The organism is Demequina sp. (assembly GCA_024707205.1).
In the GTDB taxonomy this organism is placed as follows: domain Bacteria; phylum Actinomycetota; class Actinomycetes; order Actinomycetales; family Demequinaceae; genus Demequina.
Window position 1 is genome coordinate 855,308 of sequence record JANQAD010000001.1, and the last position, 225,088, is coordinate 1,080,395.

Genomic DNA, 225,088 nt, shown 5'->3' on the forward strand with positions numbered 1-225,088 from the left:
CGCCGGCGACACCGACACGGTCGCGTTCAAGGTGACCTCCGGCTCGATCACCGAGGCGCAAGGCGAGATCGAGGCCGTGCTCGCGGACATCGCCAAGGTTGACCACGTCACCGGGGTCGTGAGCCCCTTCGCGCCCGACGCTGTTGGCCAGGTCTCGCCGAGCGGCACCATCGCGATCGCCACCATCCACTACGACGACCAGGCGTACAACCTGCCGCTCGAGGACGTCGAGAAGGTGGGCGCCATCGTCGCCGCCGCGAACTCCGACGAGCTAACCGTCGGCGTCGCCGGTCAGCCCGCGAGCCGCCTCACCAATCCCACCGTGGGCGTCGGGGAGTTCATCGGCCTCGCCATCGCGGGCGTCATCCTGTTCATCGCCTTCGGCTCTCTCATGGCCGTGACCGTTCCGCTGATCTCCGCGATCGTCGCGCTCACGGGCGCTCTTGCGGCGCTGAGCCTGTTCTCGAACCTCGACCCGCAGTCCACGTCGTCTCCCCTGCTCGCCGTGCTCCTTGGCCTCGGTATCGGCATCGACTACGCGCTGTTCATCGTCAACCGCCACCGCCTTGGCCTCAAGGCGGGCCGGGAAGTTCGCGACTCCGTGCGGGCATCCGTGACCACCTCCGGCCGCGCGGTGGTGTTCGCCGGCCTGACGGTGTTCATCGCCCTGGCCGGAATGTTCGTGCCCCAGATCCACTTCCTGTCCTCGCTCGCGATCGCCGCCGCGATCACGGTCGCGTTCTCCGTTGCCGCGTCCATCACGCTCGTGCCCGCCCTGCTCACGCTGTACGGGCACCGCGTGCTTAGCCGCCGCGAGCGCGCGCACCTCGCCGAGACCGGCTTTGTGCCCGACGCCGTTCCCAAGCCTGGTCGCTTCGCCAACCTGGTGGAGCGTCGGCCCTTGGTGACGTCGCTCGCTGCGCTCGCGGTGCTTGGGCTGCTCGCGATCCCCGCGTTCTCCCTGCGCCTCGGCAACGCCGACCAGGGCAACGACCCCGTTGGCGCGACCACGCGCACCGCCTACGACATCGTGGCCGAGGGCTTTGGGCCCGGCGTCAACGGCACGCTCGTGGTGGTGGCCAAGGGCGACGACCTGACGGGCCTCGCCACGAAGATCGGCGGCGACTCCGACGTCGCCTCCGTGCAGGGGCCGATCCCCAACGGTGACGGCAGCGCGCAGATGCTCGTGGTGGTGCCCAAGACCTCGCCCCAGGACGTGGCCACGGAGCACCTCGTTGAGCGCGTGCGCGACACCTACATCCCTCAGGCCGACGTGGCCGCGCACGTTGGCGGATCGGTCGCGGGCCAGCTCGACTTCACCGACGCGATCGCCGACTCCCTCCCGCTGTTCTTCGCGATCGTCATTGGGCTGTCCATGGTCGTACTCACCGTGGCGTTCCGCTCGGTCACGCTCCCGCTCGTTGGCGCGGCGATGAACCTGCTCTCCGCGCTCGCGGCGTTCGGCGTCATCGTTGCCGTGTTCCAGTGGGGCTGGGGCCACTCGCTCATCGGCATCGGCGAGGGCGGCCCGGTGGAGCCGTTCGCCCCGCTGATCCTGTTCGCGCTGCTCTTTGGGCTGTCGATGGACTACCAGGTGTTCCTCGTGTCCCGCATCGCGGAGCTGTACCACGGGACCAAGGACAACGCCGTGGCCGTGCGGCGCGGGCTAGCGGAGGTGAGCCGCGTGATCATCGCGGCCGCATCCATCATGGTGGTGGTGTTCGGGTCCTTCGTGAGCTCCGACTCGCGCATCATGAAGCTCCTTGGCCTTGGGCTCGCGGTGGCCGTGTTCGTCGACGCGTTCATCGTGCGCGTGGTGCTCGTGCCCGCGATCATGCGGCTGCTCGGCCGCGCGAACTGGTGGATGCCGGCGTGGCTGGACCGCATCCTGCCCCACCTCGACATCGATGACAATGCAAGCGCCGGCGACGGCCACGCGGTGGCCAGCCAGGGCGTCGGACAGGAAAGCGAGCTCGTGGAGGCCTAGAGAACCTCGCGCAGCTCACCCGTGTGGACGTCGAAGACGAAGGCGCGCACCTGGGTGGTGTCCACGAGGAACGGCGAGCGGCGCACGCGCTCCATGGACTGCCGCAGGTCGGCGTCCAGGTCCTTGAAGGATTCGGGGCTCCAGGTGGGCTTGAGTCCAGTCTCTTCGAGCAACTGGTTGCGCAGCTGGTCGTCGGTGAACGTGAGTGAGCCGCAGTCGGTGTGGTGGATGAGGATGATCTCGCGCGTGCCCAGCTTGCGCTGCGAGACGGTGAGCGAGCGAATGACGTCGTCCGTCACCACGCCGCCCGCGTTACGCATGATGTGCGCGTCGCCGATCTCGAGGCCAAGCGCGGCGAACGTGTCGAGGCGCGAGTCCATGCACGTCACCACGGCGAGCTTGCGGCGCGGCGGGAGCGGGCGGTCCGGGATGTACTGCGCCGCGTAGTTCTTGTTGTTGGCGAGGAGTTCGTCGGCAATTCCCATGGGGAAAGACTACGGGGGGCCCGATGCGAGGATGAGCGCATGTCTCGCATCTTCATCACGGGCTCGGCCCAGGGAATTGGCGCCGAGTGCGCGCGGCAGCTCATCGCGATGGGCAACGAGGTGGTGCTGCACGGCCGCAACGAGGCCCGCGCGGCGGCGGCCCTGTCCCAGTTGCCCGACGCTGTTGGCGCCGTCGCGGGCGACCTCGCCTCCCTCTCGGGTGCCAGGGAGGCCGCCGAGGCGGCCGACGCGCTTGGCCCGTTCGACGTCGTGATTCACAACGCAGGGCTGGGCGGCGGCGCCCGCGAGCGCACCCTCACCGATGACGGGCTCGAGAAGATCTTCCAGACGAACGTCGTTGGCCCGTTCGTGGTCACCGCGCTCATGTCGGTGGCGAGGCGGATGGTGTATCTGACCTCCGGCCTCGAGTCCCAGGGCGTGTGGCGGCCAGACGACCTGCAGTGGGAGTCGCGGCCATGGGATGGGATGCAGGCCTACAGCGACTCCAAGCTGCACGACTCGATGCTCGCCTTCGAGCTAGCCGCTCGGCACCCGGAGGCGATCATCAACGCGGTGGACCCGGGCTGGATCAAGACCCAGCTCGGAGGGCCGAACGCGTGGGACGAGGTGGAGGATGGCGCGGAGACTCAGGTGTGGTTGGCGACGTCCGACGATGAGGCGGCCACAGCATCGGGCCGCTACGTGAAGCGGCGAGAGGTGCACGAGCCAAACCCCGCGGTGAGGGACGCGCGGTCGCGGGCGGCGCTCGTCGCTGAACTCGAGCGACTCACGGGGCTCTCCCTGCCCTGAACGACAACGGACCCCGCTCAACTGGATGAGCGGGGTCCGTCGCAGGAAGGGTCGTCGAGCGGCCGGAACCGCTCGACGATGGAAAACCTACCAAAGGTAGGTGTTTCCCGTCGGGGGGATCAACGACCCCCGAACGCGTAGTAGGCGGAGTTCCACTGGATCTTCTGTTCGAATGCCTCAAGGGTGGTGTCCGCGTCGATGACCAGCAACTCGATTCCCGCCATCCGCGCGAAGTCCTTGATCACCTGCACGTCGAGCTGGTTGCTCATCGCCGTGTGGTGAGCGCCACCCGTCTGCAGCCAAGCGGCGACCGCCGTGGGGAAGTCCGGGCGCGCCTTCCACACCGCGTGACCGACGGGCAGGTTAGGCATCGGCTCCGGCAATTCGACGTTGTCCACCTCGTTCACCACAAGGCGGAACCTGTCCCGCATGTCACTGAGCGCCACCACCACGGCCGGCCCAGCGTCGGCCGTGAAGACCAGGCGCACCGGGTCCTCCTTGCCGCCGATCCCGAGCGGGTGGATCTCCAGCCGCGCCTTGCGAGAGGACAGCGCGGGGTTGACCTCGAGCATGTGCGCCCCGAGCGAGAGTTCCTCTCCGGGCACCAGGTGATAGGTGTAGTCCTCCATGAGGCTCGCGCCGCCTGGCAGCCCCGCGCCCATCACGGCGCACAGGCGAACGAGGATCGCGGTCTTCCAGTCGCCCTCGGCCCCGAAGCCGTAGCCGTCCGCCATGAGGCGCTGCACCGCGAGGCCCGGGAGCTGGCGCAGCTCGCCAAGATCCTCGAACGTATCCGTGAAGGCCCCAAAGCCGCCCTCCTCGAGGAAGCCCCGCAGGCCCGCCTCGATCGCGGCCGCGTATCGCAGCGACTCGTGCCGCTCACCACCGGGAAGCAGTTCCGGCGCCACCTCGTAGGAGTCCAGGTACTCGGCGATGAGCGCGTCGATCGCCGCGTCGCCCACGGCGTCCACCCGCGCAACCAACTCGTTCACTCCCCCACGTGTTGATCTGGGTGCCGAGCACCACCTCGGCCTCGGTCTTGTCTCCCTCGGTAACCGCGACAAACCGCATGTTGTCGCCGAACCTCGCCACCTTGAGTGACTTGGCCGCCGCTATGCCCGACGCTGCGCGCGCCCAGGTGCCGATGCGTCGGCTGACCTCGGGCGAAGATGCGTGGCCCACCACGGTCACGCGCGGAATGCCGAGTCGCGTCTCGATATAGGCGTGCTCGCGGTCGCCGTGCGCGGCCTGGTTGAGGTTCATGAAGTCGAAGTCGATCGTGGCCCACGGCAGCTCGAGGTTCGCCTGGGTGGCGAAGTGCAGCAGGGGCTTGGTGAGCGCGTTGAGCCCGGAGATCCACATCTTGGCCGGGCTGAACGTGTGCATCCAGGCGATTACGCCGATGACCTTGGGGTCGGCGCTGGCCTCCACCATGGCGTCCAGGATGCCGTCGCGGCTGATGAGCACGGGCTTCCACACGATCGTGACCGGAACATCCCCGGAGGCGCGCAGCAGCTCCACCACCTGCTGCGACTGCTCCGCGACCTGCTTGAGCACCTCCTCGCCGTACAGCGTCTGGCTTCCGGTGAGGAACCACACCTCATACTCGGCGAGATTGGGAACGATGCTTGTCACTTGAGGCCTCCCTGGGGCTGCTGTCCGTAGACGTTCTGGTAGCGGTCGAAGAGCGAGTCGATTGCGGCGGGGTCGATGGGGACGGGATCGCCCAGCTGGCGCGCGAGGTGCACGGTGCGCGCCACGTCCTCGCACATCACGGCGGCCTTGACCGCGTCGCGCGCGTCCTTGCCGATTGTGAAGACCCCGTGGTTCGCCATGAGCACCGCGCGGCTGCGGTGACCCTCGAGAGTGGCCACGATCCCGCGGCCGATCGAGTCGTCCCCGATGATCGCGAACGGACCCACCGGGATCTCGCCGCCGAACTCGTCGGCCATCGCGGTGATGACGCACGGGATCGGCTCGCGCCGCGCGGCCCAGGCAGTCGCGTACGGCGAGTGCGTGTGCACCACTCCGCCAACGCGCGGGAGGGTGCGGTAGACGTAGGCGTGCGCCGCGGTGTCGGAGCTTGGAGAGCGATCGGAGCCCGGGGTGCCCGGAATGACGTTGCCGTCAAGGTCGCACAGGATCATGTTGTCCGGGGCCAGCTCGTCGTAGTCGACTCCGGAGGGCTTGATGACGAAGTGCGAGGTGCCGGGCACGCGCTCGGACACGTTGCCCGCCGTCCACACCACCAGCCCGTAGCGGACCAGCTCGTTGTGGAGCGATGCGACCCTCTCGCGGCTCGCGGCGATGGCCGCCTCTTGGGCCTCGGTGAACGCGGTCATGCGTGCGCCTCCCTTCGGATGGCTTTGAGTCGCTTCATCACGTCGTTGGTCCCACGGCCAAAGTAATCATGAAGTACCTGGTATTCGGCGAAGAGACGGTCATACTTGGCCACAGCGTCGGGCCGCGGAAGGTAGGCGGCGCGCGTCACCCTTCCCATAACCTCCCCCGCCTGCCCGACGGACGGGTACAGTCCCGCTGCCACGGCGGCGTGGATGGCGCTTCCGAGGGCGGGGCCCTGTTCGGAGGCGATCGTGGAGATGGGCAGGTTCAGCACGTCGGCGTAGAGCTGCATGAGCTGGGGGTTCTTGAGCAGGCCGCCCGCGACCACGAACTCGGTGACGGGGACGCCGGAGGCGTTGAATGTCTCGACGATGGTGCGCGCGCCGAAGGCGGTGGCCTCGAGAAGCGCGCGGTAGCCCTGCTCGGCGCGCGTCGCGAGGGTCTGGCCCACGAAGATCCCGCTGAGACTGGTGTCGACAAGCACCGAACGATTGCCGTTGTGCCAGTCCAGGGCCACAAGCCCGTGGGCGCCGATCTCCTCCTCGAACGCGAGGTCGGTGAGGTACTGATGGACGGAGGTTTCCGCCTTCTCGGCCGCCTCGAAGTAGCGGCCGGGCACCTGGTTCTTGACGTACCAGGCGAAGATGTCGCCCACGCCGGATTGGCCCGCTTCATACCCATAGAAGCCCGCGAGAATGCCGCCGTCGACGACGCCGCACATGCCGGGCACGTCAGCGAGGTGATCCCCGTTCATCACATGGCACGTCGAGGTGCCCATGATCGCGAGCATCTGGCCGGGCTCGGTGGCCTTTGCTGCGGGCGCGGTGACGTGGGCGTCGACGTTGCCCACCGCCACGGCGATGCCCTCACGTAGTCCAGTCCACCCGGCGGCCTCCGCGGTGAGCCCGCCGGCGCGCTCGCCCAGTTGGCCGATGCGATGCGCAAGCTTGGTCTCGGCAAAGCCCGCGAAGGCGGGGTTGAGGGCAGCCTCGAACTCGCGGCTGGGGTAGGCGCCGTCCTGGAGGATGCCCTTGTAGCCGGCCGTGCACGCGTTGCGAACGTACTCGCCGCACAGCTGCCAGATGATCCAGTCCGCGGCCTCAACCCAGTGGTCCATGCGCTCGAAGATCTCGGGATCCTCCTCGAGCAGCTGGAGCGCCTTCGCGTACTCCCACTCGGAGGAGATGAAGCCGCCGTAGCGCGGCAGCCAGCTCTCGTTGCGCTCCCTTGCGATCGCGTTGATGCGATCAGCCTGGCCCTGGCCGGCGTGGTGCTTCCAGAGCTTCACGTAGGCATGGGGGCGGCCCTCGAGGCCCGGCACCTCGCACAGGGGCGTGCCGTCGGCGAGCACCGGCAGCGGCGTGGACGCGGTGAAGTCGGTCGCTATCCCCACGACCAAGGCGGGGTCGATGCCCGCGGCGGCCACAGCGTCGGGCACCGCGCGGCGCAGGACCTCGCGGTAGTCGTTGGGGTCCTGGAGCGCCCACTCCGGGGGAGCGCCTCGCCCGTGGCCGCGAGGGTGGCGTCCATGACCGCGTGCGGGTAGTCGTACACCGCGCTCGCGAGCTCCGTGCCGTCGGCGGCGTCCACAACGAGCGCACGCCCGGAGAGCGTGCCGAAGTCAACGCCGATGACGTAGGCGGTTCTTGGTTCAACCATCGTGGCCCCTTTGCCGAATTCGGTGATCGGATATTAACGCTAACATATGACGCAGTCACGCAGGTGACAAGAGTCAACGGTCCTGGAATCAGCCCCTGGGGCGCGTGGTCGAGGAGCGCTCCACGAGCCAGGGGCGCAGCGGAGGCGGGGCAACCGTGGCCGGTTCGGTGAGGCGCGCGACGAGCATCGCTACGGCCTGCTCGCCCGCGCCGTAGAAGTCCTGGTGCACGGTTGTGAGCGGCGGATAGAAGTGTGCCGCCTCGGGGATGTCGTCGAAGCCGACGATGCTCACGTCGAGCGGCACGGACAGCCCGCGGCCGCGCAGCGCATGCATGACGCCCTGCGCCATCTGGTCGTTGGCCGAGAAGACGGCGGTCGCCTCGCTCGCGATCCGCAGGCCGGCCTTAAAGCCAGACTCCGCAGTCCAGTCGCCCTCGAGATCCGGGTGTGCGGACAGCCCGTGCTCGGCGAGGAAGGCGTGGAAGGTCTCGCGGCGCATGTCGGCCTCGGTGAAGCCGGATGGCCCCGATACGTGCTGGAACTCGCGGTGTCCGAGGGCGAACAGGTGCTCCATCGCCAGTCGCGTTCCCGCGACCTGATCCACCGCCACGGCGCTGCCGACGGTCGGGTGGCCCGTGAGCACGAACGCGAAGGGAATGCCGGTGTTCATCGACTGCACCACTTGAGTGACGTGCGGGCTCTGCGCCACCACGACGAGCGCGTCGATCGAGCGGCCCAACAGGAAGTCGAGGCCCTCCATGACGGCGGCGGGCTCGTGCGACACGGTGGTGATGAGCGGGTGGAAGCCGGCGCGCACCGCGGCGCGCTCCGTGGCGTAGAGCGTCGCCATGGGTCCGTAATTGGGCGTCTCCGGCGCGAGCACGCCTATGGCCTGCGACTTGCCGGTGGCGAGCGTGCGGGCCGCCAGATTGCGGCGATAGCCAAGCTCATCGATGGCGGCGAGAACCCGGTCCTTGGTGGCGGGCCGGATCCCGGGGAAGTCGTTGAGAACGCGGGACACGGTCTGGTGGGAGACGCCGGCGCGCGCGGCGACGTCGTGCATGCTTGGACCACGCGATTGCTTCGGCACTCCACCCTCCGCGGCAAGACTAGTACGACAACTCTCGCGTAAAGCAGGAGCGACGCTATCGCATGACCCGCTGGGGCCGCGACACACCGTCCCGTCAATGTTCACGGTAACATTGATGGAGGCGCGGGCGAAAGGCCCTCGCGCAAGCACGAGTGAGGACCCCATGCCCGACGCAGCGCAGCGAGCGAGCGAGATGTTCGAGGCCGCGTACGGCCATCCGGCGAGCGGTGTCTGGTCGGCCCCCGGTCGCGTGAACCTCATCGGCGAGCACACCGACTACAACGGCGGGCTGGTGCTGCCGTTCGCGATCGACCGCCGCACCTATTGCGCCGTGGCGCCCCGAGACGACCGCATGCTTCGGGTGCGGTCAGAGACAGTCGAGGGGGAGGCGGTCATCGCGATCGACGACCTCTCTCCAGATGCCCTCGACGGCTGGTCCGCGTATCCGCTGGGGGTCGCGTGGGCGCTCCTGCACCCAGACGGAGGCGAGGCGGCGGCCACACTGGCCACAGCGTCGGGCCTCGATCTGTACCTCACGAGCGATGTGCCGCTCGGCGCCGGTCTCTCGTCATCCGCCGCGATCGAGTGCGCGGTGGCGGTGGCGCTCAACGACCTCTGGGGGCTGGGCCTGGACCGCGTGGCGCTGGCCCGCGCGGGCAGGCTTGCAGAGAACGTCGCCGTCGGCGCGCCCACGGGAATCATGGACCAGACCGCGTCCCTGCTGGGCGAGGAGGACCACGCGGTGTTCCTCGACTGCGGCACCGAGGTCGCCGAGTCTGTGCCCCTCCACCTCGACCGCGAGCACCTTGCCGTGCTCGTGATGGACACTCGCGTGAGCCACGAGCACGCGACCGGAGGCTACGGCGACCGCCGCGCCTCGTGCGAGCGCGGCGCCGAGCTGCTGAATGTGCCGTCGCTGCGGTTCGTGCTCGAAGAGGACCTCCCGCGCGCGGAGGCGGTGCTCGATGAGGAGACCTACCGGCGGGTGCGTCACGTGGTGACCGAGTCGGCGCGCGTGGACGCGACCGTGCGCACGCTTCGCGACGAGGGGCCGCAGGCGATCGGCGACCTGCTGCTCGCGTCCCACGCGTCCATGCGCGATGACTTCGAGATCTCGGTCCCGGAGCTCGACCTCGCTGTGGAGTCCTCCGTGCGCCACGGCGCGATCGGCGCGCGCATGACGGGCGGCGGCTTCGGCGGCTCGGCGATCGCCCTGGTAGCGGCCGACGCTGTTGGCGAGATCGCGGCCAAGGTCACCGCCGACTTCAGGGCGGCCGGCTTCCGGGACCCGCGGTGCTTCGCGGTGGTGCCCTCGGACGGCGCGCACCGAGACATCTGATCCCTCGAGAAACCTAAGGTGGACTCATGAGCTGGTTGGTCACGGGCGGTGCCGGGTACATCGGGACGCACGTGGTGCGCGCGCTGGACGCGGCCGGAATGTCCCCGGTGGTGCTCGATGACCTGTCAACGGGGATCGAGTCATTCGTGGTGGGTGCGCCCTTCGTGCGAGCGAGCGTGCTCGACACGGACACCGTCACTTCCGCGCTCGTGGAACACAACGTCGAAGGAGTCATCCACTGCGCTGGGTACAAGTTCGCCGGCGAGTCCGTGAAGTACCCGCTGCACACGTATCAGCAGAACGTGGACGGGACCCGGTCCCTGCTCGAGGCCATGGCGGTCGCGGGCGTGGGCCTGCTCGTGTTCTCGTCCTCCGCCGGGGTGTACGGGACTCCGTCCTCTGCCGTGGTCACCGAGTCGACTCCCACGCTTCCCGAGTCGCCGTACGGAGAGTCCAAGCTCATCGGCGAGTGGCTCATTCGCGACCAGGTGACTGCGTTGGCCGGCAGCGACACCCCGCTCGCCGCGACGTCGCTGCGCTACTTCAACGTGGTGGGATCCGGCTTCCGGGACGTGTGGGACGCCTCGCCCCACAACCTGTTCCCCAAGGTGTTCGCGGCCATCGAGGCTGGCATCGCGCCGGTCGTGAACGGCACGGACTACGACACCCCGGACGGCACGTGCGTCCGCGACTACGTGCACGTGAGCGACCTCGCGCACTCGCATGTGGCCGCTGCGCGCATGCTCGCGGCGGGACGCCCGCTTGCGCCGGTGTACAACCTGGGCTCCGGCGCCGGGACGTCGGTGCGGGAGATCGTGGACGCGATCGTGGCGGTCACGGGCACCTCGCTGGTCCCGGTCGAGGGGCCCCGACGCCCGGGCGACCCCGCGCGCATCGTCGCCAAGGGCGACCTCGCCGCCGACGACCTCGAGTGGAAGAACTCGCACTCCGTGCGCGAGATGGTCGAGTCCGCCTGGGCCTCGCACCCACACGGCGGCTAAGGCGAGGCTCGGCGCCAATCCGGTTCCCAGCCGCGGCTGCGGCCGCACGCGCCCACTGACCAGGGACGTTTATCCCGCGCGCGCAACCCGCACCTGTCGCTAGAGTCCCTGCAATCGCGCGATTGCGCGGGGTTCCTCTCGTGTGCAAAGGAGCACGCATGAGTCTGTTCAGTTGGACCCTCCACGGCGACGGCAGAGCCATCGCCCCCGACGCGGCGGTGGCCCCGGACGAGCGCCTCACCTACCCACGCACCCTCAGCATCGGCGCGCAGCACGTGCTGGCGATGATGGGGTCGACTCTCGTCGTTCCTGCTATCACCGGCATGCCGGCGGCAACCACGCTGTTCTTCAGCGCGATCGGCACCGCGCTGTTCCTGCTCATCACCCGCAACCGGGTCCCCAGCTACCTCGGCTCCAGCTTCGCGTTCATCGCGCCGCTCGCAGCGGCCGGAGTGGCGGCTGAGAATGGGCCGCTCGATGCCGAGACGATCGGCAAGGGCCTCGGGGGATTCTCCTCGCCGGTGTGCTGCTGGCGATCGTCGGCGTGATCGTCAACCTCTGGGGCACCCACTGGATCGACGTGGCGATGCCCCCGATCGTCACCGGTTCCATCGTGGCGCTCATCGGTCTCAACCTCGCGGGCGCCGCCAAGAACATGTGGGCGGCAAGCCCGTGGACGGCCCTCGTGACGCTCTCCGCGGTGCTGCTCGCGATGGTGGTGTTCAAGGGCTTCCTGAGCCGCATCGCGATCATCGTGGGCGCCGCGATCGGCATCGTGTTCTCGGCGCTTCGCGGCGAATGGTCCGCACCTCTCGCGGCGCACGGCGGCAAGACGGCCACCGAGGTCATCGGGGCCGCCGACTGGTTCGGCTTCCCCACCTTCAACACCCCGCGCTTCGACGGTTCCGTGCTGATGGCGTTCGTGCCCGTGGTGATCATCCTCATCGCGGAGAACATCGGCCACCTGAAGTCCGTGTCCGCGATGACGGGCCGCAACCTGGACCCCGAGACCGGCCGCGCGCTGCTCGCCGACGGCCTCGCCACCACGGTCGCCGGCCTCGGCGGCGGTTCCGGCACCACCACGTACGCGGAGAACATCGGCGTCATGGCCGCGACGCGCGTGTACTCGACGCTCGCCTATTGGGCCGCCGCGGTGTTCGCCCTGGTACTCAGCCTGTGCCCCAAGTTCGGAGCGCTCGTCGCGGTACTGCCCGTAGGCGTGCTCGGCGGACTCGCGACGCTGCTGTTCGGCCTCATCGCCGTCCTCGGCGCGCGCATCTGGGTTGAGGCGAAGGTGGACTTCAAGCAGCCCATCAACCTCGTCACCGCGGCCGTTGCGCTCATCGTCGGCACCGCCGACTACACCGCGCACCTCGGCTCGATGCTCTTCAACGGCATCGCGCTCGGCACCATCGCGGCCCTCGTGATCTACCACGGGCTCGGTTGGATCGCCCGGCTGCGCGGAGGCGCCGTCGAGACCCCTGCCACGCCCGCCTTCATAGAAGGCGACGAGAGCTAGAGGCAAGGCAAGAGGCCCGACGCTTGGGTAGCGTCGGGCCTCTTTGCTCGCCTAAGCGACGATCGCGTCCACTTGGATCTCCACCTTGTACCGCGGGTCCGCGAGCGCGGCGACCTGGACGATGGTCGCGACCGGACGAATAGCGTCAAAGGCCTCGCGGTGGGCGCGCGCGACGAGGTCCATGTCCGCGATATCGGTCACGAACGTGACGGTGCGAATCACGTGCTCAAGCCCCGCGCCTGCCTGCTTGAGCGCGCCCTCGATCACCGCGAACGCGTCCTTGGACTGTTCGTAGGCGTCGCCGTCGATGGCCGTATCGCGGCAGCAGGAGCCAGCCACCGCAATCTGGTTTCCCACCCGGACGGCGCGCGAATAGCCGTAGACGTCCTCGAAGCGACCGCCCGAGGGCAGGTTCTGGCGTGCGGAGTTGTCGGTCACGCGCTCAAGGCTAGCGGCGCGAGTCGGCCACGATCCCCGCGTACCACTCGGCGCTGGGCTTGGGGGTGCGGGCGAAGGTGACGGGGTCAACCGCGACGAGCCCGAACTTGGGCCGGTAGCCCTCGGCCCACTCGAAGTTGTCGAGGAGGCTCCACGCGAAGAAGCCGCGGACGTCCACGCCGTCGTCCATCGCCGCGCGCAGGGCCGCGAGAGATCGCGAGTAGTACTCGATGCGCTCCGCGTCGTCCTCGGTCGCCACTCCGTTCTCGGTGACGATCACCGGGACGCCCGCCACCCCGTATGCCTGGCGCACGGTCATGCCAAGCGACTCGGGGTGAAGGTCCAGTTCATCTGGGTGACGCGCCAGTCGGCGGGCTTTGGGAGCTCCTGGAAGTCCGCTCCCAAGTGCATGGTGAAGTAGGTCTGCACACCGATGTAGTCGTCGCTCTTCGCGGCATCGAGCCACACGCCGGCCATGAGCCACGGGAACGGGTTCGCGGGGTCGTCGACCGGTGCGTCCATGATGCGGACGCCCTCGGAGTTGGGATCGCCGTCCGCGTGCACCACCACGTCGCTTATCGCCAGGGTGTGGCCAACGGGGAAGTCGCCTGGGCCCGCCTTGAGCACGGGAACGGCGCGCTTGTGGGCGGCGACCATGTTCTCCGTGGCCGCCCGGAACGGCTCGACGCCGCCGTTGAGCCCCGGCGGGAAGAAGCCCTGCATGTAGCCGGCCATCGCCACCACGTTGGGCTCGTTGAAGGTCGCGGCGATGTCGATCTGGTCGCCGAGGTGCTGCACGGCGATGTCGCAGAACCGAACGAACCAGTCGACAATCTCCGGGTTGGTCCAGCCGCCCTGCTCGGTGGCCCACAGCGGCGTGGTGAAGTGGTGGAAGGTGACGGACGTCTTGAGGCCCATCTCGTGGGCGGCCAGCATGATCTGGCGGTAGTGCTCGAGCGCGGCGATCGAGAACTCGCCCTGCGCGGGCTCGATGCGGCTCCACTCGATCGAGAAGCGGTAGCAGTCGAGGCCCATCTTCTTGACGAGCTCGAGGTCCTCGAACCAGCGGTGCCACGAGTCGGTGGCATCACCGGAGCTCTCCGCGCAACCGCTGCCGGGGGTGTGCTCCCAGGCCCACCAGTCGTTGTTGGTGTTGCCGCCCTCGATCTGATGCGCGGCGGTCGCTGTGCCCCACAGCCAGCCATCCGGAACCGGGCCAAAACTGGTCATGGGGGCGAAAGTCTTGTCAGCGTCGGGCATCTGAGAGGTCATGGCGCGCTCCTTTGCGGCGGTTACCAACTGGTCAGACGAACAATTCTACGCCCCGACGGGAGTGGTTGCGGGGCGGGCGCGGAGCGGGTACGGGGCGGGCGCGGGGCGGGTGCTGCTGCCCCGGCACGTCCCGGCTACCAGCGACTCCCCAAATGGAGACTCAGGTTCACGAATCGCGCGTTTCGACGACCTGAGCGCCCATTTCAGCAGGAGGAGGCGGCGGGCAGCCGACGACGAAACCGCGGCCGCGCCACCGCCCCCGTCAGCCCCAGCCGAGCTCGTGGAGCCTGTCGTCATCGATGCCGAAGTGGTGCGCGATCTCATGCACCACGGTGATCGCGACCTCGTCCCGCACCTCCTCGACGGAGCGGCACATGCGCAGCGTGGGGCCGCGATAGATGAAGATGCGGTCCGGCATCTCGCCAAAGCCGTAGTTGCCGCGCTCGGTGAGCGCGATGCCGTCGTAGAGCCCCAGCAGGTCCTTCTCCGGCCCAGCAGGCTCGTCCTCCACGAGGATCACCACGTTGTCCACGAGGTCGAGCAGCTCATCGGGAATGGTCGCGAGCGCGTCGTCCACCGCGGCCTCGAAATCCTCCCGCGACATCTCCACCATGACCCCATTGTCCCGGCCCGACGCCGCGGTTGGGTAATCCCCCCTCGTCACCGGTACTATTGGCGGGTCCTGGCGGGCAACCGCCGCGGAGCCCCCATCGTTTAGTGGCCTAGGACGCCGCCCTTTCACGGCGGTAGCACGGGTTCGAATCCCGTTGGGGGTACGAAGGGTGAGTGTGGATGGTCTACACTTGCTCTTGCTCAATTAGAGCAATGGCCCTGTAGCGCAGTCGGTTAGCGCGCCGCCCTGTCACGGCGGAGGTCGCGGGTTCAAGTCCCGTCAGGGTCGCGGTGCGAGGCCCCTTATTCGTAAGGGGCTTTCGTGTCAGCGGGGCAACCCGCACGGCTCTGTAGCTCAGTTGGTAGAGCGCACGACTGAAAATCGTGAGGTCACGGGATCGACGCCCGTCGGAGCCACCATCTAGTACGACGTCCAGTACGCCTCGTACACCGTGCCCTCGGGCATGACCTCGTAGAACATCGCGTCGAACGGCACGGACTGCCCCGGATCGAGCGTGTCGCTCCATCCCGGCGCCGCACCGATGATCTCGCCGCTCGCGTCGCGCGCGACCACCGTCACCGTGGGGCTCAGGACCTCCTCGGTGAAGCTCGACGTGACGGTGCCGGTGACGGTCGTGAAGAGGTCGTCGCTCGTTGCCGTCATGTTCGAGACGGTCAGGGTGCCGCTCGCCGGCTCGCTCGCGAGCCCGTTGGCGTCGGGCCCCACCACCTGCAGCGTGTCGACCTCGGCCCCCTCGAGCTCATAGAACGAGCCCGCGATCGCGGACTCTCCGCTCGGCAGCGCTTGGTACGTCCAATAGCTGTCAATGACGTTCCCGCTTGCGTCGAGCGCATTCACGGTCAGCTGCGCGGATGGGTACGGGTTCGACGATGGGTTGTCGAGGATCACCACGAACCAGGTGGTGCCCTCGTCCCACGAGTTGGGCGCGAACGCGTAGTCCGCGACCGCGAGGCCGCCATCGACCGGCTCCGGCCCCAGCGTCATCTCGCCCCCGCTAGCGACCGGGCCGTACGTGAACCAGTCGTCGGCGCCGTCCTCATACGCGCGCATGCCGATCACGATGAACACCAGCACGATCGCCGACATCACGATGCTGACCACGCCCATCACGATCCCCGAGATCGCCATGGGCTTGCTCTGCTTCTTCGCAACCGCGAACCCACCGAACACAACGGCGAGCACGCCAACCAGCACGCCCCACACTGGCAGCCAGCCGCTGACCAGTCCCACGATTCCCAGGACCAGCGCCGTGATTGCTAGACCCTGTTTCTGGCTGCCCGACGGCGAGGTTGAGTAGCCGTACGGCGCCGGCGGGGCGAGGGGCGGGTTCTGCGACGGCTCTACGCCTTGCTGCTGAAGCGTCCACTGGTTCGCGGCGTCGGAAATGGACGGCGGCGGTGGGGGCGTGGGCGTCGGCTCGCTTGGCGGGCTGTAGTACTCGGGGCCCTGGGGCGTCTCAGGCATGGCACATAGCGTGCCAGACATGACTGCAGTTGAGCCATGCCCTCCCGCGCCTGGCTCGAATGGCACGTGAGGCCGATTTGCGCGAATAGGACTATCTACGCAAATCGGGGTATGGTCGAAAGACCGCACACGCAACCACAAGTTGCGCGCGCGCGGTTACCGACGAGGCGCGAAGGCGCTCCTCAGATGGGTGCACGTGCCTCCTTACACCCCCAAGGAGGGACCGATGTTTGCTCGGTGGAACCGCGGGCTTGGCACGGCTGCCATGGTGGCTGCCGGAGCCCTGATAGTGGCCGGGTGCTCGTCGTCTGGAGACGAGACGAGCGCGACCCCCGGCAGCACGACGCAAGGCACCGACCTCAGCGGAGTGACGCTCAACGTCTCCGCGTCATGGTCAGGTGACGAGCAGAAGAACTTTGAGCAGGTGCTCAAGCAGTTCTCCGACGAGACGGGCGCGACCGTCAACTACACGAGCTTTGGCGACCAGGCCGCCACGACGCTCGGGACCCAGATCGAGGGCGGCAACCCGCCAGACGTGGCGCTGCTTCCGCAGCCGGCCTTGCTCACGCAGTACGCGGGCGACGGTTCGATTCAGCCGCTCGGCGACGCGACCTCCGAGAAGGTGCACGAGAACTATTCGGACTCGTGGATCGACCTTGGCAGCGTGGACGGCACCATGTACGGCGTCTGGTTCAAGGCGTCGAACAAGTCGACGGTTTGGTACAACGCCGACATCTGGGATCAGGCTGGAGCCCAAGTCCCCGAGACCTGGGACGACTTCATGGCGCAGCTGCAGGTTGTCCAGGATTCCGGTTACTCCGGCATCTCGATCGGCGCGGACGTTGGCTGGCCGCTCACCGACTGGTTCGAGAACGTGTACCTGCGGACCGCTGGCGGCGAGAAGTACGACCAGCTCACGAAGCACGAGATCCCCTGGACCGACGACTCCGTGAAGGAAGCGCTGACCGTCTTGTCCGGGCTCTTCGGGTCCGACGTTGTGCAGCCCGGCGCCGCCCAGCGGACGTTCCCGGAATCGGTGACCGAGGTGTTCGGCGCGGATCCCAAGGCCGGGACCGTCTTTGAGGGCGACTTCGTCGCGGGCAACATCACCGCGGACGGCAACTCCGTGGTGGGGCAGAACGCCCTGTTCTTCGACTTCCCGTCCGTGAACGACTCCGCGCCGGCGGTGGTCGGTGGCGGTGACGTTGCCGTGCAGTTCAACTCGGACCCGGGCACGGAGGCGCTGATGTCCTACCTCGCGTCGCCCGAGGCAGCGGAGGTGTGGGTGCCGCTCGGCGGCATCACGAGCCCCAACAAGGGAGTCGACACCTCGCTGTACCCCGACGACACGTCACGGCAGATCGCCGAGGCGCTCACTGGAGCAGAGACCTTCCGCTTCGACATGTCCGACCTCACCCCCAGTGCCTTCGGCGGCACCACGGGTCAGGGCTTCTGGCAGATCATGATCGACTTCCTGCAGAACCCTGACGACATCGCCGGCACCCAGCAGGCGCTCGAGGACGCCGCGGCGGCCGCGTACTGAGTGGGCGGCTCACTCCGATGACGGCCACCGCCGAACGGACGGCGGCGGCTCCCGGGAGGGCGGCGAATCGCCCTCCCGGTCGCGCCGCCGCCAGCCGCTCGTTGCGCTCGCATTCCTCGCGCCCGCGCTCGTGCTGCTTGGGGCGCTCGTCGTGTACCCCATGGTCTTTACGGGCATCAGGTCGTTCTACAACGCCAAGGGCGACAAGTTCATCGGCTGGGACAACTACGTCACGATGTTCACCCGCGACTCCACGTTCACCGCGATTCGCAACAACATCATCTGGGTGATCGTCGCCCCCATCTCATGCACGCTGATCGGCCTGGTCTTCGCGGTGCTGCTGGACAAGATCCGCTGGTCCACCGCCTTCAAGCTCATCATCTTCATGCCCATGGCGATCTCGATGCTCGCGGCGGGCGTGATCTTCCGCGGCATGTTCCAGGAGGACCCGTCAATCGGCGTGGTCAACGCGGCGATCGTCGGCGCCAAGAGCGTGTTCTCCAACCAGTCCGCGTACCCCGGCGCCAAGCCGCGCACCGACGCCGGGATCATCGCCGAGCAGGGCATCATCGCCACCGAGTCCACCGTCACCCCTGGCTCGACCGCCGACTTCCCCCTCGTAGGAATCCGAACCGAATCGTTAGGCGAGGATCCCACTCAAGCCGCCCCAGCGTCGGGCCCGGCCGACGGCGAGGTCACCGGCACGGTATGGCTTGACTTTGTGCGTGGCGGGGGTGGCGTCCCCGGCTCGATCGATGACGGGGAGATGGGGCTCCCGGGGGTGCGGGTGGACGCGGTCGCCGCGGACGGCAGCGTGGCCGCGAGCGCACAGACCGCGGACGACGGGACCTACGTGATCCAGGGTCTGGACGCCGGGGCGAGCTATCGCATCGCCCTGCCGCCGCGAACTTCGCCGAGGGCGCCACGGGCGTGCCCTGGCTCAGCGCCACTTTCATCACGGCGGTGGTCATCCTCTCCTATATCTGGATCTGGGCGGGGTTCGCGATGGTGATGATCGCGTCCGGGCTGTCCGCCATGGACCGCTCGCTGCAAGAGGCCGCTCGCGTGGACGGCGCCACCGAGTGGAAGGTGTTCACGCGCATCACCGCGCCCCTGCTCGCGCCCGTGCTTGTGGTCGTGTTCGTCACGCTCATCATCAACGTGCTCAAGATCTTCGACCTCGTATACGTGATCCCGCCAGGCAACGCGAAACCCGCGGCGAATGTGATCGCGGTGGAGATGTGGACCGTGTCGTTCGGTGGCGGCAACGACCAGGGCCTGGGCTCTGCGCTCGCGATCCTGCTGCTGCTGCTCGTGCTGCCGTTCATGATCATCAATGTGCGGCGTTTCCGGGAGGAGCGGTCACGATGACGGACCTCACCATCGTCAAGGGCAAGCGGACCCCTGCCCAGCGGGTGCTCGGTTTCTTCGGCAAGGGCTTCGTCAACTTTGCGCTCATCGTGGTTGCGCTGCTGTGGGTGATCCCTTCGCTCGGCCTGCTGCTGACGTCCTTCCGCACGGTCGGAGACTCGACGACGTCGGGCTGGTGGACGGTGTTCACAAAGCCAGCCCAGCTCACGCTGCAGAACTACGTGGATCTGCTCTCGAACTCGGCGATCACCTCGTCGCTGCTCAACTCGATCCTCATCGTGGTGCCCGCCACGCTGCTGGTGGTGCTCGTGGGCGCGCTGGCCGGCTACGCGTTCGCGTGGATGGAGTTCCCTGGGCGCGACGGGCTGCTCATTGCAGTGATCGTGCTGCTCGCGGTGCCACTGCAGGTGGCGCTCATCCCCGTGGCGCGGCTCTTTGGCTGGCTTGGCATCTTCGGCTCAATACCTGGGGTGATCCTGTTCCATGTCGCATTCGGTCTGCCGTTTGCGATCTTCCTGCTGCGCAACTTCTTCACCCAGATCCCGCGCGAGGTGCTCGAGGCGGCCCGGGTTGACGGCGCGAGTGAGTGGCGGATCTTTGTTCGGGTGATCCTTCCTCTTGGCGCGCCCGCGATCGCTTCCCTGGCGATCTTCCAGTTCCTGTGGACGTGGAACGACCTGCTCATCGGGCTCATCTTCACGAACGCAGAGTCGCAGCCCATTACGGTCGCGATTCAGTCTCAGCTACGCCAGTTCGGGTCCAACATCGACGTGCTGTCAACGGGGGCGTTCGTCTCGATGGTCATCCCGCTCATCGTGTTCTTCGCGTTCCAGCGCTACTTTGTGCAGGCACTCCTGGCGGGCTCAAACAAGTGAGCCAGCCTCACGCGTTTGCGCTCCCGTGCCGATAGAGGATTCACTAGGTGTAGGCCACCAAGGAGCTACTCATGTCAGTCACCGGCATTTTCAAGGCGATCTTCAACGCCCTCTTCGCGTCCGTCGCCGGACCGTTTGTGGCTCGCATTCGCACCGAGTGGGCCATCGCCAAGGTCGAGGTGCAGGTCAAGCTGCGCGAGCTGCGCACCGGCGCGATCATGCTGGGCGTCGCGCTGTTCTTCGCCTTCTTCACGATCGCGCTGTTCCTCACCGCGGCCACCCTTGGTCTCGCGGAGATCATGCCGGCCTGGGCGGCAGCGCTCGTGATCGGCGGGCTGCTCCTCATCTGGGTGCTCGTGTTCGGCATCTGGGGCGCCTCCAAGATCAAGAAGAACTCTGACCTGGTGCCCCACCGCGCCATCGAGGCCGTCAAGGACTCGCTGCCGTAGGCGGTCGCGCCTACGCGTGCGCCGCCTCGGCCTCCACGTCCACCACCTTGGGCTTGCGTTGCGCGAGCCACACCCCGCCGAGGACGATGGCCGCGCCTAGCGGCTCGTACCAGGTGAGCTTCTCGCCGAGCACAACGATGCCGAGCACCGTGGCGACGATAGGAATCACATACGTGGTCGACGACGCGAGTGTGGCGCCCGCGATCCGCACCACGTGATAGAAGAGCACGTACGCGAAGCTCGTGCCGAACACGCCGAGCGCGAGCAGAGCCCAAGCCGCATTGCCGTGCACGGTCGGGTGCGGGCTGGGAGCGGAGATCAGGGCGATGGGCGCGAGCATGACTGCCGACATCGACATCTGCGCCGCGCTGAGGCCGGTTGGCGTTGACTTCACCTTGGAAAGGAACATCCGCGACACCACGCCGCCGATCCCGTAGCAGGCCGTCGCCGCGAGCATGAGCGCCGCGCCCGCCACGGGCAACTCGTCGACTCTCCACGCCCCCAGCAGCACCGCGATCCCCAGGGCGCCGATCAGCAGACCGATCACCTGCACCCGGCTCGCCTTCTCATGCGGGATCAGCAGTGCCACGAAGAACGCCGTCCACAGCGGCGTTGTCGCGTTGAGCAGGCTCGCGAGAATGGACGTGATGTGCAGCTCGGCGAGCGGGATCAGGATGAACGGGACCACCGAGAGAGTCACCGCCACGAGTGCGATGAGCCCCAGATCCCGCACGGAGAAGCGCGGCCGCTGACGCATCACCACGAGCATGCCCACCAGCACGAGTGCGCCCACGACCACCCTGCCGAGTGCCACCTCGGCCGGCGAGAAGGACTCGAGCGCAACGTGGATGAACATGAAGCTCGATCCCCACGAGACGGCGCAGACCAGGAACGCGGGCAGCCACGACTTCGCGGGGGCGTTCATCGCTGCTCCAACTCGATCATGCGCCGCTTCAACTCGGTCGCTCCCCCAAAGCCGCCGATGCCGTTCGCGCTCACCACGCGGTGACACGGTGTGAACGGGGTGGTGAGGTTGCGCGCGCAGGCCGTGCCAACAGCGCGGGCTGCGCGCGGCCGCCCACCTCGAGCGCGATCTCGCCGTACGTTGCGGTCTCGCCGCTCGGGATTGCGCGCACGGCCGCCCAGATCTCCTGCTGCAGGGCGGACCCATCCTGATAGACCGGGATGTCGGTGAGTGCGGAACCGTCCCCAGACGCCCAGGACTCGAGAGCCGCCGCCACGCGAGCGTCGGGCATCTGAACCCAGCCCGCGCCAAGCTCGCGCGCAGCCTCGGCGACAGTGCCGAAATGGGAGCAGACAACATTGCCCGACGCTGGGTCAATGAGGACGGAAAGGTCGCCTATGGGCGTGCGATAGGTGCTCGCGAGCAGTGGGGACGGCATGACAGCCAAGCGTACGCGGAGCGTCTGACATCACTGCAGGGCCAGCGAGGGCCCAACCGGCACCTAGGCGCGAGGCTCCTGAGCGTCGGCGAGAAGGGCCTGCACTTCGGCCTCGCGGAAGCGACGGTGACCGCCAAGGGTGCGAATGGATGACAACTTGCCAACCTTGGCCCACCGCGTGACCGTCTTGGGATCGACGCGGAAGATCGCGGCGACCTCGCTTGGTGTGAGCAACTTCTCCGGTTCCTGAACCGTCTCAGCCATCATTGGGTTCCCTCAGATCTTCTACTGCCCTCGGCGGGGCGCTGTCACTTCAATGAGAGGAGCGCCCTCGCCGATTATGACGGGCTTTCAGCGAGATTTGGGGAAATGCCCGATTGGCGGGAGTATCTGGCCGGGGAGCCCGCGTTGTAAAGTACCGGGTGGGAGTTGCACAACGGGAAGGGACGGCGACATGGGGCGCGGTCGTCAGAAGGCAAAAGACGCGAAGATTGCTCGCGAACTCAAGTACACCAACCATGGTGGAAACCTGCGTGACCTTGAGCGCGAACTGATCTCTGGAGCCCCCGTCGCGCCCACTGTGACGCGCGAGGCAGAGCCCGAAGACCCGTACTACGACCGCTGGGCGTCCGACGACGAGGACTGAGGCGGACCGCACGTCCTGACCTGGCCGCCCCGGCTACACCTGGTACGTGCCCGTGAGCACCACGGCGCCGCCATCGACGCCCTTGGCGCCCCTCACGACGTCCGGGGAGGTGGGGCGGCCAGCATCGGGCGCCACTTCACCGATGACCCACGCGGGCACGCCCGACGCTCCGCTCGCCTCGATCACGGCCGCCGCCTCTCCCGGGCTCACCACCGCGACCATGCCTACGCCGAGGTTGAGTGTGGACTCGAGGTCGCTCCACGGGACCTTGCCCGCGTCCTGAAGCAGGGCGAAGATGGGCGGCAGCGCCCAGGAGTCGCGAGCGACGGTGGCGGCGAGGCCTTTGGGGAGCACTCGCGCGAGGTTCGCCGCGAGCCCGCCGCCGGTGACGTGACTGAAGGCGTGCAGGCCGGGTGTGGAGTCCGCGAGCTCCACACACAGCTTGGCGTAGATGCGGGTGGGCTCGAGAAGTTCGGCGCCAAGCGAGCGGGTGAGCTCTGGGGCGTAGGTCTCGAGGGTCCAGCCCTGGCTGGCGACGATGCTTCGTACGAGCGAGTAGCCGTTGGAGTGCAGGCCGGATGAAGCCATCGCGACCACGAGGTCGCCCGACTTGACCTTCTCCGGTCCCAGGAGCTTCTCTGCCTCGACCACGCCGATCGCGGCGCCGGCGACGTCGTACTCGTCCTCGCCCATGACTCCCGGGTGCTCGGCGGTCTCGCCGCCAACGAGCGCGACGCCCGCCTCCACGCAGCCCTCGGCGATGCCGCGGACGATGTCCGCAATGCGCTCGGGGACCACGCGGCCGCACGCGATGTAGTCGGTCATGAGCAGGGGCTTGGCGCCGCAGACCACGATGTCGTCGACGACCATCGCGACCAGGTCCTTGCCGATGGTGTCGTGGACCCCCATCGCCTGCGCGATGACGATCTTGGTGCCCACGCCGTCGGTGCTGCTCGCGAGGAGCGGGCGCTTGTAATCCAGCAGGGCGCTCGCATCGAACAATCCGGCGAACGCGCCGACGCCACCAAGGACTTCGGGGCCGTGGGTGCGCGCCACGGCGGACTTCATGAGCTCAACGGCCTTGTCGCCTGCGTGGATGTCCACCCCGGCGTCGGCGTAGGTGATGCCTTCGGCCCCGCTCATTGCGCCACCTCCACCTTCTGCTGCAGCAGCAGGTATCGCGCGCTGACCGGCGGCTCGATGGGGTAGGTGCCGGTGAAGCACGCGGTGCACAGGCGGCTCTCCGCCTGCTGGGTGGCCGCAACCATGCCTTCCGTGGAGATGAAGCCCAGCGAGTCCGCGCCTATCTGCTCGCGGATCTCGTCAACGGAGTGGCCAACGGCGGCGAGCTCCTCGCGCGTGGGGAAGTCGATGCCGTAGAAGCACGGCCACTGCACGGGCGGGGAGGAGATGCGCACGTGCACCTCGAGCGCGCCCGCCTCCCTCAGCATGGCGACGATCGCGCGCTGGGTGTTGCCGCGCACGATCGAGTCGTCCACCACAATCAGCCGTTTACCAGCAATGACCTCGCGCAGAGGGTTGAGCTTGAGCCGGATGCCCAGCTGCCGAAGCGTCTGCGAGGGCTGGATGAACGTGCGGCCAACGTAGGCGTTCTTGGTGAGTCCCTGCGCGAACGGGATGCCGGAGGCCTGCGCGTAGCCGACCGCGGCCGGCGTCCCGGACTCGGGCACGGGGATCACCAGGTCCGCCTCCACGGGGTGCTCGCGCGCGAGCGCCCGCCCCATCTCGAGCCGGCTCGCCTGAACGGAGCGGCCGTTGATGGACGTGTCAGGGCGGGCCAGGTACACGTACTCGAAGATGCAGCCCTTTGGGTCCGGCTCTGCGAAGTGCTGGGAGTGCACACCCGTCTCATCGATGCGCAGGAACTCGCCGGGCTCCACCTCGCGCACGAACCGCGCGCCCGTGATGTCGAGTGCAGGGATCTCAGATGCGACCACCCAGCCGCCGCTCGCGAGCTGACCAAGGACCAGCGGCCGAACCCCGTTCGCGTCCCTCGCCGCGTAGAGCGTGCTCTCGTCCATGAAGACGAAGCAGAACGCGCCGCGCACCTGCGGCAGCAGCTCCAGCGCGGTCTCCTCGAGGGTCTCGAAGCGGTCCCAACTGAGCAGCGCGGTGAGGATAGCGGTGTCCGTGCCCCCTGTGCGCATGGCCGCGAGCCGCTCGGCCCCAAGCCGCTCGCCCACCAACTCGAGCAACCGCTCGGTGTTCGTGAGGTTGCCGTTGTGACCCAAGGCGACCGTGCCGCTCTTGGTCGGCCCCAGAGTTGGCTGGGCATTCGCCCATGTGGATGCGCCGGTGGTCGAATACCGCGTGTGCCCCACCGCGATGTGACCCTGCAGCGCCTCAAGCGCACCCTCGTCGAAGACCTGCGAGACCAGGCCCATGTCCTTGAATACCAGGATGTTCTCGCCATTGGACGCGGCGATGCCCGCAGACTCCTGGCCGCGGTGCTGCAGCGCGTACAGGCCAAAGTAGGCGAGCTTGGCGACGTCCTCGCCGGGGCCGAAGACCCCGAAGACCCCGCACGCGTCCTGCGGGCCCTTTTCGCCGGGGAGAAGGTCGTGGCTCAGGCGGCCGTCGCCCCTGCGGCTCACTGGGGCTCCTGCCCGACGCTGGTGTCGGTTTCGCTCGGCGCCTCCCACGGGAAGCCGCTCTCGGCGGGTGCCTTCTTGGTGCCGTCGAGCGTCACGACGAGCGCGCCGGCGACCAGGCCCCCGATGATCGCGAAGCCGCTCGCCACCATGATCGCGACAACGCTGCGACCCACGGACGTGGTGTTGGGGAGCACGAGGCCGATGATGAGGCCCACGACGAAGCCGATGCCGACCCCGGTGCCGATGAAGCGGCCAAACCTGGGGGCGCTGCGGACCACGGCGTCGAACGCGACGCGGTCCAACTCATCCATGGTGGGCACGTCCTCGTCGGCGGTCTCGAAGGCGTCGGGCTCGTATGAGTCAGGCTCGTACGCGGGGACGTCGCTCACGGGTTCATTCTACTTATGTGACGAGCGGCAGCAGCCCCGAGAGGTCTGCCCGCTCCCCCGAGGCCGAAACGAGGCCCCTGGCCACAGCGTCGGTCCATTCGAGGGAGCCGGTGACGAGAGAGAGGAAGGCGTCATCGCCGAGTTCGACCACCGCCGGTGGGGTGCCGCGGCGGTGGGTGGTGCCCTCGAGAATCTGGGTGGCGCCGAAGGGTGGGACGCGGACCTCGACGGACTGGCCGGGGGCGAGCGCGGCGAGCTCCTCAAGCGCCCAGCGGACGGCCGTGGCCGTGGTGTCGCGGTCGATGCGGCCCTCCGCGGCGAGCCAGCTGGCGACGGCCGAGCGGCCCTCGGTGTCCGGAATGCGGCGTCTCGCGGTCATGGGTCAAGGGTGCCACGGGTCGTCGAGGCCTAGATTCTGGCGGTAAATCGCCGTACACTGCTCCATGGCCAAGCCCGAACGTCTAGATCTGCGACTTACCGTCGAGCAGAAGCGCCTGATTGAAGATGCCGCGCACCTTGAGGGAACGACGGCCGCCGGATTTACGGTCGCGGCGGTGATGGAACGTGCCGCGGAGGCGGTGCAGCGGCAGCGGACTCTGGTCCTGTCGCCGGAAGCATGGGACGAGTTCGTTGCCGCACTCGACGCCGAGCCGACGATGCCGCCAGCGCTGCGCGAACTCCTCGACAAGCCGTCGGTCCTTGAGTCATGAGCCGGTTCGGGGGGCCGCGACCGCTGAAACCGCAGGACGACACCGGAGCTTTCTCGTCCGGGAACGACGACCTCGACCAGTGGCTGAAGGCAAGGGCGCTCAAGGCGGAGAGAGCGCAGACCGCAAAGACGTATGTCATCACGGATGGCTTTACTGAAGTAGTCGGGTACTACTGCCTCTCGTCGTTCTCGATCTCACACGGGCACGTCGGCGGCGGTTGGCTGACGCGCAACACGCCCGATCCCGTCTCCGTGGTGTTGCTAGGGCGCCTTGCCATCGACACGCGATTCCAGGGCGCGGGCCTGGGGAGCGCGCTGCTCAAGGACGCGACGCTCAAAGCGGCAAGCGCGGCAGAAGTCATCGGTGCGCGGGCTCTAGTCGTCCATGCGATTGATGAAAGGGCCGCCGACTTCTACCGCCAATACGGCTTTGCGCCTGTGCCCGCGAATCCGCTTCACATGTATGCGGCGCTCAGCCGAGCAGACTGAACCGTCTTCTCCCCCAACCGGAGGGTCTACTTGTTGTCGAACGTGTAGCACCACGCCAGCGCACGGACAGCAGCCTCAGATAGTTCGGGGCGCAGGGCGCGGAAACGCTCCGCCGCGACCTCGCCCATCAACGCGAGTTCTGCGACCCTGAAATGCGCGTCTGAGTCCCAGAACTCGCGATCGGCCAGGAGCACCGCTGGTAGAAGCTCTTGAGCGAGTTCCGCGCCCCATGCGGCGACGAGACTCTCGGGGTCCCGTGACGGCCACGCGGCCTTCCCGTGGCCAGTCCAGACGACGATGGCCTCGGACAACAAGTTCGCATCGACGGTCACGATTGGCGCCAACCTTCGCTACGCGAAGTGCCTCGGCAGCGTGGCCTCGTGCGCCTCACGCAGCTCGTCCAGCCCGACGCTGAACGCGCCCTGGACTTCGAGCCCGCCTTCGGCATCGGTCACGCCGATGCGGACCGCCGGGACTCCGCGCGCCTCGAGCATTGCGAGGAACGTGGGCTCCTCCGTGCGCGGGAGCACCACGAGAGCGCGAGCCTGGCTCTCACTGAACAGCGCCTGGGCGATCGAGATGCCGTCGCGAGCGGCCAGCTCGTCCAGAACGACCCGCGCGCCAACCCCGTAGCGCAGCGCCCCGCGAGCCAAAGCAGCGGCGATGCCGCCCTCACCCAAGGCGACCGCGGCGTCGGCCAGGCCGTCACGGGAGCTGGAGACGAGCACCTCGGCGAGCACGCGCTCGGCCGCGAGGTCGGCGACCGGCGGCAGTCCGCCCAAGTGGCCGGAGATCGCGGCGTACTGCGAGCCGTCGAGCTCGGCGCGCGTGGTGCCGAGCACGTAGATGAGCTGGCCGTCTTCACGCCAGCCGGAGGGGAGCGCGCGGGAGACGTCGTCGAAGACGCCGAGCACGCCGACGATCGCGGTGGGATTGATGGACGAGTCGATGCGGCCCGGCTCGCCCGTGCCGTTGTAGAGCGAGACGTTGCCGCCCGTGACGGGCACGCCAAGCTCCTGGCAGCCGTCGGCGAGGCCGCGAATGGCCTCGGCGAACTGCCACATCGCGTCCGGATCCTCGGGAGAGCCGAAGTTCAGGCCGTCCGTGATGGCCAGGGGCGTGGCGCCCGTGGCCGCGACCGAGCGGTAGGCGTGGGCGAGCGACTCGATCGCGCCCGCGTATGGGTCCAGCTTGGTGAAGCGGTCGTTTGAGCGGGTGGCGATGGCGACCCCGCGCCCGGTGGACTCGTCCACGCGGACCACGCCAACAGCGTCGGGCCGTGCCATGGCGGTATTGCCCTGCACGTAGCGGTCGTACTGCGAGGTGATCCAGTTGCGGGAAGACAAGTTAGGCGACGACATCAGCTCGAGGAACGCGAGGCGCAGGTCATCCTCGGTGACGGGCATGCCGAGCCCGCGAGCGGTGTCCGCCTGCAGGCCGTCCATCCATGCGGGGCGAGCGAATGGGCGCTCGTACACGGGGCCGTCGTGCGCCACGGTGCGCGGGTCCACGTCCACGATCCGCTCGCCGTGGTGGTCGATGGTGAGGCGGCCGGAGTCGTTGACCTCGCCCACGACGGCGGTCTCGACGTCCCACTTTCCCGTGATCTCGAGGAACGCGTCCAGCTTGGACGGCTCCACCACGGCCATCATCCGCTCCTGGGACTCGGACATGAGGATCTCGCCGGCGTTGAGGGTGGGGTCGCGGAGCAGCACGTCGTCGAGCCACACGTGCATGCCGCCGGAGCCGTTGCTCGCGAGCTCGCTCGTTGCGCAGCTGATGCCCGCGGCGCCGAGGTCCTGGATGCCCAGGACCACGTCCGCGGCGAAGAGTTCGAGGCAGCACTCGATGAGCACCTTCTCCATGAAGGGGTCGCCCACCTGGACGCTCGGCCGCTTGGACGGAACGCCGTCCTCGAACGTCTCGCTCGCCAGAATGGATGCGCCGCCGATGCCGTCGCCGCCGGTCCGCGCGCCGAACAGCACCACCTTGTTGCCCACACCGGCGGCAGAGGCCAGGTGAATGTCCTCATGCTTCATGACGCCCACACACAGGGCATTTACCAGGGGGTTTCCCTGGAAACTCGCGTCAAACGACGCACCGCCCCCCACATTGGGCAGGCCCAGGGAGTTGCCGTAGCCGCCCACTCCGGAGACCACGCCGTGCACCACGCGCGCCGTGTCCGGGTGCGCGATGTCGCCGAAGCGCAGCTCGTCCATCACGGCGACGGGACGAGCGCCCATCGCGAGGATGTCCCGCACGATGCCGCCGACACCTGTCGCGGCGCCCTGATAGGGCTCCACATAGGAGGGGTGGTTGTGGCTCTCGACCTTGAACGTCACGGCCCAGCCGTCGCCGATGTCCACGACACCCGCGTTCTCGCCGATCCCCACCATGAGGTGCGTCTTCATCTCATCGGTGGTCTTGTCCCCGAACTGCCGCAGGTGCACCTTGGAGGACTTGTACGAGCAGTGCTCGGACCACATCACCGAGTACATCGCGAGCTCCGCGTTGGTGGGGCGGCGGCCAAGCAGCTCCCGGATGCGCGCGTACTCGTCCGCCTTCAGGCCCAGTTCAGCCCACGGCTGCTCCTGGTCTGGAGTGGCGGCGGCGTGCTCAACGGTGTCGAGTTGGGAGGCGGGGGCTTGCGAAGGCGCGAGAGCGTCGGTCATCGGGTCCTCAAGGGTGGCGCTTACGGAACGGTTCAAGCGTACCCGGGCAGTTGGTCCGGGTAGACGATGTCGATCTCCGTGATCGCGTGCGAAAAGTCCTTGCGGTTGTTGGTGATGAACCACTCCGCCCCGCCTGCGACTGCGGTGGCGAGGTGGGCCGCGTCGGCGCCTTGCAGCCTGTACTTGGCGGCAAGGACCAGCGCCAGCCTCGCCGTCCGCTGGTCGAACGCACGCAGGTCGAGCCTGCCAATGAGGCGCCGCAGCGTCCGCGCCTCGTGAGACTCGGGGTCATCGCGCATCGGCTTGCTCAGCACTTCAGGCAGCAAGAGGACCGAGCCCATGCCCACGAGTCCCTGGCCCTCCGCGGTTTCGAACAGCCGATTCACCGAGGCACCAAGGGGATGCTGAGAGCCCGCGTAGATCAACACGTCCGCGTCGAAGGCCGCGCGGAGGGTCATCGGCGATCACGTCCGTCGCGGATGGCCGCGACCAGTTCCTCTGCACGTTCGGCGGTCATCGTAGGCGGTTCTAGTCTCTGCGCCATCGCCTCCTCGAGCAGTGAGCCGATGTGATCCGCCTCGCGCCACGCGTCGCTGGCACGGCGGACTCGCAGGACGTCTGGCCTCACAAGCACGGCCACGACCTTGCCATGCCGCGTGATCTCCACCTCTTCACCGCGCTCCACGCGGTCTAGCTGCGCGGGGAGCGTCTGGCGAGCATCGCTCGCGGTCACGGTTGCCATGCCTTAATTGTACGGTGTTGTACAGATACGTACAACGGCCCGACGCTGCGGCCGGCTACTCGTCCGGCGTCGCCAGGGTGCCGGGCTGGACCACGATCACGGTCTCGACCGTCGGGTCACAGTACTTGTCCCACTGAGCCCTGGCCTCGGCGAGCCACCCATCGCCCACGGCGGCCCGGCCCTTGAGCGTCACCGGCTCCCCGTACTGCGCGATCGGCACGCCCGCCCACAGCGCGGTGCCGGAGATGAAGGGGGCCGCCTCGGTGAGGCCCCGCTCCACGATCGACGGCTTGAAGCCGCGGTAGGTGTCAGGCAGCACCAGGCCAACGCGCGCCGTCGGGTCATAGCTGGGGCCGTTGCTGACGAAGAAGCACACGGTGGACTCGCGCGTATCGGCGTCTAGCCAGCCGGAGTGCACGCCCCCAACCCCGGACCACTCGGCCGCGGGATAGCGAGGCGTGGTGATCGGGCGCTTGGCGACGGCGAAGACTGCGATCCCCGCCAGCACGATGAGGCCGACGAGGGACCACGCGACGATGTGCTTGGTCCGAGGTTTGGGCATGAGACAAGACCATAACCCGGCGCCGACCATAGGCTGAACGCCATGGAGCTGCTCGCCTGGGTGCTGGTCGGCTTCTTCGCGGCGGCCGCCGTGATCCTGTTCTCCCTGTGGCGGCGCAGCGAGGGCGACGCCCGCGCGCTCGAGGACGCACTCACCCGCGACACCCGCGCGGAGGCCGAACTCGCCGCCGCGGCGGAGCGCGCCCGCATTGCGCGCGAGATGCACGACGTCGTGGCCCACACGCTCTCCGTGGTCGTGGCTCAAGCCGACGGCGGCCGCTTCGCCGCCAAGTCCGATCCCGAGGCCGCGCAGCGCACCCTCGACACCATCGCCGAGGTGAGCCGCTCCGCGCTCACGGAGATGCGCGCGCTCCTTGGAGTGCTGCGGGACAGCGACGGCGAAGTGGCGATGGGCCCCCAGCCGTCGCTCGACGACATACCCGTGCTCGTCGCGGGGATGCGCGAGGGCGGCCTCAACGTCTCCTTCGTCACCACGGGTACCCCGCGCCCGTTGCCCATCGGCGCTGGTCTCACGCTGTATCGGGTGGCGCAGGAGGCGCTCACCAACGTCCTCAAGCATGCCGGTCCGGGCCCGACGGCATACGTCCAGCTGACCTGGGACGTCACCGAGGTGTCGCTCACCGTGAGCGACGACGGCCGCGGTGCCGCGGCCCGCGGAGACGGCTCCGGCACGGGAATCACGGGCATGCACGAGCGGGTCACGCTCTTTGGTGGCACGCTCTCGGCCGGCCCCCGAGCGGGCGGCGGATTCCTGGTGCGGGCCCGCCTGCCGCTCGGCACGCCCGACGCTGTGGTTAGGCCTGCATAGCGGTTCAGTCTTCGTAGTGGTAGCGGCAGGCGGCGATCCGAATTTCGTCATCGACGACCTTGTACACGAGCCGGTGCTCGTCGCTGATGCGCCGCGACCAGTAGCCGTGAAACCCGTGCTTCAGCGCCTCAGGCTTGCCGATGCCGACGTTGGGTTGGGCCTCGGCCGCCCCGCGCGCGATGTCCCGAATGAGGAGGTTGATGCGCTTGAGCATGCGCCGGTCGGCGGCCTGCCAGCGGACGTAGTCCTCCCAAGCGGACTCGTCCCACACCAGCCTCACTCGACGAGCTCGCGCACCTGACCCGCGCCGGACTCAAGGCGCTCTATCGAGGCGAGCAGGCGTCGGGCATTCGCCGGGTTCTGAAGCAGGTACGCCGTCTCCTTGAGCGACTCGTAGTCCTCCAGCGACACGATCACCACGGGCTCATGCCCTGCACGGGTCACGATCACCTCTTCGCGATCCGCGATCACGGACTCAAGCACGCTGGCGTAGTTCTGTCGCGAGTGCGAGTACGAGACGGTCTTCACGGTCACTCCTTCCTTGTACAGAAAACTGTACGCCCCGTGATCCACTGCCGTCTAGGGGCATACTTCAGGCCATGACCATCCGAGTGGCGCTCGTCGACGACCAGCAGCTCATCCGCGCGGGCTTCCGCATGGTCGTCGGCTCGCAGGACGACATGGAAGTCGTGGCCGAGGCCGGCGACGGCGAGGAGGCGCTGCGCGTGGTGCCCGACGCCGCGGCCGACGTGGTCCTGATGGACGTCCGGATGCCGGGAACAGATGGGATCGCGGCGTGCGCTTCCCTCACCGAGGCGACATCGGCGAAGGTCATCATCCTCACCACCTTCGACCTCGACGAGTACGTGGTCGCGGCCATCAAGGCTGGTGCGAGCGGGTTCCTGCTCAAGGACGCGCCTCCCGAGGACCTGCTGCACGCCATCCGCTCGGTCCACGCTGGCGACGCCGTCATCGCGCCCTCCTCAACCCGCCGCCTGCTGGAGCGGCTCGCGAACCTGCCGGAGCCGTCGGGCACTCATCGCTTTGACGAGCTGACCGATCGCGAGCGCGAGGTGCTGCTGCTCATGGCCAAGGGGAAGTCCAACCAGGAGATCTGCGCGGAGCTGTATCTCGCGGAGCCGACCGTGAAGACGCACGTGGGCCGGGTCCTTTCGAAGCTGGGTGCGCGAGACCGCGTGCAGGCCGTGGTCATGGCGCACGAGGCCGGTTTGGTGCGCCCACACGCCTGACCCCACCCCCTATGTGTGCGTCAGGACCACTTTCGCGCGCGCCAACGCTCGCTTGTGTGTCTCAGCGTTGCTTCACGCGCTGTGCGGTCACGCTTCAGCCCAGCGATGCCCCGCGGCCACATGACTGTGACACACACACAGGGACGATGCCGCCTCCAAAAGTGGTGCTGACGCACACATTTCGGGTGAGGGGGCCAACGGTCGAGCCGCCGGAAGCGTCCTATAGATATGGGCCGACGCGCGCTGGGAACTGTTGCGGCGACGCTCGCCGCCAGTGTGGTGTTGGCTGGGTGCGTGAGCGAAACCACCTACGAGCGCGCGCCCGTCGCGGGAGTCAAGACCGAATCCCTCGCGAGAGCGCTCAATGACGCCGGGTTTGAGGTTTTCAAGGCTGGCGGAGACGAGCCGAATCTGGCCGTCTCACCCGTGTCGATAGGCGTGGCGTTCGGGATGGTCAAGGCGGGAGCATCGGCGCCCGTCGATGCCGCACTTGATCAGCTGTTTCACTATCCGGCCACCGGCACTCAGCTGCTTGAGCAGTTCAACGCGCTCGACCTTGAAACGTCCTCCGAAGCCGGAGACGGGGCAAAGAACGCCGACGGTGACACGGTGGACCTGCCCATCGTGACGATTGGGAACCGCGCGTTCATCGACAAAGGCTTTGACGTGCGGGAGGACTACCTGGCAAACCTTCACACCTACTTTGGGGCCGACGCCGTTTCGGCACCGCTCAGCACGGACGCCGCTGGCTCGCGAAAGTTGGTGGACGGCTGGGTCAAGAAGCAGACGCACGGCTTGGTGCCGAAGATCATGCCCGAGGACCAACCGACGCCAGAGTCCAGGCTGGTTCTTGTCAACGCGACGTACATGAAGGCGCAGTGGTTCACGCCGTTCGATGCGAACCTCACGAACGAGGGCGACTTCCACATGGCCGACGGGACCACGGCCAGCGCCACGTTCATGTGGGGCGCGCTTGACGTGCCGTTCGTGAACGGCGACGACTTCGTGGCCGCCTCTCTGCCATATGTTGGAGACCTCGAGATGGTCGTCGTGGTCCCCACAGATGGCGCGTTCGATGCGGTCGAGTCGCGGCTCTCGCAGGACTTCCTGGACCAGTTCGACGCGAGCAAGGCAGACGGGAACGTCGACGTGCAACTGCCTAAGTTCGATGTCGAGTCGAAGCTGGATCTACGGGATGCGATTGAGAACGGCTTGGAGGTCAACGGACTTTTCGGTGTCGAGGGCCTCGACGGGATCGCGCCGCGCCTGGCAGTGGACTCCGCGGTGCACGCTACCCACGTCATCGTTGACGAGGACGGCACGGAGGCTGGTGCCGCCACCGCTATCGGTCTCACCCTCACGAGCGCACCGATCGTCAACGCCGAACTCCACGCGGACAAGCCGTTCTTCTACGTGATTCGGAACCCAGAGACGGGCGCGGTGCTGTTCGTTGGCCGCTTCACCGACCCCAACGCCTAGAGAGTCAGCGCCGCCGCCAGAGCCACACCGCCGCGGCGGCGAATGCGCCGCTCACGGCGAGGCGAATGATGAAGTCGGCGGCCATCGTAGGCACGGGGTCGTTGCGCAGTGCGAAGAGCGCGAACGCGAGCCAGTCAAGCGCGATGAGGATCCCAAGGACGGCCACGATCACGCCCACGACCACGTTGCGCACGTGGCGCGGGCGCTCCGCCCCTGGCGCAACCGGCAGGTCAGGCGTGAGGTCGAAGGCAGTCACCGATCTTGCGTATCCGCACCGGGTGACGGTGCCATCGGGCTCCATGATGAGCACGTCACACCGCCCGTCAGGGGTCCAGACGTCGTGGTCCTCTGTGTGCCGCATTGCTGCATCGTAGGGGCGCGACACACGCCAGACGAGATACCCAGGTATGACGCAACTCCATCCCGCGGTCCGACGCGCGCGCACCCAAGCCGGCCGTAGCGTCGGGCACATGGAAGAGGCACAGCTGGCGCTCAGGGCGCGCGGACTCACCAAGACGTACGGCACGGGGGCGTCCGCCGTCACCGCCGTTGACCACGTCGATCTCGACGTCGAGGAGGGCGTGCTCACGGCGGTGATGGGGCCGTCTGGTTCCGGGAAGACGACGCTGGTTCACCTTCTCGCTGGGCTCGATCGCCCGGATTCCGGCCAGGTGTGGGTAGGCGGCGACGAGATCACGGCGCTGCGCGACAAGGACCTCGCGAAAGTCCGCGGGCACATCGTCGGCTTCGTCTTTCAGGGCTTCAACCTGCTGCAGACCATGAGCGCTCTCGACAACATCCTGTTGCCGCTGCGGCTCAACGGGCTGGCGCGGGACGACGAGTGGCTCGCCTCGCTCACCGACATGCTTGGGATTGGGCGCGAGCTGGAGCGGCGCCCGTTCGAGCTCAGCGGCGGCCAGCAGCAGCGCGTGGCCATCGCCCGCGCGCTCATCACCAAGCCACGCGTGGTGCTCGCGGACGAGCCAACCGGCAACCTCGACACCCACGCGAGCGCCGAGATTCTCTCCCACTTGAGGCAGTCGTGCCGCGAGTTGGGGCAGTCGGTGGTCATGGTTACGCACGACCCGACGGCGGCGTCCTACGCCGGGCGCGTGCTGCTGTTCGCCGATGGCAAGGTCGCAGGGCACGTCACCGATCCAACGCCCGACGCTGTGCTTGCGGGCCTCGACGCGCTTGCGGGGGTCGAGAGATGAGGCGGCTCGCGCAAGGGATTACGGGGGCCATCGCGCTCGCGTTGATGATGATTTCGCAGCCGTGGGACCTGGCGTCCTGTGCCCCCGAGAGCTGCACGATGGACAACAGTTACGACCTCCTCTGGGTCATTTTCGGCACGGCGCTCGAGGTGGGTACGGTCGCCATCATCCTCACCGTGGTGCTCGTTGGTGTGCTCGGCATTCGCGACTCCGGTCGCGCCTCGGAGGCCGCGGTCTATTCGGCGCTCGGCCGCAGCCAAGGGTCGGCGGCGAGACTTGCCGCTCGGCGCGGACTCATTGATGGGGCTGTAGCGACCGGTATCGCGTACGCGGGAGCGGGCGTGGTGAACGTCTACCTCGTCGCCAGGTCGGGGTATCAACTGTTCGAGCAGGACTCCGCTCTGTGGGTGGCCCGCTTGGTGATGGCCGTGGTCTTCACCGGCGCGCTCACAGCGGCTCACGTCCTCGACGCAGTTCGTCCGCGGCGCACCCCGGTGGAGCGACTGCACGAGGATGCCGCGCCACCGACGGCGCGCCGGGTACCACTCCGCTGGAGGACGCTCGCACTGGTCTCGATCATGGCCCTCGGCGCAGGGGTGCTCGCCGGGCTTGGGCTCGCTCACGATCCGGCAAATGGGGTGGCCGGGGTTCTCGCGCAGACGCTCGCGTTCGGTGCCCTGATCGGCATCGGACTTGCCGGGCTCGCGCTGTTCTTCCTGGTGGGGGTGCCATTGGCGCGCGCCGCCATACCCGCCGGCGTCCGGGGGGCGGCGAGCCTTTCGGGCGCGCTCAAGGCAACCAGGGCTGCGGAGGTTGTGCGCGCAAGGGCGACCACAGCGTCGGGCGCCTTCTCGAGGACCGTGCTCGCGATCGCGGGCCTCGCCCTGCTCGCGGGCGCGCTGTGCACGTCGGATCCCGCTCCCGCGCTGGCGCCCGCGTACATCGGAACGATGACGGTTCAGCCGGCATCCGCCGGCGAGGACGCGGCCGACGAATTGCGGGGCCAGCCGGGGGTTGGGGCGGTTGTGGTTGGCAACTCCTACGGAGACTGGCCCGCGGCCGTAGCGCTGGAGCCACGCGACGTGCGCGAGGTCGATCCAGCACTGTATGAGCTGCTCACCGCGCACCCCGACGCTGTCGTCGCCGGAGGCGGTTTTGACCCCGGCACCTTCACCGAGTACTCGTCACAGGGGATCTCCATCAGCGGCGTGGTGCCCATCTCGACGTGCTGCATGAGTTTCACGTTGCCGGCGAACGTGAGCGGCGAGCCGCCCGCGGCCGGGCTGCTGATCTATGCGGCGCCAGGGACCGACCCGGCCGCTCTGGCGGCCACCGTCAACGGGTACACGTTCACGAGCACGCTCGTCACCGGCTATGGCGGCTCGTTCGCCTATAGCGCCGACGCTTTCACCGACGGGTGGGGAGCGCTGTTCATGATCGCGCTGGTGCTGTTGGTGTGCGCCGGGCCCGTAGTTGCTCTCGCCTGGGGCGTGGCTGTGCGCAGGCGCCGTGACGACGCGACGCTCGCCGCGCTTGGGGCGTCTCACCGAACGCTGACGGCGGCCGGCGTTCTTGAGACCACGGTGATTGCGGCGGTGGCCGTGGCCGCCGGACTCCTTGGCGGAGCGGCGCTGCAGACGGTGATTGGCGTGGCATCGCGGGCGAGGGACTCGCTCAGCGGGCTCATCACCGACAGCTACCTGATTGTCCTGCTGAACTCGGTGGCGTGGGCGCCGATGCTGTGGATCTTTGGTGGCTCAGTGATCGTGTTCGCCGTGGTCGCGTGGATCGCGCGGCTGTTTGGCGCCGGGCGTCTGCCGGCCGAACAACTGCGCGCTGTTGAGGCGGGGAGGCCCTGATGATCTGGTCGTTGGCGAGGGAGCAGCTGCGGTCCCAGTGGAGGTATGCGATGGCGGCCGGCGTGGTGATCGCCGTGACTGTTGGCGTCACTGCCTACGGACTCATCATGGGTGCCACACTGATGCACAGTCAGGCGGAAGCAGACCACCTCATGGGCTGGGACCGGGACTCGGCGGCGGACGCCTCAACAGCGGCCGGCTATGACTTCACTGGCCTTGCCTCGAACATCGATGAGGCGAACGCAACCGGCCACGAGGTGGTCGCGGTCGCCAATGCCTTCCCATTGCTGCCCGATAACAACGACTCGTACGTGTGGAACGACCTCGTGGCGCTCTATGGCGACGTGGATTGGTCGCCGATTCTCGTCGCCGGGTCCGCGCCCGGTCCCGGGGAGATCGCAGTAAACGCGCAATGGGCAAGCACAGCCCGAGCCGAGATCGGCGACACCGTGGTGCTGCAGACCTGGTCCACCGAGGCCGATGGCGTCGTGGCGCCCTTCACATTCGAACTGATGGTGAGCGGGATCACCCGCTCGCCGTTCGGCGCGGCTGGCGTGTCGGTGTACTTGCCAGGAGGATTCGTCTCGTGGGACGACATCCCCACTCTCAACCAGGCATCGACGGCGTCCGCCGACCCGACAATCGGCGTTCCGACGATCAACGGGGTGCCCACGAACGTGAGCGTCTCCGTCTACGGCAACGGCAACTGGCCGTGGACCGAAGACCTCGCCGCGAGCGCGTATCCGAACGGCGGCGCGAGCTCAAACCCGGCGGCCGCGATTCTTGCGATCGCCGGCATCGGCGTTGGGGCACTGCTCATCGGCCTGTTCGCGATGGCGTTTGCTCTGGGTCGCGCACAAGCCCAGGCGCGCACAAAGTGGGTGGGCACGGTGCGAGCGATGGGCGCCACCAAGCGGCAAGTGGCCTGGGCGACGATGCTCGAGTCCGCGAGCGTTGGGGTGGCGGCCGGGTTGGTCGGATTCGTTCTCGGCGCCCTCGGCGCTACCGCACACCTCGCGATCATCGCGTCGCGCATCGTGAAGCCGATGGTCCTGCCGATACCTGGTGGCTACGCGGCCATCGCCGTCGGCTCTGTCGCGCTCGCCGTTGTCCTCTCAACGGTGGTCGGCGCCGTGCCGGCATTCTGGTCTGCGCGAGTGAGCCCCACGGCCGCCCTCAAGCCCGTCAACGACGTCGCGGAGGCGACGGTCTCGAGAAGCGTGCGGGTGTGGCCCCTCGCGGTGACATGGCTCGTGGCGCTCGGAATCGTCGCGGCGGGACTTGCCGCTGACATGTACTCCCTCGTCGCCATCGCAGTGCTTTTCGCCGGCGTCGTGCTGCTCGTGACGACGATCATGTTGGCCAATGAGGCGCTGCGTCACTCCCTGCCGTGGCGCGCCAAGCGCATGAGCCAATCACAGCGTCGGGCCGTGATGGTGGCTGGCGATGCGATCCTTGCGCGGCCGCGCCAGTCCACGGTGCCCGCATTCGTCGTTGCCCTCGCCACGGCGGTCTACTTCGCGCTCATCGGTCAGCTCGTGGCCTCGTGGTCGGCATCCGAAGCCCAGTACGCAAGAGACGTGTACACCGAACCGATAGGCCCCAACCCCTACCTCACGACATGGCCCATTTGGGGCACCTTTGCCGTCGTCACCCTGATCTGCGTGGCGATCGCCGTCGCCACCGCGAGCGTGAGCGCTCGAGACGCGGCCACCCGGGAAGCTCTCGGCCTTACGAGGCAGGAGGGCAGACTTGCGGCGGCGCTCCAGTACCTCGTTGCGCAGGCTCACGGCCTGGCTCTGGGCTTGATGGGTGCGGTGATTGCGGGCACCATCTCGATCGCGATAGGCATGGACTATTGGTTCGAGACCGTCGACGACTGGATCTGGCCCACGCTGCAATTGTTGGTAGTGATGGTCGCGATTGCCGCATTCTGCGCCTTCATCGGCGCGACGATCGTCGGCGCCTTCGCGCCAAAGACCGCGCCGCTGTCCCGCGTGGAGGTCTCGGCCTAGACTCGCTCCATGAACGAGTACGCGGGTGACATCACCACAACCGACGCATGGCAGATGGTCAAGGACGGCGCAGTGCTGGTGGACGTGCGCACCGTCGGCGAGTGGGAGCAGATCGGCGTGCCAGACACCTCCCAACTTGGCGTGGAGACCCACTTCATCGAGTGGGTGCATGCCGGCGGCATCCCCAACCCCGCCTTCATCGAGCAGCTCAAGGCGACCGGCGTCGAGCCGGGCACCCCGATCGTGTTCCTGTGCCGCTCCGGCCAGCGCAGCATCGGAGCTTCCATGGCCGCAACCGCCGCCGGCTACGGCCCCGCGTACAACATCCTCAGCGGCTTTGAGGGACCAGCCGACGGGTGGGTTGCGGCGGGTTTGCCTTCCACCTCGCTCCGGTAGGTCGTACGAAAGGTCTTGACGCGGAGCACAGCCATGCCGAGTAAAGGCTGAGGCTCTCCTGGCGGTGAGCGCAGGAGAGCCTCAGCGGTGAGCGGCACCTTGACGGAAATATGCCGCCCCGGAACCCTGCCGGTGCGAAGGGGGGAATCGCACCGGCAGGGAGCCTTAGGAAACGGTGATCGTGTACTTCACCGTCTTGCCCTTGGCCTTGACCGAGATCTGCGTGGTACCCGTGCCCTTGGCAACGAGACGACCCGCAGCGTCAACGGTCACGACCTTTGGGTTGGCCGAGCTGTACGTGACACTGACGTTGGTGACCGTGCTTGGCTGATACGTGCCGGTGATGTACGAAACAGCTCCCAGCTTCATCGTGCGAGGTACGGATGCGGTCAGCTTGGTCATCTTGGTCTTGGAGGCCTTGGAGACCACCGAGATCTTGATGCTTACCGTCAACTTCTTGCCATTGGAAGCGGCCGACTTGGAGGTCACCGTAATCGTTGCGGATCCCGCCTTCTTCGCAGTCACGAGGCCATCGCTCGAAACCACTGCGACCTTTGTGTTCGAAGACTTCCACGTGACCTTGCCGGAATACGAAGCCGGAAGGACGTCGCGGAAGTACAGACCGTCATAGAGACGGATGTGTGAGCCCTTGACGATGCGCAGTTGGGTCTGGTTGAGCTTGAGCTTGATGGGGCTCTTGTCCAGCACTGCTAGGTTCACCACCGCCTCTGAGAGGCTCGCTGCGGCAGCGTCGACCGCGGCCTGACTTGCCGTGGAGGACTGCAAGACGGAGCTCGCATTCGTCAACTGTGTCTGCAACGCCTGCCACGAGGGAGTCGTGTAGGTGTGGTCGACGTTTTTGAGCGTCCTGATGGTGTCGTAAAGGGTCTGCAATGCGACCTTGTTGACCTCAGGGGCCTTGACAGTGAGCCCGTCAATGGCGGCCTGCAAGTCACTGACAGCCACATCGAGCTGCGCCTGAGTGCGGTCGGCAACCGCCGCCGACTCCAGCTTCGCCGAAGCGAGAGCCGCGTCAAACGCCGCTACCGAGTCGGTGGTGAAGCCACCCAGCTTGCCCGAAAGCGCGTCGCCAGCGGCGATGAGCACGTCGAGCGACTGCGTGTTTCCGCGCAGTTGAAGCTGAGCGAGCACCTCGTTGAGTGCAACAACCGCAGCGTCGACTTCGGCCTGGGTTGCGGTTGCGGAATCGAGAACTGCTTCCGCAGCCGCGATTGCCTCGTCCACTCCAGCCGCTGCCCACGAGCTCGTCGTGTAGTCGTCGGCGTTCAGCGCGTTGGCGGCGTTGATCGCGTCGGCGAGCGCCGACGACTCAACAGACGAGACCGTGAACCAATTGAGTCCAAGGTCAAGCCAACCGGCCACCGCGCCGTAGGTGCTGGAGATGTCGGTGTCAGGAACCGCGGGAGAGACGTCGAACACGAAGTACACGTCGTTGACGCCCTCTGGTGCCGTAATCGGGAAAGTGATGTCCTTCCACGAGTACACCGGGTTCTGGTAGTCGCTGGCCGACGTGATGTCCATGTCGCCCTGTAGTTCGACTTCACCGATCTTCGTTCCGGTGACGGGGTCGCCAGCCATGACAGTCACCGTCGCAGGCTCCGAGGAGGCCTTCTGGTAACGGAGCGTCATGGAGGACGGCTTGTCGCCGAAGTCGACGTTGCGGTAGACCGCCCAGTCGCCGTTGCGGATGCGGTCAAGCTGCATGCCGACGTCATCTCCGCTGACATTGTCAGCACGGAGGTTGGCCGTCACAGCCGGAGCCACGTTGCCGCTACCGTCAAAAAGCTCTGCCTGGTAGCGACCCGCAGACAGGTCACGAACGTCCTGCCCTTGGATGGCGATCTTGGACGTCCAGGTCAGACCGTTCTGCGTAGTCGCGGTGACGTACACGTCACCGTTGCCCTCGCCAGTTGCCGTCAACGTCGCGTTGTACGCAATGTTGTTAGCTCCCGAGGTCTGACCCTCGATGAACCCAGCCCCCTGCACCGCGATGGTGGCGAGGTTGGTGGGGTTGCCGTCCTTGTCTGCAACCGTGAAGGTCACAGGACGCGCCGACGTGGGTGCGGGGTAAGTGACCGCACTGAGCTTGACGCTTCCCTGGTACTGGTAGATCGAACCAAAGTTGCCGAACTGGTTCGGTCCCCACGAGATGTCCGCAGGACGCGAATCGTATCCGGAGCGGATCACGACGGCCTCTGGGTTCGTTCCGGCCGCAACGGTCTGGTTCTTCAGCACGACATCGGCGGAAGCAAACGCAGTGCCACCAGAGGTGGTGAACGTCGCCGTCACCCGCACCGTGCCATCCGCCGTGCCCGTGGCCGTCAACAGGCCTTGGTTGGTGATGGTGGCGAGCGTGGTGGCGTCTCCATTCGTGTCCGTGACCGACCAAGCGACGGCTCCGGTGACGACCGCAGGAGCCTTGATGGAGGACTCCATGACCAAGCTCCCGGCCTTCTGCTGGATCACAGCAGGGACCTTCACGTGGTACCGCGACAGCGACGTTGCGATGTTCGAGTTGTACGTGTTCACCGTGATGCCGATGTCACTCGCCTGAGCCGCAACCTTCGCGGTGCCGAGCTGGAACCAGGAGAACGCGACACCAGCCGACGGCGACACGAGGTAGATGTCCGCCGTCCCCGAAGGAACACCGGTCAGGTCACCCGCGACGTTGACGAAGGTTTGCTGGTGCAGGGTCGACGGGATCGTGATCTCGCCGATCTTGACGCCGCCGGCTGCGGCGCTCTCTCCGTTCGCCCATACCTCGACGGTCGCCGGGGTTGCATTCGAGTTCGATGCGCGCATCGAGATCTCGGTGGGGTGGCTGGACAGGTTTGCCTGTGCGTACTTGATCCACGCGCCGGCCTTGCGGACACTCACACCGTACGTGTTGTCCTCCATGACGGAGATCGGAATGACATCCGCCTGCGTGCCGTTGGCCGTCACGTCAGTGAACGAGTAGTCGTCGTAGTTGAACGCACGAGTCACGACGCCTAGGTTGCGCGCGGCGAGACCGGTTCCGGTCACGGTCAGCTTCGCCGTGGCGAGCTGGTCACCATCCGCGGACGAGGTCCCGGCGGTGATCGTGTAGGTACCGGGCTCGACCACGAACTTGCTCGTGGCGACGTCCCAGATGGCGAGGTCGGACAGACGGACAGGAATCGTCACGTCTGCGGACTGCGTCATACCGCCCGAGCTTCCGCCAATGTTGACCTTCTTGAAGCCAACAAGCGTCTTGATCGGGTGCTCAACGCGAGAACTCGCCTTGCCGTCGAAGCTGGCGTACACCTGAACGACCTCGTCGCTCGACACGGTGCCTGTGTTCTTCACCGACAGCTTGACGTTGACGGTGGTTCCGTCGATCGACGAATTCGCCACGCTCGTGGGAGCGAGCGACATGTTGTCGTAGTCAAAGTCGGAGTAGGACAGACCGTAGCCGAAGGGGTAGAGAACGTCGCCCTGGTGGTACTGGTAGGTGCGCTGACCCTCGATGACGTCGTAGTCAGAGATGGTCGGAAGGCTCTCGAGGCCGTCGTACCAGGTCTGGGTGAGTCGTCCGGAAGGCGCGTAGTCGCCAAACAGGACGTCGGCAACGGCGTCGCCGAGCTCCTGGCCCGCGTGGCTCGTGTACACGATGCCCTTCACGTTGGGGTTGGCCTTCAGGTCGGAGATGTCGAAGGTGTAGCTTCCGACGATCACGACCACCGTGTTGGGGTTCACCGCGGAGACCGCGTTGATGAGGGCCTGCTGCTGCGCCGGGAGCATGATGCCGTCTCCCGTGGTCTGACGGTCGTACGTCTCGCGCGAGGTCAGGTGAGGCTCGTCGCCGACGGCAACGACTGCCACGTCAGCTCCCGTCGCCTTGGAAACGGCGTCTGCGATTCCGTCCTTGACGGTTACGAGCTGGAACTGACGGTTCGCACTCGTGCCGGAGCCGTTGTGCTGAACGTTGTACGGCGCCGCCGAGTTCACGTAGACCGCGGCCGCGGCCGTCGTAGCCACAGGCGAGGTGTTCTTTGAGAACCGCATCGAGAAGGTGGAGCCGGACTTCGCGACAATGCCGAAGTTCTGGTAGGTGTACCACTCCTGTGAGGCGCGGTTAGGCGACTGGAATCCCGGTGGGTTCGCGTTCGCGACCAGACTGTTGCTCGGGCCAGTAGCAGAGACATACTTGTCCGTCGCTACGGAGCGCATGAGCAGATTGTTGTAGCCGTAGTCGTAGATCTGGAACTGCGCCTTCGGATCGCTGGTGTCGGTACCGGTACCGGTTAGCGGATCAGCCGCCGTCGCTCCGACGGTGAGGAACTTGTCGGCTGGAGTGCCAGTGCCATTCACGACCTGCACAGCGACCGTGTCGATGCCGCGCGTGAACGAGAAGGAGCCGTTGCCCGCCTCGACCTTGCTCTTCATTTCGTCGTCGATGAGTGTCACATAAGGGAACGTGCCGGAGTAGAAGTCCGTGGAGGACTCATCGCCGAGCGGTCCAGAGAGAGCAACATCGGCCGACTTCGACAGCGGCAGAATCCCGCCCTGGTTCTTGAGGAGAACCACCTGCTCACGCGCCGTTTGCAATGCCACCGCGCGGTGCTCCGGGGTGTCGAGTGCGTTGAGCTTGTTGAGCGTCTTGTAGGGGTTACTCGCGTCAGGATCGAGATCGCCGGCTTCGAGGCGAACGAGCAAGACACCATAGATTGACTTGTCGATGTCGGTCTCGGTGATCATTCCTCGGCCGAGGGCCTCGTAGATCCAGCTTCGAGAGGTTGGCGTGTCGGTGTCGCTGACCGTAAGGCCCGTGACTCCGTTCTTGATCGAGTCGGCCATTGCGGCTGCCTGGCCGACGCGGCTGTTCGGGTAGTACGCGTTGGATCCGCTGAGGTTTGCTGGGGATCCCGCATCGGTGACGCCGAAGAACGCACCCTCGGTGCCACCCTGGACCCAGTCTCCGTACATCTCGTCAGAGACCTCCGGCGAGACCATCGTCGGCTTGCCATTGAGCAAGTTGTAGCCGGTCATCATGCTGTTGACGGCGCCCGCCTGGATTGGGTCCTTGAATACCTTGAAGTAGTACTCCTCGAGCGCGCGCTTCCCCGTGTTGGCCGAGTATGCAGTCCGCGAGGCCTCTTGACCGTACGCGGCGAAATGCTTGAGCGTCGGGATCGACTGGAGATAGCCGTCCTCGTTGCCCTGCATTCCCTCGCCCATTGCGGTGGCCATCTTGCTGATGAGCAACGGGTCTTCACCCATCGACTCGGACACGCGTCCTGTGCGCGGGTCACGCGCAATGTCGACAACAGGGCCCCAGATGTCCACGCCGTTAAAGCGTGCGTCGACACTGTTGTAGGCGCGTGCCTCTTCACCGATGACGTCGCCAATCTGCTCCGCAAGATCCGGGTTCCATGTCATGCCGATGCCGCTCGCCTGCGGGAAGACAGTGGCGTACCCGAGCCACGACAGACCGTGCAGGCCCTCTGTTCCAGTTCGGAATTGAGGCACACCCAAGCGAGTGACTGCCGCGCTGAACTGGTGAAGCAGGCCAACCTTCTCGTCAAGCGTCATCCTCGAGATAAGGTCGCGCACGCGCGCATCGTCGGAGAGCGACGTGTCCTGGAAGGGATAGTTGGCCGTGGTCGTGTCGTTCGCCTCGGCAAACACCAAGCTTGGGTTTTGTCCAGCGGAACCGGGCGCAGCCGCGCTCGGTGCCGCTACCACGCCTATTCCCAGCAGCGCGATCAGCGCTGCCGAAACGCCTCGTGGTGTTACGCGCCTCCATCGAGGATGCGCGTTCGAACTCGGAAAAGACATCTTTGTCCTCCTGCATAGATATTCAGTAGTGACTTCTGCAACCCATGTGGCGGGTGCCTGACTCCAGCGTCGGCTGCATCGTGCTTTACACACTCTGTTGCACTTAGCGGACCCCTTCGTCGAAGCGCTTGCGTGGTGATCGTATGGGCCCCTTTCCATCGCTGTCAACGGCAAAATGCTTGCGCGTCTCGCAAGCTCCGTTCGCACAGAGGAGCAACATGGCTGGAATTTGTGCTCATGTGACGTTCGGATCGCAACGTTTCGTGACGCCCGCGCGGCCAGTGTCCGAACCGAACACGAGGCCACTTCGGCCAAGAGGCACATCGCAGAAGAGCACACAATCAGCATCTCGGCCCATTCCAATCGAAGCGCTTCGAGTATGGTGGTGCGATGGCGAGGCGAGCGGAATACACTTTCGTCCGCAGCCCTGTGCGGGCGCGCTGCCGACGCGGGGGACCGATGCCCACCCGCGCCCGTTCGTCGGGCAACGGCAACGTGCCGTTGCCCTCGGCACCACATTGTGTTTTCGATTGCGACGCGAGGCAGGGAGGACTGTGGCGACAATAAACGACGTCGCCCGCGCGGCAGGCGTCTCCACCAGCACTGTGTCCTATGTCTTGAGCGGGCGACGACCGATTTCGCCTGAGACACGTGCCCGCGTCGAGGCGAGCATCCTTGAACTTGGATACCGCCCGAATGCGGGCGCCAGAGCTCTCGCCTCTCGCAGGTCTCAAGTCATTGCACTCGTCGCGCCACTGCGCGCGGACAACGGTGTTCCGGTGATCATGCGGTTCGTCGCCGGCATCGCCACCACTGCGCGCTCTTATGACCACGACGTGCTCCTCGTCACACAGGACGAGGGCGCTGCTGGGCTTGCCCGTGTAAGTGAGGGTGCGATGGTCGACGCCCTAATCGTGATGGACGTCGAGGCTAACGACAAGCGAGTCCCCGTGCTGCGAAAACTCGACAGGCCGTCAGTGCTCATTGGGCTTCCTGAAACCCCATCCGGCCTCACGTGCGTCGATCTGGATTTCGCAGGCGCCGGGTACGAGGCGGTTGCACATCTCGCGCAGCACGGGCACAGGAAGATCGCCCTGATCGGCCCGCCCGCGGCGGTCTACGAACGCGGCACCAGCTTTGCCACGCGAGTCTTGAGCGGCTTCGAGAGCGCAGTCGAACAGTTCGATCTCACGGCGACGACGACCGCATGCGAACTTACATTCGATGGCGCATCGGCCGCACTCAAGAGGGTGCTCGAGGAAGTTCCTGACCTCACTGCTTTGGTCGTGCACAACGAGGCGACCTTGGGTCCGCTCCTCGGGCTCCTCCGCGCGACTGGAAAGTCGGTGCCCGGCGACATTTCGATCATCGCGATATGTCCCGATGACGTCGCGCTCGACCTGCCAGAGCCGGTCACCTCGATCGACATCCCCGGCGAGCAGATCGGCGCGCTCGCAGTCGACATGGTCATGGGCATACTCGGCGGTCGTCCACGCGCCGAAACCCGCCTCCTGGCGCCGCACATCACCGAGCGCGGAAGCTGTGCTTCGCCCGCCTCCGCCTAGTCTCCGGCGCCGCCGCGCGTGTCACGCCGCGCACGCTCTGGTCACAATTCGGTAACTGCCATTGCAGGACCTCGTCTTCGCTCCTATGGTGGCACCAGCGCATCGAAGCGCTTCGAAGAAATTCGGAAAGCAGAGCGACGAAGAGGTCGACCATGGCAACGATTGACGATGTGGCGAAGGCCGCAGGCGTGTCGATCAGCACGGTCTCCTATGCCCTCAGCGGAAAGCGCTCCATCACGTCAGCCACTCGCCAGCGGGTTCTCGACGCCGTGGTCACCCTTGGCTATCAGCCCACCGCAAGCGCCCGGATGCTCGCGGCCAACCGCTCACACATCCTCGCGGTCACCGCGCCATTGCATCGGGACACCGAGCAAACGGCTCACATGACCTTCGCGCTCGAGGTCACCAAGTCCGCGCGGTCCCATGGCTTCGACACGCTGCTGCTGGTCGACGACGACGCCGTCGCAGGTATGCGCCGCACCGCAGCGACGTCCCTCGCTGACGGCATGATCATCCTCGACGTCGATGCCCAGGACGAGCGCGCAGAGCTTGCGCGCTCGCTCGGGCATCCAGCTGTGTTCATCGGCATCCCTGCTCGCACAGAGGGCCTCACATGCGTAGACATGGACTTTGAAGCCGCCGCTCGGCTCGCTCTTGGTCGCCTCGTGGAACTCGGCCACCGCTCGATTGCCCTGATTTCGCACGAGTTGGGGGTGCTCGAACGTGGCTCCAACTTCCCCTTGCGATTTCTCGACGGCTTCACGGCCCACGCCGAGGAACTCGGCATTGACTACGTCGTGACGCATCCCACGAGCAACAGGGCGCTTGAGCCGGTGGCCGATGTGATTGAGCGACTTCCAGACGTAACCGCCATCGTGCTGAATACGTCGGCCGACGTGACGTCGACCCTGGTGCATGCGCTCGCTCAACATGGGCGTCGGGTTCCGCACGACGTGTCGGTGATCGCTGCGGGCGGAACTCTGCCCACGGGTCGGCTCGCAGTGCCGCTCGACGAAATTCCGATTGATCCGCAGGCGTCGTGCTGGACTGCCGTCGGGCTCCTTGTCGGAGCGGTAGAAGCTGGCGCAACGACGCCGCGCACGGTCCTCATTGAACCCAAGTACCACGAACACGGCTCCGTGGCGCCCCCTTTGACTTCTTCCCATAGGGCTTCTTGATGCGACAAAGCAGCTTGGAGTTCGATCGCACGCACAACATCGAAGCGCTTCGATATGACGCTCTTCCGTGTTGCTGTACCCACGGCCGCCAGGCCACTACAAGGAGGTAGCAATGAAGTACCGCAAGACAGCGCTCGTGGCGGCAGTGGCCGTTGGCGCAATCGCGCTCTCGGCGTGCTCGTCGAGCGACGGAGCATCGCCAAGCAGCACAGGAGGAGGCGACACCACCGACTGGAGCGGCCACACCCTCAACGTCATGCACTACGAGGGTGCCGATTCGGCAATGGGTATCGCATGGAACAAGGCCATCGAGATCTTCGAGCAGCAGACCGGCGCAAAGGTGAACCTCGAGTCCACGTCGTTCGAGGACCTTAACGCCACCGCAGGACAGCTCTTCGACTCGAGCGACGCACCCGATGTCTCCGAGTACAACAAGGGCAACGGCACCGCGGGGCAACTCGCGGCGACAGGCGTGATCCAGAACCTCGACGACGCCTACGCGAAGTACGGCTGGGCCGACAAGCTCGGTGCAGGAATCGACACCATCGCCAAGTACGACGAGAACGGAGTCATGGGCTCCGGTTCCTTCTACGGCGTCCCAAACTACGGCGAGTTCGTGTTCCTGTACTTCAACCAGGACATGTTCGACCAGTACGGGATTTCCGTGCCCACGAACGAGGCCGAGCTCGAGTCGGCGATGCAGACCTTTGTCGACAACGGCGTCACGCCGCTCACGACGTCGGCGCAGGAGTACCCGATGGGCCAGTTGTGGTACCAGCTCGCGCTGTCCCAGGCAGACCGCCAGTGGGTGAACGACTACCAGCTCTACGAGAACCCGGTCGACTGGCAGGGTCCTGAGATCAGCTATGCGACGCAGACACTCAACGACTGGGTTGGGAAGGGCTACATCAGCAAGGACGTCTCTGGCATGACGGCCGAGGACGCAGGCCTTCAGTTCATCAACGGCGAGGTCCCGATGTTCTACTCGGGCTCGTGGTGGTACGGCCGCATGCTGTCCGATGTGACGAGCTTCAAGCTCGGCATCGCCAACTGGCCGGGCACCACTCTCACGCCGGGTTCTGGCGGCAACATCTGGGTGGTTCCAGTGCAGTCGAAGGAGCCTGAACTCGCTCAGATCTTCATCGACATTACGATGAGCCCCGAGGTTCAGGCACTGCTCGGCGAGTCCGGTGGCCTTCCTGTCGCGGCCAACACGGCGGACATCAAGGATGAGAACGCTCAGAAGCTCATCACGCTGTTCAACGAGGTCAACGACCGCGACGGCCTGTCGTTCTACCCCGACTGGCCAACCCCCACGTTCTACGGCGACCTCAACGGCGTCATGCAGGGTCTCGTGAACGGCACGTTCACTCCTGACCAGGCGCAGAGCGAACTCCAGAACTACTACGAGAGCTACGTCTCGACGGTCTCGTAGGCGAGTCCAAGGGCGGGGGTCCCGGTGCTCCGGGACCCCCGCTAAGGGGCACCACACCATGACTATTGCAACCGAGAAGACGCGCCGCACGCGTCACGACGAGCCCGCTCGCATCCCTCAGCGCGGCTCCAACAAGGCCGGATACTGGCTGTACCTCATCCCAGGCTTCATCCTGCTCGCCGTGGTGATCATCTACCCGGTGATCCGGAACATCCGACTGAGCTTCTACCACTGGCGCGGAGGCCGCGCAGAGGAACACTTCGCTGGGCTCGAGAATTGGCGCGCACTGCTGCACGATGAAGAGTTCATCAGGTCCTTCACCAACATCATCTTGGTGATCGTCGCGATGGTGTTCGTCCCAACGCTCGCAGGCCTCATCATCGCTGCGGTCCTCTTTGACGTCGTCGGCAGGCGATTTGGGGCGCGTCTCGCCAGCTTCCTGCGAGCGACCTTCTACTTGCCACAGATTCTCCCCATCGCGGTCGCTGGCGTGATGTTCGCGTGGATCCTCAAACCAAACTCGCAAGGCGTGCTGAACCAGTTCCTCAGCAACGTGACGGGCTCCACTGTGGAGGTCAACTGGCTTGGCGGGCAGTACAGCACCGCGATGGCGTCGGTGATGGTGCTCATGATCTGGATCCAGCTGGGCTACCCAGTGGTGATCTTCATGGCCGCACTGCAGCGAGTCGACCCGCAGCTCTACGAGGCTGCGGAACTCGATGGCGCCAACTGGTACGAGCGTTTCCGCGCTATCACCCTTCCGATGATTCAACCCGAGGTCTTCGTGGTCGCACTCACCACAACTATTGCGGCGCTGAAGGTGTTTGCGCCGGTGTTCATTTTGACCGCGGGCGGACCGTCCAAGTCAACCTACGTTCCCTCGTATTACGCATATATCCAGTTCATTAAGGGGATAGACAAGGGCTACGCGGCCACCATCGCCTCTGCGGTGACGATCGTCGTCGTCTTAGTGGCCTTCGTCTTCGTTCGCGTGCAGACGCGGCTCGAGCGGAAGGAGGAGTCATGACCACCGCGACCACGGCGTCGGACATACCCCCGCGAAAGGCGGCCGATCCCCTCTCCCGAAACAAGCGACGACCGCGCACGCCGATCGAGTGGGTGCTGCTTGTGCTGGCTATCCTCGCGGCACTCGCGGTCGTGTTTCCCATGCTCCTGCTGCTTATCAACGCGTTCAAGTCACCGCAGGACTACGCGAACTCGAGTCCCATCGACCTTCCCAAGTCACTAGACATAACGGGACTCAAGGACTTTTGGAGCCGCTACAACTTCCCGCACGCATTGTGGAACTCCGTCTTCATATCCGGAATGGTCGCCGTCATCGCCGTCGTCGTCTCGGTACTGAACTCGTTCGCGATCGGGATAGGGCGCGTGCGCGGTCGCACATGGATCGTGCTGCTCTTCCTCATGGCGAATCTCGTGCCACAGGAGATGCTCTTCGACCCGCTGTTCAAGCTGTACGACAAGATGGGGCTGCTCTCCACGCCGTGGTCGGTGATCCTCACTTTCGTGGTGATCCAGTCGGCATTCGGCACCTACCTGCTGTCCTCGCTGCTCGGCACGTTCCCCAAGGAGATCCTTGAGGCAGCGGCCGTGGATGGGGCGCATCGTCGCCGCATCCTGCGATCGGTCGTTGTCCCCATCATCAGGCCCACACTTTCCGTCCTCATGGTGTTCTTCTTCATTTGGACCTGGAACGAGTTCCTGTTGCCACTCGCCTTCCTCAACACGAGTGACTCCTTGACGGTTCCGCTCGTACTCGAACAGTTGAATGGGGAGCGGCAGACTGACACCACAACGCTCGTCGCTGGCACGCTCATCAGCATCATTCCCACCATCATCTTCTTCCTCATCTTCCAGCGAACGCTGACGAGGGGTATCACGGCAGGAGCAGTGAAGTAATGAAGTTCACCGACGGGTTCTGGCACTTGCGTCCAGGCGTCAGCGCGATCTATGCGCAAGAGGCCTACACCGTGGAGGCCGACGGAGATGCCCTGGTGATAGCCGCTCCATCTCGCGTCATCGAGAAGCGCGGAAATGTCCTCAATCTTCCGGTGCTCACCGTCACATTGAGTTCACCGGCGCAGGGCGTGGTGAAGGTCCGTATGGAGCACCACACGGGCGGCCGACGCTCACCCGGCTTCGCGCTAAGCGAGGAGACCGGACACGGTCGGGTGACCGTGACGGAGACCGACGCGACACTCACCACGGGTTCCCTGCGCGCCATCGTGCGGCGAGGCGCGCCTTGGGAGCTGGCGTTCTTCTCCGGTGAGCGTCGGCTCACGGCGCTCGGACCGAAGTCGCTCGCGCACATGACTCTCGCGCCAGGCGCCCCTGTCGCCGCCGAGCCGGCCGGAATTTCAGGCGTTACGAGCACCGGACTAGCGGCAGCGTCTGGTTACTCTCTCGCTCAACTGGACCTCGGTGTGGGCGAGCTCATCTATGGGCTCGGTGAGCGCTTCGGCGCTTTCGTGAAGAACGGGCAAACCGTGGACATCTGGAACGCTGACGGCGGCACCAGCTCAGAGATGGCCTACAAGAACATCCCGTTCTTCGTGTCTTCGCACGGCTACGGCGTCCTCGTCAACCAGCCAGAGCACGTGTCCTTCGAGGTGGGCACGGAGGCAGTCGAACGGGTGCAGTTCTCGGTGCCAGGCGAGGCGCTTGAGTTCCTCGTCTTCGATGGACCGACGCCGGGCGATGTCATCGAGCGCTATACGGGGCTCACCGGCAGGCCGGCGCGTGTGCCGGCATGGTCGTACGGGCTGTGGCTATCCACGTCCTTCACCACCGAATACGACGAAGCGACTGTCAACGAGTTTGTCGATGGCATGCGCGACCATGACATCCCTCTCAGCGTGTTCCACTTCGACTGCTTTTGGATGGAGGAGTTCAAGTGGACTGACCTCACGTGGGACGCGCGCATCTTCCCCGACCCGAAGGGGATGCTGCACCGTTTTCACGAGGACAAGGGCTTGAAGGTCTGCGCGTGGATCAACCCCTACATCGCGCAGCGCTCAGCTCTGTTCCGCGAAGCGGCTGATGCCGGGTACCTTGTCAAGCGGCCTGATGGAAGCATCTGGCAGTGGGACTGGTGGGTGGCCGGCATGGCGCTCGTCGATTTCACCAATCCCTCGGCCACCTCGTGGTTCCAGGAGCACCTTCGTCGCCTCATCCGCGAAGGCGTTGACGCGCTCAAGACCGACTTTGGCGAGCGCATCCCCACCGACGTGGTGTGGCACGACGGCTCCGACCCTCAGGCCATGCACAACCTCTACACGCAGCTGTACAACCGCGCGGTATTCGAGGTGCTCAAGGAGGAGAAGGGTGAAGGCGAGGCCGTACTCTTCGCGCGCTCGGCCACGGCCGGCGGTCAGCAGTTCCCCGTGCACTGGGGAGGGGACAACACCTCTACTTTCGAGTCGATGGCGGAGACGCTCCGCGGGGGCTCTCGCTCGCGTCTTCCGGGTTTGGGTACTGGAGCCATGACATCGGCGGCTTCGAGGGAACTCCCGATCCGCTCGTGTTCAAGCGCTGGGCCGCCTTTGGGCTGCTCTCGTCGCATTCGCGCCTGCATGGCTCAACGTCGTACCGGGTGCCGTGGGCCTTCGACGACGAGGCCGTTGACATCACGCGCGACTTCGCCAAGCTCAAGAACTCGCTCATGCCTTATTTGTTCGCAGCTGGCGAGCACGCCGCGGCGACGGGAGTGTCCGTTGCCAGGCCGATGTACTTCGAGTTCCCAGACGATCCAGGGGTTGGGTACCTGGACAGGCAATACATGCTGGGTTCATCACTCCTGGTAGCACCCGTATTTTCGCCCGACGGGGTGGTCGCCTTCTACTTGCCATCTGGGCTGTGGACGGGCTTGCTTACCGGCGAGCGCGTGGAAGGCGGGCGCTGGATCCGGGAGACGCATGCGGCAGGGTCACTGCCGGTCTACGTGAGGCCAGGCACGGTGCTCCCACTCGGCACGCGAGAGGATCGGCCCGACTACGACTTCACGACCGAGCTGGAGCTCGTTGTCTACCCGGGAGGAGAAGGCTCTCGTTCGGTGACGGTCTTCTCCGCCTCTGGGGAACCAACAACCTTCTCGGTAACGATTGACGGGGACTCGGTAGCAGCGTCGGGTCCCAACGGCGAGGTCAGAGCGAGGTTGGCGTAGCGCCCAACCTAGCCCCAGCGTCGGGCCGGTAGCCTTTTCCCATGAACGAGCCGTTGCGCCCCGACACCATCGCCGTGCACGCCGGCCAGCACCGCACGCCGTTCGAGGAGATGGCCGAGCCGATCTTCCTCACGCAGGGATACGTGTACGGAACAGCGGCCGAGGCGGAGGCCGCGTTCAACGGCGAGTTGGACCGGTACCAGTACAGCCGCTACGGCAACCCCACCGTCTCGATGTTCGAGGCGCGGCTCGCGGCGATCGAGGGCGCGGAGGACTGTTTCGCCACCGCGACCGGCATGGCCGCGGTGTTCGTCTCGCTCGCGTGCGTGCTGAAGCAGGGTTCGCGGCTCGTGGCGTCGAAGGCGCTGTTCGGCTCGAGCCTCGTGGTGTTCAACGAGTACTTCGCCAACTGGGGCATCACGGTGGATTACGTCGACGGGCACGTGCCGGCCTCGTGGGAGGCCGCGCTCGCGACGCCGGCAGACGCGGTGTTCGTCGAGTCGCCGTCCAACCCGATGCAGGACCTTGTTGACATCGCGTTCGTTGCGGAGCTCTGTCGCAGCGCAGGGGCGCTGTTCATCGTGGACAACGTGTTCGCGACGCCGTTGGGCTCGCGGCCCTTGGAGCTTGGGGCCGACGCTGTTGTGTACTCCGCGACCAAGCACATCGACGGTCAGGGTCGGGTTCTTGGTGGCGCGGTGCTCGGGTCTGCGGAGTACGTAGAGAAGGTGCGAACCATGGTGCGGACCATGGGCGCGACGATGTCTCCCTTCACCGCGTGGGTGCTGGGGAAGTCGCTTGAGACGCTTGGCGTGCGCGTGCGCGCGCAGGCCGCGACGGCTCTTGCTCTGGCCGAGTGGCTCGACGGCGACCCGCGCGTTGCGGTGACGCGGCATCCGTTCTTGGCGTCTCATCCTCAGCACGAGCTGGCGAGGCGGCAGATGACGCTCGGCGGCACCTTGGTGACGATCGACATTGCGCTGCCTCACGGGGTGGATCCGCACGGCGACGAGGCCAAGGCCGCGACGTACCGGTTCCTGGATGCACTGCGCGTCTTTGCCATCGCGAACAACCTCGGCGACGCGAAGTCCATCGCGACGCACCCCGCGACCACGACCCACCGGCGCCTCGGGCCCGAGGGGCGCGCGGCGGTCGGGATGTGCTCCGCGACCGTGCGGCTGTCCATCGGGCTCGAGGATGTCGAGGACCTGCGGGCGGATATCGATCAGGCGCTCTCGGCGGTGTAACGCGACCAGTGCCCTCTTGCCGAGTTGCCCGACGCTGGGGTGACGTTGGCGCTTTCGTGGCCCCAGCGTCGGGCCGGCTTGGCTAGAGAAGCGCGAAGCCGGTGGTCCAGGAGGTCTTCTCGCCGGCGGCGAGGGTGAGCTGAAGGAAACCGAGGGCCTCGAGATCGACGGCCCGCTTGAGCGAACCGGCGTCGACTGCCTTGACCCCTGCCTTCGTCAGCGCGGCCGCGAGGCCCGTCTTGGCGTCGGCGCCGTTGCCGGCGATGAGGACGGTGGTCTGCTCGTCGCCGACGTGCTTGCTCGCGAGGGTCGCGGCGAAGTTGGTGTTGAAGGCCTTGAGGACCGTGCTGTCTGGGAGCGCGGCCTGGATCTCCGCGGCCTTGGAGCTGCCAGGGGCGACGACGAGAGAGTCGAAGGTCTCGAAGTTGACCGGGTTGGTGATGTCAACGACGGTCTTGCCGGCGAGCTGGGTCTTGAGGGTGTCGAGGATGCCGGCGACGGCCGGGTGGGGAACGGCCAGGACGACCGTGTCGCCCTGGATCTGCGCCGTGGCGAGGTCCTCGTGGGTGACGTAGTCGACGGTGGCGCCGCCTGCGGCGAAGAGGCCGCCGATGGCTGTGCCCATGTTGCCGGTGCCGATGATGGTGACGTGAGTCATGGTGGTGCTGCCTTTCTAGATTAGTTGATAGTTCAACCAATTTGCATAGTGGGGTATTCCCGGCGGCCGACGCTGCGGTCGCCTTGGTCGATTGCGGTGGCCGACGCTGTGGTCGCCTGGGGCGGCCCGCATCCCACGGCGCCCCTGAAATCGGACCTCTACCAGGCCGCTTAACTCGCGTCCCCAGGTGGGGGGTTAAGGGGCATTTATCCACATTTGGTAACTGTTTGGTAACTGTTAACCATCCTTGCCGAATCCGGGTCCTTTTTGTCACACCCCTTGGGTTGGCTGGGATCATGACCTTCTCGCTGACAGATGTCGATGCCCGGACCGCGCCGTTGCGCGAGTTCGAGGGCGTCGACCTCCCGTCGCTGCCGCGGGCGGAGTTGGTGGGATTGTTGCGGGTCGCGGGCGACGCGAAGGGTGCGATGGACCGCCTGATGGCGTCCGTCGCGGGCGAGGTGGCCCGGCGCTCAACTGCTGAGGATGGCGCGGGAGGACTCGCACGGCAGCACGGCTTCGCGAGCCCGCAGCGAATGGTCGCAGCGGCGGTGGGCGCGGCTCCAAGCGAAGGATTCAAGCTCGTCACTGCGGGCACACTCATGAGCCAGGACCGTCCCCTTGCTACGGCGCTTGGGGACGGACTGCCGGTGGGCAAGGCCGACCTGATCGCGTCCACGCTTGCCACGCTCGACGGTGACACTGACGCGTTGGAGGCCAAGCTGACGCGCGTCGCTCGCCACCAGGACTACCAAACACTGAAGCTCATCTGTTCACGGGAGGCAGCGAAGTTCGACGCCGCGCACCAAGAATCGGTGGAACGGCGCCACTATGAGCAGCGCTCCGTGGAGGTCACTCAGGAGACCTCGGGACGCGTCACCATTCGAGGGACTCTGCCCGCCACCCAAGGCGCGATCCTGATCACGTACCTCGAGGCGCAGGTCAAGGCCGCCTACCAAGCCAAGCGCGACAGCGATGAGACGGGCACCGTCGACGCGCGCACCGCCCCACAGATCCGCGCCGATGCCCTGACCGCCCTTGTCGCTCACGGCCTCGACTGCGACTCGCCAGCCACCGGGGTCAAGGCCACCATCATCCTGCGCGTCGATGCGGATCAACTGCGCGCCGACGCTGCCGGCGAGGACGCCGGCCTGGCCACCTGTGACGCCCTCACCACCCCCATCTCCCTGACTGCCCTCAAAGAGCTCGCCATCGACGCGACCATCGCCCGCATGGTCGTCGATGCCAAGTCCCATGTGCTCGACTTCGGCCACGACCAACGCCTGTTCACCTGGGCCCAACGCATGGCGTTGGCTGAACGAGACGGCGGTTGCGCCAAGTGCCACGCCCCCATCTCCCACTGCATCGCGCACCACATCCGCTGGTGGCACCGAGACGCCGGTCCCACCGACATCTCCAACGGCGTCCTGCTGTGCGTGCGATGCCACACCCAAATCCACCGGGATGGCTGGAGCATCGACGTCGATGAGAACAACCACGTGTGGTTCACTCCCCCACGCGAGCTGGATCCCGAGCAGCGCCGAATACTTGGCGGCCTCGCAGCCCTCACGGTGTGAGGGCCGCGAAGCATGCCTGCCGGGGCGTGCCCATGCCTGCCGGGGCCTGCGGAAGCCTTCCGGGGTCCGCGGGGACCCGTCGGAGTCTCAAGCGTTGCGCAGGCGCAACGAGTTGGCCACCACGAACAGCGAGCTCGCGCCCATGGCCGCCGAGGCGATCATCGGGTTGAGTACCCCGAACGCCGCGAGCGGGATCGCCGCCACGTTGTACGCAAACGCCCAGAACAGGTTGCCGCGGAGCACATTGAACGTGCGGCGGGAGAGGCGGATGGCCGCCGGCACTGTCCGAGGGTCGCCCGCGACGATCGTCACGTCCGAGGCCTCCCGTGCCACGTCGGCGCCAGTCCCGAGCGCGATGCCGAGGTCCGCGGCCGCGAGCGCCGGGGCGTCGTTCACGCCGTCGCCCACCATGGCCACGCGCGCCCCCGGCTCGGCCTGGAGCTGCGCGATGACGTCCTGCTTGCCGCCCGGGAGCACCCCCGCGATCACCCGGTCGATGCCCACCGCCGAGGCGACCGCCGCAGCCGCGCGCTCGTTGTCTCCCGTGAGCAGCACCACCTCGGTGCCGGCAGAGCGAAGCTGGGCCACAGCGTCGGACGCTCCGGGCTTGAGCGAGTCCGCGAGCGCGATCGCCGCCTGCGCCGAGAGCGGCTGGCGGACCGCGAGCAGCGCTCCCGCGTCGACAGCAGGGATGGCGCCGACGAAGACCACGGTCTCGCCGAGCTCCTCGCGGCTCGAGGCCCAGCCGGCGAGGTCGTCGGGCACCGAGTCGAAGAGGGAGCGAGCGCCCACCGTGACGTCGCTGATGGTGTCGCCGCCGGTCGCGTTATCGTCCTTGACCGTTGCCGTGACCCCTCGGCCCGGGGTAGAGCGGAAGCCCTTGAGTGGGACCCGCTCCGGGAAGTGCGCCGCGATCGCCACCCCCACCGGGTGCTCCGAGCGGGACTCAACCGAGGCGGCCGCCGCGAGAAGTGCGGCAGGAGCGTCGGGCGAGGTGGCCGTGACCGCGAGCCGCCCCTCCGTGAGGGTGCCCGTCTTGTCGAACACCACGGTGGTCACGAGTCGGGCGTCCTCGAGAACCTGCGGGCCGCGCACGAGGATTCCCGAGCGCGCGCCGCGACCCGTGCCCACGAGAATCGCGAGTGGCGTGGCGAGCCCCAGGGCGCAAGGGCAGCTGATGATGAGCACCGCCACCGCCGCGGTGAAGGCCGCGTTGACATCGCCCGTGGCGAGCAGCCAGCCGATGAGGGTGAGCGCCGAGAGCGCGATGACGGCGGGGACAAAGATGCCGGAGATGCGGTCCGCGAGCCGCTGCGTGCGGGCGCGGCCGCTCAGGGCGTCGTCCACCATGCGCGCCACCTGCGAGAGCATCGTCTCCGAGCCAACGCGCGTGGCCTCCACGGTGAGCGCCCCGTCCACGGCGATGGTGCCGCCGATGACCTCGGCGCCCTCGGCAACGGGCACCGGCACGGATTCTCCGGTGACGAGGCTCGTGTCCACGGCGGCCTCGCCCTCGACGACCACGCCGTCCGTGGCGATCGCCTCGCCCGGCCGGACCAGGAAGCGCGTGCCCAGCTGCAGCTGCTCGCGAGGGACGACGCTGCCGTCCTCGAGCGTCGCCGTGGCACTTTGGCGCCGCGACAGCGCGCGAACGGCATCACCCGCGCGGGCCGTGGAGCGGACCTCGATCCACTTACCGAGCAGGATCAGCGTGACGATGACCGCACCGGTCTCGAAGTACACGTGGGCGTCAAGGCCGGCAACGAGCACGACGGTGGACCAGGTCCACGCCGCGGCCGTGCCGAGCGAGACCAGGGTGTCCATGTTCACCGCGCGGTGGCGCAGACCCTTGACCGCGCTGCGGTGGAAGGGCCAGCCCCCGTAGAAGACCACGGGCGTCGCGAGCGCGAGCGCGAGCCATTCCCAGCCGGCAAACTGCAGCGCCGGGATCATCGAGATGGCGAGCAACGGGGCGGACAGGACGAGCGAGACCCAGAAGCGGCGGCGGTAGTCGGCGATGCGGGAGGCGTCGGCGTGGATGTGGGCGGCGTGCTCGTCGAAGGGCGCGCTGCTGTCGCCGTGGGCGGAGTGGTCACCGTGGGCGGAGTGGTCACCGTGCGCAGCGTGATTAGCGGCCCCGCGATTCCCGTGAACCGCCGGCGTCAGCACCTCGTAACCCAGCCCTGTGATGGCGGCGCGCATTGCGGCGTCCAGCTCCTCCGGGTCAATGGTTCCGTCAGGCCTCACGGTGGCCCGGCGGGTCGCGAGGTTCACCACCGCGTCGTCGACGCCGGGGAGCTGGGACAGTCCGCGCTGAATGTTGGACGCGCAGCCCGCGCACGTCATTCCGCCAACCGCAAGGTTGATGGGCGCGGGCGCTGCGGGGTGCTCGTGAAGAGTGCTCATGAGACCACGTTAAACGTTACTGCCCACGGGAATGTCAAGACCAAGGACCTGGCAGCGGTTGGCGTCCGTGCAGTCGGCCGGATCCAGAGACTCCGCCCGCCGCGACAGCGCCGTCAGCTCCGCCTTGGCCGCCAGCAGTGACGCGATCTGCTGATCGATCTCCGCCATGTGCCGATCAAGCATCGCGCGAGTGTGCATGCACGTGCCGCGCCCCGCATCCTTCAAGGACAAGATCTCCCCTGCTTCGGCAAGGGTCAGGCCCGCCGCCTTGGCGTCGCGCACAAAGCGAAGGCGATCCACAGCGTCGGGCGCGTACTCGCGGTACCCGTTGGAAAGGCGACGCGGAGGAGCGATCAGCCCGATGCTTTCGTAATAGCGAACCGTCTTGGCGGTGACGCCCCCGGCGGTCGCGAGTTCTCCTACTCTCATCCTTACATCTTACTGGAAGGTTGTTAGGCTGGCCATATGCGCACGAAACCCCGCCGGCTGGGCCTGCTCGGCGGCATCACCTGGCACTCCTCGATCGACTACGAGCGCGCACTCAACGAGGGCGTCAACGACGCGCTCGGAGGAAGCAGCAGCGCCGACCTCATCATCCGCTCCTACGACTTCCAGCAGATCGCCGACGCTCAAAGCGCCGGGGACTGGGATGGCCTCGCCGCCACCTTCGCCAAAGACGCCAGGGCCCTCGAGGCCGCCGGCGCGGAAGCCATCGTCATCTGCGCGAACACCATGCACCTGGTAGCCCCCCAGGTACAGCAAGCGATATCCATCCCCGTCATCCACATGCTCGATGTCACAGCCACGGCCATCAAGGACGCCGGCCTCGACACCGTCGCCCTCCTCGCCACCGGCTACACCATGCGCATGCCGTTCTACCGCGACCACATGGCCGCCCGCGGCATCGAGGTCATCCCGCCAGACGAACCCGACCTCACCGCCGTCCACGACCTCATCTACGAGGAACTCGCGCGCGGGATCATCCGCGACGAGGGCCGCGACCTCGTGCTCGGCGTCACGGGCCGCCTCCTGGACAGGGGCGCCCAAGGCGTCATCGCCGGCTGCACCGAGATCCCCCTGGTACTGACCCAGAACGACCTCGACGTGCCGTACTTCGACACGGTCCAGCTGCACGTCGCCGCCGCCCTGAACTTCGCTCTCGAGGACTGATGGAAAGACCCCCTTTCGTCGAAACCCTCGCCGCGTGGTGCGTGGTCCCGTACGACGATCGGCCCCGCGCCCCCGCACAGAGGGCCGACGTTCTTGCCACCCTTGGCATCGACGCCCTCGCCTGGGACTGGCGAGACGAGCACGTGGCCCAGTTCGGCGAGCAGCTCGACGCCCTTGCCGAGCGCAGCCTGCAGCTCGCCGCGATCTGGGCGCCGGTACCCGACGGCGTAGTGAGCGAGGCGCTCCAGGAGCAGGTGCGCATGGCGTCGGCCCGCGGCCTGACCCCGCAACTGTGGGCGTGCGCCCAATTCGGCGTCCCTGGGCCCGTGACAGAGGAGGGCGATCCCGCGGAGTACGCGAACAGGATCGAGCCCCTCGCGCGGCTCGCGCGCGAGACCGGCATGACGCTCGCGCTCTACAACCACTTGGGCTGGGCGGGCGAGCCGCTCAACCAGCTGCGGGTGCTGGATGAGCTGGAACACCGCGGCTACACGGACACCGGCCTCGCGTACATGCAGCACCACGGCCATGCGCACATCGACGGCTTCGGCGAGCTGTGGCCGCAGGTCCAGCACCGGGTCGTTGCGCTGGGCCTCAACGGCATGCGCGACGGCGCGCACTGGGGCGACGGCAAGGTGCTCCCCTACGGCCACGGGCCGCGCGACATCGAGCTCGCGCGCGTCATCCAGGCGAGCGGCTGGCGCGGACTCACCGCCATCATCGGCCACACCATGGACGACATCGCAGCCCGCCTCACCGACGACCTCAAGGGGCTCGAATGGATCGCGGAGGCGCTTACGGCGAGCGTCCCCGAACCACGCTGGCCCCACTGATACGTTGCGAGCGTGACTGAGGCACGGCCACCTCGGATTCTGCAGTTCGGGTGGGAAAGCAGCGCTGTGCGTTGGTGCGATCGCCCCAACGTCGCGGCCGCACGCATCGTCGCGTATGACGCCCAGGACCGCACCCCCCGCGAGCGCGCCAAGATGCTGCGCCGCATCGGGATCCGGCACCTCGTGTGGGACTGGCGAGACGAGCACGCCCTCCAATTCGACTCGGAGCTCGACGCCCTGCGCACCGAGGGCGTGAACGTCACCGGCCTCTGGGCCCCCCACCCCCTGCCCGACGCCGGCGAGCCAGATCACGACGCTCGCCTTGGATACATCAACCCGCACGTCCGCCAGTTTGTGATCGAGGCCGCCCGCCGCGGGCTCGCACCAGACCTGTGGACCGTGGTGGAGTTCGGCACCGCCGCGCCCAATGCGAAGCTTCACCCCGCCGCCGAGCTGGCTCGCGTGTGGCGTGCGGCCGACCACGTGGAGCCCCTCGCGCGGCTCGCGCAGCAGCACGGCATGTGTGTGCTGCTCACCAATCACCTTGGATTCTTCGGGGAGCCGCGCAACCTCGCCGCCCTAGTCGAGGCGCTAGCCGAGCGAGGCCTCGCCAACGTGGGCATCGCCTACCAGCAGCAGCACGGCCACGCGCACATCCCGGATTTCGAGTACCACCTCGCGCTCATGCGCCCCTATCTGGTGGCGATCGCGCTCAACGGCATGGATCCCGACGCCGTGGAGACCGGGCGCACGATCCTCCCCTACGGCTCCGGCCGTGCAGACCGGAAGCTCGCGCACATCATCGCCGCTTCCGGCTGGCGCGGGCAGCTCGTCGTTCAGGGACATAGCAGGGACGATGCCGAGCTGCGGCTCCTCGACTCCCTCGACGGCCTCGCCTGGGTGGTCGCTCGCCAGGACGGCCGCAGGCACTCCCGCCCAAACCCACGCATCGCCGCACCCGCCTTCCCCACGTCGGTGACCATGGCGTCGGGCACCCCCAATCCAGAGCCAATCCATCGAGAGGCCATTTCCATGCAAGCACCGGACCCGTACAGCGCCGCCATTCACGCCCTGCTGAGGCACCTCGAGACCGTGGGGTTCCGGGGCGCGCCGCGCAGCTTTGGCTGGGACGCGCAGGGGCGGCACCTTGTTGAGTGGGTGGACGGCATCCGCGCGGATGATCCAGCGGCGCCAGACGCCGCGCTCGACCCCGCGCGAATCGGCGCCTTCATGCGCGAGATGCACGACGCTCTGGCGAGCTTTGAGCCGCCCGCCGGCGTCGAGTGGTTCCAGGGGTTGCCCGGGCCGGGCGCCGAGATGATCATCCACCAGGACATCTCGCCCTCGAACATCGTGGTGACTCCGGAGGGGCGGCTGGTCGCGATCGACTGGGACGCCGCCGCTCCCGGAACTCGGCTGTGGGATCTCGCGCACGCGGCGCACGCCTTCGCGCCGCTCGCGCGCGGCGGGCTAGATCCCGAGTCCGCCGCCGAACGCCTCGCGCGCTTCGCCGACGGCTACGGGCTCACGGACGCCCAGCGCGCCGAGCTGCTGCCGCTGCTCGCCGCAAGGTCCGAGTCCATGTACGAGTACCTCGACGCCATGCGCATCACCGGCGAGTCTCCGTGGATCGATCTGTGGGAGCGCGGCGTGGGGACCGTCTGGAAGTCCGACGCGCAGTGGATCCGCGAGAACGAGCCGCACTGGCGCGGCGCGCTGCTCGTCGCGTAGTCACCAGCCGAGCAGGCTCAACAGCTCCTCGGCCGTCTCCTTGGGCGAGCGTCCCGCATTGGTGACCACGACGTCGTCCAGCTGCAACTCCTCGAGCACGGCGTGCAGCTCGACCGTGCGCGCGTGCCCCCACTCGTGCCACCACGGGTCCAGGTCGCGGTGGACGATGCGCGCCTTGCGCTCCTCCTCCGGGGCGGTGACGCGGGCGATCGTGACGGAGTCGGTGCCGAACGCGCGCGCGTAGCGGCCCCGGTCCTCCGGATCCTCGACCACACGGGCGATGACCATGATCCCGTAGCCGGCCGCCCTGTACACGGGCGCAACGGCCGCGAGATTGTCGAAGAGCAGCTCCTGGTTGAAGCCGGCGCCCGGCGCCGCGGGCGAGGCCTGGCAGAGGAAGTCGCCATCGATCTCGGCAACGCGAGCGCCGCGTTCGGCGAGCACGTCGAAGGCGCCCTCGGCTACCGAGGTCTTCCCGGCGCCGATGGACCCGTTCACCACAAGCACCCTGGTAGGAAGCGACTTCCCGAAGCACACCGAGCGCGGGTCGTCCATGTACTCGCCGTACGGCTCGATCCGGTCGTAGCCGAGCGACGTGTACAGCCCCAGCGCCTCCGGCTGCTCGACGCCCGTCTCGAGCACGACGCTCACGGCGCCCGCGCGCAGGGCCGCGGCCTCGATCGACGCCATCAGCTCGCGCGCGATCCCCTCGCCGCGGAATTGCGGCCTCACATAGAGCCGCTTGACCTCTGCCGAACCCGCCCCGCTGTCGAAAGGCGACCAGCGCAGCAGCGCCGTGCCCACCGGTTCGCCCTCCTCGGTGAGGGCCACGAGAGAGGTGACCAGAGCGTCGGGCGGCATGTCCAGGGCAAAATCCGCGTCCGCATCCGGCTCGCCATAGCGCGCGAACAGCTCCGCCTGCTGCTCCGCCCAGAGAGTGGCGGCGGTGGGGTCGTCGATGGGAACGGCGCGAATGGTCACGTGGCAAGCCTAGGGCGGGAAGCGCACGGCGCGGCCCGACGTTGTGGCTGAGCATGAGCCACCCTCGCCGCATCGGCTTCCTGAGTTTCGGTTGGTACAGCAACGCGCCGGGGTCCCAGGTGAGGAGTGCCGCCGAGACTCTCAATGACACGGTGCGGCTCGCCGAGGCCGCGGAGGACGCCGGTATGGACGGCGCGTGGATCCGCGTGCACCACTGGGAGCAGAACCTCAACTCGCCGTTCCCGATCCTGACCGCGATGGGGCGCGCGACCTCGCGAGTTGAGCTGGGCACGGGCGTCATCAACATGCGCTACGAGAATGCCCTGTACATGGCCGAGTTGGCCGCGACCACGGACCTCTTGGTTGGCCGTCGGTTGCAGCTGGGCGTGTCCCGCGGGTCGCCAGAGATGGCGCTGGACGGGCCCGGCGACTTTGGGTATCCGCTGCCGGAGGGGCTCTTGCCGGTGGAGGACGCGGCCGCGCGCATCGCGCTGTTCAGGCGCGCCATCAGCGGCGAGGGGATCGCGGAGCCGGGCGCGCACGCCCACGTGCTCCCCGGTCATTTGCTGCCGATTCAGCCGCAGTCCCCCGGGCTGTCTGAACGCATCTGGTACGGCGCGGGCAACACCGAGTCCGCGGTGCGCGTGGGTCAGCTGGGCATGCACCTCATGTCGTCGACCCTGGTATTGGAGGCAACCGGGGAGCCGCTCGACGTGCTGCAGTCGCGGCAGATCGAGGCGTTCCGCGACTCATGGCGCGAGGCCGGGCACGAGGGAGAGCCGCGCGTCTCCGTCTCGCGGTCCGTCATGCCGATCGTCGACGACCTCTCGCGCCTCTACTTTGGGCCGTACCTCGAGAAGGAGCGCATGGGCGCCAATCGCGACCAGATCGGCGAGATCGACAACGCGGTCGGCACCTTCGGCAAGACCTATGTTGGCGAGCCGGACAAGCTCATCGAGGAGTTGCGCGCGGACTCGGCCGTCATGTCGTCCGACACCCTGCTCGTGACTGTGCCCTCACAGTTGGGCGCGGACTTCAACCACTCGAGCTTCGTGGCCCTGGCGGCGATCAGGGACGCGTTGGGCGGGTAGGGGCCCGCGTCACGCGAAGCGATCAGACAGACGCTCAGCGTCTTGTGTGTCACCGACCAGTGCGATCACCCGGATGGCGCGGGCCTCCGCGTCAACGCGGTACCAAAGTTCGTACGGGAATGCACCGACGTGCCAGCGGCGCGCGTCCTCGCGAAGTGGACGTCCAATCTCTGGATGGTCAGCAAGGACGCGCGATGCCGCAAACACGCTCGCGATGAATCGGTCGGTCTGGTGTGGCGCCACCTGGTCGTAGTACGCCTGAGCGCGAAGGAAGTCACGTTCGGCGTTGGGGCCGAACTGGACTGCGAAGCTCACGCCCCGCGCCGGGCCCTGCGCGCCAGAGTCTGTCGTTCGAGATCGTCGAGCGTCACATACTGATCATGGTCAGACTCGTCGTCTTCAGCGACCCGTGCGGCTAACAACGCCGCGAGGTCCGAGGGCAGGAGTTCGTGGGCCACGGAGGCTTCGATCGCGTCGCGCAACTCCAGGCGCGACTCAGCGTCAAGCCGCATCACCTGCGCGAGGAGCGCGTTGTCCACCATGACCCCATGCTAGCCGCGCATTCAGACACCCAAGCGGTTATCCACAGGGGCCAGCGGGGTGCCGCGTTGCGCGCGGGCGACCTCGCGGCTCCGGCGGCAACGTCGAGTTGGCCTGCGACGATGCCTGGGCTCCGCTAGCGCCTAACCCAGCCACAGCGTCGGGCCGATTCCGACGTTACTTGGTGACGATCTTCGCGCCCGTGTCCACCGCCTCGAAGGCCGAGCCGGGGATCTTCTTGAGGTCGTTCAGATGCGCGTCGTTCCAGCGCGTGTCGTGCGTGCCGCTCACGTACCAGTTGGAGCCGTTATCGGCGACGATCATGCCGTACTTCTTGAGGGCGGCGCAGATGACCTGCACCTCCTTGGAGTACTTGGCGCAGCTGTACGAGGCCTTGAGGCGGAAGCGGGCTCCCATGGGCGGCAGGTTCGCGTTGGTCGAGGAGCTCGCGAAGTGCCGCGCCGGCGCGATGTAGCCCTTCTGCGTCTTGGAGACCGTGAAGCGAAGGGCGTGCTTGATGACCCCGGCCTTGACCTCGTCATAGCGAACGAGGCCCGGGAAGATCGGCAGTCCGGCGGCATCCGCGGAGGTCCAGCCCGCCGGCCGCAGCTTGTTGGACTTCAGGTTGAAGACCGCCCCAGAGCCCGCCTTCCATGACGTGCCGCCATTGACCGGCTTGGCGTTCCACAGCTCGTACAGGGTGCACGTGGACGTGTTGATGACGATCACGTGCCGATCGCCCGTGCTCTTGGAGCCGCCCTCGATCGGGGCGTTCTTCGGGATGGGATACGGGCCCTTGTCGGACTCCGACTTGTACTGGAACGTGACCGGCACCTTGGCCGTGGCGTTCGTGACGGTGATGTACGGGATGCCGATGGGTGCGCCGTCCCACGAGGTCCCGAAGTCGGGATGCAGGTGGCCGCTCGTGCCGATGCTCTTCACCCATGCGGCGGACTTCTTGTGCACCTTGGCCTTGGAGATGTCCTTGTTCCACGCGTTGTCCTTGGGGAACACAGGGCAGCTGCCGAGCGTGGTCCGGACCGCGGCGACCCCGGGACTCGCGGCCGCGGACGAGGCCGCGCCGGCGGCCACCGCAAGCCCCGCCGCGAGCGCCAGCGCCATCGCAGCCGCCACCGTACGTCGCATGCGGGGAGCCTAGCCGCGCCGCCACCGGCAGGGGACGCAAAGGTGACAAACGCCTCACGGCGGCAGCGCGGGCGCCGGGCGCGCTGCCGTGGTGGCGGCCGCTGATTGCCCATACCCTCTGAACTGTGGATGCCCGACGCCGTGCCTGGGGGCCCCTCGCCCTCGCCGTGGTCTCCGGTTGCCTCTTGGCGTGGGGCGCCTTCGCGCTCCTCCAGTACACCGACGACGAGGACCTGGGTATGTTCTGGGTCCGGCTCGCGGTGGGAGCAGTCGTGGCGAGCGCCACCGTGTGGGCCGCGTGGCGAGAGCACTGGTTGGCCGCAACCTTCCTCGCCCTAGCGTGCTGCATCACCCCCGTTGGGCAGGGCTGGACCTGGGTGCAGCTGCTGTACATCGGTCTCGCCGTCTGGGCGCTCGTGAAGTTCCTCGCGGGCATCATGAGCGGACGCACCGCTTAGGTGTTGTTGGTGAGTCCCATGGACTCCTGAGTCCGCACGCATCTTTGCGCCACGAGCGAAGTTGGATCCCTGCGCGAGTCGCCATGGATTGACTTGACCCATGAGACGCGTACTGGTTCTGGGTGGGACGGGCTGGCTGGGTCAGAGGATCGCCGCGGCGGCCGTCGCCGAGGGCGCCGAGGTGGTGTGCCTCGCGCGCGGCGAGTCGGGAGCCGTGCCAGCCGGCGCGCGCCTGATTGCGGCGGATCGCCGCGAACCCGGCGCCTACGCGGAGGTCACGGGCGAATGGGACGAGGTCATTGAGATCGCCTACTCGCCCGAACTCGTGGAGCCTGCGCTTGCGGCGCTCGCGCCAAGCGCGGCCCACTGGACATTGATCTCCACCATCTCGGTCTACGCGACGGATGATGAACCGAACGCCGACGAGTCGGCCGCCCTGGTGGAGCCCGCGGATCCCTCTGCTTACGCAGATGCCAAGGTTATGGCGGAGCACGCTAGCACCCGCCATGTGGGAGATCGGCTGCTGCTCGCACGGGCCGGACTCATCGTCGGGCCTGGGGATGGGAGCGATAGGTTCGGCTACTGGCCCGCCCGGCTAGCCCGCGGCGGAGAAGTCATCGTGCCCACCACGGGCGGCCGTCACGTGCAGGTCATCGATGTCGACGACCTCGCCGCGTGGATCGAACGGGCGGGCCGCGGGCATGCCGTCGGCGCAGTCAATGCCGTTGGCGACAGCCGCACCATGAGCGAGTTCTTTGCGGCGGCCGTCGACATCACCGGGTTCGACGGCGAACTGGTCGAGGTTGACGACGACACCCTGGTGGCACACGACGTCCACTACTGGGCGGGGCCGCGGTCCCTTCCGCTGTGGCTGCCTGCCGACGCCACTGGATTCGCTCGACGCTCCAACGCGGCCTTCTACGCAGCGGGCGGCATCTTGCGGCCGCTCTCCGAGACCCTCGCCCGCACCCTCACGGACGAACGCGCGAGGGGACTGGGACGCCCACGTCGGGCTGGCCTCGCCGCGGACGAGGAGGCAGAGATCCTGGCCGCGCGGGCATGATGAGCGGGCGCGCCGCCCTAACCGTCGTTCGTGACCACCACGTTCGCCCTGCTGGCAGGGGAGCGCTCGGCGACGTAGATGTCGTAGGCGTCGAAATACCTGGAGTGATAGGGGTCGTCTGGATCCGCGGGGGCGCCGTCTCGCGCCACCTGGCGCAACGCGGACACCGCGCGCGAGGCCTCAACGAGGATCACCCAGTCCCACAGCCCGTCCAGTTCCGGCCGCTGCAGGAACGAGCCGTCCACTACCAGGGTGGTCTCGTCGCCAAGGCGAGCGACCGGCTCATCGGTGAGCACAGCGTCGGACTCAAGGTCATGGTGCCGCAATTGCACGAGCCGCGAGCCGCCTGGGCCGAGCGGCCGCAGCAGCTTGGCCGCGAGCGCCTCGTAGTCGTACGCGTCCTCAAAGTACCCGCGCGCGGAGCCGCGGCCCTGACGGTAACGGTGGTCGCGCTGGTGGTGGAAGTCGTCTCCCGAAGCCTCAACGACCTCTCGACCGGCCGCGCGCAACTCCTGCGAAACCAGACCCCGCAGCGTCGTCTTGCCGGCGCCCGTCATGCCATCGATAGCCACCCGCATGGGATGGCCGTCGGCCACGGGGATGCCGGCGGCGAGTTCCGCGGCCAGATCGCGCAAGCCGCTCATGCGTTCGCGAGCAGTCCCTTGATCGCGGACGTGAAGAACCCGAGCCCGTCCGTGCCCGTGCGGCCCGCGTCCACAGAGTCCGGCCCGAAGCCCGGCTCCGTCGCGTGCTCAGGGTGCGGCATGAGGCCAACCACATTGCCGCGCTCGTTCGTGATGCCCGCGATATCGCGGCGCGAGCCGTTGGGGTTGAAGCCCACGTAGCGGAACGCAACGCGGCCCTCGGCCTCGAGCTCGTCCAGGGTCCGCGAATCCGCGACGTACTGGCCATCCTGGTTCTTGAGCGGGATCGTGATCTCCTCGCCCTGGCGGTACTCGCTGGTCCAGGCCGTGTCCGCGTTCTCGATCCGCAGGGTCTGATCGCGGCAGATGAAGTGCAGGTGCTCGTTCTTGATCATCGAGCCCGGAAGCAGGTGCACCTCGGTGAGCACCTGGAAGCCATTGCAGATGCCGAGCACCGGAAGTCCGCCATTCGCGGCGTCGACGATCGTGTCCATGATGGGCGCGAACCGCGCGATGGCCCCCGCGCGCAGGTAGTCGCCGTAAGAGAAGCCCCCGGGGAGAACCACCGCGTCCACATCGTGCAGCGACGGGTCCGCGTGGAACAGCGACACGGCCTCGCCGCCCGCGAGCCGCACGGCCCGCAGCGCGTCCCGGTCATCGAGAGACCCGGGGAACGTCACCACCCCGATGCGGGCCGTCACAGGACGGTCACCTCAACGACGTCCTCGATCACCGGATTGGAGAGGACCTGCGAAGCCGCCTCGCGCACCTTCTCAAGCACAGCGTCGGTCACCTCGCCGTCAACGGTGAGCTCAAAGCGCTTGCCCTGGCGGGCGGACTCGATGCCGCCGAAGCCGAGGCGAGCCAGCGCCGACCCAACGGCCTTGCCTTGGGGGTCCAGAATCTCGGGCTTGGGCATGACGTGAACGAGGATCGTGGCCATGCGGGAAGTCTACCGGGAGCCCCCGCACGCCTTTTCGAAGTTCGCCGGGTCCGTCGTAAGCTGCCCACGGAATGCCCCGCCCATCGAGTCCCAGCGGGCAGTGCCGTTCGAGTACTCCGTGAACGTGCCCTGCCCATCGCCAGGGGTGATGCGGTCCTCCGAGCCCTTCGTCACCGCATCCACGTCCGCGGGATACCAAGACGCCCCGTCAATCACGAGAGGCCCGTCGCCACAGCCCGGCACCCAGAAGATTCCGGTCTCTGTCTTCACTGGCGTCGGCGACGAACATCCTGCAAGCAGCAAAGCCGCGAGCAAGAGTGCCACCGAACCTGCCGCGCGCATCAGCAGACCCAGTTGTAGGTGATGCGCTTGGTGGTGAGCCACGTGCCGAGGGTCAGCGAGTCGGACATCCAGTACGCGATCCCGTTGTCGTAGACGACGAGCGTCCCCACGTCGTCTCCGGGCCCGGGCGCCGCCACCGCCGCGACGCCGCGGCCGCCGTGCGGCAGGCCAAGGGCCGACGCTGTGGGGCCATCGAAGATCGGCTCGGGCCAGTCTGTGGTCGGCTTGAAGGGGTACCAGGTGGTGCCGTCGTGCTCGAGGAGTTCGTTGCCGCAGGCCGGGTAGTACTCGACCTGCGCGACGGTGTCAGTGGGCGTGCCCGGGCCGGATTGGCCCACCTCGACTCCGCCCGTCCCGTCCCACCCCCACAGCACCGAACAGCCCGAGAGCAGCACGGCACTTGCAGCAACACCCACCCATGCGAGCCTCATGCAAAGAGAACGTACCCGCGCGCGCGTCCGTTGGGGGCTAATACCCTTGACTGGTGACCTTGATCTCCTACGACCCCGACACGGTCGACGCCGCACTCGGCACGCTGCGCACCGTGCTCGAGTGGCTCGGGGTCATCGCGTTCGCGGTCTCCGGCGCCGTGGCGGCAGGCAAGAAGCGCATGGACCTCGTGGGCGCCATGGTGCTCGCGTCCGTGGTGGCCGTAGGCGGCGGGACGATGCGCGACCTGCTGCTCAACATTCCGGTGTTCTGGCTGGCAAAACCCTGGTTCATCGTCGTCTCCGCCTTCGTTGGTCTCGGCGTGGCGATCTACGCGCGCTGGCACCCGCTCGACAAGCTCACCCGCTACCGCACCGTGCAGATCTCGGACGCGGCCGGGCTCGCCGTGTTCGTGGTCGTGGGCGCGGGAATCGCGCTCGACGCCGGGGCGTCGCTGTTCGTCTCCGCGCTGCTCGGGGCGGTCACCGGCGTGGGCGGCGGCATCGTTCGCGACGTCCTGTCCGCGGAGGTGCCCGAGGTGTTCCGGAAGGGAACCCTCTACGCCACCGCGGCTCTCGCGGGGTCCGCGTCCTACGCCCTGCTGCTCTGGGCTGGGGCCACCAGGCCGGTCGTGTTCTGGGTGCCGATACTCGTGGTGCTCGTGGTGCGCCTGGGCGCGCTCAAGTTCGGCTGGGGCGTCCCGGTGATCGGCGAGAAGTCGCGGAACGCCTAGGGCCCTGTCGGTTCAGGACCGCGCAAGCCTGTCGTAGGCCTCAACGTAACGCTCGCGCGTGCGCTCAACCACAGCGTCGGGCAGCGGGGGCGGCGGCTCACCTGAGTTCCGGTCCCAGCCCGACGCTGGCGAGGTCAGCCAGTCCCTCACGAATTGCTTGTCATAGCTGGGCTGCGCGTGGCCGGGTTCCCACAGATCGGCGGGCCAGAAGCGGCTCGAGTCGGGCGTCAGCACCTCGTCGCCGAGGATGATCTCGCCGGTCCTGTCGCGGCCGAACTCGAACTTGGTGTCCGCGAGGATGATGCCCTTGCTGCGCGCGATCTCGTGCGCTCGCTCGTAGAGGCGCAGGGTGAGGTCGCGCAGGGTAGTCGCGTCCTCCTCGCCGATCTCGGCGACGACCTTCTCGAAGCTCACGTTCTCGTCGTGCAGGCCCAGTTCGGCCTTGGTCGCGGGCGTGAAGATGGGGCGCGGCAGTCGAGACCCGTCCACGAGTCCCGGCGGCAGCGGCACGCCGCACACGTCTCCGGTGGCGTTGTATTCCCTGAGGCCCGAGCCGGTGAGGTATCCGCGCGCCACGCACTCCACGGTGAACATGTCGAGGCGCTGGCACACCATCGCGCGCCCCTGCACCGCTTCCGGGATGGGTGCCTCGACCGTGTGGTTGGGGACGATGTCCGTGATCTGGTCGAACCACCACAGGCTGAGCGCCGTCAGAATGGCACCCTTACCAGGGATTTCGGTGGGCAGCACCCAGTCGTAGGCACTGATGCGGTCCGACGCCACCACCAGTACAACGTCGCCTCGCGGGTGGGGGGTGGTTGGCTCGTAGAGGTCGCGCACCTTGCCCGAGTAGAAGTGCTTCCAGCCCGGCAGCTCCTGTGCCATCAGCCCACCGCCTCCGCCGCCTTCTGCGCAATGTCCGTCCGATAGTGCGAGCCTTCAAGCGAGATCGCCTCGACTCCCGCGTACGCGCGACCACGCGCAGCCGCGAGCCCGTCGCCCACACCGACAACGGAGAGCACTCGGCCGCCGGCCGACACGAGGCCGGATTCAGACTCCGCGGTCCCCGCGTGAAGCACGTGCACCCCGTCCAGGGCGTCCGCGGCCTTGATCCCCGCGATGGAGTCGCCCGTGATCGGCGCCTCCGGATAACCGTTGGAGGCGATGACAACCGTGACGGCGGCATCATCGCGCCACCTCAGAGCGGTGAGCTCGGCGAGGCGTCCCTCCGCGGCGGCGAGCAGCACCCCCGCGAGCGGCGTCTCGAGCCGTGCGAGCACCACCTGCGTCTCGGGGTCCCCAAACCGGGCGTTGAACTCGACCACGCGAACGCCCTTGGACGTCAGCGCAAGCCCGCAATAGAGCACCCCGATGAACGGGGTGCCCCTGCTGGCCATCTCGTCCACGGTTGGCTGGGCGACGTGCTGGATGACGTCGGCGACCAGGCCAGGCGGCGCCCACGGGAGTGGGCTGTAGGCGCCCATGCCGCCGGTATTGGGGCCGTGATCCCCGTCGAAGACCCGCTTGAAGTCTTGGGCCGGCTGCAACGGCACAACGGTGGCGCCATCGCACAGGCAGAACAGGCTCACCTCTGGACCGTCGAGGTAGTCCTCGACCACGACCGTCCCGCCCGCGGCGAGGATGGCTTCCCCGTGACGCACCGCGTCGTTCATGTCGTCGGTGACGACCACGCCCTTGCCCGCGGCGAGGCCATCGTCCTTCACCACGTGGGGCGCGCCGTACTCCTTGAGCGCGGCCGCGAGTTCGTTGATCGAGGTGCAGGTGCGGCTCGCGGCGGTGGGCACCTTCGCGGCGGCCATGACCTCCTTGGCGAAGGCCTTGGAACCCTCGAGCATCGCAGCCTTGCCCGACGGCCCAAAGACCGGGATTCCCGCGGCGCGGACAGCGTCGGCCACGCCTGCGACGAGGGGCGCCTCCGGCCCGACGATCACCAGGTCCGCGCCTAGCTGGGCAGCAAGCGCGGCCACGGCCGCGCCGTCGTTCGGGTCACCCTGGTGGAGGGTCGCCAGCTGTCCGATTCCGGGGTTGCCCGGCACCGCATGGAGCGCCGTCACCGCCGGATCCTGACTGAGGGAGAGTGCAAGAGCATGCTCGCGCGCGCCGGATCCGACGAGGAGGATGATCACGGGTGCGAGTCTAGTGGGGCGGCCCATCCCGCCCTCCGCGCGCCACCCGCACCGCGTGCCACACGCCAACCGCACCGCGTGCCACGCGCCAACCAACTCGCGCTCCGGCGCATTTTTGCTTTTCGCGGAAATGGGCGAAGTTCTCCACAGTTTCGCCAACGCCACCACGCACGCACGCACAATCTCGGTACTTTCGGAAGTCCGGAAATGTGTAGACAGAGGTGACCTCATGGACTGGGGCGACTACGAATATCGCGTGCGCTCCGAGATCGCCCTTCAGCACGCGGTCGACGCGCTGCGCCATCCCGTCCGCCGGTTCGTGGTGGGCATGTTGCAGGTAGGAGGCACCAATGCGGGCGACCTGCATGGCTCGATCCAGGCGAGCTTTGGGATCTCAATCCCCCGCGCCTCGCACCACCTCAACGTGCTCGCCAAAGCGAACATCGTGTCCGTGAGCCCCGACGGACCGTGGCGCTTCTATGACGTGCGGCCGGGTTCCGCCGCCGCGCTCGCCGAGTGGCTCGACGACACCGGCCTCAGCGCGAATGCAACAGGTCGTTGATCTGGATGATCTCGTCGCGGCCGGGACCCACTCCAATGGTGGAGATGCGGCAGTCGCTGAGCTCCTCGACGGCGGAGACATAGTCGCGCGCGTTCGCGGGCAGGTCTGAGAGCGAGCGGGCGCGAGAGATGTCCTCGTCCCAGCCGGGGAACGTCTCGAACACCGGCATAGCAGCCGCGAATGCGCCTTGGTCCAGGGGAAGGTCCTGGTAGCGCACCCCATCAACGTCGTACGCGACGCACACCGGGATCTCCTGGATCCCCGTCAGCACGTCCAGCTTGGTGAGGACGATGTCGGTGAGGCCGTTGACGCGCGACGCGTAACGGGTGATGACCGAGTCATACCAGCCACAGCGTCGGGGCCGCCCAGTGGTGGTGCCGAACTCGAAACCGACGTCGCGAAGCCGGTCGCCCCACTTGTCCAGCAGCTCCGTGGGGAACGGGCCCTCGCCAACGCGAGTGGTGTACGCCTTGGCGATGCCGATGACGGAGTCGATCTTGGTGGGCCCGACGCCGGAGCCGGTGCACGCCCCGCCTGCCGTGGCGTTCGACGAGGTCACGAACGGGTAGGTGCCGTGGTCAACGTCGAGCATCGTGGCCTGACCGCCCTCGAAGAGCACCGTCCCGCCAGCGTCGAGCGCTTCGTTGAGCACGAGCGAGGTGTCCGTCACCATCGGCTCGAGCCGGTCGCGATAGGCGAGCAGCTCGTCGGTCACCTCGTCGACGGTGATCGCGCGCCGGTTGTAGACCTTGACGAGCAGGTGGTTCTTGGCGACCAGGGCGCCCTCGATCTTGTCGCGAAGCACCTGCTCGTCGAACAGGTCGCCCACCCGGATGCCGAGCCGACTGATCTTGTCCGCGTACGCCGGGCCGATCCCGCGGCCGGTGGTGCCGATCTTGCGCTTGCCGAGGAAGCGCTCGGTGACGTTGTCGAGCGTGCGCGCGTACGGGGTGATGACGTGCGCGGCATTCGAGATGAGCAGCGCGGACGGGTCCACGCCCCGCTCGAACAGCCCGTCGATCTCCTGGAACAGCACCCGCAGGTCAACGACCACGCCGTTGCCGATGACCGGCGTCACGCCGGGCGTGAGAATCCCCGAAGGGAGCAGGTGCAAGGCGAACTTCTGGTCGCCGATGACGACCGTGTGGCCGGCGTTGTTGCCGCCGTTGAACTTCACCACGTAGTCGACGCGCGACCCAAGCAGGTCCGTCGCCTTGCCCTTGCCTTCGTCACCCCACTGGGCGCCGACGATCACCGCGCCCGGCATGGCGCTGTCAGATCTTCTTGCCGGCCGAGCCGAGCTGCTGGCAGGCCTCGATGACGCGGGCGGCCATGCCGGCCTCCGCGACCTTGCTCCACGCGCGCGGGTCGTACGTCTTCTTGTCACCGATCTCGCCGTCGACCTTGAGGACGCCGTCGTAGTTCTTGAGCATGTAGTCGGCGACGGGACGCGTGTAGGCGTACTGGGTGTCGGTGTCGACGTTCATCTTGATGACGCCGTGGGAGACGGCCGTGGCGATCTCCTCGGCCGTGGAGCCGGAGCCGCCGTGGAAGACCAGGTCGAACGGCTTGTCCTTGCCCACCTTGGCGCCGACCGCTGCCTGAATCTCGCCGAGCAGCTCGGGACGGAGCTTGACCGCGCCCGGCTTGTAGACGCCGTGCACGTTGCCGAACGTCAGCGCGGTGAGGTAGCGGCCCTTCTCGCCGGTGCCCAGGCGCTCGACGGTCGCGATGCCGTCCTCGGGGGTGGTGTACAGCTTCTCGTTGATCTCGGCCGCGTGGCCGTCCTCCTCGCCGCCGACGACGCCGATCTCGATCTCGAGCACCGTGCGCGCGGCCTGGGAGAGCTCCAGCAGCTCCTCCGCGAGGTCGAGGTTCTCCGCAAGCGGCACCGATGAGCCGTCCCACATGTGGGACACGAACAGCGGCTGCTCGCCGCGGGCGACACGCTCGGTGGAGATGGCGAGCAGCGGGCGCAACCACGAGTCCACGTACTGGGCGTGGCAGTGGTCGGTGTGCAGGGCGATCGTCACGCCGTAGGCCGCGGCGACCTCGCGGGCGTACGCCGCGAGCGCGACGGAACCGAGGACCTGGTCCTTGATCGTGGAGCCGGACGCGTACTGCGCGCCGCCGATCGAGACCTGGATGATGCCGTCGGACTCAGCCTCCGCGAAGCCCTGGATGGCGGCCGTGACCGTCGAGGACGACGTCACGTTGATGGCTGGGAACGCGTACGAGCCGGCCTTGGCGGCGTCGAGCATCGCGTTGTAGGACTCGGGGGTGGCGATGGCCATGCGGAACTCCTGCAATTGAGTGAATGGAACCGTCGTCCATTCTGTCAGAAATCGCGGGCACCCTCTATGGGCCCCTCGTCCCGGGGGCTACGGATCCAGCACGAGCCGTTCCGAGCCACGCGCTCGCGGCGACGTGCGAGGCGGAGGTGAACGCGGCCGTCGGGCCGCTTGTTGCCAAGTTGCGGAGCGAACTCAGTTAGCCCGCGTGCCCGGCCGCTATGTCCGCGTGCTGCCGCACCCACGCGTGCATCGCGATCGCGGCCGCCGCTCCCGCGTTGATCGAGCGCGTGGAGCCGTACTGCGCGATGGCGAGGGTGGCGTCGGCCGCCTCACGCACGGCCTCTGACAGCCCGACGCTCTCCTGGCCGAATACCAGCACCGTCGCCTTGGGCAGGGCGTAGGTCTCGAGCGGCACCGAGCCCGGAAGGTTGTCGATGCCGATCACGGGCAGGCCCTCGCCGTGCGCCCAGGCCACGAACTCCTCAACCGTTGGATGGTGGCGAATGTGCTGGTAGCGGTCCGTGACCATGGCCCCGCGGCGGTTCCAGCGACGGTTGCCGATGATGTGCACCTCCTTGGCGAGGAAGGCATTCGCGGTGCGGACAACGGAGCCGATGTTTAGATCGTGCTGCCAGTTCTCGATGGCCACGTGGAAGGGGTGGCGGCGCGAGTCGAGGTCGGCGACGATCGCCTCCATCGGCCAGCCCTTAAAGCGGTCAACGACGTTGCGCGTGTCTTCACTCTCAGGGAGTTCTGAGTTCACACCCGTAGGCTAGCCGGGTGATTGCCGCGAACCTCCATCTCCTAGGCCCCGACTGGCTGGACCCAGAGACGCTCATCAACGGCTTCATCGACCGCTTCGGAACCTGGGCGCTCGCGGCGATCTGCGCGATCATCATCATCGAGACGGGCCTCCTGTTCCCCATCCTTCCCGGGGATTCGCTGCTGTTCACCGCTGGGCTCTTCACCGGCACGGGGCAGATCGGCCTGCCCATCTGGGTGGTCGCCGGGATCATGGGCCTCGCGGCGTTCATCGGTCCGCAGATCGGGTACTGGATCGGGCGCGGGGTTGGTCCGCGAATCTTCGCTCGCGAAGATTCGCGCTTCTTCAAGAAGTCCTACATCGACCGGACTCACGCGTTCTTTGAGCGCTACGGCGGGCGCGCGATCATCCTCGCCCAGTTCGTGCCGATAGTGCGCACCTACATCCCCGTCGCCGCAGGCGTGGGCAAGATGCCGTACGGGCACTTCATCAAGTTCAACGTGATCGGTGCGCTCGCGTGGGGTGTTGGGGTCACCATGCTGGGCTTCTGGCTCGGCAGCTTCGACTTTGTGCGCCGCAACATCGAGGTGGCGCTGGTTCTGGTGGTGGCGGTGTCGCTGATCCCCATGGCGGTGGAGTGGGTGCGCCATCGCCGCGAGCGCCGCCGCGAGGACGTTGGGCTCAACACAATCTGAGTTCCCCTTGACACCACACTTGTTTTTTGCAAGTGTAGTTGCGACAGCATCGCCCATCAAGGGAGTCCACCATGCCCGGAGTATTCATCGGCCTTCCCGTCGCCGACGTTGACCGCGCCACCACCTTCTACACGGCCGTCGGATTCGCCCTCAATCCCATGTTCACGGACCACAATGCCGCGTGCTTCACCATCGATGAGGACCACACGTACCTCATGGCGATCAGCCGCGAGTTCTTCCAGAGCATGAGCAACCTGCCCATCGGCGACAACGCGACCTCGCCGTCGGTCTCCGTGACCGTGTACCGGGACAGCCGCGAGGACGTTGACACCACAGCAGCTGCGGGAATCGCCGCCGGCGGCGCCGAGCCCCAACCCGCCGACGACTACGGCTTCATGTACACGCGCCAGGTCAACGATCCAGACGGCAACGTCATCCAGTTCGGCTGGATGGACCCAGCTGGCCCGCAGTCCTAGATGGCCGCGAGAGACTACGGCCAATACGACGGCGTCACGCGCGCCCTCGAACTGGTGGGCGAGCGCTGGGGGCTGCTCATCGTGCGTGACCTGCTCGTTGGCCCGCGCCGGTACGGCGAGCTTGCCGAGGGACTGCCCCGCATCCCGACCAACATCCTGGCCGCTCGCCTCAAGGAGCTGCAGGCCGCCGGAATCATCCGCCGCCTGCCGCGCTCGCGCGTGATCCTCTACGAACTCACGCCATACGGCCGCGAGCTCGAGCCCGTTGTGCTCTCCCTCAGCGCGTGGGGCTTCAAAGCCCTCGACGACCCCCGCGACGGGCAGGTCCTCACCCCGGACGGCATGGCCATCGCCCTACGCTCCGCCTTCCGGCACGACGCTGCGGCCGCTCTCCCGCCAACCTCCTACGCTGCGGGTTTCGCGGGCACGGATGTGCTCATTCGCGTGGACGGCCCCGAGCTCGGCGTGCAGCGCGGAACGGCGCCCGCGGACCTCGAGTTCGCCACGGATTCGCGGATCCGGGCCGTGCTCAGCGGGGACCTCGACTCGGTGCGCGTGCTGAGCGGCGACCCACGCCTACTGGATCGCTTCGCCGCTACCTTCCGGCTGGCCGCCTGAGGCGTCCTCAAACAGGAACGCCGGCACCAGGTCCACGATCGAGTGCAGCGCGCTCACGACCAGCTGCAGGTCTCCTAGATCGCTCACCTGAGGCGAGGCCGACATGAGTGCCGAGCCCTCGAACGCGAAGGTGCGGCCCGCGACGTCCGGCTGCAGGAACCGCTCGATCATCCGCGGGGTCAACACCGCGTGTCCGATGCGCTCGTCGTCCGCGACCACCTTCCACCGCTGGTTGAACTCGTGCGACTCCACGTTGAGGTCGCGAGCGCCCAGGTGCGTGAGGCCCCGCAGCAGCGCGTTGTCGCCCATGAGCCGCAGCGCGGGCAGCGGGCCCGGCAGCGGCACCCAGGTGATCTGGAAGTGATGCGTGGTCGTGGAGCGGTGACCCTCGGAGTCCGTCGTGTGCGTCTCGTAGCTGTACGCGAACGTCTCAAACGGCCTTCCGGCGAGAGTGCCCCACACGATGTCCCGCGCGCGCTTGCTGTCGCCGATTCCGAACGGCGCGCTCGAGAAGTAGCCCACCCGCGACGGGTCCTCCGGGATGTGGCCGAGGTGGTGCATCGCCACCGTTGCCGCGATCGCTGCCTTGCGCTTCTGACTCTCCTGATACCCCTTGACGGCGGCAAAGATCATGAAGCCGAGCACGCCAAGGAAGATCAGCGGGAACAGAGAGAAGATGGCACCGAAGATGCCATCACCCGTCCCGAACCCCACGTCAGGCAACACGCCCAAGCCCCCTAGCGTCGGACCGGCTGGAACTGAACTGCGCCTAGAACTGAACCGTCGGCGCCTGGCGGGCCGCCGGGTCCTCGGTCTCGAAGTACTCGGCCTTCACGAACTTGAACATGTTCGCGATGATCGAGGTGGGGAACGTCTCGATCTTGGTGTTGAGCTCGCGCACATTCGCGTTGTAGAAGCGGCGTCCGGCGGCGACGCGGTCCTCGGTGTTCGTGAGCTCCTGCTGAAGCGCGAGGAAGTTCTGGTTCGCCTTGAGCTCCGGGTAGGCCTCGGCCACGGCGAACAGGCGCCCAAGCGCCTGGGTGAGGATGTTCTCGTTCTGCGCCTGCTGGGCGGGTCCCGCCCCGGGTGCGGCCGCGGCGGCGCGCGCCTGCGTGACCGCCTCGAAGGTCTCGCGCTCGTGTGCGGCGTAGCCCTTGACCGTCTCCACCAGGTTGGGAATGAGGTCGTGGCGGCGCTGCAGCTCGGTGTCGATCTGGTGCCAGGCCTCCTGCACCAGGTTCCGCAGCTTGACGAGGCCGTTGTACTGGGCAACAGCCCAGGCGCCGACGATGACAAGGATCGCGATGATCACGATTGCCCAGATCACAATGTCCTCCCGAAGGTTGTAGCCACGACTCTAGCGGTTGCGCTGCTCCCAGTCCTCTACCCCGTCCCCGTCCGCGTCGACGCCGACGCCGGTGTAACGCCCAGAGGTCAAGGCGCCAGGGGTGTTCGCCCAGCCTGGGGCGGCCGCCTCCCGTGCCGCCTCCTGCGCCCGACGCTGCTGCTCGCCTTCGGCGTACTTCCTCACCACGTGCGCGGGGATGGCTTTCGAGACGCTCGCCACGAGGTCCATCCTGCGCGCGAGATCGCGGACGTGCGCCACCCCGGCGCTCCACGCGACCACCTTGTCGCCGTCTATGCGCACCGCCACGCGCTGCTGGCGATTGCGCATGAGCGCGAGCATCATGCGCGGATCGACAACGTCTATCGCGTAACGCTTGTCGTCGCACAGCACGCGCCAGGTGCGGTTGAACTCCGCCGACTCGAGATCGATGTCGGCGAGCCCGAACTGGCTCAGCACCCGGGTGCCCATGTCTTCGGGCACCAGGTCCAGCCTCGGCAGCCGAGTGGGCAGCAGCGCCTGCGCAACGGTGAAGACCTGCTCTCCCGCGTACTCTCCCGCGATCTGCTGATCAAAGCTGTAGGTGAAGGACGCCACGCTGACCCCCGAGTACGTGCCCTCCACCACGTCCATCGCGACACGAGCGGTGCCCGTTCCGAAGGGGAAGCCGGTCAGCCCGTAGAGGAGCTCAGCACCCTCTGCGCGGTAGGCCCAGCCGTGCAGTTCGGCAAACTCCCGCAGCCGCTTAGCGTGGCGGGACTGCTCCGTGGCGCGGAAGACGAAGTACGCGACGACGACGAGCGCCGCAACCCCGATGACAGCCCACACGTGCCACTCGAAGATTCCCGCCTGCACCCCCACGGACACGACGAGCGCCGCCGCGCCCGCGATCCACCCGAGCACGTTGCGGCGGCTGAAGCGCTGCATGGGCTATTCGAGCCCGAGGTCCTGGAGGTCATACAGGTACAGGTACGGCAGGCCCGAGGCCTCAACTACCTCGCGCGCGCCCGTGCCGCGGTCAACGATCACGGCGACGGCCGCCACGTTCGCCCCCGCCTCGCGCAGCGCCTCGACCGCCGTGAGCACCGAGCCTCCCGTGGTGGAGGTGTCCTCGACCGCCACCACCGTGCGTCCGGCGACGTCCGGGCCCTCGATGCGTCGCTGCATCCCGTGCGCCTTCGCCTCCTTGCGGACCACGAACGCGTCCAGCGCGAGCCCTCGGGACGCCGCCGCGTGAAGCAGGGCCCCCGCCACCGGGTCCGCGCCGAGCGTGAGTCCCCCGACGGCGTCGATGTCCGCGGGGCCAAAGCCGCTGATCTCGAGGTGGTCAAGCAGCAGGTGGCCGATGAGCGGCGCCGCCTCGTGATGCAGCGTGACGCGGCGGAGGTCAACGTAGTAGTCGGCCTCGCGCCCCGAGGAGAGCGTGATGCGGCCGTGGACCACCGCCAGGTCCTTGATGAGGTCGCGAAGGGTGTCTCGTGGGGTTTGAGAGGGCGGCGTCGTCATGCGGCCAGCCTAGTAGCGGACGCCCCACCAGCGGCCCGACGCTGGCTACCGTTGCGTACGGGAGTAGCCAAAGCGTCGGGTCACCGCAGCCGGCGCGATCCGCATGAGCGTTCCCGCGGCCACGTAGCGCACCGACGGCGTCACCGTCACCGAGCCGCGCCTCACCGCGGTCAGCGCCGAGCTCACCACCTGTTCGGCGGAGAGCCACGCGGCCTCCGGGAGGGCGCTCTTCATGTGCTCGAGATCGGAGCTGTCGTGAAACTCGGTGCGCGTCATGCCTGGCAGCACCACGGTCGCGGTCACTCCCGTGCCGCGCAGCTGGCCCGCAAGCGCCTCCGTGAACTCGACCACCCAGCGCTTGTGGGCGGCGTACGTCGTATTGCTGAGGTGCGCCGCCACGGAGGCGACGTTCAGCACGGCGCCGTGCCCGCGCTCCACCATCCCCGGCAGCACAGCGTGGGTGAGGCGCAAAGGAGCGGTGACCAGAACGTCGTGCATCGCGGCCTCGTCCTCCCACGACGTGGTCAGGAAGTCCTTGCCGAGGCCGAACCCGGCATTGTTGACCAGCAGGCTCACCGGCCGCGAGGAATCGGCGAGGCGGGAAGCGACAGCCTCCCTGCCGTCGGGCAGCGATAGGTCAGCGGCGAGGACCTCCACCGCGACTCCCGTTGCGCTTGCGACCACGTCCGCGAGCGCACTGAGCCGGTCGCGAGAACGTGCCGTCACCACGAGGTCGTGACCAGCGGTAGCGAGCTGCCACGCGAACTCCTCGCCAAGGCCGGCCGATGCCCCTGTCACCAATGCGGTTGCCATGGTTCGACCCTACGTCGGTACGGTGGTGCCATGCGCTTCGCCACCTGGAATGTGAACTCGATACGGGCCCGCGTCGACAGGGTGGCCGATTGGCTTGAGCGCTCCCAGGTGGACGTGCTCGCCATGCAGGAGATCAAGTGCAAGCCCGAGCAGTTCCCCGCCGCCCCGTTTGCGGCACTCGGGTACGAGATCGCCGCGCATGGGCTCGACCAGTGGAACGGCGTGGCGATCGCATCGCGCATTGGGCTTGAGGGGGTCGAGACGCAGTTCGCGGGACAGCCCGGCTTCGCGAAGACGGGAGACCCGCGCGTTGAGGCGCGCGCGATCGGGGCGCAGTGCGGCGGGACGCGCGTGTGGAGCGTCTATGTGCCCAACGGCCGCGCTCTCGCCGATCCCCACTACGCGTACAAGCTGGACTTCCTCGCCCGCCTGCGCGACGCGGCCGCGGAATGGGCGGACGGCCCGGCCATCATCGCGGGCGACTTCAACGTGGCGCCGCTCAGCACGGACATCTGGTCCGAGACCGATCCCTCGGCCGAGACCCATGTGACGGCGGAGGCGCGGGAAGCCTTCCACGCCCTCGAGGGCGCCGGCTACGAGGAGCTCAGCCGCCGCTTCATCGACGCGCCGAACACGTACACCTTCTGGGATTACCAGCAGCTTCGCTTCCCCCGCGGCGAGGGTATGCGGATCGACTTCGTGTACGCGTCTGCTGCTGCGGCCACGCTCGCGACCGCGGTGAAGATCGACCGCGAGGAGCGCAAGGGGCAGGGAGCCTCGGACCACGTGCCCGTCATCGTCGACTTCGACGCGTTGGCGTGACCGGCAGCGCACCGAGCACCGCACCATGACCGACGACTTCGCCCCGCCCCCCGCCCCGGACGGCACTCCCGCCGGGACGGTCAAGCGCTCGGACTTCCGGCCAACGCCTCCTGCCCGACGCCGTTCCCGCTTTCCGCGTTGGGTTGCGGTGCTCCTGGGCGTGGGTCTGGTGGCGATCGCCGCCGGTGTCGTGGCGCAGGTGACGCTCACGATCCGGAACTCCAACCTCACCCCGGCCGACGCGTCCGCGACCGGGCGGCTGCACTCGGCCCAGCTTGTGACCGGCATGTGCATCGACTCGCTCGGCGACGGCGCAGGCCCCGTCTTCGTGGTGGCGTGCGACGAACCGCACTCGGCAGAGGTGGTCAGCTCCTTCACGTTCACGGCAGACGAGTGGCCGGGCTCCGACGAGGTTGCGGACGCGGTACTCGCCTATTGCGCAACGCAGCTCGCGCCCGGCGGAGCGCTCGAGTCTGCCGCGGCCGGACGCGAGTGGGTGGCGTGGGTGCCCTCCGAGGGCACGTGGAGCCACGGGGATCGGATGGGCCTGTGCATCGTGACCGACAGCACCGCTTGGCAGGGCAAGGCCGGTTAGGCGCGGTTGGCCCAGGGGTGTGTCAGACCCCGGCGCCCTGCGAAGTCCTGCGACCCCGCAGCGCCTCCACAGCGTCGGCGGAGCCCTGCTGCGCGAGCCACTCAAGGACCGAGTGCGGGGTCATGGGATTGCGCGCGATCACCGCGCGAAGCTCTGGGTGGTTGATGGCCATGTGCGCGAGTTCGTTCGGCGTCGCGTTCGGGCTGCCCGCGAGCTCTCTCGGGGTTCCGTCGCCGCCCTGGACGGACTCACCGGAGGGAGCCGGGGTCCCGACCAGGGCGACGACGGGCCGCTCAGCATCGGGGCGCGCGATGGCGGTCGCGCGCTCTGGCCGGGCAGATGCGCGTCTGGCGGCGACGGCATCCTTGCCCAGCACTCCGATGATGAGCAGCGGGAGAATCGGCAATACCCACATTGCGGGTGGGTAGTTGACGGCTTGCACCCGCGCGAGCGCGAAGGCCGCGCCGATGAACACCACGGCCGCGGCACTGAATGCCACGAACGATGCAGGGCTCAACGACGCAAGCGGGGTCAGGCCGGCCACCACGATCGCCACAAAGAGCAACCCTGTGATCAGGACGCAGAGCGCCTCAACAGTCCAGTCCATCCCCTACCTCCGCCTAAGCGACGGGCCTCCCCCCGCCTGCGGCCCGTCTTGGGAACTCTCGCACCATCCGCAAGAGCCGTAAAGCCCCCATTTATGGGGACAGGGACATCCCCTAGTACCCGAACACCCCTGGTACCGGTCCCAGTCCGCTAGTCTGCGGTGCAAGGAGGGGCAATGGACGCCGAACGACGCATCGCGCTCGTGGAAGACCACGCCCTGATTGCGATCGGATTCCGGGATCTCGTGGCGACGGAGCCCGACCTCACGCTCGCCGGAATGGTCGAGACGGTGGCCGAGCTCGACACCATCGAGGGCCATCTTGACCTCGTAGTTCTCGACCTGCGGCTCGCCGACGGCTCACTGCCGCAAGAGAACGTCGAGGCGATTCATGCGCGCGGCGCGCACGTCCTCGTGTACACGGGAGCCGAGGACCGCCGCATGATCCAGTCCGCGGCCCGATCAGGCGCGTTGGGCCTCATCCGCAAGTCCGCCGATCCCGCGACGCTGCTCGACGCCATCCGCACCGCAGCGTCGGGCACAGAGGTATTCGGCGCCGACTGGGCCGCGGCAATCGACGCGGACGCCGACCTTCGCGACGCGAAACTCTCCTCCCGCGAGCAGGAGATCCTGGGACTCTACGCGAGCGGCGAGACGGCGGCGTCGGTCGCCTTCCACACCGGCCTCTCGCGCGAGACCGTGGCAGAGTATGTGAGCCGTATCCGGCGCAAGTACGCCGACGCGGGCAGGCCGGCGCTGTCCCGCGTGGACCTCTACAAACGAGCGGTAGAGGACGGGCTGCTCGCCGAGGACGAAGATGGGTGAGGCGAGCGACGAGCGCACCGCACTCGACCGGATGACGCGAACCATGTACTTCGCGATCGGCATCGCCACCATCATCTTCGGGGTGCTGCTCTCTGGCGGTCCTGGAGGCTTCAGGGGACAGCTGTCGCAGGTCGATGCGCCTGTGCTGTGGTTCAGCGTGGCGACCGTGCTGGTGCTTCCGGCGTCCTTCGTTGTCCTTGGCAGGGTGCTGCCGCTCGCGGCAATGCGCGGGCTCGTCACGGCCAGCGCGCTCGGTTTCGTGGCTTCCATGCTGCTCTTTCCGTTCGCGATCCATGCGGACAAGCTGGCGCAGGGCGCCGCCCCTTGGCTCCAGGGCTTCGGCGCCATCCCCGCATCGCTTATCGCTGTCGCCTGGAAGGGCCGCGTCACCTGGGTGTACGCGCTCATGCAAGGTCCACTCATCGTCTATGTGAGCCTCGCCGTTCGCGATGCCACCGCGATCCAGGCGGTGCTCGAGGGGCTCGGCTCCATGGTGAGCAGCTCGATCTTCGCCGGCGTGTCCCTCGCGGTCGTGCTCGCCGCGGCCAGGCTCGACTCCGTGGCCGAGCGCGCGCGCGAGCAGGCATCACTCGAGGCGCGCGCGGTCACTCGCGAGCGCGAGCAGACGCGCATCAACGCGATGGTGCACGACGACATCATGTCGGTGCTGCTCGCGGCCGCACGCCCCGGATCGCCCGCGAGTCTCCGTGATCAGGCGCGTGACGCACTCACCTCCGTTGAGCAGCTCGCCAATGCCGAGCTCGCGAGCACGCCGTACGCGCCAGAGGAGCTCGTCGCCATGCTGCGCGCAACGGTCGGCGAGCTGAGCCCAGAGGTCGAGTTCTCGTACGTGATCGATTTCGATGGCGAGATCCCGCGCGACGTCGTCGCCGCGCTCGCGGAGGCCACGGAGGAGGCGATCCGCAACTCTTTGCGGCACGCTGGCGATCACGTCACCAGGCGCGTAGACGTGGCGATCCAGACCCACGCCGTAGGGGTGACGGTGACCGACGACGGCGTCGGGTTCTCCCTGCGCGAGGTGCCCCAGCGTCGGCTTGGCCTGAGGGTGTCGATCATGCAGCGGATGGGGTCGCTCCCTGGCGGCGACGCCAAAGTCCGCTCCCACGCGGGCGCCGGTACGCGAATCACTCTCAGCTGGAGGCGGCCATGAGCGCAATCCCCGCGGAGCGGGTCACGCCAACGGACGTCAGCCGCCTGCTTGGGCTGCACACCGACGGCGCCCACCTCGTCATGGGCATGGTGATCGTCTCGAACGCGGTCTTCACCTTCGCGACCGCGAACGTTCTCGATCATCCTTGGGCGTCCTACGTGGCGTTGGTGATCGTGTGCTTCGGCGTCGTCCTGATCGGCAGGCCGTACCCGGACCCGTACCCGCTGCCGCTCACGCTGGTGCTCCTTGGGATCATCACGGTGAGCACGCTGCTCGTGAGCTACGCGCTTCCCGACGGCCTGGACGTTGGGCGCGCCACGTGGCACCTGGGTGCCAACACCTGGCTCATCTGGTTCCTCATCCTCCGCAGGCGCGTGCTCCTCGCGTGGCTCGGGGGCCTCATCATGGTGAGCATCACCCTCGCGTGGGCGCAGTTGAGCGGTTGGGGCGTGCTGTGGGGGCTTCGACTCGCGCAGTCGCAGATCGCGCTCATGGTGGTCGCAACGCTGTTCGGGCGGTCCCTGCGGCGGACCGCCCAGCGCATCAACGAACTCACCGAACGCTCCGTTGGCGCCTCCGCGGTCGCGGCGTCCGCGAACGCCGCCCAGGAGATCCGCGTGCAGCGTGCGGCAGAGCTCGCATCGACGGCAGTGCCGCTCCTCGACCGCATCGCGAGCGGCGCGGCGATCAGCGACGCGGACAGGGCGGAATTCGCTCGCGTCGAGGCGCACCTGCGCGACAGCGTGCGCGGGAGATCCCTCATGATGCCGATCGTCGTCGGTGCGGTCGGTCGCGCGCGCGAGCGGGGCGTGGAAGTGGCGCTGCTAGACGACCGCGGCTCCGAACTGCCGTCGCCCGTCGCGATGGCCGAGATCGGCATACGGCTCGCGGCCGCGCTCGATCGCGTGGACGTAGGGGCGGTCACGATCCGCCTGCTCCCACCGGGGCGCGATATCGCGGTCACCATGGTGACGAAAGGGAGAGGCCACGTCCCGCCTCGCCCTGACGGGCGAGGGGAACGTGGCCTCCTGAAGTGACCTGGAGCGCTTAAGCGAGCGCCTTGGCCTTGAGGGTTTCGAACTCGGCCTGCGTGATCGCGCCGGAGTCAAGCAGCGCCTTTGCCCGCTCGATCTCACCAGCGGAACCGCCCACGCCGGCCTCGCCGATGAGGGTCTTGGTGTACTCCTTGTCGTACTCACGCGCACGCCTTGCGTCCTCGAGATCGCGCTGAGCCATGCTGCCGCCACGGGCGAACAGGTAGATCAGCGTGCCGAGGATCGGCAGCACGATGATGAAGAAGATCCACCAGAACTTGCCCCAGCCGCCAAGGTCCTGCGAGCGGAACACGTCCATGATGATCCGAATCACCACGAAGATGAAGGAAATGAGGATGAAGATCCACAGCGTGTACAGCAGGAACGCCATAAAGCTGCCGTCAAAGAAGCCGTCGTCCATTGTTACTCCTTGTCAGGGCGCGACCATTGCGTGCGCGCCTAACGGAACTCTATCTCCAAATCCCGCCTAAACAGCGTCGGTTTTGAGCACGAGACGCGCGAGCGTCGGGAGCGGCACCATGCCGTTCGCGAGCACCCGCTCGTGGAACTCGGGAAGCGGCAGACCTGCCTGCTCGCGAAGCCGCATGATCTCGAGCCTGCCGACCATGTAGCTGAGCGCCTGCGCGGGCATCGCGATGTAGCGATCCACCTCTGCGGTCACGGCGCCTAGGGAGTTCGGCGAGTTGTTCATCATGAAGTCGATGGCCTGCTGGCGGGTCCAGCCGAAGGCGTGCATCCCGGTGTCGACCACGAGACGGCACGCGCGCAGAGAGTCGTTGAGCAGCATGCCTACGCGCGCGAGCTCGCTCGAGTACAGGCCCAGCTCGTCCGCGAGGCGCTCCGTGTACAGCGCCCATCCCTCCAGGTAGGCGGTCACATTCATGCGCTTGAGCACGTTGTGCAGCCCCGTGTCCTCCTCGTGCAGCGCGAACTGCAGGTGGTGGCCGGGGACGCCCTCGTGGAACGTGGTGCCCTCGAGGTCCGTGCGGCTCCAGTCGGTGGGGTTGGAGACGTTGAAGAAGAACTCACCTGGCTTGCCGGTCTCCGGCTCGGGAGCGCTGTAGTACGCCTGGGCGCCGCCCTTGACCGCGTTGACGCGGCACGGCGTGACGGGGATCCGGCTGAACGCGCTCGGGAGCGCGGCGTACGCACGCTCGAATGCGGCCTCCGCGTCGCGGACCAGGTCCTCTGCGTTCGTGTAGACGAGCGACTCGTCGTCGCGGAAACGGCGGTAGATCTCGGCGAGGTCCGTGGTGCCGAGCAGCGGGCCCGCAATGGCCTTGTACTCCTCGTCCAGGCGCGCCACCTGGTCGAGGCCCAACTGGTGGATCTGCTCGGGTGTCAGGTCCGTTGAGGTCATCGCCCACACGAGGTCGCGGTACTGCGCGTCGCCGCCTGGCAGGTGGCAGTAGCCGGGGTGGTCGTCGTCGCGGCCGCGCTCGGCGAGAGCGCGCATGCGCACGGCGTGATCGGCGAGCGCGGGGAGGACCTCGTTGGCGACGATCTCGCGCAGCTCGCCCGTCCACGCGTCGGCTTGGGCTTCGGCAAGGCCCGACGGCGGCGACTGGGCGGCGATACGGTCAAGGGCGTCTGGGCTCGCCACGAGCTCCTCGATGAGCTCGGCGGTGCGGTTGAGGTGGCGGGTCAGCCCGACGATGCCAAGGAGCGCCTCGGCCTCCGCGACGGACGCGAGATCATCGAGCGCGTGCGGCAGCGCGCGCATCTTGGCGAGGTACTGGTCCGCGTGCTCGTCCGTCACGAGATTGAAGCGCGTGCCGAACAGCTCGATCATGCCCACGAAGCCGAGCGCCGGGTGGGTGCCCGTGATCGCCGCATTCCAGGTGAGGTCCACGGCCGTTGAGCGCGCGGTGAATGCGATCGCGTCCTTGAGCGCAACTTCGCGCGGAGAACTGGCGACCACAGCGTCGGCCCGTGCCGCGAACTCGTTGTAGGTGCGCTGGTGCTCGGCCACAGCGTCGGGCGAGAAGGCCGGCCAGGTCTCAAGGTGCTCGGTTGACGAGTTCCACAGGAGCGAGTGGCCGTCAGCGGCGCGCGCGAAGGCGTAGTAGTCGTCGGCGAGGGTGGTGAGGTTGTCCATGCATCCACGATAAGTGGAGCGGGGCCATGCTGAGCGCGCCCGGAGGGATTCGAACCCCAACCTTCTGGTTGGGTGTCAGTTGTCGCTGTGACCGACCTCTCAAGTGCCCGCGAACGCAAGATTGAGCTGGCGCACGGTCCAGCGAATCGAGGGTCACCGACCCGAGGCCGCCTGACTCGCCATGCCGGAACGCCACCTGCACTTCGTGCCACAGGCGACAACGACCCGCGTTGCGGGGGAAAAGGACGACACGCCCGAAATCAGACGTATCCACAGGCGGGGCACGCGATCGCCTGAGAGCCAATACATTCGCGCCAGGCAGTTAAGGGGGTAAGTGCCGCCTGGTACGAGGCACTATCGGGGTACCTCGCGCACTTGCGCGCGCCCGGGCGTCCCGAGACCACGACCGGGACCCGCGTGGAGAACATGCTCGTGTTCGCCCGCCATGGTGGCTAAACTGATCCGTGGCTCGTGACGACGGCCGACATCATGGCGTGGGCCGGCGCGTAGCCGTGCGCACACGAGACTCGGCGCGGGCGCCGCGCGAGTTCCGTGTGCTTCTACGTGCACGGCGTCGACACGCACCGCATAGAGAACTCGCCGGCGGCCGCACTGCTACGGATCCGCGAACACCCTGGGCAACCGAGGCCGATCCCGCCCGCCGTATACGCGCGTGCGTTGCTCGAGGCCGGCAGCCGCGTGCAACTTGTCTTGCGGTTGGCACGCGAGGCCGGGATGCGGCGAGGTGAGATAGCCCAAGTCCACGAGAACGACCTGTACGTCGACATCACCGGGTGGTGGCTGACCGTCCACGCAAGGCGGGAGAGAGATCGTGGCCCCGCTCAATGCAAGACTCGCGATCGCGGTCCGTATCGCGTGCCGCTCAGGCGGCGGGTACGCGTTTCCGTCCCAACGGGCCACCGGCCACGTGCATGCCCGCTGGATCGGCGAGCAAGCGTCCGCGATCCTCGGCGAGGAGTGGACGTTGCACTGCTGCCGGCACGCGTTCGCCACGGATCTGCTGCGAGCCAGCGTCGACATGCGCACCATCCGAGAGCTACTCGGCCACGCCTCGGTGGCCACCACCCAGCCGTACACCCTGCCCAATGCGACCGCGGCACGCGACGCCGTCGAGCTCCTCCGCGAGCGCCGACGTGAACTCGTTGCGTGACGGGGCCCTACTTCAAGTGAAAAGACCGATCGGGTTGCGTGATCCCATGGATGATGAGCACCGCTCCAATGACAACCAGCGCCACGATGAGCAACCACCCCCACCACCGAAAGTTGCGCATCACGTGCACCGGCGCTTCCGTTTTGTTGGCTCGCCACTACTCCGTCTGAGTATTCCCGACATATTCAATCCGTTTGCAACTCGCCGCCGAAGTCAGCCGTTACGTACCCAATCGGCGTATATGACATCTGGCAGGGATAGACATCTGTTTGGCTGCCAGACATGATTCCGACGGCGTGAAGCCGTCCGTCGGACCGCGGCTGGTAGAACGGGCCCCCCGAGTCGCCCCTATAGGGGCATTCGTTGGTGTCTTCAGCGATCGTCAAGTTGGTGTACCAAACGCCGTCTTGTAGGACATCTTGATTCGTAGCGATGATCTTCGTGGGATTCAACTCGCCGTCGCCCCACGTCGGGTGCTGGGCCGTGGCAGCTCCTGCCGTGCGCAGCGTTGAGTTTGACCAGCCCGCATTAAGCACCGCGGGGATGTGGACTCGCTGCGGTGTATGCGAGTCAAAGGTACCGGTCCAAACCCATGATGCCGTGGCGTTGCCGTTGTCCATCCTCGCCATCAACCAGTCGCCATGCTTACCTGAGACCGTGCCGTTCGCGCCAGCCGAAACGTAAGTCACGGTCCCGATCGAGTAGTAGTGGCCATCGGTCGTCCACCGACGTACATCATCGCTGTGGTGGTAGTTACTGTCCCGCGCGCAATGCGCCGCGGACACCATGTAGTAGTACGGAGCGCGATACCACGCGAAGGCGCCGGTGCAACCAGACGCATTGTGTGGGTCGCCAGTGTCATCAAAAAAGGCCATGAACCCACCGCCATAGAACGGCGAGTCGTCGTGGTACCTGCTCGCCATGAGGTGGAACGCCGCTCCCTCTTCGATCACGACTGGCAGCGGGGGGTCCAATTCGCTTTTCGCGGCAGAGCTCGCGCCAGCTTGCTCGAGGACCTCTTGCACGTCGATCTCGCTGACTCGCGCGCCTGGCAACGTCTTGACCCTGAGCGTACCCGCGGCATAATCTGGACCGACGGACGAGAGCTTGCCCTCAAACTCTTTGGCGTGCCGAATGGCATCCTTTGCCCGATCGTAGTCAGCGATCGACGTCGGGACCTGTCGGATGATCACGCCGCCCATGACGCCATACTCGCGGAGCACCTTCGCGGCGTCCTCGACGTTGCGCGTCACGGTGTTGATGACGAATTTGCCGTCGTCGTAGTACGCATCGCCCCACTCCTCGGGAGCCTTGAGGAACAGGTCGAATTCCAGCGTGCTGGCGAGGACTTCGATATCGACCTTTGACGGGGTTCCGGTGAGATCGAGTTCGTCTGTGTAACTCGGCTTCGAATCTCCGGGGTCGGGCGAGGCCGCGACTACCGTGACGACGGCAAACGCTCCGAACAAAGCGACCGTGAAGATCTTGGCGAAACGGATCACCCTGCACCCCTGCTCTAGCCCCTAGAGCGCGTGTTCGCCGTTGAACACGCCCTACCAACCTGGCTCCGGCCACTTGGTGCTCGTCAGTTTGGCCCGCCGAACCTTCGCCGTCAACCGATCGACGATGCTCATATGCAATGCCCGCGGTCGCGGCGTGACGGATGTCTCACGCCAATCTGCCCACGCCGGGGCTCGGTAATCAATCTCGTCACTACCGGGCCGCCGCGACTGCCTCTGGACTGCTCAATGTCACTGTCGCCACGCTTGTCGTCCGCCTCAGCGCCTGAAGAATTGCGCCGGGGAACACGCAACAGGCGGTCTCGCTGGAGCTGAAAGCTCACGGGCCGATGGAACTGGACGAACTCGGGAAGATACCGGACCTGGTCGATATCGCGATCTCAGATCGGCTCGCTGGAGCAGCGAAGCCCTAGCCAGCGATGCAAGCTGGAACTCTAGCGCGCCCGGAGGGATTCGAACCCCCAACCTTCTGATCCGTAGTCAGATGCTCTATCCGTTGAGCTACGGGCGCATGTGGGAAAACCAGGTCACAACTATACCGGTTCGGCCGGGCTGCGCCGAACCGGTGTCAGATGCCGCCGTAGAAGCTCTTGAGGAGCTCGTAGACGACGATCGCCGGCCACACGATGGCCTTGGGGATCGCGAGGATGAACTCCCAGAACTGGTCCGCCGACGCGAAGTAGTAGATGGCCGCGCCGATGAAGCCGAGTCCATAGATGCTGCCGCCTGCGGCCGCGCCGCCATTTCCGGTCCTGTTCATGGCACCAGCGTAGAGAAAAAGCGGAGACGGTGGGATTTGAACCCACGGAGGGCTTTAACACCCTCACGGTCTTAGCAGGACCGCGCACTAGGCCTGACTATGCGACGTCTCCAGGCCGGATAAGGATACCCGACGCTGGGGGCGGGGATTCAAGCGCGGAGAGTGTGGGATTCGAACCCACGGTGGCTTGCGCCACAACGGTTTTCAAGACCGTCACCTTCGGCCGCTCGGTCAACTCTCCTTGGTCGGCTAGCCGACTGGCCTATTGTGCCAGCCTGCGGGAAGACCTGGGCTCAGCACCCTGAGGTCGTACAGCTCGGCGGCGCGGGCGAGCTCGGGGTCGTAGGTGACGATCGTGTCGATGCTCGGGTGCGCAACCGCGGCGCCGAGGTGCAGCGCGGCGAAGGGGCGCAGGACGCTCGCGGCGTGGGTCGAGATCTGCACGTTGTCGTCGCTGAAGCGGACAACGGGGATGCGGGCCCGCACCTCCTCGACCACGACGTAGGCGTTGTCCTTCTCCTCGCGGGGATACAGGGCGGCGGCCTGGCGCAACTCGGTGAGGCTCAGCTGGCTGGTGGCGAGGTTCTCGAGATTGGGGATCGCCCACGACGTGAACTCCCCGTAAAAGCGGACGCCCGGCAGGAAGCGGCACAGCGCTGATCCGTCCAGGTACATCACGGCGTTAAGGGTAACAAGCCGAACGCGACGGCGGCGCGGGCCCCACCCCCGCCAGGGGAGGGTCCGCGCCGCCGCAAGGAGAGTTAGTTCCCCTTGATGCGCTGCATTGCGAGCTGGACGACGGCGATCAGAGCCTGCTTCGTCGCGGCCTTCTCGCGGGCGTCGGTGTACATGAGGGGCACGTTCGGGCCGAGGCCAAGAGCCTCGCGAACGTCCTCAAGCTGGTGCTTGGCAACCCCGTCGAAGCAGTTCACGCCAACGACGAACGGGATGCCCCGCCCCTCGAAGTAGTCGACGGCGGGGAAGCACTGGTCAAGGCGCTCCGTGTCGACCAGCACCACAGCGCCGATGGCGCCGCGGACCAGGTCGTCCCACATGAACAGGAAGCGGTCCTGCCCGGGGGTTCCGAACAGGTACAGCCACAGGGAGCCGGGCAGAGCAATGCGGCCAAAGTCCATGGCCACCGTGGTGGTGGTCTTGCGATCGGTGACGCCGCCAGCGTCATCGACGCCGACGGAGTGCTCCGTCATGGCCGCTTCAGTGTTGAGCGGATCGATGTCTGAGATCGATCCGATGAAGGTGGTCTTGCCGACGGCGAAACCACCCGCGATCACGATCTTGACGACCGTGGGGGCGACGTGGGACGGTGCCGGCGCCGTAGCGACGGGCGCGTCAGAGGGCTGCGATGCCATCGAGGACACTCTCCAAGAGACTTAGTGAAAGGCCGCCGGACTCATCATGCGAGCTCGCATCCTGAGCGGTTCCGCCGGTGTGGATTCTCAAGTAATTTTCTTCAGCAAGGTCCGTCACCAGCACCCTGACCACGCCAAGCGGAAGGCGGGTGTGGGCCGAGAGCTCGGCGACGGATTGATATTGACCTGTAGCAAGCTGCAGGATCTTCTTCTTTTCGGGGGTCAGTCCCCTCAAAGTCTCTGGGCTGGAGGACGCTTCGACGAGCGCCTCCATAGGCAGGTCCGCACTCGCGGCACGCACTCGCCCACCCGTGACGGCGTACGGGCGCACCGCGTAGGTGTCGTCCGGTTCGTCCTCAGTCTGCGTGGCGTAGAGATCGGGCATCGTGCGTCCTTATGACCGCGTCTGTCCGTCGGTGGGCAGGTTCTGGCGCATCTCGCTGATCAGCTGCGGGGTGAGCGCGTTCTCGGTGCGCGACACGAGAAGGGTCATCTCGTAGCCCACGAGGCCAACGTCGCACGTGGAGTCCGCGGCAACCGCGAGCACCGAGCCGTTGGAGACGCTCATGAGGAACAGGAACAGCTCGTCCATCTCGATGATCGACTGGCGCACCTCGCCGGCGTTGAGCTGGCGGGCAGCCCCACGGGTGAGCGACGCCATGCCGGACACGACGGCGGCGAGCGTGTCGCCGCCCGTGCGGTCGAGGTTCTTCGACATCGCCATGAGGAGTCCGTCAGCGCTCACCACGAGCGTGTGACGAGTCCCAGGGACTGTCTGAACAAAGTTGTCGAGTAGCCATCCGAAATTGGTGGCCTCAGTGCTGAGCGTGGTCACTGGTTCTCCTTGTGAGTGCTAGGTAGTGCCATTGTCCTATTCCTTACCCGCCGTGCTTTGCGAGCGCTGCTCGAACTCTGCCACGTCGTGCCGAGCTCGCTGGGTTCCGGAGTAGAAGCTTGAGAATCGATCCCGAACCTCGTCAGCGTCGCGCTCCTTGTGCGACAGCTGGACCTCGGATTCGATCGGCTTGACCTGGACGGCAGGGGCATCAGCCGCGCGCCGACGCTGCAGTCCGGCACGCGTCGTGTCCACCTTTGGCCGTTCGGCGGCGAGAGAGCTTAGTTCGGAGAAGACCGAGCTGGTCACCTCCGCCTGGCCCGCGTGTTCGGAGTCGAGCTCCGGCTGCAGGTCAACCACGGGCTGGTACTCGACCGCGACCTCCGGCTCGGCGGCCGCGAGCGCGCTGGCGCCGGCAGCCTCCCACCCGAACGGGTTGGCGAGCTCGTCCACGGAGAAGGCCTGCCCTGCCGTCGGCACCTCGAAGGTGTGCGGATCCGCCTGCGGCTCGGCCACGGGGGCCGGAGTCTGAGACGACCACAGCGCGAACGCTCCACCGGGAGAGACGGCCTCCGGAGCCTGGACGGCGGGGGCCTGGACCATCGCCGGGGAGTCATAGGACGGAACCACGGGCGCAGGAGCGTCCTCATACGCGGGTGCGGGAGCCACGTACGCGGGCGCCGCTTCATACGCGGGAGCAGCCTCGTACGCTGGCGCTGCCTCGTATGCCGGGGCTGAGTCGTACGCGGGCGCCGCTTCATATGCGGGAGCGGCATCGTATGCCGGGGCCGTCGCGAACGCGGGCGCGGGAACGGATGGCTGCGGCGTCGGGGCGAACCCGGCCCCGCCGTCGGGCTCAATCGCCTCCACGGCAATCGCAGCTGCGGCTGCGGCCGCAGCGGCCTCAGCGGCCCGCTGCTCCTTCTTGGAGAGCTTCTTGGGCGCCTTCTCGCGCGGAGCGGGCGCCTCCTTGGCTGCCTTGCTCTTGCCGAACAGGCGGCCGAAGAAGCCAGACTTGGCGGCGGCTTCACCGGACGAGCCGGCGATCAGCTCATCCAGCGTCGGCTCGGCGACACCCTCGCCGGCGAGCGACGACGCGGGCTCGACCTGCGCCGCCTCCGAGGCCCACGCCTGCTGGGGCTCCGGTGCCGGAGCGGAAGCAGGAAGCGAACCGTAGACGTCGGCGTACGAGAACGGTGCGGCGGCCGCGGCGGCTGCCACGACGGGGGCGGCGCCGATGCCTTCGTCGGCGGGGGAGTCAGAGGTGACGAACTCGGGCTCGGGCGTTGCCTCGGCGACGGGCTCTGCAGCTTCGAACGCGGCGGCGGGCTCCTCGGCAACGGGCTGCTCGGCGAGTTCCACCGACTCCGCCGCGTCGCTCACCGCGACCGGCTCGGCAACGGGGAAGTCCTCATCGTCCTCGAGCAAGGGCACGACCATGGGCATGGGAACGGCGGGCTCCGACTGATCGTCGTAGCCGAAGCCGGCCGTGCCGATCCTCGCAGGAGGCTCGTCTGCCGTGAGCGCGGGAGTCTCCACGGCGTCGGCGATCTCGGCAACCTCTGCCACCTCGGCAACCTCGGCAACCTCAGCCGCCGCGGCAGGAGCGGGCTCGAACTCGTCGTCCTCGAGCGCCGGGATGACCATCGGCTCCACCTGCTGCGCGGCTACAACGTCCTCCGGCGCCAGGCCGCCACGACGTGCGGCGTGGCCGAGCGACTCGGCCTCGGCGTCGAGCGGGGCGTCTTGTCCGGTGAGGTCGCGGCGCGAGCGGAAGCCGCGGAACATCTGCGCGCGCTCCTCCGGCGTCTGCGGAGTGATCTCGCTCGCGGGAATCGCGGGCTTGAACTCCTCACCAGGCGTCGCGGCGTCAAGCGCGCTCAGCTGAGCGGCGGTCGCGCGGGCGGGGAGGCCGATGACGTTCTTCGCCTCGTCCTCCGAGACCTCGACGGGTCCGGTGCGGCGGCGGCGCGTGGGCAGGCCCATGCCCGTGACACCGTCCGTGAGATCCGCGGAGTTGACGGCAACGCCGACGGGCGCCGCACTCGCGTCGGCGGCGATGAGCTCATCGACGGAGGGCTGTGGCGACGGCTCGCGGGCCGCGAGCGGCGCCGCCTCGACCACGGACGGCTGGTAGGCAGACTCCGCCGCCGCAGCCACAGCGGCAGGGGCCGGGGCCTCGAACTGCTCGTCCTCGGCGTTGTTCGTGACGAGCGCGGCCGGGGCGTGCATGGCCTCGTCGACCGTCGACTCCGTGTGGTGTGCCATGTCCGGCGCGACCGTGGAGTCGAACAGCGACGTGTTCATGACGACGCGCGCGGTCGTTCCCTGTCCCTCGGTGGACTCGATCGACACGCGAGCGCCGATGCGGCGGGCAATGCGGCCGACCACGAAGAGGCCGAGGCGCTGGGCGCCGAGGATCTCGGACGCCGCCGTAGACGCGACGCGGCTGTTGGCCTCCGCGAGCTCGGATGCGGACATGCCGATTCCCGAGTCCTGCACCTCCACGACGTACTGGCCCTCGTGCTCGCTCGTGCGAACGACGACCGGGGTGCCGGGGTCGGAGAACACCGTTGCGTTCTCGAGCAGCTCCGCGAAGAGGTGGGCTGCGGTGAGAGCGGAGTGCCCGAGCATGGCGGGGTCGGCATCGAGTTCGAGCTGAACGCGCTCGTACAGCTCGATCTCCGAAGAAGCGGTGCGGATCACGTCGGACAGCGGCATCGAGCGGCGCAGGCGGCGGCCGGTGTCGATGCCGGCGAGCACGAGCAGCGACTCACTGTTACGGCGCATTCGCGTGGCCAGGTGGTCCAGCGCGAAGAGCTTCGTCAGCGTCTCAGGGTCATCCTGCGTGCGCTCCATGTCGTCGATGGACGCGAGTTGGCGGTTCAGCAGGACCTGGTCGCGGCGGGCCACGTTCACGAACATTTCCGAGATCGAGCCACGGAGGGCGGCCTGCTCGCCTGCGATGGACAGCGTTGCCGCGTTGACGCCGTTGAACGCCTCGGCGAGGCGGCCGATCTCGTCTCGAGACTCCACGGGGATCTGCACCTCGGCGACGTCGACCGTCTCTCCTGGCATCGCCACGCGCTCCACGAGGCGGGGAAGCTCTGCACGCACTGCGGTGGCCGTAGTGGTCAGGCGTCGCAGCGGGACCACGATGCGGCGGGAGATCAGGAGGGCGACGATGAGCGACAGGGCCACGGCGACTGCGGCACCGAGGGCCGTGACGATCGTCTGCAGCAGGGCGGACTGACGCAGGGTGTCGGCTCGCGCCGTCGCCTTGCTGATGGTCTCGTCGTATGCGGGCTTCTGGGCGTCGGCCTCGGCCTGCACCATGCCCACCCAGTCCTGGTTCGCGATGGTCGCGAGGGCGGCGGCGTCACCGGCCGCCACCGTGTTCCGGATAGAAAGGAAGTCGAGGTTCGAGGTCGTGGTCCGCGAGGCGCCCCAGTCGGGGACCGCGATGGTGCCACCGATGGCGTCGACAGCGGACTGTGCCTGGTCAAGCGCGAAGTCCGTGGCCGCGATCTGGTTGCGCGCACCGGTCGCGTCGCCTTGCTTGTAGTCGCCCTGGCGCAGGATGCGCTGGGTGCTTGTGGACTCGAGCGACAGCTGCTGCTGGACGTTGTACGTGGCGCCGAAGGCGCTCAGGTCAAGGCTCAGGTCGGGGTCGTTCACGGCGATCGACGAGCGGTCGATCATGTCGTTGAGCGAGCCGAGCACACCGTAGTACCAGGACGACAGGTTGCTCGCAGAGTTGCCGGCCAAGCGGACCTTGGTGCGGGTGGACTCGAGGTCGCGCATCTGGTCCTTGGCCGTGGAGATCATGGCGATCACGGCGTCGTTCGAGTCGGACTGCTTTACGCCCGTCATCTTGGACAGCAGGCCACTCCACGTGTTGTCGGACTCTTCGGTCGAGTCGATGAACGTCTGCTGGTAGGTCTGCGGCACGGTGAGCAGGCTCTGCGCTGCCGAGGCCTCTTGGTCGAGCTGGAAAGCGATGTCGCGGAGAGTCTCCTTGGTCGTGCCGGACGCCTTCGCCGCGAGGTCGTCCACGGCGTCGCTGATCGCGAGCACAGACTCGACTGATGAGGAAACCGTGTCCGCTGCGGGCCACGTCCACCACTCGCCGTTGTCGTTCTCGGCGGCATCCTCGGGGGAGAGATCCTCTTCACCCTCCTGGTACGGCCCAACAGCGCGCGCCTGGTCAAGGCTCTGCGCGGTGCCGCCGCTCTCGGTTGCCTGGCCCCCGTTGAAGGCCTTCTCCACCGCGCTGTACGCGTCGGTGTCGGTGGTCTTCAGCGCCTCGATGGAGACATCGATGCTGTTCTGCGCGTTGGCTCGGGCGGAGGAATAGCTCGTGAAGGTGTCCACGAAGTTGGCCGCGGCGTCGCGCTCAACGTTGAACGCCGATTGGAAGGGCTGCGTCGCCTTGTCGGTCGCCACGAGCTGTTGGGCGTTCGTGGCGTTAGCGAGCGCGTTGACGGCGGCGAGGGTGATGTATCCCGACGCGAGCAGCAGAACGATGATCGGCACCGCCACAACCGCGAGGATCTTTCCTCGAATACCAAGCCTTTGGAGCATGAAGCCTCTCCCTTGTGAGCCTGAGAAGAACCCCAGTCTCGTCGTGGGTAACACGAGCCAATCCAGTCCCAACGGTTATCGGCTCCGTCGCCGAAAACCTAAGGCACACCTCGGGTAACCCGTACATTGAGAGCAGGGGGCGGCATGGGTATGACGGAAGTTTCGAGGGTTTTTTGGTGAAGGTTGCCGCTTTGCCCCAAATCGGCGGTTCAGGCGAACTCGCGATCGTCGACGCCCCCACGCCGGCCGTCGGGCCGCGAGACGTTCTCATCAAGGTGACCGCGGCGGGCGTGAATAGGGCAGACCTCCTGCAAAAACGGGGTTTGTACCCGTCGCCGCCCGACGCTCCCGCGTGGCCAGGGCTCGAGGTCGCCGGTTCTGTGGCGGGCTTTGGAGCGGACGTGAGCGGCCTTGTCGGGGGCGAACGGGTATGCGCGTTGCTGCCCGGAGGCGGCTATGGGGAATTTGTCACAGTTGACTCATCTCTGGTCCTTCCGACGCCCCCTGGCCTCTCCGATATCGAGGCCGCGGCCCTCCCTGAGGCCGCCTGCACGGTCTGGTCCAACCTTGTAGTCGGCGGCATTCCGCGCGCCACCTCGCTCCTCGTTCACGGGGGCTCCGGGGGGATCGGGACCACCGCCATCCAGATCGCGAAGGCATTGGGGATGCGCGTCATCGTGACGGCGGGCGGCCCTGAGCGTGCCGCCAGGTGCGCCGAGCTCGGGGCCGATCTAGCGATCGACTATCGCGCGGGGGACTTCGCGGAGCACGTGCAGCGGGTGGGGAGGGTGGACATGGTCCTCGACTGCATCGGGGGCGACTACCTGTCCCGCAACCTCGCGGCGCTCAACGACGACGGAACCCTTGTGGTCATCGGGCTGCAGTCCGGAGCCGTGGCCGAGCTCAACCTTGGCTCCCTGCTGTCTCGCCGCCTCACGATCGCCGGCACGACCCTGCGATCGCGCCCCCTAGATCAGCGCGCCGCGATCGTCGCCGCCGTGCACGAGAACGTGTGGCCGCTCATCCCCCACTCGCTGCGACCCGTGGTGCACGCGGTGCTGCCGCTTGAGCAGGTCAACGAGGCCCACCGGCTGCTTGAGCGGCACGAGGCGTTTGGCAAGGTGGTGCTGGCGGTCGGCTAGCGAAGCGCGCCGTTCGCCAGGGCGGCCGCGAGCGCCGGTGCCGCCGGGAGCCGCGGGATGAGCGTCGCCTGAACGGCGTGGTAGATGTCCGCCTTGCCCTCCCAGACAGTGCGGGAGACGGCGTTGTCCGTGCCGAGTTCGTGCCACCACGAGCCCCCGACCGGATCGAGGTGGTTGTCCGCGACGTAGTCCCACCACAGCGCGTACTGGTCGGCGTAGTGCTGGATTCGCGTCCGCCCCCAGAGCACCGCGGCCGCGCCGATGGCCTCGGCGCTCACCCAATGCATGCGTTCGCGCACCACCGGACGGCCCTCCCAGTCGATGGTGTAGACGAAGCCCGGTGCGCCGTCGACGTCCCAACCTTCGGCGACGGCGGTGTCGTACAGCGCGCGCGCGTCGGGAACGATCCACTCGGGCGCCGCGAGGCCAGCGAGCTCTAGCGACGCGCCGATCTGCAGCGTCAGCCGCGCCCACTCGAAGGAGTGGCCGATCGTCGCCCCGTACGGGCGGAACGGGTGCGCGGGGGTCTCCTTGTTGTAGTCGAGCAGCGGCTCCCACGCGCCGGTGAAGTGCTCAGGGATGCGCCACTCGTTGCCCGCGGCGAACACGTGCACGGCACGCTCCGCGATGCGCAGCGCCCTCTGCAGCCACACCCGGTCCCCCGTGACGTCCGCGGCCGCGAGGTACGCCTCCACGGTGTGCATGTTGGCGTTGATCCCCCGGTAGTCCTCCTCGCCGCTCCAGTCGGCGGCGTAACTCTCGCGGCTCATCCCGGCCTCGTCGTCCCAGAAGTGCTCGCCGTGAGTCGCGAGAGCGTCGTACAGCAGCTCGCTCGCGCCGGGCAGCCCCGCGGCCGTCGCCGACGCCGCCGCCAGGATGACGAAGGCGTGTCCGTACGCCTCTTTGGCGGTCTTGGTTGGCCCGTCAGGCCCCACGACGGCGAACCAGCCGCCGTTGTCATCGTCCTTGAGGCGACCCGTGAGCGCGGCGACGCCATGGTCGGCGAGTGCCGCGGCTCCGGGGCGTCCCATCAGCGCCGCGAGAGAGAAGCAGTGCGTCATCCGGCACGTGATCCACAGCTCGACGTCGTGGTTGGGGTCGCGCCTGCCAGCCTCGTCCAGCCAGCCGAAGCCGCCGAGCGGGTCCTTGCTCTGGGCCCCGAAGGTCAACAGTCGGTCCGTCTCGGCCTCGAGCCACCGGTGATGTGCGGGCGTGGTGAGCCAGTTCATGGCCACCAGCCTAGTGAGCGGCGAAGCTAGAGCAGCGCGAGCCTCGTGGGGTCGGCGAGCTGGGCGAGGAACGGCACCACAGCGTCGTCCGCCACCAGCCCGAGCACCTCGTCCGCCACCGCCTTGAGCTTTTCCGGGGCATTCCCCATCGCCGCCGATCGCGCGGCCCATCGCAGCATCTCCACGTCGTTCGTGCCGTCGCCCACGGCCACGGTGTGGGCCGCGTCCACGCCCAACTGCACCCGCAACTCCTCGAGCGCGCTGCCCTTGCTCACACCAGGGCCCGTGAGGTCGAGCCATGCCGTGTAGCCGATCGCGTAGGTCACGTCCTGCAGCCCCATGGCCCGCACCACGGCATCGAAGTGCTCGACGTCCACGCCGGGCGCGCGCACCACCACGCGGGTCGCAGGCTCGCGCCACAGGTCGTCAAAGTCCACCGTGATCTGGCGACCCGAGAGCTCACCCATGGGGAACTCCTTGGCCACGCGGAAACCCACGCCGAGGTCCTCAACGGCGACAAAAGCGTCGGGCAGCTCTTGGCGCACGATCTCAAGCGCCGCGCGGGGGTCAAAGGTGCGCACGTGCGCGAGGTCGTAGCCGCCGGGCGTGCCGGGGTTGAGACGGATGGTCACCGCGCCGTTCGAGCACACCGCCCATCCGCGGCGGATGCCGAGCGCATGCGCTACCGGGAGGGTCGCGACGATGTTGCGGCCGGTTGCGAGGACAACGTGCGTGCGGCACATCCGCACCTTCTCCACCATGTCGATCACGGCCTGCGAGATCTCGCCGCCGTAGTTCATGAGCGTGCCGTCAATGTCGAGCCCCACGAGCCGCCAGTCGGTGGCGGCCAGCTCGTTCTGATCTTCTCTGTTCATGCTTGCACGATACGACGCGGCGGTGACGCGGCCGCGCAACGCTCGGTGACGGTTCGGTGAATGGCGGGGCCCATCACCCGACGGGCGAGAGCACCTCGACGCCACCGAGGTACGGGCGCAGCACGGGCGGGACGTACACGGAGCCGTCAGCCTGCTGGTGGTTCTCGAGCAGCGCGACGATCCAGCGCGTGGTGCCGATGGTGCCGTTGATGGTCGCCACCGCCTCGTTCCCGGACTCGCCGCGCTCGCGAATGTTGAGGCGCCGCGCCTGGTAGGTGGTGCAGTTGGAGGTCGAGGTGACCTCCATCCACCGCTCCTGCGACGGAAGCCACGCCTCGCAGTCGTACTTGCGGGCCGCGCTCATGCCAAGGTCGCCCGCCGCCGTGTCGATCACCCGGTACGGCAGCTCCAGAGCGCGCAACATCGCCTCCTCGGTGGCGAGGAAGCGCTCGTGTTCGGCACCCGCGTCGGCCGCGTGCGTGTACGCGAACATCTCGATCTTGTGGAACTGGTGCACGCGGATGATGCCACGCGTGTCACGGCCCGCCGACCCGGCCTCGCGCCGGTAGCACGCGCTCCAGCCGGCGTACCGCAACGGCCCGGCGCTCAGGTCCACGATCTCGTCCGAGTGGTACCCCGCGAGAGCGACCTCGCTCGTCCCCACCAGGTACAGGTCGTCGCGCTCGAGGTAGTAGATCTCCTCCGCGTGCTTGCCGAGGAAGCCCGTCCCCGCCATGACGTCGGGCCGCACCAGCGTGGGCGTGATCATGGGGCTGAAGCCGCCTCGATCGCGTGCGCCATCGAGGCGTTGAGGAGCGCGAGCTCGAGCCGCGCCCCAATCCCCGTGAGGAAGTAGAACCGCGCCCCGGAGACCTTCGCCCCGCGCTCCATGTCGATCGCGCGCAGGCCCTCCGCAATGGCCAGGTGGTCGCGCACAGTCACGCCCTCGGCCGCGAAGTCGCGCACCGTGCCCTCGTGCCGCAGCACGGCGAAGTCCTCCTCGCCACCGCTTGGCACGCCGGGTTCCGGAATGTTTCCCAGCGCCCGCGCAAGGTCCGACGCTTGGGTTGCCGCAGCGTCGGCCGTCGCCTTGAGCTCGGCGACCTGGGCGGCGAGGTCCTTGGTGCGGGCGAGCAGCGCGGCCTTCTCGTCGCCCTGAGCGCGCGCCACCTGCGCGCCGAGCGTCTTCTGCTCCGCGCGGGCGGTCTCGAACGCGTTGAGAGCCGCACGATTCGCCGCATCCGCGGAGAGCACCTGGTCAACGAGGCCCGGGTCCTCGCCGCGGGAGATCTGGCTCGCCCTGACCGCGTCGGGGTCGGTGCGGATGAGCTTCAGGTCGATCATGCCTGGCAGTCTAGTGGCGCTCCATTACGCTCAACTCATGACCGCAGACGTGCTGGGCATGGTGGGGTTGGGGGTCGCTCTCCTCGCCTTGCTCATCGTCGTGTCTGTCACTCGCCAGATAGGGCACCGCGATCCGCTGAACGTGCCGCGCTTCTGGCGGCGAGTGCTGTACATCCGGCCACCGGACACCCCCGCGCCCGAAGACGCGCCGCCCATGTTCACGCGCAACCAGCGCATCGCCTTCGTGGCGAACCCAATCAAACCCGGCGTCGGGCAGCTGCGAGAACAGGCGATGCGCGCGTGCGCAATCCGCTACCTGCCTGAGCCCATGTGGTTCACCACCACGGCAGAGGACCCGGGGATAGGGCAGGCGACGCGCGCGATCGAGCTTGGGGCCGACGTTGTGGTCGCGTGCGGCGGGGACGGCACCGTTCGCGCTGTCGCCACGGGGGTGGCGCATTCCGGCGCGACCATGGGCATAGTGCCGATGGGCACCGGCAACATCTTCGCGCGCAACTTCAACATCCCGCTCAACGATCCGCACGCCGCTCTGCGGCTCGCGATCGACGGCGAGGACCAGACCGTGGACGTCGGCTGGCTCGACATCACCAAGCCGGGAATGGAGGGATCGCCCGCTTCTCACCTCTTCCTCGTTATCGCCGGCGGGGGCCTGGATGCCGAGATGGTCGCGGGCGCTGACGAGAGGCTCAAGGCCCGTGTTGGCTGGTTCGCCTACTTCTTCGCCGCCGTGGCCCACCTCGGCACCAAGCGCATCGCCGCCCGCATCGCGGTTGACGGCGGGGAGCCAACGGAGACGCACATGCGCACCGTGATGATGGGCAATGTGGGCCGCCTGCCCGGCGGGCTGCAGCTCATCCCCGACGCCTCGGCCGTTGACGGCAAGCTCGACGTCGCGACCCTCGACGCGCGCGGCGGACTCGTCGGCTGGACCGAGCTGTTCGGCCAGGTGATGGCGCAGAACGCCGGCATCCGCGACCCATGGTGGGCACGGGTGCTCAAGGCGTCCCGCGTTGACCACGTGAGATGCGAGGAGGTCGAGGTCGCCTTCCACACCCCGCAGAAGGTGCAGGTGGACGGGGAGCTCCTCGGGAGGGCGTCGGCGATCACCGCGCGGGTCGATGCCGGGGCCATGAGGGTGCGGGTGCCGGCGGCGACGCTCGAAGCGTCGCCCGACGCGCCCGGCGACGATCCGTCGATCTAGACGCCGGTCCACGCCCCGATCAGCAGCAGCGTCACAATGAAGCCCGCGCCGTAATTGAGCGCGATGAAGCGCCGCCACGAGGCGTTGGTGCGTGCCGAATCGGCGTCGCTCACGTTCCACCACGGCGCGCAGTTGACGATGTAGGGGATCGCGACGATGGCCGCGTAAGGTCCCGGCCACGGCACGGCGAGCATGAGCAGCCCAGAGGCGGCCCATGCGATCACCGCGAAGCGCACCGTTGCGCGCGCGCCCATCACGGTGGCGATAGAGCCGATTCCCGCCTCCCGATCGGGCAGGATGTCCTGCACCGCGCCGAACGCATGCGCGGCCATCGCCCACAGGAAGAACGCGGCGAGGATCAGCCACACGGCTTGAGTGAACGCGGCTCCCGCGAGGGTGAAGCCCACCACGGCAGGGCTGACGAAGTGCGTCGCCGACGTCGCGGAGTCCAGGAACGGCCGCTCCTTGAACCGCAGCCCCGGCGCGGAGTACGCCACCACAGCGAACAGGCTCACCGCGAGCGCGAGCCACGAGACCGGGTCTCCTGCCAGCACCAGTGCCACGACGAAGGGAAGGTTCACCACGGCGATGAGCCACAGCAGCGGCCGGTGCAGCCGCGGCGGCAGCAACGCGCCCTCGATGCCGCCCTTTCGCGGGTTGCGCAGGTCCGATTCATAGTCGAAGACGTCGTTGATCCCGTACATCGCGAGGTTGTAGGGAATCAGGAAGAAGACGGTGCCGACCACGAGCACCCAGTCCACCTCGCGAGTGGTCAGCAGCATCGCGGCGGCGAAGGGGTACGCGGTGTTGATCCAGCTCACGGGCCGCGAGGCGGCGATCGCGCCCCGCAGCAGCTCAGTCGTCATCGCGGCGCCTCCTCATGAGCACCCACACTGCCGGGAGCGCGAGCGCGCACGCGAGCGGATACGAGAGGTCCTCGATGGGCGCGAGCCACAGGAACACCCCGCTCAGCGCGGAGTCCTCGAACGAGAACAGGCCAAAGTGAATCATCAGCGAATCAAACACAACAGTAAGCACAGCAAGGCCCGACGCTGTGGCGAGGACCGCGAGAAGGTGACCACGGCGTCGGGCCGGGGGAAGGGCGAGGGCGCCGATCACCGCCACGACGGCCGCGAGCCCGACCACGATCGCGGCGAGCTGGGGGTAGGTCACGAGCGCCGCCTCGACCCGATGAGCCGGAGCGTTCCGGTGTAGAGAACCATCGTGCAGAGCACCAGGAACCACAGGAAGATCGGCTCCTCCACGGCGAGCTGGGGCGCGAGCACCAGCCCCAGGGCCGCAGAGCTGTCGCCTCGATAGAAGATGTGCTGCGCGATGCCGACCGCGTCGGTTAGGAGCAGGCCCACCATGCCGACCGCGGTGACCACGGCTGCTGATCGCACGTCGCGCCAGTAGAAGAGGCGGTAGCGCCAGTCGAGAAGCAGCATGCACGCGCTCGAAGCCAGCAGAGCGGCAAGGTAGGCGAGGCCCATCACGCGCTCGCCCTGGAGCGGGCGGGCACCGGGAGCGGGCCCGCGGATTTGTCGCCGCGGATGCGCTTGAGCACCAGCTCGGCGCTGATGAGGCACATGGGGACGCCGATGCCCGGCGAGGTGGTCGCCCCTGCGTAGTAGAGGTTCTGGACCTTCCTCGAGGCGTTTCCGGGCCGGAACATCGCGCTCTGCCGCAGCACGTGCGCGGGTCCCAACATGCCGCCGTGCCAGGAGTGATAGTCGCGGGCGAAGTCGCTTGGGCCCACGGTGCGGCGCGTGACGACTCGTTCGCGCAGGTCCGCGATGCCCGCCCAGCGCGCGACCTGGTCGATCGCCGCGTCGGCGACTGCGGCCACCTGCGACCGGTCCATACTCGCGTCCGCTGGCACCGGTACCAGGATGAACAGGGCCTCGTGGCCTGGCGGGGCGACGGCGGGATCGGTCGCGCTCGGCCGGCACACGTAGGCCGACGCGGGGGTCGGGATGTGCGGATCCTCGCCGAAGATCGCATCGAAATTGGCGTCCCAGTCGCGAGCAAAGAGCATCGAGTGGTGCGGCAGCCGAGTCAGCTCGCCACGCACGCCCAGCATCACGAGCACGGCACCCGGCCCGCTGACCCTCGTGTCCCACCAGCGCTCCGGGTAGCTCCGGGCCGCGGGTTCCAGGAGCACCGTCTCCGTGTGGTGGAGATCCGCCGCGGAGACCACCACGTCGGCACGGACCCGCTCGCCGTCCACCTCCACGCCAGTGACGCGGCGGCGAGAGCCCGCCGCCACCGTGGTGATCGCCGTGACGTCGGCGCCAGTGACGATGCGCGCCCCATTGCCCTCCGCGAGAGCCCGCAGCCGCCGCACCACCTCCCAGAAGCCGCCCATCGGATAGCGGACGGCATCGTCGAGGTCGTAGGCGCTCATGAGGTGGTACATCGCGGGCGCGTCGAGCGGGCTCGTGCCCAGAAAGACGGCCGGGAAGCCCAGGATCTGCCGCAACAGCGGATCCGAGAAGCTCCTGGTGATCATGCGATCAAGCGAGGTGCCGAGCATCCGCGCCAGCTTGGGTGCCGCGCGCAACACCTCTGCGCTGGCGAGCGAGGCCGGCCGCGTAAACGGGTTGAAGAGGAACTGCCGCTCGGCGAGCTCGGCCGCGCGGCTCGCCGAGTCGAGGTACGCGTCCAAGCGCGCGCCCGCGCCCGGCTCGCGTGCCTCGAAAAGGCGCCTTACCGCCTCCCTGCCCGACGGCACGGTGACCTTCTCGCCCTCACTCGCCCCATCGTCGGGCTGGGAGAACACGGCGTAGGCGGGGCTGAGCTCGCGGAGGTCGAGCTGCTCGGCCGCCGAGGTGCCGAGCAGGTTGAAGAAGTGCTCGAATACGCGCGGCATGAGATACCACGAGGGGCCGGTATCGAAGCGGAAGCCGTCGGCCTCGAGGGAGCCCGCGCGGCCGCCGACGCGATCGAGGCGCTCGAACATGGTGACCTCGTGTCCCTCTCGCGCGAGGAGTGCCGCTGTCGCCAGGCCCCCGACGCCGGCGCCGATGACGACGGTGCGCGTCACGAGCGCTCCAGCGCGGTGGCGACGAGCGCCCGGGCGGCGAGGAGCACCTTCACGGCGTTGGGCACGCGGATGCGGCGTTCGTGGAGCTCGTCGCCTGGAGTGTCCGCGATGCGGTCGGCGAGCCGGGCAAACAGGGCCTGCGCGGTGCGGACCGCTACGCGGGCGTCGCGCGGAAGCAGGGGGATGGCGAGCGTGGCGTCGGCCAATTGCGCGCGGATGCGCGTTACCCACGTGTCCCTGTCCGCGTCCGTGAGTCGCTCGCCGAGGTAGTGGCGGCCCAGCTGCTCGTCGTCAGCGAGGTCGCGCAGGAAGTTGATGTCCTGAAATGCGGCCCCCAGCTGACGCGCGCCGTGCTCGAGGATCCGCAGCTGCTCGTCGCCGGGGCGTTCCGACCGCAGGAAGACCCGGAGGCACATGAGGCCGACGACCTCGGCCGAGCCCCATACGTAGGCGTCGTGCTCGGCCTCGCCTGCCGCGAGGTCCATGGCCATCGAGTCGAAGAAAGGGCCCGTGAGGTCCGCACCGATGCCGCACTCGCGAGCGGTGCGAGCGAACGCGTGGATCACGACGTCGGCGCTGTAGCCTCGCGCGACCGCCTCATCGGTGTCCGCGCGAAATCGGGAGAGCACCGCGCGCTGCTCCTCGAGCGACAGCCCCGCCTGAGCGGCCACGCCATCGACGATCTCGTCGGCCACGCGAACGAGGGCGTAGACGTTGCGCACGTGCTGGCGGTGCCGAGCCCCGAGCAGCCGCGTGGCCATCCCGAACGACGTCGAGTAGGAGTCGATGACCTCGTTCGCGGCCCCTTGAGCGGTGCGCGTGAATGCGTCGAGGGCATCGCCCGGTTGTTTCGTGTGCGCCGCGGTCACGCCGCCCTCCCGCGCAGGCTCGCGGCGAGCGCGCCGAGGTCCTCGCGCGCGCGAGCGGGCACCGCGGGGTCGGCGATGGCCGCCCGGAACGCGTCCATGGACTCGCCGATGAGGCGCTCCGCGGACGCCCGCGCGCCGCATGACTCGAGAAGCCCGCACACGCGCGCCACCTCGGGAGCCGTGAGATTGCGGCGGCCGAGGAACGGCTCGATGTGGCGCCACTGCCGGGTCCCGCGAGCGTGGGCGATGATCGCGGTCATCTTGCCTTCGCGCAGATCAGACGCGGCGTCCTTGCCATGCCACGCAGGGTCCCCGAAGACCGAGAGGAGGTCGTCCTGAAGCTGAAACGCGGAGCCGAGGTGCCGCCCCGCCCTAGTGAGGGCGCGCACGGTGGCCGCGTCCGCGTCGGCCAGGATCGCGCCAAAGGCGAGGGGCAGGCAGAACGTGTAGGTAGCGGTCTTGTTCGCGGACATCGCGAGAATGGTGCCGAGGTCGGGGGCTATGACCCCGTGGGAGAGGCCAACATCGGCATGCTCCCCGGCGACCGTCTCGTCGATCGCCTCGCCCAGCACGCGCGTGAGCCGCGAGCGCACGGAGGCGGGGGCGTCCAGCTCGGCGATGAGCTGGTAGACGCCGGAAAGCATGAGATCGCCCATGAGGATGCCCGACGTCGTGGCCCAGTGAAGCGCCACGTCGCCGCTGGTTGGGGCGGAGTTCGCGACGGTGCCGATCAGGTTGGGGCGGCCGCGGCGGATCAGGTCGCCGTCGATGACGTCGTCGTGGAGGACGAAGGCGTAGTGGAGGAGCTCCACGGCGGCGGCGGCGTTGACGACGGTCTGGGGAGCGGGGCCATCAGCCTCCGTGAGTGCCGCGTGGACCGCGAGGACGAGGCGGGGGCGCACGAGTTTCCCGCCGAGCACCGTCTCGGTGGCGATGCGCCACAGCTCCGTGAACTCGGGGCCGTAACGGGAGGCGGAGTGGGTCCGCTCGGCACAGTAGGCGCGGATGGCGTGATGGACCTGGTCGAGGCGGACGTCCGTTCGCCGTTCGATGGCGATGCTCATGAGCGCACCGCCAAAGACTCGCTCAGGTGCGCGAGCTGCAACACCGACCACGGGCTGAGGATTTGAGGGAGGGTGCGCGCGGTCTCCGCGAGCTCTCCCAACCCAACCCACGCCCACTCGGCAACCTCGTGGGGGTTGGCGACAACAGCGTCGGACGTGGTCGCCACGAAGACCGGGCACAACTCGTTCTCCGTGACGCCGCTCGCGTCGGTAGCGCGGTAGCGGAAGTGCGGGAGGACAAGGGTGAGGGTCTGAAGCGTGACGCCCAACTCGTCGCGCGCGTGGCGCGCGACCGCGGTCTCCATCGGCTCCCCTGGCTGCGGGTGCCCGCAGAAGCTGTTTGTCCAGACGCCCGGCCAGGTGCGCTTGGTCAGGGCGCGCCGGGTGATGAGAACTTCGCCGGATGGGCGGAGCACGTAGCACGAGAAGGCGAGGTGCAGCGGCGTCTCTGGGCCATGGATCTCGTCGCGCGGGGCAGTGCCGGCGGGCTGGAGGTCGCTATCGAGAAGGACGACGTAGCGCTCGGTACCCATTTCGCCTCCCATCTTGCTTAGCCAAGGCAATATTTAACTTAGCATAACAAGTCCTCGGTGTAGTGTTCACTCATGTCCACGGAGCAGGCGAAAGAAGACGGAGGCTCGCTCTATCACGTGGCCTCCAACAACGCCCGCTCCGAGCTCATCGACGTGACTGGGGTGGACGAACAGACCCTCGCGGAGATCAACGCGATCATGGGCGCGCTCGGACGGCTTCGCGAGGCCGAGCGCAAGCTCTCCGACGAGTCCCAGCGGTTCATGAAGCTCGGCGAGACCGATATGCGCGCCCTTCACTTCCTGATGGTGTCCGAGAACCGCGGGGTACTCGTGACCCCGGGCGCGCTGGCCACACAGATCGGCATCTCGCCGGCCTCCACCACCAAGCTTCTCGACCGGCTGGAGCGAGGCGGGCACGTGGTCCGGCACCCGCATCCTTCGGATCGCAGGGCACTCACCGTGACCGTGACACCCGAGACACGACGCGCGGCCACGATGTCCGTTGGGCGCCAGCAGGCGCGGCGGTTCTACGCGGCCGCACGGCTCACGTCAGCGGAGCGCGAAGCCGTGGCGAGGTTCCTCGATGACATGGCGCACGAACTGCTCGAGGGAAGTCGCGAGTGGAACGAGTCGCAGCACGGCTCAACCGCTTAGTCACCGGTTGGCCCGGGTGCACGGTGACTCGTCGTCCGCACCCGAGGACGATCCGTCGATCTAGACGCCGGACTCCAGCCACGCGAGGAACTCGGGATCGATCCAATCCCATGAGACCTCGCGGTCGAACTCGTGGAACACCCCTTGCATCTCGCTCGCGTCGTGCCAGGTGTCGCGGTACTGCTGCTCGTCGGGCCCCTCCCACCGGATCCAGTACCCGCCGTCGAAGGCGATCGACACTCGCGCGCCCACCTGCTCGCCCGCGGTCGCCGTGCCTATCGCCACGTCGCCCGCCGCGTGTGTGATCGCGGCGCCCGACGCGCCGGTCTCCGTCATCATGGCCGGTTGCGCGAAGTGGGTCCCGAGCGGATATCCGGGGAACTCCTGGTTCCAGACGGACGTCGCGATCGGGAGGCCGTAGGCGGGCACGATGGTGCGCGTGGAGGTGCGCCACCACCGGCGATACACCTCTACGCGGGCGCCACCGTTGATAGCCACAACCGCGTCCCCCGCGGCCTTCTCCAACCCGACAGGCTTGTGGACGTGGTAGCGGAACTCGCTCGGCCCGATCGCCACGCCGAGTTCGGCCCCCTGATACACCGTCACTGTGACGCCGCCCGAGTGGGCGCGGGCTGGGCGAACAAACGCAGATATCCCTATGAGTTCGTCCTCGTGGATCTCATCGACCCACTCAAGCGGGGCAAGGCCACGGAGCCTCTCGCGGATGAGCGCCTCAAACCGGTGAGCGAGCGACTCGAGCTCGGCTCGCGTCTGCGCCCCCTCGTCAGTCACTGATGCCGTCGACGAGACCAGCGACCCACTTCTCGGCGTCCACAAACGCCGCGTCTGCGGTCCCCGGCGCCACCGGCGTCGGAGTCGGATCGGCAGCCGGGTAGGAGCCCAGGAACACCACGAGCGGGCAGGTCCGCTTGAGCCCAATGAGCGCCTCGGCCACGCGCCGTTCCGCGATGTGACCCATCGCGTCGATCGAGAACGAGTACTCACCCGGGCGGTCGGTGCGCGGACGCGACTCGATGCGCGAGAGGTTGACGCCGCGCACGGAGAACTGCTCGAGCATCTCTAGCAGCGCGCCCGCGCGGTCGGTGGGCAAGTGCACGGACAGCGTGGTCTTGTCGTGGCCGGTGGGCGCGGGCACCGCCTCGGGGCGCCCGATCCGCACAAAGCGGGTCGCCGCGTGCTCAATGTCCGCGATGCGCTCGGCAAGCACGGTCAGCCCAAGCCGCGCGGCGAGCCCAGGGGGCGCGAGCGCGGCCTCGGCCGGGATTCCCTGCACGCTGTCGCCCGACGCTATGGCCAGGGCCGCGGCCGCGTTCGACTGGGCTGGCACAAAGAGCACGCCCGGCAGGTTCTCGTTCGCCCAGCGTCGGACCTGGTTCCAGGCGTGCGGGTGAGCGGACACGGCACGGATGTCGCCGACTCCCACACCCGCTCGCGCGACCAGTTCGAACTCGACCGGCAGCACCACTTCGCCGAGGATCACGAGGGGCGATCCCTCAGCGAGAGTGTCGAGGGTCGCTGTGACGCCGCCCTCGACCGTGTTCTCGATCGCGACCACCGCATAGTCGGCGTCGCCGGATCGCACGGCGCCGAGCGCGGTCGGCACGTCGACGACCGGCACGAACTGGGCCTCGTCGGGCGACACCATGAGGCGCAGCGCCATCTCTGTGAACGTGCCCTCCGGGCCAAGGTAGGCGTAGCGGGGGAGGGTGCTCACTCGTCGCCCTCCGCTGCGTCGGGCCCCTTGTCGCGGCGATGCGTCACCTTCTGCACCTGCTCTCCGACCGCGTGGCGGGTCGTCGACGCGGCACCCTTCACGCGGCGGGATGAGACGGCAAGCATGACGTCACGGTACTGGCTGGTGCGCTTGCCGAGCGAACGGCGCTCGCCAGAGTGTGGCTTGTGGCGGATGTCGCACTCGACCTCGGTGACGAGGAACCCCGCCGCGAGCGCGTCTAGCGTCAGCGCCACCTCCATGCCAACGCCGCGCGAGAGCGGGATCGCGGCCTCGAGCGCATCGCGGCTCACGCAGCGGATCCGCGAGAGCGGCTGCTGGGGCGTCCAGTTGCTCGCGATCTCGATCGCGCGGCGCGCGGCCTTCGCGGTGGGGCCGGTCGAGACGGGCGTGATGTCGGTGAGCGCGATGGCCATGTCGCATACGCCCTCGGTGACGGCGGGCACGAGCGGCGCGGCGCCGATCGCGAATGACCCGAGCGAACCGTCGAGGATCAGGATCGCGCGCGGCGTCATCTCGGGCTCATCGCGCATAGCGATTACAGAGGCCCCAAGCTCCAGCGACGCCGAACGGCCGCGCGAGTGGGAGTTCCGGACCACGACCGCGCCGGCCTTTCGCGCGAGCTCTTGAGTGTTGTCCGTGGAGGCGTCGTCGACCACCAGAACGAGGTCGATACCAGGGATGGCGCGCGCGGCCCTGACGGTGGCCGCGATGTACCGCGCCTGGTCGTGCGCGACGATGAGGGCGGCCGCTGCCGCCGCTCCCTCAGGGAGGGACTCCGTCGTTTCCCCAGCCTTGCGTGCCACCTTCCAACCTTAGCCAGCCACAGCGTCGGGCAGGGAGCTTGTTTTGCCAATCTCACACCAACCCGTTACCCATTGCGTCACCTACTGTGGATGCATGCACGAGCGAGCGGGCACACGCGCCCTCCCAGAAGACCTCACAGACATCGATGCGCTGCTTGGCGCGTACTACGACCTTGTGCCCGACGCTGCTGTCGCCTCCCAGCGCGTGGCCTTCGGGACCTCTGGTCACCGGGGCAGCTCGTTCGACTCCGCGTTCAACGAGGCACACATCGTGGCCATCACCGCGGCGATCGTCGAGTACCGGCGGAACCAGGGGATAGACGGGCCCGTCTTCGTGGGGAAGGACACGCACGCGCTGTCCGGGCCCGCTCAGGAGACGGCCGTGGAGGTGCTCGCGGCCGCGGATGTCGAGGTTCGCATCGACGCGCGCGACGGGTTCACTCCCACGCCTGCCGTGTCCTTGGCCATCCTCGTGGCGAACGGGGCGCCCGGTGCGCTGCGGACCTCCGGCTCCGGACTGGCGGACGGCATCGTCATCACGCCCTCCCACAACCCTCCGCGCGATGGCGGCTTCAAGTACAACCCCCGCACGGCGGGCCCGCCGATACGGACGCGACCGGGTGGATCGCCTCGCGCGCGAACGAGCTGCTCGCGGGGCCCTGGCGGCAGGTACCGAGGATTCCCTATGCGCGGGCGCTGACCCGCGACAATGTGCAGACGTTCGATTACCTGGACCTTTACCTGCGGCACCTGCCGTCCGTGGTGGACCTCGAGGCGATTCGCACCGCGGGGTGCGGATAGGCGCGGACCCGCTCGGTGGGGCCGCCGTTGACTATTGGGGCGCGATCGGCGAGGAGTTCCGGCTGAACCTGACCGTCGTGAATCCCAAGGTCGACCCCGCGTGGTCCTTCATGACCCTGGACTGGGACGGCAAGATCCGCATGGACTGCTCGTCGCCCTACGCGATGGCGTCGCTGCGCGAGCTCATGGCCGGCGGCCACGCGCCCTACGACATCGCGCACGGCAATGACGCGGACAGCGACCGCCATGGCATCGTCACCCCCGATGGCGGCCTGATGAACCCCAACCATTACCTCGCGGCGGCGATCTCGTACCTGTACTCCGGCGGGCGGCCCGGTTGGCGGCCCGACGCTGCCGTTGGCAAGACGCTCGTCTCCAGTTCGCTGATTGACCGGGTTGGTGCGGAGCTTGGACGGCGCGTGATCGAGGTGCCGGTGGGGTTCAAGTGGTTCGTGCCTGGGCTGTTGTCCGGAGAAGTGGGCTTCGGCGGCGAGGAGTCGGCGGGAGCGTCGTACCTGCGCCGCGACGGCACCGTGTGGACCACGGACAAGGACGGCCCGATCATGTGCCTGCTCGCATCGGAGATCATCGCGAAGACCGGGCGCTCGCCCTCGCAGCTCCACGCCGACCTCGTGTCCCGGCTGGGCGAGTCCTGGTACGCGCGCGTCGACGCGGCCGCCACCCCTGCGGAGAAGGCGGCGCTCGGCAAGTTGTCGCCGTCGCAGGTGCCCGCGACCACGCTCGCCGGCGCTCCGATCACGGCCAAGCTGACCGCCGCGCCGGGCAACGGGGCGGCAATCGGCGGGCTCAAGGTCGTCACGGACCAGGCGTGGTTCGCCGCGCGGCCGTCCGGGACCGAAGACGTGTACAAGATCTACGCGGAGTCCTTCGTGTCTCAGGCCCACCTCGGCGAGGTGCAGGCCGCGGCGCGCGAAGTGGTCAGCGAGGCCCTCGCGGGCTGACCCCGTCAGACTGAGGGCGCCCGCGTGGCTCCCGCCCGGCGCCCATGCCCCGTGAAACTCTTTCCCCGTGAGAGGTCGCATCGCTGCGCTCGGGCTCGCGGTCGCCGCCGCGCTCGCCCTGAGCGGCTGCATGCGCTTCAGCGCCGACCTCACGGTGAAGGCGGACAACACCGTCGACGGCTCCTACGTGGTCGCGATCGAGAAGGGTTCCGGCGCCGCGATGGGCGGCAGCGACGTCTCCGTGTCCCAGGGCCTGTTCGACGACTCGGGCCTGCAGGACAGCTTCGAGCGCAGTTGGACGCATCCGTACACGAAGGACGGCTACAGCGGCGTCGAGGTCACCTTCCGCGACGAGCCACTCGCGAGCTTCGCGCCAACAGACGACCGCTTCGGCATCACTCGCGAGGGCGATGAGTTCGTCGTGAGCGGCAAGGCCTCGTCCACCGACTCCGACCAGGCGGCCGACGCCGGCGACACCCCGCAGATGACCGTCACGATCGCGTTCCCCGGCCCGGTGACCAGCTCCAACGGCACCATCGACGGCAACACGGTCACGTGGAACCTCGTCGACGGGCCCCCCACGCTCGAGGCGCGCGCGAGCGCCATCTCGAGTTTCTCGCCCTGGCCGTCGATCGCGGCAACGGCCCTGGTACTTGCCGCTCTCGGCATCACCTTCTGGCCAAGGGCGCCCAAGCCGGCCCGACGCTCGGGCGGCTCTCGCGCAAAGGTCACCACAGCGTCGGGCACAGATAGGTCACAGGCGCTTCGCTGAGCGGACGACCTATGGCAGGGTATGGGCCATGAAGAACGCCGCAAAGGTCGCCGCACTGTCGCTCCTGGTAATTGTCACGCTTGCCGGGTGCTTCAAGGGCAAGGTAGATCTCACTCTCAACAGCGACAACACGATCGACGGAACGATGGTGATCGCGATCCAGGCCGGCCTCGGCGAGTCGCTAGGCATGTCGGACGACGACATCCTGGGTGAGATGACCGGCGACGTGAGCGACGAGTTCGACGGCGCCAAGGTCGAGGACTACGACGAGGACGGCTTCATCGGCAAGAAGTACACGTTCGCGAACCAGCCGCTGGACGCGTTCAAGGGCGACTCGGACGGCTCCGACATCTCCATCACCCGCGAGGGCGACACGTTCATCGTGGACGGCACGTGGAGCACCGACGACGCGGGCACCGGCACCGAGGGCATGGACCCGGCCGCACTCGGCGCGTCCTTCACGTTCTCCGTGACCTTCCCCGGCGGCGTGACGGAATCCAACGGCACCGTCTCCGACGACGGCAACACCGTGACCTGGAACCTGCTGGACCCGCCGGACACGCTGCACGCGGAGGGCAAGGCCACCACGGGCGGCTCGCCGTGGGCGTGGCTCGTCATCGGGCTCGGGATCCTGATCATCGCCGCGGTCATCGTGGTGGTGGTTGTGCGCAGTCGCGCCAAGAAGGTCGAGACCGTGCCCTACACCGCGGAGCCTGCGGCTGTTGAGCCGGTTGCCGCTGCGGCAGAGGAGCCCGCCACGCAGCCGCAAGCGCCAGAGGACCCGGCGGCACCGTAAGCGTGCGTGTGCCAAGGTAGGGGCATGGCCCTACTCCACCTTGAGGTCTCCAGCACGTCCGGGGGGTCTGATACGGGCCTCATCGTCATCAGCTCGCTCATCTTCCTGGGCATGATCGGCACCGTCGGCTTCCTCGCCTGGAAGAACCGCAAGGACCAGAAGTGAGGTCTGCGGCGCGCCTTTTCGCTCTCGCGGTGCTCGCGGTGGCCGCCCTCGCCGGGTGCGTGCGAGTCACCTCAGACACCGAGGTCCACGCGGACGACACCTTCAGCCAGAAGGCGATCATCGCCACCACGGAGCAGGCCCGGCAGCAGTTGGGGAGCCTCGCGAATCTGGACTTCGCGGACCTCAAGGGGGCGATCACCTCGTCGCAGGAGTACCTCTCGCTCGCCGCCGCGTACCCCAACCAGATCTCCGTGGAGGACTACAGCGACGGCGATCTCACGGGCGTGGAGATCACCGCGACAAACCTGCCCCTTGACGCGTTCGAGACGACGTTCGCACAGTTCACTGCCAGGCTTCCGTTCACGGCGAAGGCAACGCTCGTGCACACCGAAGACACCTATGTGGTTTCGATTCCGACGGCCGCACTCGGCGATGCGCTCAGCAAGACGGGAGTCAGCGCGGGCCAGCTGGAGCTGCTCGGCAGTTCGGTGGACGTGGAGCTCACGTTCTCCTTCCCCGGACTGGTCACGAGCGCCACCGAGGGCGACATTAACGGCAACTCGGTGACGATCGACCTGGCAGACCTGGCGCAGGGCAGCGACATCACGATCGTCGCGGGCGCCGCCCCGGAGACCAACTGGAAGCCGTGGCTCATGTGGGGCGGGATCGGGCTCGCCGCGCTCGTGATCATCGGCGGCGCCACCGCCCTCGTGGTTCAAGATGTCCGACGCCACCGCACCACCGCGCTTCCCGCACCCGACGCGGGGGCTGGCAAGGCGGCCAGCGGGCCGGGGGTGCTCATCATTCCGGAAGAGGCACCTAAGAAGGCACCAGAGGCGAGCGAGGAACCCGAGTCTCCATAGCGTCGGGCATCCCGACCACTTGGTAAGCGTGCGTGGGTGGCGCGTGAGAAAATACCCGGGTGCTCGACACCTATCGCGTGATTCTCCGCAAGCCCGGCGCTATGCAGTTCGCGTCGGCGGGGCTGCTGTCCCGTTTGCCGATGTCGATGTTCAACATCTCCGTGATCCTCATGGTGCAGATTCAGTACGACAGCTACTCGATGGCGGGGCGCGTCGCGGCGATCGGCACGTTCGTGTGGGCGATCCAGACCGTGCCGACCGCGAGGCTCGTTGACCGCATTGGGCAGCGTCGCGCGATGATCCCGCTCTCCGTGCTCTTCGTGGTTGGCGCGGTGCTCGTCATGTGGACCGCGATGACGAACGGGCCGGAGTGGCTCCTGTGGGTGGGCGTCGCGGTCTCGTCGATCAGCGGGCCGGTTGGCTCGCTCACGCGCGCGCGGTGGTCGCACATCCTTCGGAACGACGAGATTCACACGGCGTTCGCCCTCGAGGGAGCGCTCGACGAGGTGCTGTTCATCGGCGGGCCTGCGCTCGCGACGATCCTCGCGACGGTGGTGTGGCCGCCGCTGGGACTCATCGTGTGCACGCTCGCGCTGATCGTCGGCATGTCGCTGCTGCTGCCGCAGACGGCGACCCAGCCGCCGAAGCGCGCCGAGACCGGGGGGTCGAGCCTTGGCCTGAGGCTGCCCGCGGCCGTCATCGCGGTGGCTCTCATCGCCACCGCGCTGGGGCTGATGTTCGGCGCCTTCGACATCTCCGCCGTCGCCTTCGCGGACGAGCACGGGCTCAAGTCGCTTTCCGGCGTGATCCTCGCGGTGCTGTCCGTCGGTTCTCTGCTCGGTGGCCTCTACTACGGCTCGCACCACTGGCGGATCCCGCTGTGGAAGCGGACCGTCATCTTCGCTGGCCTCGTCGGAGTCGGGTTCGTGGCGCTCGGCTTCGCCCCCAACCTGCTGATCTTCTCGGTGATCGGCTTCTTCGCGGGCGCGACGATCGCGCCCACGATGACCAACATCGACTCAGTGGTCCAGCGCGTGGTCAAGAGCGACCAGATCACCGAGGGCATGGCGTGGGTGCGCATCGGCATCGGCATCGGCGTGGCCTTTGGCGCGTGGGCCGCGGGCTGGCTCATCCAGAACGAGGGCGCGCGCTACGGCCTCGCGGTCGCGGCGGCGTCGGCGGTGCTGGTGTTCGTGCTCGCCGTGGCGACCGTGCCGCTGCTCAAGCGCGGAACCGACCGTGAAGGCGAGGGGGACGGCGACGCGGAGACCCCGCGCGACCCAGCGTCGGCCCTGCTGGTGGAGAACCCGCCGGTGCCGCCGCTCGTCTGATCAGTCGCCGGACCACCAGAGCCATTCGCCAGCGGTGCTTGCCTCGCCGTGGAAGCTGCTCGGCAAGACAACCATCGTCCCCGAGTCGCCTACCAGGGCCACAACCATGCCGTAGTAGAGCTCCCCGTCTGGCTGGACAACACTCACCTCGATGCCCCCAACCCGATCATTGATCCGGGTTCCGATCGCGGTGACCTCGGACTCACGCTGCCAAGGACCGTGCGAGAGCGGGTCCAGGTAAGTGGGATCGAGCGCCATGACCGTCCCGGAGTCCAGCGGATAGCCCACGTGGGCGTTGAGCGCGCCAACGTCACCTACAGCGCGCTGCTCGTAACTCGGCGCGAGGCGCACGAGGTGGTCGGTGAGGGGCTCCGTCGCCACGAGTTCGCCATCACTATGCAGCGCGAATGTGCCGTTGTCACAAAGGAACGTGACGCCATCGGGGCCGCTCAACGTCTGCGCGTTACAGCCCGCGGGGTGGACGCCGGCGGAGACCTGAACCTGGAGGGGCTCTGCCGAGAGCGCGCCGGGCGCGATGACTCTCCAGTCGATGTCTTCGGGATCCCGACCGTCCTGCGCAGCGGGCATGAACAGCATGTAGCCGCCAGACTCGCCCCAATAGAGGTCGCGCGGGTCCACACCAAGGTCAACCCGCTGCTGCCGCCCATCGGCGTCGATGGAGATCGCCACCGAAGAGTCTGTGCCATCGGCAACGGAGCGCAACGCGACGATCATGGTTCCTCTCGAGATCGCCACCTGCTCCGCCGCGTAAGGCGAGGCTCCCGCGTCGAGGTAATTCACTGCTCCCGTGGCGAAGTTGACCAGGTACAGGGGGTGTCCTGATCGGTCGATCCCGTGTCGACGAGGAGGAGTCGACCGCTCGCTGCGACAGGCATTGCCGTACACACATCGTCGGGGAAGTCGTCCGCGCGGAATGCCTCGCCCCACGGATCAACGAGCACGGCTACCGGGTGCGGAATCGTCGCGGTGCACGCGATGGGTCCGAACACCGTGTAGCCCCAACCCGGGCCGGCGTAGTCCACGATCGCTTGGGACGTGCGGTAGAAATCGGGAGCGCCGGGGAGGCCCGACGGTGTCTGGCCACCGAGGTTGTCCGGGATCACGGTCCCAATGCCAGGCAGTGATGTCACGTACGTGACTTCATCGGCAGTGGAGGGCGCCGGTGAGCCGCTAGCGGAGGGCGCCGGGGTGGGACCCCCCGTTGGCAGTTGGGGACTTGCGATCAGCGCGTGGACGACGATCGCGAGCGCGAGAGCGCCGACGGCCGTGGCGCAGCCGCCGATGGCCATGCGCTCCCTCCTGCGGCCGCGAGCGGCACTCATGAGGGTCGCGACGGTATCCGAGTCAGCCGCGGGACGGGTGACTCCAAGCACCTCCAGGTAGCGCTCCCGCACCAGGTCTTCGACGTCGGTCACAGCACGCCTCCTTCCGTGGCAACCAGGTCCGCGATCTTGCGCGATGCATCCGCGAGGTACCGCTTCACCGAGCCCTCCGCGATGCCAAGCGCGTGCGCGGTCTCGGCCGTGGACAGCTGGTCGATGTAGCGGAGGGTCACGCACGCGCGCTCCCGCGGGGAGAGCCCCGCCAGGACATCGGTGACGTCGCCGCCCAACCCGACCGCGGCGTCGGGCATCTCAGTGGGCTGGGCCGCCGCGCGCAGCGCCGCCTGCCGCTGCCGAGCCTGCGCCTTGGTGCGGTCGAGGTACTTGGTGACGATCGCGCGGCGAACGTATCCCTCAGCGGCAGTCGCGTTGGGGAACGGCCGCACACGGGAGAAGGTCGCGACGAATGCGTCGTGCACGAGGTCCTCGGCGCCCTCGCGAGAGCCGGAGACGAAGGCGGCGTGCGCCACGAGCGCGCCGTAGCGCGTTCGGAGCAGCTCCTCCGCAACCGCCTGCCAGTGCCCCACCCAGTGCCTCCCTTGTTGAAGACTAGAACTGCGGGCGGCGGCGATCGGTTGGGGTCAGTGCATCACCAGTCGTGGACGGTGCCGTCCAGGAGGCGGTTGACGGGGAGGTAGGCGGGCTCATAGGCGTGCTTGCGGGCCTCGTCGAGGTCAAGGGTGACGCCCAGCCCCACCTGCTCGCCCGGGTGCAGCAGTCCGTCCTCGAAGGTGAGCGAGGTGCGGAACACCTCGAGCGTCTGATCCGAGTGGTGCATGTACTCCTGGATGCCGAAGTTGTGCAGCGCCAGGTCGAGGTGCAAGTGCGCGGCCTGCCCAACCGGGCTGACGTCCGTGGGGCCGTGGAAGCCGGTCTTGATGCCGTAGATGGACGCGAAATCGGCGATCTTCTTGAGGTGCGTGATGCCGCCCGCGTGGGTCACGGCCGCGCGCACGTAGTCGATGAGGCGCTCGGTGATGAGGGTCTGGAAGTCGAAGACGGTGTTGAAGACCTCGCCGATTGCCAGGGGCGTTGTGGTGTGCTCGCGCACGAAGCGGAGGGCGTCCTGGTCCTCCGCAGGGGTGCAATCCTCGAGCCAGAACAGGTCGTAGGGCTCGAGGCTCTTGCCCAACGCGGCGGCCTCGCGCGGGGTCATGCGGTGGTGGCCGTCGTGCAGCAGCGGGAGTTCGGCTCCGAACTCGTTTCGCACCGCCTCGAAGACGGTTGGCACGTGGCGAAGGTACGCGCGGGTGTCCCAGCTCTCCTCCACGGGCAGGGCACGGCCCGACGCTCCCCTGCGCGCCGGCTCGTAGTCGTACCTCTCCCCGGCTCCAGTTGGCGACGAGGCCACGCCGTAGACCGAGTCGAGGCCGGGGATGCCGGTCTGCACGCGGATGGCCTTGTAGTCGAGCTCGAGGTGCTCGCGGATGGAGTCGAAGAGCTCCTCCGTGTCACGGCCGGAGGCGTGGCCATAGGCGAGTGCTCCGCGACGTGATTGGCCGCCGAGGAGCTGGTACAGCGGCAGCTCCGCGTAGCGAGCCTTTATGTCCCACAGCGCCATGTCCACGGCGGCGATCGCCGCCATGGTGACGGGCCCGCGGCGCCAATAGGCGCCGCGATACAGGTACTGCCACGTGTCCTCGATGTTCATCGCATCGCGGCCGATCAGCAGCGGGATCACGTGATCGGCGAGGTACACCGCAACGGCGAGCTCTCGCCCGTTGAGCGTCGCGTCACCCAACCCGACCACCCCGTCGGCCGTAGTGATCTTGAGGGTGACGAAGTTGCGTCCAGGGGAGGTGACGACCACCTCGGCAGCGTCGATGGCGGTCATGGACCGAATCTACTTGGGCACGCTTGTGGGCGAAAAGTCCGGACAGTCCTCTGTGCCCAAGATCACTTGTGCCGCTAGGTTGCGAGCAGAGAAGGGGGCTAGTGATGCGCGGAGCCGTGTGGAAGGTTGCGGCGACGCTCGCCGCGTTGATGGTGCCGGCCGGTTGCGACGGCGAGGTCGTCGTTCCGATCACCGGCGCAGCCGTCTCGCAGGACGGCAGGACCCTCACCCTGGAGTACAACGCGTGCAACGCCGAGGCCAGCGCGACGGTCAAGGAGAGCCCCACGAAGGTGCACGTCTATTTGTTGGCGTACCGTCCCGGCGAGGCGACGGGCGGCGAGTGCGAGAAGTCCACGCAGGTTGTGCTGGAGGATCCGCTCGGTGACCGCGAACTCGCGGACACCTACTCCGACCAGCCGATTCCGGTCACGACCGAGGGCTAGGTCAGCCACCCAAAGGGTGCTGGAACCCGAAGATGATTCCGTAGGACTTGGGCGCCTCGGAGAAGCCTTCCGCGAGGTCGGCGACCTGCTTGCCGTTCTCGTAGAGGACGGGCGGCTGCATCGGGAACCCAGGCGTCACCCCCAACCCCACGCCGCTCCAGGCGCGCACCTGATCGATCGCGCGGATCTCCCCAATCGCATCGGACGGTCCGGAGGCTTTACCGCCGTCCTGGTTGTCCCACAGCACCGTGGATGTGCCGGATTCAGGATCCGCCTGCAGGTACTCGCTGATGTTCCCCGTAGAGAACCCGCACATCGCCACAAAGGTGCCGTCCGTGTTCCAGAAGTCGACGGCACAATCCGGAGGCGCGGGGATGTCGGCTGGGGGCGTGCCATCCGCATCGAGGAAGGTGAAGGCCTCATCGGTGGTGACGACGAGGCGATCGCCCCACACCGGGCTCACGTCAAACCGTCCCGCCGTCACCGGCACAGCAGTGTTGTTGAAGGTCCGGAAGACGTGGTCCGTGTAGTCGCTGTTCGAGTCCACCGTGATCGCCAAGAAGAGGCTGTCGCCGTTGGAGAGCTTGCCCAGCGGCGCCACACCGCTCACTGGGTCCGCGAGATCGAGGGGCATGTCCGTCACGGCGCCGGTGAGGAGATTGAGCGCGCTCACACCGCCAGAGGGTGACAGTCCGCCCACGATCGCCGAGCGGCTCTGGGCGTCGAACCCAAGCAGCGTCGGCGCCTGGATGAACGTGGTGGAGTTCGAGTAGGCGAGCAAGCGCGACCCGCCCGGCGGCGTCAGGTAGATCGCGAGCACAGAGCCGTAGCCGTCCTTGCCGCCTCCGATGAACGATACGAGTTCGGCGTCCCACGTCAAGGAGAGGTTGCTCCAGTCCTCGCCCGTCATCGCGGGGGCTGGCGCCAGGCGCGGGTCGAGAGCCTTCGCGGCGTCCGGGGGCGCCGTGAGGATGGCCGACGGGCTTGGCTGGCTTGCCGGGGGTGCGTCATTTCCGCCGAGCAACAGGGCTGCCGCGGTGATTGCGATGCCCGCGACCGCGAGCGTGCCCACGGCCTGGCCAATTGCACGGGCCCGACGCTTGCGCCGGGCACCGTGCACCGTCACCTCCGCGACCGCTCCCCTTCGTTCCTGGGTTGCGGGCACGGCCGCGCGGTCAAGCGCCTCGCTGAAGAGCTCATCGAGCGAGTTCACTTCGCACCTCCCTCGTGGACCTGAATCGTGACGCTGTCCTCGATGCGTTCATCGGTGCCGAGTCGGGCATTGAGCTTGGCGAGTCCGTCCGCGACGTAGCGCTTGACGGTGCCCTCCGCGATGCCGAGCGCATGGGCCGTCTCCACGACCGAGAGACCGTCGAGGTGTCGCATCACCACGCACGCGCGCTCGCGCGCGGTGAGCACCGCTAGGGCCGCCGTCAGATCGAGGGACCGCTCAACGCTTTCCGCGTGCCCGGCGACCGGAGTATCGGTGACGGGTGCGCGCTTGGTGCGGGAGGAGCGTCGGGCACTGTCAATGAAGCGGGAGACGATCGCCCGCCGAACGTACGCCTCCGCCTCGGGAACGGAGGCGAAGGTGCGGCGACGGCCAAAGGTGGAGATGAGGGCGTCCTGGACCAGGTCTTCGGCGTCGGTGGCGCCGCCGGCGACGAGGCGCGCGTAGCCAACGAGAATCCCGTAGCGCGCGTCAACGAGCTCCCTCGCGACTGCTTCCCACTCGGCCATGCGCCGCTCCCCTCGAATCGCCGTATAGAACGAGTTCGGCGGCGGATCGGTTGGGATGAATGTACGCGCGGGGCCATGTCAGACCCCTCTGGTTGGGTGTTCTCATGACCCTCTTGCCCGGCCCGGCCGCCATGTCAGACCCCTGTGGTGTGCTTGATTCATGACCTCGTCGACGCGCTCCGCCCGCGACCATCTCGCCGCAGTGTCGGCCTGGGATGGCGCGGATGTGGCGCGCATGCCCGCCGACGACGCGCTCGCCGCGGTTGAAGCGGGCGCCGCCGCGATTCACGCGCTGCAGGCCGTGGTCGCTCGCTTCGCGGCGCGCGTGGACGTGGTGTGCGAGCAGTCTCCCGGGGCCAGTGGCTATGCCCGACGCCATGGCGCGGCTTCCGGTCCCTCCTTGCTTGCGAAGGTGGCCGGGTTGGCGCCCGGGGAGGCGAATCGGCTGGTGACGATGGGGCGCGCGCTGCTCGCGGCCGATGCCGCAGCGGAACGTGCCCAACGTGAGGCGGAGCTCGCTGCGCGCGAGGCACGTGAGGCTGAACTCGCCGAGGCGAATGCGGCTCCTGGGCTGTCCGCGCAGGAACTGTCGTGGGATGACCTTCCCCCGGAGTCCAACACCCCAGAGCCCAATAGCCCGGCGCCCACCCCACCTGCGCGAGTGGTGCCGGTGGTGCGAGAGCTCGCTCCCGGTGAGCTGCTGGCGCGTGCGCTGGACGCGGGGACGATCAGCCCACAGAAGGGCGAGGTGATCAGCGCCACCCTCGCGGACTTCACCATCGACACCCTGGAGGTGGAGAGGGAGTTCGTCGACCTCGCGCCGCGGGTGGGACTGCGCAAGCTCATGGCGCACTGCTTCTGGCGGCTCGGCGAACTGGATCCGGAGGGGCTGGCGCTACGCGAGGCCCGCCACCGCGAGGAACGGTTCGTGTCAATCACCGACCGGGCAGACGGGCGCGTGCAGATCTATGGCCTGCTCGACGTCGCCACCGCGGCGCCCATCAAGACCCTGCTGGACTCGATGACCACTGCCGCGCTGCGCCGCCAACGCAAGCTGCCTCAGCAGGAACGTCTCGAAGCGGGCGCCCTGTGTGCCGACGCCCTGACCGACGTCGCCCTGCACGCGATCGGGTGCGACCGGGTGCCGCGCAAGCCCAAGACCACGGTCGTGGTGCGCATCGACAAGGACGCGCTCATTGACGACCTGCGCCTCGTGGGACTCGCCGACGAGGCGGGGGTGCCTCTGGACGCCCGCACCCGGCTGACGTCAGTTGACGGGATCTTGCAGCCGCTCACCGCGAGCGCGGCACGCCTCATGGCCGTAGACGCCCAGGTGCTTCCCATGGTGATGGGCGGCGGCTCGCTCCCCTTGACCTCGGCGCCACCAAGCGCCTCTTCACCAAGTGGCAGAAGATCGCCGTCACTGAACGCGACCGCGGCTGCGTCAGATGCACCGCGCCCCCAGCGTTCTGTCATGGTCACCACATCCAGTTCTGGGACGACAACGGCCCAACCAACCTCACCAACGCGGTGAGCCTGTGCTCCGGATGCCACCATCGTCTCCACGAACAGCACTGGGATCTGAGGGTCTACAACGACCGCGTCGAAATCCGCGAGCCCGGGAGCTCCTGGGAGCCCGCCTTCGCGCCACCGCGACAAGCGACCCGCCCCGAACGCCGCGCGCTCACCGCGACGGCGTAGCGGAAGCCTGCACGGGGGCCCAAGTCGGGCGCCCCAAGACGAGTTGCGCAGGCTGGGACCAAGGTCCCTCAGCAGCACCCCGGCGAGCCCGTAGCGTCATTACCGGACACAGGGTCGGCAAAGACGCCGACTTCCACAAGCGTGGCTCAGGCGGGCATCCGGGGACTTGACCGCCTGAGCCGCTCACTTCGGCGTCGGCGCTCCTATCCCTCCCCCAGGGGCGCCGACGCCGTACTCATGTCCCCCGCCGATAGCCTGGCGTGCGTGGGAACGTACCGAATCAACACCATCATCACCGTGATGGGCACGGTGGCGCTGCTGCCGCTCGCCATGCTCCCCATTCTGAGCCGGGTAACCCGACGGTACGGCGCGCTCCGAGGGTGGCCGATGTTCGCGGGCATCGGGCTGCTGGGCTCCGCCGTCGCACTCGCCGCGTTCACGGTCTTCCCCCTCCCGGACCCGGGCACCTTGCAGTGCACCGGCGCCAGCATGTCCTCGTACTGGCAGACCGAATGGTTCGGCTCCATCTCGCTCATCGGGGACGCCTGGGCGGCGGTGGGGTTCCCCGCGGTGCTGACCAGCTTCACCTTCCTGCAGGTGGCCCTCAACGTTCTGCTCTTCGTCCCCTACGGCTTCTTCCTGCATCAAGTGACGCGGTGGCGCGCCCTGGCCGTGGTGCTGTGCGGTCTGGGCACGTCGGTCCTCATCGAGGTGACGCAGGGCACGGGCGTGTTCGGGCTCTACCCGTGCCCCTATCGCGTCCTGGACGTCGACGACCTCATCTGCAACACGCTCGGGGCGGCGGTGGGAGTGCTGCTGTCCGTGGCGGTGGCTCGGCGCTTCGCGTGGTCGCGCCCGGCGCCTGTTCCCGATCTCGCCCGGCCAACGCTCGCGCGACGCGCCATCGCGGCGGGCATCGACGGGGGCCTCATCCTGTTCGTCTGGGCGGTCTTCGGGGTGGCATGGAGGCTGGTCGCCGACGCCGACGGGCCGGGGCTCCTGCTCGGGGCGGTCGCGGCCGTGCTCGTCTCCATCGCCCTGCCGCTGCTGAGACGCGACCGCGCCACGCCCGGCCAGGTCATCGTCAACGTGGCGCCCACTCGAGGCGAGGAGTCCGCGGACGCGCCCGGGATCGTGGCCGTGCTCATTCGTGCGGTGGTGCGCTGGACGGTGCTCGTCGTGCTGGGGGTGTTCGCTCAGCTTGCGGTCGTCGCCGCGGAGATCGCGCTCGTGGCGGCGACTCCGCGCCACTCATCTCTCGCGGGACTCATCGCGAGGACGACCACGCGAACCAAGCCGGCCATGGCGTCGGGCACCCTTGGTGAGTCACTTCCCGGCGGCAACATGGGCGGGGCCACCCGCGTCGGCGACGTGGTCCGCAAGCCCACCCAGCCGCAAAGCGCCACAATCCAGCGGCTCGTGAGGCACGTGCGCGCGCAGGGCGTGACGTGGGTCGCCGAACCGCTCGGCATCAAGGGCGGATTCGACCTATGGCGCTTCATCCCGGGCGGAGTCTCGCACGACGATCCGCACGACGACTTCCCCGGCGTAGTGGTGGAGGAGGTGGCCCGGCGGCTGCGCGAGTGGCACGACGCCACCGTCACCTTCCCGCGCAGCGCCAAGGACACGTGGTTCTGGCCAGGCAAGCGACCCGATGAGGTGATCTGCCACGTGGACTTCGCGCCCTACAACCACGTGTTCGACAACGGCCGCTTCGTGGGCGCCATCGACTTCGACCTCTGCTACCCCGGCCCGCGCTTGTGGGATCTCGCGTACACGGCGTACCGGTACGTGCCGCTGACCCCTGCGACCGGAATGGCGCCCGACGCTGGCAGGGCCCTGCTCTCGCGTCGCCTCTCGCGCCTGGACCGGTTCCTCGCCGCCTACGGCGGCGGAGACGCGGCGCTGACGTACTCACGAGAGCAGCTGCTCGGGTACGTGGTGCCGCGGCTCGCGGCGATGGTCGAGTGGTGCGAGCAGCAAGACGACGCCGACCGGAAGCGCGACGCGGCGATGTACCGCGAGCACGCAGAGTTCATCGATCGTGGCGGGTACGGGACGGCCGCGCCCGTGGTGGTCCCGGACCTCAAGGAATAGGGCCGATACCAGCGCGGACGCGGAGACGCCGCCCCGGTGCCGCGGGCGCTGTGGGGGGACAGCGGTCTCGCGGAAGCTGCCCAGGGCGGCGTCTGCGTCGAGCCTATGACGCGAACCCTGGCAGCTTGCTGGGAGAAGTCCAAGAATCTCCGCAGATAGTGTTGGCGCATGTCAGCGCGCATTGCCATCGTCTCCACGCGCGACCTCGACGTCATGGACGTCGACGAGGAGCTGCTGTTCCCGCTCCTTCCCGAGGCGGAGCTCGCCCACTGGGATGACCCCAACGTGAACTGGGCGGGGTACGAGGTTGCGATCCTGAGGTCTACGTGGAACTACACCGAGCACCTCGACGAGTTCCTCGCCTGGGCCACTCGCACCTCTCAAGTGACGCGCCTGGTAAACCCCGTGGACATAGTCGAATGGAATACGGACAAGCGCTACCTCGCGGACCTCGCGGCGCGGGGAATTCCCGTGGTCCCCACGGTGTTCGCGGCACCCGGAGAGCCCGTTTCGCCCGACGCTGTGGCCGGCCACGTTGTCGTCAAGCCCACCGTTGGGGCCGGGTCAAGGGCGCCAAGCTGTTCCGTGACGACCCAGCCGGCGCCCTTGCCCACGTGGCCGCCCTTCACGCGGACGGCGCCACCGCCATGGTGCAGCCCTACCTCTCGGCAGTCGACGAGCACGGTGAGACGGCGCTGATCTTCATCGGCGGCGAGTACTCGCATGCGGCCCGCAAGGCCGCAATCCTGTCCCGCGACATGTCGTGGAGCACGGGGCTCTACGCGGACGAGAAGATCGTGGCGACCGAGGCAACCGCGAAGGAGCTGGAACTCGCGCGCCGCATCCTCGCGGACCTTCCCGGCCTCGCGTATGCGCGCGTGGATCTGCTCCCCACGGACGGCGGACCGGTGGTGCTCGAGCTCGAACTCACCGAGCCCAGCCTGTTCTTGGCACTCCACCCCGACGCGCCAGCAAAGGCGGCCCACGCCTTCCGCAACCTGCTCGCCTGAGCCGCCACAGCGTCGGGCGGCTAGGATCATCCGCGAGGGGAGTACTTCCCAAGTTCCGCTCCGGTCATCACGAGGTCAACGCCTCCCGGACGGGCGCCCACCCGGTGGGTGAAGGAGACCTCAGATTCGATATCTGAGGAGACCCATGACCGAGTTAACGTCCATCGGCACACCGCAACTGTGGGCCATCACCCTTGCCGGCGTTGTGCTGCTGCTCGCCGTCGACTTCATCATCACGCGAAAGCCGCACGAGGTCTCCATGAAGGAGGCGATCGGGTGGTCGATCTTCTACATCGCGCTGCCGCTGATGTTTGGCGTGTGGGTGTGGGCCGAGCATGGCGGCGACACGGGCGTGAAGTACTACACGGGCTACCTCGTGGAAAAGAGCCTCTCGGTAGACAACCTGTTCGTGTTCATCGTGATCATCGGGTCCTTCGCGGTTCCGCGAGCACTGCAGCAGCGCGTGCTGCTTGTCGGCGTGATCGGCGCGCTCATCCTGCGTGGCATCTTCATCGCGGTTGGCGCCAAGCTCATCGAGCAGTTCACGGCGACGTTCCTGGTATTTGGCGCAATTCTGCTCGTCACGGCCATCAAGGTGTACCGCGATGCGCGCTCCGAGGAAGACGCGCACGTGGACGTGAATCAGCTCATGGTTGTGCGCGTGATCCGGAGATTCTGGCCCGTCACGAGCGAGTACCACGGCACCAAGGTGTTGTGGCGCGAGGCCGGCAAGCGCGCCCTCACCCCCTGGGTCTCGTGATGGCGACGATCATCGGCACGGACATCGTGTTCGCGATCGACTCGATCCCGGCCGTTTACGGCATCACGTCGGATCCGTACCTCGTGTTCGTCACCAATGCGTTCGCCCTGCTCGGGCTGCGGGCTCTCTATTTTGTGCTCGAGGGCGCGCTGTCGAAGCTCGTGTACCTGGGCTATGGGCTGTCGGTCATTCTGGGGTTCATCGGCATCAAGCTGGTGCTGCACTGGGCGCACGGGATCTGGCCCGGGGTCCCGGAGATCCCGACGCTGTTCTCGCTCGTGTTCATCCTTGTCGTTCTCGCGATCACCACCTGGGTGAGCCTGCGAGCCAAGCCCACACTCGTTACCGGTACCGAGCCTTAAGTCAGACGGTTGGGGCACACTAGCCCCCGTCCCAAAGGAGGGCCATGTCCGTTCCCGTCATCGAGGCCAAGGGGCTGGCGCGCACCTATTCTGTGCGTGCCCGCGGCAAAGACGCCCCGCGCGAGGTGCACGCCGTCAAGGGCATCGACTTCGTCGTCAACTCCGGCGAGATCGTCGGGTTCCTCGGCCCCAACGGCGCCGGCAAGACCACTACGATCCGCATGCTCACAACGCTTCTCAATCCCACCGCGGGAACCGCGACAGTCGCGGGTGCGGACCTCGCGACTCAGCCCGTCGAGGTGCGCAGGCGCCTGGGCTACGTGGCCCAGATGGGCACCACCGACCCTGCAGCCATCGCGGGCGAGGAGCTCGTGGATCACGCGCGCATGTACGGCATCGACAAGGCGGTCGCCACCGAGCGCGGCCAGAAGCTGCTCGCGGGCCTCGACCTCGACGGGCTCTGGGAGCGCAAGTGCGGCACGCTCTCCGGCGGGCAGCGGCGGCGCCTGGATATCGCGATGGGACTGGTGCACGAGCCGCACGTGGTGTTCCTCGATGAGCCGTCTACCGGGCTCGATCCGCAGTCGCGCGCGAACCTCTGGACGCACATCCGTCGCGTCCGCGATGAGCTCGACACCACGGTGCTCATCACCACCCACTACATGGACGAGGCCGACGCCCTGTGCGACCGGATCCTCATCATCGACAACGGCGAGATCGTCGCCGAGGGAACGCCTGATGAGCTCAAGCGGCGAGTCGGCGGCGACCAGATCACGTTGACCGTGCAGAGTGCAGACGTCGCCCGCGCGGCCGAGGTGGTGGAGGCCAAGGCGGGCAGTGCGGCAGAGGTGACCACAGCGCTCGAGGTGACCACAGCGTCGGGCCTCGCGACCATTCGCCTCATCGCGCCGGACGGTGGCGCGGCCATCCCCGGCCTCATCACCGCGCTCGGCGAGCATGGCATCACCGTCGCTGGCGTGGAGGTGCGGCGCCCGACGCTCGACGACGTATTCCTCACTCTCACCGGTCGCTCGCTTCGCGACGAGGAGGCTTGACCATGGGATTCCTCAACGACACCTGGATCGTCTTCAGCCGCGCCATGCGGCTCAGCCTTCGCCAGCCCGTGTGGGTGGTGTTCGGGCTCATCCAGCCGATCCTCTACCTGGTCCTCTTTGGGCCGCTGCTCAAGGCGGTGGCGGAGCAGCCAGGCTTCGGCGGCGATGCGTGGCGCGTGTTCGTGCCCGGCCTCTTGGTTCAGCTCGGGATGTTCGGCGCGAGCTTCGTGGGCTTTGGCCTCATCGCCGAGTGGCGCTCCGGCGTGATCGAGCGCATGCGCGTCACCCCCGCGAGCCGATCGAGCCTGCTCGTTGGGCGCGTCATGCGGGACGTGCTCGTGCTGCTGGTGCAAGGCTGCCTGCTCGTTGGCGCCGCGCTGTTCATGGGGCTGCGCGCCCCGGCGTGGGCGCTCGCCGCGGGGATCGCGACGGTCGCGCTGCTCGGCGCGTGCTTCGCCTCGCTCAGCTACGCCGTGGCGCTGCGGCTCAAGAACGAGGACTCGTTCGCGCCGCTCCTCAACGGCGTGATCCTGCCCGTGGCGCTCCTGAGCGGCATCTTCCTGCCGATGACTCTCGCTCCCGGCTGGCTCCAGCACCTGAGCGACATCAACCCGCTCAAGCATGTGATCGACGGCGTGCGCGCGATGTTCAACGGCGAGATGCTCTCCGCACCGGCCGTGTACGGGGTCCTCATCACCGTGGGCCTCGTTGCGGTGGGCGGCGCCGTGGGCACCATGGTGTTCCGCCGCGAGTCGGCGTGACGACGCTTGGTCCTTGACCTTTGCCGCTGGTAACGCGAGAGTTGCCCTGACAGCGACGTCGTCACACACACTGGGGAGAATCCGTGATCAAGATCTCGTTCGAGATGACCGACGCCCCTGCACGGCTGATCGTCACCGAGCTCATGCCGTACCCGCTCAGCCGGGTGTGGCTCGCGGAGACCGAGGGCCTCTACGTCAAGCAGTGGTGGGCGCCCGCCGGCTACGTGAACGACGATGTGGACATCACCACCGTGGAGGGCGGCGCCTGGCGCATCCTCCAGCGCGACCCCGAGGGCAACCAGTTCTCGTTCTACGGCAAGGTCGAGAGCAGCGAGCATGAGGAGCAGCTCGTGATCTCCCTGGTGAGCGAGGTGTGGCCGGACTCGACCGTGCTCATCACGCAGGACTTCATCGCGCGCGAGGCAGGCACGGTGGTCGTGACCACCTACGAGTTCGACTCCGACTCCGCCCTCACCACATATCTGGCTCTGGGCGGCACCGATCGCCTCCGCGAGGCGTCCGCCAAGCTCGACACGCTTCTCGCGCAAATCGGGTCCTAGCGCGAGCGTGAGCGAGGTCACACTCGCTCACCCTGACGTTCCGCGCCCTCGTTGCGTAAAATGGTCGAATCCCGTTCAACCGAGCGGTATTCGCGCGCCCGGCAACCGGCAGCGGTGCGCACACCAACGCGAGCGCCGCCACGAGCGGCACCCGAAAGGACGCCTCAAAATGGCGATGCCCAACGCCAACGACATTGACCCCGACTACACGGCACGCCAGTCGCACCAGGTCATCTCGCCAGAGCGATTCGCCTCGTGGCACGACTACGCCTTCTCGAGCGCTCCAGAGCTCACGCGCGATGAGCTCGGCGAGGACACGCCCCCGGCGGGCATCCCCACCGTCTAGTCTCTTTCCATGACTGAGCGCCCAAACCCGTTTGAAGCGCTCACGCTCGATCAGCTGCGCGAGCGGCACAGCGCCAAGTGGCGCCACTACCCGGCCGACGTCCTCCCCCTGTGGGTCGCCGAGATGGACGTGCCGCTGGCGCTCCCCATAGCCGACGCCCTGGTCGCCCTCGCGCGCAGCGGTGACGCCGGCTACCCGGGAGACACCCCGTACGTCGAGGCGTTCGCCTCGTTCGCGCACGACTCGTGGGGCTGGGAGCCGGGCGTCGCGCGGACCCGCGCCGTGGCGTCAGTCATCTCCGGCTACACCGACGCCCTTGTCGAGGCCGTCGGCCCGGGCGGGACCGTCGTTGTCACCTCTCCCGTGTACCCGCCGTTCTACTCGTACCTGGGCCACGCCGGTCTCACCGTTCTCGAGGTCCCGCTCACCCCTGAGCTCCGCCTCGATCTCGATGCCCTCGACACCGCCTTCGCCGAAGCTCAGGGCTTCCTCCTGTGCAATCCGCACAACCCCGGCGGCGCCGTTCACTCGCAGGCAGAGCTCGAGCGCGTAGCTGAGCTCGCCGCGCGCCACGACGTGCAGGTGGTGTCGGATGAGATCCACGCCCCGCTCGTCTACGCCGAGTCCACCTTCGTGCCCTATCTCACCGTCGACCCGCGCGGCATCGCGGTTCACGCGGCGTCGAAGGGGTGGTCGCTCGCCGCGATGCCCGCGGCCCTCATGACCTTTGGGCCCGACGCCGGCGCGGCTCTTGCGCGATACGACGCCGGGAAGCATCACGGCCCCACGTACTGGGGCACGGTCGCGCAGACGGTCGCCTACGAGCAGTGCCGGGATTGGCTGGCCGACGCTCTTGTCGCCCTCGATTCGAATCGGCGCCTCCTGGGCTCCCTCCTCGCGGAACGACTTCCCGCGGCCCGGTACCACGTGCCGGCGGCGACGTACCTGACGTGGGTCGACTGCCGCGCGCTCGGTCTGGGCGACGACCCCGCGCGGGTGTTCCTCGACAAGGGGCGCGTCGCGTTCAACCCCGGCCACACGTTCGGCACAGGCGGAGCGGGGCACGTGCGCATCAACATCGCCACGTCGCCCGCGATCCTCGACGAGGCCGTGACCCGGATGGTCGCGGCGCTCTAGCCACGCTGCCTACGTGGGCTTCACCCAGGTGAGCGTAAAGCGCCACTTGATGCGCCGTCGGACCGTGCTGCCAGGGAGAATTCGCGCCGCGGCCCGCCTCACCTGTGCGTGCGTCACCGGCGGCGGCCACACGGTGGGGCTCGGCTGCTCCCAGTCCTTGTGCGTGAGGCGACCCGCCTGATGGGCCACCACTGCCGCAAGCTCCCAGCCCACGTCCCTCGGCAGCTCCGAGGCGGCCAGCCCCACCACCAAGAGCGTGCCCCCGGGAGCGAGCAGGCTCTTGGCGCGCTCGAGCGCCGCGTCCATATCGAGGTGGTGCAGCACCGCGAGCGCCGTGATGACGTCGAAGTCATTCGGGAGGTCGGCGGCCATGAAGTCCGCCTCGAGGTAGGTGATGCCGGTCGTTTCCTGCTCGCGCGCCAGGGCGAGGCTCGGCGAATCGGGGTCCACCGCCGTCACGGCGAGGCCGCGGGCCGCGAGGGCGCGCGCGGCGAAGCCCTCCCCGCAGCCAACGTCAAGGGCGGTGCGCGCCCGGGCCGGGATCAGGGGCAACAGCTCGCGGAAGTAGTCGATGGTGTGGTTGCGGCGCTCGGCGTCCGGAACGTGAGTGGTCACTGGACCCCCACCGTGTAGCGAACCTCCCTGAGCGGCCGGCCGCCGAACTCCTCGATCTTGACGCCGCCGTCGGCCGTCCAGCCCTCGCGCTCGTAGAAGCGCCGGGCCCGCGGGTTCGCCTCTGCCACCCACAGGTACACGCCCGTGTGGCCCGCTGCCCCGAGCGCATCGAGCGCCGCGCCGTGGAGCGCGATGGCGAGGCCCGAGCCGAAGGCGATCGGGTGCAGGTTGAAGCCGTAGAGCTGTGCGGCCTCGACCGGCTCGTCGTCGCGAGCCACGCCAAAGGTCGCGAAGCCCCGCACCACCCCGTCGATCGTGCCGATGAGCGCCGCGGACACGCCCTCGTCGATCGCACGCTCCCAGCCCCGCGCAAAGCGAGCCTCGTCGAGCTCCGCGAGGTAGGCGTCGGGCATGATGCCAACGTAGGCAGAGCGCCAGGCGGCGATGTGCACGCGCGCAAGCCCGGCGGCGTCGGCGGGGACCGCGGGGCGAACCTGCATGCGGCCACCATAATGGCCCCATGCCCGGCAAGCGCGTCCTCATCCTCCATGGCTTCGAGCACGAGCGCGGTCCAGAGCACTGGCTGTGGTGGATCACCCAGCGGCTGCGCGACTTCGATGTTCCCGTCCAGTATCCGCAGCTGCCCAACCCCTTCAGGCCCGTGCTCAAGGACTGGGTGGAGCTCGCGCAGGCGGAGCTTGAGCTGCTCGGCGACGGCGAGCGGATCGTCATCACCCACTCTCTTGGCTGCGTGCTGTGGTCGCTGCTCGTGGACCGAGGCCACGTGCGGGGCGACGAGCGCGTGCTGATGGTCGCGCCCCCCGTCGCGGGATCGCCTGGACGGCGTGCTCGCCCCGTTTGACGCCCAGTTGGGTCCCGAGTACATCAACACCACGGGAGTGGTGCTCGTTGGCCGGGAGCGCGACCGGTATCGGAACACCAAACTCGACTGGCTCGATGCGGGCCGCGCGAGCGAGGTGCACATCCTCCCTGGTGAGGGGCACCTGAACCCGGACGACGGGCACGGCCCGTTCCCCGAGGCGCTCGAATGGGTGCTCACCAGGCGTTGGCCAGCGTGACGCTGCCACCAACGGCGACTCCGGAGCAGGAGGTGCCGATCAGCCTCGAACTGGTGGCGCGGCTCCTCGCCGAGCAGGCTCCGCGGTACGCCGGGCTGCCCCTGGCCCTCGCCGCGAGCGGCTGGGACAACGCGATGGTCCGTCTGGGCGATGAGTTGGCCGTGCGGCTTCCGCGCCGTCAGATCGCCGCGGGCATCTCCGGCTCCGAACTGGACTGGCTCCCGCGAGTGAGCGCCCGCTGGACCTTCCCGGCACCGGTACCCGTGTTCGTTGGCGAGCCGAGTCACGGATACCCGTGGCGGTGGTCGGTAGTGCCGTGGCTCGACGGTTCGCCCGCTCTCACGTCACCCCTTGGGTCCGACGGCGCCGCCGAGTTGGGTGCCGCCCTCGCCCAGGTGCACGTCCCGGCTCCCGAGGGCGCGCCCCGCAACCCGGTGAGGTCGCTGCCGTTGGCTGAGCGGCGCGAGCGCTTTGAGCTGCGGCTGGCGCGACTCGCGGGGGTGCCTGGCTGGGCGTTGGATGCGGGCGGCGCCCGTGCCACGCAAGACGCGGCCGACCCGTCTGTTGGCGGAACCTGGTGCCACCTGGACCTGCACGGCAACAACGTCCTCTCGCGCGAGGGACGCCTCGCGGCGATCCTCGACTGGGGCGACCTCGGCACGGGCGATCCGGCGACGGACCTGGGTCAGGCCTGGTATCTGCTCGGTTCGGAGCTTTTCGCCAAGTGCGCCGACGCGTACCGAGGCGCCGGAGGGGCGGGCGACCCGGCAGCTCCCGCGCGTCCGCGCGGAGGCCATCGCCTACGCCGTCACCATGGCGAGCCTCGAGGACCAGCAGTACTCAGCGTCGGGCTGGAGGGCGCTCGAAGACTTGGGCGTGGGGACGCGCGCCTAGACCCCGATGCTGGCGGACGGAATCCACACAACCGTCCAGTGCCCCAGCGGCGGGAGGGCGAAGGTCACTCCCGACTGTCCGGCCGAGAGCGAGTTGGCCTGCTCAGCACTCGTGGTCCCCACGTGCTCAAGCCGTCGGAGGTCCGGGTGCTCGGGAGAAGCGGCCCACACCTCGGATCCCGGCTCGACGAACGAGATGGACAACGTGGCGTCACGGACCTCGGCGGCCTCTCGCTTCGGTGAGTCCCACGCGATCTCGTCCTGCGCGACAAGGTTGATGAGGTGCACCGCCACGCCATGCGGGAGCCGCGCCACGCGCAGCCAGAGCGTGCCGGGCATCGCCTTGGTCGAACACTCCACCCCGGCCGCGCGGAGCACGACGTCCTCGTTGATGCCACCGGCGAAGAACTCGGTCACGTCTGCGAGCCGCTCGTCGAAGAGCAGGTCGCCATACCGAACCTGGAAGTCGCACCACGCCGCAAACTCATCGAGGCTTGCCGAGCCCAGTTCGTGGTTGTTCGGGTAGTAGGGGTCGGTGAGGGCGTTTCCCGCCTCGCCGAGCAACAGGTGCGTCGCGCCGTGCGAGAGAGCGGACGCCATGACGAGCTTCGCGGCCTCGGTGCACGCTGCTTCGGGGGCACTCTCGTAGCAGTGCAGATAGGCGGAGAGGATCGGCGGGTGGTCCGGCCTCGCGGCTCGCGCAGCCGAAGCGAGCGCACCCAGGTCACCGAGCGTCGAGTGCGGCTCCCACACCTCGATGTACGTCGCATCTTGGGCCAAAGGCGCGGTCGCGTACGTGGGGAAGTCGTTCACGTTGTTGAACATGAACGGGGCGTGCGGAAGGCGATCGCGCACCGCGCCGATCATCGTCGTGAAGGACTCGGCGAGATCGACTCTCGCACCGTCCCCGCGCATCGCGAACTTCGGCCAGCCGTATTGGTCCAGGTGGAACCCCTCGATCGCCGTGCCGTCGACGACGGCGGCCAGCTGCTCGGCGAGGTGCGCGAGCCAGCGCGGCTCCGCGGGGTCCACGAGAATCAGGAACTCTTCCCCAAGCCGGTATGGCTCGCCAGACGCGCGCAGCAACACACTCTCGCTCCAGTCGCGCACCTCATCGTGGCCGATCGCGTACACCGCCGCGTACCCCATCGGAGTGACGCCAGCCCGCGACAGTGCGCTGCTCATGGCGTTGACCACGTCGAGGTCCCGTGGTTGGCCCAAGGGATCGAGGTACTCACGGTGCGGGGGAAGGAGTTGAGAGTGCCGGTACGCCCAGTCGTACAACTGCGCGGCGCTCAGGTGCATGCGACGGAAAAACCTCGTGACCGCCTCAACATCGGCGTCGCTCGTGAGCTTGACCACGAAGCCATAGCGCGGTCGTTCCCAGCGTGAGTCGAGGACGTCGAATGCGGTTGCCAGAGCGTCGATCGTCACCCCGTAGCCGCCATGGGCGAAGATCCCGAGGTCTATCTCCCGGCTTCCGGCCGGCACGGAGACCGTGGCCACGACCTCCGCCAGATGCGTCACCACCGCGTGCGTGTCCGATGGCACGGGCGCGTCGAATTCGACGATGACCTGATCGCCAGGGCGATACGTGGCTTGCGAAGGGAGAAGCGTCATCGGCCGTACTCCATCAGCAGGTACTTGGCGTGGGACCACAACAGAGGGTTGGCCACGGCCCCCCAACGGCGAACCCACGGTTCCACCCACTCGGGCGCCTGGGGCTCGTCGACGATCTGCTCGGCCATGAGGCCGTCTGCGTCGGCCCGCGATTCCACCCATTCTCGAGCAGCCTCGAAGCCTGCTGCGTCTCCCGCGACGCGCGAGTGCCAGCCAAGCCATGCGGTGAGGAGCATCCACGGGCTCCCGCCGTAGTAGGTGTCACCCACATAGCGGCGGATGCCGCCCGTGGCCGTTGCGAGTTCGCGACGGATCCTCTCCACGGTCGCACGCATCCTTGCGTCGTGCGTGTCAACGAGGCCGAATGGAGTGGCGAGCGACAGCAGCGACGCGTCCACGCGGGAGTCCTCGGGGCCTTTGACGAAGGCGCCGTCGACCACACACGTGTCCTCAACAGCGGTCATCACCGCGCGCGCGTGCTCCTCCAGATCCGGTCTGTCGAGCATCGTGGCTGCGGCCCTGAGGCCAGCGGCGATCGCAGCGAGTGTCGACGTGTGCTGGCGGTCCCCGAACTCCTCCCAGTAGTCGAAGCACGGCAGCCTCCACGACGCCGCCAGATAGTCTGCGGCCAACTCCATCGACGCCCTGATCTCCTCTGGAGCGCCGTCCGGCCAGTGCGCCGCGGCGGCGAACAGCCAGGTGCCATAGCCGTCGAGCTGAAAGTTGGGCCACTCATCGGATTGCGGCGACTCTCGAGTGCCATCGAGCGCGTAGCGCGTGGGCAGCATTTGCTCCGGCGTGGGGCCCTCGCCGCGCTCGAGCCGCGCGACCAGATCGCGAATCGAGGCCTGCTCGTGGCGAATGACCCCGGCAACCCACTCGTGAAAGGCGCGCGCTGAGTCTCCCTGGCCGACGGCGTCCATGGCCAGCGCGCAGTACGAGCCATCGCGCAACCATCCAAAGCCGTATTGGGAGAATGATGGGCTCGCGATGTACGCGCCGCTCGGAGCTTGGCCGTCAAGCAAGACGCGCACGGAGACATGCGTGAGGGTGGGCGACATTGATGAGGTCGTCATCAGCTTTTCAGAGCTCCTGTGGTTAGGCCCGCGACGAAGTTGCGCTGGAACACGATGTAGACGATGAGCACGGGCACGATCGCGATGATGGACGCGGCGAAGACGAGACCCCAACTGGTGCTGTGCTGGCCTTGGAAGAGTGCGATGGCGATGGGCAGAGTGCGGTTGTCGACGTCATTGAGCACCGTGAGAGCCCACGCGAACTCATCCCACGTGCCCAGGAAGGCGAAGATCACGCACGTCCCGATCGCGGGCTTCGAGAGCGGCATCGCGAGGCTCCAGAAACGACGCCAAGGACCCGCGCCGTCGATCGCCATGGCCTCGTCGAGCTCAAAGGGAATCTGTTCGAAGAATCCCGCGAGCAGGAACGTGTTGAAGGCCAGCGCAGTGCCAACGTAGAACGGCACCAGACCGGGAAGCGAGTTCAGCAGATGCAAGTCTCTTGCGAGCAGGAACTGGGGAATGATCAGCATCATCGTGGGGATCGTGAGCCCAACGATGATCATCGTGAAGAAGAACCGCTTTCCCGGCCAATCGAGCCGAGCGAAGGCATAGGCCATCATCGCGGAGAGCAGCACGATCAGCGTGGTGCTGACGATCGCAACCGCAGCGGAGTTGAGGAAGTACCGCGCAAAGTTCTCCGATCCCAGGACCGTCGTGTAGTTGTCGAGGGTCGGGTCCGTGGGCCAGAGCGACGTTGGATCGGTCAGCGACATTGAGCGCGACTTGAGCGAGGTCGACAGCATGTACAGGAACGGGTACACCATGACCACGGCTGCCGCCGCGAGCAGGAGGTAGCGGGCGGCGAGTGAGACGGCGCGACGACGAGTATCTGTCATCTCACGCCGCCATCCTTCGCCGCGTCCACCAGTACTGCAGCGCGGACAGTGCAAGCACCAGCGCAGTGAGACTGAAAGAGATCGCGCTTCCGTAGCCGAAATCCAGGAACTTGAAGGCCTGCTGATACATGTACGTCAGCGGCACCTGCGTAGCGTTGCCCGGACCCCCTCCCGTCATGAGCAGCACGGAAATGAAGACATTGAACCCGCCGATGAACAGCAGGATGAAGACCACCGCGAGGGCGCCGCGAATCGCTGGCAGCGACACGTGGCGGAAGCGCTGAAAGGCGCCGGCGCCGTCGAGCGAGGCGGCCTCTTTCAACTCTTGAGGAACCGCGGTCAGCGCCGCGAGGAAGATGAGCATGGCCCAGCCAATGCCCTTCCAGATGCCGAGCACGCCGATGGCGAACATCCCTGTCCAGCGATTCTGGAACCAAGAAACGTTGTCTGAGGACAGGCCAAGCATGTCGACGACCACGTGGTTCGCGAGCCCGTCGTCCGATTGGAAGATGTACTGGAACAGCAGCGACACGACCACCCAGCTCGTGACCACGGGCAGATAGAACAGCACCCGGAATGCGACTCTGCCCGGCAGCTTGGCGTCAAGCAGCACCGCGAGCGCCAAGCCGATGACGATCTGCAGCGGAACGGTGAAGGCCGTGTAGGCGGCAGCGTTCACGAGCGAGTTGACGAACACGGGGTCCTGAAAGGCACGGATGTAGTTGTCGAGCCCGACCCAAGGACTCGGCGTGCCCGGAATGATCTGCCAGTCGCGGAAGCTCAGCAACATGGTCTGTACGGCGGGGTACAACATGATGAGCGCGTAGAGCGCGAAACCGGGAAGCACGAATCCGTACGCGGCCTTCGTGGCCCGGCGTGGCCCGGCGGCCGCGACTCGATGTCGCGACCGCCGGGCTCCCTTGCCCGCGGCTCGGGGGAAGCCACGGGCGTGTGGGAATTCGACATGGCGTCTGTAATCCTCGCTAGTTGTATTGAGCCAGCAGGGCGTCGGCTTGCGAGGCTGCCTCGTCGAGTGCCTCCTGGACGGTCTTCTCGCCACGGAAGGAAGCGCGAATCTCGTCCTGAAGAATGGTGTCGATCTGGGTCCACGCCGGGGTCACCGGTCGCGGCTTCGCCGTCTGCAGTTGCTCCACGAACTGCGCGTAGTAGGGGTTAATGTCGGTCAGCTGCGAGCCGAGATCTGCCAGAACTGGCATCTGACCCACTGCCGCCATCGCCAACTGCGCGTCCTCTGACAGCAGGTAGCGCATGAACTCCATCGCCGCGTCCTTGTTCTGCGACTGCTTGGTGAGCACGATGTCCTCACCACCGACGACCGAGATGGAGCCGCCATCCCCTGCCGGGACCTGCGAGGCCGAGACCGTGAAGTCCGGGTACTGGCTCGCGAAGATCGGGTACATCCACGGGCCGTCGAGAATCGTCGCGTACTTGTCCGTCGCCAGACCGTCGCTCGTGGCAAGGCCGCCGTCTCCGCCCAGGATGATGTCGGGCATGTAGCCGTTGTTGTAGAGGTCGACGAGTGTCTGCACGCCCTTCACCGAGGCCGCACTGTTCAGGTAGCCGGTGGCCTTGGTGACATCGGGGTCGGTGATGTCTCCGCCTGCGCTCCAGATCCACGGCAGCATGTTCCAGCCGCCTGCGCCGTTGTCGGCGAAGGCATACGCGCCCGCGGCCTTCAGGGCAGGAGCGGCGGCCACGAGCTGGTCTACGGTGGTCGGCACCTGCACGCCTGCCTTCTCGAAGAAGTCGGCGTTGTACAGGGTTACGCGGGTGTTGGTGTCGAGGGGCAGGCCGTAGTAGGTGCCCTTCCAGAGGTTGGTGGCGAGAGTTCCGGGGTACACCTGGTCCGCGAGAGTCTGGAAGTCGGACATCGAGTCGCTGAGGGGCTCTAGGACGCCGAGGTTCGCCAGTTCCGGCACCCAGCCGATGTCAGCTCGAACGAGGTCGGGCAGCTGTTCGCCCGCCGCCGCAGTCACGAGCTTCTGGTGAAGCTCGTCATAGGGCACAGGCACGTCCTGAACGGTCACGCCCGGGTGCAGCTTCTCGAACGCGGGGATGATGGTGTCTTCGAGCGTCGACACCTCTGGAGAGTCCGCGCTGTACGCGTGCCAATAGGTGACGGTGCCTGTCAGGGTGTCGCCGCTGCCATCGGTAGCGCTCGAGGTGGGCTCCGAACTAGAGGAACAGCCGGCGACGGAGATCGACGCGATAGCGACGAAGGCCGCTGCGCCTGACTTCCAATGCTTCATGGTGAGGCCTTTCTGTGAACTCCGTTGTTCGACGCGCCCCCGCGCGTCCTCCCTGCCAGGATTATTTCTACGTCAGAAGTAATATCCTGTCAACTGGGGGGTACGGACTCGCCTAGAACTGTTATCTTATTGATGCACGAAACTAATCGTGCCGAACTTGGGAGGACCCATGCGCATCTCCACGCCGTCGTGGACGCCGCACCGCGGCGCCGCGCACGAGGTCGCGCTCGAGGTCTTGATCAACGGCCCGATCTCTCGTGCCCAGATCGCACGCAGGCTGGACCTGTCCGCAGGATCGCTGACACGCCTATCGCAGCCGCTCATCGAGGCGGGCCTGATCGTCGAGGTCGGCGAGCACGCGAGCGGCCAGGCCGGGCGACCGTCTCGGCTCCTCGACGTCATCCCGGAGTCACGCCACTTCATCGGACTCAAACTGACCGGGGATGAGGTGCTTGGCGCCGTGATCGACCTGCGGGCCAACGTCATCGCGAGCGGCGAACGCTCGCTCACCTCAAGGGAGCCGAGCGAGGTGGTCAGCGCCATCGCTGCGCTGGTGAACGAACTCCGCGCCAACGTGACCGCGGTGACAAGCGTCGGCCTGGGTATCGGCGGCCTCGTGGCGGCGGACGGCACGGTCATCAGCGCTCCCTTCCTGGAGTGGGAGGACGTCGAGCTCGCCGCGCTCTTGGAGCGCGAGATCGCGCTACCTGTGACCGTCGCGAACGACCTCACCGCCTTCACCGAGTATGAGCGGTGGTTCGGTGGCGGACGGAACCTGGATCGCTTCGCCGTGATCACCCTCGGGGCCGGCATCGGTTACGGGCTCGTCGCCGGCGGCCGGGTGGTGAACAGCGACGACGCGGGGCTTGGCCTCGTTGGCCACTGGCCAATCGACCCCTACGGTCCGCTGTGCTCCGCCGGCCATCGCGGCTGCGCACGCACGGTCCTCACCCAGTCCGCGATCGCGAGCGCTGTCTCCGGTGCGCTCGACCGCGCGGTCGACTACGACGGTGCGCTCGACCTCGCGCATGAGGGAGACGCGGCGGCGCGCACCGTGGTCGACAATGCCGGTCGCGGCCTAGGTCACTTCATCGCCGCCGTCGCGAACCTGACGATGCCAGAGTTGGTGATCCTGGGGGGCGAAGGCGTGCGACTCGTCTCTATCGCCGGGGACGCGGTTCGCGAAGGCATTGCAGAGCGAAGGGACCCGCGCGCCGGGCAGGTCCAGTTGTTGACGACTTCAGGAGACAACATCGAGTGGTGCCGCGGTGCCGCGGTGCTCGCCCTTCAGGACCACGTCCTCGGCGCAAAGGGCAAGTAGCGCGCCTAAGCGTCGATCGACTGCAGGAACGGCTCCAACTCGAGCCAGTTCTCCTCGTCGGTGCGGTCCTCGCGCCAGATCGCGAGGTACGCGTCCTTGGTCTCCTGGGGCAGCGCCTCCCAGTCGGCCATGACCTGCTCCGCGTTCGCGTGCCAGTAGCCCACGATGCGCTGCTGGGTGATCGGCATGCCGATCTCGCGCCGCAGGAGCGTGCGCGCGGCCCGCGAGATCTTGGACTCGCACGCGATCCAGACGTACGGGTTCGCCTCGGGGGAGATCACGCCTTCGGCCGCGAGCCCGCGCACGATGTCGCACACCGCGGACGGGCCGATACCGTTTCCGGCCACGCGCCACTGCACGTCCACGGACGCGGCAGAGGGAAGCTCGCGCGCCTCGTCGAGCGAGGGCACCTCGATGACCACGCGGAACACCTCGTCGGCCGAGGCGTCGGCCAGGATGCGCGCGATGCCGGGCAGCGCCGTGATGTCGCCGATGAGCACTCGCGTCCCCGAGCCCGGCGTCACTTGGTAGTAGTCCCATGCGTCGGAGATGAGCACGGAGTCGCCGACGGCTGCCTCCCGCCCCCACGTGGCCCCCGCGCCGTGCCCGTGCAGGAACACCTCTACCTCGAGCCCACCGGGCACGATCCCGCTCACCGTGTAATGGCGCTCGGAATGCCCGTCGACGTCGAGCGTGTCCGCACCAAGGTCAATGTGGATGAACTCGTCGCCCACGCCCGTGGTGCGCCACGCGGACCCCTCCTCGAGCGCAAGCGTGAGCCGCACCATGAGCGGCGTGACCTGCGTGCGGGCGGTGACGGTGGCGGGGTAAATGGATTCCATCGGGTCTTCGATTCTCTGTATGCCCGACGCTGGGGCGGCTTTCGCGGGAAGGCCGGCTCCAGCGTCGGGCCTGGTACGGGCTTAGGACGCGGCGACGATCGGCTCGGGCAGCGTGCTCGGGTCGCCGTCGAAGGCGGCCGTGAGGCGCGGCACGAGAGCGTCGAGCGCGTAGGGGATGGACAGCGGCGAAGCGAAGGAGAAGGCTCCTTCGAAGACGCCGTCGGTGGACCAAATCTGTCCGCCCTGCTGCGTGGCGTTCATCTGTGCGAACAGCGGCAGCGCCTCGATGGCGTCCTGCGTGCCGGGCTCGGTGGCGCCGAGCCACACGTTGGCGTCGGAGTCGAGCTTGTCGAGGTTCTCGGGGCTGATCGAGATGTAGAAGCCCGTCGACGGGTCGCCGAGCTTGTCGATGTCCGTGGTGTTGATCCCCAGGGTTCCGAGGAGCATGGGGCGCGGGTCGTTCGAGTAGTAGGCGCCGGGCTGGCCCTCGTAGTAGAACGTCACTGCGGCCGTGTGGCTGGCCCAGTCGGGGTTCGCCGCCTTGATCCCGTCTTCCTTGGCCTGGATGTCGGCGATGATCTTCTCGCCTTCAGCGACCTTGCCGACGGCCTTCGCGATCGAGCGGGTCTCCTCGGCGAACGGCATGCCCCAGTCCACGTAGTCGCCGCTCTGGGCGAGCGTGGGCGCGAGCTGGCTCAGCAGGTCGTACTGCTCCTGCGTGATGCCGGACCAGGTCGCGAGGATGAGGTCGGGCTGGAGCTCCTGGATCGCCTCGTAGTCGAGGTCGCCGGAGCCGAGCACGATCGGCTCCGCGCCCACGGCCGTGCGGGCGTCGTCCGCCCACGGCCAGGTCGCGTATTCGTAGCCGCCGTACCACTCGCGGACGGCGACAGGGGCGATGCCCATCGCGTACAGCCAGTCCTGCTCGTGGAAACCGACGCTCACGATGCGCTGCGGCTGCGCGGGGATCACCGTGGTGCCGAACTTCTGGGTAATGCTGACGGGGAACTGGCCGTCGGCAGAGTCGGTAGCGCCGGTTGTTGTGGGCGCAGGGGTGCTTGGCGACTCGGCCGACGAGCAGGCGGCGAGCGCTAGCGCAGCGGCCAGGGCCAGGGCCGCGGCAATGCCGCGCTTGGTCCTCGTGGTTGTCATGCTGTTTTCTCCTTAGGTTCTGAACGCTTGACCGGCGTTCCTGTTGGGACAATCAGGGGGTGCCCGTCACGGGATCGGGCACCACGGTCACGGGGAGACCGAACGCGGCCGTCACCCTTTCCGCCGTGAGCACGTCGTCGGGCTTGCCGCGAGCGAGGATCAGACCCGCGCTCATGAGCACGAGGTGGTCCGCGTAGCGCGCGGCCTGCGCAAGGTCGTGGAGCACCACGATGATCGTTCGGCCGTCCGCCGCCAGGCCGTGCACCAGGTCCAGCACGTCGTACTGATGCGCGATGTCGAGGAACGTCGTGGGCTCGTCGAGGAGCAGCAGCTCGGTCTGCTGGGCGAGAGCGAGGGCGATCCACGCTCGCTGCCGCTGCCCACCGGAGAGGGAGTCGACGCTGCGATCGGCGAGGCCAGTGAGGCCGGTCGCCTTGAGGGCGTCGTCCACCGCTCGCGTGTCGCTGTCCTGCCAGGGCCGCAGCGCCTTGAGATGGGGGGTGCGGCCGCGGCCAACGAGGTCGCGAACCGTGATTCCGCCGGGCGCGATGGGGCTCTGCGGCAGGATTCCGAGCTCCCTCGCCACGTCTTTGCTTGACCGCTCGTGGATGTCCTTGCCGTCCAGCAGCACGGTGCCCGACGCTGGGGCATGCAGGCGCGCAAGTCCCCTCAGCAGCGTGGACTTTCCGCAGCCGTTCGGCCCCACGATGGCCGTGACCGCCGCCGGAGGGATATCGATGCCGACGCTGTGCACCACTCTCGCGTCGCCGTAGGCGAGCGTGAGGTCTTTGGCGGCCAGGCGGGAGGTGTCTGTCACTGGAAGGACCCCTTGGAGCGGACGATCAGATAGATGAGGTACGGGCCGCCGATGAGCGACGTGTACAGGCCAACGGGCAATTGGGCGGACTTGAGCAGCTCTCGCGCGGCGAGGTCGGCGAGCACGGTGAGCGCGGCACCCATGAGCACCGAGGCGCCCACGGTGATGCCGGGGCTGCGCGTGAGCCTGCGCGCGATCGCGGGCGCCACGAGCGCGATGAACGCGATCGGTCCCACTAGTGCGGCCGCGAGCCCGGCCGCGAGGGCGGCCGTGGCCAGAGCGACGAATCGGAGCTTGCCGGGGTGCAGACCCAACCCCGCTGCCAGGTCGTCGCCCATCTCCAAGACGCGCAAGCGTCGGGCCATGAAAAGCGTCACCGGCACGATCACCAGGCACGACGCAAACCCCATCGACACGTGCTCCCAGTTGCGCGAGTTCGTGGAGCCGACGATCCACGAGTAGGCCTGGGGCACCACGTTGTTGGGGATCTTGGTGAGGACGAGCGTGATGACGGCCGTGGCGACGAAGTCGATGCCGATGCCCGCGATGATCATGCGGAACGGCTCCAGGCGGCCGCGGGAGCCAAGCAGGAGGACGAGCGTCGCCGCGACCAGCGCCCCAAGAATCGCCCAGGGGGCCAGCGCGAGCGACGACGTGTTCTGCGTGATGAAGATGCAGATGACGGCACCGGCCGCCGCGCCGGAGGAGATGCCGAGGAGGTCGGGCGACGCGAGCGGGTTGCGCGCGATCGACTGCATGAGAGCACCGGAGGCCGCGAGCAGCGCCCCCACGAGAGCGGCCGTGAAGACGCGCGGCGCGCGCAGCTGTCCCACGATGAAGTCCGCGGCCGTACCCGTGTCGATTCGGACCGCGGCGCGCAGGGTGTCGCCGAGCGATACCGACACCGTTCCCGTCCACAGCGACAGCACGATGAGCAGGGCCGTGACGACGCCGATGACGATCGTCACCGTGGCGACGCGGCTGAGCCTGCGGCGCGGGCGCGCAATAGTGGCAGCGGGCGGGGAGGCGAGAGTGGTCACAATGTCACCACCGTGAGCCGGCGCGCCATGAGCGCGAGCAGGACGCCCCCCGAGCAGCGCCGTCGTCACCCCAACGGGGACCTCACCGGGGCGGGCGATGAGACGCCCGAACACGTCGCACAGGAGGATGGTCGCCGCGCCAACGGGGAGCGAGAGCGCGAAGAGCCACCCGAGGCGCGCGCGGGTGACGCCGCGCACGAGGTGCGGCACGGCGAGCCCGATGAAGGCGATGGGACCGGCGAGCGCGGTCGCGAGCCCCGCGAGGAGGGTCACGCAGACCATGACGAGGGCGCGCGTGCGTCCCGGCCGCGTGCCGAGCGACGCGGCAGAGTCGTCGCCGAGCGCCAAGGCGCTCAGCGAGCGGGTGACGACGGCGGTGATGGCGACCGCGAGCACCCCGACGCTCGCGAGGGGCAGGAGCGGCGCGTTCGCCCTGGCGATGAGCGAGCCAGCGAGCCAATGGCGGAACGCGCTCAGGGCGTCGGGGTTCATGAGCAGCAGCGCCGTCATGACGGAGCCGAGCACCGCGGTGAGGGCGGCGCCCCCGAGCGCGAGCCGCACGGGAGAGGACATCCCGGCTCCCCTGCCGCCGATTGCGAAGGCGGCGAGACCGGCGAGGCCGGCGCCAAGGAACGCGAGCCACAGCTGCCCGCTGAAGTCCCTGATCGAGAACGCAGTGATGCCGATGACGATCGCCAGCGCGGAGCCGGCGTTGATGCCGAGCAGGCCAGGGTCCGCGAGCGGGTTTCGCGTGATGGTCTGGGTGAGGGCTCCCGCGAGCGCGAGGGCCGCACCGGCGACGATGCCGATCACCGTGCGGATGACCCGGCTCTCGCGCACAACACCTTGCTCAGGGACGTCGGGGTTGAAGTGGAACAGCGCGTCCCACACGGTGCTCAGGGGAATGGAGCGGGCGCCGAGACACAGCGAGAGGATGACCGCCACGGCGAGCAGAGCGAGTGCCGCGATGAGCCATGGGGTCATCGAGGATGCGGCCGAGCGCCGCGGCGCATCCAGGCGCACGGGCTCTCGCTCAAGGGTGGTCATGGGGCTCCGTCATCGGGTCGGGAGCCAGGTAAGGCTCACCTCACCAGGACAGTGTAGCGGCGTTTCGCAACGTGTCACTTGCGTAATTATCCCCGAGTGCCGCCGAGGGCCGTTGCGCAACCGTGGCCAAACCGTGACCGCCCGCGCCTTGCCAGCCACACCGTCGGGCCACCACACTTTCAAGCACTGAGGGTGCCGCAACAGCCTGGCAGGGTAGCGGCGCGAAGTGACTGGCCCCGCTGGATCAAGGGAGATCCGGCGGGGCCGCTTCGCTTCCCGGGCCGAGTGACCACTCGACCGCCTCGAAACCGCCGATGCGAATGCCATTGGAGTTCCGGCGCATGCGCACGGGCATGCCCGGGCGCGAGAGATCGAACCAGAACGTGTTGCCGTCCTGAGGGGTGCCGACGTCGTAGCGCCAGCAGTCGAGGGTGCCGAGCGGGTGCTCGATGGTCTCGCGGCGGCGCGCGGCCGTCTCCATGGGGAACGACGCGTGAGACTGGAGTTCGCGCCACGTGACGCGCTCGCTGTGCTCGTCGCTGCCGGGGGAGGCGACCGTCCACGTGGCGCCCTCGGCGTCCGGGTCCCGGAAGCTGTTGACCTGGCGGATGCCGCCGTCGAGTTCCAGCACCACCACGGTCCCCGCCGGCAGCCCGGCGCGCAGCTCGTCCGCACTGAACGGGGTTGGCAGGGTTCCCTCCGCCATGACGTGCGGGTCTGAGCTCATCGGTGCCCTCCCTCGGTGCCGTCGCTGCCGACACTACGCCGCCACCCAGCGCGCGCACGGGTGGGGTCGCTAGAGGGTGGACCGCAGGACGTCCACGGCGTCCTTGGCCTCTTTCAAGCCGACGTCGTGGATCTCGCGATAGAGCTTGATGGCGTCGATGAGATCGCCGCGCGCCACGAGCGCGCTCACGGCGGCATCGTTGCTGCCCGACGCTGTGGCCAGGGGCGCCGGTTGGTGCGGCGGCACGTCGCCGCGGGCTATCGCGTCGATGGCCTCCTTGGCGTCCTGGAGGCTCGCGCCATGCTGCTCGCGGTAGAGCTTGATGGCCTCGATCTTCTCGCCCTCGGCCACAAGCCGCGCGATCTCGTCGTCGGGTTGCGCTTGGGCGCGCGAGGTCGCCGCCTGTGCCATCAGGTCCTCAGTGGTTTCGGCGTGTTTGCCGAAGAGATCCCTCCACCCCATGCCGGTCACCCTAGCGACGGCGGGCGCAATGCGCTCGGTGAGGCTACGCTTCCGCGGTGGGCCACCTTCAACTGACCGATCTCCGTTTCACCCTCGCCGACGGCCACGTGCTCCTGCGCGACATCACCCTCAAGGTGGGCGCGGGCGACGTCGTCGCGCTCGTGGGGCCCAACGGCGCGGGCAAGACCACGCTCACGCGCATCATCACCGGGGACGTCGCGGCCGACGAGGGAACCTGCGCGGTCACGGGGCGCCTGGGGGTGATGCGCCAGTTCATCGGCTCCGTGCGCGACTCGTCTACCGTTGCCGATCTGCTGCTCTCGCTCGCGTCGCCGAAGCATCGCGCGCTCGCCGAGCGGGTCGGCGCCGCGGAGCTGCGCATGCACGAGACCGGCGCCGAGAAGGACCAGATGGCGTATGCCGACGCGGTGATCGCGTGGGGCGACGAGGGCGGGTACGAGCTAGAGACCCTCTGGGACGTGTGCACGGTGGCCGCGCTCGGCATCCCCTTTGACCGCGCGCGAGACCGCGCGGTGACGACGCTGTCCGGGGGCGAGCAGAAGCGCCTCGCGCTCGAGGCTCTCCTCCGCGGCGACGACGAGGTGCTCATCCTCGACGAGCCAGACAACTACCTCGACGTGCCGGCCAAGCGCTGGCTCGAGGAGCAGCTCATCGCCTCCAGGAAGGCGATCCTGCTGGTTAGCCACGATCGCGAGCTCCTCAACAGGGCGGCGACCCGCATCGCCACGCTCGAGCGGCACGCGACCGGCAGCACCCTATGGGTGCACGCGGGCCCGTGGAGCACGTATCGCGAGGCCCGCGAGGCGCGGAACGTCAGGCTCGCCGAGGACCTGCGCCGCTGGGACGAGGAGCACGAGCGCATCAAGGAGCTGGTGCGGACCATGCAGGAGCGCGCCAAGATCAGCCCCGATCTGGCCTCCCGCTACCAGGCCGCCCAGACCAAGCTGCGCAAGTTCGAGGAGGCAGGCAAGCCCGAGCCCGTGCCGCTGCCCCAGTCGGTGAACATGCGGCTCGCCGGTGGGCGCACCGCCAAGCGCGCCGTAGTCATCGAACAGCTCGAGCTGACCGGACTCATGCGGCCGTTCTCCACCGAGATCTGGTTCGGCGACCGCGTTGCGCTGCTGGGCTCGAACGGGTCCGGGAAGTCCCACTTCCTGAGGCTGCTGGCCGCAGGCGGCTCCGATCCAGACGACGAGCACCTGCCGGCCGGCGACGTGACGCCGGATCCCGTTGCACACACCGGCTCGGTACGGCTTGGCGCGCGGGTGCGCCCCGGCTGGTTCGCCCAGACCCACGCTCACCCGGAGTGGACGGGCCGCGCGCTCGTCGACATCCTGCATCGCGGCGACGACCACCGCCCGGGCCTCGCCCGCTCGGCCGCGGAGTCGGTCCTGGACCGCTACGGGCTCGGTTCGCAGTCGTCCCAGCCGTTCGAACGCCTCTCGGGTGGCCAACAGGCTCGGTTCCAGGTGCTGCTGCTTGAGCTCGGCGGTGCCACGATGCTGCTGCTCGACGAGCCGACGGACAACCTCGACCTCGAGTCCGCGGAGTCGCTTGAGTCCGCGCTGTCCTCGTTCGAGGGCGCCGTTCTCGCCGTCACTCACGACCGCTGGTTCGCGCAGGGCTTCAATCGTTTCCTCGTGTTCGGCGAGGACGGCCGCATCGTCGAGAGCGCGGAGCCGGTCTGGGACGCGGCGCGGGTCAACAGGGAACGGTAACAAGCGCGGCCAGCTAGGTTCTCACCATGGGGAACCGGTTCGGCGGAGTGGCAGCGGTCGTGGCGATCGGGGCCGCGCTCGTGCTCGCGCTCGGCGTAGTGTTCACGAACGCTGGCGGCGTCGACTACGCCAAAGGCACCTACACCTTCAAGCAGCCGCCACCGAGTACGTGGACGAGTCGATCGTGTTGGTGCAAGACGGAGCCGTCACGGACGTGTGGATGAGCGAAGCAGACATGACCCGGAACTATTACGGATATACGCCGCAGACCCCCGCCACGGCACTCCAACTCGGGGACGATTCTGCGGTGACCACCAGGGATGGCGACACAGTGCGCCAATGCTGGTTCGTCGGCACCGAGAGCGAGCACTGCGTCGAGTTCGTCGACGTCACGCGGCTGAGCGGCGCGGAAGCGGCGCGTCTTTCACGGTGGGCCGCCCCGCCGACGGCGAGTACGTAGTGCATTCGCAGTCCGTCACGTGGGACGAGGGCAGCAACTCGAGGGTCACCATCACGGACGGCAACTATGGCGTCTTGAGTGGCGGCCACGACCGCGACACCGTGCGCTACTGGATCCGCGGCGCCAACGAACCCTTCGCGATCTGCCACGACGATCCCCGCTCCTACGACGAGGAGGAGTGCTGGACCTGGAGTGAGGCCACCGACGCTAAAGGCGTCTGAGCACCTCAACACCAAACGGCGGCAAGGTCACCTGCCCGACGCTGTCCCCGTCCAGCGTGACAAGCTCGGCTCCGCGCGGGGTCGCCGTGGTTTCCACGTCCGTCATGTTGATGAGCCACACGAAGCGCGCGCCGTCCGCGTGCTCCATCTCGCCCACGATGACGTCCGGCGAATCCACGCGCAGGTCCGGAACCACGTCCGCCTCGGCCGCGAGCGCCGCGTACAGCACGGCGGTCGAGTCGGGGTTCACTGCGGCAGAGACCGCGGCCATGTGCTCCAGCGGATACGTGCACAGGATCGTCTGACCCTCGCCAACGTGGTGCCGCAGCAGCGCTGGCCGGCCATGCTGATCCACGGCGATGACCTCGGCGTCGGTGACCTCCACCGGCAGGTAGGCCCGCGAGTTCTCCGTGCCCGCGGCCCTCCACGTGAGCGTGGTGCCGGCCTCGATCCCGCCAAAGTCGACCGCGAAGGTCAGTTCCACGGTGTCGTCCTCGATCACGTCTACGAGGCCGTAGCGGGTGAGCTTCTTCACGCCGAACAGCTCGTGCATCGTGGGCCACCACGGACCGCGCTGGTTCGAGTGGATGCCCAGGAAGTACGAGGCGTACACCGTCTTGCCCGCGGCCGCGAGCTCGCCCAGCCGCACCCAGGTTGGCGAGGTGAGCGCCTTCGTGGACGGGATCAGGTACAGCGTCGCGTCGTCGGGCAGCCCCGGCCCAACGTCCATGGGCTCGTCTTCAGACGCGTAGCGATGCTGCACGCCGGCGTCCAGATCCCGCACCGTGCCCGGCTTCCACGAGACCCCGTCGGCCTCCCGTACAAACCCGACCGGCAGCCCAGCGTGCCGCGCGGAGACGTACGCCTGCATCAAGGTCGCCGCGGCCGTCGGGCCGTCCGAAGCGTCCGTGAAGGGGTACTGGTTGTCGAGGTAGGCGGTGACCACGAAGGCGATCTGGGAATCCGGTCGCGTCAGCGAAGCGCCGTCAATGCGGTCAAGCAGCGCCCGGAAGTCCCGCATCTCAAGCGCCTGTGGCTTGGGCGTACCGTGCCGGTCGATGAGGCCGAAGTGCTGCTCGAACGGCCGGTGCGTGTAGGGCGCCTGCGCGTAGAGATCGTCGTAGTCGGTGTTGTTCCACGCGAGCCAGCCCGTGGAGCCCGCGAGGAGCGTGTGATGCAGCAGCTGGCGGTAGTAGTGGGCGGCGTTCTCGTCGGACGTGTAGTCCGAGGTCAACCCAAACTCCTCCATGACCACGGGCTTGCCCGAGCGGTGCAGCATCTCGCAGATGAACGCGGCGCCAAGGAACTGCCGCGACTGATCCGTCTCCATCCGGTACACATGGGGCCCCAGGAAGTCCACGAGCGCCGCGATGTCGCGCACCCGGAAGCCGTTGTCGCGGCCCGTGATCTCCACGCCCCACGCGCCCTCGCCAACGCTCACCGGCTGCGTGCCGCCGCCAGCGCGCACGGCGTCGATGAGGATCTGCGACCAGCTGATGATGACATCGGGGTCCAGGTCGTTGTTGCCGCGCGAGCGCCACGCGCCGTAGATCGGCACCTCGTTGGTGAGGAGCCAGCCGGCGATCGCGGGGTGGTCCTTGAAGCGCGCCGTGATCTCGCGCACGTACCAGGCCTGTCGCGCCACGAACCACACGTCGTCGAACAGGTCGCGACCGTCGCGCCACACCGGATCCCAGTTCTGGCCAGACATGTGGCCAACGAGGAAGGTGGGGATGGTCTGCATCCCGAGCGCCTGGTGGCGATCGAGGAAGTCGCGGTAGCGCTCGAGCATCGTCTCGTCCAGGCGGTCCGGCTCGGGGTGGAAGTCCGGCCAGTACAGGAACGAGCGCGTCACGGTCATGCCGTGCTCGCGCATCTGGTCCAGCTCCTGGCTCACCACATCACCGTCGTAGTGGCGCCACATGAGCGGGCCGCCCGCGCGCGACCAGAAGTTCACCCCCATCCACGTCTGCGGCTGTCCGTCCGCCTCCACCTTGAGGTTTGGTCGCTTCATTGCGGTGCCTTTCGTGACAGCCCGACGCTGTGGTTGCGTCCCATTCTAGGCGGGCCTCGAATCGTTTCGCGCACGCTGGCAAGAGTGCTGAACACCACATTCCGGCCAAGTCACCCGGGCGCTACTGTGAAGCCATGGCCCTCGCGACCTCCCCCAATGGACGGCTCCTCCCCAGCGACGACCAGGTCGCCGCCATGGTCTTCGCCCAGTTCCCCGCGCTTGCGGGTCGCGACATCGGGCGGCGCTACACGATGCATGACCACGTGACGGTGCGCATCGGGGACGACTACGGCGTGCTCATGCCGACGATCCCCGGCCAGGACCACCTCTACGAGCGCGTCGCCGGCCTCCTCGAGCCCCTGCTGCCCACGTGGACCTTCCCCTACTCCGCCCCGATCAACACGGGCGCGCCCGCCGGCGACTTCCCGTACCACTGGACGCTCGTGCGCTGGCTCTCCGGCTCCACCGCCGCGTTCGTGCCGCTCCACGACCAGTCCGCCGAGGCGCTCGGGGACGCGCTTCGTCAGATCCACGTGCCAGCGCCCGCAGACGCGCCCGCGAATCCGGTGACGTCGGCCCCGCTCAGGTCCCTCGAGCCCGAGTGGACCCGACTGCTCGAGGCGACAACAGCGTCGGGCGCCCCGGAGAACAGGGTGCTGGACGCGGCGCGAGCGAACGAGCTGTGGCAACGTGCGGCGGACACTCCGGTCGATGCCCAGTCCTGGACCCACGGCACGCTCGAGCCGCGCGCGGTGCTCAGCGACCGCGGCACGTTCTCCGGCATTCTCATCTGGCACCGCTTCGGCCTCGGCGACCCCGCCGCCGACCTCGGCTATGCGTCCAACCTTGTCTCCGTCTCTCAGCGCGAAGGTCTGCTCACTGCGTACGGGAAGCAGTCGCCGGAGACCGCCACGCGAGCGCAGGGCTGGCAGCTCCTCAGCGCGCTTAGGCTCATCGAGCTCGGCGATCCGTTCCTCGTGCGAATCGCGTGGGAGCGACTCATCGAGTTCGACCTCGTCTCCGAAGGCTGACAGGCATGGCACAGTAGGCGCATGGAGATCTTCGAGACTCCGCTACCCGGCGTGGGTGTGCGTTACGAGTTCACGGCGGAGGGCGGCGACCACGTTGGCGTCATCGTGCGCCGAGACGGCAAACGCGACATCGCGCTGTATGACCGCGACGACCCAGACTCGTGCAAGGGCACGCTCGAGCTGAGCGAGTCCGATGCCGGCAAGGTCGCCGAGCTCCTCGGCGGCACGCAGATCACCGCTCGCCTGGACGAGCTCAAGCACAGCGTCGAGGGGCTCGCGATCGAGTGGGTGACGATGCCCATCAGCGGCGGCCTCTCCGGCAAGCGCATCGCCGATGGCCAGATCCGCACATACACGTCCGCGTCCGTGGTCGCGGTGATCCGCGGCGACCGGGTCATCCCGGGGCCCTCGCCGGACTTCACCTTCGAAGCCGGCGACACCGTGCTCATCATGGGCAGCTACGACTCCGTCGACCGCGCCCGCGCGATCCTGACGGGTTAAGGGTGAGCGGCTGGATCGCGCCACTTACTGGGATTTCCCTGCCCACCGGGGCCCTTGGCCTGCCCGACGCTGTCGGCGAGTCTGGGAGCGCGGGCGCGGGCCTGGTGCTCATCCAGTTGGGCGTCGTGTTCCTGGTGCTCGCAGCGCTCGGCAGACTCGCGTCCCGCTGGGGCATTCCGTCTGTTCCGCTGTATCTGCTCGCGGGACTCGCGATGGGCGAGGGCGGAATCCTCTCGGTGAATGCGAGCGAGGAGTTCCTCGAGGTGGGCGCGCAGATAGGGGTCGTGCTGCTGCTCCTGCTGCTGGGCCTCGAATACACGCCCGCCGATCTCAAGGTGGGCCTGCGGACAACGTGGAAGGCGGGGATCGTCGACGCGGTGGTCAACGGCGCACCGGGCTTCGCCATGGGTCTCATCCTCGGCTGGTCGGTGACCGCGTCGCTGCTGCTTGCCGGCGTCACCTACATCTCCTCCTCCGGCATCGTGGCGCGGCTGCTCGATGACTTCGACCGCCTCGCGAACCGCGAGACCCCGACGATCCTGAGCCTGCTCGTCATGGAGGACATCGTCATGGCGCTGTACCTGCCGCTCATGGCGGTGCTCCTGGTGGGCGCCACGTTTGTGCAGGGAGCCATCGCCGCCGGCATCGCGATCGCGGCCGTGTCGGTGGCGCTGTTCGTGTCCTTCAGATTCTCGACGCACGTCTCGAGACTTGTTCAGTCGCACTCCCGGGAGCTGCTGCTGCTTGGAGTGCTCGGCCTCGCGTTCCTCGTCGCCGGGCTGGCGGAGGCCGTACAGGTGTCCGCGGCCGTGGGCGCGTTCCTGCTTGGTCTCACGCTGTCCGGGCAGGTCGCCGACCAGGTGAGGGCGCTGCTGCCGCCCCTGCGCGACGTGTTCGGCGGCATCTTCTTCGTGTTCTTCGGCATCGCCATCGACCCCGGCGACCTGGTGCCGGTAGCGGTGCCGGCCCTTATCCTGGCGGTCATCACGAGCCTGACCAAAGTGGGAACGGGAGCGTGGGCGGCAAGGCGAGCCGGCGTCGGGCCCAAGGGCCAGTGGCGGGCGGGAGCGTCACTGGTTCCGCGCGGCGAGTTCTCCATCGTGATCGCGGGACTCGGCACGGCCGCGCACGTGCAGAGCCAACTGGGTCCGCTCGCGGCCGCCTACGTGCTGATACTCGCGGTTGGCGGTTCGCTGCTCATGCGTTACGCGGACCGGATTCCCGCGCCGCCGCTCCTCACCCAGGCGCCGCGCGTCAGTTCGCCGCAGCGGCAATAACGAGCAGCGTGCCTAGGAGTCGCCGGTGATCACTGTCGGGGCCCCAGTGGGACCCATGTCGTTCCCCGGCTTCTGCTTCTCGCCGCAGCCCGCCAACAGCGTCGCGGCGGCCGCGACAACGAAAATACCTGCAGCAACCCGTGAGACCACTGCGCCCTCCCTTCCCCAAGGGCGGGAACTCAGCGCACCGCCCTCTGGCCGCGAACGTACCGCCCTGGGCCCCCGTGGGCAACTATCGTGCCTGGGACGTGAGCAATTCCACTTCCACGCGGCGGAGTGACCGCTAGGTCTCCGGGGCGAAGGACCCGTCCGGCGCCTTCTTGGGCAGGCGCCTGACGTAGGCGAGGGCAAGCAGCGCAAACAGCGCGATCCCCGCGAGAGCGCCGCGCAGCGCGAGGAGTTGCGCCTCGGAGTACGCCTCGACCACGGCCGCAGTCTCGTCCGCGCTCAGGCCGGCGCTGGTGGCGGCGTCGGCTACCTGATCAGCGGCGACGAAGTTCGCGCTGGCCGTGAGCGCCTGACTCGCCTCCTGCTTGACCTCGGCGGAGAGGTTCGGCTGGTCGCTGATGGTCTGGGCGAAGGTGCTTGCGAGAACCGCGATGAGCACCGAGCCGATCAGCGCGGTGCCCAAGGAGGCTCCGAGGTTCTGCGAGGTGCCCTGCAGACCGCCGGCCTCCCCCGTCTTGGACCGTGGCGCCGAGGACATGATGACGTTGCCCAGCTGCGAGGCCAGCAGGCCCAGCCCAGCGCCCACGAGCGCAAGGCCAAGGCCGAAGCCCCACGAGCGCAGCTCGATGTCGATCGAGGCGAGCATGATGACCTCGCCCACCAGCATGGCCGTGATGCCACCCTGGACGATGCGGCGCACCGGCAGTCGCGAGGCTAGCGCCGCGCCGCCGAGCGCGAAGACCAGCAGCGAGATCGAGAGCGGGAGGATCGCGACGCCGGTGTGGAACGCGTCGAAACCGAGAACGGTCTGGAGGTACAGCGGGAGCACGAAGAACGTCGCCATGATGATGAACTGCTGCGCGGCCATCATCACGAGACCGGCACGCATCGTGGGGATCTTGAGGAGTCTCAGGTCCACGAGCGGCTCACGTCCCTTGGCCTCCATGCGCTGCTCGTGACGGACGAAGGCACTCAGCAGGAAGTAGCTGAGGACGAGGAGCCACACCACGGGGGACAGGCCAAGGAGCGTCAGTTCGCGGCCGTTGATGACGGGAACCTTGGGCCCGGGAAGGATCCACCCCCACTGGCTCGAGCGCAGGATCGCGAAGACTCCGAGGCCCAGGCCGGCGATGGACAGTGCGGCGCCGCCGAGGTCGAGCCTGCCCGGCTTTCCTGCGGTCTTGGGGATCAGCCACAGGAACAGCATGAGGAAGGCGACCACCACGGTCTCGCCCGCGAACACGTAGCGCCAGCTCCATTGGGTGCCCACCCAGCCGCCGATGAGGGGGCCAGCCGCCGCGGACGCCCCGGCCACGCCGCCGAGCACTCCGTACGCGAGCACGCGCTGCTTTCCCTCGTAGGTGGAGGCGACGAGCGCGGCGATGGCGGGAATGACGAGCGCCGCGCCTAGACCCTCGATGAGCGACCAGCCGACCAGCAGCGTCGCGAGGTTGGGCGAGAGTGCCGTCGTCAGTGAGCCGACGCCGTAGATGACGAGCCCGATCGCGAAGGCGCGCTTCGCCCCCCATCGGTCGCCCAACTTGCCGCCAAGCAGCATGAAGGCGGCCATCACCAGCGTGTAGATGGTGATCGCCGACTGCAGGCCGACCACGGTGGTGTCGAGGTCCTCCACCACTTGGGAGATGGAGACGTTCATCACCGTGGTGTCGAGCACCATGATGAACTGGGCTGCCGCCAGCATGATGATGACGGACCAGCCGGCCTGCTTCTGTTCTGCGCTCACGATCGCAACGCTAGCCCTCGCGGGCCTGCGTCATCAGGGATATTCGCCAACTTCCAAGATCTCGTCCGCCAGCACCATCCCTTGGCCAACCACTAGGCCAGGTCTGGGCACACCGCGCCGAGCGTCACGAGGATCGCCGCCTGCGAGTTGATCCACGACTGGACGTCGGGCTCCAGATCGTTGAGCGGGGCAAAGTCGGCATCCGTCGCGGAGTCTCCCTTGGCGAAGACCGCCGCGTAGACGTCGTTCGCGTTGTGGAAGATCACGAGCGCCTCGTCCGGCTTTCCATAGACCTCACCCTCGTGACCCTTGAGCTGGTCCAGCTTGCCGAGCAGCGTGTTCATCGCGTCAGGCGAGTAGCCCGACGAGGTCATGAACTGCAGGCCGTCCTTATTGCGAACCTGCGCAAAGAACTGCGCCCAGATCGCGAACTTGGCGGCGTCCTCCTCGGTGAACTGCGAGCAGTCGACGTCGCCGGCAGCCTGCGCACCGGCGCCAGAGTCGGTGTCGGTGTCGGTGTCCGACGTTGGCTGCGTCTGGGCGGTGGCGAGGCCCTGAGTGCCGTCCGTCGTTGGCTCACCTGACCCTCCGCAGCCCGCGAGCAGCATGGTCCCCGCCGCAAATACGGCAATGAATCGCGCCTTCATCACTTCTCCCCTCGTGACGGCACCAGTTGCCGTCTCATCTATGTGACGAACAGCCCCCCACGCTTGGTTGACATGCACGGTGACCACATCGTGCCACGGCGTGCGACAGCGCGCGCGGTCTCGCGAAAGCGCAAGACTCGCGCTCGTCCGGCCGTGACTTCAGGAGTATTCGCCAACTTCGAAGGTCTCGTCCGCGAGCGCGCCGCGGGCGTCGCGGTGCACGGCAGCGGGAGCCTCCGCGTTCGGGGCTTCGGAGAGGCAGAAGATCTTTCCGGCAGGTTCGTCAACCCAGTACTTGATGAACCTCACATCATGCTTGTGCTGGTGGGCGAGGTCCTTCTCGTGCAAGCCCGCGACGTCAGCCGCGCTGACCCCGCCTTCTACCGTGTGGACGTCCATGAATAGGGGCATGACGTCCCCCTTCTAGTGATTCCGCAATCGATGTGGACTCGACGCGGCGACATTGCCGCATGGCACCGGTATAGACCCGTTTGGCGTGTCTCGCATCTTGAGTGGGAAGCGGTTCACAATGGTGCGCATGCTGCGCGACGCGATTCCCATGCAGGACGCGGCGCGTCTCGCCGAGATCTACAACTTCTACGTCGAGACGGACACGGCGACGTTCGAGGTGGAGACAATCGGCGAGGCCGCCATGGCATCGCGCGTGGCGGCGGTGCAGGCGGCCGACTTGCCGTATCTCGTGGCCACCGATTCGCTCGGCGTCGCGGGGTTCGCCTATGCGGCGCCGTTCCACGAACGTGCCGCCTACGTCCATGCGTTGACCTGTTCTGTGTACGTGGACAGGGCTGCCCGCGGCCAGGGCCTCGGCAAGGCGCTGTACAGGGAGCTGCTGCAGCGCGTCGGCGCCATCAGCGAGGGTCCGCACGCCCCCATCCGCACCCTGGTGGCGCTCATTGCCCTGCCAAACGAGGCGTCGGTGGCGCTGCACGAGTCCCTCGGCTTTGCCCATGTCGGCACGCTCGCCGAGGTTGGATTCAAGTTTGGGCGGTGGATAGACGTCGGTTACTACCAGTGGTCAGCAACGAACGGCGGCCCGGCAAGGCAAGTGTGAGATATCACCCTTCTGACTTGCGAGGCGTTGACGGCCGAGCGAAGAATGGGCGCGTCGCGACGCCTGGCCAAGAGCCGCTTAGTCACGACCCGGCTCCGCCGGACAATTGAACAGAAGGTAAGCCCAATGAAGACCCCGACCTCACGGCGGGGATCCGACGACGGCTTCACGCTCGTTGAGCTGCTAGTCGTCATCATCATTATTGGAATCCTCGCCGCAATCGCCCTGCCTGTGTACCTTCACCAGAAGGCCAAGGCACACGATGCGGCGGCAGAGTCCGATCTGAAGAATCTCGCAACGTTCGTGACGGGAGCTATGTCGGAGACCGACACCGTGCCCACGGTGTCTGTCGAAGACGGTTACTACCTCGTGAACGGCAAAGAGGTGGTTTCCGCCTCCGATGGCGTGATTTTTGGGGGTATCACCGGCACGGCGATCGACAATTGGTGCATCGACGTGACGCATCCCGAGGGCAGCATTTCAAAGGACCCCGGGATGAGATACACCGCAGACGCGGGCTATGCCGTCGGACAGTGTCCGTGAAATCGCATGATCCTGGCGGGTCCGGTCCTTAGGGACCGGGCCCGCCTTTCTTGCGTCCGACGCCGTGCCAAGTTCCAGCCTGGGTGTAGCGTCCCCGATGGGAGGCAGCATGCTGGTGTGGTTTGAGATTCCTGCGAGCGACTTGCAGCGGGCAACGGCGTTCTACGAGGCAGTATTCGAGATGAAGACGACGCTGGAGGACATCGGCGACGGGGAGCCGAAATCGCTGCTTCCGGGCGGAATCGGCTCTCTTGCCTGTGGCCGAGACTGGACGCCATCCGCAGACGGGATCGTCGCCTACCTCGACGGCGGAGACGACCTGCAGGTGATCCTCGATCGCGTGGTGGCGCACGGCGGCTCCGTGGTGGAACCCAAGCAGCCGGTGGAGGCCACTCAGGGATTCTGGGGACGGTTCCGCGACACCGAGGGCAACATCATCGGGGTGCTCTCGCCGCACTAGCGCTAGCTCATTCCTAGGAGGCGCGCACCGCCTGCGTTGCCGCGATGAGGTTCTCGAGCGTCGCCTTCGTCTCGGGATAGGCGCGCGTCTTGAGGCCGCAGTCGGGGTTCACCCACAGTTGCTTTCCAGGGACGGACTCCTTCGCGAGCTGAAGCAGCTCGGTGATCTCCTGGGTGGAAGGCACGCGCGGCGAGTGGATGTCCCACACGCCGGGGCCGATCTGCCGCTCGTAGCCGTGGTTGCGGATCGCGGGCAGCACCTCCATGCGGGAGCGAGCCGCCTCGATGGACGTGACGTCCGCGCCGAGGCCGTCGATCGCGTCGATGATCTCGCCGAACTCCGAGTAGCACAGGTGCGTGTGCACCTGGGTGTCGTCGGCGGCGCCTGACGTCGCGAGCAGGAAAGAGTCCACCGACCACTTGAGGTAGGCGGGCTGATCCTTCTTCTTGAGCGGCAGCAGCTCGCGCAGCGCGGGCTCGTCCACCTGAATGATGCCGATACCAGCGGCTTCAAGATCGCGGATCTCCTCGCGGAGCGCGAGCGCCACCTGGTTGGCCGTCACGCCGAGCGGCTGGTCGTCGCGAACGAAGGACCACGCGAGGATCGTGACGGGGCCCGTGAGCATGCCCTTGACCGGCTTCTCGGAGAGCGACTGCGCGTACTCCGCCCAGCGCACCGTCATCGGCTCCGGGCGGGCGACGTCTCCCCACAGGATCGAGGGACGCGTGCAGCGCGAACCATACGACTGCACCCAGCCGTTGACCGTGACGTCGAAGCCGTCGAGCAGCTCCGCGAAGTACTGCACCATGTCGTTGCGCTCCGCCTCGCCGTGCACGAGCACGTCAAGTCCGAGTGACTCCTGCAGCTCGATCACGGACGCGATCTCGGCCTTCATGGCCTCCTCGTAGCCCGCGTCGTCCAGCTCGCCCTTGGCCCACGCGGCGCGCGCCTTGCGGATCTCCGGGGTCTGCGGGAAGGAGCCGATCGTCGTGGTTGCGAGCTCGGGCAGCCGGAAGCGCCTGTCCTGAGCGGCCACGCGCTGGGCGTACGGAGATCGCTTGAGGTCGGCGTCGGTCACCGCCGCGAGCGCGTCGCGAACATCGGCACGGTTGGTTCCGGGGTGGGCCTTGCGGTCCGCGAGCGCCGCTCGCGCCGCCTTGATCGCGTCGGACTCGTCCGCGCCGGCGAGCGCCTTCGCGAGCGCGTCGACCTCGGCCACCTTCTCGTCGGCGAACGCGAGCCACGAGAGCAGCTCCGCGCCGAGGTGCTCCTCGCCCGTGAGGGTGTGGGGAACGTGGAACAGCGAGGTGGACGTGCCGACGGAGACGAGGGCGCCAAGGTCGGAGACCGCCGCGAGCTTCTCGAGCGCCTTGTCGAGGTCCGTGCGCCAGATGTTGTGGCCGTCGATGACGCCCGCGACGATCTGGGTGCCGGCGGCCACAGCGGCGGGAACGGTGCCGCGCACCAGGTCGATCGCAATGGCGTCAACGCCCGCGTCGGTAAGCACGGGGAGCGCGTCGTCGAGCGACGCGTACGGAGCGGCAACAAGGAGCTTCGGACGCGCCGCGAGCGCAACGAAGCCTTCGTAGACCGTCTTCGCGTTCGCGAGCACGCTCGCGCGGTCCGCGTCGATGTCCGCAACCAGCACCGGCTCGTCGATCTGCACCCACTCGGCCCCAGCGTCGGCCAGTTTGCCGAGCAGTTCCGCGTAGACGGCCGTCAGGTCGGCAAGCCGCTCGATGGGCTGGAAGCCAGAGGGCGCGTCGTCCGAGGGCTTGGCGAGGTATAGGAACGTCAGCGGGCCCGTGATGACGGGGCGCGTGACGAAGCCAGCCGCCTTGGCCTCGAGGAACTCGTCCACCCAGCGGGTCGAGGACAGCGAGAACTCGGTCTCGGGGCCGATCTCGGGGACGAGGTAGTGGTAGTTCGAGTCGAACCACTTGGTCATCTCTAGCGGGGCCTTTGCGCCCTCGCCACGCGCGATGGTGGAGTAGCCGCCCAAGGTGACGGAGCCGTCGGCCTGGCGAAGGTGAGCGAAGCGCGAGGGGACGGCGCCGAACGTCACGGCGGCGTCGAGGATGTGGTCGTAGAACGAGAAGTTCGAGGGGATCGAGGAATCGGCGGTGCCGAGGCCGAGCGCGCGCAGGTTCTCGCGGTTCTCGGCGCGGAGCGCGGCGGCGGCCGCCTCGAGCTCGGCCTCGGTGCTCGCGCCCCTCCAGAAGGATTCGAGGGCCTTCTTGAGTTCACGCATTCGGCCGATGCGCGGGTAACCAAGAATGGTGCCGCCGGGGAAGGCGGGCGCAGGGGCAGGGGCGTTGTTGTACTCAGTCATGGTTCCTCATGAGGGTGTGTGCGCGGCGGGCTCGCCATTGCGCTTGACCGACGCCGTCAGTGGCGCCGCATGTGTGGTGGCGATTCTAGCCTGTGGGCACGTGCGGGGAAAGTGGCGGCCGCGAGCGTGCGACCATGGACGCATGGAAGAGGTTTCGCAGAGGGCCATCACGCTCAACCGCGAGGCGGAGGGCGTCTACGTGGCGCGCAACGCCGCGGGCGCCGAGCTTCGCTTTGGCTACAACGTGGAGGGCGCGTTCAGCGCCGTTGAGCTGCTGCTCGTGGCGATCGCTGGGTGCTCGTCAATAGACGTCGACATGATGACGTCCCGACGCTCGGAGCCGGAGCGCTTCGACGTCACCGTCACCGCGGACAAGGTGGGCGGGGACGCACCCGCGATCCTGCGCAACATCGTCGCGTCGTTCGATCTGGCGTTCCCCGAGGGCGAGGACGGCGACAAGGCTCGCGCCCGCGTGGCTCCCGCGCTCAAGGCAGCGCACGACCGCACGTGCACCGTGTCGCGCACCGTTGAGGCCGGAGTGCCGGTGGAGCTACGCCAGGTCTAGGTCCTGCGACCTTCGGCACTCAGTTCCGCAGCGCGCGCACCAGTTCCAGCGCCGCCTCGTGGCGGTTGAAGGTGATGACGTGGATGCCGGGCGCTCCCGCATCCAACAGGCGCCGCGAGAGCTCCGCGGCATGGGCCACGCCCGTCGCCCGCGCGTCCGAGTCGGTGTCGGCGGCGTCGAGCGCCGCCGCGAGCTCCGCCGGGGTCGGCACGCCCGTGAGCTCCGCGGTCCTCGCGGCGCGCTGAGGTGAGATGAGCGGCATCACCTCGGGCACGATCGGGATCCCGATTCCCGCCGCGCGGCCGTCATCGACGAGCGCCGAATACTGCTCGACCTCGTAGAACACCTGGGTGATCGCGAAATCGGCGCCCGCCTCCTGCTTGGTGAGCAGCACGTCGAGCCCCTGCTGGCGCCAGCGCTCGATCGCGTGTTGCGCGGGGAAGGCCGTGACGCCGATGCAGACGTCGACCCCGTGCGCGCCCGCAACCTCTCGCAGCAGTGTCACCAGCTGCGACGCGTAGACGAGGCCGTCGGGGTGCGGCCGCCAGTCCGCCTGGCCGCGCGGAGGGTCGCCGCGCAGCGCGAGGAAGTCGCGAACGCCGTCGGCCAGGTACGTCTCGATCACGGCCACCAGGTCCGCGCGCGACTGGGCGACGCACGTGAGGTGCGCGAGCGGCGGGATGGTGTGCGAGAGCGCCAGTTCGTGGACCACCGCGCGCGAGGTGGTGCGGGTGCTGCCAGAGGCGCCGTAGGTGATCGACATGAAGTCAGGGTTCGTCGCAGCCAGGAGGCCCATCGTGAGCATGAGCGAGTCCTCGGCACCAGGGGTGCGCGGCGGGAAGAGCTCATACGACAGGGTCGGCGAAGCCTGCCCGGCGAGGGCGGCGTCGAGCAGCGAGCGGATGGTCATGGCGTGGGAAACAATACGCGTCCCCAGGCCCGACGCTCCAACACGTTTTCCCCAGACCTCGCCTGGTAGGGGGCGGCTGTTGGTGGGGCGCGGCAGACTGGCCGCATGATCACCGAAACTAACGACCTCACCCGCTGCTTCGGCGCGGGAGACCCCCTCTACGAGGAGTATCACGACCACGAATGGGGCGTGCCGGTCCGCGGCGACGCCGCCATCTTCGAGCGCATCGCGCTCGAGGGCGCCCAATCGGGGCTGTCCTGGATCACCATCCTGCGCAAGCGCGAGGGCTACCGCGAGGCCTTCGCCGACTTCGACCCAGAGACGGTCGCGGCGTTCACCGAGGCGGACGTCGACCGGCTGCTCGAGAACCCAGGCATCGTCCGCAACCGCCAGAAGATCACCTCGGTGGTCACCAACGCCAGGGCCGTGGTCGCGATGCGCGCGCAGGGCGAGAGCCTGAGCGAGCTGTTCTGGAGCTTCCAGCCTCCCGCGCGGAAGCGGCCGCCGACCGCGTGGACCGACGTGCCGTCCATGACCGAGGAGTCCAAGGCCCTCGCGAAGGCGCTCAAGCAGCGCGGCTTCGTGTTCGTGGGACCCACGACGATGTACGCCTCGATGCAAGCGTGTGGCCTGGTAAACGACCACATCAGGGGATGCGTGGCGCTGAAGGGCCGCTAGCAGTACGCCCTGCGGTGGCGCTCGATCGCATCGGTCAAGAGCGCGTCGACGATGCGCTTGTCGGCCGGCAGCCACGCCACGTCTCGCCAGGCGCCCGGCTCGAGCCAGCGCACCTCGTCGTGGTCCTCGAGGGGCCGCGGCTCTGGAGTGACGCCGTCGACCCCGGGAGCGACCGTCGCCCACCAGATCCGCATCACCAGGCGGGTGCCCTCGACGTCCTCTGGCCGCAGCATCCATACGGGCGCGTCGGAGCCGAACTCGGCGTCGGGGCCGATGATCTCGTCGCCGAGCTCGACCTCGATGCCGAGTTCCTCGCGCAGCTCGCGCCGCAACGCGCGCTCAGGGGTCTCGCCGCGCTCGACCTTCCCGCCGGGGAACTCCCAGAGCCCGGCGAGGGACGCGGGTTCGCTGCGCCTGCCCGCGAGCAGGACGCGCGGCGCGTCGAGGGAGTCGGTGATGGCCGCGGCCACCACGAGCCGAGAACTGCTCGACGCGCCCATGCGCTACGCCGTGAGGTCCCCGTAGGCGGCGGCATCGAGAAGCCCCGAAGGCTCCTCGGTGATCTGCACCTTGAATATCCAGCCCGTTCCGAACGGGTCCTTGTTCACATTGTCAGGCGCGTTCGCGAGCTCGTCGTTGATGGCGATGATGGTGCCTGTCACCGGGGAATACAGCTCGCTCACGGCCTTGGTCGACTCGAGCTCGCCGCACACCTCTCCCGCGGTCACGGTTGCGCCAACGGAGGGGGCCTCGATGTAGACGATGTCGCCAAGAGCGTCGGCCGCATGCTCGGTGATCCCTACGGTCACTTCGCCGCCGACGGCGAGCTCGCCGTCCACCCACTCGTGCTCCGCCGAATACTGCAGGTCGTCCGGAACGCTTGCCATCGCCAGTCCTCTCGTGTCGTGAATCCGTGTGCTACTGCGCCCGCTTGTACAACGGTAACGCTGTCACCGTCATCGGCTCACCGCGGCCGCGGACGTCGATGAGCACCTGAGTCCCCTGCTCACCGAACCCCTTGTCCACGTACGCCATGCCGATGGGCCGCCCCAGTGTCGGGCTGGGAGCGCCAGAGGTGACCTCGCCGATCACCGAGCCGCCTGCGTCGGTGACCGCGTAGCCCGTGCGCGGCGAGCGGCGGCCGTCGCCGACGAGCCCCACGAGCACCCGCGACGGCTCCCTGTCCCTCGCCGCCTCGAGCGCGGCGCGGCCAACGAAGTCGCCGCGCGAGTTGGCCTCGGTGCCGAACGCGATGACGCGCCCAAGGCCCGCGTCGAAGGGTGTGGTGGCGCGCGTCAGCTCCTGGCCGTACAGCGGCATTCCCGCCTCGAGGCGGAGGGTGTCGCGGGCGGAGAGCCCACACGGCCTGATGCGCTCCCCGCCAACCGCGAGCGCGAGCCGCCACACCTCGGGGGCGTCCTCCGCGGAGACGAAGAGCTCGAATCCGTCCTCGCCCGTGTAGCCGGTGCGCGCGACGAAGGCGTGGACGTCGCCCGTGAGCACCACGTTCGTGGCCGCGTAATACGGCAGCGAGGCGATGTTGTCGGCGTCGCGAGCGGTCATCTCGGTCACGATGGCCTCGGCCGCCGGTCCCTGGACCGCGATCAGCGCCACCCCGGCTGACTCGTCCGCGATGCCAACATCGAACCCTGCGGACCGCTCCTTGAGCTCCGCGAGCACCACGTCCTTGTTCGAGGCGTTCGCGACGATGACGAAGTGATCCCAGTCCCTGCGGTAGACCACGAGGTCATCGATCACGCCCCCGTCCGGCGCGCAGATCATCGTGTACTTGGCGCGGCCGAGCCCCATCGCACCCATGCGACCTACCAGGGCATATTCAAGAAATGGGACCGCGTCCGCGCCGCGCACCGCGATCTCGCCCATGTGCGAGAGGTCGAACAGGCCGGCGGAGGTGCGGACCGCGGTGTGCTCCGCGATGTCCCCCGTGTAGCGAACGGGCATCTCCCAACCCGCGAAATCGACGAGAGTCGCGCCCAGGGCGACGTGCTCGCTGTGGAGGGGGAGCGTCGGGCCGTCACGGCACAAACTTACTTCACCGCGCGGCACTCGCCAGCGGATCAGTTCTTGCCGACGAGGGCGACGATGCCGATCAGCGCGGCCGTCATGACCGCGGCCGTCACGCTCACGACGATCACGGCGGTGATGAGGCGGCGGTGGCGCGCGGCCTCGCGCCGGTTCCGGGAGGCCGCCACGCCGAGTGCGGGCGTGGGCGGCGCAGGAACCGCAACCGTGGTGCGAGAGGCCTCCGCCGGCGCGGCTTCGGGCGCCTCGCGGGGGTAGTACTCCTCCGGCGGGAGGCCGAAAGTGCCGCGCTCTGCGGTAGTCGCGTGAGATCCCGGCGGCAGGTCGCGGCGCGCCTTTCTGCCCGACGCCGTTGCCGGCTTGGCGGGCACGGCGGCCGAGCGCTGGGACAGCCGGGTGACGTCGGCCGTCTCCTCTTGACCGGCCGTTGCGCGCGCGGACATGCGGGTCTCGTCGTCATCGACCTCGTCGACCACCTCCCTGTCGCGCGACGACATGACCGTGACGTCCTCGGACTCCTTGTTGCGGAAGGAGAGCTCGGTGACGTCGTCTTGGGGCTGGGTCACGCCCATACCCTCACTCTGGTCGTCTGCGTCGTGTCGTCGTCGCGGGCCTCTTGGGTCCATACGCGCCACGGGAACGGGTCGGCGCCGGGACGCGTGACCACGCCTTCGGCCTCGGCGACGATCGCGGTGACGTTGTCGGAGGTGTTGGCGAGGAGCGCGGCTCCAACGAGGCGCGACGCCGCGTCATCGCCGGCGAGCGAGATGATCTCGGCGATGCGCGCTTCGCTCAGCACCTTCGTCAGACCATCGGACGCGACCACGAGACGTTCGCCGGGCATCACGGGCACCAACCACGCGTCAAAAGCGAAGTCGCCGTCGCCGATGGCTCGGGTGACGACGTTGCGGTCGGGATGCACCGCGGCCTCAGCCGCCGTGATCTCACCTGCATCCATGAGCTCCTGCACGTGCGAGTGGTCCACGGTGAGCTGGTCGATCGCGCCGTCCGCGAGTCGGTAGACCCGCGAGTCGCCAACATTGATGACCATCCACCACGCCTCGCCGTTGTGCTCAACGCCGATGACGCCGGCGAGCGTGCTTCCGGAGTGGCCGCGTACGGTCCGGGAGACCTCTACCACCGCGATCTGGGCGTCCTGCACGGCGACCGCCACGTGGTCTGGGGTGATCACGGGCAGGTTCGCCAACTGCGCGAACACGCGAACGACGGCGGCGCTGGCGTCGGCGCCGGCGGCGTGGCCGCCCATGCCGTCCGCGACAACGTAGACCGGCGGGGCGGCGCAGAACGAGTCCTCATTGCGCGCTCGCGGCCCGGCGTCCGTAGCGCCGAACCCAAAGCTCCAGGCCCGGGCGGGCATCAGGACTCCCCTCGCAGGTCCACGATGACGAGTTCGAGGTCTCCGAGGAGCAGGGTGCCCTGGACCTTGGCCTCCGTCTGCGCCTTCACCTCGAGCTCGTTTCCAGCCGCGTCCCGCACGAACGTGCCGTTGGTGGAGCCGAGGTCGGTGATGAACCAGTTGTCGGACTCCCGGCGCAAGCGGGCGTGCAACTTGGACACCGTGCGAGTGTCGTCCACGATCGGGAGCACCCCAGGAATGGGCCGGATCCCCTCGCGGCCGATCGTCGTGACGTCCTCGAGGTCGTACTCCTCGCCGCCGACCACCTGCAGCGCCCAGCGCGCCCGACGCCGCTTCGCGAAGAACGTCGCGTCGTCGTCGTCGTACGCCCACGGCGGTATCTCCGCCGGCTGCACCTGCGCGGAGTCGTCCGCCGGTGCCGGGCTCGTGTCATACGGGGAGTACGCCCGCGGGAACTTGCCCGTGACGTCTTCTTCGTCGGTTGTCATTGCTTCCTCCGCCGCGTTCGCGGCCTCGGGGTCGGCATCAGCCGGCTCCAGTTCCTGTACTGCGGGTGCTGCCACCCGCTGGATGGCGCGCGTCGCGTCATCGTCGACTGGCGGGGGCGCCACTGCTGCGCCCGTCACCGGCCCCACCACTGCGGGTCGTCCTGACCCAAATCCAACCAGACTCGCCCACAAAGGCGGCAGAACCGCCGCCACCCAGGCGAGTCGCCGCTGCGCCACGAGACGCAGCTCGATGCGATTGGCGCTCACGATCCACGCGACCCACGCGATCGCCGAGCTCAGCACCGCGAACGCAAACACCGTCGAGGCGAGCGCGGACAGCCCAGTGGAGGGCTCGAGGACGTCTCCCGCCCTGAGCGCCGCGAGCGCGATGAACACGGGCCAGCACAGCGCCGCGACGGCGCGCGCGATCCAGATGGGCGGCGTTGGCACATCGCCCGCCTTCGCGGCCTCCACGTAGCGGCGGATCGGCACCCATGCGGCCAGGGTCGGCGCACCGATCTTGCCGAACACGGCGCCAAGGGCGAAGCCCATCCACACGTACATCGCTGCGTAGACGACGGCGCTGAAGGTCAGGACTGCGGCAAGCACCTCACGCACCTCCCCGCGGCTGCGCGTGAGCGACGAGCGTTGTCGACTCTGGGGTCGCGGCCGGCGCCTGGTACGCGACCGAGTTGAACATGGACCGCACCGACAGGCGCATGCGCATGCGCCGCCAGAAGCCCCTGCCGGAGAGCCAGGCCCTGCGGTCGGCGGACACCAAGCGCCAGAATTCGTCGGCGTCGGCGTCCGCCGCCTCGCCGGAGCCGAAAGTCGCCGCGTCCGTGAGCCGCGCGAGCTTCTCGCCGTTCGCGCTCCCATACGCTCGCGCCGTCTCGAGACGGGTCGCGAGCGGGAGCGGCGTGAGACCGGAGTCCACCGCGTTGTCGACGTACTCATCCCAGCCGTGATGGATCGCGTCGCGGGGCTCGGCGCGGCGCCTGCGGCGCCTGCGCAGGGACTTCCAGATCGCGATCGCGATCAGGGGGCCCACCAGGATGAGAACGGCGAGGAGGCTGATGCCCGCGGCGGTCAGGATCGGCGCAAGCCAACCCCACACACCCTCCTCCGACGGGACGGGCGGGTTCGTCTCCGCGCCGCCACCGCGCTGCGAGGACGGGGGGACGATGGGCTTTGCCCGCTGAGGGTCCAGATCGGACGCGAACTTGGGGTCCTGCTGCTGCTGCTCGTCCGGCGAGGGCGAGACCGAGTGCTGTGGAGTGACGTCGACGGGGACCCACGCGCCGCTTGCAGACTCCACCTCCGTCCACACGGCCATGTTCTGGCCGGAGCACACCCCATTCGGGCACACAGGAACCGTCCACCCGCTGGGGTCCGTCTCCGCGAGCCGCGCACCAAGCACCACTCGCGAGGAGAAGCCAAGGTCCGCCGCGATCAGGGCAACCGCCGTGGCGAACTGCTCGTCGTCGCCCACCGCCGCCACAAAGCTCTTGTCGCCGTTCGCGGCCGCCTCCGACTCGCGGGCGGTCAGCTCGGTGAACATCCGGTCGATGCGGTCGTACGAATGCCCGGCGGCCGAGGACGCGAACGCGTAGGCGCCGAGCGCGGACTCCCACTTGGCCGTGCTCGTCGGCTCGGTCAGCGCGTGGCTGAGGTAGCCGCGCTCACGCAGGCGCTCAACGAGCACCGCGAGCCCGGCCCCGTCGTTGGACACTCCCTGCCGCGTCACCCAGTCGCTGAGAGACGGGGGGATGAGGCTCGAGTCGATGACGTCGCCGCCGGGGGCCTGTCCGAGTGCCGCAAGGCTAGGCACGCGCGTCGGCACGTAGGCCTCGACGACGTAGGTGTCCCCCTTGGCGACGCCGGTGGAGGCCGTTACCAGGCCCGACGCGGTGTCCGGCTGGTAGTAGAACGAGTCGGTGAGCACGCCGGACCTGTCGCCGCGGAACGACACCGAGCCGAGCTCGCCGACGAGCGGCACCCAGATCCCAGACTCGGCATCGATCGTGATCTGCGCACTCACCGCGGTGGAGTCGCTCGGCGCCGCGATCCCGGATGGCAGTCGCTCGTAGCGCGCGGGCGCCGCATTGGCCGGAGCGGCCGCGGTGAACTCGTCTCCCGTGAAATAGGCGAGCGTGGCCACGCGCACCCTCGAGACTTCGCCCTTCGTCACCTTCACCGTGAAGAGCGGCTCGTCGTAGCCGGTATCGGAGAAGAAGTTCCGGTAGGCCGCGAGCGGGGCCACGGACGAGTCGACGACAACGCGAGGGTCTATGACGGACCGGGCAACGTCGCGCGGCGTTTCCGCGGCCACTGGCCCCGCGACGATCGCGGCCACCGTCACGGCCACCACCACCATGACCGTCGCCATTGCGGCCGTGGACGCCGTGCGCACCCGCACGGAGGGAGCGAGCCGGGCCTCGCTCGCCGTGCTCGCGAGGGCGCTCCTGCGCGCGTACCCCGCGCGCCAGCCCAACCAGCCGAGCAGCAGCGCGAACGCCGCCAGCCCAACCAGGAACTCACGATTGAGATAGACCCCGTAGGGGGCGAGCGTGAGCGGCAATGACCGCGTAGCCGGCCCAACGATGATTGCCGTCGCGACCATGAGGACGCCTACGGCTGCCGCGAGGCTCCACCAGCGTCGGGCCTTGACGGTGAGCCAGGTCGCCAGAGCCGTGCCGGCGAGGAGCAAAGCGAGCGCGGGCACGAGAGTGGAGCCGTACTGGCCCAGCGGAAGGGGAAGGGTGACGATGTCCTTCCACCCGGTCACGGGCCCGCGAATCAGCTCGCGCATCGCCGCGTCGAGCGCCGTGGTGCCACTCGTGAACCCGGGGACGGCCAACGCAAGGCCGATGATCACGAATGCGATCCCCACGGCCCCGGAGACCGCGAAGCCGCTGAGTCGGAGCCGCGCGCCCGCCACCGCGATGAGCGCCCCGATGCCGATGCCCGCGGCGACCACGGCGACGTACCTCCCGGAGCCGTACACGGGGAACAGGGCCCACGCGGCCACGGCGGCTACAGCCACCATGAAGGCCGCGTTCAGGAGCGTGAACGTGAGCGTCGTCGTGCGGTCGTTGTTCATACGCGCGCCCTCTTCGCGAGCAGCTGACGCAGATCCCCCAGCAGCCCAAGGGTGAGCACGCGCATGTGTCCCACCGCGTGAATGGAGGGCTCCGCCGTCGGGTCGCACACGACCGTGGCTACAGCGACGTCTGCGGGGAAGGCGAGCGCGGCGCTCTGCAGCCTCGCGAGCGGCGCCAGGGACCCGGTCACCATGAACGCCAGCGAGGTGTCGACGGCCACCTCGCTCAGCATGCGCGTGAGCGCCGGCAGTTCCACGACTGCACTGCCCGACGCTATGCCGGCAAGCTCGTTGAGCAGGACTTGCGGCGTGGTCACCCTGAGCTGGCGAAGCGCGCGGACGCTCGCGCGCGCGAACTCTGGCACCTCGCCACTGAGCACTGCCCGGACGTCACGCCCATCGCGAAGCGCACGCACCCCGAGAGAGCCGATCACGCTGACCGCCATCTCGAACTCGTCCTCGGAGGCGTAGGACGACTCGTCGAGATCGAGCACGAGTGAGATCGTCGAGCGGCGCGTCTCCTCGAACTGGCGCACCATCAGGGAGCCGACCTTCGCCGTCGACTTCCAGTGGATGTGGCGCTGGGCGTCGCCGGGAGCGTACTGGCGCACGGCGTGGAACGAGATGTCCTCGCTCGTGACGGTCCGGGTGGTGCTGCCCTCGAGGTCGCGGATGAAGCCCATCGAGGTGGACGGGACCGCGATCGTGACCGGGTGAATGTAAAGGGTGCGCACGTCCGCCCAGCGGAACTCGCGCTGCAGCAGGTGCAGCGGGTCGGTGCGGGTGGTGGTTGCCGGGCCAACGGAGATGATGCCGCGCTTGCGCGCGGGAATGACGACGCGCTCCTTGCGCTCATGACCCCGGCGCAGGAGCGGCACGTGGAAGTCGATGAGGCCCTCGCCAACGGGAATGTCGATGCGGCCGGGAAGAGCGAGCCGGGCGCGCCCGCTGCGCACGGCGATGTCGCCGTAGGCGTCCTGTCCGGCGACGACGGCGTCGTGCTCAAGTGTGAAGTCCACCTCGTACGCCTCGCGACCGAGGAGGAAGGGCGCGGCGAGGAGCAGCAGGATGATCGCGACCCCCGCGCCGATGAGGAACTCTCCCCAGCCGAGCGCGAGGCCGAGCACGAGGCCAAGCACTGCCCACAGCACCACGAGCCATCCCGCGGGAGTGACCGCGCCGCGCACGGCCGTCCAGGCACGCGCGATCGCTGCCCTCGCGGCACGCGCCGTGCGCGCGAGGCGCACGCGCAAGGAGACCCACGTGGTCTGGGCCTCCTCGACGTATTCCGTGCGGACGCGCGCTGACGGCCCGGCCGGTGGGGCGGCCGGGGTGGCGGAGATGGGCTCTGCCGTCACTCAAGGTCCTTGTGGCTGGGGGGTGGGGTGTCGAGCAGGATCTGGCCGATCACCGCGGTGGCCGTGACGCCGTCGAACTCCGCCTCGGGGTCCAGGATGAGCCGGTGGGCGAGGACGGCGTCCGCAAGCGACTTGACGTCATCCGGGGTCACATAGGCGCGGTCGTGACCGATCGCCCAGACCCGCGACGCCCGGGCGAGGGACATCGCCCCGCGCATCGACGCGCCGAGGCGAACCTGCGTGGCGTTGCGCGTTCCGTCGACGATGCGGGCGATGTAGTCGAGGATGAGCGGGCTCGTGTGCACCTCTCGCGCCAACTCGATCAAGGCGGTGATCGTCTTGAGCTCGACGAGCGGCTCCACCACCACGCGCTGAGGTCGGCCGGCCTCGATGATGCGCAGCGTGGACGCGTGGTCCGGGTAGCCGAGCGACGTGCGCATGAGGAAGCGGTCGAGCTGCGCCTCCGGCAGAGAGTATGTTCCCGCCTGCTCCACGGGGTTCTGGGTCGCCACGACCATGAACGGCGTTCCCGCCACACGGGTGACGCCATCGACGGTCACCTGACCCTCATCCATCACCTCAAGGAGCGCGGACTGGGTCTTGGGGCTGGCCCTGTTGATCTCGTCGGCGAGGACGACGTTCGCGAAGACCGGGCCCGCGTGAAACTCGAACTTCCCCTTCTTCTGGTCGAAGATCGTGATGCCAGTGACGTCGCCAGGCAGCAGGTCGGGCGTGAACTGGATGCGCGTGCTGGTGCCGCGGACCGTCTGCGCCATGGCGCGAGCGAGCGAGGTCTTTCCCGTTCCCGGCACGTCCTCAAGCAGGAGGTGGCCCTCCGCGATCATGGCCGTGAACGCAAGTTCGACCGCGTGGCGCTTGCCGAGCACGGCAAGCTCCACGTTGTCGCACAGGGACCTGAAGGTCTCGGCAAACCACTGTGTCTGTTCATCTGTGACGGTCATAGGCTCTCCTCATTACACTCATCGGCTGTTTTCACGGGGTGGGTGAGACGCTCGGCGAAGGATCGGGGGTGGGCGTCGGCGTCGGCTCGGGAACGCCGCTGCACGTGTCTACCGACGACGTCCATGCGCTGATGCCGGTCAGCGCACCGCCGAACGTGACGGTCACCCTCGCCGTGCGCATCGCGCCGTAGTCGGTGGTGATGTTGCCGTCCTGGTCTCGCAGGGTCCACGCAACCGAGTAGTCGTCGCTCGAGGCGCTCACCGCCACCGAGGGTGCCGTGCCGACCTCGCACGACTTCACGCTCACCTGAGTGCGGTACTGCGCGTACCCCGCGTCTGGCGAGACGGGAGCGCTGATTGCAGAGCACTGCGACGTTGTGGAGTTGAAGACCACGCACAGTCGCGCGGTGACGTCGACAGGCACGCCGATCGGCATCGTCGAGAACTTCGTCGTTGGGCCGCCGCCGTTGAAGCGGTAGCCGACGATCACGGTGGTGGGCAGTCCGGCGAGAGAGATCTGCGGTTCGGTGACGCCGGTGGTGCACGAGCGCCCGTCGCCCGTGCACTCGGTGTCCACGCGGTAGCCGCGCAGCACCAAGGGCGCGCCGGGGTCGGACCACGGATAGACCGTCACGTCGAAGGAGTCAGCGGGCGCGTACACCGTCGCGCCGACTCGGCTCTCCGCGCATACCTTGAGGCGGTTGGCGATGTTCGGTGTGACGTCGGCGGTCACGGTTGCGGTGCCGGACGTCGCGGCGACCATGCCCGTGCACGTCGTGCCGCTGAGCACGCCGACGTAGGTGTCAGAACCCACGCCGCCGGAGCCCACCGTGACGACGAGCGTCGCCTTGAGGCCCAGGGCGTCGACGCTGGGGTTGACGTCCACGATCGTCGGCTTGCCCACGCCGTTCGCGGAGAACGTGAGGGCCGCTCCGCTGTCTTGCGCTCCGGCGATGGGGGGCAGGTCCAGGTTCGTCACGGGCGTGACCGTGACGAGCTCCGTCGAGTTCGAGCCGAGGAAGTAGCCGGCGATCGCCTTGTGGCCCTTGCCCGAGATCGGGACGACCATCGTCTCGCCGGTTGCGCTGGTGATGTGCAGCTCGCGCGTGGTCGCGTCGGTGATGTCGAGCTCGATGTCGATGCGCTTGCCCTCGCCGCCCGTCGCCTTGGTCGGCACCCAGGTGGGGTTGACGGGCGCCGTCGGGGGCGCGTACGACCACGCCACGACGCTCGCCGATCCGCGCGATTCGCCGACGGCGTTGATCGCCTTGGCGGTATAGGTGTGCTTGACACCATTGGTGAGCCCCGTGATGGCCGGGCACGTGCCGTCGGCGCTGCACGTCGTCACCTTGGTCGAGCCCTCGTAGATCGCGTAGCCCGTGATCGCCGGGTAGGAGACGCCGCCCGCGCTCGGGCTCACCGAGAGCGTCAGAGTTCCGTCCCCGAAGGCGCTTTGGCGCACCTCCGACGGGCCTGCGGGGTAGCCGTGCAGGTCGAGGTAGAGCACGCCGACCCGATCGCCCGTGCTCACTCGACCCTGCGCGTCTTCGACAGCGAAGGTCGCGGTGCAGGTGGCGCCGGGAGCGTCGCCTGTCCAGGAGGCGGTGATCGCATTCGAGCCCGAGGCGGAGAAGCTCACGCCGGGGCACGCGGGGTCGGGAGTGATCGACTCGACCGAGAGAGGCGTGCCCGGAAGGGGGTTGACTTCTCCGGCGGCTCCGATCACCGTCACCGTGCAGGACGAGCCCGCCGATTGCGAGCACTGGCGGGAGACCGTCGCCCCCTTCGGCAGCGTCGATGGTGCTGGCCCGACGACAAGGCTGAGGGAGACGGCAGGGACATCGGGATCGGACGGCAGCGACACGGTGGCCCCGTCGACGTTGCCGGGAACCGCCCTGTCCTGCGCCCTGATCGTGAGGACGTCACCGTTGGGGGTGATCGCGAACTGCTGGCCGTCGTAGTTGAAGTCGATCTGCACGTCGCGCGCGGTCGCTCCTTCGGCCAGGTCACCATGCCCGCGAGGTCGAACGTCGTGGTGGCGCCGGGAGACAGCTCGATCGAGGCATTGGTGAGGATCGGCGTCGGCTCCTTGGGGATGACGGTGATCGGCACCGGCACGAGCGTGAACCGGTCCTGATCGCTCACGCGCGCGGAGACGCGGCACATGTCGGAGTACGGCGCGCCTTCAGACGCGGTGTACTTGATCATGGTGCCCGACACCAGTTCGCAGGTGGAGCCCTTTCGCACGCCCGACGCATGCACGTCGTCGGCGTCCACGATCAGACTGACGTCGCTCGGGACGGCAAGGAGCGGCTTGAGGTCGAACGTGACGGACTCGCCCTCCACCACTTGCGGCTCGGTGAACGTGTCCTTGAGCGCGAGCCTCGTCTCGTCGAGCCCCGGCACCTTGAGGAATCCGTAGCTCGTGACCGTCTCACCGGCGAAGTTGGTCCCCGTGACCTGGAACGGGACCACTCGACCTGCGCTCGTCACGGGGCCAGAGATGCTCCAGCCGTCCACGGTCAGGCCCTGCTGGTTTCCCCACAGCGACAGCGTGAGCCCGTCGGGGCTGCCCGAGGCCCACGTCACCTTGCCCGTGAGCACGTCGACGCCCTGCGGCAGCGACTCTCTCGTGTCGAGCGCGAGCACCGTGTCCGCGATGATCGGAACGTCGGCAACCGGCTCGCGCACCGCCTTGAGGATGATGCGGCCCACGGCCGTGGAGCCCGCCGTGTTGCGCACCGTGTAGAGGTACGTGTAGGTCCCCGGTTGGGAGCCGACGTTGAGCGTCACGATCTGGTCCGTCACCGACACGATGCGGTTGGCCAGGTCGCGATACTCGTCGGACTCGAGCGGGGCGTCGGGGGACAGGTCGACGATCGACAGCTCGCCGCCCGCGAGGTCAACGTCATTGGCAGACGGCACCACGACGACGCTCCGGCCAGTTCCCACTTGGGCCTGGACGTAGTCCGTGTAGGTGACAGGCCTCGCCTCGAACTCGACGGCGACGACGCCGATGGTCGCCGTGGCGATCGCGGTCTGGCCACGGGCGTCGACGACCGAGTACGTGAAGCTCACCTGCCCGGAGAATCCGGGGGCGGACGTGTACAGGATGGCCTGCCCGTCGGCAGACACGGCGGCAAGACCGGACGACGGCTGGCTCTCGACGCGGCGCAGACTCACGCGGTCTCCGTCGGGGTCGAGGCCGGTACCGTCGAAGGCGAGGCGCACGCTCTGGCCCGACGCGACTCTGCCCGTGAGGTCGCGCGGCGTCGGCGGGGCGTTCGTCGGGTTGTTCAGCACGGTGATGACGACCTGTGCGGTGTCTCGCTGCGTCGGGTAGCCGAGCACGTACGTCGCATACGTCACGACGTAGGTTCCCGGGTTCTCGGGCGCGAGGTAGCGAAGCGTCGAGCCCGATCCGAACGCGAGGCCGCCTCCCTCGGGGGCCGTCACCGAGTCGGGGTCGAGAGCGAGGACGGTTCCCGCGGGGCCGATGTCGTTGCGGAGCACGGCGATGTCCGCCTGGGTGCCAGAGCGAACGGTGAGCGAATCATCGATGGCGAGCGGAGCCGTCGGGGCGTCTGTGGGCAGGAGGACGACGGTGACCTCTCCCGTCGTCGTCATCCCTGGCCGTCCCGACCCGTCGGAGACCGTGTAGGTGACAACGCCGAGGGTGCCGGGCCGGCCGTCGGACGTGTCGCCGCCCACGCGAATGGCCGAGAATCCCACGAGGTCCGCGGACAGCTGCGCGCCGCTTGCAGGCTCCACCTTCACATCCGAGATGAGCAGCACGCGGCCGCCGGGGTTGGACACGGTGCTGAGGACGCCGATGGTCGCGTCCTCCTTGCTTCGGACGAACGCCGTCGTCGGCACCGTCGCGAGGCGCTCATCGGCCGGATCGATGACGGTGACGCGCGCGACGCCCCTGGCAGCGTTGGTGCCGTCGGTGACCTTGAAGTCCACGAGGTGCGAGCCAACGTCGTCGGCGCTGAAGGTGAAGCCGACGACGCTTTGGGCCACCGCAACCGTCGCCTTGTCTCCCGGCGCCAGCGCGGCCTCCTCAAGCTGAAGCGGGCCCACCCCTCCCGTGATCTTGTCCGAGACGTCGACCGTTGCCGTCACGCCGGCGATGACGGTGAGCGAGACGTCGGACACACGCAGGGTCGGCGTTTCGAGGATGGTCACGTCGAGCTCTTTGGTCGCGGTGGCGCCGTACGAGTCCGAGACGGAGACCTCGACGACCGCCTTCGCGGATCCGGACCCGCTCGCGTTGAGGTGCTGGAAGACGACACGGCCCTCTGGCGTTGCGGCGACGACGGCGTCGGTCGCGGTGGTCGTCGCGGACGCCAGATAGATGGGGTCGCCGTCGGGATCGACCCATCCCACGAGCGCGTCGGCCGAGACGGTGCCGCCCGGGCTGACCTCCGGCGTCGGCCACTTGGTGAGGCAGCCGTCGACGCCACACCATTCGGGAGCGGAGTTCTCGCCCGGCGGGTGGACCGTCAGCGTGACCGTCGCTGGGGCCGAGGTGAGCCCGTCGCCCGCCGTGCCGTCCGTCACCTGGTACTGGAACGTCGCGGAGCCCGTCGCGTTGGGCCTCACGTTGACGACGATCGACTGGTTGTCGTCCGCGAGCGCGAGAGTGCCGAACGACGGGTCGAGCGCCGTCAGCGAGCCGGGCACGATCGTCAGGACGTCCCTGTTCGCGTCGTGGTCGTTGAGCAGAGCGGGCAGCGCCACCTGGTGTCCGGCCCGGACCCCGAAGTCGTCGTCAACGGCGATGGGCGGTCGCGGGTCGGTGACCTCCGGCGCAACGTCCTCCTCGTCGGTCGTCGTCGGCGCATCCTCTTGCTGATCCCATTGCTGGGATGACGCGACCAACTGCCCGGAGGGGACGTTCCACACCCAGCCGGAGCGGGTCTCGTTGAGGATGAGGCGAGAGCCGTTCGAGCGCAGCTGCGGCGTCCGCTGGTCGCCGAGCGGGAGCCCGCCATAGTCCAGCTCCGTCGAGGAGCCGTCGGACCGCCAAAGCGTGCCGGACGCGATCCCGGCGGGAAGCCACGCGGCGACGAGGGTCGTCGAACCCGGCACTTCCATCGCCGCGGCCGGCTCGCCGAGTCCAACCCCATCGCTCCCGAAGATGCGCTGTGCGGAACCGTCGATGGTCGACACGGCCACGATGCCGAACTCGTCGGCGATGAGGGCCGTGTCCCCGGACGCGACCGAGTGCGCGAGCTTGCCGGTCGAGTCGGCCCCCGTGTCGACGGGGTCGCTCGCCCCGCGCCGCCATACCTGGCCAGACGATGGGTCAAAGAGGACCCACGAGTCGCCGACCCACGTCAACTGGATCGCGCTCCCCGAGGGACCATTCGTCACGCTGTCGGTGCCCTCGATCTGGCCCGTCGCGGCGCTTGCCCGCAGCACGGCACCCTGCTCCGCGGAGTACGCGGCCACCTCTCCGCTCGGCGATACGGCAATGGCGAGCGAACGGAACTCCGGGCGCTCTTCACCTTCTGCCACCACCAGGTTGGCGAAGGGGTCGAACTGCGTCGGCGTGATCGCGCTGCCGTCGGAGATGCGGCCTGCAAGGACGTGCCCGTCGTCGGTCAGATAGGCGACGAAGTCCCCGGAGTACGCCACGGCATCGGTGCCGGAGGGCGTGGGCACCGTCGTCTCGGAGTTGCCCTGGTCAAGGTCCGTGGGCTTCGCGGTATTCACCGGGGTCACTGTCCCGAGGTTGTCCGCGTACACGAGGAGGGAGTCCCCGGACTGCGCGAGGTCCGTTGGCGCGGCCACGTTCTTGACGGTGTCGACCTCGCCCACAACGGTGTTGATGCGCGCGAAGCGCTGGCCCTCCACCGACTGCAGTGCCCAAACCGACGGGTCGTCAGGAACCACCTCGCGCTCGTCGAAGCCCGGCGCGATGACCGCTCCCGCGACCACCGCAACGAGGCCGGCCACGATGGCGAGCCTCCACAGCAGCCGCCTGCTGCCCGCTTGCCTGGTGCGCTGCTCAGGGCGGGTGAGGTCGGGGAGGACGGTGGTCACTTATCCGCCAAGCACCAGCGCGACCGCGATGACGATCCCAACGATCGCGGCGCCCACGATGATCGCGCCAACCGCGAAGCGACGGCGCGCGGTGAGCCGACGCTCTGCACGCGTGGCCGTGCTCGTATGGCTCTGGTGATTCGATGCGTACGCGGCGGGCCGCTGGCGCGAGGACTCGACGGCCACCGTGGAGCGGGTTGGTCCGCCGTCCTCGTCATCGAACATGACCGGTGACCACTCGGCGCCGGGAAGCTCAAGTTCCGTCACCGGCTCGCCGAGCTCTCGCTGCACCGCCTGCAGCGCCTCGCCGAACGCTCGCGCGCTGTGGTACCGCTCCGCCGGATCGCGCTTGAGTCCACCCTCGAGCGCCGCGTCGAGAGACGCGGGGGCGTCGTCGCGCCCTATCGGCACGTACTTGGCCCGCAGGATGCGGGCCCTCAACTGCTCGTCCGAGCGCCGCCCGCCCGGCACGTCGAACGGCGCGTGTCCCGCCGCGAGCGTGTAGATCGTCGCCGCGAGCGCCCACACCTCGGTGGCGACGGTGCCCGAGCTGCGCCGCTGCACCACCTCCGGCGCGCTCCACGGCGGCGACATCGCGATCATGTCCTCGTCGCCGGTGGCGCTCGCGGTCGCGACGCCGAAGTCGCTCAGCACGGGATGCCCGTACGAGGTCACGAGGATGTTGGAGGGCTTGATGTCGCGGTGGAGCATGCCCACGCGGTGCGCGGCCTCCACGGCTGAGGCGATTTTGATTCCCGTGGACAGCACCTCGGAGATGGGGATCTGCTCGGTGCGGTAGCGCGTGGCCATCGACTTGGGGCAGAACTCCATGACGAGGTACGGGCGGCCGTCTGGCGCCACGGAGGCCTCGAAGACCGTGAGGATCGCGGGGTGCGAGCTGAGGCCGGCCATCACGTCGGCCTCGGCCGCGAGCGCGCGCGCGGTGGCGTCGTCGTTGATGATGGGGTTGAGCAGCACCTTCACAGCGACCACCCGCCGCGGCATGTTCTGCTGGTACAGGAACACGTCGGCGAACCCTCCGGACCCGAGCGGGCGCACATAGGCGTATCCCGGCAGGTTCGGAGGGTTGAGTGACTGGCGACGTGCGGCCACGGTCCTCCCTCAGGCCCAGTTGTCGACGGCTGGGCGACGGCAGCGCTAGATGAGAAGCGTAACTGCTGGGCTTTCAGGGGTAACTATCCGTGTGGCAACCTTCACACGGCAATAATCGCGGCATTAGGCCCGACGCTGCCGCCGGGTGCCGCCGCACGTCACCCCTCGTATTCCTCCAGAGGGGGGCACGAGCAGACCAGGTTCCGATCGCCGTACGCGTTGTCGATGCGGCGGACAGGGCTGAAGTACTTGTCGCGCCGCAGTCCTGGCACGGGGAATGCGGCCTGCTCGCGCGAATACGGGGCCGTCCACTCGTTCGCGGCAACCATCTCGACGGTGTGCGGGGCGGCGCGCAGCACGGACTCCTCAACCGCGACCTCGCCGCGCTCCACGGCGGCGATCTCCTCGCGAATCGCGAGCATCGCGGCGATGAAGCGGTCCACCTCGCCAAGGTCCTCGCTCTCCGTGGGCTCGACCATGAGGGTCCCTGCAACCGGGAAGCTCATGGTGGGCGCGTGGATGCCGAAGTCGATGAGCCGCTTGGCGACGTCCTCCGCCGTCACGCCCGTCCGCTTGGTCAGGTCACGCAGGTCGAGGATGCACTCGTGCGCCACGAGCCCGCCGGGTCCGCGGTACAGCACGGGGAACGCGTCCTGCAGCCGAGTCGCCACGTAGTTCGCGGACAGCACCGCGGTGGAGGTCGCCCTCGTGAGCCCCTCGTGGCCCATGAGCGCGATGTACGCCCACGAGATCGCGAGGATTCCAGCGGACCCGTAGGGAGCGGCGCTCACGGGCGCCCCCTGGCGGATCAGCTCCTCGGGAGTCTGGATGGGAGACGAGAGGCGCGGGAGGAACGGCACCAGGTGCTTGGCGACCGCCACCGGCCCCACCCCTGGGCCGCCCCCGCCGTGCGGGATGCAGAAGGTCTTGTGCAGGTTCAGGTGCGAGACGTCGCCGCCGAAGTGACCGGGCTTAGCGAGGCCTACCAGGGCGTTCAGGTTGGCGCCGTCCACGTAGACCTGTCCGCCGGCGTCGTGAACGGCCGCGCAGACCTCGCCCACGTGGCTCTCGTAGACGCCGTGCGTGGAGGGGTACGTGAGCATGATGCAGCTGATGCGGCCCTGGTGCGCCTCTAGTTTGGCGCGAAGGTCGTCCATGTCGATCTCGCCGTCGGAGCCCGTAGCGACCACGACCACGCGCAGCCCTGCGAGCACGGCAGAGGCGGCGTTGGTGCCATGGGCCGACGCTGGGATCAGGCACACGTCCCGCTCGCCTTGGTTCTGGGATCGGTGATACGCGTGGATCGCGAGCAGGCCCGCGTATTCGCCGCGCGCGCCGGAGTTCGGCTGCACCGCCACCGCCGCGTAGCCGGTGATGTCCGCGAGCCACTCCTCGAGCTGGCCGATCATCGCGCGGTACCCCGCCGTCTGGTCGCTCGGCGCGAACGGGTGGATCGCGGCGAAGCCGGGCCAGCTGACCGGCGCCATCTCCACGGCGGAGTTGAGCTTCATCGTGCACGAGCCCAGCGGAATCATCGTGCGGTCGAGCGCGAGGTCGCGGTCCGCGAGGCGCCGCATGTACCGCATGAGGCTCGTCTCCGAGCGGTGCGCCGTCCAGATGGGGTGCGTCAGGTACTCGGAGGTGCGGCGCAGGTCGCGCGGGATCGTCACGGACGGACCGCCGTAGACGGAGCGCTCATGCGGATGGCCGAGCACCGCGGAGACGAGCTTCGTCAGGATGTCGAGAGTCGTCACCTCGTCGCAAGAGATCGCGACGGAGTCTTCGTCGAGCTTGCGGATGTTGATGCCCTGCTCCCCGGCCCGGCGGACGACAGACTCGGCACCCCTGGGGACGTCGAGCACGATCGTGTCGAAGAAGGCCTCGTGGCGCACCGTGGCGCCGCGAGCCGTGAGGGCGTCCGCGAGGGTCGCCGCCATGCGGTGCACGCGCAGCGCAATCTCGCGCAGCCCGTCAGGGCCGTGGTACATCGCGTAGAAGCCGGCGATGATCGCGAGCAGCGCCTGCGCGGTGCAGATGTTGCTCGTGGCCTTGTCGCGGCGGATGTGCTGCTCTCGGGTCTGCAGCGCGAGCCTGAGGGCCGGGTCTCCGTGCGCGTCCACAGAGACGCCCACGAGGCGTCCCGGCAGCTGCCGCTCGAGTCCTTCGCGCACGGCGATGTACGCCGCGTGCGGGCCTCCGAAGAACAGCGGCACACCAAAGCGCTGCGTGGAGCCGACCGCGATGTCCGCGCCCAGCTCTCCCGGCGCCTTGATGACGCACAGCGAGAGGATGTCGGCGGCGACGGTCACGAGCCCCCTACCGCGTGCGCGGCGTCGATGAAGCCGCCGATCTCGCGCACCAGACCGGTGTTGCCCGGCTGCTGAATGACCAGGCCAACGAGGTCATCCGGCGCAACCCAGCCGTCGGGCAGCGCCTCCACGCGCAAAGGCAGGCCAATCGCCTCCGCCTGCGCCGCGACCACCTCGATGGTCTGCGGGAGGCACTCGGCGTCCAGGATGATGACGCCGCCCTCCTTGCCAGCGACCGCGCGGCGCATGAGCAGCACTGCCTCGCCCACCGCGGTCGCCTCGTCGAGCAGCGACGCCCCGGCAACGGGAAGGGCCGTGAGGTCCGCGACCATCGTCTGGAAGTTGAGCATCGCCTCGAGGCGGCCCTGGGAGATCTCGGCCTGGTAGGGCGTGTAGGCCGTGTACCAGGCGGGATTCTCGAGCACGTTGCGGCGGATGACCATGGGCGTGACGGTGTCGTAATAGCCCTGGCCGATCATCGACACCTGCACGCGGTTGCGCTGGGCGAAGCCCTGCAGCGCCGCGAGCGTCTCGCGTTCGTCCCGCGCGGGCGGCAGCACCAGCACGTCATCCTGACGGATGGCGGCAGGGACGGCGGCCTCTACGAGCGCGGCAAGAGAGGGGTAGCCGACGGCGGCGAGCATCGTCTCGATGCCGGCGTCGTCCGGCCCGATATGGCGGTCAGCGAACGCGGTCACTGGCCCATTGTGTCGCAAAGCACCGCGAGTGCACGGTGCGGCGCGTCACGTCTCGTCAACGACGTCGGCGCCCGGGCCGTTCTTCTGGATGGACTCGATGGCCGCAACCGCGGACCTCTTGTCCGCATACTGCTGGCTGCTCGCGAGAATGTTCCCGTTGCTCGCCACGATCCGGAACCAGAACTCGCCGGACTTGTCGGACTTGTGGATGGTGAACTTCATCGTTCCTCCTGGTTGCGCCCCTTGCCGCCCATGCTATTGCGACTGGGCGCGCGGCGCGCGGCGAGCTCACCACTACCCTTGGGGCATGGCTCAGTGGGATCCCGAGACGGGCAAGGTGCGCCCCACCTGGACGGTGCGCTTCAGCGCGTGGTCCATCTTCCTTGGGTGCACGATCGGCGCGGTCGTCACCTCGGTGGTGCTCTTCCTGACGTTCATCACGGGAGGATCGGATCGGCTGAACGACAGCGGATCGGTGATCCGCGGCGGAATCTTCCTGCTCGGCATCGTCTTTGGCGTGTTCCTGCTGATCGGGCCCGTGCTCGCCTGGGGGCTCGGCTTCATCCTGAGGAGCAACACGAACCAGGGCCAGCACGTGCTCGCCTTCGCGGTGCTGGGACTGCTCGTCGGGTTCATGCTCGGGAACCTCGTTGGCCTCGGCTCCGTCGTTGCCCCCGCAGCCGGAATCGGCGCGGCTGCAGGCCGCTGGGCAATCTCCAGTCAGGCCAAGATCTAGCGGGTCCCCGCCATCCACCCCCAGGGCGCCCGACGCTGTTGCCGGGCGCCCCGTCGGCTCACCGAGCCGCTGTCACTTGCTTAAGCACGCGAGGCCGTTGAGCTCGAAGCCCGTTGCCGCGCTCGGAGAGCCCTTCGCGGTGAAGCCGAACACGGCAGACTTGCCCGGCTTCAGGGTGGTGTGCCACTTGACGCCCGTCGCGGTGACGGAGGTGTCCGCCTGGGTGACCTTGGCCCGCCAGTCAGCCTTGATCTTCTCGGTGCCGGCGAAATGCCACGTGAGCATCCAGTTCTTCACCGTGGACTTGCTGGTGTTGGTCACCTTCACCGTTGCGGAGTAGCCGCCGTGGCCCTTGGCGTGCACCCGGTAGCTCACCTTGCAGGGCGGCACGGGCTTGGCCTTGACCGTGACGGGAATCGTCACGACGGTCCCAGTGGTCTTGCCCTTGACCACGAGGTTGTACGTCCCCGGCTTCACCTTGGGCACCTTGAACGTCAGGGTCGCGGTGCCGTGCTCGTCGTAGACGTCGGTCGGCAGCACGTTCGCTACCGCGAAGCTGCCGAGCTTGACCTTGCCCAGCTTGGCCGTCACCTTCGCGTCCGTGAGGTCGCCGGCTCCCGTCATCATGAGCGACGTGAGCCCGAGCGTCACGCTCTTGCCCACCGTGAAGTCCGCGGCGGACAGGCCGGTGACGCCAACGGCGTGCTGCTCGGTCGGAACCTGGAGGGTGCCGTTCGCGGCCAGGTAGTCCACCTGCGCCTGGAGGTCAACGCGGCCGGAGTCGGCCTTGTTCGCCCCGCTCGCGAAGACCGTGAAGTTGTCCCCGCCCGCGGCGAGGAACGAGTTCACGGTGACCTTCAGCACCTTGGTGTCGGAGATCGACTTCCCGTTGAGGCGGATGTCGAGCACCTTCTTGGTGTCGGGGTCGTAGGTGTACGCGAAGCCCTCGGAGGTTCCGAGGCGCAGGAACGGCCGAGACGCACCCGCCGGCTGCCACTGCTGCTCGAGCACCGCCTTGATCTGCGCGCCCGTGAGGTCCATCGTCACCAGGGTGTTGGCGAAGGGCTGCACCAGGGCCGCCTGCTTGTAGGTGATGTCCGAGGGGTACGTTCCCGTCCCGGCGGCAAGACCGAGCATGTCGTCCCGCAGGCCACCAGGGTTCATGAACGCGACCTTCGCGCCCAGCTCCTCCGTGGCCCAGCGCTGGATCTCGGCGACGGCATTGCCGAGCGTCGACTCGCCACCGCGGCTGGATCCGGAGACCCCGCCATCCGTCTTGGCCCTGTAAAGCGGGCCGCTGATGGTGCCGAGCACCGCGGCGCCGAGCACGTCGGAGTCGTCGACGGCCTTCTGCACGATCGCGGCGGTCGCCGGGTCCGGCGGGTACACGGGAGCGGTGGTGTACAGGTCGATCGTGTTGGACACCACTCCGGTGACGTCGCCCGCCGCGTTCACCGTGAACAGCAGCTGGTCGAGGTTCGCGCCGTACTGGCCTGCCGACACGACGGGACGCTCGGTCACCGCCCTGCCCGCCCAGCCAGGCACGGGGACCATGTGGTTGTACGCGAGGTGGGTGTGTCCGGAGATCACCGCGTCAACGTCGTCGGAGAGGTTCGTGACGAACTGGCCGAAGTCGTTCGAGGGGTCAACCGCGTCGGCATATGCCGTGGTCGGTGCACCCTCGTGGATGAGCGCAATGACGATGTCGGCGCCCGCGGCCTTGAGCTCCGCCGCCGACCGGTTCGTGGCGATGTACTCCTTTTCGAAGGTCAAGCCAGCCACGCCGTCGGGCGAGACAAGGGAGGGCGTCTCATCGGTGACCACGCCCACAAAGCCAACCGTGATGTCACCGAAGTTCTCCGTCCACGTCTCCGGGAGGGCCGGGGCGTTGGTGCCGCTGAGGCGCACGTTGGCGCCGAGGTACGTCCACGACGCACCGCCGTACGGGTTCGTGACGGCGTCGTAGGGCGCCATCACGCGGTTGACGATGTCGTTGTAGCCCTTGTCGAATTCGTGGTTGCCCACGGATGACACGTCGAGGCCCGCCTCATTGAGGACGTCGATCGTTGGCTTGTCTTGGGCGATGAAGCTCTCGAAGGTCGAGGCGCCGATGAGGTCGCCCGCGGCCGCGAACACCGTGTTCGGGTGCTCCGCTCGCAGAGTGTCGACCGCGGTCACGAGGGAGGCTCCGCCGGCTCCGCCGTTCGCGGCGTCGGGCAGGATGCGCCCGTGGAAATCGTTGATGCCCAGGATCTGGATGGTGGTGTCTCCATCAGCCGATTGAGCGGGGGTGGCGATCGCGGCGACGAGTCCGACTACGGCGGCGGACACGATGGCGAGCGATCGCCAGGACGAGTTCTTCGTCATGGTTCATCCCTTTCGTGTGGTTTGGGTTTTCTCGACGCTACCCGGCGCCTGCGCTCTTCGCATCTCGAGAGGCCATTAGCCTGTTCCCGTGAAGGTCGTCGTCCAGATCCCGTGCCTCAACGAGGAGGCGACGCTTCCGCTGGTGCTGAGCACCATCCCCAAGCACATCGACGGAGTGGACGAGATCGACATCGTCGTGATCGATGACGGGTCAACCGACGGCACCGCCCGCGTGGCGCGCGAACACGGCGTCAATCACATCGTCAAGCACACCCGCACCATGGGCCTTGCCCGCTCCTTCGCGGACGGCGTCGAGTACGCGCTCGCGCACGGCGCGGACATCGTCGTCAACACCGACGGCGACAACCAGTACCCGCAAGAGCGCATCGGCGACCTCGTGGCGCCCATCCTCGCGGGCCGTGCGGACATCGTCATCGGCGACCGCCAGACGCAGTCCATCGCCCACTTCAGCTTCTTCAAGAAGGCGATGCAGCGCTTCGGCAGCTGGGTGGTCAATCGCGCGGCCGGCACCAAGCTGCCCGACGCTGCGAGCGGCTTTCGCGCCTACAGCCGGTATTCGCTCTATCGCCTGAACATCGTCACGCAGTTCTCGTACTGCATGGAGACGATCATCCAGGCGGGGAACAAGCGCCTCGCGATCGAGTCGGTTCCCGTCACCACGAACCCCAAGACGCGGGAGTCGCGGCTGTTCTCCAACGTGTTCGAGCACATGATGAAGTCGGGCCAGGCGATCCTGCGCTCCTACATAATGTTCAAGCCGTGGTCCGTGTTCCGCGCGCTCGCGCTCACGTTCGGAGTACTGGGGCTGATCCCGTTCATCCGCTTCGCGATCCTGTCCGTCATGGGCGACGACGGCAACCACATCCAGTCGCTCATCCTTGGCGGCGCGCTCATCTCCGGCGCGCTCCTCGCGGTGGCGCTTGGCGTGCTGTCGGACCTGCTCAAGACCAACCGCATCCTCATGGAGGATCAGCTCGAGCGGCTCAAGGTGCAGCGGTTTGGTCCGGCGCACTCGCCGGTCGACCGCGTCCAATAGCGACGCCGACCGCGAAGCCGATCGCGTCCGCCGCGGTCATCAGGAACCGGCTCACCAGCGCAAGCGACAGCGCCTGCGGCCCCGTTGCCGCGGACTGCAGCAGGAACACGAGCGTCACCTCGCGAACTCCGGCGCCCGCGGGCGCGATCACCACGAGGAACCCGACGAGCCACGCGAGCGCGAACGCCCCGGTCGCCAGGATGTACGTGGACTTGGGACCCGGAGCGATCTCGCGCAGCAGCAGCCATGCCTGCACGCCAAGCAGCAGCCACATGAGCACCGACCACGCGGCTGAACCCGCGAGCGCCCTGCCGGAGATGTGCGCGGGCTCTTCGGTGCGCTTGGTGACGCGGAACCCGAGCGCGACCACGCGCCTCAGCACCGGCGGCGTGAGGATCGCAAGCAGAGCCACCGCTACCGGGATGATCCACCAATAGGTGGCCACAGCGTCGGGCACGGTGATGGCCGCGCCAACCAAGCCAACCACCGCGGCCGTCACCACCCCAACGACCATCGCCACGATCGAGCCGCTCATGGCCCGCGCGCGGGAGACGCCGTGATCGCGCGCGAACTCGGCCTGCGCGAGCACGGGCCACACGGATCCGGGCACGTACTTGCCCACCTGGCTGAGCAGGAACACGCGCAGGGCCGACGGCACGCTCGCCTGCAGCCCCACACTCACCATCACCTCTCGCCAGGACAGCGCGTTGACGCCGAGCGCGAGGGTCGCGGCGAGGCCAGCGAGTACGACAGTCCCCCACGTGAGGTCGCGCAGGGCGGCGGTCACGTCGTCCCACTCGGTGACCACCGCCCACGCGAGCAACGCAACGGCTACCGCGAGGAAGCCCCAGCGGACCACGTTCCTCATGAGGCGACCAGCGCCCAGGTGCGAGCGATGCCCTCCGCGAGCGGCGTCGTCGGGCGCCAGCTGAGCACCTCGGCGGCGCGCGTCACGTCCAGCCACGCCGCCGCGGGATCCACCCCGCGGAGCGGCTGCGTGTTCACCGCGACCGGGTGCGGGGCCACCGCTTGGGTCACCACCCCGAGCAGCTCGGCGAGGCTCGTGCCCACGCCGGAGCCGATGTTCACCAGGCCCGCGGGCCCGCGCTCGGTGGCCGTCGCGATCGCGTGCGCCACGTCGTCAACGTAGACGTAGTCCCTGACGGCGGTGCCGTCGCCAAAGATCGTCACGGGAGTGCCCGTGCGGATCGCCGCGAGCCAGTGGCCCACGACGCCCTGCCCGCCCACGGCCCTCACCGCCTTCGACACCTGATCGGGGCCGTACGGGTTCGAGATGCGCAGCACGGTGTGGGGGATCCCCTCGGCGGCAAGCAGCGTCTCCTCGGCCAGCTTGATGCGGCCGTACTCGTTCGCCGGGCTCGGCTCATCCGTCTCGCGGAACGGCGCCACGGACGGCGGCCCGTACACGGCGCCCCCCGAGGACAGCAGCACGACGTGCGGCAGGTTCCCAGAGCGTCGGGCAGCGTCGATGAGCCGCGCCAGGTCGCCGATGTTGTGCTCGCCGCGGGTCGTGTCCGCGGGCGTGACGTGGCCCGCGGCCCACACGACCGTTGACGCGCCGGCCGTGTACGGGTGCTCCTTGGTGAAGCGCCCAACGTGCGCCCCACGGTGCTCAAGCTCGACGGCGACGGCGGAGCCGAGGAAGCCCCGGGAGCCGACGACGGCCACGTCATACACTGTGCTCACTCGCCCCGCTCCTCGACATTGGAAAGCAGTCTATGGCCCTCCCACGCGCGCTCGTCGTGGCCACGACGTACCCCGTGAGGCCCGGCGACGGCACCCCGGCGTTCGTGCGCGACCTGTGCCTCGAGCTGGCCGCCTCGTTTGACGTGACGGTACTGGTACCGGCCGTTCCCGGCGGTGCGCCCAGGGAGGCCGACGGCCCCCTCACCGTGGTGCGTCACCGCTACTTTCCGCGGCGCTGGGAGACGGTCGCGCACGGCGCGATCCTCGAGAATGTGCGGTCTTCGCGGTGGGCGGTGGTGCAGGTGCCGTTCCTCATGGCCTCCCAGTGGCTCGCGGTGCGGCGGGAGTTCCGCCGGGTGCGGCCGGACGTTGTCCATGCCCACTGGCTCATCCCGGCCGGAGTATCCGCTCGCGCGCTGTCGCGGCGAGCGCCCCTCGTGGTGACCACGCTCGGCGGCGACCTCTACGCGCTCAACTCGGCGCCGTTCCGGTGGCTCAAGCGCCGGGTGGCGCGGGCCTCCACCGTGTTGACGGTGATGAACTCGGACATGGCTTCGCGCGCCCGCTTGCTTGGGGCGCACGATGTGCGCGTCATGCCCATGGGCGCGCGATTCTCCGTGGTGACGCCGGAGCCGTCCGAGGGGCCGGTGCGGCTGCTCGCGGTTGGCCGGCTGGTGGAGAAGAAGGGCTTCGACGTGCTGCTCTCGGCCCTCGAGGCGCTGGTCAACGGCCCCGTGCCCGACGCTGTGCTCACCATCGTGGGCGACGGCCCCGAGCGCGCTTCGCTCGAGGGCGCCGCGGCTGGCTTGGGCGGGCGCGTCACCTTCGCGGGCCAGTTGGGCCGCGAGGAGCTGGACTCCGTCTATCGGCACACGGACATCGCGGTGTTCCCTTCCCGGCCGGCCTCCTCGGGGGATCAGGACGGGCTGCCGGTGGCGATGCTCGAGGCCATGGGATCCGGGCTCGCGGTGGTGGCTTCGGACCTGCCCGGTCTGAACGAGGCCGTCGTCCCCGCCGAGTCCGGTGTGCTCGTGCCGCCGGGTGACTACGAAGCCCTGGCCACCGCGATCGGTGAGCTGGCCGCGGACCCGGGGAAGCGTCGGGCACTGGGAGAGGCGGCGGCGAGGCGCGCGCTCGACTACACGGTCGACGCCGTTGGCGCGGGCTACCGGGCGCTGCTCGCCGAGGTGATCGCGTAATGCGCGCCCGGATGGCGGCGGCCGTCAAAACGTTGACCCCGGGCTACTTCGCGCTCGTGATGGCCACCGGCATCATCTCCGTTGGCCTCGCGCTCGAGAACGTGATGGCGCTGTCCCGCGTGCTGCTGGTGGTGTGCGCGGTCGCGTTCGTCACGCTGCTCGCGCTCAACGCATGGAGGTTCGTGAAGTTCCGCAGCGCGCTCGTGGACGACTTCATGGACCCGCGCCGCGCCTTTGGGTTCTTCACGCTCGTCGCGGGCACCAATGTGCTCGCGAACCGGCTCGCGGTTGGCGGGGCGTACCGAGTGGCAGTGGTGCTGCTGACGTGCGCGTTCCTCGTGTGGCTCGTGCTCGGCTACGTGATTCCGTGGACTGCGGCGCTTGGGCGCAAGGAGCGGCCGGTGGTCGCGCTCGCGAACGGCACGTGGTTCATCTGGGTGGTCGCGAGCCAGTCGGTGGCGGTCGTCGCCGCCACGCTCGAACCGCACTTCGTCACCGGCAGGCGCGAGCTTGCGCTGCTCGCCGTCATGTCGTGGTCGGTTGGCGTGTTCCTGTACGCGGCGACGGGCGTGATCGTCATGCTGCGCCTGATGAACTACCCCTTTGGCCCTGAGGAGCTGACGCCGCCGTACTGGGTGTCCATGGGAGCGCTCGCGATCACGGTGCTTGCGGGGGCGCGGATCGTGGAGATGGAGTCCGCGCCCATGGTGGATGCGACGCGCGGGCTCATCGCCGGCATGTCCGTGGTGGTGTGGTCGTTCGCCACGTGGCTCATCCCGGTGCTCGTGGCCGCGGGCGTGTGGCGGCATGTGGTGCGGCGCATCCCGCTGCGCTACGAGGCGACGATGTGGTCGATCATCTTCCCGCTCGGGATGTACGGGGTGGCGAGCATCTACCTTGGCCGCGCGGACAAGCTGCCGCTCGTGGAGCTCGTGGGAAGCGTGGAGATCTGGGTGGCCCTGGCGGCCTGGCTGCTGACCTTCGTCGCGATGGCGCGCCACTTGGGACGGACCTTGCGCGCGGAGGAGAGCCCGGCGGCCCCCAGCGAAGCAACCGGCTGATCGCGGCGGCGCGGGCGCTACCGGCCCCGTAGCTTGTCGATCTGCCGCCGCTCGCGCTTGGTGGGGCGCCCCGCGCCGCGCTCGCGCACCGCGAAGGCCGGCGCGCCCTGGTCGCGCGGCAGCTCCTTTGGCGTGCGGTCGATATACGCGGCGGCCGCCGGCTCCGCGCCCACGCGCTTGGACAGCAGCTGCACCACCTCGAAGATTCGATCGCGACCGCCGACGCGCACCACGACCGTCGAGCCCTCGACCACGGTGGTGGACGCCTTAGCCTTCTCGCCGTTGATCCGCACGTGGCCCGCGCGGCACGCGGCTGTGGCCAACGTGCGGCTCTTGTAGACGCGCACCGCCCAGAGCCACGCGTCGATCCGCGTGCTCACGGCCGGGCCTCAGCGCCCAAGGCGCTCGTACTTGAGCTCGGTCGCGAGTTTGGCCGGGCGCCACCACGCCTCGTTCTCGCGATACCAGTCGATGGTCGCGGCCAGCCCCGAGCGGAAGTCGCCATACCGCGGCTCCCAGCCCAGTTCCTCCCGCAGGCGGCTCGCGTCGATGGCGTAGCGGAGGTCGTGACCGGGGCGGTCGTTGACATGCTCGAAGGCGTCCGGGTCCTCGCCCATCAGCTCGAGGATCGTGCGCACCACCGTGACGTTGTTCACCTCGCCGTCCGCGCCGATGAGGTACGTCTCGCCGATAGCGCCGCGGTCGATGATCGCCCACACGCCCGAGTTGTGGTCGTCAACGTGAATCCAGTCGCGCACATTGAGCCCGGCGCCGTAGAGCTTTGGCCGCTCGCCATCGATCACGTTGGTGATCTGGCGCGGGATGAACTTCTCCACGTGCTGGTAGGGCCCGTAGTTGTTGGAGCAGTTGCTGATCGTCGCCGCCACCCCAAAGGACCGCACCCACGCGCGCACCAGCAGGTCCGAGCCCGCCTTCGTCGACGAGTACGGCGAGGAGGGGTTGTACGGCGTCTCGGGAGTGAACTTGGCGGGGTCGTCGAGCTCGAGGTCCCCGTAGACCTCGTCCGTCGAGATGTGGTGGTACCTGGTCTTGTGGCGCCTGGCCGCCTCGAGCAGCGTGAAGGTGCCGATGAGGTTGGTGTGCACGAACGGCGAGGGGTCGTCGAGAGAGTTGTCGTTGTGGCTCTCGGCCGCGAAGTGCACCACCAGGTCCGACGCTGCCACGAGGGCGTCGACGATGTCGGGGTCTGCGACATCGCCCTTGACGAACTCCACCGCGGGAGGCAGCGAGGCCTGGTTCCCCGCGTAGGTGAGGTTGTCGAGAACGGTGACCACAGCGTCGGGCCTCGTTGCCAGGGTGAGGTGCACAAAGTTGGAGCCTATGAACCCCGCCCCGCCAGTTACCAGGACTTTCACTTGCGCTCCCGCTCGAGAAGGCCCAGCAGGTAGTCGCCATAGCCAGACTTGGCGAGGCCGCGCGCGGTGGCCGCGAGGGCGTCGTCGCTGAGCCAGCCGCGCCTCCACGCGATCTCCTCCGGCGAGCCGATCTTGAGGCCCTGGCGCTTCTCCACCGTCTGCACGAACTGGCTCGCCTCGAGAAGCGAGTCGAACGTGCCGGTGTCGAGCCAGGCGGTGCCGCGCGGGAGCACCTCCACGTGCAGTCGGCCGGTGTCGAGGTAGGTGCGGTTGAGGTCCGTGATCTCGTACTCACCGCGAGCGGAGGGAGCGAGCTCGCGGGCGCGGTCCACCACCGAGTTGTCGTAGAAGTACAGGCCGGGCACGGCGAACTCGGAGCGAGGGTGCTCGGGCTTCTCCTCGAGGCTCAGCGCGCGGCCGGCCGCGTCGAATTCCACGACGCCGTACGCCGTCGGATCGGCGACGCGGTACGCGAACACCACGGCGCCCTCGACATCGCGGAACCGCTCGAGGTTAAGGCCCAGGCCGGGGCCGTAGAAGAGGTTGTCGCCGAGCACGAGCGCCGCCGAGTCACCGCCAACGTGGTCCGCCCCGATCACGAAGGCCTGCGCCAGTCCGTTGGGCTCCGCCTGCACCGCGTAGGTCAGCGAGATCCCGAACGCGGAGCCGTCGCCGAGCAGCCGCTCGAACTGCGGCAGGTCGTGCGGGGTGGAGATCACCAGAATGTCGCGAATCCCGGCGAGCATGAGGGTCGACAGCGGGTAGTAGACGAGCGGCTTGTCGTACACGGGCGTCAGCTGCTTGGAGATCCCCTTGGTGATGGGGTGCAGGCGCGTCCCGGAACCGCCCGCGAGGATGATGCCGCGCATGGGGGCAAGTCTAGGGGCGGCGCAGTGCCGAGCCTGGGCGCCGTGCGTCCGCGCCGCAGGGCGGCCCGACGCTGTGGTGACCTGTGCGTGCCACCCAACCCCAGCGTCGGGCGGGAAGGGCGGGCGAATGTTAACTCTGTGCTACCTGGCTCCCGGTCCCGGATGAAAGCGCATACATTTACCCCGTGAGCATGCTTCCCGTCGCCGCGCGCGAGTACACCGTCGAGAGTTTCACCCGCGAATTTCTGCGGGAGGTGAACTTTGGGCAGGGCGTAGACCTCAACCGGGCCTCCACGAACGACAAGTACCTCGCGCTCGCGAGGACCGTGCGGGCGTACCTGATGACGCGGTGGCTCGAGACGTCGCGCGTCCAGCAGGAGCGCCAGGAGAAGACCGTCGCCTACATGTCCGCTGAGTTCCTCCTGGGCCGCCAGCTCGACAACAACCTGCTCGCCGCCGACCTTGAGGACATCGCGCGCAGCTCCCTCGCGAGCCTCGGCATCGAGCTCGACGACCTGCGCGACGCGGAGATCGAGCCGGGCCTCGGCAACGGCGGTCTCGGGCGCCTCGCCGCGTGCTTCATCGACTCGCTCGCGACCATGGACATCCAGTCCATCGGGTACGGCATCCGCTACGAGTACGGCATCTTCAAGCAGCGCTTCGAGGACGGCAACCAGGTGGAGGACCCCGACGACTGGCTGCGGCTCGGCTCCCCGTGGGAGCTGCCGCACCCCGAGAACGCCGTGCGCGTGCACTTCGGCGGTCATGTCGAGGAGGCGCCCGGCGCCACGAACGGCGCCCGCCGCTGGGTGCCCGAGTGGGACGTGAACGGCGTTCCCTACAACTACATGGTTCCCGGCTACCGCAACGGCCGCGTCAACACGCTGCGCCTGTGGAGCGCCCGCGCCACCCAGGAGTTCGACCTCAAGATCTTCAACTCCGGCGACTACGCGGACGCCGTCGCCGCGCAGACTCAGGCAGAGAACATCTCCAAGGTGCTCTACCCGGAGGACTCCACGCCTCAGGGCAAGGAGCTGCGTCTGCAGCAGCAGTACTTCTTTGTCGCGTGCTCGCTGAGCGACTTCATCAACAAGGTGCTGCCGGAGGGCTACGACCTGCACCGCCTCCCGGAGCGGATCACCTTCCAGCTCAACGACACCCACCCCGTGATCGCGGTCCCGGAGCTCATGCGCCTGCTGATCGACGAGCGCGGCTGGGAGTGGGACGAGGCTTGGGCCGTCACGCAGCAGGTCTTCGCGTACACGTGTCACACGCTGCTGCCGGAGGCGCTCGAGGTGTGGCCCGTCGACCTGCTCGGTCGCCTGCTCCCGCGGCACCTCGAGATCATCTACCGCATCAACGACAACTTCCTCGAGGACGTCCGCGAGGCCTTCCCCGGCGACCTCCTCCGCGAGCGCCACATGTCCATCGTCGCCGAGGAGCCGGTGCGCGCCATCCGCATGGCCTACCTCGCCACCGTCGCGGGCTTCAAGGTCAACGGCGTGGCCGAGCTCCACAGCGAGCTGCTGCGCGACAAGGTGCTCAAGGACTTCGCCCAGATGTACCCGGACAAGTTCACGAACGTCACCAACGGGGTCACCCCGCGGCGCTTCGTGCGCATGGCGAACCCAGGGCTCTCGCAGCTCATCACCGAGGCGATCGGCGATGGCTGGCTCACCAACCTCGAGCGCCTGCGCGGCCTCGAGGCCTTCGCCGACGACGAGGAGTTCCGCGAGCGCTTCGCCGCGGTCAAGGCGGCCAACCGCGCCCGCTTCGCCACCGTGCTCAAGGCCCGCGACGGGCTTGAGCTCGCGGAGGACGGCATGGTGGACGCGATGGTCAAGCGCCTCCACGAGTACAAGCGCCAGTCCCTGAAACTGCTCCACATCATCTCGCTCTACGAGAAGATCACCACCGGCAAGGTGGCGCTCGAGGACGTCACGCCGCGCACCTTCGTGTTCGGCGCAAAGGCGGCGCCCGGCTACGTGCGCGCCAAGGAGACGATCTACCTGATCAACGCGGTAGGCGCCACGATCAACGCCGACGCTTCGCTCAAGGGCCGCCTCAAGGTCGCCTTCCCGGCCAACTACAACGTCACGCTCGCGGAGACGCTCATCCCCGCCGCCGACCTCAGCGAGCAGATCTCGCTCGCCGGCAAGGAGGCGTCGGGAACGGGAAACATGAAGTTCGCGCTCAACGGCGCCCTCACCATCGGCACCGACGACGGCGCCAATGTGGAGATCCGCAGGCTGGTCGAGGACGAGAACTTCTTCCTCTTCGGCATGGCCGAGCCCCAGGTCGAGGCTCTGCACGCCAAGGGCTACCGCCCCGGCGACTACTACGAGCAGGACGAGGACCTCCGCAACGCGCTCAACCTCCTCGCCTCCGGCGCGTTCACCGTTGGGGACCGTGACGGCGCCGTGTCCTCGGTGTTCGCGAGCCTCGTGGAGCGCGACCGCTTCATGGCTCTCGCGGACTTCCGCGCGTATGTGGAGGCGCAGGAGCGCGTGGACGCCGCCTGGAAGGATCAGGACGCGTGGACGCGATCCGCGATCCTCAATGTGGCCCGCTCGGGCTTCTTCAGCTCGGACCGCTCCATCCGCGACTACCTCGACCGCATCTGGCGCGCCTGACCTAGACACCCCTGCGAGTCCACTGCGAGTCGACTGTGAGTTTGCTCGCAGTGGACCTTTGCGGTCACGTGACGGCTCGTAATGCTCCACAATTGACGCCGTGACGGAAACCGCCCTTCTGGTGCTCGTCGTGGTGACCGCCCTCGTCTTCGACTTCACCAACGGCTTCCACGACACCGGCAACGCGATGGCCCCATCCATCGCTACGCGCGCCCTCAAGCCCAAGCAGGCGGTCATGCTCGCCGCCGTGCTCAACATGGTGGGCGCCTTCCTGTCCCTCACGGTTGCCGCGACCATCGCCAAGGGCATCGTCGACGCCGCCGTCGTGACGCTCGCCGTTGTCCTCGCCGGTCTCGCCGGCGGGATCATCTGGAACCTCGTGACGTGGCTCGTGCGGCTCCCGTCGAGCTCCTCGCACGCGCTCGTCGGCGGCGTGGTGGGTGCGGTGCTCGCGGCCGCGGGGTCCGAGGGCGTGATCTGGAGCGGCCTCGCCTCGAAGGTGATGATTCCCGCGTTGGTCGCCCCCATCATCGCGATCGCGGTGGGGGGTGCGGGCACGTGGCTCGTGACCCGCATCACGCGCAGCGTCTCGCAGAAGCACAATGACCAGTCGTTCCGCTGGGGCCAGATCGGCTCCGCTTCGCTCATGGCGCTCGCGCACGGCACCAATGACGCGCAGAAGACGATGGGCATCATCCTGCTCGCGCTCATTGCGGCTGACGCGGTGCCGCCCGACGCTGGGGTTCCGCCCTGGGTCATCGTCGCGTGTGCGCTCGCCATGGCTCTGGGCACGTACACCGGCGGGTGGCGCGTTATCCGCACCTTGGGCAAGGGGCTCGTCCGGCTCGACTCGCGCCAGGGGATGTCCGCGGACATGTCGTCCGCGTCGGTGATCCTGCTGTCCAGCCACTTCGGCTACTCACTGTCCACCACCCATGTGGCCACGGGCTCCATTCTTGGCACCGGCGTCGGGCGCCGGGCGCGAGTGCAGTGGTCCGTAGCCCGCAAGATGTTCGTGGCGTGGCTCGTCACCGTGCGGCCGCCGCCCTCGTCGGCGGCCTCCTCTACGGCATCGGCGACCTGTTCAGCAACACGTTCACGCCCACGACGGGGCCGATCGTGGTGTTCGCGCTGCTGGTGGCGACGGCCGGGTTCATCTTCATCCTGTCCCGCCGCCAGCCCATCAGCGCCGCGAACGTGAACGACGAGTGGGACCCGATCGCGGACAACGAGGCGATCCTCGCCGAGTCGCTGACGATGCACAATCCGCACCTCATGCGCGTGCGCAAGCCCCCGCGCAAGCGAAAGCGCAAGCCGGCGCCGGTGCCGAAGAAGCTCAAGAAGAAGTCCAAGACGCAGCAGGCCAAGAAGCAGGCGAAGAAGGGCTCCGTCAAGAAGACAGCGACCGCGAAGAAGAAGTCGCGTCAGAAGGCGGCCACCAAGTCCAAGGCGAAGGCCGCGTCGCATTCCAAGAAGACCACCAAGAAGACGTCGAAGAAGAAGTAGGAGGCGAACATGGGCACATACGTGGAGTGGGACGCACTCTTCAACATCGTCATCTTCGGCCTGCTCATCGGCGCCGGACTGCCCGCCCTCTACGCGCTTGGGGTGAGGTCGCTCGACGTCTCTTCGCGAGCCGTCGGCCGCTCGGCGACGCTGCTCAAGGTCGCCGCCTATACGTGCTTCGCCGTTGTCGTGGGCGCGATCCTGTTCGCCCTCATCTTCATCGCCGCCGGCGGGCACTAGCCTGGCGCTGTGTCATCGCCGACGTACACGGATCCCTCGCGGGTTGACCTCGCGCGCGCGATAGGCATCGGCCTCACGGTGGCTGGGGGCATCGGCCTGCTGCTGCTCGGAGGCGAGTTTGGCGCCCGTAAAGCTTCGTTGGCGGGCATCGCGGTGGTCGCCCTGTTGGCCACGGGAATCGCCCTCTTGCTGTGGTCGCGATCGCGCGGCGCCGCGCTGTGGGAGGCGAACAAGGCCTTCCTGCTCAGCGAGCAGGGAGCCGCCGTGCTCCACGAGCGGCGCGAGTTCGCGTCGAGGACGCTGTGGGTGGGGCGGGTGCTCTTGGCGCTCTTCCTCGTGTGCGGCATCGTGTTCTTCTTCCTCCTGAGCGCCATCGGCTGCGGCGACCGCATCGACGGCTACTGCGGCCACGTCGGCAGGCCGCCGGAGTGGATCGTGGTGCTCACGCAGGTGGTGTCCCTCGTGCTCGGGAGCGCTTGGGCGACCGTCGTCTACTGGCGCAGGCGCCACGAGAGCGAGACCGAGCGCATCGACATAGTGGTCGCGGAGGGCCAGCGCCGCAGGCGCACTGAAGGGCCACTCGCCGGGACCAACCGCAGCTCCTGGGAGTAGCCCGGGCGGCACCCGCCGCGCGCGCCTAGTGTTGGCCGCATGACAGAACAACTGTGGTTCATTGCCTTCGGATGGATCGGCTCCATCCTCGTTGTGTGGTCGCTCATGGTGGCGCGCGTGCTGCGGTTCCGGTGGATGAATCTCGCGGGCTCGGTGATCGCCACCGTGTACAACGCCGCCATCCAACTGTGGCCGTTCTTCGCCATGAACCTGGCGATCGCCATCATCGATGCGGTGTGGATCTGGCGCCTGACGCGCGAGCGCCACGACGATGCGGTGTACAAGGTCATCCCCGTCGCCGCCGGCGACGGGTTCCTGCAGCACGTGCTCGCGACCCACGCGGAGGACATCGCCAAGGTCCAGCCGGACTTCGCGGCCTCCGCTCCGGCCGACGGCGCCCGCTCGGCGTTCCTCGTGGTGCGCGGCGACGAGAACGTCGGGGTGGTCGCGCTGCGCAACGAGGGCGCCGGGGTTGGCGTCGTCGAGCTCGACTGGGTCAAGCCGAGCTTCCGGGACTTCACCCCTGGCGAGTTCGTGTACCGCGAGTCCCACACCCTCGAGGAGGCGGGCTTCCGCAGGCTCGAGGTCGAGGAAACGGATTCCACCGACGAGGTCTATCTGCGCCGCATGGGATTCGCGCCGCACGGGACCCGCTGGGTGCGGGAGCTAGCGGCATAGGCGTCCTGCCGCGCCCACCTCACTGTCCGCCCGAATGGGCTCTGAGTGTCACGAAAATCGAGTTTCGTGACACTCAGGGCCCATTCCAGGGCCGCGGCATGAGAAGGGCCGGCCCGACGCTGGGGAGAGCCGGGCGCGAAACCCGGCCCCGGCGTCGGGCAGCGGGCAAACGAAAAGGCCCCCAGTTCCCTGGGGGCCTTCACTAGTGCGCGAGGGGGGATTTGAACCCCCACGCCCTTTCGGACACTGGCACCTGAAGCCAGCGCGTCTGCCGTTCCGCCACTCGCGCGCGAGGGATAACGATAGCACGCTGGGACCCCCCTATACGATGGAGGGATGGGCGTGCTGGATCGGTTCGAGAAGGGCGTGGAGAACGCCATGCAGTCCGCCTTCGCCAAGACCTTCAAGTCCGGCGTCAAGCCCGTTGAACTCGCGGCCGCGGTCAAGCGCGAATGCGACGCCCGGGCGGCCGCCGTGGACCGAAACCGCACCGTCGCTCCCAACGAGTACATCATCTCGCTCTCGCCAACGGACTTCGAGACCGTCACGAGCTGGGGAGACGAGGCCCTCGCCCACGAGCTCCAGGACTCCCTCGAGGACCACGCGCGCAGCCTGAGGTACGCCTTCGTGGGCGCGGTGGACGTCGCGTTCCAGGAGGACGAGTCGCTCGGCACGGGCCGCTACGCCGTATCGAGCCGCACCACTCGCGGCCCCGTCGCCCCTGCTACGAGCCCGGATCCGCTGAGCCGCTTTCCGCTACTCGAGATCGACGGCCAGCGCTACAACCTCACGGGCGCCACCACGGTCATCGGCCGCGGCACGGAGGCGGACATCGTGGTGGACGACAACGGCGTGAGCCGCAGGCACGTCCGCTTCGAGGTCACCCCGGAGGGCACGATCCTCACCGATCTCGGCTCCACCAACGGCACGTTCGTCGAGGAGCAGCGCATCACCGAGGTCACGCTCGTGGACGGCAACGCGATCCGCATCGGCCGCACGCCAATCATGTACTGGGACGCGGTCATCGCGGACGAGGACTGACGGGGCCGTTGACAGCGCAATGAGCCAGCTCTCGATCACCCTCCTCAGGCTGGGCTTCCTCGTCTTGCTGTGGCTGTTGGTGCTGTCCAGCATCGGCGTGCTCCGCGCGGACCTCTACGGCACGCGCGTCACCGCTCGCGGCCGCGGGCGCAAGGCCAAGCGTCAGCCCGACGCTGTGGCTGAGAAGACCGCCGCCCCCACCAGGGGCGCCACTGGGGTCAAGACGGGTCCCGACGAGGCGCCTGCGGCTCGGCTTCACGTCACGGCCGGCCCGCTCAAGGGCACGAGCCTGCCGCTGAGCTCGGCCCCGGTGCTGATCGGCAGGGCGCCGACGTGCACCCTCGTCATCGACGACGACTACGCCTCTGCGCGGCACTGCCGCATCTTCCCCGAGCGGGGCCAATGGATGGTCGAGGATCTCGGCTCCACCAACGGCACCTTCCTCGGCAACCAGAAGGTGACGGATCCCGTGCCGCTGCGCCGCGGCGACCAGGTGCGGATCGGCGCGACCACCCTGGAGCTGGACTCGTGACGTTCCTCGCCTTCCACTACGCGGCCCGCACCGACGTTGGCCTCACTCGCGCCAACAACCAGGACTCCGGCTACGCGGGGCCGCACCTGCTGCTCGTGGCCGACGGCATGGGCGGCGCGGCAGGTGGCGACATCGCCTCGTCCATCGCGGTGGCCCGCCTCGCGGCGCTCGACGGCGAGGCGCTCGGCCCGGACGAGGCCCTCGACGAGCTCAAGCGAGCCATCTCCGAGGCCCACGAGCAGATCGTCAGCCGCGCGCGCAACGATCCCGAACTGAGCGGGCTGGGGACCACCGTGACCGCGCTGCTGCGCTCCGGCTCCACGCTCGCGATGGCGCACATCGGCGACTCCCGCGCGTACCTACTGCGCCAAGGCTCCCTCGATCAGGTCACGAGCGACCACACCTTTGTGCAGCACCTCGTCGACACCGGCCGCCTCTCCGTGGCCGACGCCGAGAACCATCCAAAGCGCAACCTCATCCTCCGGGTGCTCGGCGACATCGACGCGAACGTCCCCGTGGACATCTCCGTCCGCGAGACCAAGCTTGGGGACCGCTGGATGGTGTGCTCGGATGGGCTCAGCGGCGTCGTCAGCCGCGACACCATCCACACCACGATGCTCGAGGTCGAGGACCCTGGCGACTGCGCCGACGCCCTCGTGGCCCTCGCGCTCGCTGCCGGCGCCCCTGACAACGTGACGTGCATCATCGGCGACATCGTCGACATCGACGAGGCCCCTGACGGCGTCGGCCCCTCAACCGCGGCCCAAATCGTCGGTGCCGTGGCGATGGACCGGCACCGGCCGTCGGGCGCCGTTGGCACGCCCGCCGCGAGGGCCGCGCAACTCGCGCCAGGCCCGGCCGACGAAGACGAAGACGAGCCCTCCAGGTGGGGGCGCTTCTGGGAGAAGTGGCGCGGGTGGATGCTCGCGCTCATCGTCGTCATCGCGCTCATCGCCGCGGCCTGGGGCTTCTACGCGTGGACGCAGAATCAGTACTACGTGGGCGAGAACGCCGGCGTGGTCGCCATCTTCCGCGGAGTTCCAGGGACGGTGGGCCCGCTGGAGCTCTCCACGGTGGTGGAGGACACCGACATCGCGCTCGACAGCCTCGAGCCGTACGCGCGCGATCGCATCGAGGCGACGATCAGGGTGAGTGGAGTTGACGAGGCCCATGCGGTGATCACGGGCCTGCAGGCGGGTGGCTGATGGCCACCGTCTCCACGGTCCGTTACCAGCGAGGACGCGGCTCCGAGTTGATGCTGCTGGGCCTCGCGGCGCTCGTGACGGTCGCCGCTCGCGGACTCGTGGACTACCACGCGGACGTCATCGTGATCTCGCAGATGGTCTGGTACACCGTGGTGGTCGTGGCGGTGCTCCTCGCGATCCACATCGCGCTGCGGCGGTGGGCGCCCGACGCTGACCCCGTGATCGTGCCCGCGGTCTCCGCCCTCACCGGCATCGGCCTGGCCATGATCCGGCGCATCGACTTCGCGTGGGCGGCGCGAGGCAAACCCACGCACTTTGGCGAGACCCAGACCATGTGGGTGCTCGTTGGGGTAGGCCTTTGCATCACCGTGGTGCTGGTGCTCCGCGACTACCGCGTGCTGCGGCGCTTCACCTACACGGCGGGGGTGCTTGGCCTCATCGGCCTCATCCTCCCGCTCATGCCGGTCATCGGCCACGCAGTGAACGGGGCGCAAATCTGGATCAAGCTGTTCGGCCGCTCGCTGCAGCCCGGCGAGTTCGCAAAGATCGCGTTCGTCATCTTCTTCGCGGGCTACCTGCAGACCAATCGTGACACGCTCGCCGTCGCCGGCCCCAAGATCCTCGGCATCCGCTTCCCGCGGGCGCGCGACATGGGGCCCCTCCTCGTGGTGTGGGCCGCCGCGATCGTGGTGCAGGTCGCGGAGCGCGACCTCGGCACGTCGCTCCTGCTCTTCGGCATCTTCGTGGGAATGCTTTACGTGGCCACGCGCCGCACCAGCTGGGTGGTGCTCGGCGTTGGGCTGTTCCTGATCGGCGCCGCATTCGCGGGCACCTTCTTCGGCCACGTGCGCGTGCGCTACGTGGCCTGGCTGCACGCTCTCGATCCCGACGTCTACTCCTCCGGCCAGAGCGAGCAGCTGGTCCGGGGCCTGTTCGGCATGGCGTCCGGTGGCCTCTTCGGCACGGGCCTGGGTCAAGGGCGTCCGGACCTGGTGCCCTACGCCTACTCGGACTTCATCGTGCCTTCGCTCGGCGAGGAGCTTGGGCTCACGGGACTGCTCGCGATCCTCTTGCTCTACGTGATCGTGGTGCAGCGGGCCATGCGCACCGCCATCGGGGTCCGCGACGGCTTCGGCAAACTGCTCGCCGCCGGCCTCGGCTTCACGATCGCGCTGCAGACGTTCATCGTGGTGGGCGGCGTCATGCGAGTCATCCCGCTGACCGGTCTCGCGACGCCCTTCCTCGCCTACGGCGGCTCCGCGATGATCGCCAACTGGATCATCGTGGCGCTCCTGTTGCGAATCTCCGATCAGGCAAGGCGACCGCAGGAGGTGACCGCATGAACGAGCCCGTCCGCCGCCTCAGCGTGGTCACCCTCGTCATGTTCCTCGCGCTCATGATCGCTGCGAGCTGGACCCAGGTGATCCAGGCAGGGTCGCTCAACTCGGACTCCCGCAACGTCCGCACCCTGTACCGCGAGTTCGGCAACTTCCGCGGGCCGTTCGTGGTGGACGGCGAGTCAGTGGTCTTCTCGAAGCCAATCGATGACCCGTACAACTTCCAGCGCACCTACACGGACGGCAAGCTCTACGCCTCCGCCACCGGGTACTACTCGATCGTATTCGGCAAGACGGCGCTCGAGCAGACGGAGAACTCACTGCTTGCGGGCACCTCGGACGCGCTGTTCTGGAACCGACTCCGCGACCTCTTCGGCGGCCGGGAGCAGCAAGGGGCGTCGATAGAGCTGACTCTGCGCGAGGAGCTCCAGCGAACAGCGGCAGAGGCGCTCGGCAACCAGAAGGGTGCGGTGGTCGCGATCGACCCCAAGACCGGCGCGATCCTCGCGATGGTCACGAGCCCCACCTTCGATCCCGCGGTCCTCGCGGGCCACGACACCCAAGAGGTCAATGACGCCTACGCGGCTCTCGACGCCGACCCGGACGGCCCGCTCGTCAACCGCGCGGTCGCGGGAGACACCTACCCGCCGGGCTCCACCTTCAAGCTGATCGTCTCCGCCGCCGCCCTCGACGCCGGCTACACCCCGGATTCGACCGTCTACGCCCCGGACTCGCTTCCCCTTCCCAACTCGTCCAAGAGCATCGAGAACTACGGCGGCGAGAGCTGTGGCAAGACGGAGCAGATCACTCTGGAGCAGGCGCTGACCGTGAGCTGCAACACCGCGTTCGCCGATCTCGGCATCACCCTGGGTTGGGACGCGGTCCAGAGGAAGGCCATCGAGTTCGGCTGGACGGACACGTTCCGCGTCCCCTTGGTCGTCACGCCGAGCCGCCTCCCGCTCAACCCGGACGACGCTCAGGTCGCCATGAGCTCCATCGGCCAGTTCGACGTTCGCGCCACGCCGATGCAGATGGCCATGGTCACGGCGGCGATCGCCAACAGGGGTGTGCTCATGTCGCCGTACCTCGTGGACACGGCGCGCGCGAGCGACCTCAGCGTTATCCAGCGCTCGATCCCCACCGTCTACAGCAGCCCCCTCACCTCAAGCGAGGCGAGCGAGCTCACGCAGATGATGGTGTCCGTGGTCAACAACGGCACCGGAACGGCGGCCCAGATCCCCGGCGTCACGGTCGCGGGCAAGACCGGGACGGCGGAGACGGGGCTCGACACCGCGCCGCACGCCTGGTTCGTCGGCTTCGCACCCGCGGAGAACCCCGTCGTGGCCGTCGCCGTGATCGTCGAGAACGGCGGCTCGCTCGGCTCCGAGGCGACCGGCGGCAAGGTGGCCGCTCCCATCGCCAAGAAGGTCATGATGAAGGCGATCGAGCTCGCAAAGGAAGACTCGTGAAGATGCACGCGGGCACCGAGCTCGCCAACCGCTACACGCTCACCTCGCTCATCGCCGTGGGCGGGATGGGCGAGGTGTGGAAGGCGGAGGACGGCGACCTGCACCGCACCGTGGCCGTCAAGGTGCTCAAGGAGAACGCGACCGGCAACGAAACCTTCCTGCGCCGCTTCCGCAACGAGGCGAAGAACGCCGCTGGACTCGCGCACCCCAACATCGCGCAGGTCTTCGACTACGGCGACCATGACGGCACCGCGTTCCTCGTGATGGAGTTCGTCGACGGCGAGCCGCTCAGCTCGATCCTCGAGCGGGACCGCACCATCTCCGAGGCGCGCGTGGTCCGCATCCTCGACCAGACGGCCCAAGGCCTCGCGGCCGCCCACGCCGCGCACGTCATGCACCGCGACATCAAGCCCGGAAACCTGCTGATCTTCGACGACGACAAGGTGAAGATCACGGACTTCGGGGTCTCCCGGGGCATGGACCAGACCACTCTCACCGCAACGGGGATGGTGATGGGAACCGCCCAGTACCTCGCGCCAGAGCTGGCGCTCGGGAAGGCGGCGACCCCAGCGTCGGACATCTACGCACTGGGGATAATCGCGTTCGAGGCCGTGGTGGGCAAGCGGCCCTTCACCGCGCCCAACGCCGTGGACATCGCCATCGCGCAGGTCAACGAGGCCGTGCCGCCCCTGCCGGCCTCGGTCTCGCCGGGGATGCGGGAACTGATCATGCTGCTGCTTGAGAAGAACCCGCGAAAGCGCCCCCACTCCGCGGAGGACCTGCGGCGCGTGCTCGCCACCATGCACGTACCCGACGCTGCCCCGGCTCCCGCTGGCCCGGCACCTGAGGCGCGGGAGGCCAAGCGGCTCATGCCGCCGAGCATCGCGCCACGCGAGTACCGTCCACGGCCCGACGTGGGGCGCTAGCGGTATGCGAAATGACACAATAGTTCGAAGTACACGGCCCGACGGGCCGCGGAGGGACGGGCGATGAGCGACGACGCGAAGATTCTCGCGGGCAGGTACGAGGTCGGCGACCTCATTGGGCGTGGCGGCATGGCCGAGGTGCACATCGGCTACGACACGCGCCTTGGCCGCACCGTCGCCGTCAAGATTCTGCGCGCCGACCTCGCCCGCGACCCCAGCTTCCAGACCCGCTTCCGCCGCGAGGCCCAGTCCGCGGCCGGGCTCAACCACCCGGCGATCGTCGCCGTCTACGACACGGGCGAGGACACCATCGTGGGCTCTACGGGCGTCCCGCAGGCCGTGCCGTTCATCGTCATGGAGTACGTCGAGGGCCACACCGTCCGCGAGATCCTCAAGGGAGACGTCGCCGCCCCCATCGACGAGGCCGTCGAGATCGTCTCCGGCGTCCTGTCCGCGCTCGACTACTCGCACCACGCGGGCCTGGTCCACCGCGACATCAAGCCGGCCAACGTCATGCTCACACCCACAGGCGCGGTCAAGGTCATGGATTTCGGCATCGCCCGCGCACTGGCCGACGCTGGGCAGACGATGACGCAGACGCAGGCTGTCGTCGGCACGGCTCAGTACTTGTCGCCCGAGCAGGCGCGCGGCGAGCACGTCGACGCGCGATCGGACCTGTACTCGACCGGCTGCCTGTTGTTCGAGCTGCTGACGGGACGCCCGCCGTTCGTGGGCGACTCGCCCGTTTCGGTCGCGTACCAGCACGTTCGCGAAGCTCCGCCGCGCCCATCGCAGTACGCGTCAGACGTTCCGCCTGAGCTGGACCAGATCGTGCTGCGCGCCCTCGCGAAGGACCGCAACGAGCGCTACTCGAGCGCGAGCGAGTTCCTCGCTGACCTGCGTGCGTTCAGCTCCGGCGATCCCGTTGACCCGTCCACGGGAGCGATCGGCGTCGGCGCCGCTGCCGGCCTTGGTGCCGCCGCGGGCCTCGGTGCGGCCGCGCTCATGGATGACAAGACGGCGATCGCCGAGCAGCCGACCCAGGCCATGCCCGCCGTGGTCGAGACGGGTGCGACCGAGGTGATGCCCGCACAGTCACCGTGGGCGAACGTGGCCCCGGCGACGGTGGCGCCGGCGGAGATCGTCGCGCAACCGCTCGACCCGACCCTCGACGACGATGACGACGAGGACCGCAGGCGCAGGCGCCGCAGCTACTGGCTGCTGGGGGGCGCGGCTCTCGCGGCGCTGCTGATCGTCTTCGCGATCTTCCTCTTCACGCGCGATGGTGCCGCGGAGCCCGAACCCAGCGCGAGCGTCGGGCCTCTCACGGACCTCGCCGGCCTCACCGAGGACCAAGCGAAGCAGTATCTCGACGGCCTTGGCCTGACGGCCGACATCCAGCGGGAGGCCTCGGACGCGCAGGATAAGGACCTCGTGACGCGCACGGACCCCGCGGCGGGCGAGATGGTCGCCCCAGGCGGCACCGTCACCGTGTACCTCTCCGACGGGCCGGGCGAAGTGGAGATCACCGACGTCTCCGGTATGAGCCAAGAGGACGCGATAAAAGCGCTACAGGATCAGGGTCTTGTGATCGAAAGCGTGGATCCCGACGACTCGCAGCCAGACGTCGAGAAGGACCTCGCCACGGGTACGGACCCGGCGGCGGGCACTCTCGTGGCGAGCGGCTCCTCGGTGAGGCTCCTGATCGCGAGCGGCCAGGTTGACCTGCCGGACGTCACCGGCATGCAGGAGGACGAGGCCCGGACCACACTCGGCGACCTTGGCCTCTCGGTAACGACCAAGCGCGTCGAGACGTCCAAGTACCCCGACGGCCAGGTCTACAAGCAGAGCCCTGCGCCCGGCAAGGTCGACGTGGGAACCGCGGTGACGATCACCGTGGCGTCGACGCCGACTACGGCCGAGGTCCCCAACGTCGTTGGCAAGTCGCAGTCCGACGCGACGAGCACACTGACCGACGCGGGATTCAAGGTGACGGTGAAGACGGGCACCTCGGCGGATCAGCCGGCGGGCAATGTGTACGCGCAGAGCCCCGACGCCGGGATCTCGCTCAAGCTCGGTCAGCCGGTCACGATCTTCGTTTCTACCGGGCCGCCAGAACCCGATCCGACAACAACGCCGTAGGGCGCCCTGACTATCGCCGCACTAGAGGCGAGAGGCCGGCGGACCTGGCCTCAGCGTCGGGCATGCCGCACACCTCAAGCCAATTGGCGAGGAGGCGGTGGCCGCCCTCGGTGAGCACGGACTCGGGGTGGAATTGCACGCCCGTGAGCGGAAGTTCGCGGTGCTGCAGGCCCATGATGATGCCCGACGCCGTGGTTGCGGTGACCTCGAGCTCGTCGGGGACCGTGGGGTTCTCGACCGCGAGCGAGTGATACCGGGTGGCCGTGAACGGCGTGGGCAGGCCCACGAGCACCGAGTCGCCGTGGTGCTCCACCTGCGAGGTCTTGCCGTGCATGAGCTCCGGGGCGTGGGACACGACCCCGCCGTACACCTCGGCGAGCGCCTGATGGCCCAGGCACACGCCGAGCATCGGCACGCCGGCCTCGGCGCAGTCGCGGATCACGTCCATCGACGACCCGGCCTCCGCGGGGGTGCCGGGGCCGGGGGAGACGAGCACGCCGTCGTATTCGCTCACGGGCGCGTGGGGGGCGTCATTGCGCACCACCTCGGTCTCCGCGCCCATCTGGCGAAGGTAGCCGACGATCGTGTAGACGAACGAGTCGTAGTTGTCGATCACGAGGATTCGCGTCATCACTGGTCTCCCACGCTCTGGTCCTGGATGTTGAAGGTGACCGACACCCAGGGGAAGACCCATTGGAACAGCACGAACACGATCGCCGCAAGTGCGATCGTCAGAGTGAGCGCCTTGACCCAGCGCGGGCCGGGGAGGATGGCCCAGATGGCGGGGAAGATCATGACGCCGGCACCTCGAGGAGCTCCTCCGGCACGCCGTTGCCCACGGGGCTCCAATACTCGAGCACGCCGTGGACCACGTAGCGCTCCGCCGCCGAGAACATCGGGTGGCACGAGGTCAGCGTGATGTAGTGGTCGTCTGGTGCGGCGCCCGGGTGGTTCGGCACGGGGGCGATCACCTTGACCGCGGTCGGCTTCACGATCTCGTGGCCGGTCACCCGGTACACGTACCAGGCCTCCTTGGTCTGGACTACCAGGTAATCACCCTTCTTGATCTCCGCGATGCGGTTGAAGGGCTTGCCGTACGTGGTGCGGTGCGCACTGATCGCGAAGTTGCCGAGCTCGCCGGGCATCCCGGTGTTGGGGTAGTGGCCGATGCCGAGGCGATCGAGGATCTTGTGCCGGTCAACGCCCTCCGAGATGGGCTTCACGTAGTCCTCGCCCCAGCGCGGAACGTAGAAGGTGGCGAAGGTCTTGCCGAACTTGGGCTCGTCCATGACGGGTGCCGTGTCCGGGGACAGCTTGAGCTCGTTGGGGATGGTCTGCGGCTGGTCGCTCGTGGGATCGCCCGCGGAGATGGGCGAGGTGTTGTCCGGCGTGTACGCCCACGGCAGCTCCTGCACGGCGTCCGCCTGGATCGAGTTGGCCTCGATGTCCGTGTAGAACAGCTGCCACGCCACGTACAGGCCAATCAGCGCGCCCACGATGATCATGAGCTCGCCGAGCAACGCGACGACGCGTGACCCGGTGCCCGACGCCTTGGCCGGCTTCGATTCCGGCGTCGCGTCAGGCGTCGCGTCAGGCGTCGCGTCAGTGTCGGCGATTGTTTCCATGGCTCTACAAGGGTACGCGACGCCCGGACGCGGTCATGAAGGCTGTGACGCACCCAACCCTGACGTGGCACCCGGCAGAATCCACCAGCGCGCCACCCCAGGTACGCTTGTGCCCAGCATTCAGCCGCAAGAGGAGTCCAGCCGTGCCCGTATCGAAGAAGCGCGACACCAAGAAGCAGTCCGTCAAGGTGCCCCGCAGCGCCGCCAAGGTGCACGCCGAGAACCCCAAGTGGCTGCTGCCCACCGCCGTGACGCTGCTGGTGCTCGGCCCGGCGTGGATCATCGTGTACTACATCTCAAAGGGGCACTACCCGATCCCGGGCATTGATCACTGGAACATCGGCATCGGCTTCGTGCTGCTGATGTCGTCGATGCTCCTCTTCACCCGCTGGAAGTAGCCGGCGGCTTCGCCCGGTGCGCCCGCCCGCGACTCCTGCCGTACGCACATAGGCGCTGGATCGGCGCCAGAATCCGACCGTCATGTACGTAAAGGGCGTGGACGGCAGCGCTCATGTGCGTACGGGACGGTGTGGGCGCTTTGTGTGGGCTCGCACCCGTGAGCTAGTTACACCCATGTAGTTATCCCCGGGTGGGGACAACCCTGGGGAAAACTACACCGGTGTGATTCGCTCGTTGCGCTTGGCCTGTCGCTTCTCGACGCCCCGCAGCATCACGAACATGACCAGGGCGCCCGTGATCGCGCCGCCGAGGTGGCCCTGCCAGGAGATGCCACCGATGAAGAATCCAGCGACAAGCCAAATTCCGGCCGACGCTATGAGGCCCTGAGCGGGCATCTTCAGTTTGATGAGCACAACGGCGAACGCGGCGATGAGTCCGAAGATCGCGCCGGACGCCCCACCATGGGGCGACTCGCCGTTGCCCCCGATGAAGACGATCATCGCCGAGCTGCCGAGCATCGACAGAACATAGATCAGGCCAAAGCGCAGCCGCCCGAGCGCGGGCTCCAGCTGCGTACCGAACTGCCACAGCACCAGCATGTTCATGCCGATGTGGAACAGTCCAAAGTGCAGGAAGGCGCTCGATACCCAGCGATACGGCTCGGTGCCGACGCCGAACACGCTGTCGGTGAATCCCGGCCACAGCGCCCAATCGATGACCCAGCGCTGGTACCCGAGCACGTACATCCCGATGATGTACGCCGCGACGTTGGCGATGATCAGCCCGTACGTCACCCACGGCGTGCCCTGGGCGGACACGAATCCCAGCCGGTTGAGCAGGGGACCCCGCCGCGCCGCCTCTTCACGCACGCAGTCGACGCACTGGATCCCCACGGGAGCCGGGCGCTGGCACTCGGGACACACGGGCCGCCCGCACCGCTGGCACGTCACATAGGAGATGCGGTCCGGGTGGCGAGGGCAGACCGGTGGCGCCGAAGCGCCGTACCCGGCCCCAGCGTCGGGCGTGCTGTTCATGGCGGGCTAGTCGTCGGTGACGGTGATGCCGGTGATCAGGACGTCCTCAAGTGGGCGGTCACGACCGTCGACCGCGGTGGTCGCGATGCGGTCCACGACGGCGCGCGAGGCGTCGTCGGCGACCTTGCCGAAGATCGTGTGTGCGCCGTTGAGGTGCGGCGTTGGGCCCACGGTGATGAAGAACTGCGAGCCGTTGGTGCCGCCTACCTGGCCCGTGATGGGGTTGAGGCGCTTGCCGGCATTCGCCATCGCGAGAATGTAGGGCTCGCTGAAGCGCAGCTCGGGGTGAATCTCGTCGTCGAACGTGTACCCCGGGCCGCCGGTGCCGGTGCCGAGCGGGTCGCCGCCCTGGATCATGAACCCGTCGATGACGCGGTGGAACACCACGCCGTTGTAGAGGGGCTCGTGGCTTGGCTGGCCCGTTTCCGGGTCCTTCCACTCCTTCTCGCCGGTGGCGAGCCCAACGAAGTTCGCGACCGTCACGGGCGCGTGGTTGGGGTAGAGCTCAACAGTGATGTCACCTTCGGTGGTCTCGATCGTTGCCTTCATACAGGCCATTGTTCCACGGCCTCGCAATGAGCCGGTTTGCGTGGCACGATGGACAAAGGAACGGTCAAGGCTAGGAAAGGGAAAGCCATGGACAGCGCGAAGGCCCACAAGGCCGCGAAGGAGTACCAGAAGCAGGCGGCGGAGGCCGCGGCGGCAGCGAAGGTTGCGGCCGGAGAGGCCGCAGCAGCGGCCGCGCAAGCGGCCGCCCGCGCCAAGGACTGGGCCGCCCGCAGGTTGAGCAGGCGAGGGAGTGGCTAGGCCCGCGAGCCAAGCACCTGTACGCCTCTAGCGCTCGCCACGCCGAGCCCCTGGTGCGCCGCGCGGGGAGCCGCGCGGCCGACGTGAGCGATGCGATTCACGCGGCGGTTGTCGGCGCCGCGATCCCGGCCGTGCTCGCCGCCGTCGACTCCGCGGCTCACGCGGACGAAGAGTCCAAGCACCGGTCCGTGTGGCCCAAGGTCGTGATCCCCGCGATGCTCATCGGCGCCGCCACCGCAGCGCTCGTGGTGTGGGCGCGTCGCGACCCGGGCCACGACACGTGGGCCGGCGAGGACGACGAATGGGAGTTCGCCGACGACAACGGCTTCAAGGACCAGCTCCGTGACGGGGTCAACCGTGCCGCGGACGCGGCCACCGATGCCGCGAAGCGAGCGGCCGCTGCCGCGAGCGCCGCGGCGAGTGCCGCCGCCGAGGTGGTGACGGAGAAGGCCGGCCCCGCCGCAACGCGCGTCAAGGACACGGCCGTCGCCGAGGCCAAGAAGGTGGCCGAGGCCGCCGGTCCAGCCGTCAGCAAGGTCAAGGACACCGCGGTTGCCGAGGCCAAGAAGGTCAAGGAGGCGGCCGTGGACGCTCGCGACAAGGCGGCGGCCGGTCTCGCGGAGGCCTTCGATGACGCGGAGGACGTCTGGGAGGACGAGGGCGGCAGCGGCGAGGACGGCCTCACGCCGGTTGAGCACGTGGAGCCAACGCCGGTGAAGAAGCCGCCGCTCGCAAGCCGCGCACGCCAAAGGCCTAACTACCAGGCCCGACGCTGGAGCTGGGTTACTCCCGATAGGCCAGCACGCGTTCGCGCGCCTCGCGCAGCAGGCGGAACCACGTTGCCCTGCTGACGTGGAGCGTGTCCAGGCATTCCTGCTCGCCGCGGCGAGGGCTGAGGTGCGTCATCTCGACCGCCTGGCGCAGGCGTCGGTCCTCCACGGTGTCCGCGAACACGGCATCGAGCACCCGGGTGAGGCGCTCCTGGCGGGCGGGGTCATCGTCGGCCGCCAGGAGGTCGGCGAGAGAAGCGTCGGGCGGCGCCACGCCCAGGTCCGCGAACACGGCCCGCTCCACGAACGCCACCGCGCCGCCTGGCCGGAACTCGCTGAAGAAGATCTCGTGCTCCCACGGGCCGTCGACAGGCTTGGCGAGCAGCGAGATCGAGTCATCGGGGCGTCGGGCCGGTTCTGGGTAGTGGATGATCACGGCCTCCATGGTCGCCACGCGGTGGCGACGCATGAACGCGCCGATCGAGATGCGCGTGGCCTCGGCCCTGTCCGCGGTCGGCGCCTCTGCGAACAGCACGATGCCCGCGAAGCACAGCTCGGGATCCACCCCCTTCGCGTGCGCGACCGCCGCGAGGTCGCGGCCGAGTGGGGAGTCCGGCAGATCGCTCACCCGCCGGAGCACGCCGAAGAAGATGGGCACGCCGTCATTGCGGCGCATGACGAGGTCGACGCCGCCCGGGAGCGCCACGAACTGGGTCATCGCCGCCCAGCCGGGCTGCGCGTCGAAGCCGTTGAGGCGAGCGAACTGAGCGAGCTCGCCCTCGTGCGGGCGGTCCGCGTAGTGGGTGGGGCTCGCCTCCATGCCGATGATGGCCCTCAGCTGCTCGGACTCGATGAACAGCGTCATCTCGAGCAGAGCCTCGATGTCGCCGAGCCGGGCCCGGGTGGCGAGGTGGTCCACAATGCGCGCGGCGAGCACCCGGTACCGCGCCGGGGACTCGTCCTTGAGCCGCTCCTTGATGGTCGCGGCGAGCACGGGGTGGAGGGTGATGCCGCCGCCGAGTCGCTGCGTGACCCGCAGCTCGCCGAGCCGCTGCAGGCCATCGCGCGTGGAACGGCCGGGCAGCGCGGCCGCGAGGAGGCGCGCGTCCACGGTGCGGGTGAGCGCCGCGACGGCGAGCACCTCGGGGTCGATGTTGAGCGTCTCCTCGCCCTCGAGCCACTGGGTGAGGCGCCGCTCCAGTTCGGCCCCAAGATCGCCGGCGTTCGAGTCCGGAAGCAGCGACGCGCCGACGGTGAGGGCCAGCGGGCTACCGGCCGCCCACTGCAGCAGCCGCTCCTTGCGCTCAGGGGAGTCCACGCCGCGCTGGGCGAGGAGGGCGTCGGCGTCCTCTCGTGGCAGGGGCGTCAGCGGCAGGTCGGAGAAGATCGCGTGCAGGCCGCCCTCGCGCCACGTTGGCTGGGGCGCGAGACGGCCGGCGAGGATGAGTCGCGCCGATTCCGGCAGCGCGTCCAGGAGCCCGTCCCGCAGTGGCGGAAGCGCGGAGCCGAGCGTGTCCGCCTCGTCGATGACGAGCACCCGCGCGGTGCCTGCCGCCTCAAGCACGCGCGCGCGCAGCAGGTCCAGGTCGATCGGCAGCGAGCGCGCGTCGAGGATGGCGGCCGCGTGGCCGGCCGCGATCGCCCTGCGGGCCGCGGCCCGCAAGAACGCTGACTTGCCGATGCCACCGGGGCCGTAGACATAGAGGATGCGCGACGAGGTGGCGGGTGACAGGAGGTCGTCGATGGCCTCGAGCTCGGCGGTTCTCCCCACGAAGCCGCGCGCATCCGCCGCGTCCGCGGCGTCCCGCATGCTCGCTTCGTGAGCCATCACTGACCCGCGATCCGGGCTTCGAGACCCGCTCGCACGGCGGGCCACTCCGTGTCCAGGATGGAGAACACCACCGTGTCGCGGAACCCGTCACCCCAGAGTTGGTGCTTGCGCAGGATCCCGTCCTGGGTGGCGCCGAGCTTGGCGATCGCCGCTCTGGACTGGGCGTTGGCCGCGTGCGTGCGGAGCTCCACGGCAATGCAGCCCAGGTCCTCGAAGGCACGGGTGAGGAGCAGCAGCTTCGCGGAGGGGTTGATGCGCTTGCCGTGCGCTGAGTACGCCACCCACGTGGAGCCGATCTCCACGCGGCGATTCCGCTCGTCGATGTGCAGGAACGTGGTGACGCCAACCGCCGCGCCCGTCTCCGCCGAGACGATCGCCCACGGCGCCATGCTGCCCTCTGCCTGCAGCCCAAGGCGGCGGTCGATCTCAGCCGCCACAGCGTCGGGCGCCGGGATGGTCGTGTACCAGGCCTTCTGCCACAGGTCGCCCTCGGCGGCCGCTCGCGCGAGGTCGGCGGCGTGGGACTGGGACAGCGGCTCCAGGGTCACGTGCGCGTTCGCGAGCGTGGGGGTCTCAGCAAATCCCATGGGGCAATCGTACTTACTACCAGGCCCGACGGCGTGGCTGGGTCACGCTGCCGGCTGACGCAGGATGGTGCGGAGCTTGTCGGCGGCGACCCGTCGCGGATCGCTCAGGTATATCTCGTGGTGCGTGCCGGTCATCATCAAGCCGTTGGCCGGGATGAAGTCATCGTGCATCCGCGCCAGCACCGGTCCCTCGGCATCGTAGGGACCCACATGGAGGGTCTGCACGGCCCGGCCCTCTCCGAGCGTCTCGAGCCGCACGCGGCCCGCCTGCGCAGACTCCCGCGCGTCCTCGAACATCTCGGCAGTGATCCAGTCGGGAGTCATGATCATCGCGGTCCAGTCCCATGCGGACTTGTCTCCGCTTGCGAATGCGCTCATGTCATCGGCCCACCACAGGCCCTCCAGGGGCGGCGCCACGTAGTCGAGCCCCAGTTGCTTCTTGGACGCGAACTTCAGTTTGTAGGCAACGGGGTAGAGGGCCTGGATCGCCGCCGCGTACTCGGGCGACGTGTTGGGGTCGCCGTGACCGTCGACCATGAGGTACTGCATGGGAGGGACCTCGAGGATCCGGAATGCGCCGTGCTTCGCCTGGTACGAATCCGAGGTCTTCTTGAAGTCGATCGCGGCCATACGGCCAGCGTATTGCGGTGGTGGAGCCTAGGGGACTCGAACCCCTAACCCCCTGCTTGCAAAGCAGGTGCGCTACCAATTGCGCCAAGGCCCCTTGCGGGCTAGACCTCGTCCAGGACGGTGTCCCACAGGTCACGGTCGGAGGAGGACGTGAGCAGGTGAACGACGACGACCACTGCGGCAACGCCGGCCGCTATCAGCAGAGCCTTCTTCATGACAATCACCTCACCCCGTGGGCCCAGGAGGACTTGAACCTCCGACCTCTTCGTTATCAGCGAAGCGCTCTAACCGCCTGAGCTATGGGCCCTTTGCGGCGCAAGCCGCGACGAGCAACTGTACCCGAGACCCACCCTCGCGCTCAAACCAGCGCCGACGGCAGCGTCGGGCCGGGTCAGTCGTCGGTGAGGGTGACGTACACGCCACCCACCACGGACGACACCGTGTTGTACAGGAACGCGGCGATCGTGGACAGCGCGGTGAGCAGCACCACGTTCATCACCGAGACGAGGATCGTGGCGGACATGACCTTGTTGAGCTCGAAGATCTTGGTGATGTCCACGGGCTGCTCGCCCTCGAACAGCTTGGCGACCCAGTCGTTGATGAGCGTGAACAGCCCGAACGAGTTCAGCGCGTTCCACAGCACGAACACCGCGACCACCATCATGATGCCCACCGCGATCGACAGCAGGAAGCCGATCTTCAGCACGGACCACGGGTCGATGCGGCTCACCAATACGCGCGCCTTGCGGGGGCCGCCGCGCTTGTTGGAGGCTGTGAGGTCGTCGCCCTCGGTGAGCGAGTTCTTCGCGCGCACCGCGAATCCCTTGACGGCCTCGGTTGCGTGCGAGAACGCGCCACCGCTTTCCCCGCCCGACGCTGGGGCCGGGTTTGCGGGGCGCGTGGGCGCGGTCACGGTGCCGACGGCGGGCGTCGCGTCCGCGGCGGGCGCGCTTGGGGCCCACTGGAACGACGTGTTGGCGGGCTGGCTGCGAGCGGGCGTGGCGGTTGGCGCTGCCGTCGGGCGAGCCGCTGGGGCGGCGGTGGGCGCCGCAGTTGGCGCTGCGGTCGAGTTGATGGGGCGGAAGGCAGAACGACGGGGGGTCTCTGCGGTGGGCGTCGGATCGGTTCCGGCGACCGGTGGGGTGTAGAGGTTTCCGCTGTCGTTCGCGGCCATAAACGTCTCCTTGCGTGCGCCCCGACTGAGGCGATCAGGTTCCAAGGGTACCTGGGCGCTCCGCGATGCCCAAGCGCTGGCGCGTCAAGCGAGCCAGCGACCGCGCGCGATGAGCACATCCTTGAGCAGGTCGGCGCGGTCGCTGACGAGGCCGTCGACGCCCATGTCGAGGAGCGTCTCCATGTCCGCGGGCTCGTTGATGGTCCACACGTAGACGGACCGGCCCTCGCCGTGCGCACGGTCGATGTGACGGCGGGCGAGCACCGTGGTGCGGCCCACCTTCCACGGCACCTGGAGTGCGTCCACGTGCGCGATGGGCCTGCGCCCGGAGAGACCGACGCCGGCCCCAGCCCAGAAGCGGCCGAACTCACCCGTGCCCGCTGATGTCGCGACTGGGCGAGACAGCAGCTTGACCGTTGCCCGCCGTCGGGCCGCCGAGAACGAGGCGACGCACACGCGATCATGCGACTTGGTGCGCTCGATCGCGTTGGCGATGGGCTCGATGCCGCTCACCGCCTTGACGTCTACGTTGACGCGCAAGTGCGGCCAGGTGCCGAGCAGGTCCTCGAAGAGCGGGACCGGCTCGACCCCGCCGATCTTCGCCTCCTTGACCACGGACCACGGCAGGTCCGCGACATTGCCCTTGGAATCTGTGGTGCGGTCGAGGCTCGCATCGTGAAGCGCGACCGCAACGCCGTCGCGGGTGCCGTGGGCGTCGGTCTCGACGAACTGATAGCCAAGGTCCACCGCGGCCGCGAAGGCCGCCATCGAGTTCTCGAGGCCCTCGCGGCTGAAGCCGCGGTGCGCGAGCGCCGCGATCGCGCCGCCGGTCTCGAAGTAGGGGTGTGTCACCCGAGCACCTCGTCGATGAAGGCCGCGACGGCGTCGTAGTACGCCTTGCGCGGGCCGGGCGCCGACTGGCTGAGGTCGTGGATCCCGCCCACGACAACCAGCTCTCGCACGTTGGGGCCCAGCTTGGGGATCGCGAGCGCGATCGCTTCCGTGTCGATGACGACGTCCTGCTCCATGATGCGCGGATTGTCGTCGCGCTCGGGGCCGCACGAGTCGCTGCGCGCGACGAGCGTCGGCACCGAGATGGGCAGGCCAGCGTCGATGCGTGCCCAGCCGCGATTGACCGCCGCGACCCAGCGGGCCTTGGCGGCACACCCGTGGGCGTCTTCCACGCGAAGTCAAACTCGGCGGGGCCGCCGCCGCTTGAATGCAGGAACTTGGCGTAGACCGCGGGCCGGCTGGCGACCTTCGCCCCTGGTGCCACCTTGTTGAGCAGCGGTAGCGCCCGCATCGACGCACGGTCGCGGCGGTTCATCTGCAGCCCGAACAGCGGCGAGTTGAGGATCACGGCCACCAGCTGCGCGGGTGGGCGGTCCGCGGCCCAGATCGCCGTGGCCAGTCCGCCGGTGGAGTGACCGTGCACGATGAGCGGTAGCCCAGGATGAAGGTCTGTGATCGCGTCGACGGCAGCCTGGATGTCGTCGCCCTGCTCGGCGAGGTCCGCCATGTCGTGCGGGTGCTCGCCCGGCTTGAGCGAGCGACCGGACTTTCGCAGGTCCACCGCGTAGAACGCCAGGCCCAGTCCCGCGAAGAACTCCGCGAGCTCCGGCTGATAGAAGTAGTCGTTGTACCCGTGCACGTGCAGAACCGCTGCGCGGGGAGAGGCGACAACGGCGTCGGGCCGCACGAGGGTGATGCGGGCAGGGGTGACGCTGGCGACGGCTGCCGCGCTGAAGCCGGCCAGAACGTCGGGCTGGAAGTCCACGACACGAATCTAGCCGCGCCGCCACCCGCCGTTCACCCGGATGCGGAACACTGGCGCCATGAGCGAAGCGTCAATGACGACGATCGCGGCCGAGGAAGGCCGCATTCCCCGCAAGCGAGTGATCTCGTGGGCGCTGTGGGACTGGGCAACGCAGCCGTTCAACTCGGTGATCATCACGTTCGTGTTCACGGCGCTGTACCTCACGAGCGACGACTTCTTCCGGCCGGGTGAGGACCATGACGCCGGGGTCGCGAGGCTCACCGCGGGGCTTGGGCTCGCGATGACGATCGCGGGGATCGGCGTGGCGCTCGTGGCGCCGGTGCTTGGCCAGATCGCGGACCGCACCGGTCGCCGCAAGCGCTGGCTGTGGTGGATGACCGTGGCGCTCGTCATCACGATGCTCGCGCTGTTCTTTGTGCAGGCCGCGCCCGCGTACTTCGCGCTTGGCGTGGGGATCATCGCCGTTGGCGCCATCATCAGCGAGATCGCGGGCGTGAACTACAACGCGATGCTCGTGCAGGTCTCGACCCCGCGCACGATGGGGCGCGTCTCCGGGCTCGGGTGGGGGCTTGGGTATCTGGGCGGAATCGTCGCGCTGGTGCTGGTGGTGGTGCTCGACAAGCTCGAGTGGTTTGGCATGGACACCTCCAATGGCATGGCGTATCGGCTCATCGCCGTTGGCTGCGCGGTGTGGACGCTGCTGTTCGCGTGGCCGCTCTTCGCGTTCGTGCCCGAGGCGGAGGCCGCGCCGCGAGGCGCCTCCGGCGGGATCCTGCATGCGTACGTGCTGCTGTGGCACAACGTGCGCCAGTTGTGGCACGAGGCCCGCCCGACGCTGTGGTTCCTTCTCGCGTCCGCGGTCTATCGCGATGGGCTGGCTGGGGTATTCGCGTACGGAGCCGTGATTGCGGCGCGCGCGTACGACTTCGCGGATACCGATGTGATCCTCTTCGGCATCGCCGCGAACCTGGTCGCGGGAGTGTGCACCATCATCGCCGGCCGGCTCGACGACCGCGTGGGCCCGCGGCAGGTCATCATCGTGTCGCTGTCGGTGATCGTGGTCTCCGGGCTGTGCGTCGCGTTCCTGCACGGACTCGGGAACATCACGTTCTGGGTATTCGGCCTGGTCCTGTCCGGAATGGTGGGGCCGGCCCAGGCCGCATCGCGATCTCTGCTCGCGCGCGTTTCGCCGCAGGGTCGCGAGTCCGAGATCTTCGGGCTGTACGCCACCACCGGGCGTGCGGCGTCGTTCCTGTCACCCGGCGCGTGGACGGTCATGATCGTGGCGACCGGGGTGACGCTGTGGGGGACGCTCGGCATCATCTCCGTGGTGCTGGCCGGGCTGGTGCTGTTGCTGTTCGTGCGCACGCCCGCCGACCGCGGCGACGCCGCGCGGCCGGTGCTCGCGGAGTAGCACCCTCCGCCGAGTGGAGCCTCAGTTCCGGGTTTGGCGCGCTCGCGCGAGGGAGTGGAGTGTGAGTTCCAGGTGCTCTCTCCTCGTATGGAACCATCGCTCCACTAGGGCGCTCCGGACCGGCGACGGCGAGACTGACGCTCCACTCGGGCCCGCTACCCCCACCGCGCACGAGAAGCGCGACCTCGGCTAGAGCGCGGGTTCCTCACCCTCGGCCTCTTCATCCCCGAGGTTTCGCTCCACGTTGCGCGCGATCGCGATGATGCGGTCGCCCTCCGCGGGCTTCGCGAAGATGACGCCCATGGTGTCGCGGCCCTTAGCGGGAACCCCGGAAACCGGTGAGCGCATGACCTTTCCGGACTCCATGATGACCAGCACCTCGTCGGCCTCGTCCACGAGGAGCGCGCCAACGAGGTCGCCGCGCTGCTCCTGGAGCTTCGCCACCTTGATGCCCAGGCCGCCGCGGCCCTGGACGCGATACTCGTCCATGTCGGAGCGCTTGGCGTAGCCGCCTTCGGTGACTACCAGGGAATACATCCCCGGCATCACCACATCGGCAGCGAGCAGCTCGTCCGCGTCGCGGAACTTCATGCCGGTTACGCCGGACGTAGCCCGGCCCATCGGCCGCAGCTGGGTGTCGTCCGCAGTGAACCGAATGCTCTGTCCCTTGCGGGACACGAGCAGCAGGTCGTCCTCGGCGGAGACCAGCCGCGCGGCGACCAGCTCGTCGGGACGCAGCTCGCCGTCCTCGCCCTCCACGTCGCGCAGGTTGATCGCGATCAGCCCGCCGGAGCGGTTGGAGTCGTACGCCGTGAGCTCGGTCTTCTTGACCAGCCCGCGCTTGGTCGCGAGCACCAAGTACGGCTTGTCCGCGTAGCTCTTGAGCGCCAGGACCTG

General features: G+C 68.1%; 216 protein-coding genes, 9 tRNA genes and 13 pseudogenes (2 of these 238 cut by a window edge). 102 read left to right on the forward strand and 136 right to left on the reverse strand.

Features of this window, described 5'->3' with window-relative positions; all coding sequences use genetic code 11:
• Positions 1-1,987, forward strand: partial view of an MMPL family transporter gene (locus NVV57_04380; GenBank protein ID MCR6711966.1) — the 3' portion only. Its footprint begins 185 nt before the window's first position; the window shows 1,987 of its 2,172 coding nt (coding positions 186-2,172); its start codon lies off the left edge, out of view; it ends in the stop codon at positions 1,985-1,987.
• Here NVV57_04380 and NVV57_04385 read toward each other — a convergent pair.
• A complete protein-coding gene (locus tag NVV57_04385) occupies positions 1,984-2,472 on the reverse strand; it encodes a carbonic anhydrase (protein ID MCR6711967.1) in 489 nt (162 codons plus the stop codon). The genes NVV57_04380 and NVV57_04385 overlap by 4 nt on opposite strands.
• 39 nt (positions 2,473-2,511) lie before the next feature.
• Between NVV57_04385 and NVV57_04390 the strand changes: the two genes are divergently transcribed.
• Positions 2,512-3,282 (forward strand): SDR family NAD(P)-dependent oxidoreductase, encoded by a 771-nt coding sequence (locus NVV57_04390; protein ID MCR6711968.1) that lies wholly within the window; start codon positions 2,512-2,514, stop codon positions 3,280-3,282.
• A gap of 119 nt (positions 3,283-3,401) precedes the next feature.
• Here the strand turns inward: NVV57_04390 and araA are convergent.
• The 4 genes and pseudogenes from araA to NVV57_04410 all read right to left on the reverse strand — a co-directional run bounded on the left by araA (position 3,402) and on the right by NVV57_04410 (position 8,347).
• Positions 3,402-4,917 (reverse strand): annotated as a pseudogene (gene araA, locus NVV57_04395) (L-arabinose isomerase).
• Positions 4,914-5,624 carry an L-ribulose-5-phosphate 4-epimerase gene (locus tag NVV57_04400; protein ID MCR6711969.1) on the reverse strand — a complete coding sequence of 237 codons (711 nt, stop codon included), beginning with the start codon at positions 5,622-5,624 and terminating at the stop codon, positions 4,914-4,916. The pseudogene araA and the gene NVV57_04400 overlap by 4 nt, the downstream one beginning before the upstream one ends.
• Positions 5,621-7,284: pseudogene (araB, locus tag NVV57_04405) on the reverse strand (ribulokinase). Before araB ends, NVV57_04400 begins: the two are co-directional and overlap by 4 nt.
• 88 nt (positions 7,285-7,372) lie before the next feature.
• Positions 7,373-8,347 (reverse strand): LacI family transcriptional regulator, encoded by a 975-nt coding sequence (locus tag NVV57_04410; protein ID MCR6711970.1) that lies wholly within the window; start codon positions 8,345-8,347, stop codon positions 7,373-7,375.
• Positions 8,348-8,567: 220 nt separating this feature from the next.
• On the opposite strand from NVV57_04410, the gene galK reads away from it, so the two are divergent.
• The 3 genes and pseudogenes from galK to NVV57_04425 all read left to right on the forward strand — a co-directional run bounded on the left by galK (position 8,568) and on the right by NVV57_04425 (position 12,233).
• Entirely contained in the window at positions 8,568-9,713 is a 1,146-nt protein-coding gene (gene galK, locus NVV57_04415; protein MCR6711971.1) for a galactokinase, read from the forward strand.
• Between the two features lie 26 nt (positions 9,714-9,739).
• Positions 9,740-10,714 carry a UDP-glucose 4-epimerase GalE gene (gene galE / locus NVV57_04420; GenBank protein ID MCR6711972.1) on the forward strand — a complete coding sequence of 325 codons (975 nt, stop codon included), beginning with the start codon at positions 9,740-9,742 and terminating at the stop codon, positions 10,712-10,714.
• Positions 10,715-10,872: 158 nt separating this feature from the next.
• Positions 10,873-12,233, forward strand: a pseudogene (locus NVV57_04425) (nitrate reductase).
• A gap of 51 nt (positions 12,234-12,284) precedes the next feature.
• Here the strand turns inward: NVV57_04425 and NVV57_04430 are convergent.
• From NVV57_04430 to NVV57_04445, 4 genes are all read right to left on the reverse strand, one after another.
• The gene (locus NVV57_04430; protein MCR6711973.1) at positions 12,285-12,671 is read right to left on the reverse strand and encodes a RidA family protein; all 387 of its coding nucleotides are present in this window, start codon (positions 12,669-12,671) and stop codon (positions 12,285-12,287) included.
• Positions 12,672-12,681: 10 nt separating this feature from the next.
• Positions 12,682-12,990 carry a family 1 glycosylhydrolase gene (locus NVV57_04435; GenBank protein MCR6711974.1) on the reverse strand — a complete coding sequence of 103 codons (309 nt, stop codon included), beginning with the start codon at positions 12,988-12,990 and terminating at the stop codon, positions 12,682-12,684.
• Positions 12,987-13,943: a family 1 glycosylhydrolase gene (locus tag NVV57_04440; GenBank protein ID MCR6711975.1), complete on the reverse strand. Its 957-nt coding sequence runs from the start codon at positions 13,941-13,943 to the stop codon at positions 12,987-12,989. The genes NVV57_04435 and NVV57_04440 overlap by 4 nt, the downstream gene beginning before the upstream one ends.
• 262 nt (positions 13,944-14,205) lie before the next feature.
• Complete coding sequence (locus NVV57_04445; protein ID MCR6711976.1) at positions 14,206-14,556, reverse strand: metallopeptidase family protein; 351 nt, start codon at positions 14,554-14,556, stop codon at positions 14,206-14,208.
• Between the two features lie 90 nt (positions 14,557-14,646).
• Between NVV57_04445 and NVV57_04450 the strand changes: the two genes are divergently transcribed.
• The 3 genes from NVV57_04450 (at position 14,647) to NVV57_04460 (ending at position 14,975) form a co-directional block, all read left to right on the forward strand.
• Positions 14,647-14,719, forward strand: a tRNA-Glu gene (locus NVV57_04450).
• Positions 14,720-14,770: 51 nt separating this feature from the next.
• Positions 14,771-14,844, forward strand: a tRNA-Asp gene (locus NVV57_04455).
• A gap of 55 nt (positions 14,845-14,899) precedes the next feature.
• Positions 14,900-14,975, forward strand: a tRNA-Phe gene (locus tag NVV57_04460).
• A gap of 1 nt (position 14,976) precedes the next feature.
• On the opposite strand, the gene NVV57_04465 is transcribed toward NVV57_04460, so the two are convergent.
• A complete protein-coding gene (locus NVV57_04465) occupies positions 14,977-16,041 on the reverse strand; it encodes a DUF4190 domain-containing protein (protein ID MCR6711977.1) in 1,065 nt (354 codons plus the stop codon).
• Positions 16,042-16,267: 226 nt separating this feature from the next.
• On the opposite strand from NVV57_04465, the gene NVV57_04470 reads away from it, so the two are divergent.
• The 5 genes from NVV57_04470 (at position 16,268) to NVV57_04490 (ending at position 20,279) form a co-directional block, all read left to right on the forward strand.
• Positions 16,268-17,584, forward strand: a complete 1,317-nt coding sequence (locus tag NVV57_04470; protein MCR6711978.1) for an ABC transporter substrate-binding protein — start codon at positions 16,268-16,270, stop codon at positions 17,582-17,584.
• Between the two features lie 151 nt (positions 17,585-17,735).
• Positions 17,736-18,596 carry a hypothetical protein gene (locus tag NVV57_04475; protein MCR6711979.1) on the forward strand — a complete coding sequence of 287 codons (861 nt, stop codon included), beginning with the start codon at positions 17,736-17,738 and terminating at the stop codon, positions 18,594-18,596.
• Complete coding sequence (locus NVV57_04480; protein ID MCR6711980.1) at positions 18,548-18,955, forward strand: sugar ABC transporter permease; 408 nt, start codon at positions 18,548-18,550, stop codon at positions 18,953-18,955. Before NVV57_04475 ends, NVV57_04480 begins: the two co-directional genes overlap by 49 nt.
• Positions 18,952-19,830 carry a carbohydrate ABC transporter permease gene (locus NVV57_04485; GenBank protein ID MCR6711981.1) on the forward strand — a complete coding sequence of 293 codons (879 nt, stop codon included), beginning with the start codon at positions 18,952-18,954 and terminating at the stop codon, positions 19,828-19,830. The genes NVV57_04480 and NVV57_04485 overlap by 4 nt, the downstream gene beginning before the upstream one ends.
• Before the next feature lie 71 nt (positions 19,831-19,901).
• Positions 19,902-20,279: a phage holin family protein gene (locus NVV57_04490; GenBank protein ID MCR6711982.1), complete on the forward strand. Its 378-nt coding sequence runs from the start codon at positions 19,902-19,904 to the stop codon at positions 20,277-20,279.
• Positions 20,280-20,289: 10 nt separating this feature from the next.
• On the opposite strand, the gene NVV57_04495 is transcribed toward NVV57_04490, so the two are convergent.
• The 4 genes and pseudogenes from NVV57_04495 to NVV57_04510 form a co-directional block, all read right to left on the reverse strand.
• A complete protein-coding gene (locus NVV57_04495) occupies positions 20,290-21,204 on the reverse strand; it encodes an EamA family transporter (protein MCR6711983.1) in 915 nt (304 codons plus the stop codon).
• Positions 21,201-21,425 carry an MGMT family protein gene (locus NVV57_04500; GenBank protein MCR6711984.1) on the reverse strand — a complete coding sequence of 75 codons (225 nt, stop codon included), beginning with the start codon at positions 21,423-21,425 and terminating at the stop codon, positions 21,201-21,203. Before NVV57_04500 ends, NVV57_04495 begins: the two co-directional genes overlap by 4 nt.
• Positions 21,389-21,535: pseudogene (locus NVV57_04505) on the reverse strand (hypothetical protein). Before NVV57_04505 ends, NVV57_04500 begins: the two are co-directional and overlap by 37 nt.
• A gap of 210 nt (positions 21,536-21,745) precedes the next feature.
• Positions 21,746-21,946, reverse strand: a complete 201-nt coding sequence (locus NVV57_04510; protein ID MCR6711985.1) for a BldC family transcriptional regulator — start codon at positions 21,944-21,946, stop codon at positions 21,746-21,748.
• A 190-nt stretch (positions 21,947-22,136) separates the two neighbouring features.
• Here NVV57_04510 and NVV57_04515 point away from each other — a divergent pair, with 190 nt between their 5' ends.
• Entirely contained in the window at positions 22,137-22,328 is a 192-nt protein-coding gene (locus NVV57_04515) for a DUF3073 domain-containing protein (protein ID MCR6711986.1), read from the forward strand.
• A gap of 33 nt (positions 22,329-22,361) precedes the next feature.
• Here NVV57_04515 and purM read toward each other — a convergent pair whose 3' ends face one another.
• Genes purM through NVV57_04535 form a run of 4 tightly spaced genes read right to left on the reverse strand, consistent with a single transcriptional unit; the run spans position 22,362 to position 25,711 of the window.
• Positions 22,362-23,471, reverse strand: coding sequence for a phosphoribosylformylglycinamidine cyclo-ligase (gene purM, locus NVV57_04520; GenBank protein ID MCR6711987.1), 1,110 nt, complete (start codon positions 23,469-23,471; stop codon positions 22,362-22,364).
• A complete protein-coding gene (gene purF, locus NVV57_04525) occupies positions 23,468-24,943 on the reverse strand; it encodes an amidophosphoribosyltransferase (GenBank protein ID MCR6711988.1) in 1,476 nt (491 codons plus the stop codon). Before purF ends, purM begins: the two co-directional genes overlap by 4 nt.
• On the reverse strand, positions 24,940-25,332 hold the full coding sequence (locus tag NVV57_04530; GenBank protein ID MCR6711989.1) for a hypothetical protein: 393 nt from the start codon (positions 25,330-25,332) through the stop codon (positions 24,940-24,942). Before NVV57_04530 ends, purF begins: the two co-directional genes overlap by 4 nt.
• A 13-nt stretch (positions 25,333-25,345) precedes the next feature.
• A complete protein-coding gene (locus tag NVV57_04535) occupies positions 25,346-25,711 on the reverse strand; it encodes a sterol carrier family protein (protein MCR6711990.1) in 366 nt (121 codons plus the stop codon).
• 64 nt (positions 25,712-25,775) lie between these two features.
• On the opposite strand from NVV57_04535, the gene NVV57_04540 reads away from it, so the two are divergent.
• Both NVV57_04540 and NVV57_04545 read left to right on the forward strand, forming a co-directional pair.
• Positions 25,776-26,042 (forward strand): DUF1778 domain-containing protein, encoded by a 267-nt coding sequence (locus NVV57_04540; protein ID MCR6711991.1) that lies wholly within the window; start codon positions 25,776-25,778, stop codon positions 26,040-26,042.
• Complete coding sequence (locus NVV57_04545; GenBank protein ID MCR6711992.1) at positions 26,039-26,530, forward strand: GNAT family N-acetyltransferase; 492 nt, start codon at positions 26,039-26,041, stop codon at positions 26,528-26,530. The genes NVV57_04540 and NVV57_04545 overlap by 4 nt, the downstream gene beginning before the upstream one ends.
• A gap of 26 nt (positions 26,531-26,556) precedes the next feature.
• On the opposite strand, the gene NVV57_04550 is transcribed toward NVV57_04545, so the two are convergent.
• From NVV57_04550 to NVV57_04570, 5 genes are read right to left on the reverse strand one after another with little or no spacing between them, the layout of a single operon-like run.
• Positions 26,557-26,862 (reverse strand): hypothetical protein, encoded by a 306-nt coding sequence (locus tag NVV57_04550; GenBank protein MCR6711993.1) that lies wholly within the window; start codon positions 26,860-26,862, stop codon positions 26,557-26,559.
• An 18-nt stretch (positions 26,863-26,880) separates the two neighbouring features.
• Positions 26,881-29,202, reverse strand: coding sequence for a phosphoribosylformylglycinamidine synthase subunit PurL (gene purL / locus NVV57_04555; protein MCR6711994.1), 2,322 nt, complete (start codon positions 29,200-29,202; stop codon positions 26,881-26,883).
• Positions 29,203-29,234: 32 nt separating this feature from the next.
• Positions 29,235-29,660, reverse strand: a complete 426-nt coding sequence (locus tag NVV57_04560; protein ID MCR6711995.1) for a type II toxin-antitoxin system VapC family toxin — start codon at positions 29,658-29,660, stop codon at positions 29,235-29,237.
• A complete protein-coding gene (locus tag NVV57_04565) occupies positions 29,657-29,944 on the reverse strand; it encodes a type II toxin-antitoxin system prevent-host-death family antitoxin (protein MCR6711996.1) in 288 nt (95 codons plus the stop codon). Before NVV57_04565 ends, NVV57_04560 begins: the two co-directional genes overlap by 4 nt.
• 55 nt (positions 29,945-29,999) lie before the next feature.
• Positions 30,000-30,506 (reverse strand): hypothetical protein, encoded by a 507-nt coding sequence (locus NVV57_04570; GenBank protein ID MCR6711997.1) that lies wholly within the window; start codon positions 30,504-30,506, stop codon positions 30,000-30,002.
• A gap of 42 nt (positions 30,507-30,548) precedes the next feature.
• Here NVV57_04570 and NVV57_04575 point away from each other — a divergent pair, with 42 nt between their 5' ends.
• Positions 30,549-31,334: a histidine kinase gene (locus NVV57_04575; protein MCR6711998.1), complete on the forward strand. Its 786-nt coding sequence runs from the start codon at positions 30,549-30,551 to the stop codon at positions 31,332-31,334.
• A 4-nt stretch (positions 31,335-31,338) separates the two neighbouring features.
• On the opposite strand, the gene NVV57_04580 is transcribed toward NVV57_04575, so the two are convergent.
• Positions 31,339-31,614 carry a Txe/YoeB family addiction module toxin gene (locus NVV57_04580; protein ID MCR6711999.1) on the reverse strand — a complete coding sequence of 92 codons (276 nt, stop codon included), beginning with the start codon at positions 31,612-31,614 and terminating at the stop codon, positions 31,339-31,341.
• Complete coding sequence (locus NVV57_04585; GenBank protein MCR6712000.1) at positions 31,611-31,862, reverse strand: type II toxin-antitoxin system prevent-host-death family antitoxin; 252 nt, start codon at positions 31,860-31,862, stop codon at positions 31,611-31,613. Before NVV57_04585 ends, NVV57_04580 begins: the two co-directional genes overlap by 4 nt.
• Positions 31,863-31,933: 71 nt before the next feature.
• On the opposite strand from NVV57_04585, the gene NVV57_04590 reads away from it, so the two are divergent.
• Together NVV57_04590 and NVV57_04595 are read left to right on the forward strand one after the other, a co-directional pair.
• Positions 31,934-32,584 carry a response regulator transcription factor gene (locus NVV57_04590; protein MCR6712001.1) on the forward strand — a complete coding sequence of 217 codons (651 nt, stop codon included), beginning with the start codon at positions 31,934-31,936 and terminating at the stop codon, positions 32,582-32,584.
• Positions 32,585-32,878: 294 nt separating this feature from the next.
• Positions 32,879-34,063: a serpin family protein gene (locus NVV57_04595; GenBank protein ID MCR6712002.1), complete on the forward strand. Its 1,185-nt coding sequence runs from the start codon at positions 32,879-32,881 to the stop codon at positions 34,061-34,063.
• A 4-nt stretch (positions 34,064-34,067) separates the two neighbouring features.
• On the opposite strand, the gene NVV57_04600 is transcribed toward NVV57_04595, so the two are convergent.
• Positions 34,068-34,424: a hypothetical protein gene (locus NVV57_04600; GenBank protein ID MCR6712003.1), complete on the reverse strand. Its 357-nt coding sequence runs from the start codon at positions 34,422-34,424 to the stop codon at positions 34,068-34,070.
• A gap of 109 nt (positions 34,425-34,533) precedes the next feature.
• Here NVV57_04600 and NVV57_04605 point away from each other — a divergent pair, with 109 nt between their 5' ends.
• The 4 genes from NVV57_04605 to NVV57_04620 are packed head-to-tail and all read left to right on the forward strand — an operon-like array spanning position 34,534 to position 39,547.
• Positions 34,534-35,277 (forward strand): ABC transporter ATP-binding protein, encoded by a 744-nt coding sequence (locus NVV57_04605; protein MCR6712004.1) that lies wholly within the window; start codon positions 34,534-34,536, stop codon positions 35,275-35,277.
• The gene (locus NVV57_04610; GenBank protein ID MCR6712005.1) at positions 35,274-37,136 is read left to right on the forward strand and encodes a hypothetical protein; all 1,863 of its coding nucleotides are present in this window, start codon (positions 35,274-35,276) and stop codon (positions 37,134-37,136) included. Before NVV57_04605 ends, NVV57_04610 begins: the two co-directional genes overlap by 4 nt.
• Complete coding sequence (locus NVV57_04615) at positions 37,136-39,151, forward strand: FtsX-like permease family protein (protein MCR6712006.1); 2,016 nt, start codon at positions 37,136-37,138, stop codon at positions 39,149-39,151. The genes NVV57_04610 and NVV57_04615 overlap by 1 nt, the downstream gene beginning before the upstream one ends.
• A 9-nt stretch (positions 39,152-39,160) precedes the next feature.
• Positions 39,161-39,547, forward strand: a complete 387-nt coding sequence (locus NVV57_04620) for a rhodanese-like domain-containing protein (GenBank protein ID MCR6712007.1) — start codon at positions 39,161-39,163, stop codon at positions 39,545-39,547.
• Positions 39,548-39,712: 165 nt separating this feature from the next.
• Here NVV57_04620 and NVV57_04625 read toward each other — a convergent pair whose 3' ends face one another.
• Both NVV57_04625 and NVV57_04630 read right to left on the reverse strand, forming a co-directional pair.
• Positions 39,713-40,270 carry an Ig-like domain-containing protein gene (locus tag NVV57_04625; GenBank protein MCR6712008.1) on the reverse strand — a complete coding sequence of 186 codons (558 nt, stop codon included), beginning with the start codon at positions 40,268-40,270 and terminating at the stop codon, positions 39,713-39,715.
• A 3-nt stretch (positions 40,271-40,273) separates the two neighbouring features.
• Positions 40,274-45,121: pseudogene (locus tag NVV57_04630) on the reverse strand (glycoside hydrolase family 3 C-terminal domain-containing protein).
• A gap of 800 nt (positions 45,122-45,921) precedes the next feature.
• Between NVV57_04630 and NVV57_04635 the strand changes: the two are divergent.
• The 7 genes and pseudogenes from NVV57_04635 to metZ all read left to right on the forward strand — a co-directional run bounded on the left by NVV57_04635 (position 45,922) and on the right by metZ (position 54,975).
• Positions 45,922-46,932 carry a LacI family transcriptional regulator gene (locus tag NVV57_04635; GenBank protein MCR6712009.1) on the forward strand — a complete coding sequence of 337 codons (1,011 nt, stop codon included), beginning with the start codon at positions 45,922-45,924 and terminating at the stop codon, positions 46,930-46,932.
• 152 nt (positions 46,933-47,084) lie between these two features.
• The gene (locus NVV57_04640) at positions 47,085-48,110 is read left to right on the forward strand and encodes a LacI family transcriptional regulator (protein ID MCR6712010.1); all 1,026 of its coding nucleotides are present in this window, start codon (positions 47,085-47,087) and stop codon (positions 48,108-48,110) included.
• A 112-nt stretch (positions 48,111-48,222) separates the two neighbouring features.
• The gene (locus NVV57_04645) at positions 48,223-49,545 is read left to right on the forward strand and encodes an extracellular solute-binding protein (GenBank protein MCR6712011.1); all 1,323 of its coding nucleotides are present in this window, start codon (positions 48,223-48,225) and stop codon (positions 49,543-49,545) included.
• A gap of 58 nt (positions 49,546-49,603) precedes the next feature.
• The gene (locus NVV57_04650) at positions 49,604-50,572 is read left to right on the forward strand and encodes a sugar ABC transporter permease (GenBank protein ID MCR6712012.1); all 969 of its coding nucleotides are present in this window, start codon (positions 49,604-49,606) and stop codon (positions 50,570-50,572) included.
• On the forward strand, positions 50,569-51,465 hold the full coding sequence (locus NVV57_04655; GenBank protein MCR6712013.1) for a carbohydrate ABC transporter permease: 897 nt from the start codon (positions 50,569-50,571) through the stop codon (positions 51,463-51,465). Before NVV57_04650 ends, NVV57_04655 begins: the two co-directional genes overlap by 4 nt.
• Positions 51,465-53,728: pseudogene (gene yicI / locus NVV57_04660) on the forward strand (alpha-xylosidase). The gene NVV57_04655 and the pseudogene yicI overlap by 1 nt, the downstream one beginning before the upstream one ends.
• Before the next feature lie 41 nt (positions 53,729-53,769).
• Positions 53,770-54,975 carry an O-succinylhomoserine sulfhydrylase gene (gene metZ, locus NVV57_04665; protein MCR6712014.1) on the forward strand — a complete coding sequence of 402 codons (1,206 nt, stop codon included), beginning with the start codon at positions 53,770-53,772 and terminating at the stop codon, positions 54,973-54,975.
• Between the two features lie 82 nt (positions 54,976-55,057).
• Here metZ and NVV57_04670 read toward each other — a convergent pair whose 3' ends face one another.
• Positions 55,058-55,633 (reverse strand): NAD(P)-binding domain-containing protein, encoded by a 576-nt coding sequence (locus NVV57_04670; protein ID MCR6712015.1) that lies wholly within the window; start codon positions 55,631-55,633, stop codon positions 55,058-55,060.
• Positions 55,634-55,929: 296 nt separating this feature from the next.
• On the opposite strand from NVV57_04670, the gene NVV57_04675 reads away from it, so the two are divergent.
• A complete protein-coding gene (locus NVV57_04675) occupies positions 55,930-57,210 on the forward strand; it encodes an HNH endonuclease (GenBank protein ID MCR6712016.1) in 1,281 nt (426 codons plus the stop codon).
• A gap of 87 nt (positions 57,211-57,297) precedes the next feature.
• Here NVV57_04675 and NVV57_04680 read toward each other — a convergent pair whose 3' ends face one another.
• A complete protein-coding gene (locus NVV57_04680) occupies positions 57,298-59,616 on the reverse strand; it encodes a heavy metal translocating P-type ATPase (GenBank protein MCR6712017.1) in 2,319 nt (772 codons plus the stop codon).
• A 9-nt stretch (positions 59,617-59,625) separates the two neighbouring features.
• Positions 59,626-60,045, reverse strand: coding sequence for a heavy metal-responsive transcriptional regulator (locus tag NVV57_04685; GenBank protein MCR6712018.1), 420 nt, complete (start codon positions 60,043-60,045; stop codon positions 59,626-59,628).
• Positions 60,046-60,081: 36 nt separating this feature from the next.
• Between NVV57_04685 and NVV57_04690 the strand changes: the two genes are divergently transcribed.
• From NVV57_04690 to NVV57_04700, 3 genes are read left to right on the forward strand one after another with little or no spacing between them, the layout of a single operon-like run.
• The gene (locus tag NVV57_04690; GenBank protein ID MCR6712019.1) at positions 60,082-60,786 is read left to right on the forward strand and encodes an aspartate/glutamate racemase family protein; all 705 of its coding nucleotides are present in this window, start codon (positions 60,082-60,084) and stop codon (positions 60,784-60,786) included.
• Complete coding sequence (locus tag NVV57_04695) at positions 60,786-61,619, forward strand: hypothetical protein (GenBank protein MCR6712020.1); 834 nt, start codon at positions 60,786-60,788, stop codon at positions 61,617-61,619. The genes NVV57_04690 and NVV57_04695 overlap by 1 nt, the downstream gene beginning before the upstream one ends.
• Positions 61,620-61,631: 12 nt before the next feature.
• Positions 61,632-63,350: an aminoglycoside phosphotransferase family protein gene (locus NVV57_04700; GenBank protein ID MCR6712021.1), complete on the forward strand. Its 1,719-nt coding sequence runs from the start codon at positions 61,632-61,634 to the stop codon at positions 63,348-63,350.
• Here NVV57_04700 and NVV57_04705 read toward each other — a convergent pair whose 3' ends face one another.
• Positions 63,351-64,331 carry a GNAT family N-acetyltransferase gene (locus NVV57_04705; protein ID MCR6712022.1) on the reverse strand — a complete coding sequence of 327 codons (981 nt, stop codon included), beginning with the start codon at positions 64,329-64,331 and terminating at the stop codon, positions 63,351-63,353.
• Positions 64,332-64,384: 53 nt separating this feature from the next.
• Between NVV57_04705 and NVV57_04710 the strand changes: the two genes are divergently transcribed.
• Complete coding sequence (locus NVV57_04710; GenBank protein ID MCR6712023.1) at positions 64,385-65,422, forward strand: LLM class flavin-dependent oxidoreductase; 1,038 nt, start codon at positions 64,385-64,387, stop codon at positions 65,420-65,422.
• Positions 65,423-65,431: 9 nt separating this feature from the next.
• On the opposite strand, the gene NVV57_04715 is transcribed toward NVV57_04710, so the two are convergent.
• The 3 genes from NVV57_04715 to NVV57_04725 all read right to left on the reverse strand — a co-directional run bounded on the left by NVV57_04715 (position 65,432) and on the right by NVV57_04725 (position 67,108).
• Positions 65,432-65,737, reverse strand: a complete 306-nt coding sequence (locus NVV57_04715) for a type II toxin-antitoxin system RelE/ParE family toxin (GenBank protein ID MCR6712024.1) — start codon at positions 65,735-65,737, stop codon at positions 65,432-65,434.
• The gene (locus NVV57_04720) at positions 65,734-65,964 is read right to left on the reverse strand and encodes a hypothetical protein (protein MCR6712025.1); all 231 of its coding nucleotides are present in this window, start codon (positions 65,962-65,964) and stop codon (positions 65,734-65,736) included. The genes NVV57_04715 and NVV57_04720 overlap by 4 nt, the downstream gene beginning before the upstream one ends.
• Positions 65,965-66,139: 175 nt before the next feature.
• The gene (locus NVV57_04725) at positions 66,140-67,108 is read right to left on the reverse strand and encodes a hypothetical protein (protein MCR6712026.1); all 969 of its coding nucleotides are present in this window, start codon (positions 67,106-67,108) and stop codon (positions 66,140-66,142) included.
• A gap of 125 nt (positions 67,109-67,233) precedes the next feature.
• Here NVV57_04725 and NVV57_04730 point away from each other — a divergent pair, with 125 nt between their 5' ends.
• The gene (locus tag NVV57_04730; protein MCR6712027.1) at positions 67,234-67,566 is read left to right on the forward strand and encodes a hypothetical protein; all 333 of its coding nucleotides are present in this window, start codon (positions 67,234-67,236) and stop codon (positions 67,564-67,566) included.
• Between the two features lie 100 nt (positions 67,567-67,666).
• A complete protein-coding gene (locus tag NVV57_04735; GenBank protein ID MCR6712028.1) occupies positions 67,667-68,629 on the forward strand; it encodes a reductase in 963 nt (320 codons plus the stop codon).
• Between the two features lie 17 nt (positions 68,630-68,646).
• On the opposite strand, the gene NVV57_04740 is transcribed toward NVV57_04735, so the two are convergent.
• From NVV57_04740 to NVV57_04760, 5 genes are all read right to left on the reverse strand, one after another.
• Positions 68,647-69,273: a uridine kinase gene (locus NVV57_04740; protein ID MCR6712029.1), complete on the reverse strand. Its 627-nt coding sequence runs from the start codon at positions 69,271-69,273 to the stop codon at positions 68,647-68,649.
• Positions 69,270-69,974 (reverse strand): phosphoribosylformylglycinamidine synthase subunit PurQ, encoded by a 705-nt coding sequence (gene purQ, locus NVV57_04745; GenBank protein MCR6712030.1) that lies wholly within the window; start codon positions 69,972-69,974, stop codon positions 69,270-69,272. The genes NVV57_04740 and purQ overlap by 4 nt, the downstream gene beginning before the upstream one ends.
• Positions 69,971-70,216, reverse strand: a complete 246-nt coding sequence (purS, locus tag NVV57_04750) for a phosphoribosylformylglycinamidine synthase subunit PurS (GenBank protein MCR6712031.1) — start codon at positions 70,214-70,216, stop codon at positions 69,971-69,973. Before purS ends, purQ begins: the two co-directional genes overlap by 4 nt.
• A 9-nt stretch (positions 70,217-70,225) precedes the next feature.
• Positions 70,226-70,486: a hypothetical protein gene (locus NVV57_04755; GenBank protein MCR6712032.1), complete on the reverse strand. Its 261-nt coding sequence runs from the start codon at positions 70,484-70,486 to the stop codon at positions 70,226-70,228.
• A gap of 71 nt (positions 70,487-70,557) precedes the next feature.
• Positions 70,558-70,989 (reverse strand): hypothetical protein, encoded by a 432-nt coding sequence (locus NVV57_04760; protein MCR6712033.1) that lies wholly within the window; start codon positions 70,987-70,989, stop codon positions 70,558-70,560.
• Positions 70,990-71,042: 53 nt separating this feature from the next.
• Between NVV57_04760 and NVV57_04765 the strand changes: the two genes are divergently transcribed.
• Positions 71,043-71,720 (forward strand): trimeric intracellular cation channel family protein, encoded by a 678-nt coding sequence (locus NVV57_04765; protein ID MCR6712034.1) that lies wholly within the window; start codon positions 71,043-71,045, stop codon positions 71,718-71,720.
• 12 nt (positions 71,721-71,732) lie between these two features.
• On the opposite strand, the gene NVV57_04770 is transcribed toward NVV57_04765, so the two are convergent.
• Together NVV57_04770 and purD are read right to left on the reverse strand one after the other, a co-directional pair.
• On the reverse strand, positions 71,733-72,605 hold the full coding sequence (locus tag NVV57_04770) for a phosphoribosylaminoimidazolesuccinocarboxamide synthase (GenBank protein ID MCR6712035.1): 873 nt from the start codon (positions 72,603-72,605) through the stop codon (positions 71,733-71,735).
• Positions 72,605-73,867, reverse strand: a complete 1,263-nt coding sequence (gene purD, locus NVV57_04775; GenBank protein MCR6712036.1) for a phosphoribosylamine--glycine ligase — start codon at positions 73,865-73,867, stop codon at positions 72,605-72,607. Before purD ends, NVV57_04770 begins: the two co-directional genes overlap by 1 nt.
• Before the next feature lie 229 nt (positions 73,868-74,096).
• On the opposite strand from purD, the gene NVV57_04780 reads away from it, so the two are divergent.
• Positions 74,097-74,429 (forward strand): hypothetical protein, encoded by a 333-nt coding sequence (locus NVV57_04780; protein ID MCR6712037.1) that lies wholly within the window; start codon positions 74,097-74,099, stop codon positions 74,427-74,429.
• Here NVV57_04780 and NVV57_04785 read toward each other — a convergent pair.
• The 3 genes from NVV57_04785 to NVV57_04795 form a co-directional block, all read right to left on the reverse strand.
• On the reverse strand, positions 74,404-75,696 hold the full coding sequence (locus tag NVV57_04785; GenBank protein ID MCR6712038.1) for an adenylosuccinate synthase: 1,293 nt from the start codon (positions 75,694-75,696) through the stop codon (positions 74,404-74,406). The genes NVV57_04780 and NVV57_04785 overlap by 26 nt on opposite strands.
• Before the next feature lie 7 nt (positions 75,697-75,703).
• Entirely contained in the window at positions 75,704-76,723 is a 1,020-nt protein-coding gene (fbaA, locus tag NVV57_04790) for a class II fructose-bisphosphate aldolase (protein MCR6712039.1), read from the reverse strand.
• 196 nt (positions 76,724-76,919) lie between these two features.
• Positions 76,920-77,486: an rRNA methyltransferase gene (locus NVV57_04795; GenBank protein ID MCR6712040.1), complete on the reverse strand. Its 567-nt coding sequence runs from the start codon at positions 77,484-77,486 to the stop codon at positions 76,920-76,922.
• 17 nt (positions 77,487-77,503) lie between these two features.
• Between NVV57_04795 and NVV57_04800 the strand changes: the two genes are divergently transcribed.
• The 3 genes from NVV57_04800 (at position 77,504) to NVV57_04810 (ending at position 79,275) form a co-directional block, all read left to right on the forward strand.
• Positions 77,504-78,181: a VTT domain-containing protein gene (locus NVV57_04800; GenBank protein MCR6712041.1), complete on the forward strand. Its 678-nt coding sequence runs from the start codon at positions 77,504-77,506 to the stop codon at positions 78,179-78,181.
• 71 nt (positions 78,182-78,252) lie between these two features.
• Positions 78,253-78,657, forward strand: coding sequence for a glyoxalase (locus tag NVV57_04805; protein ID MCR6712042.1), 405 nt, complete (start codon positions 78,253-78,255; stop codon positions 78,655-78,657).
• Positions 78,658-79,275, forward strand: a complete 618-nt coding sequence (locus NVV57_04810; GenBank protein MCR6712043.1) for a helix-turn-helix transcriptional regulator — start codon at positions 78,658-78,660, stop codon at positions 79,273-79,275. It begins immediately after the preceding gene.
• Here the strand turns inward: NVV57_04810 and NVV57_04815 are convergent.
• The 5 genes and pseudogenes from NVV57_04815 to NVV57_04835 form a co-directional block, all read right to left on the reverse strand.
• Positions 79,234-80,001, reverse strand: a complete 768-nt coding sequence (locus NVV57_04815) for a DUF3137 domain-containing protein (protein MCR6712044.1) — start codon at positions 79,999-80,001, stop codon at positions 79,234-79,236. The genes NVV57_04810 and NVV57_04815 overlap by 42 nt on opposite strands.
• 46 nt (positions 80,002-80,047) lie before the next feature.
• A pseudogene (locus tag NVV57_04820) lies at positions 80,048-80,602 on the reverse strand (LemA family protein).
• 30 nt (positions 80,603-80,632) lie between these two features.
• Entirely contained in the window at positions 80,633-81,547 is a 915-nt protein-coding gene (locus NVV57_04825) for a DUF3137 domain-containing protein (GenBank protein MCR6712045.1), read from the reverse strand.
• A 3-nt stretch (positions 81,548-81,550) separates the two neighbouring features.
• Positions 81,551-82,126 (reverse strand): orotate phosphoribosyltransferase, encoded by a 576-nt coding sequence (gene pyrE, locus NVV57_04830; GenBank protein ID MCR6712046.1) that lies wholly within the window; start codon positions 82,124-82,126, stop codon positions 81,551-81,553.
• Between the two features lie 45 nt (positions 82,127-82,171).
• Positions 82,172-82,939, reverse strand: a complete 768-nt coding sequence (locus tag NVV57_04835; protein ID MCR6712047.1) for an SDR family oxidoreductase — start codon at positions 82,937-82,939, stop codon at positions 82,172-82,174.
• Between the two features lie 30 nt (positions 82,940-82,969).
• Between NVV57_04835 and NVV57_04840 the strand changes: the two genes are divergently transcribed.
• Together NVV57_04840 and NVV57_04845 are read left to right on the forward strand one after the other, a co-directional pair.
• Positions 82,970-83,761 carry an exodeoxyribonuclease III gene (locus NVV57_04840; GenBank protein ID MCR6712048.1) on the forward strand — a complete coding sequence of 264 codons (792 nt, stop codon included), beginning with the start codon at positions 82,970-82,972 and terminating at the stop codon, positions 83,759-83,761.
• 25 nt (positions 83,762-83,786) lie between these two features.
• Positions 83,787-84,356: a septum formation family protein gene (locus tag NVV57_04845; GenBank protein ID MCR6712049.1), complete on the forward strand. Its 570-nt coding sequence runs from the start codon at positions 83,787-83,789 to the stop codon at positions 84,354-84,356.
• 22 nt (positions 84,357-84,378) lie between these two features.
• Here NVV57_04845 and NVV57_04850 read toward each other — a convergent pair whose 3' ends face one another.
• Positions 84,379-84,963, reverse strand: coding sequence for a hypothetical protein (locus tag NVV57_04850; protein ID MCR6712050.1), 585 nt, complete (start codon positions 84,961-84,963; stop codon positions 84,379-84,381).
• A gap of 174 nt (positions 84,964-85,137) precedes the next feature.
• On the opposite strand from NVV57_04850, the gene NVV57_04855 reads away from it, so the two are divergent.
• The 3 genes from NVV57_04855 to NVV57_04865 are packed head-to-tail and all read left to right on the forward strand — an operon-like array spanning position 85,138 to position 87,993.
• Positions 85,138-85,785 carry a response regulator transcription factor gene (locus NVV57_04855; GenBank protein ID MCR6712051.1) on the forward strand — a complete coding sequence of 216 codons (648 nt, stop codon included), beginning with the start codon at positions 85,138-85,140 and terminating at the stop codon, positions 85,783-85,785.
• Complete coding sequence (locus NVV57_04860) at positions 85,778-86,956, forward strand: hypothetical protein (protein MCR6712052.1); 1,179 nt, start codon at positions 85,778-85,780, stop codon at positions 86,954-86,956. Before NVV57_04855 ends, NVV57_04860 begins: the two co-directional genes overlap by 8 nt.
• Positions 86,953-87,993, forward strand: a complete 1,041-nt coding sequence (locus NVV57_04865) for a hypothetical protein (protein ID MCR6712053.1) — start codon at positions 86,953-86,955, stop codon at positions 87,991-87,993. The genes NVV57_04860 and NVV57_04865 overlap by 4 nt, the downstream gene beginning before the upstream one ends.
• Positions 87,994-88,003: 10 nt before the next feature.
• Here NVV57_04865 and NVV57_04870 read toward each other — a convergent pair whose 3' ends face one another.
• Together NVV57_04870 and NVV57_04875 are read right to left on the reverse strand one after the other, a co-directional pair.
• The gene (locus tag NVV57_04870) at positions 88,004-88,411 is read right to left on the reverse strand and encodes an SHOCT domain-containing protein (GenBank protein ID MCR6712054.1); all 408 of its coding nucleotides are present in this window, start codon (positions 88,409-88,411) and stop codon (positions 88,004-88,006) included.
• 66 nt (positions 88,412-88,477) lie between these two features.
• Complete coding sequence (locus NVV57_04875; GenBank protein ID MCR6712055.1) at positions 88,478-90,109, reverse strand: DUF885 domain-containing protein; 1,632 nt, start codon at positions 90,107-90,109, stop codon at positions 88,478-88,480.
• A 928-nt stretch (positions 90,110-91,037) separates the two neighbouring features.
• Between NVV57_04875 and NVV57_04880 the strand changes: the two genes are divergently transcribed.
• On the forward strand, positions 91,038-91,280 hold the full coding sequence (locus NVV57_04880) for a tyrosine-type recombinase/integrase (GenBank protein ID MCR6712056.1): 243 nt from the start codon (positions 91,038-91,040) through the stop codon (positions 91,278-91,280).
• A 185-nt stretch (positions 91,281-91,465) separates the two neighbouring features.
• Here NVV57_04880 and NVV57_04885 read toward each other — a convergent pair whose 3' ends face one another.
• From NVV57_04885 to NVV57_04930, 10 genes are all read right to left on the reverse strand, one after another.
• A complete protein-coding gene (locus tag NVV57_04885) occupies positions 91,466-92,782 on the reverse strand; it encodes a S1 family peptidase (protein MCR6712057.1) in 1,317 nt (438 codons plus the stop codon).
• Between the two features lie 456 nt (positions 92,783-93,238).
• Positions 93,239-93,311, reverse strand: a tRNA-Arg gene (locus NVV57_04890).
• 57 nt (positions 93,312-93,368) lie between these two features.
• Positions 93,369-93,560 (reverse strand): hypothetical protein, encoded by a 192-nt coding sequence (locus NVV57_04895; GenBank protein ID MCR6712058.1) that lies wholly within the window; start codon positions 93,558-93,560, stop codon positions 93,369-93,371.
• Between the two features lie 21 nt (positions 93,561-93,581).
• A tRNA-Ser gene (locus NVV57_04900) sits at positions 93,582-93,672 on the reverse strand.
• A 44-nt stretch (positions 93,673-93,716) separates the two neighbouring features.
• Positions 93,717-93,801 (reverse strand) — tRNA-Ser (locus NVV57_04905).
• Positions 93,802-93,809: 8 nt separating this feature from the next.
• Positions 93,810-94,235, reverse strand: a complete 426-nt coding sequence (locus NVV57_04910; GenBank protein MCR6712059.1) for a PIN domain-containing protein — start codon at positions 94,233-94,235, stop codon at positions 93,810-93,812.
• Between the two features lie 86 nt (positions 94,236-94,321).
• Positions 94,322-94,930, reverse strand: coding sequence for an ATP/GTP-binding protein (locus NVV57_04915; GenBank protein MCR6712060.1), 609 nt, complete (start codon positions 94,928-94,930; stop codon positions 94,322-94,324).
• A complete protein-coding gene (locus tag NVV57_04920; GenBank protein MCR6712061.1) occupies positions 94,911-95,315 on the reverse strand; it encodes a DUF742 domain-containing protein in 405 nt (134 codons plus the stop codon). Before NVV57_04920 ends, NVV57_04915 begins: the two co-directional genes overlap by 20 nt.
• A 9-nt stretch (positions 95,316-95,324) precedes the next feature.
• Entirely contained in the window at positions 95,325-95,765 is a 441-nt protein-coding gene (locus tag NVV57_04925; protein MCR6712062.1) for a roadblock/LC7 domain-containing protein, read from the reverse strand.
• A gap of 36 nt (positions 95,766-95,801) precedes the next feature.
• Positions 95,802-100,349, reverse strand: a complete 4,548-nt coding sequence (locus tag NVV57_04930) for a HAMP domain-containing histidine kinase (protein MCR6712063.1) — start codon at positions 100,347-100,349, stop codon at positions 95,802-95,804.
• A gap of 191 nt (positions 100,350-100,540) precedes the next feature.
• Between NVV57_04930 and NVV57_04935 the strand changes: the two genes are divergently transcribed.
• On the forward strand, positions 100,541-101,491 hold the full coding sequence (locus NVV57_04935; GenBank protein ID MCR6712064.1) for an NAD(P)H-quinone oxidoreductase: 951 nt from the start codon (positions 100,541-100,543) through the stop codon (positions 101,489-101,491).
• Here the strand turns inward: NVV57_04935 and NVV57_04940 are convergent.
• The 3 genes and pseudogenes from NVV57_04940 to serS all read right to left on the reverse strand — a co-directional run bounded on the left by NVV57_04940 (position 101,488) and on the right by serS (position 104,939).
• Complete coding sequence (locus NVV57_04940) at positions 101,488-102,720, reverse strand: AGE family epimerase/isomerase (GenBank protein ID MCR6712065.1); 1,233 nt, start codon at positions 102,718-102,720, stop codon at positions 101,488-101,490. The genes NVV57_04935 and NVV57_04940 overlap by 4 nt on opposite strands.
• 26 nt (positions 102,721-102,746) lie before the next feature.
• Positions 102,747-103,595 carry an HAD family hydrolase gene (locus NVV57_04945; GenBank protein ID MCR6712066.1) on the reverse strand — a complete coding sequence of 283 codons (849 nt, stop codon included), beginning with the start codon at positions 103,593-103,595 and terminating at the stop codon, positions 102,747-102,749.
• Positions 103,596-103,668: 73 nt separating this feature from the next.
• Positions 103,669-104,939, reverse strand: a pseudogene (serS, locus tag NVV57_04950) (serine--tRNA ligase).
• A 37-nt stretch (positions 104,940-104,976) separates the two neighbouring features.
• Between serS and NVV57_04955 the strand changes: the two are divergent.
• A complete protein-coding gene (locus tag NVV57_04955; protein MCR6712067.1) occupies positions 104,977-106,161 on the forward strand; it encodes a diacylglycerol kinase in 1,185 nt (394 codons plus the stop codon).
• Here the strand turns inward: NVV57_04955 and NVV57_04960 are convergent.
• The 7 genes from NVV57_04960 to idi are packed head-to-tail and all read right to left on the reverse strand — an operon-like array spanning position 106,158 to position 111,673.
• Positions 106,158-107,027 (reverse strand): prenyltransferase, encoded by an 870-nt coding sequence (locus NVV57_04960; GenBank protein MCR6712068.1) that lies wholly within the window; start codon positions 107,025-107,027, stop codon positions 106,158-106,160. The two genes, NVV57_04955 and NVV57_04960, sit on opposite strands and share 4 nt — an antisense overlap.
• Positions 107,017-107,334: a lycopene cyclase domain-containing protein gene (locus NVV57_04965; GenBank protein ID MCR6712069.1), complete on the reverse strand. Its 318-nt coding sequence runs from the start codon at positions 107,332-107,334 to the stop codon at positions 107,017-107,019. Before NVV57_04965 ends, NVV57_04960 begins: the two co-directional genes overlap by 11 nt.
• Positions 107,331-107,654, reverse strand: coding sequence for a lycopene cyclase domain-containing protein (locus NVV57_04970; protein MCR6712070.1), 324 nt, complete (start codon positions 107,652-107,654; stop codon positions 107,331-107,333). Before NVV57_04970 ends, NVV57_04965 begins: the two co-directional genes overlap by 4 nt.
• Complete coding sequence (crtI, locus tag NVV57_04975; GenBank protein ID MCR6712071.1) at positions 107,654-109,207, reverse strand: phytoene desaturase family protein; 1,554 nt, start codon at positions 109,205-109,207, stop codon at positions 107,654-107,656. Before crtI ends, NVV57_04970 begins: the two co-directional genes overlap by 1 nt.
• A complete protein-coding gene (locus NVV57_04980; GenBank protein ID MCR6712072.1) occupies positions 109,204-110,076 on the reverse strand; it encodes a squalene/phytoene synthase family protein in 873 nt (290 codons plus the stop codon). The genes crtI and NVV57_04980 overlap by 4 nt, the downstream gene beginning before the upstream one ends.
• The gene (locus tag NVV57_04985; GenBank protein ID MCR6712073.1) at positions 110,073-111,140 is read right to left on the reverse strand and encodes a polyprenyl synthetase family protein; all 1,068 of its coding nucleotides are present in this window, start codon (positions 111,138-111,140) and stop codon (positions 110,073-110,075) included. The genes NVV57_04980 and NVV57_04985 overlap by 4 nt, the downstream gene beginning before the upstream one ends.
• The gene (gene idi, locus NVV57_04990) at positions 111,137-111,673 is read right to left on the reverse strand and encodes an isopentenyl-diphosphate Delta-isomerase (GenBank protein MCR6712074.1); all 537 of its coding nucleotides are present in this window, start codon (positions 111,671-111,673) and stop codon (positions 111,137-111,139) included. The genes NVV57_04985 and idi overlap by 4 nt, the downstream gene beginning before the upstream one ends.
• A gap of 72 nt (positions 111,674-111,745) precedes the next feature.
• Here idi and NVV57_04995 point away from each other — a divergent pair, with 72 nt between their 5' ends.
• Positions 111,746-112,327, forward strand: coding sequence for a MarR family transcriptional regulator (locus tag NVV57_04995; protein MCR6712075.1), 582 nt, complete (start codon positions 111,746-111,748; stop codon positions 112,325-112,327).
• 60 nt (positions 112,328-112,387) lie between these two features.
• Here the strand turns inward: NVV57_04995 and NVV57_05000 are convergent, their stop codons facing one another.
• Genes NVV57_05000 through NVV57_05010 form a run of 3 tightly spaced genes read right to left on the reverse strand, consistent with a single transcriptional unit; the run spans position 112,388 to position 114,886 of the window.
• Positions 112,388-113,119: a hypothetical protein gene (locus NVV57_05000; protein ID MCR6712076.1), complete on the reverse strand. Its 732-nt coding sequence runs from the start codon at positions 113,117-113,119 to the stop codon at positions 112,388-112,390.
• Positions 113,112-114,062: a prephenate dehydratase gene (pheA, locus tag NVV57_05005; GenBank protein MCR6712077.1), complete on the reverse strand. Its 951-nt coding sequence runs from the start codon at positions 114,060-114,062 to the stop codon at positions 113,112-113,114. Before pheA ends, NVV57_05000 begins: the two co-directional genes overlap by 8 nt.
• Complete coding sequence (locus tag NVV57_05010; protein ID MCR6712078.1) at positions 114,059-114,886, reverse strand: glycosyltransferase; 828 nt, start codon at positions 114,884-114,886, stop codon at positions 114,059-114,061. Before NVV57_05010 ends, pheA begins: the two co-directional genes overlap by 4 nt.
• 94 nt (positions 114,887-114,980) lie before the next feature.
• Here NVV57_05010 and pgm point away from each other — a divergent pair.
• The 6 genes and pseudogenes from pgm to NVV57_05040 all read left to right on the forward strand — a co-directional run bounded on the left by pgm (position 114,981) and on the right by NVV57_05040 (position 120,576).
• Positions 114,981-116,649, forward strand: a pseudogene (gene pgm, locus NVV57_05015) (phosphoglucomutase (alpha-D-glucose-1,6-bisphosphate-dependent)).
• A gap of 67 nt (positions 116,650-116,716) precedes the next feature.
• Positions 116,717-117,421 (forward strand): hypothetical protein, encoded by a 705-nt coding sequence (locus NVV57_05020; GenBank protein MCR6712079.1) that lies wholly within the window; start codon positions 116,717-116,719, stop codon positions 117,419-117,421.
• Positions 117,422-117,449: 28 nt separating this feature from the next.
• On the forward strand, positions 117,450-118,217 hold the full coding sequence (locus NVV57_05025; protein ID MCR6712080.1) for a hypothetical protein: 768 nt from the start codon (positions 117,450-117,452) through the stop codon (positions 118,215-118,217).
• A 24-nt stretch (positions 118,218-118,241) separates the two neighbouring features.
• A complete protein-coding gene (locus NVV57_05030) occupies positions 118,242-118,382 on the forward strand; it encodes a hypothetical protein (GenBank protein MCR6712081.1) in 141 nt (46 codons plus the stop codon).
• Complete coding sequence (locus NVV57_05035; protein ID MCR6712082.1) at positions 118,379-119,245, forward strand: hypothetical protein; 867 nt, start codon at positions 118,379-118,381, stop codon at positions 119,243-119,245. Before NVV57_05030 ends, NVV57_05035 begins: the two co-directional genes overlap by 4 nt.
• Before the next feature lie 59 nt (positions 119,246-119,304).
• Complete coding sequence (locus tag NVV57_05040) at positions 119,305-120,576, forward strand: MFS transporter (protein MCR6712083.1); 1,272 nt, start codon at positions 119,305-119,307, stop codon at positions 120,574-120,576.
• Here the strand turns inward: NVV57_05040 and NVV57_05045 are convergent, their stop codons facing one another.
• From NVV57_05045 to NVV57_05060, 4 genes are all read right to left on the reverse strand, one after another.
• The gene (locus NVV57_05045; protein ID MCR6712084.1) at positions 120,577-121,377 is read right to left on the reverse strand and encodes a hypothetical protein; all 801 of its coding nucleotides are present in this window, start codon (positions 121,375-121,377) and stop codon (positions 120,577-120,579) included.
• Positions 121,374-122,012 carry a hypothetical protein gene (locus NVV57_05050; protein ID MCR6712085.1) on the reverse strand — a complete coding sequence of 213 codons (639 nt, stop codon included), beginning with the start codon at positions 122,010-122,012 and terminating at the stop codon, positions 121,374-121,376. Before NVV57_05050 ends, NVV57_05045 begins: the two co-directional genes overlap by 4 nt.
• Positions 122,009-122,506 carry a sigma-70 family RNA polymerase sigma factor gene (locus NVV57_05055; protein ID MCR6712086.1) on the reverse strand — a complete coding sequence of 166 codons (498 nt, stop codon included), beginning with the start codon at positions 122,504-122,506 and terminating at the stop codon, positions 122,009-122,011. The genes NVV57_05050 and NVV57_05055 overlap by 4 nt, the downstream gene beginning before the upstream one ends.
• Before the next feature lie 62 nt (positions 122,507-122,568).
• Positions 122,569-123,813, reverse strand: a complete 1,245-nt coding sequence (locus NVV57_05060; GenBank protein ID MCR6712087.1) for a D-galactonate dehydratase family protein — start codon at positions 123,811-123,813, stop codon at positions 122,569-122,571.
• A gap of 104 nt (positions 123,814-123,917) precedes the next feature.
• Between NVV57_05060 and NVV57_05065 the strand changes: the two genes are divergently transcribed.
• On the forward strand, positions 123,918-124,256 hold the full coding sequence (locus tag NVV57_05065; protein ID MCR6712088.1) for a hypothetical protein: 339 nt from the start codon (positions 123,918-123,920) through the stop codon (positions 124,254-124,256).
• A 1-nt stretch (position 124,257) separates the two neighbouring features.
• Here NVV57_05065 and NVV57_05070 read toward each other — a convergent pair whose 3' ends face one another.
• Together NVV57_05070 and NVV57_05075 are read right to left on the reverse strand one after the other, a co-directional pair.
• Positions 124,258-125,469 carry a hypothetical protein gene (locus NVV57_05070; protein MCR6712089.1) on the reverse strand — a complete coding sequence of 404 codons (1,212 nt, stop codon included), beginning with the start codon at positions 125,467-125,469 and terminating at the stop codon, positions 124,258-124,260.
• Positions 125,466-125,996, reverse strand: coding sequence for a sigma-70 family RNA polymerase sigma factor (locus NVV57_05075; GenBank protein ID MCR6712090.1), 531 nt, complete (start codon positions 125,994-125,996; stop codon positions 125,466-125,468). The genes NVV57_05070 and NVV57_05075 overlap by 4 nt, the downstream gene beginning before the upstream one ends.
• 160 nt (positions 125,997-126,156) lie before the next feature.
• On the opposite strand from NVV57_05075, the gene NVV57_05080 reads away from it, so the two are divergent.
• The 10 genes and pseudogenes from NVV57_05080 to NVV57_05125 all read left to right on the forward strand — a co-directional run bounded on the left by NVV57_05080 (position 126,157) and on the right by NVV57_05125 (position 135,785).
• Positions 126,157-127,530, forward strand: coding sequence for a hypothetical protein (locus NVV57_05080; protein MCR6712091.1), 1,374 nt, complete (start codon positions 126,157-126,159; stop codon positions 127,528-127,530).
• Between the two features lie 431 nt (positions 127,531-127,961).
• Positions 127,962-129,794, forward strand: coding sequence for a VanZ family protein (locus NVV57_05085; GenBank protein MCR6712092.1), 1,833 nt, complete (start codon positions 127,962-127,964; stop codon positions 129,792-129,794).
• Between the two features lie 168 nt (positions 129,795-129,962).
• On the forward strand, positions 129,963-130,493 hold the full coding sequence (locus NVV57_05090) for a hypothetical protein (GenBank protein ID MCR6712093.1): 531 nt from the start codon (positions 129,963-129,965) through the stop codon (positions 130,491-130,493).
• The gene (locus NVV57_05095; protein MCR6712094.1) at positions 130,442-130,804 is read left to right on the forward strand and encodes a hypothetical protein; all 363 of its coding nucleotides are present in this window, start codon (positions 130,442-130,444) and stop codon (positions 130,802-130,804) included. Before NVV57_05090 ends, NVV57_05095 begins: the two co-directional genes overlap by 52 nt.
• 145 nt (positions 130,805-130,949) lie before the next feature.
• A pseudogene (locus NVV57_05100) lies at positions 130,950-131,926 on the forward strand (TerC/Alx family metal homeostasis membrane protein).
• Positions 131,927-131,970: 44 nt separating this feature from the next.
• Positions 131,971-132,981 (forward strand): ATP-binding cassette domain-containing protein, encoded by a 1,011-nt coding sequence (locus NVV57_05105; GenBank protein MCR6712095.1) that lies wholly within the window; start codon positions 131,971-131,973, stop codon positions 132,979-132,981.
• A 2-nt stretch (positions 132,982-132,983) separates the two neighbouring features.
• Positions 132,984-133,742 (forward strand): ABC transporter permease, encoded by a 759-nt coding sequence (locus NVV57_05110; GenBank protein ID MCR6712096.1) that lies wholly within the window; start codon positions 132,984-132,986, stop codon positions 133,740-133,742.
• 83 nt (positions 133,743-133,825) lie between these two features.
• On the forward strand, positions 133,826-134,302 hold the full coding sequence (locus tag NVV57_05115; protein ID MCR6712097.1) for an SRPBCC domain-containing protein: 477 nt from the start codon (positions 133,826-133,828) through the stop codon (positions 134,300-134,302).
• Between the two features lie 169 nt (positions 134,303-134,471).
• Entirely contained in the window at positions 134,472-134,648 is a 177-nt protein-coding gene (locus tag NVV57_05120; protein ID MCR6712098.1) for a hypothetical protein, read from the forward strand.
• A gap of 9 nt (positions 134,649-134,657) precedes the next feature.
• Complete coding sequence (locus NVV57_05125) at positions 134,658-135,785, forward strand: aminotransferase class I/II-fold pyridoxal phosphate-dependent enzyme (protein MCR6712099.1); 1,128 nt, start codon at positions 134,658-134,660, stop codon at positions 135,783-135,785.
• Positions 135,786-135,794: 9 nt separating this feature from the next.
• Here NVV57_05125 and NVV57_05130 read toward each other — a convergent pair whose 3' ends face one another.
• Both NVV57_05130 and NVV57_05135 read right to left on the reverse strand, forming a co-directional pair.
• Positions 135,795-136,400, reverse strand: coding sequence for a class I SAM-dependent methyltransferase (locus NVV57_05130; protein MCR6712100.1), 606 nt, complete (start codon positions 136,398-136,400; stop codon positions 135,795-135,797).
• On the reverse strand, positions 136,397-136,900 hold the full coding sequence (locus NVV57_05135; protein ID MCR6712101.1) for a GNAT family N-acetyltransferase: 504 nt from the start codon (positions 136,898-136,900) through the stop codon (positions 136,397-136,399). The genes NVV57_05130 and NVV57_05135 overlap by 4 nt, the downstream gene beginning before the upstream one ends.
• Positions 136,901-136,920: 20 nt before the next feature.
• On the opposite strand from NVV57_05135, the gene NVV57_05140 reads away from it, so the two are divergent.
• Both NVV57_05140 and NVV57_05145 read left to right on the forward strand, forming a co-directional pair.
• Positions 136,921-137,262 carry an alpha/beta hydrolase gene (locus NVV57_05140; GenBank protein MCR6712102.1) on the forward strand — a complete coding sequence of 114 codons (342 nt, stop codon included), beginning with the start codon at positions 136,921-136,923 and terminating at the stop codon, positions 137,260-137,262.
• Positions 137,246-137,479, forward strand: a complete 234-nt coding sequence (locus tag NVV57_05145) for a hypothetical protein (protein ID MCR6712103.1) — start codon at positions 137,246-137,248, stop codon at positions 137,477-137,479. The genes NVV57_05140 and NVV57_05145 overlap by 17 nt, the downstream gene beginning before the upstream one ends.
• An 890-nt stretch (positions 137,480-138,369) precedes the next feature.
• On the opposite strand, the gene NVV57_05150 is transcribed toward NVV57_05145, so the two are convergent.
• The 5 genes from NVV57_05150 to NVV57_05170 form a co-directional block, all read right to left on the reverse strand.
• Complete coding sequence (locus NVV57_05150) at positions 138,370-139,992, reverse strand: glycoside hydrolase family 66 protein (GenBank protein MCR6712104.1); 1,623 nt, start codon at positions 139,990-139,992, stop codon at positions 138,370-138,372.
• Positions 139,989-141,068 carry a glycoside hydrolase family 15 protein gene (locus tag NVV57_05155; GenBank protein MCR6712105.1) on the reverse strand — a complete coding sequence of 360 codons (1,080 nt, stop codon included), beginning with the start codon at positions 141,066-141,068 and terminating at the stop codon, positions 139,989-139,991. Before NVV57_05155 ends, NVV57_05150 begins: the two co-directional genes overlap by 4 nt.
• Positions 141,068-141,907, reverse strand: coding sequence for a carbohydrate ABC transporter permease (locus NVV57_05160; GenBank protein ID MCR6712106.1), 840 nt, complete (start codon positions 141,905-141,907; stop codon positions 141,068-141,070). The genes NVV57_05155 and NVV57_05160 overlap by 1 nt, the downstream gene beginning before the upstream one ends.
• Position 141,908: 1 nt before the next feature.
• Positions 141,909-142,754, reverse strand: a complete 846-nt coding sequence (locus NVV57_05165; GenBank protein MCR6712107.1) for a sugar ABC transporter permease — start codon at positions 142,752-142,754, stop codon at positions 141,909-141,911.
• Between the two features lie 136 nt (positions 142,755-142,890).
• Positions 142,891-144,177 (reverse strand): extracellular solute-binding protein, encoded by a 1,287-nt coding sequence (locus NVV57_05170; protein ID MCR6712108.1) that lies wholly within the window; start codon positions 144,175-144,177, stop codon positions 142,891-142,893.
• Between the two features lie 169 nt (positions 144,178-144,346).
• Here NVV57_05170 and NVV57_05175 point away from each other — a divergent pair, with 169 nt between their 5' ends.
• On the forward strand, positions 144,347-145,498 hold the full coding sequence (locus NVV57_05175; GenBank protein MCR6712109.1) for an ROK family transcriptional regulator: 1,152 nt from the start codon (positions 144,347-144,349) through the stop codon (positions 145,496-145,498).
• Positions 145,499-145,503: 5 nt separating this feature from the next.
• Here the strand turns inward: NVV57_05175 and NVV57_05180 are convergent, their stop codons facing one another.
• The 6 genes from NVV57_05180 to NVV57_05205 form a co-directional block, all read right to left on the reverse strand.
• Positions 145,504-146,340 (reverse strand): siderophore-interacting protein, encoded by an 837-nt coding sequence (locus tag NVV57_05180; protein ID MCR6712110.1) that lies wholly within the window; start codon positions 146,338-146,340, stop codon positions 145,504-145,506.
• Positions 146,341-146,421: 81 nt separating this feature from the next.
• Complete coding sequence (locus NVV57_05185) at positions 146,422-147,492, reverse strand: ABC transporter substrate-binding protein (GenBank protein ID MCR6712111.1); 1,071 nt, start codon at positions 147,490-147,492, stop codon at positions 146,422-146,424.
• Positions 147,493-147,544: 52 nt separating this feature from the next.
• Complete coding sequence (locus tag NVV57_05190) at positions 147,545-148,309, reverse strand: ABC transporter ATP-binding protein (GenBank protein MCR6712112.1); 765 nt, start codon at positions 148,307-148,309, stop codon at positions 147,545-147,547.
• Positions 148,306-150,396 (reverse strand): iron ABC transporter permease, encoded by a 2,091-nt coding sequence (locus NVV57_05195; GenBank protein ID MCR6712113.1) that lies wholly within the window; start codon positions 150,394-150,396, stop codon positions 148,306-148,308. Before NVV57_05195 ends, NVV57_05190 begins: the two co-directional genes overlap by 4 nt.
• Positions 150,397-150,640: 244 nt before the next feature.
• A complete protein-coding gene (locus tag NVV57_05200) occupies positions 150,641-151,123 on the reverse strand; it encodes a hypothetical protein (protein MCR6712114.1) in 483 nt (160 codons plus the stop codon).
• A gap of 69 nt (positions 151,124-151,192) precedes the next feature.
• Complete coding sequence (locus tag NVV57_05205) at positions 151,193-151,585, reverse strand: hypothetical protein (protein ID MCR6712115.1); 393 nt, start codon at positions 151,583-151,585, stop codon at positions 151,193-151,195.
• 56 nt (positions 151,586-151,641) lie between these two features.
• On the opposite strand from NVV57_05205, the gene NVV57_05210 reads away from it, so the two are divergent.
• From NVV57_05210 to NVV57_05220, 3 genes are all read left to right on the forward strand, one after another.
• Entirely contained in the window at positions 151,642-153,324 is a 1,683-nt protein-coding gene (locus tag NVV57_05210) for an ATP-binding cassette domain-containing protein (protein ID MCR6712116.1), read from the forward strand.
• Positions 153,325-153,508: 184 nt separating this feature from the next.
• Complete coding sequence (locus NVV57_05215; protein MCR6712117.1) at positions 153,509-153,784, forward strand: hypothetical protein; 276 nt, start codon at positions 153,509-153,511, stop codon at positions 153,782-153,784.
• Positions 153,784-154,005 carry a hypothetical protein gene (locus NVV57_05220; GenBank protein MCR6712118.1) on the forward strand — a complete coding sequence of 74 codons (222 nt, stop codon included), beginning with the start codon at positions 153,784-153,786 and terminating at the stop codon, positions 154,003-154,005. The genes NVV57_05215 and NVV57_05220 overlap by 1 nt, the downstream gene beginning before the upstream one ends.
• Here the strand turns inward: NVV57_05220 and NVV57_05225 are convergent.
• Positions 153,992-156,019, reverse strand: a complete 2,028-nt coding sequence (locus NVV57_05225) for a cellulase family glycosylhydrolase (protein MCR6712119.1) — start codon at positions 156,017-156,019, stop codon at positions 153,992-153,994. The two genes, NVV57_05220 and NVV57_05225, sit on opposite strands and share 14 nt — an antisense overlap.
• 134 nt (positions 156,020-156,153) lie before the next feature.
• On the opposite strand from NVV57_05225, the gene NVV57_05230 reads away from it, so the two are divergent.
• Genes NVV57_05230 through NVV57_05240 form a run of 3 tightly spaced genes read left to right on the forward strand, consistent with a single transcriptional unit; the run spans position 156,154 to position 158,828 of the window.
• Positions 156,154-157,050 (forward strand): phosphotransferase, encoded by an 897-nt coding sequence (locus tag NVV57_05230; protein MCR6712120.1) that lies wholly within the window; start codon positions 156,154-156,156, stop codon positions 157,048-157,050.
• A 21-nt stretch (positions 157,051-157,071) separates the two neighbouring features.
• Complete coding sequence (locus NVV57_05235; GenBank protein ID MCR6712121.1) at positions 157,072-157,551, forward strand: cation:proton antiporter regulatory subunit; 480 nt, start codon at positions 157,072-157,074, stop codon at positions 157,549-157,551.
• A 2-nt stretch (positions 157,552-157,553) separates the two neighbouring features.
• A complete protein-coding gene (locus NVV57_05240; protein MCR6712122.1) occupies positions 157,554-158,828 on the forward strand; it encodes a cation:proton antiporter in 1,275 nt (424 codons plus the stop codon).
• A 12-nt stretch (positions 158,829-158,840) separates the two neighbouring features.
• On the opposite strand, the gene NVV57_05245 is transcribed toward NVV57_05240, so the two are convergent.
• The 4 genes from NVV57_05245 to NVV57_05260 all read right to left on the reverse strand — a co-directional run bounded on the left by NVV57_05245 (position 158,841) and on the right by NVV57_05260 (position 161,798).
• The gene (locus tag NVV57_05245; protein MCR6712123.1) at positions 158,841-158,978 is read right to left on the reverse strand and encodes a hypothetical protein; all 138 of its coding nucleotides are present in this window, start codon (positions 158,976-158,978) and stop codon (positions 158,841-158,843) included.
• Between the two features lie 133 nt (positions 158,979-159,111).
• On the reverse strand, positions 159,112-160,740 hold the full coding sequence (locus NVV57_05250) for an MFS transporter (protein MCR6712124.1): 1,629 nt from the start codon (positions 160,738-160,740) through the stop codon (positions 159,112-159,114).
• Positions 160,741-160,832: 92 nt separating this feature from the next.
• On the reverse strand, positions 160,833-161,387 hold the full coding sequence (locus tag NVV57_05255; GenBank protein MCR6712125.1) for a hypothetical protein: 555 nt from the start codon (positions 161,385-161,387) through the stop codon (positions 160,833-160,835).
• Positions 161,388-161,546: 159 nt separating this feature from the next.
• Entirely contained in the window at positions 161,547-161,798 is a 252-nt protein-coding gene (locus tag NVV57_05260; GenBank protein ID MCR6712126.1) for a DUF4242 domain-containing protein, read from the reverse strand.
• 127 nt (positions 161,799-161,925) lie between these two features.
• Here NVV57_05260 and NVV57_05265 point away from each other — a divergent pair, with 127 nt between their 5' ends.
• From NVV57_05265 to NVV57_05275, 3 genes and pseudogenes are all read left to right on the forward strand, one after another.
• Positions 161,926-162,459, forward strand: coding sequence for a GNAT family N-acetyltransferase (locus NVV57_05265; GenBank protein ID MCR6712127.1), 534 nt, complete (start codon positions 161,926-161,928; stop codon positions 162,457-162,459).
• Positions 162,460-162,585: 126 nt separating this feature from the next.
• Positions 162,586-162,696: pseudogene (locus tag NVV57_05270) on the forward strand (prepilin-type N-terminal cleavage/methylation domain-containing protein).
• A gap of 415 nt (positions 162,697-163,111) precedes the next feature.
• A complete protein-coding gene (locus tag NVV57_05275; GenBank protein ID MCR6712128.1) occupies positions 163,112-163,462 on the forward strand; it encodes a hypothetical protein in 351 nt (116 codons plus the stop codon).
• Positions 163,463-163,475: 13 nt separating this feature from the next.
• On the opposite strand, the gene metE is transcribed toward NVV57_05275, so the two are convergent.
• Positions 163,476-165,794 (reverse strand): 5-methyltetrahydropteroyltriglutamate--homocysteine S-methyltransferase, encoded by a 2,319-nt coding sequence (gene metE, locus NVV57_05280; protein ID MCR6712129.1) that lies wholly within the window; start codon positions 165,792-165,794, stop codon positions 163,476-163,478.
• Positions 165,795-165,936: 142 nt separating this feature from the next.
• Here metE and NVV57_05285 point away from each other — a divergent pair, with 142 nt between their 5' ends.
• On the forward strand, positions 165,937-166,359 hold the full coding sequence (locus NVV57_05285; GenBank protein ID MCR6712130.1) for an OsmC family protein: 423 nt from the start codon (positions 165,937-165,939) through the stop codon (positions 166,357-166,359).
• A 19-nt stretch (positions 166,360-166,378) separates the two neighbouring features.
• On the opposite strand, the gene NVV57_05290 is transcribed toward NVV57_05285, so the two are convergent.
• On the reverse strand, positions 166,379-167,269 hold the full coding sequence (locus NVV57_05290) for a methylenetetrahydrofolate reductase (protein ID MCR6712131.1): 891 nt from the start codon (positions 167,267-167,269) through the stop codon (positions 166,379-166,381).
• Between the two features lie 105 nt (positions 167,270-167,374).
• Between NVV57_05290 and NVV57_05295 the strand changes: the two genes are divergently transcribed.
• Positions 167,375-167,947 carry a DNA-3-methyladenine glycosylase I gene (locus tag NVV57_05295; GenBank protein MCR6712132.1) on the forward strand — a complete coding sequence of 191 codons (573 nt, stop codon included), beginning with the start codon at positions 167,375-167,377 and terminating at the stop codon, positions 167,945-167,947.
• On the opposite strand, the gene NVV57_05300 is transcribed toward NVV57_05295, so the two are convergent.
• The 13 genes and pseudogenes from NVV57_05300 to NVV57_05360 form a co-directional block, all read right to left on the reverse strand.
• Positions 167,944-168,447, reverse strand: a complete 504-nt coding sequence (locus NVV57_05300) for a (deoxy)nucleoside triphosphate pyrophosphohydrolase (GenBank protein MCR6712133.1) — start codon at positions 168,445-168,447, stop codon at positions 167,944-167,946. The two genes, NVV57_05295 and NVV57_05300, sit on opposite strands and share 4 nt — an antisense overlap.
• A gap of 3 nt (positions 168,448-168,450) precedes the next feature.
• Entirely contained in the window at positions 168,451-168,834 is a 384-nt protein-coding gene (gene gcvH / locus NVV57_05305) for a glycine cleavage system protein GcvH (protein ID MCR6712134.1), read from the reverse strand.
• Positions 168,835-168,865: 31 nt separating this feature from the next.
• Positions 168,866-169,993: a glycine cleavage system aminomethyltransferase GcvT gene (gene gcvT, locus NVV57_05310; GenBank protein MCR6712135.1), complete on the reverse strand. Its 1,128-nt coding sequence runs from the start codon at positions 169,991-169,993 to the stop codon at positions 168,866-168,868.
• Between the two features lie 32 nt (positions 169,994-170,025).
• On the reverse strand, positions 170,026-170,556 hold the full coding sequence (locus tag NVV57_05315; GenBank protein MCR6712136.1) for a hypothetical protein: 531 nt from the start codon (positions 170,554-170,556) through the stop codon (positions 170,026-170,028).
• Positions 170,553-171,368, reverse strand: a complete 816-nt coding sequence (locus tag NVV57_05320) for a protein phosphatase 2C domain-containing protein (GenBank protein MCR6712137.1) — start codon at positions 171,366-171,368, stop codon at positions 170,553-170,555. The genes NVV57_05315 and NVV57_05320 overlap by 4 nt, the downstream gene beginning before the upstream one ends.
• Entirely contained in the window at positions 171,368-172,465 is a 1,098-nt protein-coding gene (locus NVV57_05325) for an FHA domain-containing protein (protein MCR6712138.1), read from the reverse strand. Before NVV57_05325 ends, NVV57_05320 begins: the two co-directional genes overlap by 1 nt.
• Position 172,466: 1 nt before the next feature.
• Complete coding sequence (locus tag NVV57_05330) at positions 172,467-174,959, reverse strand: transglutaminase domain-containing protein (GenBank protein ID MCR6712139.1); 2,493 nt, start codon at positions 174,957-174,959, stop codon at positions 172,467-172,469.
• Positions 174,956-176,317 (reverse strand): DUF58 domain-containing protein, encoded by a 1,362-nt coding sequence (locus NVV57_05335; protein ID MCR6712140.1) that lies wholly within the window; start codon positions 176,315-176,317, stop codon positions 174,956-174,958. The genes NVV57_05330 and NVV57_05335 overlap by 4 nt, the downstream gene beginning before the upstream one ends.
• The gene (locus NVV57_05340; GenBank protein ID MCR6712141.1) at positions 176,314-177,279 is read right to left on the reverse strand and encodes a MoxR family ATPase; all 966 of its coding nucleotides are present in this window, start codon (positions 177,277-177,279) and stop codon (positions 176,314-176,316) included. The genes NVV57_05335 and NVV57_05340 overlap by 4 nt, the downstream gene beginning before the upstream one ends.
• Positions 177,280-179,007: 1,728 nt before the next feature.
• On the reverse strand, positions 179,008-183,330 hold the full coding sequence (locus NVV57_05345; GenBank protein ID MCR6712142.1) for an Ig-like domain-containing protein: 4,323 nt from the start codon (positions 183,328-183,330) through the stop codon (positions 179,008-179,010).
• Positions 183,331-184,443 carry a serine/threonine protein kinase gene (locus tag NVV57_05350; GenBank protein ID MCR6712143.1) on the reverse strand — a complete coding sequence of 371 codons (1,113 nt, stop codon included), beginning with the start codon at positions 184,441-184,443 and terminating at the stop codon, positions 183,331-183,333. It abuts the gene before it with no gap.
• Positions 184,444-184,601: 158 nt separating this feature from the next.
• A pseudogene (gene gcvP / locus NVV57_05355) lies at positions 184,602-187,450 on the reverse strand (aminomethyl-transferring glycine dehydrogenase).
• Between the two features lie 45 nt (positions 187,451-187,495).
• Positions 187,496-187,672 (reverse strand): YegP family protein, encoded by a 177-nt coding sequence (locus NVV57_05360; GenBank protein MCR6712144.1) that lies wholly within the window; start codon positions 187,670-187,672, stop codon positions 187,496-187,498.
• 85 nt (positions 187,673-187,757) lie between these two features.
• Here NVV57_05360 and NVV57_05365 point away from each other — a divergent pair, with 85 nt between their 5' ends.
• Positions 187,758-188,186, forward strand: coding sequence for a hypothetical protein (locus NVV57_05365; protein MCR6712145.1), 429 nt, complete (start codon positions 187,758-187,760; stop codon positions 188,184-188,186).
• Between the two features lie 72 nt (positions 188,187-188,258).
• Here NVV57_05365 and NVV57_05370 read toward each other — a convergent pair whose 3' ends face one another.
• On the reverse strand, positions 188,259-190,553 hold the full coding sequence (locus tag NVV57_05370) for a 5'-nucleotidase C-terminal domain-containing protein (protein ID MCR6712146.1): 2,295 nt from the start codon (positions 190,551-190,553) through the stop codon (positions 188,259-188,261).
• A gap of 88 nt (positions 190,554-190,641) precedes the next feature.
• Between NVV57_05370 and NVV57_05375 the strand changes: the two genes are divergently transcribed.
• Positions 190,642-191,610 (forward strand): glycosyltransferase family 2 protein, encoded by a 969-nt coding sequence (locus NVV57_05375; GenBank protein ID MCR6712147.1) that lies wholly within the window; start codon positions 190,642-190,644, stop codon positions 191,608-191,610.
• Here NVV57_05375 and NVV57_05380 read toward each other — a convergent pair.
• Positions 191,558-192,478: a flippase-like domain-containing protein gene (locus tag NVV57_05380; GenBank protein ID MCR6712148.1), complete on the reverse strand. Its 921-nt coding sequence runs from the start codon at positions 192,476-192,478 to the stop codon at positions 191,558-191,560. The genes NVV57_05375 and NVV57_05380 overlap by 53 nt on opposite strands.
• Positions 192,475-193,317, reverse strand: a complete 843-nt coding sequence (locus NVV57_05385) for an NAD-dependent epimerase/dehydratase family protein (GenBank protein ID MCR6712149.1) — start codon at positions 193,315-193,317, stop codon at positions 192,475-192,477. The genes NVV57_05380 and NVV57_05385 overlap by 4 nt, the downstream gene beginning before the upstream one ends.
• A gap of 32 nt (positions 193,318-193,349) precedes the next feature.
• Here NVV57_05385 and NVV57_05390 point away from each other — a divergent pair, with 32 nt between their 5' ends.
• Both NVV57_05390 and NVV57_05395 read left to right on the forward strand, forming a co-directional pair.
• Positions 193,350-194,516 (forward strand): glycosyltransferase, encoded by a 1,167-nt coding sequence (locus tag NVV57_05390; GenBank protein MCR6712150.1) that lies wholly within the window; start codon positions 193,350-193,352, stop codon positions 194,514-194,516.
• Positions 194,516-195,577, forward strand: a complete 1,062-nt coding sequence (locus NVV57_05395) for a tellurite resistance/C4-dicarboxylate transporter family protein (GenBank protein ID MCR6712151.1) — start codon at positions 194,516-194,518, stop codon at positions 195,575-195,577. The genes NVV57_05390 and NVV57_05395 overlap by 1 nt, the downstream gene beginning before the upstream one ends.
• A gap of 17 nt (positions 195,578-195,594) precedes the next feature.
• On the opposite strand, the gene NVV57_05400 is transcribed toward NVV57_05395, so the two are convergent.
• From NVV57_05400 to rfbA, 3 genes are read right to left on the reverse strand one after another with little or no spacing between them, the layout of a single operon-like run.
• Complete coding sequence (locus NVV57_05400; protein MCR6712152.1) at positions 195,595-195,957, reverse strand: RNA-binding S4 domain-containing protein; 363 nt, start codon at positions 195,955-195,957, stop codon at positions 195,595-195,597.
• 9 nt (positions 195,958-195,966) lie between these two features.
• Positions 195,967-196,953, reverse strand: coding sequence for a dTDP-glucose 4,6-dehydratase (gene rfbB / locus NVV57_05405; protein MCR6712153.1), 987 nt, complete (start codon positions 196,951-196,953; stop codon positions 195,967-195,969).
• Positions 196,950-197,822 carry a glucose-1-phosphate thymidylyltransferase RfbA gene (rfbA, locus tag NVV57_05410; GenBank protein ID MCR6712154.1) on the reverse strand — a complete coding sequence of 291 codons (873 nt, stop codon included), beginning with the start codon at positions 197,820-197,822 and terminating at the stop codon, positions 196,950-196,952. Before rfbA ends, rfbB begins: the two co-directional genes overlap by 4 nt.
• Positions 197,823-198,013: 191 nt before the next feature.
• Here rfbA and NVV57_05415 point away from each other — a divergent pair, with 191 nt between their 5' ends.
• From NVV57_05415 to NVV57_05435, 5 genes and pseudogenes are all read left to right on the forward strand, one after another.
• The gene (locus NVV57_05415; GenBank protein MCR6712155.1) at positions 198,014-200,455 is read left to right on the forward strand and encodes a glycogen/starch/alpha-glucan phosphorylase; all 2,442 of its coding nucleotides are present in this window, start codon (positions 198,014-198,016) and stop codon (positions 200,453-200,455) included.
• A gap of 100 nt (positions 200,456-200,555) precedes the next feature.
• Positions 200,556-201,700 (forward strand): annotated as a pseudogene (locus NVV57_05420) (inorganic phosphate transporter).
• Positions 201,701-201,970: 270 nt separating this feature from the next.
• Positions 201,971-202,201 (forward strand): hypothetical protein, encoded by a 231-nt coding sequence (locus NVV57_05425; GenBank protein MCR6712156.1) that lies wholly within the window; start codon positions 201,971-201,973, stop codon positions 202,199-202,201.
• A 9-nt stretch (positions 202,202-202,210) separates the two neighbouring features.
• A complete protein-coding gene (locus tag NVV57_05430) occupies positions 202,211-202,813 on the forward strand; it encodes a hypothetical protein (protein MCR6712157.1) in 603 nt (200 codons plus the stop codon).
• Between the two features lie 39 nt (positions 202,814-202,852).
• Complete coding sequence (locus tag NVV57_05435) at positions 202,853-203,491, forward strand: hypothetical protein (GenBank protein MCR6712158.1); 639 nt, start codon at positions 202,853-202,855, stop codon at positions 203,489-203,491.
• Between the two features lie 206 nt (positions 203,492-203,697).
• On the opposite strand, the gene NVV57_05440 is transcribed toward NVV57_05435, so the two are convergent.
• A tRNA-Leu gene (locus NVV57_05440) sits at positions 203,698-203,780 on the reverse strand.
• Positions 203,781-203,827: 47 nt separating this feature from the next.
• Here NVV57_05440 and NVV57_05445 point away from each other — a divergent pair.
• The 7 genes from NVV57_05445 to pknB all read left to right on the forward strand — a co-directional run bounded on the left by NVV57_05445 (position 203,828) and on the right by pknB (position 212,143).
• The gene (locus tag NVV57_05445; protein ID MCR6712159.1) at positions 203,828-204,532 is read left to right on the forward strand and encodes a DUF3662 domain-containing protein; all 705 of its coding nucleotides are present in this window, start codon (positions 203,828-203,830) and stop codon (positions 204,530-204,532) included.
• Positions 204,533-204,551: 19 nt separating this feature from the next.
• Complete coding sequence (locus tag NVV57_05450) at positions 204,552-205,064, forward strand: FHA domain-containing protein (GenBank protein ID MCR6712160.1); 513 nt, start codon at positions 204,552-204,554, stop codon at positions 205,062-205,064.
• Positions 205,061-206,269: a protein phosphatase 2C domain-containing protein gene (locus NVV57_05455; protein MCR6712161.1), complete on the forward strand. Its 1,209-nt coding sequence runs from the start codon at positions 205,061-205,063 to the stop codon at positions 206,267-206,269. The genes NVV57_05450 and NVV57_05455 overlap by 4 nt, the downstream gene beginning before the upstream one ends.
• On the forward strand, positions 206,269-207,612 hold the full coding sequence (locus NVV57_05460; GenBank protein MCR6712162.1) for an FtsW/RodA/SpoVE family cell cycle protein: 1,344 nt from the start codon (positions 206,269-206,271) through the stop codon (positions 207,610-207,612). The genes NVV57_05455 and NVV57_05460 overlap by 1 nt, the downstream gene beginning before the upstream one ends.
• A complete protein-coding gene (locus tag NVV57_05465; protein MCR6712163.1) occupies positions 207,609-209,075 on the forward strand; it encodes a penicillin-binding transpeptidase domain-containing protein in 1,467 nt (488 codons plus the stop codon). The genes NVV57_05460 and NVV57_05465 overlap by 4 nt, the downstream gene beginning before the upstream one ends.
• 2 nt (positions 209,076-209,077) lie before the next feature.
• On the forward strand, positions 209,078-210,001 hold the full coding sequence (locus tag NVV57_05470; protein ID MCR6712164.1) for a serine/threonine protein kinase: 924 nt from the start codon (positions 209,078-209,080) through the stop codon (positions 209,999-210,001).
• A 63-nt stretch (positions 210,002-210,064) separates the two neighbouring features.
• Positions 210,065-212,143 carry a Stk1 family PASTA domain-containing Ser/Thr kinase gene (gene pknB / locus NVV57_05475; protein ID MCR6712165.1) on the forward strand — a complete coding sequence of 693 codons (2,079 nt, stop codon included), beginning with the start codon at positions 210,065-210,067 and terminating at the stop codon, positions 212,141-212,143.
• Between the two features lie 10 nt (positions 212,144-212,153).
• On the opposite strand, the gene NVV57_05480 is transcribed toward pknB, so the two are convergent.
• From NVV57_05480 to NVV57_05490, 3 genes are read right to left on the reverse strand one after another with little or no spacing between them, the layout of a single operon-like run.
• Positions 212,154-212,774 (reverse strand): aminodeoxychorismate/anthranilate synthase component II, encoded by a 621-nt coding sequence (locus NVV57_05480; protein MCR6712166.1) that lies wholly within the window; start codon positions 212,772-212,774, stop codon positions 212,154-212,156.
• Entirely contained in the window at positions 212,774-212,938 is a 165-nt protein-coding gene (locus NVV57_05485; protein MCR6712167.1) for a hypothetical protein, read from the reverse strand. Before NVV57_05485 ends, NVV57_05480 begins: the two co-directional genes overlap by 1 nt.
• On the reverse strand, positions 212,935-213,768 hold the full coding sequence (locus NVV57_05490) for a class E sortase (GenBank protein MCR6712168.1): 834 nt from the start codon (positions 213,766-213,768) through the stop codon (positions 212,935-212,937). The genes NVV57_05485 and NVV57_05490 overlap by 4 nt, the downstream gene beginning before the upstream one ends.
• Positions 213,769-213,911: 143 nt before the next feature.
• On the opposite strand from NVV57_05490, the gene NVV57_05495 reads away from it, so the two are divergent.
• On the forward strand, positions 213,912-214,166 hold the full coding sequence (locus tag NVV57_05495) for a cell division protein CrgA (protein ID MCR6712169.1): 255 nt from the start codon (positions 213,912-213,914) through the stop codon (positions 214,164-214,166).
• A 213-nt stretch (positions 214,167-214,379) separates the two neighbouring features.
• On the opposite strand, the gene NVV57_05500 is transcribed toward NVV57_05495, so the two are convergent.
• Both NVV57_05500 and NVV57_05505 read right to left on the reverse strand, forming a co-directional pair.
• Complete coding sequence (locus NVV57_05500) at positions 214,380-215,201, reverse strand: rhomboid family intramembrane serine protease (GenBank protein MCR6712170.1); 822 nt, start codon at positions 215,199-215,201, stop codon at positions 214,380-214,382.
• Positions 215,202-215,207: 6 nt separating this feature from the next.
• On the reverse strand, positions 215,208-215,750 hold the full coding sequence (locus NVV57_05505; GenBank protein ID MCR6712171.1) for a peptidylprolyl isomerase: 543 nt from the start codon (positions 215,748-215,750) through the stop codon (positions 215,208-215,210).
• 87 nt (positions 215,751-215,837) lie between these two features.
• Here NVV57_05505 and NVV57_05510 point away from each other — a divergent pair, with 87 nt between their 5' ends.
• The gene (locus NVV57_05510) at positions 215,838-216,008 is read left to right on the forward strand and encodes a hypothetical protein (GenBank protein ID MCR6712172.1); all 171 of its coding nucleotides are present in this window, start codon (positions 215,838-215,840) and stop codon (positions 216,006-216,008) included.
• 83 nt (positions 216,009-216,091) lie between these two features.
• The gene (locus tag NVV57_05515; GenBank protein ID MCR6712173.1) at positions 216,092-216,859 is read left to right on the forward strand and encodes a hypothetical protein; all 768 of its coding nucleotides are present in this window, start codon (positions 216,092-216,094) and stop codon (positions 216,857-216,859) included.
• Here the strand turns inward: NVV57_05515 and NVV57_05520 are convergent.
• From NVV57_05520 to NVV57_05555, 8 genes are all read right to left on the reverse strand, one after another.
• Positions 216,792-218,588, reverse strand: a complete 1,797-nt coding sequence (locus NVV57_05520; protein ID MCR6712174.1) for an ATP-binding protein — start codon at positions 218,586-218,588, stop codon at positions 216,792-216,794. The genes NVV57_05515 and NVV57_05520 overlap by 68 nt on opposite strands.
• A gap of 17 nt (positions 218,589-218,605) precedes the next feature.
• On the reverse strand, positions 218,606-219,196 hold the full coding sequence (locus NVV57_05525; protein ID MCR6712175.1) for a GNAT family N-acetyltransferase: 591 nt from the start codon (positions 219,194-219,196) through the stop codon (positions 218,606-218,608).
• A gap of 42 nt (positions 219,197-219,238) precedes the next feature.
• Positions 219,239-219,826 carry a GyrI-like domain-containing protein gene (locus tag NVV57_05530; GenBank protein ID MCR6712176.1) on the reverse strand — a complete coding sequence of 196 codons (588 nt, stop codon included), beginning with the start codon at positions 219,824-219,826 and terminating at the stop codon, positions 219,239-219,241.
• A gap of 18 nt (positions 219,827-219,844) precedes the next feature.
• Positions 219,845-219,920 (reverse strand) — tRNA-Ala (locus tag NVV57_05535).
• 139 nt (positions 219,921-220,059) lie between these two features.
• Positions 220,060-220,133: transfer RNA gene (locus NVV57_05540), tRNA-Ile, on the reverse strand.
• An 84-nt stretch (positions 220,134-220,217) separates the two neighbouring features.
• Positions 220,218-221,000: a DUF3566 domain-containing protein gene (locus NVV57_05545; GenBank protein ID MCR6712177.1), complete on the reverse strand. Its 783-nt coding sequence runs from the start codon at positions 220,998-221,000 to the stop codon at positions 220,218-220,220.
• Positions 221,001-221,084: 84 nt separating this feature from the next.
• Entirely contained in the window at positions 221,085-221,852 is a 768-nt protein-coding gene (locus tag NVV57_05550; GenBank protein ID MCR6712178.1) for a glycerophosphodiester phosphodiesterase, read from the reverse strand.
• A complete protein-coding gene (locus NVV57_05555) occupies positions 221,849-222,184 on the reverse strand; it encodes a hypothetical protein (protein MCR6712179.1) in 336 nt (111 codons plus the stop codon). The genes NVV57_05550 and NVV57_05555 overlap by 4 nt, the downstream gene beginning before the upstream one ends.
• A 651-nt stretch (positions 222,185-222,835) precedes the next feature.
• On the opposite strand from NVV57_05555, the gene NVV57_05560 reads away from it, so the two are divergent.
• Positions 222,836-224,191 (forward strand): MFS transporter, encoded by a 1,356-nt coding sequence (locus NVV57_05560; GenBank protein ID MCR6712180.1) that lies wholly within the window; start codon positions 222,836-222,838, stop codon positions 224,189-224,191.
• Between the two features lie 189 nt (positions 224,192-224,380).
• Here NVV57_05560 and gyrA read toward each other — a convergent pair whose 3' ends face one another.
• A protein-coding gene (gyrA, locus tag NVV57_05565) for a DNA gyrase subunit A (protein ID MCR6712181.1) crosses the window boundary here: on the reverse strand, positions 224,381-225,088 show its 3' end. Its footprint extends 1,821 nt past the window's final position; 708 of the gene's 2,529 nt are visible here — the last part of the coding sequence; its start codon lies beyond the right edge, outside the window; its stop codon occupies positions 224,381-224,383.

Coding starts and splice junctions, on each gene's coding strand:
- NVV57_04385 (MCR6711967.1), bottom strand. CDS start 2,472: ATGGGAATTGCCGACGAACTCCTCGCCAACAACAAGAACTACGCGGCG.
- NVV57_04390 (MCR6711968.1), top strand. CDS start 2,512: ATGTCTCGCATCTTCATCACGGGCTCGGCCCAGGGAATTGGCGCCGAG.
- NVV57_04400 (MCR6711969.1), bottom strand. CDS start 5,624: ATGACCGCGTTCACCGAGGCCCAAGAGGCGGCCATCGCCGCGAGCCGC.
- NVV57_04410 (MCR6711970.1), bottom strand. CDS start 8,347: ATGCACGACGTCGCCGCGCGCGCCGGCGTCTCCCACCAGACCGTGTCC.
- galK (MCR6711971.1), top strand. CDS start 8,568: ATGTTCGAGGCCGCGTACGGCCATCCGGCGAGCGGTGTCTGGTCGGCC.
- galE (MCR6711972.1), top strand. CDS start 9,740: ATGAGCTGGTTGGTCACGGGCGGTGCCGGGTACATCGGGACGCACGTG.
- NVV57_04435 (MCR6711974.1), bottom strand. CDS start 12,990: ATGACCGTGCGCCAGGCATACGGGGTGGCGGGCGTCCCGGTGATCGTC.
- NVV57_04440 (MCR6711975.1), bottom strand. CDS start 13,943: ATGACCTCTCAGATGCCCGACGCTGACAAGACTTTCGCCCCCATGACC.
- NVV57_04445 (MCR6711976.1), bottom strand. CDS start 14,556: ATGGTGGAGATGTCGCGGGAGGATTTCGAGGCCGCGGTGGACGACGCG.
- NVV57_04465 (MCR6711977.1), bottom strand. CDS start 16,041: ATGCCTGAGACGCCCCAGGGCCCCGAGTACTACAGCCCGCCAAGCGAG.
- NVV57_04470 (MCR6711978.1), top strand. CDS start 16,268: ATGTTTGCTCGGTGGAACCGCGGGCTTGGCACGGCTGCCATGGTGGCT.
- NVV57_04485 (MCR6711981.1), top strand. CDS start 18,952: ATGACGGACCTCACCATCGTCAAGGGCAAGCGGACCCCTGCCCAGCGG.
- NVV57_04490 (MCR6711982.1), top strand. CDS start 19,902: ATGTCAGTCACCGGCATTTTCAAGGCGATCTTCAACGCCCTCTTCGCG.
- NVV57_04495 (MCR6711983.1), bottom strand. CDS start 21,204: ATGAACGCCCCCGCGAAGTCGTGGCTGCCCGCGTTCCTGGTCTGCGCC.
- NVV57_04510 (MCR6711985.1), bottom strand. CDS start 21,946: ATGGCTGAGACGGTTCAGGAACCGGAGAAGTTGCTCACACCAAGCGAG.
- NVV57_04515 (MCR6711986.1), top strand. CDS start 22,137: ATGGGGCGCGGTCGTCAGAAGGCAAAAGACGCGAAGATTGCTCGCGAA.
- purM (MCR6711987.1), bottom strand. CDS start 23,471: ATGAGCGGGGCCGAAGGCATCACCTACGCCGACGCCGGGGTGGACATC.
- NVV57_04535 (MCR6711990.1), bottom strand. CDS start 25,711: ATGACCGCGAGACGCCGCATTCCGGACACCGAGGGCCGCTCGGCCGTC.
- NVV57_04540 (MCR6711991.1), top strand. CDS start 25,776: ATGGCCAAGCCCGAACGTCTAGATCTGCGACTTACCGTCGAGCAGAAG.
- NVV57_04545 (MCR6711992.1), top strand. CDS start 26,039: ATGAGCCGGTTCGGGGGGCCGCGACCGCTGAAACCGCAGGACGACACC.
- purL (MCR6711994.1), bottom strand. CDS start 29,202: ATGACCGACGCTCTCGCGCCTTCGCAAGCCCCCGCCTCCCAACTCGAC.
- NVV57_04560 (MCR6711995.1), bottom strand. CDS start 29,660: ATGACCCTCCGCGCGGCCTTCGACGCGGACGTGTTGATCTACGCGGGC.
- NVV57_04565 (MCR6711996.1), bottom strand. CDS start 29,944: ATGGCAACCGTGACCGCGAGCGATGCTCGCCAGACGCTCCCCGCGCAG.
- NVV57_04570 (MCR6711997.1), bottom strand. CDS start 30,506: ATGCCCAAACCTCGGACCAAGCACATCGTCGCGTGGTCCCTCGTCGGC.
- NVV57_04575 (MCR6711998.1), top strand. CDS start 30,549: ATGGAGCTGCTCGCCTGGGTGCTGGTCGGCTTCTTCGCGGCGGCCGCC.
- NVV57_04590 (MCR6712001.1), top strand. CDS start 31,934: ATGACCATCCGAGTGGCGCTCGTCGACGACCAGCAGCTCATCCGCGCG.
- NVV57_04600 (MCR6712003.1), bottom strand. CDS start 34,424: ATGCGGCACACAGAGGACCACGACGTCTGGACCCCTGACGGGCGGTGT.
- NVV57_04605 (MCR6712004.1), top strand. CDS start 34,534: ATGGAAGAGGCACAGCTGGCGCTCAGGGCGCGCGGACTCACCAAGACG.
- NVV57_04610 (MCR6712005.1), top strand. CDS start 35,274: ATGAGGCGGCTCGCGCAAGGGATTACGGGGGCCATCGCGCTCGCGTTG.
- NVV57_04615 (MCR6712006.1), top strand. CDS start 37,136: ATGATCTGGTCGTTGGCGAGGGAGCAGCTGCGGTCCCAGTGGAGGTAT.
- NVV57_04620 (MCR6712007.1), top strand. CDS start 39,161: ATGAACGAGTACGCGGGTGACATCACCACAACCGACGCATGGCAGATG.
- NVV57_04640 (MCR6712010.1), top strand. CDS start 47,085: ATGGCAACGATTGACGATGTGGCGAAGGCCGCAGGCGTGTCGATCAGC.
- NVV57_04645 (MCR6712011.1), top strand. CDS start 48,223: ATGAAGTACCGCAAGACAGCGCTCGTGGCGGCAGTGGCCGTTGGCGCA.
- NVV57_04650 (MCR6712012.1), top strand. CDS start 49,604: ATGACTATTGCAACCGAGAAGACGCGCCGCACGCGTCACGACGAGCCC.
- NVV57_04655 (MCR6712013.1), top strand. CDS start 50,569: ATGACCACCGCGACCACGGCGTCGGACATACCCCCGCGAAAGGCGGCC.
- metZ (MCR6712014.1), top strand. CDS start 53,770: ATGAACGAGCCGTTGCGCCCCGACACCATCGCCGTGCACGCCGGCCAG.
- NVV57_04670 (MCR6712015.1), bottom strand. CDS start 55,633: ATGACTCACGTCACCATCATCGGCACCGGCAACATGGGCACAGCCATC.
- NVV57_04675 (MCR6712016.1), top strand. CDS start 55,930: ATGACCTTCTCGCTGACAGATGTCGATGCCCGGACCGCGCCGTTGCGC.
- NVV57_04680 (MCR6712017.1), bottom strand. CDS start 59,616: ATGAGCACTCTTCACGAGCACCCCGCAGCGCCCGCGCCCATCAACCTT.
- NVV57_04685 (MCR6712018.1), bottom strand. CDS start 60,045: ATGAGAGTAGGAGAACTCGCGACCGCCGGGGGCGTCACCGCCAAGACG.
- NVV57_04690 (MCR6712019.1), top strand. CDS start 60,082: ATGCGCACGAAACCCCGCCGGCTGGGCCTGCTCGGCGGCATCACCTGG.
- NVV57_04695 (MCR6712020.1), top strand. CDS start 60,786: ATGGAAAGACCCCCTTTCGTCGAAACCCTCGCCGCGTGGTGCGTGGTC.
- NVV57_04710 (MCR6712023.1), top strand. CDS start 64,385: ATGAGCCACCCTCGCCGCATCGGCTTCCTGAGTTTCGGTTGGTACAGC.
- NVV57_04720 (MCR6712025.1), bottom strand. CDS start 65,964: ATGGTGGACAACGCGCTCCTCGCGCAGGTGATGCGGCTTGACGCTGAG.
- NVV57_04725 (MCR6712026.1), bottom strand. CDS start 67,108: ATGCGACGTACGGTGGCGGCTGCGATGGCGCTGGCGCTCGCGGCGGGG.
- NVV57_04735 (MCR6712028.1), top strand. CDS start 67,667: ATGAGACGCGTACTGGTTCTGGGTGGGACGGGCTGGCTGGGTCAGAGG.
- NVV57_04740 (MCR6712029.1), bottom strand. CDS start 69,273: ATGAGCGGCTTGCGCGATCTGGCCGCGGAACTCGCCGCCGGCATCCCC.
- purS (MCR6712031.1), bottom strand. CDS start 70,216: ATGGCCACGATCCTCGTTCACGTCATGCCCAAGCCCGAGATTCTGGAC.
- NVV57_04760 (MCR6712033.1), bottom strand. CDS start 70,989: ATGAGGCTCGCATGGGTGGGTGTTGCTGCAAGTGCCGTGCTGCTCTCG.
- NVV57_04770 (MCR6712035.1), bottom strand. CDS start 72,605: ATGGCACAGGAGCTGCCGGGCTGGAAGCACTTCTACTCGGGCAAGGTG.
- NVV57_04780 (MCR6712037.1), top strand. CDS start 74,097: ATGGACTGGGGCGACTACGAATATCGCGTGCGCTCCGAGATCGCCCTT.
- NVV57_04785 (MCR6712038.1), bottom strand. CDS start 75,696: ATGCCGGGCGCGGTGATCGTCGGCGCCCAGTGGGGTGACGAAGGCAAG.
- fbaA (MCR6712039.1), bottom strand. CDS start 76,723: ATGGCCATCGCCACCCCCGAGTCCTACAACGCGATGCTCGACGCCGCC.
- NVV57_04805 (MCR6712042.1), top strand. CDS start 78,253: ATGCCCGGAGTATTCATCGGCCTTCCCGTCGCCGACGTTGACCGCGCC.
- NVV57_04810 (MCR6712043.1), top strand. CDS start 78,658: ATGGCCGCGAGAGACTACGGCCAATACGACGGCGTCACGCGCGCCCTC.
- NVV57_04825 (MCR6712045.1), bottom strand. CDS start 81,547: ATGCAGCGCTTCAGCCGCCGCAACGTGCTCGGGTGGATCGCGGGCGCG.
- pyrE (MCR6712046.1), bottom strand. CDS start 82,126: ATGACGACGCCGCCCTCTCAAACCCCACGAGACACCCTTCGCGACCTC.
- NVV57_04835 (MCR6712047.1), bottom strand. CDS start 82,939: ATGGCAACCGCATTGGTGACAGGGGCATCGGCCGGCCTTGGCGAGGAG.
- NVV57_04840 (MCR6712048.1), top strand. CDS start 82,970: ATGCGCTTCGCCACCTGGAATGTGAACTCGATACGGGCCCGCGTCGAC.
- NVV57_04845 (MCR6712049.1), top strand. CDS start 83,787: ATGACCGACGACTTCGCCCCGCCCCCCGCCCCGGACGGCACTCCCGCC.
- NVV57_04850 (MCR6712050.1), bottom strand. CDS start 84,963: ATGGACTGGACTGTTGAGGCGCTCTGCGTCCTGATCACAGGGTTGCTC.
- NVV57_04855 (MCR6712051.1), top strand. CDS start 85,138: ATGGACGCCGAACGACGCATCGCGCTCGTGGAAGACCACGCCCTGATT.
- NVV57_04860 (MCR6712052.1), top strand. CDS start 85,778: ATGGGTGAGGCGAGCGACGAGCGCACCGCACTCGACCGGATGACGCGA.
- NVV57_04865 (MCR6712053.1), top strand. CDS start 86,953: ATGAGCGCAATCCCCGCGGAGCGGGTCACGCCAACGGACGTCAGCCGC.
- NVV57_04870 (MCR6712054.1), bottom strand. CDS start 88,411: ATGGACGACGGCTTCTTTGACGGCAGCTTTATGGCGTTCCTGCTGTAC.
- NVV57_04875 (MCR6712055.1), bottom strand. CDS start 90,109: ATGGACAACCTCACCACCCTCGCCGACGACTACTACGCCTTCGCGCGC.
- NVV57_04895 (MCR6712058.1), bottom strand. CDS start 93,560: ATGAACAGGACCGGAAATGGCGGCGCGGCCGCAGGCGGCAGCATCTAT.
- NVV57_04910 (MCR6712059.1), bottom strand. CDS start 94,235: ATGTACCTGGACGGATCAGCGCTGTGCCGCTTCCTGCCGGGCGTCCGC.
- NVV57_04915 (MCR6712060.1), bottom strand. CDS start 94,930: ATGGCATCGCAGCCCTCTGACGCGCCCGTCGCTACGGCGCCGGCACCG.
- NVV57_04920 (MCR6712061.1), bottom strand. CDS start 95,315: ATGCCCGATCTCTACGCCACGCAGACTGAGGACGAACCGGACGACACC.
- NVV57_04930 (MCR6712063.1), bottom strand. CDS start 100,349: ATGCTCCAAAGGCTTGGTATTCGAGGAAAGATCCTCGCGGTTGTGGCG.
- NVV57_04940 (MCR6712065.1), bottom strand. CDS start 102,720: ATGAACTGGCTCACCACGCCCGCACATCACCGGTGGCTCGAGGCCGAG.
- NVV57_04945 (MCR6712066.1), bottom strand. CDS start 103,595: ATGAACAGAGAAGATCAGAACGAGCTGGCCGCCACCGACTGGCGGCTC.
- NVV57_04955 (MCR6712067.1), top strand. CDS start 104,977: ATGACCGCAGACGTGCTGGGCATGGTGGGGTTGGGGGTCGCTCTCCTC.
- NVV57_04960 (MCR6712068.1), bottom strand. CDS start 107,027: ATGACGACTGAGCTGCTGCGGGGCGCGATCGCCGCCTCGCGGCCCGTG.
- NVV57_04970 (MCR6712070.1), bottom strand. CDS start 107,654: ATGGGCCTCGCCTACCTTGCCGCTCTGCTGGCTTCGAGCGCGTGCATG.
- NVV57_04985 (MCR6712073.1), bottom strand. CDS start 111,140: ATGAGCATCGCCATCGAACGGCGAACGGACGTCCGCCTCGACCAGGTC.
- idi (MCR6712074.1), bottom strand. CDS start 111,673: ATGGGTACCGAGCGCTACGTCGTCCTTCTCGATAGCGACCTCCAGCCC.
- NVV57_04995 (MCR6712075.1), top strand. CDS start 111,746: ATGTCCACGGAGCAGGCGAAAGAAGACGGAGGCTCGCTCTATCACGTG.
- NVV57_05025 (MCR6712080.1), top strand. CDS start 117,450: ATGAAGAACGCCGCAAAGGTCGCCGCACTGTCGCTCCTGGTAATTGTC.
- NVV57_05030 (MCR6712081.1), top strand. CDS start 118,242: ATGGCCCTACTCCACCTTGAGGTCTCCAGCACGTCCGGGGGGTCTGAT.
- NVV57_05060 (MCR6712087.1), bottom strand. CDS start 123,813: ATGACCGCCATCGACGCTGCCGAGGTGGTCGTCACCTCCCCTGGACGC.
- NVV57_05065 (MCR6712088.1), top strand. CDS start 123,918: ATGCGCGGAGCCGTGTGGAAGGTTGCGGCGACGCTCGCCGCGTTGATG.
- NVV57_05075 (MCR6712090.1), bottom strand. CDS start 125,996: ATGGCCGAGTGGGAAGCAGTCGCGAGGGAGCTCGTTGACGCGCGCTAC.
- NVV57_05080 (MCR6712091.1), top strand. CDS start 126,157: ATGACCTCGTCGACGCGCTCCGCCCGCGACCATCTCGCCGCAGTGTCG.
- NVV57_05090 (MCR6712093.1), top strand. CDS start 129,963: ATGTCAGCGCGCATTGCCATCGTCTCCACGCGCGACCTCGACGTCATG.
- NVV57_05095 (MCR6712094.1), top strand. CDS start 130,442: ATGGTGCAGCCCTACCTCTCGGCAGTCGACGAGCACGGTGAGACGGCG.
- NVV57_05105 (MCR6712095.1), top strand. CDS start 131,971: ATGTCCGTTCCCGTCATCGAGGCCAAGGGGCTGGCGCGCACCTATTCT.
- NVV57_05110 (MCR6712096.1), top strand. CDS start 132,984: ATGGGATTCCTCAACGACACCTGGATCGTCTTCAGCCGCGCCATGCGG.
- NVV57_05120 (MCR6712098.1), top strand. CDS start 134,472: ATGGCGATGCCCAACGCCAACGACATTGACCCCGACTACACGGCACGC.
- NVV57_05125 (MCR6712099.1), top strand. CDS start 134,658: ATGACTGAGCGCCCAAACCCGTTTGAAGCGCTCACGCTCGATCAGCTG.
- NVV57_05135 (MCR6712101.1), bottom strand. CDS start 136,900: ATGCAGGTTCGCCCCGCGGTCCCCGCCGACGCCGCCGGGCTTGCGCGC.
- NVV57_05140 (MCR6712102.1), top strand. CDS start 136,921: ATGCCCGGCAAGCGCGTCCTCATCCTCCATGGCTTCGAGCACGAGCGC.
- NVV57_05150 (MCR6712104.1), bottom strand. CDS start 139,992: ATGACGCTTCTCCCTTCGCAAGCCACGTATCGCCCTGGCGATCAGGTC.
- NVV57_05155 (MCR6712105.1), bottom strand. CDS start 141,068: ATGACGACCTCATCAATGTCGCCCACCCTCACGCATGTCTCCGTGCGC.
- NVV57_05160 (MCR6712106.1), bottom strand. CDS start 141,907: ATGACAGATACTCGTCGTCGCGCCGTCTCACTCGCCGCCCGCTACCTC.
- NVV57_05170 (MCR6712108.1), bottom strand. CDS start 144,177: ATGAAGCATTGGAAGTCAGGCGCAGCGGCCTTCGTCGCTATCGCGTCG.
- NVV57_05175 (MCR6712109.1), top strand. CDS start 144,347: ATGCGCATCTCCACGCCGTCGTGGACGCCGCACCGCGGCGCCGCGCAC.
- NVV57_05180 (MCR6712110.1), bottom strand. CDS start 146,340: ATGGAATCCATTTACCCCGCCACCGTCACCGCCCGCACGCAGGTCACG.
- NVV57_05185 (MCR6712111.1), bottom strand. CDS start 147,492: ATGACAACCACGAGGACCAAGCGCGGCATTGCCGCGGCCCTGGCCCTG.
- NVV57_05195 (MCR6712113.1), bottom strand. CDS start 150,396: ATGACCACCCTTGAGCGAGAGCCCGTGCGCCTGGATGCGCCGCGGCGC.
- NVV57_05200 (MCR6712114.1), bottom strand. CDS start 151,123: ATGAGCTCAGACCCGCACGTCATGGCGGAGGGAACCCTGCCAACCCCG.
- NVV57_05205 (MCR6712115.1), bottom strand. CDS start 151,585: ATGGGGTGGAGGGATCTCTTCGGCAAACACGCCGAAACCACTGAGGAC.
- NVV57_05225 (MCR6712119.1), bottom strand. CDS start 156,019: ATGAAGCGACCAAACCTCAAGGTGGAGGCGGACGGACAGCCGCAGACG.
- NVV57_05230 (MCR6712120.1), top strand. CDS start 156,154: ATGGCCCTCGCGACCTCCCCCAATGGACGGCTCCTCCCCAGCGACGAC.
- NVV57_05235 (MCR6712121.1), top strand. CDS start 157,072: ATGGAGATCTTCGAGACTCCGCTACCCGGCGTGGGTGTGCGTTACGAG.
- NVV57_05255 (MCR6712125.1), bottom strand. CDS start 161,387: ATGAAGGCGCGATTCATTGCCGTATTTGCGGCGGGGACCATGCTGCTC.
- NVV57_05260 (MCR6712126.1), bottom strand. CDS start 161,798: ATGCCCCTATTCATGGACGTCCACACGGTAGAAGGCGGGGTCAGCGCG.
- NVV57_05265 (MCR6712127.1), top strand. CDS start 161,926: ATGCTGCGCGACGCGATTCCCATGCAGGACGCGGCGCGTCTCGCCGAG.
- NVV57_05275 (MCR6712128.1), top strand. CDS start 163,112: ATGCTGGTGTGGTTTGAGATTCCTGCGAGCGACTTGCAGCGGGCAACG.
- metE (MCR6712129.1), bottom strand. CDS start 165,794: ATGACTGAGTACAACAACGCCCCTGCCCCTGCGCCCGCCTTCCCCGGC.
- NVV57_05285 (MCR6712130.1), top strand. CDS start 165,937: ATGGAAGAGGTTTCGCAGAGGGCCATCACGCTCAACCGCGAGGCGGAG.
- NVV57_05290 (MCR6712131.1), bottom strand. CDS start 167,269: ATGACCATCCGCTCGCTGCTCGACGCCGCCCTCGCCGGGCAGGCTTCG.
- NVV57_05295 (MCR6712132.1), top strand. CDS start 167,375: ATGATCACCGAAACTAACGACCTCACCCGCTGCTTCGGCGCGGGAGAC.
- NVV57_05300 (MCR6712133.1), bottom strand. CDS start 168,447: ATGGGCGCGTCGAGCAGTTCTCGGCTCGTGGTGGCCGCGGCCATCACC.
- gcvH (MCR6712134.1), bottom strand. CDS start 168,834: ATGGCAAGCGTTCCGGACGACCTGCAGTATTCGGCGGAGCACGAGTGG.
- NVV57_05320 (MCR6712137.1), bottom strand. CDS start 171,368: ATGCCCGCCCGGGCCTGGAGCTTTGGGTTCGGCGCTACGGACGCCGGG.
- NVV57_05330 (MCR6712139.1), bottom strand. CDS start 174,959: ATGAACAACGACCGCACGACGACGCTCACGTTCACGCTCCTGAACGCG.
- NVV57_05340 (MCR6712141.1), bottom strand. CDS start 177,279: ATGACCGTCACAGATGAACAGACACAGTGGTTTGCCGAGACCTTCAGG.
- NVV57_05360 (MCR6712144.1), bottom strand. CDS start 187,672: ATGAAGTTCACCATCCACAAGTCCGACAAGTCCGGCGAGTTCTGGTTC.
- NVV57_05365 (MCR6712145.1), top strand. CDS start 187,758: ATGGCTCAGTGGGATCCCGAGACGGGCAAGGTGCGCCCCACCTGGACG.
- NVV57_05370 (MCR6712146.1), bottom strand. CDS start 190,553: ATGACGAAGAACTCGTCCTGGCGATCGCTCGCCATCGTGTCCGCCGCC.
- NVV57_05380 (MCR6712148.1), bottom strand. CDS start 192,478: ATGAGGAACGTGGTCCGCTGGGGCTTCCTCGCGGTAGCCGTTGCGTTG.
- NVV57_05390 (MCR6712150.1), top strand. CDS start 193,350: ATGGCCCTCCCACGCGCGCTCGTCGTGGCCACGACGTACCCCGTGAGG.
- NVV57_05395 (MCR6712151.1), top strand. CDS start 194,516: ATGCGCGCCCGGATGGCGGCGGCCGTCAAAACGTTGACCCCGGGCTAC.
- rfbA (MCR6712154.1), bottom strand. CDS start 197,822: ATGCGCGGCATCATCCTCGCGGGCGGTTCCGGGACGCGCCTGCACCCC.
- NVV57_05415 (MCR6712155.1), top strand. CDS start 198,014: ATGCTTCCCGTCGCCGCGCGCGAGTACACCGTCGAGAGTTTCACCCGC.
- NVV57_05425 (MCR6712156.1), top strand. CDS start 201,971: ATGGGCACATACGTGGAGTGGGACGCACTCTTCAACATCGTCATCTTC.
- NVV57_05435 (MCR6712158.1), top strand. CDS start 202,853: ATGACAGAACAACTGTGGTTCATTGCCTTCGGATGGATCGGCTCCATC.
- NVV57_05445 (MCR6712159.1), top strand. CDS start 203,828: ATGGGCGTGCTGGATCGGTTCGAGAAGGGCGTGGAGAACGCCATGCAG.
- NVV57_05450 (MCR6712160.1), top strand. CDS start 204,552: ATGAGCCAGCTCTCGATCACCCTCCTCAGGCTGGGCTTCCTCGTCTTG.
- NVV57_05460 (MCR6712162.1), top strand. CDS start 206,269: ATGGCCACCGTCTCCACGGTCCGTTACCAGCGAGGACGCGGCTCCGAG.
- NVV57_05465 (MCR6712163.1), top strand. CDS start 207,609: ATGAACGAGCCCGTCCGCCGCCTCAGCGTGGTCACCCTCGTCATGTTC.
- NVV57_05470 (MCR6712164.1), top strand. CDS start 209,078: ATGCACGCGGGCACCGAGCTCGCCAACCGCTACACGCTCACCTCGCTC.
- pknB (MCR6712165.1), top strand. CDS start 210,065: ATGAGCGACGACGCGAAGATTCTCGCGGGCAGGTACGAGGTCGGCGAC.
- NVV57_05480 (MCR6712166.1), bottom strand. CDS start 212,774: ATGACGCGAATCCTCGTGATCGACAACTACGACTCGTTCGTCTACACG.
- NVV57_05485 (MCR6712167.1), bottom strand. CDS start 212,938: ATGATCTTCCCCGCCATCTGGGCCATCCTCCCCGGCCCGCGCTGGGTC.
- NVV57_05490 (MCR6712168.1), bottom strand. CDS start 213,768: ATGGAAACAATCGCCGACACTGACGCGACGCCTGACGCGACGCCTGAC.
- NVV57_05500 (MCR6712170.1), bottom strand. CDS start 215,201: ATGAACAGCACGCCCGACGCTGGGGCCGGGTACGGCGCTTCGGCGCCA.
- NVV57_05505 (MCR6712171.1), bottom strand. CDS start 215,750: ATGAAGGCAACGATCGAGACCACCGAAGGTGACATCACTGTTGAGCTC.
- NVV57_05510 (MCR6712172.1), top strand. CDS start 215,838: ATGGACAGCGCGAAGGCCCACAAGGCCGCGAAGGAGTACCAGAAGCAG.
- NVV57_05520 (MCR6712174.1), bottom strand. CDS start 218,588: ATGCGGGACGCCGCGGACGCGGCGGATGCGCGCGGCTTCGTGGGGAGA.
- NVV57_05525 (MCR6712175.1), bottom strand. CDS start 219,196: ATGGGATTTGCTGAGACCCCCACGCTCGCGAACGCGCACGTGACCCTG.
- NVV57_05530 (MCR6712176.1), bottom strand. CDS start 219,826: ATGGCCGCGATCGACTTCAAGAAGACCTCGGATTCGTACCAGGCGAAG.
- NVV57_05545 (MCR6712177.1), bottom strand. CDS start 221,000: ATGGCCGCGAACGACAGCGGAAACCTCTACACCCCACCGGTCGCCGGA.
- NVV57_05560 (MCR6712180.1), top strand. CDS start 222,836: ATGAGCGAAGCGTCAATGACGACGATCGCGGCCGAGGAAGGCCGCATT.